Annotated in this window: 176 protein-coding genes, 1 tRNA gene and 2 pseudogenes (2 of these 179 only partly in view); 119 read left to right on the plus strand and 60 right to left on the minus strand. The window is 32.7% G+C overall.

Going from position 1 to position 230686, the window contains the following annotated elements; genetic code table 11:
- From Q4Q39_RS00190 to Q4Q39_RS00225, 8 genes are all read left to right on the plus strand, one after another.
- Nucleotides 1-349, plus strand: partial view of a hypothetical protein gene (locus Q4Q39_RS00190; protein WP_303280354.1) — the final stretch only. The gene continues 674 nt to the left of window position 1, outside the view; 349 of the gene's 1023 nt are visible here — the last part of the coding sequence; its start codon lies beyond the left edge, outside the window; the stop codon is at nucleotides 347-349.
- A gap of 59 nt (nucleotides 350-408) precedes the next feature.
- Nucleotides 409-1809 carry a TlpA family protein disulfide reductase gene (locus Q4Q39_RS00195; RefSeq protein WP_303280355.1) on the plus strand — a complete coding sequence of 467 codons (1401 nt, stop codon included), beginning with the start codon at nucleotides 409-411 and terminating at the stop codon, nucleotides 1807-1809.
- Nucleotides 1810-2383: 574 nt separating this feature from the next.
- Entirely contained in the window at nucleotides 2384-2938 is a 555-nt protein-coding gene (locus Q4Q39_RS00200; RefSeq protein WP_303280356.1) for an RNA polymerase sigma-70 factor, read from the plus strand.
- A gap of 145 nt (nucleotides 2939-3083) precedes the next feature.
- Nucleotides 3084-4244, plus strand: a complete 1161-nt coding sequence (locus Q4Q39_RS00205) for a FecR family protein (RefSeq protein ID WP_303280357.1) — start codon at nucleotides 3084-3086, stop codon at nucleotides 4242-4244.
- 109 nt (nucleotides 4245-4353) lie between these two features.
- On the plus strand, nucleotides 4354-7848 hold the full coding sequence (locus Q4Q39_RS00210; protein WP_303280358.1) for a SusC/RagA family TonB-linked outer membrane protein: 3495 nt from the start codon (nucleotides 4354-4356) through the stop codon (nucleotides 7846-7848).
- A 21-nt stretch (nucleotides 7849-7869) separates the two neighbouring features.
- The gene (locus Q4Q39_RS00215; protein ID WP_303280359.1) at nucleotides 7870-9378 is read left to right on the plus strand and encodes a RagB/SusD family nutrient uptake outer membrane protein; all 1509 of its coding nucleotides are present in this window, start codon (nucleotides 7870-7872) and stop codon (nucleotides 9376-9378) included.
- Between the two features lie 292 nt (nucleotides 9379-9670).
- Nucleotides 9671-10882 (plus strand): TlpA disulfide reductase family protein, encoded by a 1212-nt coding sequence (locus Q4Q39_RS00220; protein ID WP_303280360.1) that lies wholly within the window; start codon nucleotides 9671-9673, stop codon nucleotides 10880-10882.
- A 66-nt stretch (nucleotides 10883-10948) separates the two neighbouring features.
- Nucleotides 10949-12145 carry a hypothetical protein gene (locus Q4Q39_RS00225; RefSeq protein ID WP_303280361.1) on the plus strand — a complete coding sequence of 399 codons (1197 nt, stop codon included), beginning with the start codon at nucleotides 10949-10951 and terminating at the stop codon, nucleotides 12143-12145.
- Here the strand turns inward: Q4Q39_RS00225 and Q4Q39_RS00230 are convergent.
- A complete protein-coding gene (locus Q4Q39_RS00230) occupies nucleotides 12116-12682 on the minus strand; it encodes an RNA polymerase sigma factor (RefSeq protein WP_303280362.1) in 567 nt (188 codons plus the stop codon). The two genes, Q4Q39_RS00225 and Q4Q39_RS00230, sit on opposite strands and share 30 nt — an antisense overlap.
- Before the next feature lie 107 nt (nucleotides 12683-12789).
- Here Q4Q39_RS00230 and Q4Q39_RS00235 point away from each other — a divergent pair, with 107 nt between their 5' ends.
- The 28 genes from Q4Q39_RS00235 (at nucleotide 12790) to Q4Q39_RS00370 (ending at nucleotide 63774) form a co-directional block, all read left to right on the plus strand.
- Nucleotides 12790-13935: a FecR family protein gene (locus Q4Q39_RS00235; RefSeq protein ID WP_303280363.1), complete on the plus strand. Its 1146-nt coding sequence runs from the start codon at nucleotides 12790-12792 to the stop codon at nucleotides 13933-13935.
- Between the two features lie 101 nt (nucleotides 13936-14036).
- Nucleotides 14037-17735 carry a SusC/RagA family TonB-linked outer membrane protein gene (locus Q4Q39_RS00240; RefSeq protein WP_303280364.1) on the plus strand — a complete coding sequence of 1233 codons (3699 nt, stop codon included), beginning with the start codon at nucleotides 14037-14039 and terminating at the stop codon, nucleotides 17733-17735.
- An 11-nt stretch (nucleotides 17736-17746) separates the two neighbouring features.
- On the plus strand, nucleotides 17747-19288 hold the full coding sequence (locus tag Q4Q39_RS00245; RefSeq protein ID WP_303280365.1) for a RagB/SusD family nutrient uptake outer membrane protein: 1542 nt from the start codon (nucleotides 17747-17749) through the stop codon (nucleotides 19286-19288).
- A 117-nt stretch (nucleotides 19289-19405) separates the two neighbouring features.
- Nucleotides 19406-19615: a hypothetical protein gene (locus tag Q4Q39_RS00250; protein WP_303280366.1), complete on the plus strand. Its 210-nt coding sequence runs from the start codon at nucleotides 19406-19408 to the stop codon at nucleotides 19613-19615.
- Between the two features lie 360 nt (nucleotides 19616-19975).
- Entirely contained in the window at nucleotides 19976-21544 is a 1569-nt protein-coding gene (locus Q4Q39_RS00255; protein WP_303280367.1) for a hypothetical protein, read from the plus strand.
- Between the two features lie 7 nt (nucleotides 21545-21551).
- Nucleotides 21552-22073 (plus strand): protein-disulfide reductase DsbD domain-containing protein, encoded by a 522-nt coding sequence (locus Q4Q39_RS00260; RefSeq protein ID WP_303280368.1) that lies wholly within the window; start codon nucleotides 21552-21554, stop codon nucleotides 22071-22073.
- A gap of 65 nt (nucleotides 22074-22138) precedes the next feature.
- Nucleotides 22139-24952, plus strand: coding sequence for a M16 family metallopeptidase (locus Q4Q39_RS00265; protein ID WP_303280369.1), 2814 nt, complete (start codon nucleotides 22139-22141; stop codon nucleotides 24950-24952).
- 696 nt (nucleotides 24953-25648) lie between these two features.
- Nucleotides 25649-26173, plus strand: a complete 525-nt coding sequence (locus tag Q4Q39_RS00270; protein WP_303280370.1) for a sigma-70 family RNA polymerase sigma factor — start codon at nucleotides 25649-25651, stop codon at nucleotides 26171-26173.
- An 85-nt stretch (nucleotides 26174-26258) separates the two neighbouring features.
- A complete protein-coding gene (locus tag Q4Q39_RS00275) occupies nucleotides 26259-27425 on the plus strand; it encodes a FecR family protein (RefSeq protein ID WP_303280371.1) in 1167 nt (388 codons plus the stop codon).
- Nucleotides 27426-27526: 101 nt separating this feature from the next.
- Complete coding sequence (locus Q4Q39_RS00280) at nucleotides 27527-30895, plus strand: TonB-dependent receptor (protein ID WP_303280372.1); 3369 nt, start codon at nucleotides 27527-27529, stop codon at nucleotides 30893-30895.
- Between the two features lie 12 nt (nucleotides 30896-30907).
- A complete protein-coding gene (locus Q4Q39_RS00285) occupies nucleotides 30908-32455 on the plus strand; it encodes a RagB/SusD family nutrient uptake outer membrane protein (RefSeq protein WP_303280373.1) in 1548 nt (515 codons plus the stop codon).
- 326 nt (nucleotides 32456-32781) lie between these two features.
- The gene (locus Q4Q39_RS00290; protein ID WP_303280374.1) at nucleotides 32782-36126 is read left to right on the plus strand and encodes a DUF5107 domain-containing protein; all 3345 of its coding nucleotides are present in this window, start codon (nucleotides 32782-32784) and stop codon (nucleotides 36124-36126) included.
- A gap of 182 nt (nucleotides 36127-36308) precedes the next feature.
- Nucleotides 36309-37904, plus strand: coding sequence for a sulfatase family protein (locus Q4Q39_RS00295; RefSeq protein ID WP_303280375.1), 1596 nt, complete (start codon nucleotides 36309-36311; stop codon nucleotides 37902-37904).
- Between the two features lie 57 nt (nucleotides 37905-37961).
- Nucleotides 37962-40541 (plus strand): glycoside hydrolase family 2 protein, encoded by a 2580-nt coding sequence (locus Q4Q39_RS00300; protein ID WP_303280376.1) that lies wholly within the window; start codon nucleotides 37962-37964, stop codon nucleotides 40539-40541.
- Nucleotides 40542-40549: 8 nt separating this feature from the next.
- Nucleotides 40550-43255, plus strand: coding sequence for a glycoside hydrolase family 2 protein (locus Q4Q39_RS00305; RefSeq protein WP_303280377.1), 2706 nt, complete (start codon nucleotides 40550-40552; stop codon nucleotides 43253-43255).
- Between the two features lie 19 nt (nucleotides 43256-43274).
- Nucleotides 43275-44384: an alpha-amylase family protein gene (locus tag Q4Q39_RS00310; RefSeq protein WP_303280378.1), complete on the plus strand. Its 1110-nt coding sequence runs from the start codon at nucleotides 43275-43277 to the stop codon at nucleotides 44382-44384.
- 172 nt (nucleotides 44385-44556) lie between these two features.
- Nucleotides 44557-45660, plus strand: coding sequence for an alpha-amylase family protein (locus Q4Q39_RS00315; RefSeq protein WP_303280379.1), 1104 nt, complete (start codon nucleotides 44557-44559; stop codon nucleotides 45658-45660).
- Between the two features lie 16 nt (nucleotides 45661-45676).
- Nucleotides 45677-46954, plus strand: coding sequence for a glycoside hydrolase family 117 protein (locus Q4Q39_RS00320; protein ID WP_303280380.1), 1278 nt, complete (start codon nucleotides 45677-45679; stop codon nucleotides 46952-46954).
- A gap of 9 nt (nucleotides 46955-46963) precedes the next feature.
- Nucleotides 46964-48898, plus strand: a complete 1935-nt coding sequence (locus tag Q4Q39_RS00325; protein WP_303280381.1) for an FAD-dependent oxidoreductase — start codon at nucleotides 46964-46966, stop codon at nucleotides 48896-48898.
- Between the two features lie 85 nt (nucleotides 48899-48983).
- Nucleotides 48984-50540 (plus strand): sulfatase, encoded by a 1557-nt coding sequence (locus Q4Q39_RS00330; RefSeq protein WP_303280382.1) that lies wholly within the window; start codon nucleotides 48984-48986, stop codon nucleotides 50538-50540.
- Between the two features lie 27 nt (nucleotides 50541-50567).
- Nucleotides 50568-51797 (plus strand): glycoside hydrolase family 117 protein, encoded by a 1230-nt coding sequence (locus Q4Q39_RS00335; protein WP_303280383.1) that lies wholly within the window; start codon nucleotides 50568-50570, stop codon nucleotides 51795-51797.
- Nucleotides 51798-51841: 44 nt separating this feature from the next.
- Nucleotides 51842-53260 (plus strand): sulfatase, encoded by a 1419-nt coding sequence (locus Q4Q39_RS00340; RefSeq protein WP_303280384.1) that lies wholly within the window; start codon nucleotides 51842-51844, stop codon nucleotides 53258-53260.
- 5 nt (nucleotides 53261-53265) lie between these two features.
- Complete coding sequence (locus tag Q4Q39_RS00345) at nucleotides 53266-55755, plus strand: glycoside hydrolase family 2 TIM barrel-domain containing protein (RefSeq protein WP_303280385.1); 2490 nt, start codon at nucleotides 53266-53268, stop codon at nucleotides 55753-55755.
- Between the two features lie 3 nt (nucleotides 55756-55758).
- Entirely contained in the window at nucleotides 55759-57162 is a 1404-nt protein-coding gene (locus Q4Q39_RS00350) for an alpha-L-fucosidase (RefSeq protein WP_303280386.1), read from the plus strand.
- A 108-nt stretch (nucleotides 57163-57270) separates the two neighbouring features.
- Nucleotides 57271-58821, plus strand: coding sequence for a hypothetical protein (locus Q4Q39_RS00355; RefSeq protein WP_303280387.1), 1551 nt, complete (start codon nucleotides 57271-57273; stop codon nucleotides 58819-58821).
- A gap of 63 nt (nucleotides 58822-58884) precedes the next feature.
- Complete coding sequence (locus Q4Q39_RS00360; protein WP_303280388.1) at nucleotides 58885-60483, plus strand: T9SS type A sorting domain-containing protein; 1599 nt, start codon at nucleotides 58885-58887, stop codon at nucleotides 60481-60483.
- An 81-nt stretch (nucleotides 60484-60564) separates the two neighbouring features.
- Nucleotides 60565-61950 carry a sulfatase gene (locus Q4Q39_RS00365; protein WP_303280389.1) on the plus strand — a complete coding sequence of 462 codons (1386 nt, stop codon included), beginning with the start codon at nucleotides 60565-60567 and terminating at the stop codon, nucleotides 61948-61950.
- 15 nt (nucleotides 61951-61965) lie between these two features.
- Nucleotides 61966-63774 carry a right-handed parallel beta-helix repeat-containing protein gene (locus tag Q4Q39_RS00370; protein WP_303280390.1) on the plus strand — a complete coding sequence of 603 codons (1809 nt, stop codon included), beginning with the start codon at nucleotides 61966-61968 and terminating at the stop codon, nucleotides 63772-63774.
- 31 nt (nucleotides 63775-63805) lie between these two features.
- On the opposite strand, the gene Q4Q39_RS00375 is transcribed toward Q4Q39_RS00370, so the two are convergent.
- The gene (locus Q4Q39_RS00375; protein WP_303280391.1) at nucleotides 63806-64216 is read right to left on the minus strand and encodes a winged helix-turn-helix transcriptional regulator; all 411 of its coding nucleotides are present in this window, start codon (nucleotides 64214-64216) and stop codon (nucleotides 63806-63808) included.
- 119 nt (nucleotides 64217-64335) lie between these two features.
- On the opposite strand from Q4Q39_RS00375, the gene Q4Q39_RS00380 reads away from it, so the two are divergent.
- Nucleotides 64336-64890 (plus strand): nuclear transport factor 2 family protein, encoded by a 555-nt coding sequence (locus Q4Q39_RS00380; RefSeq protein WP_303280392.1) that lies wholly within the window; start codon nucleotides 64336-64338, stop codon nucleotides 64888-64890.
- A gap of 3 nt (nucleotides 64891-64893) precedes the next feature.
- Nucleotides 64894-65769 carry an NmrA family NAD(P)-binding protein gene (locus Q4Q39_RS00385; RefSeq protein WP_303280393.1) on the plus strand — a complete coding sequence of 292 codons (876 nt, stop codon included), beginning with the start codon at nucleotides 64894-64896 and terminating at the stop codon, nucleotides 65767-65769.
- 376 nt (nucleotides 65770-66145) lie between these two features.
- Here the strand turns inward: Q4Q39_RS00385 and Q4Q39_RS00390 are convergent, their stop codons facing one another.
- Complete coding sequence (locus Q4Q39_RS00390) at nucleotides 66146-66952, minus strand: hypothetical protein (protein WP_303280394.1); 807 nt, start codon at nucleotides 66950-66952, stop codon at nucleotides 66146-66148.
- 203 nt (nucleotides 66953-67155) lie between these two features.
- Between Q4Q39_RS00390 and Q4Q39_RS00395 the strand changes: the two genes are divergently transcribed.
- From Q4Q39_RS00395 to Q4Q39_RS00420, 6 genes are all read left to right on the plus strand, one after another.
- Nucleotides 67156-69843 (plus strand): hypothetical protein, encoded by a 2688-nt coding sequence (locus Q4Q39_RS00395; protein WP_303280395.1) that lies wholly within the window; start codon nucleotides 67156-67158, stop codon nucleotides 69841-69843.
- A gap of 15 nt (nucleotides 69844-69858) precedes the next feature.
- Nucleotides 69859-71292 (plus strand): arylsulfatase, encoded by a 1434-nt coding sequence (locus tag Q4Q39_RS00400; protein WP_303280396.1) that lies wholly within the window; start codon nucleotides 69859-69861, stop codon nucleotides 71290-71292.
- Between the two features lie 21 nt (nucleotides 71293-71313).
- Nucleotides 71314-72423 carry a TlpA family protein disulfide reductase gene (locus tag Q4Q39_RS00405; protein WP_303280397.1) on the plus strand — a complete coding sequence of 370 codons (1110 nt, stop codon included), beginning with the start codon at nucleotides 71314-71316 and terminating at the stop codon, nucleotides 72421-72423.
- A gap of 86 nt (nucleotides 72424-72509) precedes the next feature.
- On the plus strand, nucleotides 72510-74990 hold the full coding sequence (locus tag Q4Q39_RS00410) for a polysaccharide lyase family 8 super-sandwich domain-containing protein (protein ID WP_303280398.1): 2481 nt from the start codon (nucleotides 72510-72512) through the stop codon (nucleotides 74988-74990).
- A gap of 386 nt (nucleotides 74991-75376) precedes the next feature.
- Nucleotides 75377-76903 carry a sulfatase family protein gene (locus tag Q4Q39_RS00415; protein ID WP_303280399.1) on the plus strand — a complete coding sequence of 509 codons (1527 nt, stop codon included), beginning with the start codon at nucleotides 75377-75379 and terminating at the stop codon, nucleotides 76901-76903.
- Nucleotides 76904-76912: 9 nt separating this feature from the next.
- Nucleotides 76913-79267 (plus strand): glycoside hydrolase family 2 protein, encoded by a 2355-nt coding sequence (locus Q4Q39_RS00420; RefSeq protein ID WP_303280400.1) that lies wholly within the window; start codon nucleotides 76913-76915, stop codon nucleotides 79265-79267.
- Nucleotides 79268-79320: 53 nt separating this feature from the next.
- On the opposite strand, the gene Q4Q39_RS00425 is transcribed toward Q4Q39_RS00420, so the two are convergent.
- Nucleotides 79321-79455 carry a hypothetical protein gene (locus Q4Q39_RS00425; protein ID WP_303280401.1) on the minus strand — a complete coding sequence of 45 codons (135 nt, stop codon included), beginning with the start codon at nucleotides 79453-79455 and terminating at the stop codon, nucleotides 79321-79323.
- A 309-nt stretch (nucleotides 79456-79764) separates the two neighbouring features.
- On the opposite strand from Q4Q39_RS00425, the gene Q4Q39_RS00430 reads away from it, so the two are divergent.
- From Q4Q39_RS00430 to Q4Q39_RS00450, 5 genes are all read left to right on the plus strand, one after another.
- Entirely contained in the window at nucleotides 79765-81243 is a 1479-nt protein-coding gene (locus Q4Q39_RS00430) for a sulfatase family protein (protein ID WP_303280402.1), read from the plus strand.
- A gap of 31 nt (nucleotides 81244-81274) precedes the next feature.
- Nucleotides 81275-82828: a sialate O-acetylesterase gene (locus tag Q4Q39_RS00435; RefSeq protein WP_303280403.1), complete on the plus strand. Its 1554-nt coding sequence runs from the start codon at nucleotides 81275-81277 to the stop codon at nucleotides 82826-82828.
- 59 nt (nucleotides 82829-82887) lie between these two features.
- Nucleotides 82888-85107 carry a glycoside hydrolase family 2 protein gene (locus Q4Q39_RS00440; protein WP_303280404.1) on the plus strand — a complete coding sequence of 740 codons (2220 nt, stop codon included), beginning with the start codon at nucleotides 82888-82890 and terminating at the stop codon, nucleotides 85105-85107.
- A gap of 30 nt (nucleotides 85108-85137) precedes the next feature.
- Complete coding sequence (locus tag Q4Q39_RS00445) at nucleotides 85138-87933, plus strand: outer membrane protein assembly factor BamB family protein (protein ID WP_303280405.1); 2796 nt, start codon at nucleotides 85138-85140, stop codon at nucleotides 87931-87933.
- Between the two features lie 419 nt (nucleotides 87934-88352).
- Nucleotides 88353-92480, plus strand: a complete 4128-nt coding sequence (locus Q4Q39_RS00450) for a hybrid sensor histidine kinase/response regulator transcription factor (protein ID WP_303280406.1) — start codon at nucleotides 88353-88355, stop codon at nucleotides 92478-92480.
- A gap of 449 nt (nucleotides 92481-92929) precedes the next feature.
- Here Q4Q39_RS00450 and Q4Q39_RS00455 read toward each other — a convergent pair whose 3' ends face one another.
- The gene (locus tag Q4Q39_RS00455) at nucleotides 92930-93748 is read right to left on the minus strand and encodes an SMP-30/gluconolactonase/LRE family protein (RefSeq protein WP_303280407.1); all 819 of its coding nucleotides are present in this window, start codon (nucleotides 93746-93748) and stop codon (nucleotides 92930-92932) included.
- Between the two features lie 12 nt (nucleotides 93749-93760).
- The gene (locus tag Q4Q39_RS00460; protein WP_303280408.1) at nucleotides 93761-94507 is read right to left on the minus strand and encodes an SDR family NAD(P)-dependent oxidoreductase; all 747 of its coding nucleotides are present in this window, start codon (nucleotides 94505-94507) and stop codon (nucleotides 93761-93763) included.
- Nucleotides 94508-94865: 358 nt separating this feature from the next.
- Here Q4Q39_RS00460 and dgoD point away from each other — a divergent pair, with 358 nt between their 5' ends.
- Together dgoD and Q4Q39_RS00470 are read left to right on the plus strand one after the other, a co-directional pair.
- Entirely contained in the window at nucleotides 94866-96023 is a 1158-nt protein-coding gene (dgoD, locus tag Q4Q39_RS00465) for a galactonate dehydratase (protein ID WP_303280409.1), read from the plus strand.
- 39 nt (nucleotides 96024-96062) lie between these two features.
- Entirely contained in the window at nucleotides 96063-96809 is a 747-nt protein-coding gene (locus tag Q4Q39_RS00470) for an HpcH/HpaI aldolase family protein (protein WP_303280410.1), read from the plus strand.
- Between the two features lie 106 nt (nucleotides 96810-96915).
- Here the strand turns inward: Q4Q39_RS00470 and Q4Q39_RS20690 are convergent, their stop codons facing one another.
- Entirely contained in the window at nucleotides 96916-97062 is a 147-nt protein-coding gene (locus tag Q4Q39_RS20690; RefSeq protein WP_496559729.1) for a T9SS type A sorting domain-containing protein, read from the minus strand.
- A 372-nt stretch (nucleotides 97063-97434) separates the two neighbouring features.
- Between Q4Q39_RS20690 and Q4Q39_RS00475 the strand changes: the two genes are divergently transcribed.
- Together Q4Q39_RS00475 and fsa are read left to right on the plus strand one after the other, a co-directional pair.
- Complete coding sequence (locus tag Q4Q39_RS00475) at nucleotides 97435-99486, plus strand: transketolase family protein (RefSeq protein ID WP_303280411.1); 2052 nt, start codon at nucleotides 97435-97437, stop codon at nucleotides 99484-99486.
- Nucleotides 99487-99570: 84 nt separating this feature from the next.
- Nucleotides 99571-100224 (plus strand): fructose-6-phosphate aldolase, encoded by a 654-nt coding sequence (fsa, locus tag Q4Q39_RS00480; RefSeq protein ID WP_303280412.1) that lies wholly within the window; start codon nucleotides 99571-99573, stop codon nucleotides 100222-100224.
- A gap of 95 nt (nucleotides 100225-100319) precedes the next feature.
- On the opposite strand, the gene Q4Q39_RS00485 is transcribed toward fsa, so the two are convergent.
- Nucleotides 100320-100742 (minus strand): hypothetical protein, encoded by a 423-nt coding sequence (locus tag Q4Q39_RS00485; RefSeq protein WP_303280413.1) that lies wholly within the window; start codon nucleotides 100740-100742, stop codon nucleotides 100320-100322.
- 263 nt (nucleotides 100743-101005) lie between these two features.
- Here Q4Q39_RS00485 and Q4Q39_RS00490 point away from each other — a divergent pair, with 263 nt between their 5' ends.
- Entirely contained in the window at nucleotides 101006-103378 is a 2373-nt protein-coding gene (locus tag Q4Q39_RS00490; RefSeq protein ID WP_303280414.1) for a GAF domain-containing protein, read from the plus strand.
- On the opposite strand, the gene Q4Q39_RS00495 is transcribed toward Q4Q39_RS00490, so the two are convergent.
- Together Q4Q39_RS00495 and Q4Q39_RS00500 are read right to left on the minus strand one after the other, a co-directional pair.
- Nucleotides 103375-103938, minus strand: coding sequence for a pentapeptide repeat-containing protein (locus Q4Q39_RS00495; protein ID WP_303280415.1), 564 nt, complete (start codon nucleotides 103936-103938; stop codon nucleotides 103375-103377). The two genes, Q4Q39_RS00490 and Q4Q39_RS00495, sit on opposite strands and share 4 nt — an antisense overlap.
- Nucleotides 103939-103961: 23 nt before the next feature.
- Nucleotides 103962-105173: a Pycsar system effector family protein gene (locus Q4Q39_RS00500; protein ID WP_303280416.1), complete on the minus strand. Its 1212-nt coding sequence runs from the start codon at nucleotides 105171-105173 to the stop codon at nucleotides 103962-103964.
- A gap of 449 nt (nucleotides 105174-105622) precedes the next feature.
- On the opposite strand from Q4Q39_RS00500, the gene msrB reads away from it, so the two are divergent.
- The 7 genes from msrB to Q4Q39_RS00535 are packed head-to-tail and all read left to right on the plus strand — an operon-like array spanning nucleotide 105623 to nucleotide 112874.
- The gene (msrB, locus tag Q4Q39_RS00505; RefSeq protein ID WP_303280417.1) at nucleotides 105623-106084 is read left to right on the plus strand and encodes a peptide-methionine (R)-S-oxide reductase MsrB; all 462 of its coding nucleotides are present in this window, start codon (nucleotides 105623-105625) and stop codon (nucleotides 106082-106084) included.
- Nucleotides 106074-106613: a peptide-methionine (S)-S-oxide reductase MsrA gene (gene msrA / locus Q4Q39_RS00510; RefSeq protein WP_303280418.1), complete on the plus strand. Its 540-nt coding sequence runs from the start codon at nucleotides 106074-106076 to the stop codon at nucleotides 106611-106613. Before msrB ends, msrA begins: the two co-directional genes overlap by 11 nt.
- 25 nt (nucleotides 106614-106638) lie before the next feature.
- On the plus strand, nucleotides 106639-107130 hold the full coding sequence (locus Q4Q39_RS00515) for a peroxiredoxin family protein (RefSeq protein ID WP_303280419.1): 492 nt from the start codon (nucleotides 106639-106641) through the stop codon (nucleotides 107128-107130).
- Entirely contained in the window at nucleotides 107131-107382 is a 252-nt protein-coding gene (locus tag Q4Q39_RS00520) for a glutaredoxin family protein (RefSeq protein ID WP_303280420.1), read from the plus strand.
- A complete protein-coding gene (locus Q4Q39_RS00525; protein ID WP_303280421.1) occupies nucleotides 107375-107902 on the plus strand; it encodes a peptide-methionine (S)-S-oxide reductase in 528 nt (175 codons plus the stop codon). Before Q4Q39_RS00520 ends, Q4Q39_RS00525 begins: the two co-directional genes overlap by 8 nt.
- A 10-nt stretch (nucleotides 107903-107912) precedes the next feature.
- Nucleotides 107913-109136: a bifunctional alpha/beta hydrolase/OsmC family protein gene (locus tag Q4Q39_RS00530; protein WP_303280422.1), complete on the plus strand. Its 1224-nt coding sequence runs from the start codon at nucleotides 107913-107915 to the stop codon at nucleotides 109134-109136.
- A gap of 33 nt (nucleotides 109137-109169) precedes the next feature.
- Nucleotides 109170-112874 carry a metallophosphoesterase gene (locus tag Q4Q39_RS00535; protein WP_303280423.1) on the plus strand — a complete coding sequence of 1235 codons (3705 nt, stop codon included), beginning with the start codon at nucleotides 109170-109172 and terminating at the stop codon, nucleotides 112872-112874.
- 147 nt (nucleotides 112875-113021) lie between these two features.
- On the opposite strand, the gene Q4Q39_RS00540 is transcribed toward Q4Q39_RS00535, so the two are convergent.
- Complete coding sequence (locus tag Q4Q39_RS00540) at nucleotides 113022-113864, minus strand: hypothetical protein (RefSeq protein ID WP_303280424.1); 843 nt, start codon at nucleotides 113862-113864, stop codon at nucleotides 113022-113024.
- Between the two features lie 48 nt (nucleotides 113865-113912).
- Between Q4Q39_RS00540 and Q4Q39_RS00545 the strand changes: the two genes are divergently transcribed.
- The 3 genes from Q4Q39_RS00545 to Q4Q39_RS00555 all read left to right on the plus strand — a co-directional run bounded on the left by Q4Q39_RS00545 (nucleotide 113913) and on the right by Q4Q39_RS00555 (nucleotide 116558).
- On the plus strand, nucleotides 113913-115124 hold the full coding sequence (locus Q4Q39_RS00545; protein WP_303280425.1) for a BaiN/RdsA family NAD(P)/FAD-dependent oxidoreductase: 1212 nt from the start codon (nucleotides 113913-113915) through the stop codon (nucleotides 115122-115124).
- 386 nt (nucleotides 115125-115510) lie between these two features.
- Nucleotides 115511-115762: a hypothetical protein gene (locus Q4Q39_RS00550; protein WP_303280426.1), complete on the plus strand. Its 252-nt coding sequence runs from the start codon at nucleotides 115511-115513 to the stop codon at nucleotides 115760-115762.
- Between the two features lie 256 nt (nucleotides 115763-116018).
- Nucleotides 116019-116558, plus strand: coding sequence for a DUF1697 domain-containing protein (locus Q4Q39_RS00555; RefSeq protein ID WP_303280427.1), 540 nt, complete (start codon nucleotides 116019-116021; stop codon nucleotides 116556-116558).
- Here Q4Q39_RS00555 and Q4Q39_RS00560 read toward each other — a convergent pair.
- On the minus strand, nucleotides 116555-116926 hold the full coding sequence (locus tag Q4Q39_RS00560; RefSeq protein ID WP_303280428.1) for a hypothetical protein: 372 nt from the start codon (nucleotides 116924-116926) through the stop codon (nucleotides 116555-116557). The genes Q4Q39_RS00555 and Q4Q39_RS00560 overlap by 4 nt on opposite strands.
- Nucleotides 116927-117058: 132 nt before the next feature.
- Between Q4Q39_RS00560 and Q4Q39_RS00565 the strand changes: the two genes are divergently transcribed.
- The 8 genes from Q4Q39_RS00565 (at nucleotide 117059) to Q4Q39_RS00600 (ending at nucleotide 123902) form a co-directional block, all read left to right on the plus strand.
- On the plus strand, nucleotides 117059-118168 hold the full coding sequence (locus tag Q4Q39_RS00565; RefSeq protein ID WP_303280429.1) for a diphosphomevalonate decarboxylase: 1110 nt from the start codon (nucleotides 117059-117061) through the stop codon (nucleotides 118166-118168).
- Nucleotides 118169-118196: 28 nt separating this feature from the next.
- Nucleotides 118197-119126 (plus strand): mevalonate kinase family protein, encoded by a 930-nt coding sequence (locus Q4Q39_RS00570; RefSeq protein WP_303280430.1) that lies wholly within the window; start codon nucleotides 118197-118199, stop codon nucleotides 119124-119126.
- Nucleotides 119127-119178: 52 nt separating this feature from the next.
- A complete protein-coding gene (locus tag Q4Q39_RS00575) occupies nucleotides 119179-120081 on the plus strand; it encodes a geranylgeranylglycerol-phosphate geranylgeranyltransferase (protein ID WP_303280431.1) in 903 nt (300 codons plus the stop codon).
- Nucleotides 120081-121034, plus strand: coding sequence for a carbon-nitrogen hydrolase family protein (locus Q4Q39_RS00580; protein WP_303280432.1), 954 nt, complete (start codon nucleotides 120081-120083; stop codon nucleotides 121032-121034). Before Q4Q39_RS00575 ends, Q4Q39_RS00580 begins: the two co-directional genes overlap by 1 nt.
- 66 nt (nucleotides 121035-121100) lie before the next feature.
- Nucleotides 121101-121946, plus strand: coding sequence for a pseudouridine synthase (locus tag Q4Q39_RS00585; protein ID WP_303280433.1), 846 nt, complete (start codon nucleotides 121101-121103; stop codon nucleotides 121944-121946).
- A gap of 531 nt (nucleotides 121947-122477) precedes the next feature.
- A complete protein-coding gene (locus Q4Q39_RS00590) occupies nucleotides 122478-122849 on the plus strand; it encodes a hypothetical protein (protein WP_303280434.1) in 372 nt (123 codons plus the stop codon).
- 518 nt (nucleotides 122850-123367) lie between these two features.
- Entirely contained in the window at nucleotides 123368-123646 is a 279-nt protein-coding gene (locus Q4Q39_RS00595; RefSeq protein WP_303280435.1) for a hypothetical protein, read from the plus strand.
- Between the two features lie 25 nt (nucleotides 123647-123671).
- Nucleotides 123672-123902, plus strand: coding sequence for a hypothetical protein (locus Q4Q39_RS00600; protein ID WP_303280436.1), 231 nt, complete (start codon nucleotides 123672-123674; stop codon nucleotides 123900-123902).
- Here the strand turns inward: Q4Q39_RS00600 and Q4Q39_RS00605 are convergent.
- Entirely contained in the window at nucleotides 123875-125344 is a 1470-nt protein-coding gene (locus tag Q4Q39_RS00605) for an MptA/MptB family glycosyltransferase (RefSeq protein WP_303280437.1), read from the minus strand. The genes Q4Q39_RS00600 and Q4Q39_RS00605 overlap by 28 nt on opposite strands.
- Before the next feature lie 111 nt (nucleotides 125345-125455).
- Between Q4Q39_RS00605 and Q4Q39_RS00610 the strand changes: the two genes are divergently transcribed.
- Nucleotides 125456-126448, plus strand: a complete 993-nt coding sequence (locus Q4Q39_RS00610) for a hypothetical protein (RefSeq protein WP_303280438.1) — start codon at nucleotides 125456-125458, stop codon at nucleotides 126446-126448.
- A 277-nt stretch (nucleotides 126449-126725) separates the two neighbouring features.
- Here Q4Q39_RS00610 and Q4Q39_RS00615 read toward each other — a convergent pair whose 3' ends face one another.
- The 5 genes from Q4Q39_RS00615 to Q4Q39_RS00635 are packed head-to-tail and all read right to left on the minus strand — an operon-like array spanning nucleotide 126726 to nucleotide 132283.
- The gene (locus Q4Q39_RS00615; RefSeq protein ID WP_303280439.1) at nucleotides 126726-128216 is read right to left on the minus strand and encodes a cellulose synthase family protein; all 1491 of its coding nucleotides are present in this window, start codon (nucleotides 128214-128216) and stop codon (nucleotides 126726-126728) included.
- The gene (locus Q4Q39_RS00620) at nucleotides 128213-128905 is read right to left on the minus strand and encodes a glycosyltransferase family 2 protein (protein WP_303280440.1); all 693 of its coding nucleotides are present in this window, start codon (nucleotides 128903-128905) and stop codon (nucleotides 128213-128215) included. Before Q4Q39_RS00620 ends, Q4Q39_RS00615 begins: the two co-directional genes overlap by 4 nt.
- A complete protein-coding gene (locus Q4Q39_RS00625) occupies nucleotides 128902-129384 on the minus strand; it encodes a toxin-antitoxin system YwqK family antitoxin (RefSeq protein WP_303280441.1) in 483 nt (160 codons plus the stop codon). Before Q4Q39_RS00625 ends, Q4Q39_RS00620 begins: the two co-directional genes overlap by 4 nt.
- A gap of 1 nt (nucleotide 129385) precedes the next feature.
- The gene (locus Q4Q39_RS00630; protein WP_303280442.1) at nucleotides 129386-130975 is read right to left on the minus strand and encodes a 4Fe-4S binding protein; all 1590 of its coding nucleotides are present in this window, start codon (nucleotides 130973-130975) and stop codon (nucleotides 129386-129388) included.
- Nucleotides 130976-130984: 9 nt separating this feature from the next.
- Nucleotides 130985-132283, minus strand: coding sequence for an NAD(P)/FAD-dependent oxidoreductase (locus Q4Q39_RS00635; protein ID WP_303280443.1), 1299 nt, complete (start codon nucleotides 132281-132283; stop codon nucleotides 130985-130987).
- Nucleotides 132284-132572: 289 nt separating this feature from the next.
- Between Q4Q39_RS00635 and Q4Q39_RS00640 the strand changes: the two genes are divergently transcribed.
- The 6 genes from Q4Q39_RS00640 (at nucleotide 132573) to Q4Q39_RS00665 (ending at nucleotide 138716) form a co-directional block, all read left to right on the plus strand.
- Nucleotides 132573-133286: a DUF547 domain-containing protein gene (locus tag Q4Q39_RS00640; RefSeq protein WP_303280444.1), complete on the plus strand. Its 714-nt coding sequence runs from the start codon at nucleotides 132573-132575 to the stop codon at nucleotides 133284-133286.
- A gap of 30 nt (nucleotides 133287-133316) precedes the next feature.
- Nucleotides 133317-134219: a hypothetical protein gene (locus tag Q4Q39_RS00645; protein WP_303280445.1), complete on the plus strand. Its 903-nt coding sequence runs from the start codon at nucleotides 133317-133319 to the stop codon at nucleotides 134217-134219.
- 39 nt (nucleotides 134220-134258) lie between these two features.
- Nucleotides 134259-135263, plus strand: coding sequence for a glycoside hydrolase family 113 (locus tag Q4Q39_RS00650; protein ID WP_303280446.1), 1005 nt, complete (start codon nucleotides 134259-134261; stop codon nucleotides 135261-135263).
- Nucleotides 135260-135985: a hypothetical protein gene (locus Q4Q39_RS00655; protein ID WP_303280447.1), complete on the plus strand. Its 726-nt coding sequence runs from the start codon at nucleotides 135260-135262 to the stop codon at nucleotides 135983-135985. Before Q4Q39_RS00650 ends, Q4Q39_RS00655 begins: the two co-directional genes overlap by 4 nt.
- Nucleotides 135982-137253 carry a POTRA domain-containing protein gene (locus tag Q4Q39_RS00660; RefSeq protein ID WP_303280448.1) on the plus strand — a complete coding sequence of 424 codons (1272 nt, stop codon included), beginning with the start codon at nucleotides 135982-135984 and terminating at the stop codon, nucleotides 137251-137253. Before Q4Q39_RS00655 ends, Q4Q39_RS00660 begins: the two co-directional genes overlap by 4 nt.
- Nucleotides 137254-137459: 206 nt before the next feature.
- Entirely contained in the window at nucleotides 137460-138716 is a 1257-nt protein-coding gene (locus Q4Q39_RS00665; RefSeq protein WP_303280449.1) for a POTRA domain-containing protein, read from the plus strand.
- A 213-nt stretch (nucleotides 138717-138929) separates the two neighbouring features.
- Here the strand turns inward: Q4Q39_RS00665 and Q4Q39_RS00670 are convergent, their stop codons facing one another.
- Nucleotides 138930-142382 carry a pyruvate carboxylase gene (locus Q4Q39_RS00670; protein ID WP_303280450.1) on the minus strand — a complete coding sequence of 1151 codons (3453 nt, stop codon included), beginning with the start codon at nucleotides 142380-142382 and terminating at the stop codon, nucleotides 138930-138932.
- A 257-nt stretch (nucleotides 142383-142639) separates the two neighbouring features.
- Between Q4Q39_RS00670 and Q4Q39_RS00675 the strand changes: the two genes are divergently transcribed.
- Nucleotides 142640-143371, plus strand: a complete 732-nt coding sequence (locus Q4Q39_RS00675) for a metallophosphoesterase family protein (RefSeq protein WP_303280451.1) — start codon at nucleotides 142640-142642, stop codon at nucleotides 143369-143371.
- A 2-nt stretch (nucleotides 143372-143373) separates the two neighbouring features.
- Here Q4Q39_RS00675 and Q4Q39_RS00680 read toward each other — a convergent pair whose 3' ends face one another.
- The 11 genes and pseudogenes from Q4Q39_RS00680 to Q4Q39_RS00730 form a co-directional block, all read right to left on the minus strand.
- Nucleotides 143374-144069 carry a TIGR04283 family arsenosugar biosynthesis glycosyltransferase gene (locus tag Q4Q39_RS00680; protein ID WP_303280452.1) on the minus strand — a complete coding sequence of 232 codons (696 nt, stop codon included), beginning with the start codon at nucleotides 144067-144069 and terminating at the stop codon, nucleotides 143374-143376.
- Nucleotides 144062-144919, minus strand: a complete 858-nt coding sequence (locus tag Q4Q39_RS00685; protein ID WP_303280453.1) for a DUF547 domain-containing protein — start codon at nucleotides 144917-144919, stop codon at nucleotides 144062-144064. Before Q4Q39_RS00685 ends, Q4Q39_RS00680 begins: the two co-directional genes overlap by 8 nt.
- 741 nt (nucleotides 144920-145660) lie before the next feature.
- Complete coding sequence (gene arsM, locus Q4Q39_RS00690; protein WP_303280454.1) at nucleotides 145661-146632, minus strand: arsenosugar biosynthesis arsenite methyltransferase ArsM; 972 nt, start codon at nucleotides 146630-146632, stop codon at nucleotides 145661-145663.
- 2 nt (nucleotides 146633-146634) lie between these two features.
- Nucleotides 146635-147447, minus strand: a complete 813-nt coding sequence (locus tag Q4Q39_RS00695) for a purine-nucleoside phosphorylase (RefSeq protein ID WP_303280455.1) — start codon at nucleotides 147445-147447, stop codon at nucleotides 146635-146637.
- A 50-nt stretch (nucleotides 147448-147497) separates the two neighbouring features.
- Nucleotides 147498-148133 carry a TIGR04282 family arsenosugar biosynthesis glycosyltransferase gene (locus Q4Q39_RS00700; protein WP_303280456.1) on the minus strand — a complete coding sequence of 212 codons (636 nt, stop codon included), beginning with the start codon at nucleotides 148131-148133 and terminating at the stop codon, nucleotides 147498-147500.
- Nucleotides 148126-148620, minus strand: coding sequence for a rhodanese-like domain-containing protein (locus tag Q4Q39_RS00705; protein WP_303280457.1), 495 nt, complete (start codon nucleotides 148618-148620; stop codon nucleotides 148126-148128). Before Q4Q39_RS00705 ends, Q4Q39_RS00700 begins: the two co-directional genes overlap by 8 nt.
- A gap of 50 nt (nucleotides 148621-148670) precedes the next feature.
- Nucleotides 148671-148859, minus strand: a pseudogene (locus tag Q4Q39_RS00710) (metallophosphoesterase family protein); the annotation flags it as partial.
- Nucleotides 148850-149262: pseudogene (locus tag Q4Q39_RS00715) on the minus strand (TonB-dependent receptor plug domain-containing protein); the annotation flags it as partial. The pseudogenes Q4Q39_RS00710 and Q4Q39_RS00715, both read right to left, overlap by 10 nt.
- Complete coding sequence (arsS, locus tag Q4Q39_RS00720; RefSeq protein WP_303281295.1) at nucleotides 149262-150317, minus strand: arsenosugar biosynthesis radical SAM (seleno)protein ArsS; 1056 nt, start codon at nucleotides 150315-150317, stop codon at nucleotides 149262-149264. The gene arsS and the pseudogene Q4Q39_RS00715, both read right to left, overlap by 1 nt.
- Nucleotides 150318-150589: 272 nt before the next feature.
- A complete protein-coding gene (locus Q4Q39_RS00725; protein WP_303280458.1) occupies nucleotides 150590-150925 on the minus strand; it encodes an arsenosugar biosynthesis-associated peroxidase-like protein in 336 nt (111 codons plus the stop codon).
- 194 nt (nucleotides 150926-151119) lie between these two features.
- Nucleotides 151120-152262 carry an acyl-CoA dehydrogenase gene (locus Q4Q39_RS00730; RefSeq protein ID WP_303280459.1) on the minus strand — a complete coding sequence of 381 codons (1143 nt, stop codon included), beginning with the start codon at nucleotides 152260-152262 and terminating at the stop codon, nucleotides 151120-151122.
- Between the two features lie 94 nt (nucleotides 152263-152356).
- Here Q4Q39_RS00730 and Q4Q39_RS00735 point away from each other — a divergent pair, with 94 nt between their 5' ends.
- The 9 genes from Q4Q39_RS00735 to Q4Q39_RS00775 all read left to right on the plus strand — a co-directional run bounded on the left by Q4Q39_RS00735 (nucleotide 152357) and on the right by Q4Q39_RS00775 (nucleotide 160096).
- The gene (locus tag Q4Q39_RS00735) at nucleotides 152357-153424 is read left to right on the plus strand and encodes an anhydro-N-acetylmuramic acid kinase (protein ID WP_303280460.1); all 1068 of its coding nucleotides are present in this window, start codon (nucleotides 152357-152359) and stop codon (nucleotides 153422-153424) included.
- Between the two features lie 157 nt (nucleotides 153425-153581).
- On the plus strand, nucleotides 153582-154808 hold the full coding sequence (locus Q4Q39_RS00740) for a Glu/Leu/Phe/Val dehydrogenase dimerization domain-containing protein (RefSeq protein WP_303280461.1): 1227 nt from the start codon (nucleotides 153582-153584) through the stop codon (nucleotides 154806-154808).
- A 10-nt stretch (nucleotides 154809-154818) separates the two neighbouring features.
- The gene (gene nhaD / locus Q4Q39_RS00745) at nucleotides 154819-156210 is read left to right on the plus strand and encodes a sodium:proton antiporter NhaD (RefSeq protein WP_303280462.1); all 1392 of its coding nucleotides are present in this window, start codon (nucleotides 154819-154821) and stop codon (nucleotides 156208-156210) included.
- 160 nt (nucleotides 156211-156370) lie between these two features.
- Entirely contained in the window at nucleotides 156371-157072 is a 702-nt protein-coding gene (locus tag Q4Q39_RS00750; protein WP_303280463.1) for a MotA/TolQ/ExbB proton channel family protein, read from the plus strand.
- 1 nt (nucleotide 157073) lies between these two features.
- Entirely contained in the window at nucleotides 157074-157466 is a 393-nt protein-coding gene (locus tag Q4Q39_RS00755; RefSeq protein ID WP_303280464.1) for an ExbD/TolR family protein, read from the plus strand.
- A gap of 13 nt (nucleotides 157467-157479) precedes the next feature.
- Complete coding sequence (locus tag Q4Q39_RS00760) at nucleotides 157480-158337, plus strand: energy transducer TonB (protein ID WP_303280465.1); 858 nt, start codon at nucleotides 157480-157482, stop codon at nucleotides 158335-158337.
- A gap of 3 nt (nucleotides 158338-158340) precedes the next feature.
- Nucleotides 158341-159558 carry a bifunctional folylpolyglutamate synthase/dihydrofolate synthase gene (locus Q4Q39_RS00765; protein WP_303280466.1) on the plus strand — a complete coding sequence of 406 codons (1218 nt, stop codon included), beginning with the start codon at nucleotides 158341-158343 and terminating at the stop codon, nucleotides 159556-159558.
- A gap of 62 nt (nucleotides 159559-159620) precedes the next feature.
- Nucleotides 159621-159695: transfer RNA gene (locus Q4Q39_RS00770), tRNA-Val, on the plus strand.
- 179 nt (nucleotides 159696-159874) lie between these two features.
- Nucleotides 159875-160096 (plus strand): T9SS type A sorting domain-containing protein, encoded by a 222-nt coding sequence (locus Q4Q39_RS00775; protein WP_303281296.1) that lies wholly within the window; start codon nucleotides 159875-159877, stop codon nucleotides 160094-160096.
- Nucleotides 160097-160255: 159 nt separating this feature from the next.
- Here the strand turns inward: Q4Q39_RS00775 and Q4Q39_RS00780 are convergent, their stop codons facing one another.
- A complete protein-coding gene (locus Q4Q39_RS00780) occupies nucleotides 160256-160474 on the minus strand; it encodes a hypothetical protein (protein WP_303280467.1) in 219 nt (72 codons plus the stop codon).
- A gap of 114 nt (nucleotides 160475-160588) precedes the next feature.
- Nucleotides 160589-160870: a hypothetical protein gene (locus Q4Q39_RS00785; RefSeq protein WP_303280468.1), complete on the minus strand. Its 282-nt coding sequence runs from the start codon at nucleotides 160868-160870 to the stop codon at nucleotides 160589-160591.
- 111 nt (nucleotides 160871-160981) lie between these two features.
- Between Q4Q39_RS00785 and Q4Q39_RS00790 the strand changes: the two genes are divergently transcribed.
- Nucleotides 160982-161293, plus strand: coding sequence for a helix-turn-helix domain-containing protein (locus Q4Q39_RS00790; protein WP_303280469.1), 312 nt, complete (start codon nucleotides 160982-160984; stop codon nucleotides 161291-161293).
- Nucleotides 161294-161333: 40 nt separating this feature from the next.
- On the opposite strand, the gene Q4Q39_RS00795 is transcribed toward Q4Q39_RS00790, so the two are convergent.
- Both Q4Q39_RS00795 and gldJ read right to left on the minus strand, forming a co-directional pair.
- A complete protein-coding gene (locus tag Q4Q39_RS00795) occupies nucleotides 161334-162620 on the minus strand; it encodes a UDP-N-acetylmuramoyl-tripeptide--D-alanyl-D-alanine ligase (protein ID WP_303280470.1) in 1287 nt (428 codons plus the stop codon).
- 93 nt (nucleotides 162621-162713) lie between these two features.
- On the minus strand, nucleotides 162714-164408 hold the full coding sequence (gene gldJ, locus Q4Q39_RS00800) for a gliding motility lipoprotein GldJ (protein ID WP_303280471.1): 1695 nt from the start codon (nucleotides 164406-164408) through the stop codon (nucleotides 162714-162716).
- Nucleotides 164409-164673: 265 nt separating this feature from the next.
- On the opposite strand from gldJ, the gene porU reads away from it, so the two are divergent.
- From porU to Q4Q39_RS00855, 11 genes are all read left to right on the plus strand, one after another.
- Complete coding sequence (gene porU, locus Q4Q39_RS00805; protein ID WP_303280472.1) at nucleotides 164674-168564, plus strand: type IX secretion system sortase PorU; 3891 nt, start codon at nucleotides 164674-164676, stop codon at nucleotides 168562-168564.
- 86 nt (nucleotides 168565-168650) lie between these two features.
- The gene (porV, locus tag Q4Q39_RS00810) at nucleotides 168651-169859 is read left to right on the plus strand and encodes a type IX secretion system outer membrane channel protein PorV (RefSeq protein WP_303280473.1); all 1209 of its coding nucleotides are present in this window, start codon (nucleotides 168651-168653) and stop codon (nucleotides 169857-169859) included.
- Between the two features lie 83 nt (nucleotides 169860-169942).
- The gene (cdd, locus tag Q4Q39_RS00815) at nucleotides 169943-170425 is read left to right on the plus strand and encodes a cytidine deaminase (RefSeq protein ID WP_303280474.1); all 483 of its coding nucleotides are present in this window, start codon (nucleotides 169943-169945) and stop codon (nucleotides 170423-170425) included.
- A 208-nt stretch (nucleotides 170426-170633) separates the two neighbouring features.
- Nucleotides 170634-171632: a pyruvate dehydrogenase (acetyl-transferring) E1 component subunit alpha gene (gene pdhA / locus Q4Q39_RS00820; protein ID WP_303280475.1), complete on the plus strand. Its 999-nt coding sequence runs from the start codon at nucleotides 170634-170636 to the stop codon at nucleotides 171630-171632.
- Nucleotides 171633-171635: 3 nt separating this feature from the next.
- Nucleotides 171636-173255, plus strand: a complete 1620-nt coding sequence (locus tag Q4Q39_RS00825; protein ID WP_303280476.1) for a pyruvate dehydrogenase complex dihydrolipoamide acetyltransferase — start codon at nucleotides 171636-171638, stop codon at nucleotides 173253-173255.
- 95 nt (nucleotides 173256-173350) lie between these two features.
- Nucleotides 173351-174331, plus strand: coding sequence for a M28 family metallopeptidase (locus Q4Q39_RS00830; RefSeq protein WP_303280477.1), 981 nt, complete (start codon nucleotides 173351-173353; stop codon nucleotides 174329-174331).
- Nucleotides 174324-175007, plus strand: a complete 684-nt coding sequence (locus tag Q4Q39_RS00835) for an SDR family NAD(P)-dependent oxidoreductase (protein ID WP_303280478.1) — start codon at nucleotides 174324-174326, stop codon at nucleotides 175005-175007. The genes Q4Q39_RS00830 and Q4Q39_RS00835 overlap by 8 nt, the downstream gene beginning before the upstream one ends.
- Nucleotides 175008-175507: 500 nt before the next feature.
- Nucleotides 175508-178309, plus strand: coding sequence for a T9SS type B sorting domain-containing protein (locus tag Q4Q39_RS00840; RefSeq protein ID WP_303280479.1), 2802 nt, complete (start codon nucleotides 175508-175510; stop codon nucleotides 178307-178309).
- 14 nt (nucleotides 178310-178323) lie between these two features.
- Entirely contained in the window at nucleotides 178324-179235 is a 912-nt protein-coding gene (locus tag Q4Q39_RS00845) for a PorP/SprF family type IX secretion system membrane protein (RefSeq protein ID WP_303280480.1), read from the plus strand.
- 1 nt (nucleotide 179236) lies between these two features.
- On the plus strand, nucleotides 179237-181264 hold the full coding sequence (locus tag Q4Q39_RS00850; protein ID WP_303280481.1) for an OmpA family protein: 2028 nt from the start codon (nucleotides 179237-179239) through the stop codon (nucleotides 181262-181264).
- An 11-nt stretch (nucleotides 181265-181275) separates the two neighbouring features.
- Nucleotides 181276-181911 (plus strand): HAD family hydrolase, encoded by a 636-nt coding sequence (locus Q4Q39_RS00855; protein ID WP_303280482.1) that lies wholly within the window; start codon nucleotides 181276-181278, stop codon nucleotides 181909-181911.
- A gap of 29 nt (nucleotides 181912-181940) precedes the next feature.
- Here the strand turns inward: Q4Q39_RS00855 and Q4Q39_RS00860 are convergent, their stop codons facing one another.
- Both Q4Q39_RS00860 and Q4Q39_RS00865 read right to left on the minus strand, forming a co-directional pair.
- Nucleotides 181941-182495: a GNAT family N-acetyltransferase gene (locus Q4Q39_RS00860; RefSeq protein WP_303280483.1), complete on the minus strand. Its 555-nt coding sequence runs from the start codon at nucleotides 182493-182495 to the stop codon at nucleotides 181941-181943.
- A gap of 164 nt (nucleotides 182496-182659) precedes the next feature.
- Nucleotides 182660-183571, minus strand: a complete 912-nt coding sequence (locus Q4Q39_RS00865) for a DUF6268 family outer membrane beta-barrel protein (RefSeq protein WP_303280484.1) — start codon at nucleotides 183569-183571, stop codon at nucleotides 182660-182662.
- Nucleotides 183572-183921: 350 nt separating this feature from the next.
- Between Q4Q39_RS00865 and Q4Q39_RS00870 the strand changes: the two genes are divergently transcribed.
- The 5 genes from Q4Q39_RS00870 (at nucleotide 183922) to Q4Q39_RS00890 (ending at nucleotide 188516) form a co-directional block, all read left to right on the plus strand.
- Nucleotides 183922-184518, plus strand: coding sequence for a SprT-like domain-containing protein (locus tag Q4Q39_RS00870; RefSeq protein ID WP_303280485.1), 597 nt, complete (start codon nucleotides 183922-183924; stop codon nucleotides 184516-184518).
- A gap of 100 nt (nucleotides 184519-184618) precedes the next feature.
- Nucleotides 184619-185698, plus strand: coding sequence for a mannose-1-phosphate guanylyltransferase (locus tag Q4Q39_RS00875; protein ID WP_303280486.1), 1080 nt, complete (start codon nucleotides 184619-184621; stop codon nucleotides 185696-185698).
- Between the two features lie 9 nt (nucleotides 185699-185707).
- On the plus strand, nucleotides 185708-187180 hold the full coding sequence (locus tag Q4Q39_RS00880; protein ID WP_303280487.1) for a DUF389 domain-containing protein: 1473 nt from the start codon (nucleotides 185708-185710) through the stop codon (nucleotides 187178-187180).
- A 2-nt stretch (nucleotides 187181-187182) separates the two neighbouring features.
- Nucleotides 187183-187584 carry an RDD family protein gene (locus Q4Q39_RS00885; protein ID WP_303280488.1) on the plus strand — a complete coding sequence of 134 codons (402 nt, stop codon included), beginning with the start codon at nucleotides 187183-187185 and terminating at the stop codon, nucleotides 187582-187584.
- Nucleotides 187585-187622: 38 nt separating this feature from the next.
- Entirely contained in the window at nucleotides 187623-188516 is an 894-nt protein-coding gene (locus Q4Q39_RS00890; protein ID WP_303280489.1) for a YncE family protein, read from the plus strand.
- Nucleotides 188517-188787: 271 nt separating this feature from the next.
- Here the strand turns inward: Q4Q39_RS00890 and Q4Q39_RS00895 are convergent, their stop codons facing one another.
- Nucleotides 188788-189555: an ABC transporter ATP-binding protein gene (locus tag Q4Q39_RS00895; RefSeq protein ID WP_303280490.1), complete on the minus strand. Its 768-nt coding sequence runs from the start codon at nucleotides 189553-189555 to the stop codon at nucleotides 188788-188790.
- The gene (locus Q4Q39_RS00900; RefSeq protein WP_303280491.1) at nucleotides 189552-190292 is read right to left on the minus strand and encodes an MlaE family ABC transporter permease; all 741 of its coding nucleotides are present in this window, start codon (nucleotides 190290-190292) and stop codon (nucleotides 189552-189554) included. The genes Q4Q39_RS00895 and Q4Q39_RS00900 overlap by 4 nt, the downstream gene beginning before the upstream one ends.
- Nucleotides 190293-190401: 109 nt before the next feature.
- Here Q4Q39_RS00900 and pafA point away from each other — a divergent pair, with 109 nt between their 5' ends.
- A complete protein-coding gene (pafA, locus tag Q4Q39_RS00905) occupies nucleotides 190402-192066 on the plus strand; it encodes an alkaline phosphatase PafA (protein WP_303280492.1) in 1665 nt (554 codons plus the stop codon).
- A gap of 2 nt (nucleotides 192067-192068) precedes the next feature.
- Complete coding sequence (locus Q4Q39_RS00910; protein WP_303280493.1) at nucleotides 192069-192878, plus strand: DNA/RNA non-specific endonuclease; 810 nt, start codon at nucleotides 192069-192071, stop codon at nucleotides 192876-192878.
- 71 nt (nucleotides 192879-192949) lie between these two features.
- On the opposite strand, the gene Q4Q39_RS00915 is transcribed toward Q4Q39_RS00910, so the two are convergent.
- Nucleotides 192950-193798, minus strand: coding sequence for a glycosyltransferase family 2 protein (locus tag Q4Q39_RS00915; RefSeq protein WP_303280494.1), 849 nt, complete (start codon nucleotides 193796-193798; stop codon nucleotides 192950-192952).
- A gap of 47 nt (nucleotides 193799-193845) precedes the next feature.
- On the opposite strand from Q4Q39_RS00915, the gene Q4Q39_RS00920 reads away from it, so the two are divergent.
- Both Q4Q39_RS00920 and Q4Q39_RS00925 read left to right on the plus strand, forming a co-directional pair.
- Nucleotides 193846-194730, plus strand: coding sequence for a glycosyltransferase family 2 protein (locus tag Q4Q39_RS00920; protein ID WP_303280495.1), 885 nt, complete (start codon nucleotides 193846-193848; stop codon nucleotides 194728-194730).
- Nucleotides 194727-196190, plus strand: coding sequence for a lipopolysaccharide biosynthesis protein (locus Q4Q39_RS00925; RefSeq protein ID WP_303280496.1), 1464 nt, complete (start codon nucleotides 194727-194729; stop codon nucleotides 196188-196190). The genes Q4Q39_RS00920 and Q4Q39_RS00925 overlap by 4 nt, the downstream gene beginning before the upstream one ends.
- A gap of 8 nt (nucleotides 196191-196198) precedes the next feature.
- Here Q4Q39_RS00925 and Q4Q39_RS00930 read toward each other — a convergent pair whose 3' ends face one another.
- Together Q4Q39_RS00930 and gcvP are read right to left on the minus strand one after the other, a co-directional pair.
- Nucleotides 196199-197257 (minus strand): 3-oxoacyl-ACP synthase III family protein, encoded by a 1059-nt coding sequence (locus Q4Q39_RS00930; protein ID WP_303280497.1) that lies wholly within the window; start codon nucleotides 197255-197257, stop codon nucleotides 196199-196201.
- Nucleotides 197258-197370: 113 nt separating this feature from the next.
- On the minus strand, nucleotides 197371-200220 hold the full coding sequence (gcvP, locus tag Q4Q39_RS00935; protein ID WP_303280498.1) for an aminomethyl-transferring glycine dehydrogenase: 2850 nt from the start codon (nucleotides 200218-200220) through the stop codon (nucleotides 197371-197373).
- Nucleotides 200221-200341: 121 nt separating this feature from the next.
- Between gcvP and Q4Q39_RS00940 the strand changes: the two genes are divergently transcribed.
- A complete protein-coding gene (locus tag Q4Q39_RS00940) occupies nucleotides 200342-201175 on the plus strand; it encodes a UbiA prenyltransferase family protein (protein WP_303280499.1) in 834 nt (277 codons plus the stop codon).
- Here Q4Q39_RS00940 and Q4Q39_RS00945 read toward each other — a convergent pair.
- From Q4Q39_RS00945 to Q4Q39_RS00980, 7 genes are all read right to left on the minus strand, one after another.
- Nucleotides 201172-201432: a hypothetical protein gene (locus Q4Q39_RS00945; RefSeq protein WP_303280500.1), complete on the minus strand. Its 261-nt coding sequence runs from the start codon at nucleotides 201430-201432 to the stop codon at nucleotides 201172-201174. The two genes, Q4Q39_RS00940 and Q4Q39_RS00945, sit on opposite strands and share 4 nt — an antisense overlap.
- 2 nt (nucleotides 201433-201434) lie before the next feature.
- Complete coding sequence (locus Q4Q39_RS00950) at nucleotides 201435-201989, minus strand: sigma-70 family RNA polymerase sigma factor (protein ID WP_303280501.1); 555 nt, start codon at nucleotides 201987-201989, stop codon at nucleotides 201435-201437.
- 501 nt (nucleotides 201990-202490) lie between these two features.
- Complete coding sequence (locus tag Q4Q39_RS00960) at nucleotides 202491-203243, minus strand: class I SAM-dependent methyltransferase (protein WP_303280503.1); 753 nt, start codon at nucleotides 203241-203243, stop codon at nucleotides 202491-202493.
- Nucleotides 203234-203962 (minus strand): DUF2071 domain-containing protein, encoded by a 729-nt coding sequence (locus Q4Q39_RS00965; RefSeq protein WP_303280504.1) that lies wholly within the window; start codon nucleotides 203960-203962, stop codon nucleotides 203234-203236. The genes Q4Q39_RS00960 and Q4Q39_RS00965 overlap by 10 nt, the downstream gene beginning before the upstream one ends.
- A complete protein-coding gene (locus tag Q4Q39_RS00970) occupies nucleotides 203946-204350 on the minus strand; it encodes a DoxX-like family protein (protein ID WP_303280505.1) in 405 nt (134 codons plus the stop codon). Before Q4Q39_RS00970 ends, Q4Q39_RS00965 begins: the two co-directional genes overlap by 17 nt.
- A 51-nt stretch (nucleotides 204351-204401) precedes the next feature.
- On the minus strand, nucleotides 204402-204905 hold the full coding sequence (locus Q4Q39_RS00975; protein ID WP_303280506.1) for a GbsR/MarR family transcriptional regulator: 504 nt from the start codon (nucleotides 204903-204905) through the stop codon (nucleotides 204402-204404).
- Between the two features lie 344 nt (nucleotides 204906-205249).
- Nucleotides 205250-206245: a GlxA family transcriptional regulator gene (locus Q4Q39_RS00980; RefSeq protein WP_303280507.1), complete on the minus strand. Its 996-nt coding sequence runs from the start codon at nucleotides 206243-206245 to the stop codon at nucleotides 205250-205252.
- Between the two features lie 111 nt (nucleotides 206246-206356).
- Between Q4Q39_RS00980 and Q4Q39_RS00985 the strand changes: the two genes are divergently transcribed.
- From Q4Q39_RS00985 to Q4Q39_RS00995, 3 genes are read left to right on the plus strand one after another with little or no spacing between them, the layout of a single operon-like run.
- Nucleotides 206357-206701 carry a hypothetical protein gene (locus Q4Q39_RS00985; RefSeq protein WP_303280508.1) on the plus strand — a complete coding sequence of 115 codons (345 nt, stop codon included), beginning with the start codon at nucleotides 206357-206359 and terminating at the stop codon, nucleotides 206699-206701.
- Nucleotides 206698-207354 (plus strand): DUF2461 domain-containing protein, encoded by a 657-nt coding sequence (locus Q4Q39_RS00990; RefSeq protein ID WP_303280509.1) that lies wholly within the window; start codon nucleotides 206698-206700, stop codon nucleotides 207352-207354. The genes Q4Q39_RS00985 and Q4Q39_RS00990 overlap by 4 nt, the downstream gene beginning before the upstream one ends.
- Before the next feature lie 48 nt (nucleotides 207355-207402).
- Nucleotides 207403-207774, plus strand: a complete 372-nt coding sequence (locus tag Q4Q39_RS00995; RefSeq protein WP_367892707.1) for a SnoaL-like domain-containing protein — start codon at nucleotides 207403-207405, stop codon at nucleotides 207772-207774.
- A gap of 152 nt (nucleotides 207775-207926) precedes the next feature.
- On the opposite strand, the gene Q4Q39_RS01000 is transcribed toward Q4Q39_RS00995, so the two are convergent.
- The 3 genes from Q4Q39_RS01000 to Q4Q39_RS01010 form a co-directional block, all read right to left on the minus strand.
- Nucleotides 207927-209966 carry a M3 family metallopeptidase gene (locus Q4Q39_RS01000; RefSeq protein WP_303280511.1) on the minus strand — a complete coding sequence of 680 codons (2040 nt, stop codon included), beginning with the start codon at nucleotides 209964-209966 and terminating at the stop codon, nucleotides 207927-207929.
- Nucleotides 209967-210110: 144 nt separating this feature from the next.
- Entirely contained in the window at nucleotides 210111-210593 is a 483-nt protein-coding gene (gene purE / locus Q4Q39_RS01005) for a 5-(carboxyamino)imidazole ribonucleotide mutase (RefSeq protein ID WP_303280512.1), read from the minus strand.
- Nucleotides 210594-210687: 94 nt separating this feature from the next.
- Entirely contained in the window at nucleotides 210688-211842 is a 1155-nt protein-coding gene (locus tag Q4Q39_RS01010; protein ID WP_303280513.1) for a 5-(carboxyamino)imidazole ribonucleotide synthase, read from the minus strand.
- A 135-nt stretch (nucleotides 211843-211977) separates the two neighbouring features.
- On the opposite strand from Q4Q39_RS01010, the gene Q4Q39_RS01015 reads away from it, so the two are divergent.
- The 3 genes from Q4Q39_RS01015 (at nucleotide 211978) to Q4Q39_RS01025 (ending at nucleotide 214867) form a co-directional block, all read left to right on the plus strand.
- Entirely contained in the window at nucleotides 211978-213087 is a 1110-nt protein-coding gene (locus Q4Q39_RS01015; protein WP_303280514.1) for an adenylate kinase, read from the plus strand.
- 91 nt (nucleotides 213088-213178) lie between these two features.
- Nucleotides 213179-214177 carry a GTPase ObgE gene (gene obgE / locus Q4Q39_RS01020; RefSeq protein ID WP_303280515.1) on the plus strand — a complete coding sequence of 333 codons (999 nt, stop codon included), beginning with the start codon at nucleotides 213179-213181 and terminating at the stop codon, nucleotides 214175-214177.
- 168 nt (nucleotides 214178-214345) lie between these two features.
- Nucleotides 214346-214867, plus strand: a complete 522-nt coding sequence (locus tag Q4Q39_RS01025) for a DUF4136 domain-containing protein (protein ID WP_303280516.1) — start codon at nucleotides 214346-214348, stop codon at nucleotides 214865-214867.
- A gap of 2 nt (nucleotides 214868-214869) precedes the next feature.
- Here Q4Q39_RS01025 and Q4Q39_RS01030 read toward each other — a convergent pair whose 3' ends face one another.
- The 4 genes from Q4Q39_RS01030 to Q4Q39_RS01045 form a co-directional block, all read right to left on the minus strand.
- On the minus strand, nucleotides 214870-216300 hold the full coding sequence (locus tag Q4Q39_RS01030; RefSeq protein WP_303280517.1) for a M64 family metallopeptidase: 1431 nt from the start codon (nucleotides 216298-216300) through the stop codon (nucleotides 214870-214872).
- Nucleotides 216301-216303: 3 nt separating this feature from the next.
- Entirely contained in the window at nucleotides 216304-216810 is a 507-nt protein-coding gene (locus Q4Q39_RS01035; protein WP_303280518.1) for a hypothetical protein, read from the minus strand.
- A 77-nt stretch (nucleotides 216811-216887) separates the two neighbouring features.
- Nucleotides 216888-217259, minus strand: a complete 372-nt coding sequence (locus tag Q4Q39_RS01040) for a DoxX family membrane protein (RefSeq protein WP_303280519.1) — start codon at nucleotides 217257-217259, stop codon at nucleotides 216888-216890.
- Nucleotides 217260-217337: 78 nt separating this feature from the next.
- Nucleotides 217338-223466, minus strand: a complete 6129-nt coding sequence (locus Q4Q39_RS01045) for an alpha-2-macroglobulin family protein (RefSeq protein WP_303280520.1) — start codon at nucleotides 223464-223466, stop codon at nucleotides 217338-217340.
- Between the two features lie 177 nt (nucleotides 223467-223643).
- Between Q4Q39_RS01045 and Q4Q39_RS01050 the strand changes: the two genes are divergently transcribed.
- Nucleotides 223644-224561: a tetratricopeptide repeat protein gene (locus tag Q4Q39_RS01050; protein WP_303280521.1), complete on the plus strand. Its 918-nt coding sequence runs from the start codon at nucleotides 223644-223646 to the stop codon at nucleotides 224559-224561.
- Nucleotides 224562-224695: 134 nt separating this feature from the next.
- Nucleotides 224696-226057 carry a UDP-N-acetylmuramate--L-alanine ligase gene (locus tag Q4Q39_RS01055; RefSeq protein WP_303280522.1) on the plus strand — a complete coding sequence of 454 codons (1362 nt, stop codon included), beginning with the start codon at nucleotides 224696-224698 and terminating at the stop codon, nucleotides 226055-226057.
- Nucleotides 226058-226119: 62 nt separating this feature from the next.
- Here Q4Q39_RS01055 and Q4Q39_RS01060 read toward each other — a convergent pair whose 3' ends face one another.
- The 5 genes from Q4Q39_RS01060 to Q4Q39_RS01080 all read right to left on the minus strand — a co-directional run.
- A complete protein-coding gene (locus tag Q4Q39_RS01060) occupies nucleotides 226120-227331 on the minus strand; it encodes a hypothetical protein (protein WP_303280523.1) in 1212 nt (403 codons plus the stop codon).
- A 3-nt stretch (nucleotides 227332-227334) separates the two neighbouring features.
- The gene (locus Q4Q39_RS01065; RefSeq protein WP_303280524.1) at nucleotides 227335-228174 is read right to left on the minus strand and encodes a hypothetical protein; all 840 of its coding nucleotides are present in this window, start codon (nucleotides 228172-228174) and stop codon (nucleotides 227335-227337) included.
- A 330-nt stretch (nucleotides 228175-228504) separates the two neighbouring features.
- A complete protein-coding gene (locus Q4Q39_RS01070; protein WP_303280525.1) occupies nucleotides 228505-228924 on the minus strand; it encodes a hypothetical protein in 420 nt (139 codons plus the stop codon).
- A gap of 69 nt (nucleotides 228925-228993) precedes the next feature.
- Nucleotides 228994-230076: an N-acetylmuramoyl-L-alanine amidase family protein gene (locus Q4Q39_RS01075; RefSeq protein WP_303280526.1), complete on the minus strand. Its 1083-nt coding sequence runs from the start codon at nucleotides 230074-230076 to the stop codon at nucleotides 228994-228996.
- 80 nt (nucleotides 230077-230156) lie between these two features.
- On the minus strand, nucleotides 230157-230686 hold the 3' portion of the coding sequence (locus Q4Q39_RS01080) for an FMN-binding negative transcriptional regulator (RefSeq protein ID WP_303280527.1). It continues 88 nt past the right edge of the window; the window shows 530 of its 618 coding nt (coding positions 89-618); the start codon falls outside the window, past its right edge; it ends in the stop codon at nucleotides 230157-230159.

Genomic DNA, 230686 nt, shown 5'->3' on the forward strand with positions numbered 1-230686 from the left:
TGATTGTTCCAAATATAATGACTGGAAGTATGGTTTGAATGATGTTTACGAATATCAAAGAAATGTTGGTGTGGATTCTATGGTTAGCATGTATGCAAAACGAGATGTTTTATACCTATTGGGTGCTAAGGATAACGACCCAGGTTCTTCCTCTTTAGATAAATCCTGTGAGGCGATGCTACAGGGATCCAATAGATTAGAAAGAGGACTGGCTTACTATAACTATTTAAAAGTGTTTTATGGGGATTCTATTACAAAAACCCATAAGTTGGAAATAGTGCCTAATGCAGGTCACAGTAATTTTCAAATGTATTCATCAAAAATAGGTGTTAAGCATCTCTTTATGTAATTGGTAGTATAACAGCAATCATAAAATAATCATTTTAATAAATTTATAACCATAGAACAATGAACAAAATAATCACAGTACTTATTCTTAGTTGTGTTATATTATCTTGTAAGAATGACACAAAACGAACAATAGACTATGCAATACTTTCAGGGAACATAAGTAATGCTAAGTTAAAAGCGGATAAAAAACCTTACTTAAAAATTAGTTCTTTATCTGGGTTTTCAAAAAAAATAATAATTGCTGAAGACGGTACTTTTAATGACACATTGCATTTAGATGGTGGCATATATTACACAAGGTATGCTAGAACTAAATCTAAACTTTACATGACGCCCAATACTAAGATTAAACTAACTGCTGATAGTGAAAACTATTTGAATACACTGAATTATGAAGGAGATCATGCAGATATGAACAACTATTTAGTTGAAGTAGCACCTATATTTGAGGCGTATAAATATACCAATAAAGAGAAATATATTTTAGAACCAGATATATTTTTAAAGAAGTTAGATGAAGCTAAAAGCCATGCAGAATCAGTATTGGCTCAAGTGAAAAAAATTCCAGATAGCTTAAGGCAATTAGAAAAAAAAGATATTTACTATAATTACTTGGAGGTAAAAAGTAATTATTCTGATTTACATGCATATTACATAGACAGTTTAGATTATATAGCCCCCGAAGAATTCGAAATGGCTTATAATGAAGTTTCTTTTAATAGCCCTAAAGATTTCTTTTATTCTAAGATTTACAGGGAATTGGTTGAGCTTAAAATATCAAAAAAAGCTTACGATTTAAGAGATGAAACAGGATTAGATATTAAATTTGCTACTCTTAATGTAATAGCTTCAGAAATAGAAGATGAAACCATAAGAAACCTAATGCTTATAGAACAAGTAACCTCCAACTTATCAAGGGCTAATGATGAAGAGAAATATTACAATGAGTTTTTGAAATTTTCTACAAATGTTGAAGATAAAAAAACTATTGAGAAGCTTTACAAGAGTCTGTCTTATTTATTGCCAGGTAACTCTTCTCCAAAATTTAGTGCTTACGAGAATCATGCTGGAGGCACAAAATCATTAGACGATTTTAAGGGAAAGTATGTCTATATTGATGTTTGGGCTACGTGGTGTACACCTTGTATTAAAGAACTACCATATTTAAAAGAAGTAGAAAAGGATTATCACGATAGGAATATAGCGTTTGTAAGTATTTCGGTAGACCGAAAATCTGATTATGAAAAATGGAGAACCATGGTAACCGAAGAGAATTTTGGAGGTATACAATTGTTTGCAGACAATGGTTTTAAGTCTGATTTTATGAAGGACTACAAGATTAATTCCATTCCTAGGTTTATTTTGATAGACCCAGATGGAAATATTGTCAAAGCCAATGCGCCAAGACCGTCTGATAAAAAAAGGTTAACGAATCTATTAAGTGAATTAAACCTGTAGTGATTTCCATTTATTTTAAACTATAGTCTACAATAGATTGCCATAGCTTTGTCTTGGAGCATTTTGAGTATGTGTTCTGTTTGCAACTCTAAAATGCTAAAACTTACTATACTCCGTTTTTTTGGTAACTCGAGTTAGTTAATAGAAAACCCATAACAATTTAAATTATTAGAAAGTTATGGGTTTTGTCATGGGGTGAAAGGATTCGAAGCTCTGACCATTCCGATGAGAAATCGAGTTCAAAACCCGAAAATGAACAATCACACTCTAGACCAGAACGTATTTCGTCTTATGCAGTTTTAGGTACTTTAACATAGGAACTCAGGTTAATTTAACAAACTATAAGTGTCGTTTTTTTGATACTTTTTTTATGGAAAAAGAGTTGGCCACTTTGTGAAATAGCGTTTTTAAGATTGAAAAATTGTAGTATTTAAAATAGAAGTCACTCTATTTTTTTATATGTGAAATAATAAAAGCAATTTAATCTTTTACTTTTTTTACACGGTGAAATTGTTAATAATTTAATTATATTGTCAATTCATTTTACTTTAATATCCTTTCTCTCTCTCACTAGATGACCAATGCTGATAAAAAAATATTAAAACGTCTTAAAAAGGAAGATAAAAAAGCGCTCACAGAGCTTTACGACTCCTATTGGGAAATACTGTTCTTATCATCTTATAATATTTTAAAAGAAAGGGAAGTTTGCGAAGAAATTATTCAAGATGTTTTTATCGATCTATGGCACAACCGTGCTAAGCTTCAAATTAAAATTTCTTTAAAAGCGTATTTATATGCTTGTACGAGATACAAGGTTTTTGCTCAAATTAGAAAACAAAAAGCAATCAAGGTTGAGCTGTTTGACGATTTAAAAAAACGGTTTCAGTACACAAATCCTGAAACAAAAATGATGGATAAGGAATTAGTATATCAAATCGAAAAAACAATTAGCACATTACCAAAAAAATGTAGGATTGTTTACAAATTAAGCAGGAATAGGCAAATGTCCCATAAGGAAATAGCCGAAAAACTAAGTATTTCTACAAAAACGGTAGAAAACCACATTGGCAATGCCCTTAGAGTTTTGAAAAAGTCATTGGGCTATACATTCAGTATACTTTTTTTATAATTGTGGTTTTATTAAAACAATAACATTTCACTTAAAATCTTGCTTTTTTTCAACTAAAAAATATTTTTTTTAATTTTTTTTTAGGGGATACTCTTAAAATAGTACACTTAACATATATAGCTCCAATTATCTAAACTAAATATTGATGAAACAAAAAGAAATAAATAATAAGGATTTTCAGATATTAATTGAAAAGTATTTAGATGGAAAAATTGCTTTAGATGAAATAAAGCTACTCATTAATTATTATGAAAGTTTTCAAAAAAGCCATGAATGGGTTGAAGCTTTGGGGTCTAAAAATAAGATAAAACAAAGAGTATTGATAAACATCTTAGAAGCACTTCAAGAGGAAGATTCCAAAGTAGTTCCGTTGTACAAAACAATACTATTTAAATATGCAGTTGCATCGATAATTGTATTGCTTGTAGCTTTATCTTTTACATTCAATAGAAAAGATAGTTCTTTTACTAAAACACCAACTTTGGCAGCAGAGCAAAATAACATACAAGTTGGTACAAATAAAGCCGTTTTAACTTTAAATGACGGTAGTAATATTGCTTTAGAAAAAGGTCTAAACTTCACAAACAATAACAGTAGTAGTAATGGAGAATCTATTGTTTATAATGGTGTGAAAGAAGCAAAAATCGAAACAACTTACAACTACTTAACCGTTCCTAGAGGTGGTGAATATATGGTTAAACTATCAGATGGGACACAGGTATGGTTAAATTCCGAGTCCCGATTAAAATACCCTGTACATTTTATAAAGGGAGCTACCAGAAAAGTAGAATTATTATATGGTGAGGCCTATTTTAACGTATCTTCAAGTGAAAACCATAATGGCAGTTCATTTAAAGTGATCATGAACACTCAAGAAGTTGAGGTTTTAGGTACAGAGTTTAACATTAAGGCCTATAAAGATGAAAATTTGGTTGAAACAACTTTAATTGAAGGTAGTATTACTGTAGACAACCATAGTATGGTACAAAAACTTGAACCGAATTACCAAACTGTTTTAAATAAAACTAATAATACGTTAGTCGTATCTATAGCAGATGTAAATTTTGTAACATCGTGGAAAAGAGGGATGTTTAGTTTCAAAAAGAAGCCCCTTAAAGATATCATGAAGGTAATATCACGTTGGTACGATGTTGATATCGTTTTTCAGGACAAATCACTTGAAAATTTAGAGTTTAAAGGCGCTTTAAGCAAACATCAAAGCATAGAGGAAATATTAAATCAAATAAAACTAACCAAAAATATTAATGCCTATGATATAGAAAACAATACCATAATACTTAAATAACTAAGAAAAGGGAACAAAGCTTAGACCGTCCAAAGTATAAGGCTTAGTCCCCCTGTTTTTAAATTACTAATTAATCAAAATGTTTAACTAACTAATAACATGCAAATTTATGAAAATTAAACTAACCCGACTTCTATTCTCTCACGGAAAAGAGGTGTTAATTAACATTATGAGATCGTTTATATTCTTAATGTGCTTGAGTGCTTTTAGTATCACGCCCAACAATGTACTGTCGCAGGATGCTAAAATAAAAATTGATAAAAATAAAGAGCTAACTGTAGATGAAGTGTTTGACCTTATTATGAGCCAAACAGACTACACATTTATCTATCAAGTGGATATGTTTAAAGACTATCCAAAAGTAGATGTAAAAAAAGGCACCGTTAAAGCTAATAGATTATTAGAAAAAAGTCTTGCTAAAGGTCATTTTAATTTTAACATTTCTGCTAACAATACAATTACCATTCGTGAAAGTAAAAGTGTTCAAGAGCTAGAAGTTTCTGGCACAGTAACAGATATAAATGGAGTACCACTAGCGGGAATTACTGTTTATGTCTCTAGCAGAGAGCCAGCATCAGATAATATATCGAGTGATTTCATGATTAGGGGTACATCAACTGATTTTGATGGTACATTCACTTTAAAAGCCGAAGTAGGTTATTATTTAATTGCTTCAGGTTTAGGCTATGAATTTTATAAAACACAAATTACGGCAAATCAAACAGTTTACAGCATTTCCTTAAAAGAAAAAGCTAGTACCTTAGACGAAGTAGTGATTGTAGGTTATGGTTCTACACTTAGAAAAGACCTTACAGGAGCTGTTGCTTCAATTAAAAATGAAGAAATTTTAGAATACAAGTCTCAAACATTAGATGCTTCTTTAGCCGGAAAATTAACTGGTGTTCAGGTTTTTAGTACAGGTGCGCGTCCTGGTCAAGCAGGTGTTATTAATATTCGTGGCTTAAGTTCTATTCGTGGAGATAACCAACCATTATATGTTATAGATGGCGTACCTTTTACAGCAACACCAAGTCTTAATGGGGATGAAGCGAATACCCCTTTATTTTTAGGAGCTAATGTAGCGAGCCCTTTAGCAGGTATTAATCCAGATGTTATTGAAAGTATTAGTGTTTTAAAAGATGCTTCTTCAGCAGCTATTTACGGATCTCGTGCTGCTAATGGTGTTGTTATTATAACAACCAAAAGAGGGAAATACAATCAAAAACCACAATTTCAATATTCAAATAGTTTTTCTATTCAAAATCCTGTAAACACGTTCGACTATCTGAATGCTGCAGAATATAAAGCTTTTGTTTCAGAACAAGTTCCAAGATTAGCTGCTTTACCTTTTCCTACTCAGGAAGTATTAGCTTATGAGGCCGATCCAGATAACTTTTTCGGAAATGCTGATGAGGATTGGAATGATTTGGTTACAAATGATAATGCATTTTGGTCTCAACATAGTTTTACAGTAAGTGGTGGTTCAGAAAAGGTAAATTACTTTTTAAACGCAGGCATTCAAGGTCAGGAAGGTACGGTTATTAATAATAAGATTAATCGTTATAATTTAAGTGGTAATATTGACGCTCAAGTTAATGATAAGTTTAAAGTAGGTGGATCTTTTAATTATAACTATTTAGTAAATAAAATAAGTGGAATAGTAAGTATCGGTTCAAGTAGTGACCCTTCTGCAACTAAGTCTAGACCAGATTTTCCTGCTTTTAACGAAAATGGAGGTTTTGGAAGTGTTCCTTTTTTTACACCCGATGGTCCAGACTCTGTATTCAATGCTTTAGGCGATTTGGGGAGTTATAAAAGTAAGAATATTGCTAAGAATCTATTTGGAGCAGTTTATGCTGAATACCAAATTATAAAAAATCTAAAGTTTAAATCTCAAATTAGTATTGGTGTTAATGATGACGTAGGGACGGTATTTACGCCTTCATTTACAACTAGAATAATAAATAGCTCACTAGACGGTGCTACCTTAGTAAAGGGAAGTAATAGTGGCTGGAATTCAGCTTTCGAAAACACCTTAAACTATAATGGCACCATTAACAAAGACCATAAAATAAACGCCATAGCAGGACTTTCTTATAACCGAAATAGGTTTGATAGTGAAAGTATACAATTTAGACAGTTCCCTGATGACGAAATTCTTATAGGTTCTGGTGATGCTACTATAGCTGAGGATAATAGAAATGAAGCTTTTGAATCGGTATTAAACTCTGTTTTTGGTCGAGTAAAATATAATTATAAAGACAAATATCTTGTAACAGGTACCTTACGCTATGATACCTCTACAAAATTTGGACCAGAGAACCAAGCTGGTTATTTTCCTGCTATAGGATTAGCATGGAATATGCATAACGAAACATTTTTAGAAAACAATAGCGCTATAAACCAGTTAAAACTAAGAGCCAGTTTAGGGCGTACAGGTCAAGATAATGTAGGCGCCTTTGCTTTTACTTCAATATTTGGTTCAGGGAATTTTTACACAGGCTTAAATGGTACTGCTGTTACAGGTCTTGCAAATTCACTTTTAAAATGGGAAACTACAGATCAATTAGATTTAGGGGTTGAAGTAAGTTTGTTTAATAATAGACTTACTGCAGACGTAGGTTATTTTGAAAAGAATACCAATGATATTATTTTATTTCTAGATGTTGCCCCTCAAAATGGTAGCCCAAGAAATAATCAAAATATTGGAGAAGTGTCCAATAAAGGTTGGGAGATTTCAATTTCAGGGGATGTTGTGAGATCCAAAAATTTTACATGGAACTCAGCTTTTAATATAAGTTTTATTAAAAATAATATAGAAAAATTGAACAACGCTACGCTGAGTGTTACAGGTAATCTTTTAAATGTTCCTTTAAAAGAAGGTCAAGAACTAGGCTCTATAGTTGGTGGTATTGTAGTGGGCTTAGCAGAAACCCAGCAACAAATAGATGATCTAAATGCTGCTGCGCTTGCTGCTGGTGCTCCCACAGGTGTATATCACACCAATTTAACAGAACCTGGGGGGTACATATTAAAAGATACAGATGGAAACGGATACATAAATGACTTAGATCAGCAAAATGTACTTGGAACCTCCAATCCTGATTATTTTGGAGGTTGGACTAACCGTTTTACATATAAGAATTTTGATTTAAATATCAATTTTCAATTTGTAGAAGGTATTTCTAAAATTTTTAGGTTATATCAAACAGATGAGGTATTAATTACCGAAAATCAAGTTAAAAGTCATTTAAACGAGATATGGTCTCCAACAAACTTAGACGGCACACTACCACCTTTCGGTTCACGTAGTTACAACGATGGTAATACTAGTGCAAGTGTTTTTGATACCTCTTATATTAGGTTACGTTCAATATCTTTAGGGTATCAATTCCCTCAAAAAATATTAAAAACAATAGGCGTGTCTAATGCTAAATTAATGCTTAGCGGTAATAACTTATTTACGATTACTGACTATCCAGGCTTAGATCCAGAAGATGGCACTAATGACAGAAGAGGAAATGTATCAGATGTTATAAGAGATAATGGAAACAGCTATCCTTTAGCGAAAATCTTTACGATTGGACTTAACGTAACGTTTTAATTAAAAAATATCTAATAGATTATGAAACATATTAAAAACATATATATATTAACGCTTTGTATCACATTACTAAGCTTACAATCATGCGAACTGACTCCAGTAGTTGACGAGGTAGAACCATTGTTTCTTATAGATGCAGACGTTTCTGTAACAGATGAAAATTCAGCTAATAATGCTTTAATAGGGGTTTATAGTCAATACACGCAAAAAGGGCTTCATTTTCCTACTTTTTTTATAATGCCAGATATTTTAATTGGGTATTCTAACCTTGGATTCGCTACTGCTCGTAATCCTGAAGCGCAAGCATGGGCTACTAATAATCCTTTAGTTGCTAATGGTGATGTTATGAGGAATTCTTATGCTGAACTATATACGACTATAAATAGAGCAAATTGGGTCATCAATTTAACATCAAAACTTGATGCATCTGTTTTTAATAGGCCTGAAAGACAGGCTGAGATTATTGCAGAAGCTAAATTATTACGAGCAATCACTAATTTGTATCTATTGCGTACTTGGGGACAGTTTTATGATACAAACTCTGAATATGGTATTGTACTTCGTACAGATCCAGCTTTGAAGGCAGAAGTCTTTCCAAGAAATACGGTACAAGAAGTTTATGATTTAATATTAAGCGATATAGAAGATGGTATTGCGAATGCTCCAGATAATAGAGGCAAACAGTTTTTAAACAAAACATTTGCACAAGCTTTTAAAGCTAAAATATTATTATACATGGGTAATTATGCTGAAGCAGCGGCAGTTGCTAAGGACGTAATGGATAATGCTGGGGGTGATTTTGACTTACAACAAGCACCTTTTTCTGACCTCTTTTTTCCACATACCTCTCTTGAGTTATTTAATAAGTCTGAAATACTCTTTGCTATGGGAGGAAGTCTTGAACAAGGTCCTTCTAGTCTTGGATATGCTAGGTTTTATTATGGAATTGTCGCGTCAGTATCTCCAGCGTATACAAGTTTGGCCGGAACAGGAGCTCTAATGGTTAATGGGCAAAGTATTAATCATGATGGAGAGAGAATTTCTTCTACAGTAAGTCGTGGTAGGTTTGGAGCACTTGTAAGTTCTAAATACGGTGATTTTGATTTCAATCTTGAAATGCATTATATAATGCGTATGTCGGAATTGTATTTAATTTTTGCTGAAGCAAATGCAAGAGCTAACAATATGGTTACTACTGATGCGTTAAATGCATTAAATGCTGTTCGTTTAAGAGCTGATGCTACCACAACTGGAGGAGATGGCTTTGAAACCTACCCTGCCACTATTGGTTTAGATCAATTTTTAGAAGCAGTACGTATAGAAAAATTGATGGAACTCTATGTTGAAAATGGAGAAAATTGGTATGACGCTGTACGTTATGATTATGCAGATGGTTTTGGTGCAGGGTTTCAAGTATCTGATATAAAACCATCAGCAACTGATTCAGATAAATTTATTTTTCCAATTCCACAAGAAAATTTAGCATTAACGGGAGACATTGTTATTCAGAATCCTGGATATTCAAATTAATTTTAGAACTCTTAAAAAAACTCTATAAATAGTTATATATTTTTTATAGAGTTTTTTTTATATAATGATGCATCATTTTAAAAGTTAGGAGTAATTATTAAAAATTTAGACACTAAAATTACTAGTAGCATCGTGTATAGAAGAGAATCAACACCCCAATGCTTTTTACCCTTCGAGTGAAATAAACGAGAGTGGTGAGTAATTTGTATTTCGGATATCCTGGTAAAGAGTATAAAATATTAAGCACTTCAGATAATTTTGTAAACCAGATTAACATAAATAATTAACAAAAATGAATATTTCCGTATTTAGATTAAAAATTGTAGCAGTCCTATACATTATATCGAGTGTAGCATTAACTGGCTGTAAAAAAGAATTAAAACATGATGGTTATACCATTAATGGTAACGTTAAAGGACTGGACAACGGATGGGTAAAGTTAGTTGAAACCCAAGGAACAAGAACTTCACCTAAGACTCTGGATAGTACTGAAATTGTAAATGGCCATTTCGCATTTAAAGGAAAGGTGGAAGTTTCTGATATGGTAAACCTACAAATAAATAAAAAAAGCACAAGGTTCATGCTTGAAAATAGCAATATAACTATAGAAATAGACTGGTCTACTGTAAAACCAAATGATTGGGAATTTACCCCCGAAATTTCGGGTTCAAAAACTCATGACGAGTATTCAAAAATGCAAGAAAAAGCACAGACAGTTTTAAATGACCCTAAATATACAAAACTTGAATCCCTTCGAGATGCTTATGCTAAAGCCAAAAAAAGTAATGATTCAAAATTACTGGAAGAAGCGATGTCACTACAAAAAGAATTAGCTCCTTTATTTGAAGAACGTAATGCTAAATACGTTAAAGTTAAGCATGACTATGCAATAAGCAATCCAAATTCTCCTGTGGCTGTCCATGTATTAGGGTACCAGTACACCGAAGGAAGAATGAGTAAAGATGAACTCAAGACATTTTACAATTTATTTTCTGGTGATGCCAAAGAAACAGCATTTTACAAAGGACACATGACTAAAGTATACAAAGATATTTTTGAGAATTTGGGTGTGGGTAATAAAGCCCCGGATTTTACTTTAAATACTATTGATGGTAAACCATTGGCATTGGCTGACGTAAAAGCCAAATATCGTTTGATCGACTTTTGGGCAAGTTGGTGTGTACCTTGCAGAAAATCATTTCCGCACCTAAAAGAATTGAGAAAAAAATATGGCGCAGACAATTTTGAGATTGTTGGAGTAGGGACAGCCGATATTGAAGATAAATGGAAAAAAGCGATTGAAGAAGACAAAATACCATGGATTAAGTTGTTTGATGCATCACCTTCAAAAAAAGGAAGGGCACATTATGGTCCTGTGGCAAAAAACTATGGAGTCCCTTTTCTACCAACCACTTTTTTAGTAGATGAAAATCAAACTATTTTATTAAGAAACCCAACCAAGGAGGAATTGGATGCTAAACTAGTCGAACTTTTGGTTAAATAAATAAAAGAACATCTAAAATTATTGACTTTAAAATTTAAAGGATATGTATAAATTATCAAAACGATCATGCTGGTACTGGTTTTTGCAGTTTGTACTATTGGTAATGCACAAGCAGAGCGACAAGATATAAGTGTATTGTATGTTGGGTATAACCCAGAAAAACCAATACCTGAAAACTTAGAGTCTTCTCGGGTAACTGGAGGTATGGCTCCAGAGCGATTTAAAAAAGAATATGGTAGCAGGTGGTCAGCATTTAAAAACTTATTAGAAACCTATTTTATAAAAGTTACTGCGGTAGACCCTAGAGACTACAAAGAAGAAATGTCTGAACAACATGACGTAACTGTTTTTGATCAAGCCCCAAACCCAATTAAGGAACGTACCATCCATAATGACCCTGAAACTGGAAAATTTGTGAGTATGGAACCTGCTAAATATGTGAGTGACCATTTTAATAGTGCATCTATTTTTATTGGTCACACAGCATCCGTTATTGGATCTAGTTTAGGCTCTAAACTTGATTGGTACTGTTTGTGTTTGGACAGACATGTACATCATATTAAAACAGAACATGAAGTTTTTGGTGAGCCATTTAAAACGTCAATTACACTTAAAAGCCAACCTACTCCCAAAGAAGTATTAGAGTCTTACGATGGTAGTAATGCTTCTAAGAACATCTTAATGTGGGAAGTAGATAAAGAAGGATATATGGATGGAAACGGATTTAGGGTTGGTATGGTTGCCAGAGGCTGGAACTTTGAAGATTCACCAAATTCTGAAATTATTTCAGGAGGTGTTAGCTCTAAACAAAAAACGGCAGTTGCATTAGGGCAACATGGAAACTTCTTTTTATGGGGGTTTGCAGGATCTCCAGACTACATGACCGAAGAAGCAAAAATAATATTTGCCAATGCAATTGTATATAAAAACAAACATAAAAATGATAAAATAATAGTTAGAAAATACAATGAACGTATTGCCACCAAAGAGTATATCGATGAGATGTTATTTTATACAACCAAGCCCTCGTTTGATTCTTATGTGAAAATTATAAAAGGTTCTAATGAATCTTCTTTAAAGCAAAAAGAAAAATTTAAGAAGAAGAAAGAAGCAGGTGAAAAATTAAATAGAATAGAAGAAATGATACTTAATAGTAAGCCAAAAGCTATACCAGATAGAGAGGATTATATTAAAAAGTACATAGGTAGAAATTCTTGGTCATCAATCACAGGTTTAGACACGTTGGTTATTAGAAAATTTTAATTGAGTGACCTCTTTTCTTATGGTAATAAGAGCTTTTCGTATCTGGCTTTCTACAGTACGAACAGAAATACCTTTCATGTCAGCAATTTCCTTGTACTTATAACTATTAATTTTGTTAAGGATAAAAATTTCTTTACGTTTTTCGGGAAGTTTATTTATTATGTTTTCTAATAAAACGAAGTATTGTTCTTTTTTGTCCTCTTCAAAGCCTTCAAATTCTATAATAGCAGATAATTTTAAATCGTCCATTAATGTTTTTTGGCGCTTTTCTTTACGACATATATCCATATAACGATTAAAAGCAGACCTATACAAATAAGCAGATACGGACGATCTGATATGCATGTCTTCTCTTTTTTGCCATAAATACATTAACGTGTCTTGAACAACGTCTTCTGCTAGTGAAGCATTGTTAGAGAGAGAATAAACATATTTGCACAACTTGTCATAATTTGCTGAATAAATATGCTTAAACGTATTTTCGTCACCTTCTTTTAGTGTAGATATTATATTTTTTTCATTTTTAGACCCCCCCATAATGAGCGCTCAATTTAGAACTTCTAATTTTAAAAACAAACAAAAAATAAAAATTAGGTAAGGGTTTTTTAAAATTTTAACGCCTTAAATAAAAGATCTGTATAAAAATGAGTAGTAAAGACATATTATTCTTAATAGAAAAATACTTCAATGATGATATTTCAAAAGAAGAATCTAAAATCTTAGAATCTCTCCTTAAAGATGAAGAAAATGCACGAATCTTTAAGGATGTATTTCAAGAGTATCATATTCTTAAAAATAAAGATAAGCATTTTAAAGGGGAAGAATTTTTAGAAAAAATTATTACACCTAAAGCGCCTCCTTATAAAAAGGTATTTAGACTGTCAAACATATATAAATATGCAGCTATGATCGTTTTTATATTTGGTCTTAGTTTTGCTTTCTATAAACTTGCTCCAAACTTTAGAAGTACAGCTATAACACATGATATTATAGACGAAGACGTACAGATTAAATTTGAAGACGGCTCTAAGCAGATACTAGCTCTTAAAGGATTAGATAGCTTAAAAAATAAGGAGAATATAACATTAGGTTATCTTAAAAATGGTGAGTTAACATACAAGCGTTTAAAAACGGAAGTATTGGTATACAACACCATTAATGTACCTTATGGGAAACACTTTCAAATGACACTTTCAGATGGCACTATAGTATACTTAAATGCAGGTACGCGCTTAAGGTATCCTGTAAACTTTATAGAGGGGCTTAAAAGAGAAGTTTATTTAGAAGAAGGTGAAGCTTATTTTGATGTTACTAAAGATGAGAAACATCAATTCATAGTAAATACCAAGGCTATAGATGTTGCAGTTTATGGAACAAAGTTTAATGTCTCTGCATATCAAAACGATAAATTTATAGAAACTACTTTAGAAGAAGGTTCTGTAAAAGTATATGAAAAGGACAATATAAACAATGCTCTGCTATTAGTTCCTAATGAACAATCTATATGGAATAATAGCGCTCAAAATATGAGTAAAAAAGAAGTTTATAGCAATATATATTCAAGTTGGATAAAAGGTGAATTACAATTTGAAAATGTGCTATTTGAAGATATTACTAAAAGATTAGAACGCCACTTTAATGTGGCTATTCAAAATGACAATACAGATTTAAAAAAGGAATCTTTTACAGCAAGTTTTAAAGAAGAAACTTTAGAAGACATTATGTTGTATTTCAGTAAAAGTTATGGATTTAAGTTTAACACTAATAAAAAAAGAATAACTATAAGATAAAAAACGATATAAATAAAAAAGACCGAAAGATGGTGACACATCTTTCGGTTTAAGAAAGCGATTAACAACAATATTAACCACCAATTTTAAAGCACAAAAGTATGAAAAAATTACTGAACTATGCCTGTGGCATATCTTCTTTTCTATTAAAATCAAACAAGAAAATGGGATTAACATATGTCTTTTTGTTCGTAAGCTTACTACAAGTAAACGCAACACCAAACTCGCAACCCAAAATTAGTATAGATTTAGAGAATGTTACTATTAAAGAGGTATTTCTTCACATACAAAGTGTAAGTGATTACAAGTTTTTGTATAATACTAAACATTTAGATGTCAATAAAAAAACATCTATTAAGACTAGTAGAGAATCTATAGAAAAGATATTAAATATTTTATTTAAGGATGTCATAGATATTGATTATGAGATTATTAAAAACCAAGTCATTTTAAAAAAAAGAACATTAAAGGCTGCAAATTCTACTATAATAAGGCAAAGCATGCAGCAGAATGAAGTAACAGGGACTGTTTCCGATAAAAATGGGTTGCCTCTATCTGGATTAACAGTTTATGTATCAGATAGAGAACCTGCAAGTGGACAAATACAATCAGACTTTATTATCAGAGGAACTACTACTGATTTTGACGGTAAATTCACCTTAAAGGCTGTTACAGGATACTATCTGGTTGTGTCTGGATTGGGTTACAAAATGTCAATCCAACAGATTACTGCCGACACAACAGTTTATGATATTACACTTCAAGAACAAACAAATGAACTAAATGAAGTTGTAGTGGTATCATCAGGCTATAAAGAAATCTCAAAAGAACGTGTCACGGGAGCTTATGTTGGTATAAAGAAAAGTCAACTAGAAAAACCAGCATCCAGTATATCAGAGCGATTAGTAGGTGTGGTAGCTGGTCTTCAAAGCACAATAAACCCTGATGGTTCTATAGATTTTCAAGTTAGGGGTTTGTCTAGTCTTGGTGCTAATCAGAAACCACTTATTGTAGTAGACGGTTTCCCTATAGAAGGAGGTTTTAATCCATCAGATGAGGTATTAGGATCTGGTAACCCAAATATTATTGGTGGGTTTAACACCATCAACCCTAATGATGTTGAGAGCGTTACAGTGTTAAAAGATGCAGCAGCAACCTCGATTTGGGGTGCTCAGGCTGCAAATGGTGTTATTGTTATCACTACTAAAAAAGGAAAAAAAGGAAAAACTAGTGTTTCTGTGTCCTCATTTGTGAGAGCATCTAGCAAAATAGATTTAGATTATGCGCTTACTAGAGCTTCAAGCGCTGATGTTATTGCGTACGAACAACAGGCATTTGACACCGATTTTTTTGGTAGTGTTTTTGGTGGTCTACCAGGTATGAGCGCATCTGGGCGTGACTTAATCCCTCGCTCTCAAGCTATAGTAGCCATGAACGAAGCCCGATTAGGGAGAATAACCGATACTGAAAGAGATGTTACACTAGCAATGTTAGCAAATTTAGATAACTCACAACAAATAAAAGATTACCTTTTAGAGGCGCCTTTAACGACCCAGCATAATATTAGTATTTCTGGTGGTAATGACAGAATGACTAATAGCTTATCATTATTATATGAAGATAGAAATGGTTTTTACATAGGAGATGAAACCAAACGTTACTTAGTTAATTTTAACAATCGTACCAACCTATCTAAAAATCTTATTTTTGATTTTGGGGCTATGCTTCAACATAACGATATTGATACAGATTCTGGTGATATGTTAAATACCATACGCTCACTAGCACCTTGGGACATGTTGAAAAATACTGATGGCAGTCTAACTGACATGTCATACTTACAATACTATAGACCTAACCTAGACGTTTTTGTCCCATTTGAAAGCTTTCCATATTCAGATTGGTCATATAATCCAATTGCTGAAGTACAGGGTAGAAGTTTTAATACTAAAGAATTAAATGCACGTATCAATGCTGGTTTAACTCTAGATATTATTAAAGGGTTACAATTATCTTCAAGAATACAGTATGAGATTTATAACTCAAATGCAGAGAATTATTATAGTGATAAAACCTTTGAAGTACGTCGATTTATAAACGAAACGTCTGGTCCTGAGTGGAATTCTGGAGGCATTCCTACGCAACTGGTTCCTTCAGGAGGTATTTTAGAACAAGGTAAAAGCGAAATTAGAAGCTATAATTTTAGAAATCAGTTAAGCTTTAACCGTACCTTCGGCGAAAAGCATAATATATATTTTGTAGGAGGTACAGAGCTACGTAGCAGAGTGAGAACTACAACTGCTAACCCCCCAGCATTTGGTTATGACCCAGAAACTCTAGTAACCTCAGAGCTTCTAGGAAATATAAATACAGCTACATTGTGGGATTTTACCCCTGGTCGATTTGCTAATCTTTTATATAACTTTAGTTTAGCACCAGAACACCAATTTACTGAAAGCACAGATCGATTTTTCTCTTTATATGGTGATTTATCATATACGTTTAATGATAAATATACTATTAAAGGAAATTATAGAACAGACGCATCTAACACTATTGCACCAGACCCTAGTTTACGTTACAATCCATTTTGGTCTGTAGGTTTAGGGTGGAACATTGGTAAAGAAGACTTTATGGACAATATAGGCTGGTTAGATAAACTTTATATAAGATCTAATTACGGTATACAGGGTAATATCATACCTAGTGCATCATTTAGCCCACTTATAAATTTAGGGGGTTCATTAGATGATGTTACTAATCAACTCACAGCACAAATTGTTGATTTTGGTAATCCAGAACTTAGATGGGAAGAAACCAAAAGTTTTAACATTGCAACAGATTTCTCTATTCTGAGCGGAAAAATTAACGGTTCTATTGATTTCTATCGTAAAGAGGGTGTCGATTTACTTGTTGACCAAGGCATACCAACGGTATATGGTACCGGACAGCAATTATTGAACAATGGTAGAATGGTTAATAAAGGGATTGATATAAGCTTAGGAACTTATATTCCTATAAAAGGACAAGACATTGTATGGTCTGGTAATTTTACATTTAGCCATAATAAAAATGAAGTTACCCAATTTGTTAGAGGACCTTATCGTCCTTTCGAGTTATATTCTGGTCCAACAACCTCTTATAGAGAAGGTTTTGATGCCAATACACTTTGGGCTTACCAATATGCTGGATTATTTGATAATGGTAGTGGTAATATGGTGCCTTCTGTTTTTGGTGAAAATGGTTCTCAAGCACAGATAGGGACTTCTGTTCCTGGAGATGCGCGTAATTTTTTCACTAATCAAGGAACCACCAATGCACCAACGGTTATTGGTATTAGAAATGCATTTAAAATTTATGATTTTGACCTCTCTTTTATCATAACTGGTAAGTTCGGTCATGTTTTTAGAAGACAAGGATTTAATTACTATGCCTATACAGGTGGTGGGAATACCATTGTTAATGAAAAATATGGAGAAGTAGCTAATGGTGACCCCAATAGCATCATCCCAATTCCTGATGGACGAGAACAGAATTACTCATTCTATGGTACATTTCATCCTTATATGGATTACCTAACACAAGATGCTTCTCATATAAGAATACAAGAAGTTAACTTAACTTATTCATTACCAAAGAGAATTACCGATAAATTGGGTTTAAACGCCTTAAGCTTTTATACACAGGCTAACAATTTAGGCGTAATATTATTTAATGATTTTAATGAAGACCCAGAGTTTCCTAAAGGGACATTAAGACCACAAGCTACGTATACATTTGGAATGAATTTAAACTTTTAAATTAAAAAATTATGAAAAAAGCATATCAATATATACTGGTTATAACACTAGCCATTACATTCATGAGTTGTGATACTTTTTTAGAAGAGCCCCCTTCTAAATCTGCTGCTGTGGCTCCTAAAACTTTATCAGATTATGAAGCCTTGTTAAACAATTACCAAGATTACATTGATGAAACCCCATTACCATTGGTATACGGTACAGATGACTATGAGTTATCTACAACATTATTTGATGGTTTTTTTAGAGCCTATGGCTCACAAGAAACTACTTTTGGCACTTGGAATACGGAACTTGGAGCTTTTGAAAGAATCTTTGCTACAGGCTGGCCAGAAGAATGGCAAAAGGTATTTAATGCCAACCTTATATTAGACAATATTGGAGGTGTACCTGATGCCACAGATGAAGAAAAAGCTAACCTAATAGCAGAAGCTCACTTTATTCGAGCCTACAGTTATTTCGTTTTAGCAAATATATACTGCTTACCTTATACTGAAACCAATAAGGCGGAGTTAGGATTACCCATTAGAGTAAGCACAACCTTTAGTGAAAATTTAGAACGTGCTACACTAGAAGAGACCTATGCTTTAATTGAATCAGATTTGATGAATGCGTTTCAAATAACCCGTTCGTTTGGTCAAGAAAACGGTCTTAATTACTCATGGCGTGCTAGTACAGCTGCTGTAAATGGGTTTGCTGCACGTTTTTACTTAGCTTTAAATGATTATATCAAAGCACAGGAATATGCACAAGCTGCTCTTGATGAATACGATGTTTTAAGAAATTATAATACCGACATGCGTTTTTCAGATATTCCCGCATTCGCATTCATATTAAATCCTGGTCCCACTCAAATAGAAATATTTTATCCGTACACCCATGATCAGCGAGGCGATATAGTACAAGACAGGTTCGAGTTTGGGGAATCATATTACTTCAGGCAATTAAATAATCGTAAATGGAATACCTTTCCTTCTCAAGATTTATTAAGTCTTTATGACCAAACCAATGATCTTAGGTACAAATTTCATGTAGTTGAAGATTATTCTTATACAATTGGAGCATTTAGGCCACCTTTTAGTTATCCTGGATATATTTTCTTCCATAGAGGGCATATTCCAAATGGACCATCGGTTCCAGAAATGTTATTAATAAAAGCAGAGTGTCAAGCTAGGCAAGGTATGTGGGCAGAAGGTTTAGGCACAGTTAATATTCTAAGAGCTGCAAGAATGGACGTTTCTGCACCTGCAAGTGCCATTAATTTAAGTGCTGTTTCGCAAACTGAAGCAGTAACAAAAATATTGGAAGAACGCCGTAGAGAAATGCCTTTTGTACATAGATGGTACGATGTAAGGCGTTACAATAATAACAGCGACCCATCCGATGATGTTATTATGACAAGAACATTTTATCCCTTTACTGCAAATGCTATTTTAAGTGATCAAGCACCAGTAACTACAACTTTGGATAAAAACTCTAGGAAATTTGCATTTCCAATTCCTGATCAAGAAATAGTAATATCTAATGGTGCCTTAGAGCAAAATAAATACTAGCTAATTGGTAATGATATAAAGAAGGCTTATCAAATAGATAGGCCTTCTATTTCAAAAGAAAGCTCAAAATATATCTAAAAATAATCCGACATCGTTGCTGTATAGTATTTAAATGACATGTTGATACGCAAGCAAATAGATGAAAAAATCACAGGTTTTATGCTTGAAAATAGCAATATAGTTATAGAAGCAGACAGGTCTGCTGTAAAACCAAATGATTGGGAATTTGCCTCTAAAATTTCGGGTTCAAAAACACATGATGAGTATTCTAAAATGCAAAAAAAAAAGCAGAGGCAGTTTTTAATGACCCTGAATATGCAAAACTAGAATCCCTTAAAGATGCTTATGCTAAAGCAAAAAAAATAATGATTCAAAATTACTGGAAGAAGCGATGGCACTACAAAAGGAACTAGCACCTTTATTTGAAGAACATAGTGCTAAACACATTAAGATTAAGTATGACTATGCAATAAACAATCCAAATTCTTCTGTGACTGTTCATGGATTCAGGTATTTGATGTCAATGAGAACAGAAACTATGGTCTTGTAGCCAAAGCTTATGGTGTACCCCATTTGCCAACAATATTTTTGATTGATGAGGATCAAACCATTTTGTTGAGAAATGCTACAAAAGAGGAATTAGATGCCAAATTAATAGAACTATTTGAATATTAAATTAAGTAAAATATGAGAACACCTTTATCAACACTTTTTATAATAAGTATATTACTTATCTCTTTTTCGGTTTCTTCCCAAGAAAAATTAGATATAAGTGTACTGTATGTTGGGTATAGCCCAGAAAAACCAATGCCAGAAAATTTAGTAAGCTCTCGTGTGCCAGGTGGCATGTCTTTAGAGCGTTTTAAACAAGAGTATGGCACTAGAATGCCAGCCTTCAAAAACTTACTAGATACTTATTTTACCAAAGTAATTACAGTAGATGCCAGAGATTATAAAGAATCTATGTCGTCAGAATACGATGTTACTATTTTTGATCAAGCTCCTAAAGCAATTAAGGAACGTACCATCCATAATGATCCTGAAACTGGAGAATTTATGAGTATGGAACCCGCTAAATATGTAAGCGATGATTTTGATAGTGCCGCTATTTTTATTGGCCATACCTCATCTGTTATTGGTGCTAGTTTAGGTTCAAAATTAGACTGGTACTGTTTGTGTTTGGACAGACATGCACATCACATTAAAACAGAGCATGAAATTTTTGGTGGTCCATTTAAAACGTCTATTACACTAGAAAGTCAACCTACACCAGAAGGTGTTTTAAGATCTTATGATGGTAGTAATGTAGCTAAAGAGATTTTAATGTGGGGGGTAGATAAAGAAGGCTATATGGACAAGAAAGGTTTTAGGGTTGGTTTGGTTGCCAGAGGCTGGAACTTTGAAGATTCACCAAATTCTGAAATAATTTCAGGGGGGGTTAGCTCTAAACAAAAAACAGCCGTGGCTTTAGGACGCCATGGAAACTTCTTTTTGTGGGGTTTTGCAGGCGCACCAAATTACATGACCGAAGAAGCAAAAGTTGTATTTGCCAATACAGTTGTTTATATAAACAAGCATAAAGACAATAAATTAATCGTTAGAAAATACAATGAACGTATTGCTACCAAAGAATATATTGATGAAATGTTATTTTATACAACCAAACCCTCGTTTGATTCTTATGTGGAACTTATGAAAGGGATTAACGAATCCTCTTTAAAGCGAAAAGAAAAATTTAAGAAGAGGAAAGAAGCGGGTGAAAAATTAAGCCAAATGGAAGAAATGATACTTAATAGTAAACCACAGGTTATTCAAGACAGACAAGGTTATCTTAAAAATAATATTGGCAGAAACTCTTGGGCATCAATCACAGGTTTAGACACATTGATTATTAGAAAATACCTTAAAGAAAATAGAGATTATTTCTTTTCAGAACCGGCAGATTCCTATGATGTAAAAGTAGATGAAGACATTAAAAGTCTTGGTATTGCCAATACGGACATAAAAGTATTAGATAAAGCTATTAGCATGTTAGAAAACAATGAGGAAACTGAAAAGGCCTATAGAATTCTTTTAAGATATACCTTGGAAGATTTTAAAACAGCAAAACAATGGCGCGATTGGTTTAACCAGAACAAATACAATATGTTCTTTACTGAAATGGGCGGCTACGTATGGCTGATTTATGATGCTGATAAAAATCCAAAAATAAAACCTAGAAGTGAAGAAGATATTGCACAGTTAAAATTTAAATAGATTTTATATGAGATTCAATAGAAATATATGTTTGGTTCTACTAATAATTGTACAGTTCAGTTTTTCACAAACTGCTAAGGTACTACCAGATTTAAATAAAAAAGTGGAGACAGCTTCTTCAGAGCTCAGTACCTCCCCAACAAATCCTGTAAATCCAGTATCGATTAACGCTACGCTAGTTTGGTCTGATGATAAATCTCAATTAGCTATTATTCAAAAGGTTAACATAGCAGATGAATGGCATATTTATGCTTATGTTCCTGAAAATCAGCCTTATATTGCTTCAAAGCTGAAATTAAAACTCCCAGGTGGGATAAAAACTATTGGTGACTGGGAAACACCATATAGTGAACCTTATGGTGACGGTATCTATGTGTACCATGGTACGCTGGTTTTCGTGCAATATTGTTCCGTTGGGAATTACACAAAAGCCGCAGAGATTAGTTGTGGACTGTTTTACCAGACTTGTGATCGCTACAAATGTTTTCCTCCAAAAAATAAAACAAAAAAACTAAAACTAAATTTTTAACATATTATTAATAAGGGATAATCATTTTTTAGTACTCTATATAAGTATATAGTAATGCAATCAAAATGACAAGAAAACAATTATCAAGACTAAAACAATGTGCTTTATTAGTTTTCATACTGAACATTGTTAATTTTAGTAATGCTCAAATAACTCAAAAATTTTCAAAAGTAAAAGAGTTAGGAGGTATAGAGGAGTATTTATATACCCCCAATGGTATGAACATCTTGTTAGTTCAAGATAATTCTGCTCCTGTAGTGACCGTTCAAATTGTGTATCGTGTAGGCTCTAAACATGAAGTTACTGGTAATACAGGTTCTACCCATCTTTTGGAACATTTAATGTTTAAAGGCACGGAAAAATTCAATAAACGTAAAAGGACTTCAATTGATAGCAAACTAAATAGTATTGGAGCGCAAATGAATGCCACAACCTGGAATGACAGAACTAATTATTATGAAACCATTCCAAGCGATAAAATAGAAATAGCTTTAGAAATTGAAGCTGATAGAATGCGTAACTCTCTTCTTCTTAAAGAAGATAAGGACGCAGAAATGACTGTAGTTAGAAATGAATTTGAACGTGGTGAGAATAACCCGAATAGTTTATTAAGTAAAGAGATGTGGGCTACAGCATATATGGCACATCCATATCATCACTCCACAATAGGTTGGCGTTCTGATATTGAAAATATGCCTATTGAAGTATTGCGTAAATTTTACAATACATATTACTGGCCGGATAATGCTACGTTAACCATAATTGGTGATTTTCAAAAAGAATCTCTTTTCAAACTAATTGACAAGTATTTTGGTAAAATTACCAAGGCACCACATACTATGCCACAACCTTATACTACTGAACCTGAACAATTAGGGCCAAGAAGAATTGTTATTAAAAAAACAGGACAACAAGGTATCGTGTCTATTGGTTATAAAATACCAGGCAGAATGCATGAAGATTTACCCGCTCTTAAAGTTTTAAGTGAGATTATTGGTTCTGGAACTTCTTCAGTAATTAATAAAACATTTGTTGATACTGGATTAGCACTTTTTGGATATTCTAATTCTTCAAACTTTAAAGACGTTGGTATGTTTACTGTTGCCTTGGGTTTCGCTCCAGATAAAGATCACGATGCAATGAATACCCAACTTCTTGAGATGGTTGAAAAAGTTAAGCTTGAAGGTGTATCACAAAAAGATGTTAACCGTATTGTTGCAAAGCTTAATGCGCAAACAATTCTATCTAGAGATGGTTCTGGTAGTATAGCAGGTCAGTTAAATGAAGCAATTGCTGGGGGTGATTGGACAGATTATATTAATGGAAATGAAAGATTGAGTAAAGTAACTGCTGAAGATGTAAAGCGTGTAGCGAATTTATATTTGTTAGAAGACCAAAGTACAACTGGTTATTTTGTGCCAAAAATTCCTGGAGGAAATAATTCAGCACCACAAAAAGCGGCTAATTATATACATGAAAATAATAGTAAATATTTTTACAGAAACCCCGAGCATATAAATGAAGGTTCTCAGAAAGATTCTAGTATAATATCTCAAGAGCATTTTTCTGAAATTATTTCAGCTTATAAAACCATTGAAGTCTCTGCTAAAGGAGAAAAGTTTACTAGAGAAAATATTGCAGGAATAGATGTCATTACAGCTAAAACAGGAGCAAAAGATTTTTTAACGGTATCAGCAAGTTTTCCTATAGGGGATTATTTAAATACTAAAGGTAATGAAATGGTTCCTTCTTTAACGACTCAAATGTTAAGCAAAGGCACCACTATTAATGACAAGTTTCAATTTTCTCAAAAATTAGAAAAGTTAGGTGTTAGTTTATATGTTAGTGCAGGAACACACAAAGTGAGTATTGGTTTTAAGTGTTTGAAAAAAGACTTAAATACTGTAATTAGCTTGCTAGCTGAAGAATTACGTTATCCTTTATTTGATGAGAAAGAGTTTGAGTTACTAAAACAGCAAAACGAGGGCGGAATGAAACGAAGATTAACAGACCCTGGAACTCAAGGTCATACCGCTCTTTCACAAGCCATATACCCAAAAGGGCATCCAAATTATTCAACAGATATTCAAACATCAATTGATGATTTAAAGAAGGTAACATTAGATGAATTAAAAGTATTTCACAAAACCTATTTCGGAACAGGGGGCATGCATTTAGTTGCTGTTGGTGATGTTGATACCAAAGCGTTATATACAGCACTTAAAAGTGCTTTCAAAGGATGGGATGGAGGAGTAAACGCCAAAGCTAAATTTGAAAATCCAACTAAAGTAAATGCCTTGACCAAGGTAGTTACAATTCCTCAAAAACCAAGTGCAGAAATGTTTATAGGTCAGTATACGGGCATCCAGAGAATGGATGAAGATTATTTACCGTTCTATATGGGTACTAGTATTTTGGGTGGTGGCTTTTCAGGGAGGTTAATGCGAACTGTTAGAGATCATGATGGCTTAACTTATAGTATTGAAGCTAGCCATTCTGGACATACTTATGCAGGAGGATATTGGTCAGTTAACGCATCATTTAATCCTAATTTATTTCAAAAAGGTTTAGACGCCACAATGGTACAGATTAAAAAATGGGTAGATGGTGGTGTAACTGCTGAAGAATTAGCTGCTAAGAAAACAAACCTCACAGGAAATTTTAAAGTAGGACTTTCAACTACAAGTGGATTATCAGGAGCACTATTAAGTTTTGTTGAACGTGGCTTAGAGCCAAGTTATATTGATCAATATTCTAAGGATATCGAAGCTGTTACTTTAGAAGAAGTTAATAAAGCCATTAAAAAATATATTGATTTAGATAAATTAATTATTATAAAATCGGGGTCTCTAGATGAAAGTGGAACACCTTTAAATTAAAATTTCATACATCTTTTTTTATGCTTGTTCTTAGCATGGTTATTTGAGTTAGTCAGTCAATAAAGGATGTAGTAAAGGGCTATTCTAAGAAATAGCTCTTTTTTTTTAAAGAAATAATATGGGATGATGATTAAAAATCATTTCTAAATTATATTTAATCTGAGATCGATGTAAGCTTTACAATGTCGACGGAGCGAAGCATGAGCCCTTCGACTGCGCTACTAAACTTTCGAGACATCTCACCATGATGAGGTTCCCTGCCTGCCCAGCAGGCCAATATCATTAAGTTAAGGAAATTTGTTCCCTTTTTGTCACATTGAGTACTTCGACTATGCTCAGCATAAACTAAAGTCGAAATGCCAATAAAAACTAGAACTCCAATAGGTCTTCGACAAGCTATGCTTGCTACTTTCATAACAAAACATGTTTTGTTATTCAGTAATGCTCAGACTGACATCACAGCCTTAACTTAACGTATTCTAAGTTTAATCCAAATAATTAAGCGACAAATTTATTATTACTTATTTTTTGTATCAACTATTTTGTTTTGAATTACTTACATAGTAATATGATTATTATTGCTAATTACTACTAGATACGTCAAATTAATCCTGAAATACCTTGGTTTGTTAAGAATTACTTAAAATTGGTAATCTCATTTCTTCATTTAGTTACTATAATAATAATTATTTTTTGATGAACAACAACATTAATTCACGATCAGAGGAGTTATTTCGTAGGTATTATAGCGAATGGTGTTTACAGGCATACTGTTATCTTCAAAATACAGTAGAGGCCGAAGAAATAGTTCAGGATATATTTGTCCAACTACTAGTAACCCATAAAATAGATAAGATTACAAATCTTGAGGCATACATGTTCAAGGCAATTAAGAACAACAGTCTCAAATATTTAAATAGACAGGAAAAGTTTAGAGTTTTAAAGGATATTGATGCGGTTTCTATTAGATCCATTGAAGAAGAGTTGGTTTTTTTAGAGAAAAGAAAACAACTTCAGAAGATGTTAGAATTACTTCCTAATCAATGCAAAACTATATTTGAACTTTGTGTGATAGAAGAACAGAAATACCAGAATGTTTCCGAAATTATGGGAATTTCCATTAACACTATTAAATATCATATGAAGAATGCTTATAAGATTCTTCGACATCAAAAAGAAGTATTGCATGTGGCTTTTTTCATGATTTTTACTGCTATTTAAAAAAAAAAACAATTTTTTTAAATTTTTCACTACCCTTTTTTTTGTTTTCTGCTCTTTATATTATAGGCAATTTGTGTTTTGATATATGGAATTAGTAAAACTTATTACAAAAAAGCTTGACGGAACAATTTCTAAAAAAGAGGAAATTGCCCTAAACAATTGGTTAGAGCACTCGAAAAATAACCGAGCATTATTTTTTAAGATAAAAGATTTAAAAAACAAAGGAGTAAACATTTCTGAAATAGAAAACTTCAATCTAGAAACTGGTTGGAACGCCATACTTCAAAAATATGAAGCCAAGAAAAAGAAGGCCAATTCAAATTTCAAATTTAGGTCTGTTCATAAATATGCCGCTATATTTTTAGGTTTCTCATTAATAAGTTTTAGTGTTTACAATTATACATTTACTAATGAGACAACACTTTTAATACCTGATTCAAATGCCATCACTTTGAAACTGGATAGTGGAGAAGTAAAGGTTTTAAATACGAGCTCCAGTCATGATATTACAGATGCTAAAGGGAATGTTTTAGGTTCTAAAGAGGGAAATAAGCTAGACTACAAAGCTACTGCTAATACTGAAAAACTAGTATATAATACATTGTCAATACCTTATGGTAAGACATTTGAAATTACGTTGTCAGACGGCACAAAAGTGAATTTAAATGCAGGCTCTACAATAAAATATCCGATTAAATTCCTAAAAGGGAAAAAACGGAAAGTATTTTTAACAGGTGAGGCTTTTTTTGATGTTAGCGAAGATAAAGTACACCCTTTTATTGTAAAAACCACTAAAATGAATGTAACAGTATTAGGAACAGAATTTAATGTGTCTGCTTATCCTGAGGATAATATAATCAATACAGTGTTAGTTGAAGGCTCAGTAAGTCTTGGTAAATCAATCAAGGGTAATGCACAAAATAAAGAAATCATCAGATTAGAGCCTAATCAAAAAGCCAGTTGGAATAAAAAAAGTAACAAAGTAAAAGTCAGAACTGTTGATACAGATATCTATACGAGTTGGATTGGTGGAAGGTTAGTCATAAAAAATATGCCATTCAGAAATATTATAAAGAAGCTTGAACGAAAATATAATGTTACGATACAAAACAATTATAAGGAAATAGGAAACTATAAGTTCACAGCTTCATTTGATGTTGAGACAATAGAGAAAGTATTAAGCTCTTTTTCAGAAAACAAGGCGTTTAAATTCGAGAGAACTGATAATACCATAATAATCGATAAACTTTAAAAACAACGTGCCTATGACAAAAAACCGGAAAATGTTGGAGCATTTTCCGATTATAAACAAAATGATAAAAAATTAACCATTTTTAAAAACTAAACTAATATATGAAAAACATTATGAGAAGAAGGCATGCGTTGTCTTTTTCAATTAAATTCAATTTAGCTATGAAGCTAACTACCGTTCTTTTGTTTATTTCTGTGTTTTCAATAAATGCAAATACGCATTCACAGAATACGAAAATTACATGTAACTTAAAAAATGTTCGGATAACGGATGTTTTTGAGAAGATAGAAAAGGATACAGAGTATAAATTTCTATTTGATAATGATGAAGTTAATACAGCTAAAATTGTATCTCTAAAGGTTAAAAATAAACCTTTAAAAAAAGTACTTCAAGACTTGTTTTTAGGAACTGATATTTCTTTTAAGGTAAGAAATAAGCAGATTATTCTTTTAATAGACGAAAATAAGGCAGTTAGTGATTCAAACACTATCCCTAAAGAAACAAAAGAGGTTCAGCAAGTTGATATTAGAGGAATCATAAAAGATACCAAAGGGTTCCCCTTACCTGGTGCAAATGTTCTTGTAAAAGGAACATCCATAGGAACTGTTTCAAATTTTGATGGAGAGTATATACTCAAAAATGTTCCAGAAAATGCCACAACATTAGTATGTTCCTATTTAGGTTACAAGACTACAGAAGTAGCTATAAACGGGCGAACAGCAATAGATATTTCTTTGGAAGAAGATGCGGCAGCCCTAGATGAAGTCGTTGTAGTTGGTTATGGTACCCAGCGTAAATCAGATTTAACTGGTGCAGTAGCTAGTGTTAGTGCAGCTACGATAGCAGAACAACCTTCTTTAAGAATTGAAGAATCTTTACAAGGAAAAGTTGCAGGTGTACAAATTCAAAGAACAAGTGGTGCGCCAGATGGAACATTACGTGTAAGAATTAGAGGGACTAATTCTATTCAAGGTGACAATAGTCCTCTGTATGTTGTAGATGGATTTCTTGGAGCTGATATGTCATCAATAAATGTGAATGATATTCAATCCATAGAAGTGTTAAAAGATGCTTCAGCAACTGCTGTTTTTGGTGCAAGAGGTTCTAATGGGGTGATTTTAATAACCACAAAATCAGCAAAAGTTGGAAAAACATCGTGGGGGTTTAATTCAAAGTTAGGTTTCGATAGTCTCATTGAAGAAGTGGATAGAGCAACACCGTATCAATTTACTCAAATAGTAAATCTGAGTAATCCTAATTCTTATTCACAAGCTGAACAACAAGAATTTTTAGACGACCCTAGTAAAGGAACAGATTGGTTTGATGAAGTTTTTAGAACTGGGCTAAACAGGAACTACCAATTATTTGCCCAGGGAGGTAGCGAAAGAATGAAATTCTATGTCTCTGGTAGCTACGATGATATTGAGGCCATTGTAAAGAATGATGATTATAAGCGTTATGTACTTCGTGCAAACTTAAACTTTAATTTGGGAGATAAGAGTAAACTAACATTGAATACTAATGCTTCTAGAATTGATAGAAATCGATCTGGTGTTGGTATAAGAGATCCTTATTTTTATGCACCTGTTACTGAAATTCTTGACGAATTTGGAGAATATACAGATCCTTCAAGTTTTGGTAGCCCAACAACATTGCATCCAACATATTCTGTAAATGAAAGAAGGACTCTCACTAAGACAAATATTATATCAGCTCTTGCCAGATTAGATTTAGAGCCAATAAAAAATATAACATATAGTTTAACTGGGACAATACAAAATAGATCTATAAATAGATCTGGTTTTAATAGATACTTACCTGGAGAAGACCCATCATTGTCGACTGCTGAAGTTGGTAACAGAGAGGTTTTAAGTTGGCAGATTACAAATCAACTTAATTATAACAATACATTTGGGGATCATTCTATTACCCTTACAGGAGTTCAGGAAATGCAGAGTAGAGAAGAAACAGCCACTTTAGTTGAGTTTACAAATTTTACATCTATTAGTCAGGGATTTAACAATTTAGGTGCCGCCAATAGCTCCATAGCGTCGTCTAATCCACTAGATAACGAAGCAAGAACTATCGTTTCTTTTGTAGGTAGATTAAATTATAGTTTTAAAGATAAATATTTGTTAACAACAGCTTTTAGAGCAGATGCTTCTTCTGTTTTCGGTGTTAATAATAAATGGGCATATTTCCCGTCTATGGCTCTTGCTTGGAAGGTTTCTAATGAAGGTTTTTTATCAGATTCTGAAACTATTGATGCATTGAAATTGCGAGTAAGTTATGGTCAGGTAGGCTCTCAGGCAATTGCACCTTATAATTCTTTTGGAGCTTTAAAAATACCAGATATTGGTACACCTATTAACAACGGAACTATTGGAGGGGCTATTGGATTGGATACTCCAGGGAATCCAGATTTAAAATGGGAAACTACGTCTCAATTCGATTTTGGTTTCGATTTAGAAATGTTTCAAAGACGATTAACTGTTGGAGCCGATATTTATTACAAGAAAACAACAGATTTGTTATATAGCAGAGCATTGCCTTTCTATTTAGGAACTCCTAGTGGGCTTCAGCTTCAAAACGTTGGGTCTATGGAAAACAAAGGGCTTGAACTACTAGTAAGTGGAGATGTTGTTAGAAACGATAATTTTAGGTTTAATGTGGCTGCAAACTTATCTATAAACCGTAATAAATTCTTAGGAATTGATGGCATTGATTCTGATATCCCTGTTCTTTCAGAACAATATCAAAGTAATAGTTTTGCTGGTATAGTACCGTTTGTACTTATCAAAGGGCAACCGCTTGGTACAATACAAGGTTTAATTTATGAAGGGCCTTACAGAACTGAAGATGCTGCTTTAGCTGCACAACATGGTTATGATTTAGGGGCGCCAAGATTTAGAGATATTAGTGGCCCTGATGGTGTGCCAGATGGACTAATTACAACTGATGATGTAACAGTTATTGGTAACGGGCAACCAGATTATACTCTGGGAATTAATATGAATATGGATTATAAAAACTTTGATTTGACTTTATTTGTTCAGAGCGTACAGGGTAATGATATTTTAAATATTGATAGATATCAACAGACAAGAGTGTTTACTAACCCTGAACTGTTAACTGCTTGGAGTCCTACTAACGAATCGTCTAACCACTGGACGTATGCTAGTAGTTCGTTTTCTAATCCAGGAAATACGCAATACATTGAAGATGGTAGTTTTGTTAGATTGAAGAATGTAACTTTGGGGTATACATTGCCAAAAGATTTTACTGAAAAAATGGGTATTGAGAGCTTACGTTTTTATTTTAATGCTCAAAATGTTATTACAATTACAGATTATTCTGGATGGGATCCCGAAGCGACTTCTACAGAAAATAGAGATCAATCACAAGGTGTGAATTTAGGAGCTTACCCTAATCCGAAATCCTTTAGTTTAGGGTTGAATTTAAAAATTTAAAACTGCAAGAAAATGAAAAAATACATGAAAATATTTGCTGTCATTGTATTTATGACAAGCTTTTTTGGTTGTGATTCTTTTTTAGAAGAAGACCCAAAAGTATTATTAACCCCTGAAAATTTTTATAAAACTATAGGAGATTTAAAAGCGGCTGTTAACTCAATTAATGCTCAAATGTTTGATGGAGCTATTGGAGGTAGAGATGGTCAAAATCGTCTAAGTGTACCTGGGGCAGCTAGATCATATCAGATGCATATAGGAGCAGATGATTTAACAACAAAAAACAATGGTACTAAAACACAATGGGTTCCTATAGACCAATTTAACCCTACGTCTGTTACTATTTTTATTGAACGTGCAGGATGGAAAATACCGTATGACGTTATCTATCAATGTAATAATATCATAGAAAGAAAAGATGATATAGAAGGAAATGAAGACGAAATAGACCAATACGTTGCCTTAGCTTACTTTTGGAGAGGATGGGCTTATTTTCATGCTACCCGTTTTTATGGTGATATTCCTATCATTATCAATTCGGATATTAACTTGAGTGCTGATATTGCAAGATCTCCCGTAATTGATGTTTACCAACAAATAGAAAGTGACTTATTAGAAGCGCTAAAATATTTACCAGATTCATGGCAAACCGAAACGGCATATCCTGATGCTTATGCTTTGAAAACATTACTTGCCGATTTTTATATCACGTGGGCAGGTTGGCCTATTAAAGACACTTCTAAATACGTAACAGCTGCTAGTTATGCGGAAGATGTTATGCTAAATTCAGGAGCTGCTTTACTTCCTGATTTTGCGGATTTATGGCGATACGATGTTATGGGGACTTATGATGACCATCAAGAAACCATTTTTGATATTGTATTTTTAACTAGGGAACAAATAGGAAGTAATGACAGAGCGCGAGCTATTGGACGCCAATTTATACCACCAGAAGAGCGTAATGGTTTCTCAGATTTCTTTTGTGAGGTAGGGTTTTTTAATAGATTTCCAGAAGGTTATAGGAAAGATGTCACATTTAAAACAGAGCACAATGGAGTTCCTTGGCAAGATTTTGTCGAAGCACATCCTTACTATAAGAAGTTTAGAGGCTCTTATGATTATTTAAACTCTAGAAATGCGCAAAGTGGAGCAAACTTCATGGTTTACAGATATGCGGATGTTTTATTGCTTTATGCTGAAGCAAAAGCCATGTCTTCCGGTCCTGATGCATCGGCTTACGAAGCAATTAATAAAGTGAGACGTAGAGCTAATAATCTTCCTGTGGATACACCAGATATTTCTGTGGATTTAACAACTGGTCTTAGTCAAATTGATTTTAGAGATGCAGTGATTGATGAGCGTGCTTGGGAGTTTGCAGGAGAGCAAAGACGTTGGTATGATTTAGTAAGAACGGAAAAAGTTGCAGAGTCAGTAAGCGGAAAAGATCCTAGTGATGTACAGCCTGCTTCTGTTGCACCACTTTTGGATACGTATTTGTTTCCTATACCGTTTTCAGATATTCAGCAAAATCCAAATATTCAGCAAAACACGGGATATTAGTGTATTTATATAACAATATTACGGGCTGATTTTTTGAGTTAGTTTATTATGCACGGGAAGCTCTGGTTTTCCGTGCATTTTTAAATAGGCTTCTCTTTTAGACAATCTCATTATTGGTTGATATATGTTAAATAACACCTTTTAAGTTGTTAAATAAGTATTCTAAATGTATTATCAGTTTCAATAATTTTTAAAATTATAAATCACTTATAAGTTTTTTCAAACCTAGTACAGTTCAATGGCTTTAAAGAGTGTTTATGCTCTTTTAGATTACATATTGCTTATCAAGGGGTGTTCCGATTAAATAAAGCTCAATTAAAAATATCATGAAATCAAATAAAATTATTTTAGTAGTCATTATCTTAACATGGGCTAGTAATATATATGCCCAAAGAACAGTTCAAGTAAAGGTATTCAAAGAAAATATTCCCACGTATGATATGGGGCCTGATGATACGAATGCTCATCTTAAGGATTTTAAAATAGAGGGGCTTTTCTATTTTAGAGATAAAAGATCTACCTATCCTTACTCTTTTCAAAATGATTACAAGCCAACAAAGCAGAATGTAGAATATGAAATTGTTCGTTTAGAGAATGATTACATTTATGTAGATATCATCCCTCAATTGCGCGGAAGAATACAAGGTGCTGTAGATAAACGCAACGGTTGGGATTTTTTATACTATAACCATGTTATAAAACCAGCTGAAATAGCGGTACGTTCGGCTTGGTTATCAGGAGGTTTGGAATACAACCACCCTGGAGGTCATGGATATACCCAAATGAATAAAATCACTTATGATATCAAAGATAACACCGATGGTAGCAAAACAGTTGTTATTGCTGAGACAGAACCTGTAAGAATGATGAAATGGGAGTACGAAATTATATTACGTCCTGATGCTTTATTTGTTGAGACAAAAGGACGCTTTATAAGTACGGTGCCTTATACAGTGCCTTTTGTGTCTTCTAATAATGCAGCGATGCATGCTACCGAGGAGATGGAATTAATATTTCCCCAAGAAGCCTATGCGACGGGGCATGGCATTTCAAATTTAAGGAAATGGTCTGAGTACTCGGATGATGGTACAGATTGGAATTGGGTAAAGAACATAAAGCATTCTTTGTCTGCTTTTGCAGATGGAACAGGTTTGAGCATGGATTATTGGGGGGTGTATTCGCATGAAAAGGATATAGACGCAGGTTCTGTAGTGGTAGCAGACCACCGTGTGGCGCCTGGAAAAAAATACTTTACTTGGGGGAAATCTGAAAGCGGTAGGCAGTGGGATACGTTTTTAAGTGATAATGATGGTGGTTATGTAGAATTGCAACACCAAGCTTTTAACGAAAGAATGAATCATGGATATGCTGTATTGGAGCCTTTTGAAGTTAAAGAGTTTTCCATTTTTTGGTATCCTATAAAAAACACGCCTGGTTTTACCAAAGCAACCAAGGAAATAGCAGTTAACTTTAAAAAAGAAGGCAATTCAAATTATAGATTAGATTTACTTCCAACACTTAATTTACCAGGTTCAGTAGTTAGTATTTTAAAGAATGGCGAAAAAGTTGAAGAACTCAAATATGATTTTAAGGTAGGCGAAGTTTATAAAAATAAACTAAAGTTAACGGCAACAGATGCAGACACTCTTGAAATCAAGATTATTGACAATAAAAAGAAGCCATTTTTTGAGTACAAAAATAAAATACATTCTGAAAAACCTGTCCATAATAGCATTCCCGAAGTTAGTAATAAGAAGTTAACCATAGATCAACTTTACACTAAGGCGATTTCTAATTATTTTGATGCTTATGGTGTTGATGCAGATATGTGTATTAATGAAATTTTATCAAGAGATCCAAATGAATCACGAGCCCTTAGATTAAAAGGCACGATACAAGTAAAAAGAGGCGATTTTGAAAAAGCAACAAAAACGCTTGAAAGATCATTTGTGAATGGACACTTTTATGGTCGATCTAGAGCAGATTTTCTCAACGGATATGCATATTTACAGCTGGGAAATTATGATAAGGCACATCAGTATTTAACCAAATCTTCTCGATATCGCGAAGAAATGGACAATTCATTGTATTATCTGGCGCAACTAGAAGTATTAAAAGGAAATTATCATGAAGCATTCCGCAGGTTACAGGAAGTTCCACTGTCTTATTTAACGCATCCAGATATCTACAACCTTTCAACGTATGTTTGCAGAAAATTGGGTATGGTTGAAAAGGCAGGCGAATACCTTGCAGAATCCTTTGAGAGAGATCCTCTTAATTTTGTGGGTTATATAGAAAAAATGGCACTTTATGGTGAAAAAGTAAAGGGTGTTGAAAAGGTAAATTCGTTATTTGATAGAAAGGACAAACTTTTTCTAGGGTCACAAAATTATATTGATACAGCTATATTTTATATGAGTTTAAATGATTATGATACAGCTTTAAAAGTTTTGAAAATTGCCGAGGATAATTATGCTGAAAATGAATCAACATATCCTATGGTCAATTATTATTTAGGGTATTGCTTAACAAAAAAAGGAAGTAAAAAAGAGGGGTTAAAATATTACGAAAAGGCATCAGCCACTAATTCAGATTATGTGTTTCCGTATCGTGTTGAATCTATAAAAGTACTGCAAAATGTTCTGAAAAATACACCTGAAGATAGTGTCGCTTCAATGTATTTAGGAGATTTAATGTATCATTTGAGAAGGCATAAAGAGGCGATTGCGCTATGGGAAAAAGCGAATAAACTTAACCCGAACAATTTTAGGGTGAGCCGTAACCTGGCCATTGGTAGGCACGTAGCAAAAAACGATGATTTAGAAACCACCATTGCCCTGATGGAAGCATCATTTGCCAATAACAATAAGAACCTGCGCACGTTTGGCGAACTAGAGTTTTTGTATATAAAAAGTGGAGACAATAAAAAGCTAGAGCAACATTATGACAATAATTTAGATTTGCTATACCGCAAAGGAACATCTTCATTAAATGCGGCTGATTTTTACACAAAAATGGGGCGTTATAAAGATGCTCAAAATGTACTAAAGCAAACCTATTTTAGCGCTGTAGAAAGAAATTTAGGCGTCCCATACCGACATGTACGCTATACGGAAGCAATTATCGGCGAAGGACAAAATTTACTTAAAGCGGGAAAATATAAGGATGCTATTGAAGCGTTTAAACGCGCATATTTATATCCAAAATATCTAAATGAAGCTAAGGTAAATCATCCTGTTACCACGCGTACAGATTATTTTCTTGGTCTAGCATATAAGAAGGACAATCAATCTGCAAAAGCGAAGTCATATTTTAAGAAAGCTATAAATCAAGACATAAACCCAAATAGTATAGCTACTGTTTTTAAAGCCAAATCTTTAAAAGAATTAGGGCAAGTAAAAAAGGGAGACAAATTGATTTTAGATCTAATTTCAGTTTTACAAAATAGAATAGATGCTAAAGCTAAAAATGAAATCATGGGTCAAGAAAGACCAGAAGAAAATGTAAGTGGTGTTGATGAATATGTTTTATCATTATGTTATGCGTATTTGGATAAAAATGATAAAGCTAAAACATATATGAAATCAGCTAAAGACAAAAATTACAATGTGGTATATAATACTATGTTGACGGGGTCACATATAAGAGCAAAAAAGTATAGTCTCGAATAACGTGAGGTTTTGTTGGTAATTAATTAAGGGTGGCTAAATATTTTTTAGCCACCCTTAATTAATTACCCCAAAGCACCTATTTTATACTTCTGAATACGCCACATTAGTAATAATATCATTACTTTGAGTTTATGTTCTATTCTATGCGAAAGTTCTATAAATAATACAAATTTGATTGAAATATGAAATTTCTAAAATTAACGATCCTAATAGTTTTAATAAGCTGTGGTAAATCCGGTTCAAAATCAACAAATGAAAAAAAAGTAGTCCAAAAACCAAACATTCTTTGGATTACCATAGAGGATTGGGGAGCCGATTTGTCTTGTTATGGAACCAAAGGTATAAGTACACCTAATATAGATAAGCTAGCAGCAGAAGGGGTTCGTTTCGAGAATGCGTTTACCACATCTCCTGTCTGTTCTACATCTCGTTCTGCGATGATGACGGGATTTTATCAAAATTATATCAACGCCAATCAACATCGTTTAACACCAGATCTTAAGCAACCATTGCCTCATGGTGTAAAGCCAATTCCTCATATTTTTAGAGAAGCAGGATATTATACCGCTTTAATGAGCTGGAAAACAGATTGTAATTTTGTGCCATTTAAAAAGGAGGAGTTGTTTGAAGGAAGCGATTGGAGGGATCGAAAAGAAGGACAGCCTTTTTTTACCAGAATTACTTATGGAGGTACGCACCGTTCTTGGAATCGTGATTCTCTAAGACCTATTGATATTAAAGATGTAGAAATTCCACCATATTATGCTAATACTGATTTTGTAAGGAGAGATTGGGCTAATGGTTTAGAAGCAATGCAACTGGTAGATAGTCAAGTAGGAGAACTTTTAAAACGTTTAGAAGATGATGGTTTGGCTGATAATACTATTGTTGTTTTTATTTCAGATCATGGACGTTGTCATATTAGAGGGAAACAGTTTTTATATGATGGAGGTATAAAAATTCCAATGATTGTACGTTGGCCAGGACAAATAAAACCAGGTACTGTAAATGATGATATGGTGATGAGTATTGATATCTGTAAAACCATTTTAGATGCTGCAGATATAAAACCTGAAGTAGCCTTGCACGGTCAAAACCTTTTTGGAAAAGAAGTACAAAACAGAAAATATGTGTTTGCTGCCAGAGACAAAATGGACAATACGCATGATGCGATGAGAGCAATCCGTTCTAAAAAGTATAAGTTGATTCAAAACTTAATGCCTGAGCGTGCTTATTTGCAGTACAATGAATACAAGGAAGGTGCTTATCCAGTTTTAGCGGAGATGAACATTTTGCATATGGAAGGAAAATTAACACCTGAGCAAAGTCACTTTTTTGCAGCTACAAAACCTGATGTAGAATTGTTTGATTTAGAAAAAGATCCATTTGAAGTACATAATGTTGCGAATGATCCTGCGTATGTTGAAGTAAAAGAGGAGTTGTTGAGTGAATTAGAAAACTGGAAGAAAAATGTTATCAAAGATCAAGGGGTAAGTGATGAATTTAGAGCAGAAGGTATTTTTCCTGATAAGTACCCAACAAAAACAGTAGATAAGTGGGCATATAAAAACAGTGAGAAATACAATTTTAAGAAAACAGGTTGGCCAGCTTGGTACCCAACACGTACATTAAGTGAATGGAAAAAAGCAAAAGCAATATGGGAGCCTTATGTGTTTAGAGCATCAGATTTAGGAACTGAAGCAAAAGAAGTAAGACCTAATGTAAATACAAAGCCTCAAAGAAAGAGAAAAATCAAAAAAGTAAAATACGCACATTAAAATAAATACTTTCATTGATTTTCAAGATCATGATCGAGTTAACAAGTATTCATTCAGATGAAAATAAAACTAGTATCCCTATTCTATTTATTTGTGTTTTCAGTACTGTTTGCACAAGAGAAAAAGGTGCTGCCCGAATTCTCTAAAGCAGGTTTTTGGGAAGTAGAAAATGCAGGAAGAAAAACGTACAACTTTAATCTTGGGTGGAGGTTTATCAAATCAGACGTTAAAGAAGCACATCAAAAAGACTTTGACGATTCAAAATGGAAAGTGATCAACTGTCCACATGGTTTGGAGTATATTACAAGTGAATCTACAGGAGGTAATAATTACCAAGGTGTTGCGTGGTATCGCAAGCATTTTAAAATTGATGAAAAAACAAGTCAAAAACGTTTAAAGCTTCACTTTGAAGCGATCATGGGGAAAAGCAAAATTTGGCTAAACGGACATTTAATAGGGGAACATTTTGGAGGTTACTTACCTGTTGTGGTCGATTTAGATCAATACTTAAATAAAAACGGAGACAATGTTATAGCTGTTTGGGCAGACAATAGCGATGATGCCACATATCCGCCAGGGAAACCGCAAAAAGGGTTGGATATGACTTATTTTGGAGGAATTTACAGAGATGTTTGGTTGGTTGCTACCAACAAAATATATGTAACCAATCCAATGGAGGTTGATAAAGTTGCTGGAGGAGGGATTTTTACAAGTATTGAATCTTTGTCTGATAAGGAAGTCGTTGTTAATGTAAAGGTTGATATTCAGAATGATGATATTAAAACTAAAAAATTAAAGGCAACTATTTTACTTAAAAACCCTAATGGGAAAGTGGTCGTTTCGTCTGATCAAAAGCTGTCCATTAAAAAAGCCAAAGCTTTACAAATTCATGAGTCTTTAGTAGTTGATAAACCAAGTTTATGGTCACCGTGGTCCCCAAAATTATATAAATTAGAAGTGTTGCTTTCTGATGATTCAGGCAATAATATTGATGGAGTAGCCACGAGAATAGGTTTAAGAAAAATAGAGTTTAAAGGTAATGATGGTTTGTATTTAAATAATGAGCCTTACCCAGGTAAATTAATGGGAGCCAATAGGCATCAAGACCATGCTTATGTGGGCTATGCGATCCCTAATAACGGACAATATAGAGATGCTAAAATATTGAAAGATGCGTCCTGCGATATTGTAAGGGCAGCACATTACCCAGCAGACCCTGCTTTTATGGATGCTTGTGATGCTTTGGGTATGTTTTTTATTGTAGCGACTCCAGGTTGGCAATTTTGGAATAATGACAATCCTATTTTTGGAGAACGTGTTTTTCAAGATATCAGAAACATGGTACGAAGAGATCGAAATCACGCATCTGTTATTCTTTGGGAACCTGTTTTAAACGAAACATTTAACCCTGATGATTTTACAAGAAAGACACATCACATTGTCCATGAGGAATATCCTTATCAAGGGGCTTATACTGTTTCTGATTATGGGGTAGGAGGACATGAAGTTTTTGATGTCGTATATGCACATCCAAACAATCCACAATTAGCAAACGAAACAAGGTCTATATTCACCCGTGAGTTTGGTTCTATAGGAAATGCAGATACACCTAATAGAATACACAGAGATTGGGGAGAAAAAGCACAATTATATCAAGCCAATCAATATGCAAAATCGGATATAGGAATCCCATCTTGGGATATGATTTGCAACACACCTAAACAACATGTTGGAGGTGCTATTTGGCACTCTTTTGATCATTATGCAGGAAAACATGCTAGACCTTTTTATGGCGGTTTTGTAGATGCATTTCGTCAATCAAAATACGCTTATCACATGTTGGCAAGTCAAAGAGATGTTTCAGAGGAGAACAAACCTATGGTTTACATAGCACATGAAATGGCTGCTTTTTCAGATAAAGATGTTCATATATATACCAATTGTGATGAAGTTCGATTAACGGTAGATGAGGGATTAGAAATTTATCAGAAACAAGCAAGTCGTAAATATAAATATAGAAAACAACTACTGAGGAAATGGGCAGAAAGAGAAAACCCACCTCGTGAATATGAAGTCAAAAGAGAATCTTATTTATCACATCCAATAGTGGTCTTTAAAGATGTTTTTACCTACAGAGGAAACAAGAATTACATCAAGACTATTACAGGTAAAGGAACAAAAGCGTCTTTTCTTGTTGAAGGTTTGATAGATGGTAAAGTAGTCGCTAGTGCATACAAAACACCTGCGAATAACGGGTACAAATTAGAGTTGAGGTTAAAAGACAGAAATAAAACGTTAACGGCTAATGGTTCTGATTTTGTATTAGTAGAAGCTCATGTATTAGATAAAAACGGAAATACGGTGCGTTATAATGAAGATACCATTCAATTTGAAGTAACTGGAGAAGGAGCTATTATTGGAGATGCGTCTATAGTAGCAAACCCTAGAAGAATGGAATGGGGAACTGCACCTTTATTGGTAAGGGCGACTACTAAGGCAGGGAAAATAAAAATAAAAGCAAGTTTGTTAGATCCTGGAATCAATACCATAAAAGCAGGAGAATTAGAAATTGAAAGTACGCCTTCTGGGGATGTATTTGTTCAAAATGAAATAGGAATTGAACCTACAAAGCAATAAAAGATAAGATGAAGAATACATCATTAAGATTTATAATATTAGTATCGTTTTTAACTTCTTTGAATCTTGTAGCACAAGAAAAAAAGATACTCCCTGAATTTTCCAAAGCAGGTTTTTGGGAAGTAGAAAATGCAGGAAGAAAAACTTATAATTTTAATGTTGGTTGGAGGTTTAAAAAGGCTGATATCAAAGGTGCTCATGAAAAGAATTTTGATGATGCTAAGTGGACTATTGTAAATACACCACACGGATTAGAATATAACGCTAGTGAAGCCAGCGGAAGTGTCAACTATCAAGGGCCAGCATGGTATAGAAAACATTTTACCGTAAATGAAAATTTGAAAGGTAAGCTCCTAAAGATTCATTTCGAATCGGTGATGGGAAAATCTAAAATTTGGTTGAATGGTCATCAAATTGGAGAGCATTATGGCGGATATTTACCTTTTGTAGTAACCCTTAATAAATATCTTGTAGAAGGAGATAATGTCTTGGCTGTTTGGGCAGACAATAGTGACGATAAGACTTATCCTCCTGGAAAAGAACAAACCAGATTGGATTTCGCCTATTTTGGCGGTATTTACAGAGATGTGTGGTTGGTAGCGACCAATCAGGTATACATTACCAATCCTAATGAGGTTAATAAAGTAGCAGGTGGTGGTGTTTTTACACATGTTGATGAAGTTTCGCCTGAAAAAGCAACGCTATCAGTAAAAGTAGATATACAAAACGACTCAGAAACAACAGCAAAGCTTAAGGCGATTTTTAACATAGTAAATCCCGAAGGCGTATCCGTAGCCAAATCAGAACAAAACGTTACCGTTAAAAAGGGAAAGTCTTCCATTGTAAAAAACATATTTACAATTGAAAACCCATCTTTATGGACGCCTTGGTCTCCTGATTTATATAAGGTAGGAGTACTACTTGTCAATACATCAAATCAAAACATAGATGGCGTTGCTATTAAAACAGGTTTACGTAAAATAGAGTTTAAAGGAGCAGAAGGGTTTTTCTTAAACAATAAACCATACCCAGGAAAATTAATAGGAGCCAATAGACATCAAGATCACGGATATGTGGGGAATGCGATTCCTAACAGCGGGCAGTGGAGAGATGCAGCTTTGCTAAAAAATGCTGGTTTTGATGTGATTAGAGCGGCTCATTATCCTGCCGATCCTGCTTTTATGGACGCTTGTGATGCTTTAGGGTTGTTTTATATTGAAGCGACACCCGGATGGCATTTCTTTGATGGGAAAAGTGAAGTATTTGTAAATAGAGTATATAGTGATGTACGAAATATGGTAAGACGTATTCGTAATTATGCATCAGTAATTATGTGGGAACCTGTTTTAAACGAAACCAATTATTCTGCTGAGTTTGCAAAAAGTACGCATGATTTAGTCCATGAAGAATATCCGTATCAGGGAGCGTTTACGGTTTGTGATAATAGGGGAGCAGGACATGAATATTATGATGTGGTGTATGGGCAAGATTACAATGCCGATTTTAATAAAGATAAAAGATGTTATTTCACTAGAGAATTCGGTGACAATGTAGATGATTTTAATGCGCAAAATTCGCCTAGTAGGGTTTTTAGAGGTTGGGGAGAAACACCACAATTGGTTCAGGCCAAAACCTATGCCGATGGAGATTTTGATAAATACACGACTTTAGAAACGATGTATAACATGCCACCTCAATTTTTAGGAGGTGCTTTATGGTGTGGTTTTGATCATCAGAGAGGGTATAATCCAGATCCTTTTTATGGAGGTGTTGCCGATGTTTTTAGACAAACAAAATACTCATACCATATGTTTGCAAGTCAAAAGGATATTTCAGAAACAAATAAACCAATAATTTTTATTGCCAATGAAATGACGCCATTCTCTGGATCGGATGTAACCGTTTTTACCAATTGTGAAGAAGTAAGACTTACGGTTTATGATGGGCAAAAAATAATACAAAAAATGGCAAATGTTCCTAAATATGTAAGGGTTTTAACGCCACATGGACAGCCTAATCGTAGAGAAAAAGTAGGCACAAAAGCCATTCCTCATCCTTATGTTACTTTTAAAGATGTATTTAGTTTTAGAGAATTAAAAAGTATGCATCGTGGTGGTAAAAAATATGAAGCTACTATTGTAGCAGAAGGGATTGTTGACGGAAAAGTAGTAACAAGTTTTAAACGTGTTTCGGGAAAACACCCTACTAAAATTAAATTGTCTATAGAAAACAGAAAAACACCACTTGTGGCAGATGGCTCTGACTTTATGGTAGTCACCGCTTCTATGGTTGATGAAAAAGGAAACATAAAGCGTTTGAATGAAAGTATGATACAATTTGAAATAAGTGGAGAAGCTGCTATTATTGGCGATGCACAGATTCAAGCCAATCCAAAGCGATTGAGTTGGGGAACCGCTCCAGTACTCATTCGTTCTACTGTAAACGCAGGTAAAATAAAAGTAAAAGCGTCTCTTTTACATGAAGGTGTAAACACAGCACTTTCAGGAGAGTTAGTTTTTGAAAGTGTGCCTTCTAAAGATAAATTGATATATTCAGAAATTGGTGTAGAAGCAAATACAAATGCTAATGCTTCTATTGAAGAAACTTCAGAAGAAAAATTAAAGAAAAAAGTGATGGAACTTGAAAAAAAAATCATTGAATTGAAGTTAAAAGAGGAAGAAAAAAATCAATTGGAGTTTGATGAGAATAGATAGTACAATCAATATAAATATTATGAGTAGTATTAAATATGTAGCAGGATTATTAAGCATTCTTCTTCTTCTTTTTTCTTGTCATCAAAAAGAAGAACCTATAAGAGCTTTTTCTTTAGATGTAAACTGGAAAATTAAATCAGATAAAAAACAAGGTGATAATAACTTTGCACCTCTAGGCGCTTGGGGAGATTTAGATGCTCAGGAACACGTATCTTGGTGTAAAGATTTAGGCGTTAATGTAATTCAGTCTTTTGCAGTTTCATGCAACGGATATGCATGGTATAAAGGAGGTAAAACAGTACCAGAGCAACCAGGGTTAAAAACTGATTTTTTAACGGATTTGGTGAAGTTAGGCCGCAAAGAAAATATGAAAATATTCGGGTATTTTTGTATTGGTTCTAATACCAAATGGGGCTTAGACCATCCAGAATTAAGTTATGAAACACCATCTAAAGCTCATATTCCCTTAACCAAAGCATATAACGATTATTTAAGTGCATCTATCAAAGAAGCATTGACTATTACCGATATGGACGGCTTTATGGTAGATTGGTTATGGAACCCAAAAAGAGGGCCTGTAAGATGGCTACCATGTGAACAAGAAATGTTTTTGGAATTGATGGGAGAACCATTCCCAGGGAGAGGAAATATATCTAAGGCAATAGAATTAGAATTCAGAAGAAAAGCCATTTCTAGATGTTGGAAAACCATACACGATACTGCAAAATCTGTAAAACCAGAATGTATTATCTGGCTGTCTTGTTCAGATTTAAAGCATCCAGATATTGTAAACTCTGATGTGTTTAAGCAAGTAGATTGGTTGCAAAATGAGGCTGGAGACAAAGAATCTATTGATTATGTGAAAACACAGATAGGAGATCATACTAGGTTAATAACAACTTTTAGTGCTAATTTTTTCAAAAGAAATAATTTGAAAGCAGAAGACGTAGCAGCGTATGCATTAAAGGAAAATATTGGTTTGTTTACTTATGTAACACCTAAAGCCTATGATTTTGCATTTCCGCCAGTAAAAGATTATTTATCTAAACCACTAGATTCATTTGAAGATATAGATGAAAGAAATATAGCTTTTTTAGCCAGGTTATTTAATAACATGGACACAAAGTAATGTTCTTTGTAGATGATTTGAGTTTAAAAAACATCAGAAGAAAAATTAAAGAAAAAAGTGATAGAACTTGAAAAAAAATCATTGAATTGAAGTTAAAAAAGGAAGAAAAAAGTCAATTAGAATTTGATGTAAACAGATAATGAAATCAATATAAATGGTAAAAGTAAATGTTATGAGTAGTATTAAATACGTATTAGGATTATTAAGCATTCTTCTTCTTTCTTGTCATCAAAAAGAAGAACCTATAAGAGCTTTTTGTTTAGATGTAAACTGGAAAATTAAATCAGATAAAAAACAAGGTGATAATAACTTTGCACCTCTGGGCGCTTGGGGAGATTTAGATGCTCAGGAACACGTATCTTGGTGTAAAGATTTAGGCGTTAATGTAATTCAGTCTTTTGCAGTTTCAAGCAACGGATATGCATGGTATAAAGGAGGTAAAACAGTACCAGAGCAACCAGGATTAAAAACTGATTTTTTAACAGATTTGGTGAAGTTAGGTCGCAAAGAAAATATGAAAGTATTTGGATATTTTTGTATTGGTTCTAATACCAAATGGGGCTTAGACCATCCGGAATTAAGTTATGAAACACCATCTAAAGCTCATATTCCCTTGACCAAAGCATATAATGATTATTTAAGTGCATCTATCAAAGAAGCATTGACCATTACCGATATGGACGGCTTTATGGTAGATTGGTTGTGGAACCCAAAAGGAGGGTCTGTAAGATGGCTACCATGTGAACAAGAAATGTTTTTGGAATTGATGGGAGAACCATTCCCAGGGAGAGAAAATATATCTAAGGCAACAGAATTAGAATTTAGAAGAAAAGCCATTTCTAGATGTTGGAAAACCATACACGATACTGCAAAATCTGTAAAACCAGAATGTATTATCTGGCTGTCTTGTTCAGATTTAAAGCACCCAGATATTGTAAACTCTGATGTGTTTAAACAAGTAGATTGGTTGCAAAATGAGGCTGGAGACAAAGAATCTATTGATTATGTGAAAACACAGATAGGAGATCATACTAGGTTAATAACAACCTTTAGTGCTAATTTTTTCAAAAGAAATAATTTGAAAGCAGAAGACGTAGCAGCGTATGCATTAAAGGAAAATATCGGTTTGTATACCTATGTAACACCTAAAGCCTATGATTTTGCATTTCCGCCAGTAAAAGATTATTTATCTAAACCACTAGATACATTTGAAGATATAGATGAAAGAAATATAGCTTTTTTAGCCAGGTTATTTAATAACATGGACACAAAGTAATCTAAAAAAGAACAAAATGAAATTAATTGAGAAGATGAGTCGAGTGTTGTCCATTGTAGTCATTGCTCTCTTGGTATCTTGTACCCAAACTCAAAAAAAACAAGATCAAAGCACAAAAGGCTTCCCTCAATTTTTACCGGAGGACAAACCTGATATGCCGTTGAGTAAAGCTGTCGCTAGAAATTTTGATACTTATGATACCCCTCATTTAGAGGATAATGAGCTGTATACACAATTTAAGTACACCGAAATTAAAGGTTTAGATTACAATAATTTTGATGGAACCATTACACGTAGAGATCCTTCAAAAGTGATAAAACGCAATGGGAAATATTATGTTTGGTACACCAAAAGGCATACATCTGTGCCTGTTTTAGGAGTTAAGAAAGCAAACGATACCATTGCTGCTCGAGATTGGGATTTGGCAGAAATATGGTATGCCACTTCTACCGATGGATTTAATTGGAAAGAAGAAGGTGTAGCGGTTGCTAGACCTGCTAAACCAAATCCAGGTTGGCGCTCTGTAACCACTACTGATATTTTAGAATGGAAAGGAAAGTATTATTTATATTATCAAGCTTTTCAAATAGATCCAGCTGCTAGGGGAGATGATTGTCCTGTAGCGGTGTCTTATGCTGATTCGCCTGATGGTCCTTGGACACCAACACATAAAATTGTAATCCCAAATGGAACAAAAGATGAATGGGATGGTTTCTCCATTCACGATCCTTATCCGTTGGTTTATAAAGGCAAAATTTATTTGTATTACAAATCTGATTTTGATACCAAAGCCCGTAGAGTACGTATGCAAGGTTTAGCTATTGCAGATAACCCTTTAGGGCCGTTTAAAAAACACCCTTTAAACCCTGTGTTGAATTCAGGGCACGAAACAACAATGTTTCCTTTTAAAGATGGGATTGCAGCTTTGGTTACCAGAAATGGAAATGAACATTTTACCATTCAATATGCACCAGATGGGGTGAATTTTGAAGTAAAATCTATTGTAGAGATGATGCCATATGCACCATCGCCATATATTCCAAACACTTTTGCAGATGATGGTAACGGAAGAGGAATTACATGGGGAATCTGTCACAATATAAAAGCAGCAGCTGGAAAGGGAAGGTGTTCTATATTGATGCGTTTTGATTGCGATTTGAGTTTAGACGTAAATGATCCTGAGTTTAAAAAACATGAGGTCATTCATAAACCTGATTTTTATTATAGATATGGCTTAAGTAAGGTGCAACGTGAGCGTATAGAAAAAGAAACATCCACAGATATCAATCAATAATTAGTACTTATGAAAAGGAGATCATTTTTTAAAAAAGGTGTACAAGGTGCAGTAGCAGCATCTATTATTCCCTTATCTGGCTGTTCATCAAATACATCAGGTAACCAAAAGAAGGAAGGTAACCCGGAACAATGGCAAGATTTAGGAAGTGGAAAAAAAGGGAATCCCAATAGAGATAAAGAATTACATGTAGATGTATTAATTGCTGGAGGAGGAGTAGCAGGTTGTTGTGCTGCGGTATCTGCTGCACGAAATGGCGCTAAAACTATTTTAGTACAAGACAGACCAGTACTTGGTGGTAATGGGTCAAGTGAAATTAGGGTGCATCTTAATGGTGTAACCCATCTTAAAAATGGAAAAGCAGAAAGGGAGACAGGTGTTGTTGAAGAAATACTCTTGGAAAACCGTTTTCAAAACCCGCAACAATCATGGCATGTTTGGGATCATGTGATATATGATTATGTAGCTTCGACCCCAAACTTAAAAGTAATGTTGAATACCCAAGCATTACAAGCTAATATGAAAGGCGGAAAGATTGAGTCTGTAGATTGTCTTCAATACAACACAGAAACCACTTTTAAAATTTATGCTCAGCAATTTATAGATTGTTCAGGTGATGGTTTAATGGCAGCTACTGCAGGAGCTTTATATAGAACGGGACGAGAAGGAAAAGCAGAATTTAATGAAAAATACGCGCCAGATGAGCCAGATGGATGGCAAATGGGGTCTACAATTATGTTTAGTACAAAGGATATGGGTAAACCAATGCCTTTTGAACCGCCACATTATGCCATACCGTTTGATGCTGAAAAAGCAGCTGAAAATGATAGAAAAATTAAGCAATTTACACAAGGTTATTGGTGGATTGAGGTAGGAAGCGAAAATGATATTATTGCTGAAGCTGATGAAATAAGGCAACGGCTTATGGGGCATCTTTACGGAATCTGGGATTATATCAAAAATTCAGGAAAGCACCCAGAGTCAGAAAATTTTGCCTTAGATTGGGTCGCATCAATTCCTGGTCGAAGAGAGTCCAGAAGGTTTATGGGAGATCATATTCTTATTGAAGGTGATTTATTAAGTTACAGACATTTTGAAGATGCCGTAGGTTATGGTGGATGGTCCTTAGATGAGCATAACCCTGGAGGAATTGAAAATTTATCAGACCCACCAAGTTTCTTTCATGAAAAATTCACCAAAGTTTACGAAATTCCATTTGGTAGTTTGTATTCAGTAAATATTCCAAATTTATTATTTGCTGGGAGAAATATCAGCGTAAGTCATATAGCACTATCATCTACTCGATTACAAGGAACTTGTGCAACTATGGGACAAGCTGTGGGAACTGCGGCGGCAATTTGTATTAAAAAAGAAATTTCACCAAGAGAATTGAGACAGAATCACATAAATGAGCTACAGGAACAGTTACTAAGAGATGATGCCTATATTCCAAATAGACCTGCAAAAGACTCAAACGATTTAGCAAAAAAAGCATCTATGATATTTGCAAGCTCTACAAGTTCGGGAGATGCTAAATTATTAACTAATGGCTATTCTAGAGATGTTCAAGAAAGAGATGAAATTAATCATTGGCAATCTGTTTCACTTCCTGCAGATGTAATTTTAGAATGGGAAGCGCCTCAAAATATATCTAAAATTGAAATTAAGTGTGATACAAATACACTTAAAAATATTATGATGAGGCATACACCGGGCAAGAAAGAAAAGTTTATTGAAACGGTACCACCAGAATTGACCAAATCTTTATATGTAGAAGCAAGAGTAAACGGAGCGTGGGTTAAAGTAGGGGAAGTAATAAAAAATAGGCGCCGATTAATAAAATTTAGTTTTGATTCGGTAAGAGCAACTGCTGTAAAAGTGGTGTTAACTGAAACTTATGGAGTTGAAGTAGGAAGGTTGTACGAAGTGAGGTGTTACGCATAAGTTTTAGGTGAGGCTTAACTACAGCAAAACGTGAATATATAAAAATAAAGAAATTTTAAAAGACATTAAAGAATAATAAATAAAGATGAAATTAATTGGAAAGGTAAGTCGAGTAATGTTCATTATAGCTTGTGCTATTTTGGTTAGTTGTAATTCAAATAAGGGAATTAGCAATAAAAAGGAAGTCGCTAAGGAAACTAAAGACAACAAACAAAAACCGAATGTATTGTTAATTGCCGTTGATGATGTCAATGATTGGATTGGTGCTTTAGGAGGGCATCCACAGGCTATAACACCTAATCTAGATAAGTTTTGTGACAATGCCATGGTGTTTAAAAATGCGGTGTGTGCAGCACCTATATGTGGCCCTTCACGATCGGCTATTTTATCAGGTTATATGCCTAATAGAACAGGTGTTTATGGGAATGCTACTAACATGATTTATTCTGAAATTGTAAAAAAGAATGCAACATTGCCAGAATATTTTTCTAAACATGGATATCACAGTTTATCAAACGGTAAAATATTTCATAAGCACGGTGCAGAATTCGGAACAGATTTTGGGCATTGGGCTTTTGATGAGCATGCTAGAGCAAGAAGGTATACTGATAATAGTGTAAATAGAAATCTTTCCACAGGTTCAGGAATCATAAAAGGGGTTCGAAAACCAGAATACAAAGGGAAAAGCAAATTAAGATGGGGACCAACCAATTGTGGTTTTGAGGAAATGGTAGATTATAAAGTAGCCAAATGGGGAGAGCAAAAGTTAGCAGAAGATCGTGATAAACCATTCTTTATGGCTTTAGGGTTAATTAAACCACACTTGTCTTGGTATGTGCCTCAAGAGTTTTTTGATATGTACGGTTTGGATACTTTAAAAACACCCATTGTGAATATGGATGATTTAAAAGATATCAAAAAACCAAATGGTAAATTAGTGTTTGAGCCGACTCCAGAATATGAATGGGTAACTAAACATGGTTTAGAAAAAGAAGCAACACAAGCCTATTTGGCTAATATCACATTTGCAGATGCTTGTTTGGGGATTATTTTTGATGGACTTGAAAAAAGTGGTAAAGCAGATAATACCATCGTCGTTATTTTTGGAGATCATGGATATCATTTAGGAGAAAAACAACGCTACTTAAAAAATACGCTTTGGAGCGAAGCAACCAAAACACCTTTTATTGTAAAAATGCCAGGTATGAAAGGACAATTATACAGTGATAGAACAGTTGGGTTGATAGATATTTTTCCAACATTAGTAGACCTTTGTGGACTTCCTAAAAAAGAATTAGATGGAACATCAATGGCTGCAGTATTAAAAGATCCAAACGCCAAATGGGATAGACCAGGAATTACCGTTTCTACAGGTGGTACTTCTGTAATGGGAGAAAAATGGCATTATATAAGTAACCTATCAGGAGCAGAGGAATTATACGATTTAGAAAACGACCCAATGGAATGGAACAATTTAATTGGAGAAGCAAAGTATAAAGATATTGTAAATGATATGAAAAAATGGGTGCCAACCGAACGTGTAAAGGCGGAACGTATCCATTTTAAAAAGCAAAAAAACTATGTAGATGCAGATGCTGATCCTACGATTAAAAAGATGAGGGTTTTAAGTGAATTGAACTAAATATTTTAAAGCGTTAAAGTAATAAAGATGGAAAAAATTAGGCATTTATTCATAGTAGTGATTATGATGGTTTTTTATGGAAATATTACAGCACAAGAGAAAGGTAAAACCGAAGTGTTTCCATTTTATCCACCGAAAGAAAAGCCTGACTACAAGCTTAGCAAGGCATTGGAAAGGTATTATGATGACTACAAAGGGGAACGTGCTGAAACCAACGAGCTTTTTTCGCAGTTTAGATATACCGAATTAAAAGGTTTTGACTATAACGGATATGATGGTACTAGAAACAGACGTGATCCATCAAAAGTAATTTTAGCGAACAATAAGTATTACGTTTGGTATACTCATAATCATACACCAAATAAGCCAACAAATGGAGTACCGAATTCTGATATTTGGTATGCAACTTCTAAAGACGGTTTTACTTGGGAAGAACAAGGACCGGCAATTAGTCGTCCAGAAAAACCTAATAAGGGTTGGGATGCAGTATTGACACCCGATATTTTGGTTTGGAAAGGCAAATATTATTTATACTATCAGGCGTTTGGTGATGAAAACGGGAAAAACAGACAAAATCCTGTAATCGTATCTTATGCAGACTCACCTGATGGACCATGGACAGCTTATGATAAAGTGGTGATTCCAAAAGGTAAGGAAGGAGAGTGGGACAAGAGATGTATTCATGACCCTCATCCTTTTGTTTACAAGGGGAAAATATATTTGTATTACAAATCAGATTTAGCGGGGTCAAGCCACAAAGATCTTATAAGAATGCACGGAGTGGCTACTGCAGAAGATCCTCTAGGACCTTTCGAAAAGCACCCTCTGAATCCTATTATGAATTCAGGACATGAAACAACCCTATTTCCTTTTAAAGATGGGATGGCTGCTTTTGTGATAAAAGATGGGAATGAAAGATCTACGATTCAGTATGCTAAAGATGGTGTCAACTTCGAAGTCAAGGCAACAGCAAAATATATGCCTTTAGCTGGAGGACCTTTTGTACCAGATGCATTTACGAATACTGATTATGGTCGTGGAATTACATGGGGTATCTCTTTTGCAGAACCTGGAGAAGGAAAAAAAGGAAATATATTACTTCGCTTTGATTGTGATTTAAGTTTAGATGTTCATGATGAAGCAATGAAAAAAAGACCACCTTTATTGGATGCCGATTTTCTTATCAAATTGAAACTGGACGAAGAGCAAAGAGTTAGAATAACAAAGGAGAACCAAAAGTATATCAAATCAGAATAATAGAAAAGATGCCCGAAGGGGCTAAAAAATAATTTTTTAGAAAGATGAAAAAAATACTCATAGTAATTACTGCTTTATATTTTGGGCAGATAGCGATTGCACAGGAAAAAAAAGCCGAAAAGCCTAATATTGTTTTGTTTTTTGTGGATGATTTGGGATGGAATAATTTAGGATACAGAAATCCGGAAATATTTAAAACACCTAATATTGATCAATTGGCTAAAGAATCTGTCGATTTTCCGCAAGCTTATGTCGTGAGCCCGAGTTGTAGTCCATCTCGTGCTATGCTAGTTACCGGGAAACATGCTGCTCGTATCAATATGGTTCGTCATATATCTGATATTGATGGGAAAGCTGTTGAAATGATTATGAATGAAAAAGGGGAGCCAGAACATCATATTTGGAAAGCAGACCCTGCTCAAGAACCAAGTAAAAACTGGTTGGATTTAGAACATGTTACGTATGCTGAAGCTCTAAAAAAACAAGGATATTATAATTTATTTGCTGGTAAATGGCATTTAGGGTCTAAAGAATACCACCCAATTCACCAAGGATTTGATAGACAAATTGGAACGACTGATCACGGACATCCATCTAGTTATTATCCAGATTTTTTTGATGATGAACCTGTTTTTGAAGATGCCGCAGAAAAAGATGAATATTTAACGGATAGATTGACCAACGAAGTGGTAGGTTTTATTGAAGATTATAAACAAGAAAAGCCTTTTATGCTTTCTATGTGGTACTATAATGTGCATAGTCCAAATATTGGAAGAAAAGATTTGATTCCTAATTTTGAAAATAACCCTGGTCTAAAAGGAAAAGTACAAAGAAAAGGACAGGATCTTTTGGTAGAATATGCGGCTCAAGTTATGGCTGTGGATGAATCGGTAGGAAAGATAAGAGCAGCTTTAAAGGAAAAAGGAATTGATAAGAATACCGTAATTATTTTTACATCAGACCAAGGAAGTTTATTTGAATGGGAGCCATACAGAGGTGCTAAAAAAACATTTACTTTAGGAGAAGGGGGCTGTAGAGTGCCGTTCATCATCAACTGGCCAGGAGTAACCAAATCGGGTTCTATCAATAGAAATGTAGTGAAAACCACCGATGTTTTTCCAACTTTGGTAGAAATTGCAGGAGGAAATCCTGAAGATTATAAAGACTTAGATGGGGTTTCGCTAGTAAGTACAATAAAAAAGAATAAAAAAATAAAAAGAGACGATCCTTTTGTTGGATATAGGTCATACAAAGATTTGTATGCTTCAGTACGTGAAGGAGAATGGAAATTATTAGGTTATAGAAGTGGTAAAGTAGAATTATATAATGTAGAAAAAGATAGGGTAGAAGCAAATGATGTAGCAGAGAAAAACCCTAGAAAAGTCAAAAAATTATTAAAGAAATTAAAAAAATGGGAAGTGGATATGGGTGTAGAACAGTATTCAGGTTTCAATAAAAAGTAGTGATCATGAAAATGTTAAAGTATATCCTATTTCAAGTTTTATTCTTGACCAATTTAGCCTTATTCGCACAAGGGGTTACTCAAGCACGTAATGAGCAAAATTTCAATAAAGATTGGCTTTTTTCCTTGGGAGACAATCCCCAATACAGAGAAGTTAAGTTTGAAGATGAGGGTTGGCGCAAACTGAATGTACCACACGATTGGAGTATTGAAGGAGAGTATCAACCTGATGCCTACAAAGGATTTAGAACAGGTTTTTTTCCTGAAGGAATAGGATGGTATCGCAAACATTTTAAGGTAGATAAAAACAAAACGAACAAGCAGTTTGTCATTCAGTTTGATGGCGTTTACATGAATTCAGAAGTTTGGGTAAATGGTCGTTATTGTGGTCGTAGACCTTATGGATATGCAACTTTTCAGTATGACATAACAGCTCATTTAAAGTTTGGCGAAGAGAATATCATTGCGGTAAGAGTCGACAATTCTGTTCCAGCGGGTTCTCGTTGGTATGCAGGATCTGGAATCTACAGAAACGTACATTTAATAGAGACCAATTTTGTGCATTTTAGAGAAATGGATGGTATTTATATTACAACACCTGTTGCAGAAAAAGATAAGGCAACGGTTAAAGCGGAATATATCATATCGTCAAGTTTTTTTAACGACGAAGAGATTAAACTATTCAAAAAGAATAAATGGAATCGTCAAGAAGATAGATGGGAAAATTCACCAAGAGCACATAACTGTATCATCCGTTCTATTATTTATGATGCGAAAGGGAAAGAAGTGGCTAGGGATGAAAAAGAAGCAGAAATTTTTAACTACGACAAAGCATTTAAAATATCGCAAGATATAGAAGTGAAAAATCCCAAAAGATGGTCAGATACGCAACCATATTTATACACTGTTAAAAGTGAAATTGAATGGAATGGGACTATCGTAGACGATCAAATCACCACAATTGGTATCCGTAAGTTAGAGTTCAATTTAGAAAAAGGGTTTTTGGTAAATGGAGAAAGAAAGTTGTTAAAAGGTGTTTGTTTACATCATGACGGTGGCGCTGTAGGAGTAGCTGTTCCTGAAAAAACACAATACTATCGTTTAAAAAAGTTAAAAAAAACAGGTTGTAATGCGGTAAGAACTGCTCACAATCCGTTTGCTCCTGAATTTTACCGAATATGTGATGAATTGGGGATTTATGTAATGAATGAAATTTTAGATGAATGGACGAGTGCTTGGGGCTATAATTTTACAGATTACAATACTTCAAAGGCAGGAAATGCTTTTGCGCATCATTTTAATCAATGGTATGAAACAGAAATGAAATCTACCATTTACAGAGATAGAAATCATCCATCTGTGGTAATGTGGAGTGTAGGGAATGAATTGCCTGAATTGAGATCAGAACCTATCAAAGCAAAAGAAATAGCAAACAAACTAATAGCGATAGCTCATAAAGAAGATGCAACAAGGCCTGTAACTTTTGGAAATAATGGGCCACATGCAGGCTTTGAAACCGATGTGGACATTTTAGGGCTAAATTACGTGATGGAAAATTATGATCATGCTGTAAGAGGCTCAAATATTTATGAAGCAGATCATAAAAAGTATCCTAATAAATTAATAGTGGGTACAGAAACGTCTAGAAATGAAATAGACTATTATTTAGCTTACAGAGATAACCCTTATGTGATTGGCCAATTTATATGGACAGGGATTCAATATTTTGGAGAGGTAAAAGCTAAAAAAGCTGGACTACGAGGTTGGGTGGCTTCTTTATTAGATATGAGCTTGAATTTATTACCATCAGGAGCCTTGTATTCTTCCGCTTGGAATGATAATCCTACAGTGCATATCACCACCTCCGAAACATCACCTGATGCTGATCAGCGATACGAGATTATTCCTATTACAGGAGAAAGAGTATACCAAAATACAAGAGATAAGTTTCACTGGAACTGGGAAAAATCGGGTGAGAAATATGTAACCGTTTACAGTAACTGTGAAGAGATAGAATTGAAACTAAACGGTAAATCTTTAGGTCGTAAAAAAACAGATTTTACGAAATATGCTACGCAATGGGTTTTGGATTACCAAGAAGGAGCGTTAGAAGCCATTGGTTATAACAAAGGTAAAAAAGTAAGTAGCAACAAGTTGGTAACTGCTAAAGAGCCTGCAAAAATTAAAGCGAAACCTTATTATAAAGGCTTAAAGGCGGATGGTGTAGATGTTAATATTATAGAAGTATCTATCACAGATGAAAAAGGGAATTTAGTACCAACAGCTACTAACGATATCAAGGTAGAAGTTTCTGGAGGTGCCAAATTATTGGTCATTGATACTGGGAATTTATACTACAAAGGGAACTTTAAAACAGATCATAGAAATGCTGCGAATGGTTATATAACCGTAACGGTACAATCTAATGGTAAAGAGGAACCTGTAAAAATTAAGTTCACGTCTGAAGGATTAGAAACTGAAGAAATAAAATTATAACTAATGAAATATTTTTATAACAGAATACTATTAATAAGTATATCAATCATTTTGTTTTCTTGCGGAGAGAAAAAAGACAAGCCTGTTGAGGTGGAAAAAGTAACCTCTAAAGAACAAGCGGTTTTAGATTTTATCAATCAAAAATTTGGAATGTTTATTCATTTTAACATGAGTACATTTCAAGAAGAAGCCACTGGAGGTTGGGCAACGCCTAATGTAGATCCTAAAATATTTGCCCCAACAAATGTAGATTGTAACCAATGGGCAAAAGCAGCGAAATCTGCTAAAATGAATTATGCTGTTTTTACAACAAAACATCACGATGGTTTTTGTTTATGGGACTCTAAGGTTACCGATTATGACATTGCGAATAGTACTTACCAAGGAGGAGATATTGTAAAAAAATATGCAGATGCCTTTAGAAAGGAAGGGATTAAAGTAGGTTTGTACTTTTCTGTTTGGGATAGAACACACGAAATAGAGCATGATAAGATCACCGAAGAAAAAATACAGTTTACCAAAGATCAATTAACAGAATTATTGACCAACTATGGTAAAGTAGAATGTATTGTGATTGATGGTTGGGGGTCTAAATGGGGTAAAGGTCCAGACTTTGAGGATATTCCTTATGCTACTTTAGCAGATCATATCCATTCTATTCAGCCGAACTGTTTGGTCATCAATCATAGTTGTCGTACAGATTTAGATGTTACCCAAGTGGTACATTACGAAGCTACACATGGTCAGCATTGTCCTTATGATAATACAATTCCATCTCAACAAGGACCAACGATTCAGCCTAAATGGTTTTGGGAGAAGGGGAACGAAAATGGACCTTTAAAATCGGTTAAAGACATTAAAGAAGAATTGAATTTTGCGAATGCACATTATTCAAATTACTTGTTAAATGCTGCACCTAACGCTATAGGTTTGATGGATGATAATGTAGTTGAGCGTTTGAAAGAAGTAGGAGCGTCTATCACATTATCTGCACCATTGGCAGCATTGCCAGAATTAAAACCAGTTCATCAAGGTGTTACTGTTAGAGCATCAAGTTATAGCAATGATAATTACAAACCAGAGAATGTTATTGATTGTGATTTGTTTACAAGATGGCAATATACAGATGAAGATCAAGAACGCTGGGTGGAGTTAGATTTTGGAGAGCCAAAGGTATTTAACAGAGTGATTTGTGGTGCTTATAGAGGAGGTATTGAAGCTTTTAAAGTAGAGGCTTTAGTTGATGGTCAATGGAAGTTATTAACCACTGGAACCAGTTTGAGGAATAATTTCAACAGGAGTTTTGATGAGGTAAATGCACAAAAATATAGATTGGTTATTACAGAAGGGCATAAGTTCAAAAAGAGCAATCCTATGTTGGCAGAATTTACTTTGGTTAAATACTAAACCATGTAAAAAACATATGCCAATTTGGCAAGTAACTCATCTTCTGAGGTTCTCTACTAGAGATAAAGGAGTGAAATTAAAATTATAAACTGTAAAATCATCTATCTAATGCAAATATTAAAACCCAATTCCTTTCTGTTTTTTATAATCATAATATGCTCAACAACTATTGTAAAATCACAAACGAATCTTGTCGATTATTATACCAACGTAATTTCTGAAACTAAAAAAAACACGGTTAAACTTAATAACCGTCTGTCGAATAGTACAGATATGACTGCCGATTTACAAAAACTAATAGATGAAGTTTCTAAATATCAAAAAGGAGATAAAAAAGGAGGAACCATTCTTATTAAAAAAAAGAAAAAAGGAGCATCTATTTACAGGCTTAGAAATATCCAGTTAAAATCAAATGTACGGTTAAAAATAGATAAAGAAGTCATCATAAAACCATTCAACCCTAGCAAACCAGGTTACTGTGTACTGAAAGTTGGAGAAAGTATTAAAGGAATTGAAAATGTAGAAATTGTATGTGCCGATAAAAATAAAAAATTCACCATTGACATTAGTGAAACCAGAGGAAACAGAGAACCTGGTTCATACAACGTAAGAGCTGTTGGTGTTGTATGTGTTGATAATTTTCTGATTTCAGATTTTCACATCATAGACAATCAATCTAAAATATCTGCTATTTTATTCAACGGTTATTTTACTGATAAAAACACGAAGCTTCACGGAATTCCTAAAAACGGAATTTTACAAAACGTGAGTTCTGAAAACATGCACAGAGGATACTCTCTATGTCAAGTACAAATGGTAAAAAACGTTTTATTCCGAAATATGCACGCTAAAGATGCCCCTGCGGCATTAAACTTTGAATCTGGTGCGGGTATTGCCAATATTCCAACCTATGAACAAACAGAGCTAGGGATTGTTGACGATATTAGAGTGGAAAACATCAGCTGTACCAATTGTGTAAGAGTGGTTGGTTTTAGTCCTCACGTTAGAATTAATGGTAGTGTTTATGTAGATGGCGTTACAGCTAACCAATGTATGACAGCTGTTGAAGTATCACCTGGTTTTATTGATGCAGCGGTATCTTCAAAAATTAAAAACATCCAAGCAAAACCTACAGCAAATGACCCAAAAGCTTTTAAAAGAGGTTCTTATAAAAATATTGTGGTAAGAAATGTAGTATTCAATTATAAAAAATTCACATTATACCCAGAGGCAGTTGCCAGAAGAACAGTAGCTCCTGTTAGTTTAGAAACAGTTGAAAGAGCTGATGCGCATTTAACATACGATGAATTGATGGCTAAATACGCCAAAGAAGGAGAAGAACTTTACAACAAAGAGTACAGCAGAATTACAGCTATTCCTGTTGATCAAAGAAGCGAAAAAGACAAAAAAATCTTAGAAGTACTTTCTCTTGATGATTTACAAACCACAGGTCACTACACTATTGATGTAAGTGAAGATGATGTAACGATTAATAATATTGACCAATTGAGGATTGATCAAGGAGGAACAGAAAATAGTAAGGTTAGAAAAATTGTTTATGAAGATGAACCTTCTGTTTGTGAAGATATTAGAGAAGGTTTTGTGATGGTACACAGAAAAGGAAAAAGATTTCAAGCTGGAAATAAGAAAAAACATTAAGGCGTTGCTTTTATCAATCTTTAATTAAGCATAGAATAACAAAAAAATAAAATTAATGATTTTATGAAGAAAGCTATACTATCAACAATTATGATGATAATTACTACTATTTGCCAAGGGCAATTAACACCAAATTTTGATGGTGTTGTTGGTACTTATCAGAGAACTTTAGTGGGCACAGGTTTTAATGATGAAACATCAAACTTACAAGTATTGGTAGATGATGTCTCGTCTCAACCTAACGGAGGCACGATAATTATTTCTGGTGAAATGACATTAAGTAGAGTGCTTATGAAATCTAATGTGCATATTGATATTTCTAAAGGAACAGTTCTTAAAGGAGCTATAAGTCCAATGTTTGATATCGCTAGGAGATCTCAAACAGAAATAGAAAATATTAAGATTTTTTGCAGTAACTGTGACCGAACAAAACCTAATGATGATATTACAGAAAAATATGTTATTGATATATCACATCTCAATTCCAATGATAGGTATAGGGCTTTTCAGTTAGGGAATGTTTTTAACTTTTGGATTTCAGATTATTATGTACAAGATAATAAGTCGATATGGTCATCAATGTCATTAAACCCAATAATTAATACAATTAGTACAAACGGAGAAACGCATCAAGGATTATGGGATTATGATGTTATAGCCTCTCCTACTAAAGGAGATGTTCGTTACGCGCATGGAGAAACATTTCATACAGGTTATGGTTTAATTCAGGTGCAATGTGCAAAGAATGTAAATTTTGAGCAGCTATCTGGAGTTGGAGGCGTTACCTTACGATTAGAGTCTGGAGCTTCTATACAATACGTTGGTACAGAAAATGAGCGAGAACATGGTGTGGTGAAAGGTATAAAAGCGTATGATTTATTTTTAGAAAATGGCTTTACATGTGTTTCAATGTCACCACATGGAAGAATTAATGAAGATGTGTATTTAGATAATATTAGATCTAAATCATCTGTATATACTGTTGATTTTTCGGCAGGCTTTTTTGATAGGGAATTGCGAGTGTTAGACACAGATCCAACTATTGTGGATCCCGTAAAATTTAAAAAAGGAAGATTTATAGGACCAATAATAATCAAAGCGATACACGGTGAATTTGGTACAAGTGCCGTAGGAAGAAAAGTAGAATACGATTATATTGAAAAAGCATTTAGAGATGCAAACCCTTGGACAAGTTTGCCAATGGAAACATCTAACACCAGAATTATAGCCTCGGCTCCTCCTTTGGGATATCATTCTATTCCATTTGAAGGTGCTACACCAAATATTGTTGAGGGCGAATATACCGCTACAATTGATGGCTCAATTACGAGTACAGGATTTCCAAGCTGTATCACTTCATTTTACAATAATATCACTTACGAGGATGACAGAAACAATGTTGATTGTAGCGCTTTGGGAATTAGCGATTTTAAAAAAGGAGATGTACAGTTTTTTCCAAATCCAGTAATAGATATTTTAACAATTAATCATCCAATTTCTAGTAGTATAACAATATATGATAGTATAGGAAAATTGATTTTTAAAAAAATAGCACCTGAAGCAACGTCTCTTATAGATGTTACTAATTATAATACGGGTTTGTATTATTTTAAGGTCACATCTATTTATGGAACAAAAGCGGAACGTATCATAATTAAATAAATATCCAAAGTGACTTTTCATAATATAAGAACAGTAGTATTGGTCTTTTTTTTATTAGCAATATTAAATTGTAAAAGTAATGTGCTAAAAACAGAAAAAAAACCAAACGTACTTTTTATTGCAATTGATGATTTAAATGCTTGTTTGGATGGAATGAATGGCGAAATACAGGTTGCTACACCTAACATCAATCAATTAGCAAGCAAAGGCATGTTATTTACAAATGCACATTGTGCTGCACCAGCTTGTAACCCGTCTCGGGTAAGTGTAATGACAGGTTTGGCACCAGCCACTACAGGCGTATATGTAAATACTCAAGATTGGAGAGAAAATACCTTTCTTAAGAATAAAACAACGCTGCCTCAACATTTTAAGAATAATGGCTATGCAACTTTTGGAGGTGGAAAGTTGTACCATGCTGCTTCTTTAACAAAAAAGGGGTACTCAGGTTATATAGATGCTAAGCCTTGGGACGCTTATTTTCCATCTAAAACAAGGCAAATGCCAAATGAAATAGCGCCAGAAACTATTCCTGTTAATGGAAATAAAGCATTTTATCATGGGTATTTCGATTGGGCAGCTTTAAATATAGAACCGCATGAAATGGCAGACGCCAAAGTAGTATCTTGGGCAGAAGGAATATTATCTCAATCTCACGATAAACCTTTGTTTTTAGCAGTAGGTATATACAGACCTCATATTCCTTGGTGGACGCCCAAAGCGTATTTTGACAAATATCCTATTGATGAAATTGAATTACCTGAAGTGCAAGAAAACGATTTGGATGATGTTCCTGAAGCAGGTAAAAACATGGCGAAACGTAATTGGCATAAATGGATAAAAGATCAAGGTAAATGGAAACAAGCTGTTCAAGCCTATAAAGCTTCTGTTAGTTTTACAGACGATATGGTAGGGCGCCTTTTAAAAGCTCTTGAAACAGGACCAATGAAAGATAATACCATTGTTGTTTTATGGTCTGATCATGGATACCATTTAGGGCAAAAAGAGCATTGGGAAAAGTTTGCATTATGGGAACAAACCACCAGAGTGCCTTTAATTTTGGCAGCTCCAGGTAAAACTTCTGAAGGAAAAAGTAGTTCGCAACCTGTAAGTTTACTGGATTTGTATCCTACTTTAAATGAGTTGTGCGGTATTCCTGTTAAAGAAAAGTTAGATGGAGAAAGCTTAGTGCCTTTATTGGAAACCCCTGATTTAAAAACAGGAAGAGCGGTCATATCCACTCAAAAATTTAATAATCATGCTGTACGATCAGAAAAGTGGAGATACATTAGATATAGTGATGGTTCGGAAGAATTATACAACCAAGAAAAGGATCCTAAGAATTTTGAAAACTTAATTGGTAAGCAGGGGTATAGCAAAGTTATTGAAGACTTATCAATTTGGTTGCCTAAAACAAATGCAGAAAAGAATCCGTTGAAAGTTCACAAGAAAAGTAAACAGAAATAACAAGATAAATATATCATGAATAAATTTTTAAAACTAATACTACTATCAATTGCCTTTTTGCAACTTACCCATGCGCAAACTGTTGTTAATGTAGTAGATTGGGGAATTCTACCTGGGAAAGATGCCACATTAGAATTAAATGAGTTGATCGCTTCTTTAAAAGGACAAGAAAACGTCATCGTTAACTTTCCTAAAGGAACGTATCAGTTTTATCCCGAAAATGCTTTTGAACAATACAGGGCTGTTACTAATCATGACAATAGTTTAAAAAGGATGGCGTTTCCAATGTTTGGCTTAAACGGTGTTACTATAGAAGGAAATGATTCTGAATTTATTTTTCATGGTAGACTGTGTCCGTTTATTGTTGAAGGAGGTCAGAACATCACTTTAAAAAACTTTTCAATCAATTGGGAAATTCCTTTTCAAGCAGAACTTAAAGTAATAGAAACCAATAAGGCTGAAAATTCTTTTACAGCAAAAGTAACGACCAATCACAAGTATAAAGTTAAAGGAGAGAAAATTTACTTTCAACATTATAATTGGGAAGATCCTATCGGTCAAAACACGCCTTTTGATCCTGAAACAAAATCGCCTATTTGGGATTCTAGACCTTACAGTTTCAACATCAGCAAAGCAATAGCTACTGATGTAGGGAATGGGCAAATAAAATTTAAGAATGCCATGAAGAAGTTGCCACCTGTTGGGACTGTTGTGGTAAATCATGGCCCACAGGGAACTAATAGATTGGTACAAGCGATTCATTTATCAAATACAAAAGATACATATATAGAAAATGTGACCATTTACGCTGCGGGTGGAATGGGCTTGATTGCAGAGCGCTGTGAGAATATTCATTTAAATGCTTATAAAATCACTTCTAGTGAAGGTCGTATGTCAGCCACAAGAGCAGATGCCACCCATTTTTTAGGGTGTAAAGGTTTGATAAAGTTAGAGAATTGTTTGTTGGAGCATATGTTGGATGATGGTATTAATGTTCATGGAGCTTATGTGAAAGTCGCTGAATATTTAGGTGATAATCAGTTTTTATGCGAAATCAGTCATTGGCAACAATGGGGGTTGATATTTGCTGAACCAGGAGATGAGGTCACATTGATTTCAAGAGAAACCGTATTGCCTATATTGAAAACAAGCGTTAAAGAGATAAAGATTTTAAACGAACAAAAGTTTTTATTAACGGTTAACGAAGTGCCCGAATATATGCCAAAAGGATTGTTGTCATTTGAAAATATCACTTGGAATCCAGACTTGGAAATGAAGAACAATATTATTAGAGAAAATAGGGCAAGATCGGTATTAGTGACTACAAAAGGTAAAGTAACTATTGAAAATAACTATTTCTCGTCACAGATGCACGGCATTTTAATAGAAGGTGATAATAACAAATGGTACGAATCGGGTGGAGTGACAGATATCACCATAAAAAATAATGTATTCGAAAATATAGGTTATGGAGATGATACCAGATATCCTTTATATATCTCACCATTATTAAGACCAGAACAAAGGTTAGGAGAAGATAAATACCATTACAATATCAATTTCATTAACAATAAAATCAAAAGTTTCAACGGGCATTTGGTCTATGCAAAATCAGTAAAAGGATTGGTGTTAAAAGGAAATGAAATCATACTTGATGATACATATCCAACTGGAGCACAAAAAACACCGCTTGTATTTGATTATTGTGAAAATGTATCTCTGGAGAAAAATAAATTCTCAGGTTTTAGTTGGCCTATTACTATAGAAAAGGTGGACAGTGATACGAACTTTAAGTTAAAAAAGAACGAAGGGGTTTCTAGATAACGTGGGTTGGTTTGGTATTTATTCAAAGTCGCTATAACTTATTTTTTCCTTTGGTTTTTTTGTAAATGGTTCGAAGTCTATCCTCCCAATCCACTGACCAATTGTAAAAACTTGACAAAGGCTCAACAAGGCTCTTTCCAAATTCTGTTAACGTATATTCTACGCGAGGTGGTACCTCAGGATATACTTTTCGTGAAATCATTCCATATTTCAATAGTGTCTTTAATGTCTGCGATAGCATTTTAGGAGAAATACCGATAACCTGTTTTTGTAAATCGCTATTTCGTTTTGTGCCTTGCATTAGAGTAGTCAAGATTAACAGAGTCCATTTATCGGCTATCAAAGCAAAGGATACCTGTATAATACAGTTCTCATCAAAAACGGTTCTAGAGTTCAAAGATTCTAAGTATGAAATTTTTTTTATTTTTTTTTCGACTTCCATTACTATTGTTTATTTATTTACTACCTAAAAGTAAGTTATGCACTATTCAGTGCCCTCTTGCGTGATACAAGTATACTACATAAATTTGTAAAATAATTAGAAATTTAAAAAAGAATAAGATGAAAACAAAAACATTCAACCCAATATTAGCAATTTTAATTGCTGTATTTCTGACAAATATGTATTGGGTTCAAGCCCAAAAAAAGCAAACCAAAACAAATGGTGAAGCAATTTCAATACATGAAAAAGAACAAGAAAAAATAGTTCAGGATTTATTGGAAGCCTTCAATTTAGGTGCCGAAAATGTACTCGAGCTTTTTGATGAAGAAGCCATTATTGAATATCCATATGCCTATTCATTGGGTACACCTTCTTCTTTGAATAAAACACAATATGCCAATTATTTAAAAGGTGCTCTTGCGAACATGCCCGATATAACATTCTCACAAGTAAAAAGTTATACAACAGAAAACCATATCGTATGGGCAGAATTTCATGGAGAGGTGATTATTCCATCAACAAATAAACTATACCAACAAGACTATGTGGCTAGATTTACGCTTAAAAATGGAAAGATTATACACTATAAAGAATATTGGAATCCGATGGCAGTATCGGCTATGGGAGACCATAAAGAGGTAAATGAAATGTTTAACGATAAATCAAAACAATAAATTATGAAAATAGTAATCGGGGCTGCAGCAGGCAATGTAGGCAGCCGTATCGCAAAAAAAGTAGCAGCAGCAAATCATTCAGCTATATTATTAGGAAACAAGTTACTTTCTTTAGAAAACTTAAACATTCCAAATTCATCTTCATACGAAGTAGATATGAGTAACGTAGAACAAGTCGTCACATATACAAAAGGAGCAGATGCACTTTTCTGGCTTGTGCCACCGGCACTTGGAGTATCAAGCCTAAAAGAATGGTATGATGATATTATCGCTGCAGGAGTAGCTGCTATTAAGGAGAATAAAATTCCTCGTGTGGTGGTCATTTCTTCCCTAGGTGCAGGAGCTTCCGAAAACCTAGGCACGGTAACTTATGTTGGGAACATGGAGAAAGCATTTAAAAAGGTAGCTCCAAATGTGGTTTTCTTAAGACCTGGATATTTTATGGAAAACTTCTTATTACAAAAGGGTGACATCCTTAAAAATGGATACTTTTCATTTCCATATGACCAAAATCATGACATTCCTTTTATAAGCGCAGACGATATCGGTGATGTGGCAGCGGAATATCTTATGGATGCACATTGGGCAGGACAATGGACCAGAAACATTATGGGACCTCGCAATATTACGCCTCAGGAAGCCGCTGATATTTTTTCAGAAGAGTTACAAAAGGAGATTACATATAAACAAGTGAGTTATGATGATATAAAAAATCAATTTGCTCAGTTTGGTGCTAACGATACTGTTCAAAATGAATTGGTAGATCTATATAAAGCTTTGGGTGACCCTAATGGTGCTTATGCAACACCTAGAACAATAGAAGCGAATACACCTACAACCCTTGAACAAATAATCCGAAATAAGTTTATTTCAGCTTAATATTGATAGATAAATTTTATTTAACTAATAAAAAGCATTAAAAAAATGAACACAAGTAAAATAGCATTAGTAACGGGAGGACAAATGATTTAAAATAACTAGCTACAACAAGGTCTATAAGCAATAGCGGTTCGGGTGCAAACTCGAACCGCTATTGTATTTAATAAGTATATTGTTATCTGAAAAACAAGTACATTTTAACCCGCTACAGCTCTTATACAAAACGTTATATTTATAATTTCGTCATTCCTTGCTGTTCCACTGAGTTTAATCGAAGTGTGACCAGGAATCGCAGCATAAAACTTACAGAGTAATTTGGGAACAGAGATGAAATTCAGTATTTCGACTCAGCTCAATGACCTTATCAGGGTGAAATCTATTTTTTTCCTAGACTGGCCAATTTGGTTTTTTGCTTTTTGCTAAGCAAGTTCATCGCATTGTTTTTGTATTCTACACGTAAATCATCTGTTTTTTTAATACCGTCTATTTGAAGTTGGCTAAATTCACCAGCTTTGTTATAAGCATTAAATAGCGTTTCTCCTTTTAGTTTTTTCATTCTGTAATATGCACGAGCAATATCTTTTCTGTACATGATTTCAGCATCTATTTCGAAATTTTTTCTAGTATCTCTAATGTCTCTAGCCAGTTGAACGCTTAAGGCATCTATTTTAGACCATTGTCCATCACTTAAATTCAAAGGTTGCAGTTTTCTTTTGAAATAAACACACATGAGTAGGTTTGCTGTTCTAACACGAGAGTTATAATACGTTCCTTGCTTTATTTCATAATCAATCAAGTCATCAATTAATAGACCCATAGCCAGAAGTTCTAGGGTATCTCCGTTTTCTAGATCGACCTTCCTAGGGCTGCTGTTTCTTAAATCAAAAAGTGTAATAGTACCATCACTAGCAACCAGCATTTTCCAATCCTTAGTTTGAACAGTAACAGGACCATCATTTTTAGAGTATTTTATTGTGGGTTGAATAGCAAAAAAATCTTTTCTAAAAGTGTATAATTTCCATTCGTCGTTAGTAAGTAGTTGTTCTACCTTATCTATGTTTGCTTGGTTTTTTACTACTCTGACACTAAAAGTATGATTTACCGTTGCGCTTTTTACATCTTGTGCTTGCAAGTTAGTGGTTATGAGAACGCTCAATACTAAAAAATTAATGACTCTATACATGTCTATCTTGTTTTTCACAATATTAGAAAAAATAGCTCAGCTTAATGGCGTTGGTTAGTTCAGAGTATCAGATTTTTACGTTTAAGTAACCTGTATTTATCTAGAAAGACAACTTTATAATATTCTATTGCTAATTTTAATTCTTGACTAATAAAACTCGAGAAATACCACCTTAATGGGTTAAGGTAATAACTAAGACAACTATGAGTAGACACTTAAAAGTAGATTTAAGTTCAATGACAAAACAGATTTTAATCTTTTTATTTTTTGCAAATTTTGCATTTGCGCAAAATTTTTCCACAGGCGGCGGCGCCATAAAAAATGGCGTTTCAGGTAGCATAAACGGAGATAGCGTAATCTTTGTTTCTGAGCTTGAGGGCACAACATCTGCACATACTACAGAAGGTACATTGTTATGGCGAAACGAAACCGATTCGCCAGCAGTTATGTTTGAAATTGAAGCATCTGATATTAACAATGACGGTAATGATGATTTAATAGCTGCTAGTGGTAATGGTAATATATATTGTTGGGACAGTAGTGGAAAACTGTTGTGGAAATTTACGCCCGATCATAAGGTTCGTTTCTCAGAAGTAGCAGTTATTAATCAAAACGGGAAAGTTCAAATTTTTGCAGGAGGTAATGATTATAAATTATACGAACTGGATGCAAATGGGCAGTTGGTTTCTGAGACTAAAATTAAAGGGGTCGTTAGAAAAATAGAAGCAGGAAACTTTATAGAACCTGATAAACAATGTTTGTTTTTAATGACTTACAATCATGACAAATTCAGATGGCAATTCTTTGGGTTTATAGACCCCATTTCTAAAGAGATCATTAAATCTTTACCTTACAGAGATGCAACCAAATATGGTTTGAAAGCATACTCAAAAATAATGATAACCGATTTTGTAGTTTCTGATATCAACAAAGATAAAAAAGATGATATTCTAATTTTTGGCGATATTAATTGGAAGAGTTCTTTTTTAGCAGTTGATGGCGATTTTAGACTATTGGCAAAATATAACGCCACAGGTAAGGATACACAGCGTTATGCGCATACTAAAGGTGTAAGCTTATTACCTTATAAAGATGAGATTGTTTTTAGAATGGGTAGTGTCATGTACGTGTGCGATTTAAAAGGTAATTTAATAAGTAAAACGGGAAAAAAATATAAAAATGCAACGTATAGTGATTTAGTTTTTGACGCACAAAACAAGAAACTTTTTGCTGTAGGAGAATTAGGTGCAGGAAACAGTATATATGGGTTTGATTTAGAAAATAAAAACTGGTTAGATACTAAACACCAATATCTTGGTCTATATAGTAAGGTAAAAGAAAATATCAACGATTTATATAAAGATGCTTTAAATTTCAAGGCGCCATCATACCAAAAGAAGGCTAGTAAACCTTGGATGATGATTTCTAAAACTAAGTTGCCAAAAGAAGTTAAAAAACTAGATTTTAACGAGGTATTATTTATTCAAAATAGTGGCGCTTGGTCCGAAAATACGAGTAGAGCAGATTTAGTAGAAAAATTAGGGGAGAATGCGCTAAAGAAAGATCGCAGAAAAAAATATGATCTTTCAAGAGAAGATATTATTGAGAAAGCAAAGCAAAAAGAAGAAGCAAATGAACCTTTTGTTATTTGGGCTGGTCACGGTAACGACCCTTTTTATACAAGAATAGAAACTTTAGAAAAGATTCTTGAAGCTGCTCCCAACACTTGTTACGGCTTTATTTATGCTGAAATGGATAATGTAGAAGACCCAAGAGTCCTCCATTTTGTTAGAGAATATGTACCTCGATTAGCAAAAGCAATTCGGAAAAATAACAAAGCCAAACTTTATTTTAGATATAAAAATATGTTTTGGGCTATGACTTCTCATCTACCATTGTGGAAAGAGTTATTTTTCTCTGGAAAGTATAATGATATATTGGTGCCAGCATCAGAAGATACCAGTTCTAGAAGTCAAGAAATTAATTTAGTAGGTAGAGTAGGGATGCTATCAGCTGGATATATCGATGATTATTCAATGCGTTTAATAGATGACAACCCAACAAGTTGGAGACCTTTATCTCCTGGTGGGCAACGCACCGTGTCTCCATATTTAAGACAAGGTGTGATGATGGCAGCTCATGGTTGTAGAATAGGCATCAATTTTAATGAATTGTTTCTAGAAAAACCAGGGATGAATGTATTATATGCACTTATGAAATCTGGAGTACTTCCGTTAGTGGAAAAAGAGGATATTCTTAATATCGGCTCATGGCATTTAATAGATGAAGTAGATGAACATTTAGTTGAATCTATTGATTCACACCACAATCTATTACAATATAAGGATGATGATGATAATGCGGTTTTATCTGTAGCTCAAATGCATTGGTCAGGTACTAGCCTTCCAGAACATGATTTTTCTAAAATAGTACTTGGTACAGATTATAGATGGAATAATTACTTGCCAGAACTGCCTTATGGTATGGTTCCTATAGTACCATCAGAACATAAATCAAAATTAGAAGCTAACAATACACCCTTTATTTTAAGTACTGGTAAGGTGGGGATTGTTGGAGGTGAAAAAACACAAGCTAAAGAGTTTGGAGGTGAAATTCTTTCGAAAGTAAAAGAAGGTGCAGAAAAATTACCTGTTTTGGTTGAAGGTTGCGCATGGGGAGCCGTAAAACTAGATGAAAACCATACTAGAATAATTTTGATGGATCAAGGGTATTTGACGCCTGAAGAAAGGGAAGCGACAATAATTTTTCAAAATAGAAAACCGAAATATGCCAAAGATATTTTAAAAGATAAAAAGTTGAAAATAAAAAGAAGTACTATAAAAGTTACGGTTCCTGCTGGATCGATGCGTTTTATAGATGTTGAATACTAAACCGAGTTTACTAAATTGAGTATAGCCGTTAAATATATCATTTATTTAAATTTTGCTGTTTGTTTTTTGTGCCTTACATCATGTAAAAAACAAGAGAAAACGCATAATGAATCTATAACAAAATCTAGAGAAACATTAAATAAGCCTAATATAGTTTTTCTATTAGCTGATGATATGGGCTATGGTGAATTGGGAGCTTACGGGCAGGATGTTATAAAAACGCCTTTTTTAGATGAGTTAATATCAAAAGGTATGAAATTTACCGATTTCTATGCAGGAACATCGGTCTGCTCACCATCAAGAGCCGTATTAATGACAGGTTTACATACTGGACATTTGAGTATTCGTGGTAATAAAGGGCGCATTAATGGTAAGTGGGATAGAGTGCCGTTAAAAAAATCAGAAGCTACAATTGGTGAAGTATTGCAGCAAGCAGGTTACCAAACGGCTATGATTGGCAAGTGGCATTTAGGTGTTCCAGAAGATGTGTCTACCTGGGCAAAAGGTAGAGGTTTCGATTATGCTGTACAGGAACAATGGGGAAGGTCTGCAAAAGGTAATATGATTGATGAGCGCGTGCATTGGGTAAATAATACAGAAGATTCAATTTTTTATAATTATAATAATTACAAATGCTTAGATGAATTCAGAACCAATTTCGCATTAAATTATTTAGATGAAAAAGAAAACGACAAACCTTTCTTCTTGTATATGTCTTACAGGATTCCGCATGCTCATGAGTTCTTTTTAAGTAAAACAGATTTGTATGCCGATAAAATTGAAGAATGGCCTGAAATAGAGCGCCGTCATGCAGCGAGAATTACAATGTTAGATACCCAAATTAAACGATTGTTTGACAAGTTAGAAGCAACAGGTGAGTTAGAAAATACATTGATTATATTTTCTAGTGATAATGGTCCAAATAACGAGAATCATCACAGTTATAAGTTTTTTAATAGCTCAGGCGATTTAAAAGGACATAAGCGTGATGTTTATGAAGGTGGGGTTCGAGTACCTATGTTTGCTTACTGGAAAGACAAAATTAAAGCAGGTACAGTAAGTAATCACCCAAGTACATTTTATGATATGATGCCAACTTTGGCAGAAGTTGCAGGAGCCAAAGTACCTGAAAACATCGATGGGATTTCAATTTTACCAGAACTATTAGGTAAACCACAGACAAAGCATGAGTTTTTGTATTGGGAAATTCAAGAAGGACCATCCGTAAAAGGCTTCCGTCAGGCAACACGTATCGATAACTGGAAAGCGGTGCGATATGGAGATAATTATCATACCGAACTATATGATTTGTCAAAAGACATTAATGAAGAAAATGATGTATCTAAACAACATCCCGAAATTGTAAAGCATGCCAACGATATTTTAAAAAGAGAAAGTGTAAAGAGCATGAATTATCCATTTTCTGGAGGGGTATTCAGTAACTTATAAGATTTTATTACAACTATATATATGAAACAAATAGTATTTAAAATTCTGTTTATTGGACTTTTTTGCTCAACAATTCATGCCCAATGGAAAACCGATAAAGCCAATAATATTGTTAACGATGTTATCATTACTTATGATGTAGAATATCATAATGAGTTAACTGATAAACAGAAAAACTCCATATACTTTAAAAGAGAGATTGTGGTGATTTTCAATAAAAATAAGATGATTGAAAAAAGCTTTTCGAATAGAAATGATATCCAATTGTTTAATTTTAACGATTATGACAAAGAGCTTACGTACTCTTGTTTGGCCAATAAAAAAGCGAAGAATGCTGTAATACGTGGTTTTAAAGAACCAACCAGAGATGTTACAATTCAGAATGATGAGACCAAAACGTTTTTAGGGATGCCGTGTCAAGTTTATACTGTAAATATAAAAGGAAATACTGAAGAGATATTAACCACAGATAAGTTTGGATTAAGATATGTAAAGCAATTTAAAGCAAACGGTTTCTTATTAAAATACACTACAAAAGATAAACGTTTTGGGACATATACAGTTACTGCAAAAAATATCTTATACAAGAAGTTACCTGAAACTACATATAGTTTGGCGGGTTTTTCTGTTAGAACACCAGAAGAGCATAAAACGTATGTTTCTGGTGTTAAAGAGAGATATGATAAAATCAAAGAAAAGAATGTAGAATTGGTTGGACAAAATGCCCCAAACTTTTCTTTTAAAAGTTTACAGGGGAAACGTTTTAAGAGCAAGGAAATTTTGGGAAACAAGGTTGTTGTTTTAAACTTTTGGTTTACTACTTGTGCTCCTTGCAAAAAGGAAATCCCGCAATTAAATGAGCTAAAAGAAAAATTTAAAGATGAGGATGTGGAATTTATAGCTGTTGCTTTGGATTTAGAATATAAGTTGAGTAAATTTTTAAGGAATACCCCTTTTAAATACGATATTGTTGAGGATGGTAGATGGATAGCAAGTAAATTTGATATAAAGTCATATCCAACAAATATCATCATTGATAAAAATGGAGTATATAGATTTGTAAAGTCTGGATACAAACCTGATATTACAGAGGCTATGTCTTATAAAATAGAACAATTTTTAAAAGAATAGATAGATATGGATAATCTATGATAATGATATAAAACATATAGAAAATGTGGAAAACTAAATATCTCTAACAATAAAATAAGACAGAAATGAAAAAAATTACGCAACAACTAATTCTACTTTTAGTAAGTTTTACAGGAATGTCCCAAACAAACATCCAAGATTATGATCTTATTAGAGATAATTTGGTAAATGAATATAATCGTTCTATACCAGAAGATGCGGTTATACAAGATTATATAGATACCCAATTGATGACTCACCCCACTGACTCTGAAATGATTGGCAGTTGGTCAGATATTGTTTACAATGTTGATGTTCAGACCACGAAATGGACATCTCGTGAACATCTTTTTCGTTTAAAAATATTATCCAGAGCATATTCTGATGCTAACAATATACTATGGTATCAAAATACTGATGTTCTAAATGCTGTATATTTAGGGGTTGACCATTGGGTTCTAAAAGATTATCAAACTAGTAACTTTCCAGGAAAAACGATTTATGCGCAACAAGATCTTATTACTACATTTCTTAACATAGAAAAAGTAGAACCTGTTCTAGATAAATATAATTATCATGAAACCACTACTGGTGGAGTGTCTAAAAACCCTGCTCTTAAAGCTATTATGGACAGGGCACCAAAACCAAATAAATATAAAAATAGTAACTCAGCATGGAGAAACGAAACACAAGTTTTAATTGCCATGTTTACAGATGATGAAGCCTTATTAATCAATCAAATAAATCAAATTTATCAGCAATACACGCAACCTTCAGGGGAAGAGGGTATCCAACCAGATGGAAGCTTCCATTTTCATGGAAATCAGTTTAATCCTGATGGTTCCACAAGAACGGATGGCACGGGTACATACATAGTGCAGTTTGGTAACTATGGTACGAGTTACATTGATAATTTAGACTGGCTAGAAATAGCAGCAGGAACACCTTATAAGTTTGATGTACAAGCTAATGCAAATACGTTTGAGTTTATACGAAATTATTTTGTAGATGGTATAAGTTGGACTTACTGGGATGATGAAATGGACTACAATCTTATGCCAAGAACCAATGACTACAACCAAACGTTTGACAGAGCCAATAAAGGACTTCGCGGTAAGGAAATCATGATTAAAGCTGACCCTAGTTTTGCAAGTGAATATGAAAAAATATTGACTTGGCCTAATCAATTGACCGGGTTTAAATCATTTTGGAAATCAGATCTGGCTATTGCCAGAACAGCAAACTGGTATGCTTCTGTAAGAATGAATTCAACCAGAGTGCTAAGGGGAGAAAGCATTAATGGCGAAAATCAACGCGGACTGCACCAGTCGGATGGCGTACTGATGTTTCAACAATCAGGAAAAGAATATGAAAATATAGGTGCTTTGTGGAACTGGAAAATGCTACCAGGGGTAACTTGTGATCAAGGTATTAATAATTTAATCCATGGTCATTATAACAGGGTTGAAGCTTTAGGAGAAACCACGTATGCTGGAAGTATTGGTACGGTAAACTCTCGAGGTATGGCTTCTATGATCAATAAAAGAGTAAATTTATATGCCAAGAAATCTTGGTTTTTTGATGAAGATGTTATCGTTTGTTTAGGTAGCGGTATAGATGGTACTGGTACAACTATTATCGAAACGATTAATAATGACGGAAATACTATCACTTCAGAGTTTACTGGTACAGCAGATGATGTCTTTACAACTATACAACAATCATTTAATATTGGTGATGCCAAAGATAAAAACAATACGGTTTTACCTGCTGGAGAAACGGCAATGTCTGCCAATGACTGGGTGTATCATGACAATGCTGTGTACCAATCTACAACACCATTTAAAGTAGATGTTAGCTTTAGGCAAGACAATTGGAGTAAATTAGAGGCAGTTAAGGACCAAGAAGACGAGGGGACTATTTTTAGTACTTGGATAGATCATGGGCAATCACCAGCCAATGAGTCTTATGCTTATTTTATTTATCCACAGGCAGATGGTACCAATATACCAGATAGAATAAGTAAGAGACCAACTATTCTAGTAAATACTGAAAGTGTACATGCCATTGAAATAGATGATAGATTATACGCCTCATTTTATGAGGCTGGGTCTGTAATTGCGTCTAATGGGGTTGTAATTCAGGTAGATGTACCGTGTTTATTAGCAATAGATGGAGATAAAATATTTGTTGCAGACCCTAATCATGATAAAAGTTCAGTTTTAGTTAAAGTAGACGCTACAGATTATAACATAACCTTTCCTACTGGTGATAACCAAGGAAGACAAGAAATAGTTACAGCAGCTTCTTCTGTTCTTAGTTTAAATAAAGCAGGAGAGATTGATAAATCTCTGTATCTATATCCTAATCCAGCTAAAGATACCTTATTCATATCAGGAGCAACAGAAGGCGCTATAGCGAGAATATTTGATGTTTCTGGTAGAGAGACTAGCACGCAAAAAGTAATAAGCGGTAAAGTTAATACTGCTAATTTGGTGTCAGGTCTTTATTTTATACTATTGGAAAACAATGGATTAGAGCAAACCTTGAAGTTTGTTAAGGAATAAATTTATAACTGATTTTTTATGGTTTAGATTAGAAAAAATTATTTAAAGAAGTTTATCTTTTTCTTATAAAATAAATGTTTCAATATAAAAACTCAAGCCTCTATTAGGGATTTTGAGTTTTTATAAAATGAATTCTGGTTTTCTTTACTTATGATACTATGATTTCAGAAGCTTGCAACTATGCTTTTTTATTAGATTTCGAGGAAGCAATAAAAAAAATCTTAAAATAATAATGTTTTATAGTCATCTAACTAATGGGTTTTAGTGTTTTTTGCACCAATTTTACGTTTAAGTACTGCCTTTTTATTTAGAGAGACAATCTGGTGTGTTTCTATGAGTATTTTAGACTAATTCAATCATAATATTATAGATCTTAATTCGAAAAAATGAAATTTACTAATACATTCATCATATCTCTAGTCTTAATGTCTACATCATGTAAGACTAATGAAAATTCCGAACCCAAAACAAAAGCATCTACAGTACAACCAAATATTATTTGGTTAATGGCTGAAGATATGAGTACAGATTTAGAATGTTATGGTATGCCAAATGTAAAGACCCCAAACCTAAACAAAATGGCAAATGCGGGTATTCGTTTTGATAATGCCTTTGTTACCAATTCTATATGTTCACCTAGTCGTTCTGCGATGATGATTGGTACACATCAGGTAAAAACAAACACACACCACCATAGAAGTAACAGGGATGTTGTCTTGGATCCACAATTTAAACCCTTTACGGCTAAATTGAGAGAGGTAGGTTACACATGTGTTTTAGGTCATGAACAGGTATTTGATAAGGGACGAAAAATAGATGTGAACTTTAAGCACGACCCTATTGGGCCTTGGGACGGCATAACGCAATTTGGACTTTTTGATAAATACGATTCGTTTACAAAAGCAGATGAACCGTTTTTTGCACAAATTCAACTTAAGGTGACCCATAGAGGTGAATGGTGGAGTGATATTCGTAAACAATCAAAACATCCTGTAGATACAAAAACATTAGAAATGCCACCTTATATGGCAGATCACCCAGCAATAAGATTGGATTGGGCAAAATATTTGGATCAAATTGAATATATGGATGCCGAGGTTGGTATGCTTTTTAAAGAATTGGAAGATAAAGGGTTGGCAGATAATACAGTTGTAATATTTATAGGCGATAATGGCCGTTGTAACATTCGTGGTAAGGGCTATTTGCAAGATCCTGGTTTAAGAATACCTCTCATTGTCTATTATCCAAAAGAATTTCAAGGAGGACAGGTAAGAAAAGACGTTGTTAGTGCTACTGATATAACGGCGTCTATTCTTGACTTTGCAGGGGTTAAAGTACCAGATTATATGACGGGACAACCTATATTTTCTAAAGAATTTAATAGACAATATGTTTATGGAGCCAGAGATTTATGGGATGAGATAGAGGAACAATCCAGAGCTGTAGTTTCAGAAGATTGGTCGTATATAAGAAACGATAAACCCGAATTGCCTTATGATGCCCATCAGGCTTACTTAGAATTTTATAGACCAGCGGTTCATGTTATGAGAACGCTTTATAAGGCGGGTAAATTAAACGACAATCAAAAGCCATTTTTCGAGCCTTCCAAACCAAAGGAAGAGTTGTACAATCTAAAGGAAGACCCCCATCAACTAAATAATTTAGCACAAAACCCAGATTATGAACCTGTATTACAAAAGCTACGCCAAAAAGTAAAAGCTTATGATGAAGAATTAAAACCTGTGAGTGATGTATATCATCCTGTGATTACCAAAGGACCAGAAATAATGAAATGGTTAAAAAAAGAAATGCCTGGAGATTATGCCAAAATGCAATCCGGTGAAGAAATAGGATATAAGCGTTTTACCAATTTGTACAAAAAGGCTAAGACTAAAGCAAAAGCTAAAAACTAACAAAGAGTTATGAAGTTTAGAGTGTTAAAATATTTGAAATTTTATGGCCTTATTTTACTGTTGGGCATCATTTTTCAATCTTGTGAAGAGGTCAAAGATTCAACAATAAAAATCAATTCTAATTGGAAATTCAAGAGATTAGAAACATCTAATCTTTCAGAAAAAGGCTATGAAGATACCGACTTTGATGATTCTGATTGGGAGCTAGTACATTTACCTCATACAGCACACATAGAACCTCTGGTGGTTAATAATCAATGGCAAGGTGTGTGTTGGTATCGTAAGTCTATCGATATTCCAAATTTTACGGAAGATAAAAAAGTATTTATTGAGTTTGAAGCAGCTATGAACCATTCCATCGTTTGGATTAATGGTGAGGAAGTATCCATGCACCAAGGAGGTTATCTGCCAGTGGTTATGGATGCTACAAAATATCTAAAACGTCATGCTAAAAATACCATAGCGGTACGTTTAAATAATACCGATAACCCTATAACAGGTCCCAAACCCTTAAAACGATTGGATTTTAACATGTATGGTGGTTTGTATCGGAATGCATGGTTAAGCGTCAAAGACAAAGTGTATATATCGCACCCTGTTTTAGCAGATAAAGTTGCTGGAGGAGGTATTTTTGTTAGCACACCTAAAGTTTCGAAAGAAACCTCTACAGTTAGCGTAAAAACCCATATAGTGAATGATACCAAAGTCCCAAAATCAGTAGAGTTGGTACAATCTATATATTACGATGAACAGTTGGTTGAAGAAAATCGGTCTGCAAGAATTGATATTGAAGCTGAAAGCGACATGGATATTAGCGAGCAGTTTTCATTACAAAATGCCAATTTATGGTCTCCAAAGCATCCGCATCTATATCACTTAAAAACCAAAGTACTTTTAAAAGGAAAAGTTATTGATGAAGAAACTACGCGCTTTGGTATTCGTGAGTTTAAGTTCAAGAATAACCAACTGTACATCAACGGTGAAAAAACGTTTTTAAGAGGTGTTAATCGGCATCAAGAGTATCCGTTTGTAGGATATGCTTTGTCAGATAACGCCCAATATCGTGATGCTAAAAAAATAAAAGACGCAGGTTTTGATTACATACGCTTGTCTCACTATCCACAATCGCCTGCATTTATGGATGCTTGCGACGAATTAGGTTTGGTGGTGATAGATGCTATCTTAGGGTGGCAATTTTATAACGATACAGATGCGTTTAGAGATTATTGTTATAAATCTGCAACAAATTTGATACGTCGAGATAGAAACCATCCTTGTGTAATGGCTTGGGAAGTTTCACTTAACGAAACCAAAATGCCCATTCCTTTTATGGAGAAACTTGATAAAATTGTACATTCTGAATATCCTGGAGAACAGGTGTATTCCTGTGGATGGATGGACGAAGTATACGATATTTATTTACAAGCACGCCAACACCGTATTTTACATCCACATGAATTAAAAGACAAACCACTTTCCGTTTCAGAGTATGGCGATTGGGAATATTTTTCTAAAAATGCAGGACTCAATCAAGATAAACTGCCTAACGAATTACGAAATGAATTAAGCAGTCGTCAGACTAGAGCTTATGGAGAGGCACGTATGTTACGTCAAGCTAAAAATGTGCAGGAGGCCCATAACGATAACATAGCGAACACAATAGCTTATTCTGACAGTTATTGGGTGATGTACGATTATAACCGTGGGTATCATGATGATATTGAACATTCTGGTTTAATGGATATCTTTAGGTTGCCAAAGTTTGCCTATTATTTTTATCAAAGTCAGAAAGATAGAGACCAAGGTCATATACTTAAAATAGCCAGTTATTGGAACGATACATCCTCATTGAATGTTAAGGTATACAGCAATGCTGAAGAAGTGAAGCTATATTTGAATGATAATTTGGTGAGTATACAAAAACCTGACAATGATGAAATTTCCAAAGGGTTGAACCACCCACCATTTACCTTTAAATTACCAACATTTATAAAAGGTAGTTTAAAAGCTGAAAGCTATGTAGACGGAAAAAAAGTTGCAGAAGATGTCGTAAAAACGCCTCAGGCCGTTACTAAACTTAAGATGTGGTTGGATAAAAGCGGAAAAGCACCCCAATCTGGAGTAAATGATGTTTTGTTCTTGTATATCGCTGGTGTGGATGAAAATGGTACCATAAACCCAGACTTTTTCGAAGATATTAATGTCTCAATTAACGGTGATGTTAAAACTCTGAATGTTGAAAAAGTGAAAGCGGAAGCAGGTATAGCAACAGCGTTAATAAGAATTGGTAATACAAAAGGTAAGATTACGATAAGCGCAAATGCAGTAGATTTAACGGGAAGTTATACTATTTCTGTTAAATAAGTTGTAATAGTTAAAGATTTGATCTTAAGTTAAAGTATAATGTTGTAAAATGACTAGTGTTTTTTCTTCTTTTTACCTTTTTTTTCATCCCAGTTTTCTTTTAACTCGGCTAGTATAAGGGCTCCATCTCCATCTAATTTATCCGCAGATATTTCATTTTTTCTTTTTGCGGATTTAAATTCTTCCAAAGAAATGGAACCATTACTGTCAGTATCAAAATTTTCTCAAATTTAGGTTTATTCTTTTCTTGCGTTTATGATGACAAGGTAAAGCTAAATATCATTAACATTAATAGTCCTAATTTTGTAATTTCAGTTTTCATTACTATTTATTTTAGATAGTGTTCTATAATGGGGTTTTATCCAACTCTTTTACTAAGTTAATCAATGCAACAGATAATTGAAACCACTTGAACTTATGTGTACCATATATTTATTTTAAGATACATGATTTTATTGATAAAAAAGATATTTTTATATTTTCTAAACTACTTCTTCATGAAAAATAAATTTTGTTATCTGTTAGAGAGATTTTGTGTCTCGATACTATTTATAATAATTACGTCTTGTTTTCAAGACAAAAGTGACAAACATAAAACTGTTAATAATACTACTCCTAATATCATCTTGTTTGTTGCGGACGATCATGGGACTGATGCCTTAGGGAGCTATGGCAATCCCGTTATAAAAACACCAAACCTGGATAAGTTGGCAGCTGAAGGTGTTAGGTTTACCAATGCCTATTGTACAAGTGCCAGTTGTGCGGCCAGTAGATCTGTGATACTTTCTGGTAAATTTGGACATGCTACAGGATCATATGGACATGTGCATGACTATCACCATTTTAGTACGTTTGATGGGATTAAATCACTCTCAAATAGATTGTCTGATGTGGGGTATTTAACAGCAAGAATTGGTAAATACCATGTAGCTCCAGAAAGTGTGTATTTGTTTGATGAGGTTTTAAATGCCGATCCAAGGAATACAGTTGAAATGGCCGATGCTTCAAAAGGTGTATTAAATTCTGAAAAACCTTTCTTCTTATATTTCTGTACAGATGACCCTCACAGAGGACACCCTTTTAAACCAGAAAAATGGGATATCCCAAATTCATTTGGTAATAAACCCGAAGGATATAAAGATGTAGAGCAAATTGTATATGATCCAAAAGATGTTTTGGTTCCCGATTTTTTACCCGATACAAAACAGTCAAGGGAGGAAATTGCGCAATACTATCAAAGTATCTCAAGAATAGACCAAGGTTTTGGGAGATTAATGCAACATTTAGAACAAGCTGGTAAACTTGATAATACAATTGTGTTTTACATTTCAGATAACGGTATGGCATTTCCAGGTGCTAAAACCACTGTTTACGAACCGGGAATTAAGCTACCGTGTATTATAAAAGACCCAACAAAAGGCAAAAAGGGTATTGTTAACAATGCCAGAATTTCTTGGGTAGATTTAACACCAACCATATTGGATATGGCAGATGTGTCTTATCAAGAAAATGAGTTTCATGGAAAATCATTTAATGCTATTATTGATCAGGAAAAGCCAAACGGATGGGATAAAATCTATGCATCTCATACATTTCATGAAATTACAATGTACTACCCCATGCGCGTAGTTATAGATGGGGATTACAAACTTATATGGAATGTAGCTTATCAATTAGATTACCCTTTTGCATCAGATTTATGGGCGGCTTCCACATGGCAAGGTATTTACAGAAACAATAAAGAGTATTTTGGAAAGCGTACAGTTAAGGACTACATGTATCGACCAGAATTTGAACTCTTTAATTTATCAAAAGATCCAGGAGAGAGCGATAATTTAGCAAAGCAAGAGGATTATCAAGAGATTTTAGAGTCCATGAAACTAAAAATGAAAGATTTTCAGTTAAATACAAAAGATCCTTGGTTAATTATGTGGGATCATGATAATTCCTTACAAGGGACAGGGGTGAATTTATAGTTACAGTAATTATTATTAGAAAAGATGAAGTATGAAGTATTGGTGTATTCAATTTTTAACTATTATTTTTTTTGCAACTGTTTTTAATTACACATTTGCACAAAAACAGGTTAAAAAATATGATGTACATGTTGTGTTGCTAGCAGGACAATCTAACATGGTAGGAGCAGGAAACTATTATGAATTAGATCCTGAAACAAAACAGCGTATAGTTAAAGCATCAAAAAAAGTGTCTCTGAGCTATAATGGTAAAACAGCACAACCATTATCTTATTACAACAATACGTCTGGTAAGCAATACAATTTTTCAAAACGATTTGGTTTAGAACTTATGTTGGGGGCTACACTTTCTGAAGCCTATCCTCATCAAGAGTTTTTGTTTATAAAAAGGGCACATGGAGGCACATCCTTATATGGTGCATGGAATCCAAAATGGGATAAAAGCAAAGTACTACTTACTGAAAAAACCGAGTATAAACAACAACTAAAACTATACGATTTACATATTTCAGATATTAATCAAAACTTAGAGTATCTAAAAAAGCAGAGCAAATCTTATAAAATAATTGGATTGGGTTGGATGCAAGGAGAAAGTGATACAAATAACGCTATTGCTGCAAAAAAATATAAAAACGGACTAAAAGAGCTTGTAAATGCTTATCGAACCGATTTGAATGTACCACAAATGCCTTTTGTTCTGGGACAAATTAATGCTTTAAATCGTAAAGTAGAGAACGGAGTTGATGTGGTTAGAACTGGAATGAAAAAATTTGTGGAACAGGATTATTTCTCTGAGTTGGTAGAAACATCAACAGATACTTTATGGAATGATTACCCAAAGCATAAAGATAATTTGCATTATAATACTGAAGGCTTAAAGCGTTTGGGTATTGCATTTGCAAATGGTTTTTTTGATATTCAAAAGCGATTAAATGTAGATGAATTTGAAAGTATTGAACAATTAAAGCCTGGTGAAACAATTAAGTTTAAGGCAGAAGGTGATACCAATATGATGTACCATGTTTATACACCATCAAATTTTGAGACTTCAAAAAAACGCCCTTTAATAATAGCTTTTAGCCCAGGAGGGAATGGTTTGGGCATTTTGAATAAGATGAAGGCTAGTGTAGAAAAAATGGGATGGATTTTGGTGGGATGCGATATGCTTAAAAATGGTATGAAAAATCACAGTTTAGAGCAAAAAATGGAAGACGAGCTGCTAAATGCCATATTTAAAAATATACCTCATAATACTTCTAGGGTTTATTTGTCTGGTTTTTCAGGTGGCGCAATGCGATCATACCAGTTAACTACACGAAGGAATGAAAAATTCGCAGGGATTTTAGCTTATGGTGGCTGGTTAGGTGGAGATACATATCAAGATAAACCTTATCAAAAAGGGATGCGGATTGCACAAGTTAATGGCATTAAAGATATGGGTGCTAATAAGTGGAAAGATATAGATGCCAAAACGCTTAAAAAGCATCAATGTACAGTTAAGCATTTTTCTCATGAAGGCGGGCATCAAGTAGCCCCAGAATCAGTTTCCACAATGGCAATGGAGTGGTTGGCTTCTAAAAAATAGGATGGATACTTTTAAAGATCAATGCAAATAAACATTTGTAATTTAGATAACATATTTATATGATTTTAAAGAAAAAAAACGGTAATTGGTTTGTGTTACGAGTCATACTGATTGGTATAACCTTAAACTTTTTTTCACTAGTTTTTGGTCAAAATAGCAATAGAAAATCATTACCAAGAACAGTTTTTAATATAAATTCTGATTGGCATTTTATAAAAAATGAAATAAAATCATTAGACAAGATTAATCTAAATAGTAATGATTGGCAACCTATTAAACTACCTCATAATTGGGGGTTTCAAGAAGCGCAAAAAGGAAATAAAGAGTATTACAAAGGGGTTGGATGGTATAAAAAGCTTCTAGATATTAATTTCAAAAAGAATAAACGTTATTTTTTACGTTTTGGAGCGGCAAGCAAAGTAGCAAACGTATATATTAATAACAAGCATGTTGGAGCTCACAGAGGTTCGTTTGGTGCGTTTGGTTTTGAGATCACAAAATACCTTTCAGATACAGAACCTAATATAGTAGTGGTTTCGGTTGATAATTCTAAGTTTACGGATATTGCTCCGTTGGGAGGTGATTTTAACGTTTACGGAGGATTGTATAGATCAGTTTTTTTAATAGAAACAGCTAAAGTTAGTTTTGCGTTAACAGATCATGTCTCAAAAGGAGTAACATGGTTACAATCTGAGGTGTCTGATGAAAAAGCATTACTAGAAGTTATAGGTTGGATTTCTAACGGTACATCTAACGGGTTACCTTTTACACACTTTCCAAAGGAAATAGGTGAAACCATTCAAGAAGGACGTTATTTATATCGGGTTAAGCTGTTAGACCATCAAGATAAAGAAGTAGCTGCTAAAGAAATATACATAAACATTTCTCCAAATTTAACAGCACCGTACACATTAACATTAGAGTTACAGAATCCGCATCTATGGCATGGTACAAAAGACCCCTATCTGTATAAAGCTGTAGCAGAAGTAAGAGAACCCAACGGTGAATTGGTAGATAGAGTTACTCAAAATATTGGTTTACGAAGCTTTTATATTGATGCCGAGAAAGGCTTCTTTCTTAATGATAAGCCCTATCGCTTACGAGGCGTATCAAAACATCAAGATAGAAAAGATATTGGTTGGGCAGTTTCAAAAGAACATTTAGAAGAAGATATTGATTTAATTAAAGAAATGGGGGCAAATGCATTGCGTTGCGCTCATTATCAGCATTCAGATGATCTCGTGGACTTGTGTGATAAAGCGGGGATTTTGGTTTGGTCAGAGATTCCACTTGTAGGATCAATGAATGAAGATAAAGCATTTGCTGAAACTACTAAAAACCAACTTAAAGATATGATTCGTCAACAAATCAATCACCCATCTGTTTTTGCTTGGGGATTGTTTAATGAAATTCATGTCAAGAAAAATGATCCACATAGAATGCTAATGGATTTAAAATTGTTAGCAAATGCTGAAGATAAAACGCGTCCAACTATAGCAGCAACAAGCCACATGGCTGCTCCAGAAATAAATAAAATTCCAAATATTTTGGGTTGGAATCGTTATCCAGGTTGGTACGACCCTTTTGAGCATTTAAAAAATGCTAAACAATGGAACAAGTACAAAAACACCAGTAAAGATGGAGGGTTTTGTTTTAGCGAGCATGGTGCTGGTGCTAATATTAAACATCATGAGCAAAATCCAGAGCAACCGGTTCCTAAAAGTTTTTGGCATCCTGAGGAATGGCAAGCTAAAGTGCATGAAGCTGCTTGGGAAAGTTACAGTAGCACGCCTTATATCTGGGGTTCTTTTGTTTGGAATATGTTTGATTTTGCATCCGTAAAGCGAGAAGAAGGAGGGGTTATCGCTTTAAACGATAAAGGCCTAGTCACTTTCAATAGAAAAACTAAAAAAGATGCGTTTTATTTTTATAAAGCAAATTGGTCTAATACACCAATGGTTCATATTACAAGTAAGCGTCATGACATTAGAAATGAAGTAGAAACACCAATTAAAATCTATACAAATCTTTCTAAAGTAACATGTTATGTGAATGATTCATTAATTGGAGAAATAGAACCTAATGCTTACCATATTGCGATTTTTAAAGATGTTGAGTTAGTAAAAGGTGAAAACAAAATTATTGCCATAGCAAGCGGTGAAAACCAGGAGTTAAAAGATGAAGTTATTTGGGTTTATGACCCAAATCATAATTCAATTAAACCAAAAGAAGATAAACAAGTCAAACGTATTCATGGTGACGGTGGTTTTGGTCAGTAAATAGTCTATTCATAATTCAAAAAAATCGAAATGATAAAACAAAAGCAGATTTGTACATTAATATTAGTTTGTGCAGCTCAACTTAGTATGCTTTTTGCCCAAAGTTCTAAAGGAGTAACAAGTATAGAAACAGGGTATACTATCAGTTTGGTAAGAACAGCTAAAGCTAATGGAAATACGGTTTTGGTGGCGAGTAGTTATGAAGGTACAGTTCTGGCTTACTCATATTCAGGTGCGCTATTATGGAAAAATGAACTTTCAGGTTTTATGAATCATGATGTTTGGTGTGAAGATATCAATGGAGATAAAAAAGACGAAATACTGGTGGCTAATGCAGATGGAACACTTTACTGTTTAGACAATAAAGGACAATTAATGTGGCAATTTTCAAAAAATGAAGCGCCATTTAAATCGGTTGCAGTTACTTATAAAGAGAATAAAGCCTTTGTTGTTGTAGGAAGTTATGATACACATATTTATTATTTGGATGCCAATGGGAAACAGGTTTTAGATATTGATACAAGTATATTTTCACTAGATAAGGCAAGACATAAAAACTCTAAAGAAACAGTTAAGGCTTTTGTAACGAATTATATAAGACCGGCTAAGTATAAAGATGGGTCAGATATTTTGGTGGTACATGGTATTGCTGCAACAAATTCAAATGGCAGTTTCTATTACTTTAAACCTTTAGAAAGTAAACCATTTAAGAAAGAAATAAATAAAACGGGGCGTTTAGGCGAGGTAAGAATTGTAGACACCAATAGGGACGGTATTAGTGAAGTTCTAATAGGTAAAACGGGAGAAGCAAATAAGGGTAGTGGCTTTTATAAAATGGATTTTGGTATAGAAAGTCCAAAGGAGTTTAGCATTACAAAATTATACAATAAGTTAGATACTTTCGGGTATCGTGTTACTCAGCCAGAATGGGTAAAAGATGGCGGGCAAGAAAAGTTCTTAGTCATGTTTGGTTCACGTATTTTACTGGTAGATGCTGATATGAATGTCGATAAAACAGAGATTTTAGCATGTAAGTATGCATTTAACGATATGTGGAACGATAAAAAAACAAATAAAATTATTTTGGCTAGTGCTCAAAGTGGCGGAAGTTCTATTCACATTATCAATCTTAATATAAAAAGTTGGAAAAATGAATTTATAAATTTGAATCCTCCAGGGAAAATCCAAACTATTTTAGATAATACAGCTCGCATAAAAGAAAGTTTAAAAAAATATGTAAGACCATCCAGCGAAAATAAATCGCAACCTGTATATTTTATGTCTGAAAGCCGCAATAATGAAGCAGCTAAAACAGCCATAGAACGTATTGAAAGTAAGTATGACAATCCTACGTTTTTAATCAAACCAAGAACTAGAGCTAAAGAAAACTGGGATAGGTCTTCTATTTTAAATGAAAAATACAGAAATAGGCGTGATAGACGCATGAAATATACAGCATCTCAAAAAGAATTGGTAGAAAGTATTGCTTCTAATTATGAGTTTGGAAAAGGTATTTCGTATTGGGCAGGTCATGGTAACGATCCATATATGTACCAACTTTCAACTACAAAGAAAATTTTAGATAAAGCCAATGGTAAAAAAACAGTTTTAGTTTACCCTGAATTGGAAGATCATACTAAAGATTTTGAGTATGTTATGGAAGGTTTAATATATCCTTTAGCAAAGTATTCTAGAGAAAAAAATGCCAAAATATTTATTAGAACTAAGCATTTATTCTGGCAATCCAGCATTTATTTAGATAATTGGAAACGATTGATTTCTGGAGAATTTTCAGATGTGTTTATCCCTGCCATGGAGGAAACCACAGATAAGTCTATGGAACTTAGCTTAGCATCGAGGTTAGGGATTTGGTCTAGTGGTGCAACCGATAGTTGGGGAGCACGTTGCGCCAGAGATAATGCAAGTTTTGATAGGAGTAGGCAACACGCTCATCAAATGCTTCCCAACCATTTTTTGAGGACTATGGTATACAGTATAGCAAGTGGAGCGCAGTATTTAGATAATTTTGCGGTAGACCAAGCGTATATGAGCCTATTGTGGGATTTAATAGCTGAAGGTGCTTTGTATGTGCCAAAACGTTCAGAGATTTTAAGTTTTTCGCCTGTGTATTTAAGTATGGCACATCCAGATGAACGATATATTGAATATGGTAATGATGTAAAACCAGTTGTTTTTTATAACAAACAAGAAGAGGCAGACAATCCTTTGGTATTTAGTCGCTTAAATGGTACATGGCCTGGAGCTCCTAATACAGAGTGGGATTTTTCTAGATATGCTGCAGGAGCAAAAGAAAGACGATTAAATTTTATACCAACCTATAATAACGGCATGGTATTAATAACGCCTCCTCAAAATGGTGTATTTCTTAATGCAGAAGATAAACGAAAGCAATTAGATGAAAACCTACACCACATTTATAAAGGTAAACTGAAAGAATATATAACCGATGGACGTCAATATCTATCAAAAGATGGTAAAGAGGTATATTCAGCCGATACTTTTTATAGGGTAATTAAAGAAGATATTGAAAAATCTAAAAAGCTATTGCCAATAACTGTTAGTGGAAGTGTTGGATGGGTCGTAGCAGAAATAGCTCCAAAGAAGTTGCGATTGACTCTTGTAGATTCGGGTTATATTAATCCTAAAGAACGAGAAGTTAAGGTGACTTTTAATAAAATTCATCCAATTAAAGTCGTTGATATTTTAACGAATGAGTCTTTCAAAGTTCAAAAAAATATAAGCATTGATATTCCTTTGGGAGGCTTTAGATTCATAGATATTGTTCTCTCGGATTCTTTATATTGATACTGAGCTCATTTAGTTTTACAATTTTTTATTGAAAACAAGTTGCTGCCGAATAAGGCTTATTTACTGCCTAATTCTGTATCTGATTTGTTCACGGGTATTTATGTTGTGAAATTAGAGTCAAAAGGTAAAGTGTTTAATTAAAAAAATAGCTCTTAACTAGAGAAAAGTAATCTAGACCGCAAAGAGTATTATATCCTAAAAATGTCTTTTTGAAGATTAAAGTAAAAAAGAGACATATTAATATTTTTGATATAAAATCTTTTTTTTAAAGAGATGCCACATTAATTTGTAGTTTAGTCAATTATTAATTAGTTTTCAACTAATTAAAATATATAGTTGCTTTTTTTAAGCGATATTATATTATGAACACCTTTAGATTTCTGACCTAAATAATTTAATAATACTAATTTGTCAAAATGAAAAAAGTTATTATCCTAATAACTATATGTCTTTTTTCTAAGCTTTATGGGCAGAATGCTTTAGAATACGCTCAAAAATTCACAATCTCTGAGGGGCTAGCGCATAATGGGGTTACTTGTATGCTCGAAGATTCAAGAGGGTTTTTATGGTTTGGTTCCTATGATGGTTTAAATAAATATGATGGCTATAAATTCACAACTTATAAAAATACTGTCAATAGTAATATCATTTCTTCAAATCGCGTAAGGGCGTTAAATGAAGATCACAATGGTAATATATGGATTGGAACAGAAAAAGGACTTACTCTATATGACGCTAAAAGTGAATCATTTAGGCAAATTAAAAACATTAATCAAGACAGGTTTTTAGTTCAAAACGCAATTATACGGCATATATTAATAAATCAAGCCCAAGATATAGTGTTAGTCTCTACTGAAGCTAATGGTATTTTAGTTTTCAACAATGATTATAAATTTTTAGGGAAATATTATCCAGGTCAAGTTTCAAATAAGCAAAATATAGTTTTTTTTAAAGGTATTCCTTTAGACAACACAAAATATTTATTCAGTACTTCCTCTGGTGTCTTTCAGTTTAATTTTGAAGACAAAAGTTTTGTACAAGTTTTGGAAGATCAAATTGGCTATAGCGAGAGTATAGAGGCAATAGGTGAAAGTAAATTCATTGTTGCAAAACAACATGGTGCTGTAATTATAAACTATAGAGGTAATAATAATGGCTCTTTTACTATTGAAAACGAGTTTTTACAAAATTATAATATTAAAGCCTTGTTATTTGATGTTACAAAAAATTTGTGGGTTGGAGCAATAAAGAAGGGGGTTTTGAAAATCACTAATATAGATGATTTCATAAACAAAAAACCAAACTCAATTCAGCAATTTGACGATGGTTTAGGTTTATTGCGCACTAGTGCTCTTATGGAGACTTCAAGAGGAAATTGTTGGGTGGCCACTTTTAATGAAGGTGTTTACAGATTTAATGTCGTTATTCCTCCGTTTAAGAGTTGTAATGTAAAAATGAATTACCCCTATGGGTTAGAGTCTAATAGTGTAAGACACATAGCTGCTATTGACGATGATAGGGTTTATTTAACGTCAACCGATGGGGATTTAGTTCTCTTTAATACCAAAAAAGAGGTTTTTGAGCCAATAGGCTTAAAAAAGCAATATGCAATAAAGAAAAAAATAAGTACTATATATCTGGACTCTAAAAAAAATATATGGCTAAAATTTGAAGGAGGAATAAACTTATTTAGAATAAAGCAAGGAAGCACATATTTAGAGGAAATTAGATTTGAATCAGCTCAAGATAAGGAGGATTTTGCTACAGCATTTCGTTCATTTACAGAAGACAAGTACGGTCATCTTTGGATAGGTACCAATAGCGACGTTTACAGAATTAGGATTAATGAGTTAAATGAAGTCACTAAGGTTGAAAATTTAAATGATAACCCATATTTTTCCAGAAAAACCTTAACAAGAGCTAGAGTTGTGTATGCTGATCCAGTTTATGATTTTGTATGGGTTGGTGCGGATTCTGATGGGCTCTTTAGAGTTGAAAATAAAATAGAGACTATTGATAAACTTGGTATTACCCAGTATAAAGCTAATACAGTAGATGAGTATTCTATATCAAGTGATTTTGTGTCGTCCATAATTAGATTGCCTAACGAAGAATTTTGGATAGGAACAGAAGGCGGAGGAGTCTGTAAAGTGTTAAATAGTGAAAGCAGCCCACAATTTATATCATACTCAGAGGAGAATGGCTTGTCTAATAATGCTGTTAAGAGTATTTTATATGATGATAATAACAACTTATGGATAACAACTAATATTGGTCTCAATAAACTTGATACCAAAGATTTTAGAATAAGAAAATTTAAAAAATCAGATGGATTACCATTTGAAGACTTTTTCTATGCATCCCAGAAACTTCCCAATGGTACAATCTTATTATCAGGTTTTGATGGTTTTTGCTATTTTAAACCTAACGATGTTACTGAAAAAGAACCTTTGCCAAAACTTCAATTTGATAACCTAAGAATACTTAATACTGCTATTTTGCCCGGTGATACAATTGATGATAGGGTGTTACTTAGTAAGAGTTTAAATGAATTAGATGAAATTGTTTTAAAACATAATGAGAATGTTTTTTCTTTAGAAGTTCTAAGTCTTCATTTTTTGAATTCTCAAAACCATAATTTAAAGTATAGGCTATTGCCATTAAGAGAAGAATGGGTTCAAGTACCATCAAGCCAAAATACCATTCAATATAACGATTTACAGCATGGGGAGTATGAATTACATGTAATGGCATCCAATGCATTAAATCAATGGACACCTCCAAAAGTATTAAAGATTATTGTGAAACCTTCTATTTGGAATACAAATATGGCGTACACGATGTATGTACTATTATCTTTGTTGTTAATCTTTATTGTAATAAGGGGTATATTAAAAATACAGGCATTAAATCATAAAGTAGAGATAGAGCAACTTACCATAAGCAGTGTTAAGAAACTTAATGAGGCCAAATTACGCTTTTTTTCAAATATCTCCCATGAAATAAAGACGCCTTTGACGCTTATCTCAAGTCCTATTGAAACCTTGTTGAAAAGCTCTGGCAAAAATGCTACATTAAATGATAGGTTGAATTTAATGAAAAGGCAGGTTAGAAAAATAGAGCAACTTATAAATCAAGTTCACGATTTTCAGAGAGCTGATGCTAACCATCTAAAACTAAATTATTCTAGATTTAGATTTGACATGTTTATTGAAGAATTGGTTAAAGATTTTGGTTATTTGGCTAGAAAAGATGAAAAAGAATTACAGATAGAAAGAAAAAAATCAAAAATTATTGTTGCAGCAGATAAGGCAAAGCTTGAAAAGATATTTAACAATTTGTTTAGTAATGCCTTGAAATATACAAAGCAAAAAGATACTATTACTGTTGATTATTCAGTAGAAGATAAAGATTTAATTGTTGTAATAGAGGATACTGGACAAGGAATTGATGAGGTAGATTTACCGCATGTTTTTGAGCGTTTTTATCAATCGCATCACATCAAGGATATGCATAACAGCGGGTCGGGGATTGGATTGTCATTTTCAAAGCGTTTGGTAGAAATGCATTATGGTTACATTACAGTAGAGAGTAATTTTGGAGAAGGAACAAAATTCACGGTTCGCCTTCCAATCGTTAAAGAGCATACAGAGTCTGAAGACATTATAGAAGATATTAATTTACCAGATGAAAAAGAAATTAATTTGGATGCCTCTTTAATTCAAGAATATAATCCATTAGATATAAAAATTTCTGGCGATTTCGCTGAATCATTGATATTTTATGTTGAGGATAATACTGAAATGCGCAACTATGTTGCTGAAGTATTGTCCAAATACTTCGATATAAAAACATTTAGTAATGGTCAAGAATGTTTAGATGCAATGGAAGATAGATGGCCTGATATTGTTATTAGTGATATACAAATGCCTATACTTGATGGATTAAGTTTATGTATTAAAATAAAGTCAGATTTAAAAACAAGCCATATTCCAGTAATACTATTAACGGCTCTTACTAATATAAAAGACCAAGTACAAGGTATAAGGGATGGTGCCGATGCTTATATAACAAAACCGTTTAATGTACAACATTTAGTTACAAACACAGAAGCCCTATTGACGAATAGAAAAAAACTTAGGGAACGTTTTCATGTAGGTATTCCCTTAACAAGAGATAATAATATAAACGATAGAAATGACAATGCTTTTCTAGATAAATTATACAGTATTATTGAAGAAAATTTAGGGAATCATGAATTCAATCTTAATGATTTAGCTAGGGAAATGTATTTAAACCGTACGCATTTTTTTCAAAAAGTTAAAGCGCTAACAAATCAAACGCCTTTTGAATTGTTAAAAATGTATAGGTTAAAACGATCTACTGACTTTTTATTACAGGAAAATATGTCTGTTAAAGAAGTAGCTTTGGTTTCAGGATTTAAAAGTAGAACAAATTTTTCTAAGGTTTTTAAAGACACCTATAATACTTCTCCTAGTATATATGCTGAAGAAATGAAAAAAAAGCGAAAAACAGAATACTAGAATCTAGCTTTTTAGCAAATCCTTAAACTTAAATCTCTAGAAATAAGTTATATTATATGGGCTGATAGGTTTTTAAATCTTAATTAGCCTCCTTTTCATTGTTAAATTGTATTTCATTTTCGTTTAGATATGTTAGTCACATATCAGGTATTCTTGGATGCCTAAAATAATTTAATAGCTTTATTCAAAAAAGTTAAAAATTATTAAAAGAAGTGATTTAAACTTTTTGTGTTTAAGCGAAAATTAGTCATTTTTTGAATCATTTGAAGGCTTTTTTAAGTTGCATAGCAGAGCTACGGAAGGCAAAAAAGACAAAAATGAACTAAAAAGGGCAATTTTTTAGTAAATGGAAAAAGTTTAAATGACTTCAAAGAGAGAAACATGAATTTGTTATAAATTATGGTTTGTCATTTAGTTGAAAAGAAGATGGGGTTTTACTAGATGCCTATTTATAATTCATTTGATTTAACATAAAACAACCCGCCTCCATAGACTTCGTGTTTAGAATCATTTTTAGCGGTTGTTATGTATAGGTTAGCATCATTATCAAAACAACATGAGGTAATATTAGAACATGGCAATTTTATATCATTTATTTTTTCCCCGTTTAAAGGATTCCACTTAGATACACAACCGCCTCCCCATTCGGCAATCCATAGCATGCCATCTTTATCAATGCACATGCCATCAGGACTACTTGATCCCGTAAATTCTATTACATAGGCGATAAACTCTATGTCTCCAGTTTCTAAGTCATAAGCATATTTTGCTACTTTTTTTGTTGGAGTATCAATAAAGTAAAGAAATTTGTTGTCATGAGAAAACGCTAAACCATTAGAAATAGTTGTGTTCTTGATGATTGTTTTAAACTGACCTTCGTGGTAAGAATAAACATTGCCCACATTTTCTATAACTTCAGGGTATCCCATTGTTCCTATAATAATTCTTCCTATAGGGTCTTGAATTCCATCATTATACCTAACATTATCATTGATATCAATTTGAAAAGCAAATTTTTTCTGAAGTGAATTAAAATCAATTTCGAAAAACCCATCCTTAGATGAAACCAAAACCACTTTATGTTTTTTGAAATAAATACAGCTTACAGGAGAATCAAGCTTCATGCTCAGAATCTCTTTGTTTACTGGGTTATAACAATACACCAAACAATCTAAAATGGATACAAAATAAAGGAGGTTGTTTTCTGAATTAAAAACAGGACCTTCTAAAAGTTCTGAATCAGAATGAAAAATTAATGATGGAATCATAAGATAAAAATGTTATATATATTCGCCTCCAGTTATTCTTATTTTTGAGCCTGTTGTCATAGCAGAATCATCAGAAATTAAATACATTACTGCGGGTACAGGGTCAGAAGGCGTTAACATACGACCCATAGGAAGTTCTTCTCCTGCTTTACGTTTTAATTCTTCTACACTAACGCCTTCTTCTTCTCTTAACTTTAATTCTCCCTCTGTACTTGTCCAACCCATTACTACATAATTTGATCGAACGCCATATTGAGAATAGTGATGCGCCAAGTGTCTTGATAGTGTATAAAGTGTGCCTTTAGTAAGTGCATAAGCTGTTCTATCTTTTTGGCCATAATCCATATGAGCAGATCCAAAGAATATTATTGAACCTGATCTGGCAGCCTTCATATATTTTAACACATGTTTGATTAAAAAATAAGGGCCTTTAAGATTCACATTAAAAACGCTGTCGTAAACATCTTCTTCCGTTTCTAATATCGAAGCTACAGGAGTTATTCCTGCATATAAAACTAAGGCGTCTATACTTCCAAATTTTTCTATAGTTTGGGTAACAAAGCTTTCTAAGTCATTAGTAGTATTTAAGTCAACTGTATGAAAATAGAGCTTGTCTTCTGCATTCAAGGTACGGATAAGTTCATCACCTTCTTCTTTTTTTCTGCTACAAAAAGACACATTGTAACCTTTTTTTAAACAGGATTTAAGTATCTCTTTTCCAACTCCTTTGGTACCTCCCAATATCATTACTGTTTTCATAGGTATTTTTAATAAATTTAATTTTAACTAATTTTGGCCAAAAGTCTGAATGTTTTATTTAGTTAAGGTGTTTTAGAGTCAATAATGCGTTTTCCTCCGTAAAAATATTTGTGAATGTTTTAGAAACAGAAGTTTAAGTCGAGCTCTATAAATATAGAGTTTTGAAAAGCCATAATGTTAATACATACTCATTTACTTATAACTACCAAAAAATAACTCTAAGAAACCTATCTTAGCTTTTAATACTCGATTTTTGACCCCTTGTAAAAAGACATGTTAGAATCAATTAAAAAATGGATACTCCATGTTGAAATCGTTAAACACGTTTTATAAATAAATAAAGTAAAAGTCAAATTAAATGAACGATTTAAAAATTGTAAAGATTGAATTATTCAAAGTTCCACCCCGTTGGTTATTTCTTAAAATAACCACTCAATCAGGTATTGTAGGTTGGGGAGAACCTGTTGTAGAAGGTAAAGCAGATTCTGTAGCTGCTTGTGTGAAGGAATTAGAAAAATTTGTAATTGGTCGTAATGCAAATGAAATAGAAGATATATGGCAAGTTTTATATCGTGGCGGATTTTACAGAGGGGGTGCTATTTTAATGAGTGCCATTTCAGGAATTGATCAAGCTTTATGGGATATAAAAGGAAAATATTTAAATGTTCCTGTTTATGAGCTTTTAGGAGGAGCTGTTCGTGATAGAATGAAAATGTATTGTTGGATTGGAGGAGACAACCCAGATGTGGTTTTAGAACAGGCACATGAAAAGGTGAAAGCTGGTTTTAAAGCTGTAAAAATGAATTGTACAGGAGCTATGGATTGGGTAGCTTCTATGAAAGATGTTAAAACTGTAGCGAACAACATTAAACTGTTAAGAGAAGAGTTTGGATACGATTTAGATATAGGTTTAGACTTTCATGGTAGGATTCACAAGCCCATGGTGAAACGTTTAATAGACGAGTTAGAACCCTATGAGCCCATGTTTATTGAAGAGCCTGTTTTAACAGAAAATAATGATGCCTTGAAGCACATATATGGGTACACTAGTATACCTGTTGCAACTGGAGAGCGTATGTTTTCAAGATGGGATTTCAAAGAAATTTTACATCAAGGTGTGGTGGATATTATTCAACCCGATTTAAGTCATGCAGGTGGTATTTCCGAAGTAAGACGTATTGCTGCAATGGCAGAAGCTTATGATATTACTTTAGCACCTCATTGTCCTCTTGGGCCAGTAGCGTTGGCATCTTGTTTACATGTGGATTTTGTGTCTGCAAATGCAATTATTCAAGAAAGTAGTATTGGTATCCATTACAACCAAGGATATGATATTTTAGATTATATGAATAACCCAGAATTATTTGATATAAAAGATGGATATATAGAATTGTTTAAAAAGCCAGGTTTAGGAGTAGATATAAATGAAGATAAGTTAAGGGAAGCTCAAAAAGTTGGACACGATTGGTCTAATCCTATTTGGAGGCGAGAAGATGGTAGTTTTGCCGAATGGTAATTTATTTAATTAACTAGCAAAATAAAGCAAAAAAATAAAATGAATTTATTCGAAAATAAAAAATTTGTAGTAGGCCCTTTCATGAAGGTTAGTGATCCTGCTTTAGTTGAGGTTGCAGCATTTGCAGGTTTCGATTTTGTAATTATAGATTTGGAACACGGACCTAATACAATTGAAACGGTTCAAAATCATGTTCGAGCAGCCCAAGCCAAAGGTATTACTCCTGTGATCCGCGTACCGGAAATCAATGAAAATATGATTTCCAAAGCATTGGATATTGGTGCAGACTATGTACAAGTGCCACAAATAGAAACAGCTGCTGATGCAGAACGTGTTGTAAAAGCTGCAAAATTTTTCCCAGAAGGCTCACGTGGTGTTTGTAGATATGTAAGGGCGGCAGATTATGCTTCCATGCCAAAAGAAAATTACTTTGGGAATGCAAATAAAACTACAGGAACTATTATACATATTGAAGGAAATATTGCCTTTAATAATATTGATGAAATTTTAGCTGTGGACGGTATTGATGTTATTTTTATTGGCCCTTATGATATGTCTCAATCATGTGGCGTACCTGGTCAGGTAAATCATCCAAAAGTGATTTCTCAAATGAAGGAAATTGTTGAAAAAGCGGCTCCGCTAGGAAAAGTTGTAGGAACATTTGTTGAGAGCCCTGAGTCTGCAAAACAATGGATAGATTTAGGCGTTAAGTATATTTCCTATGCCGTAGATGTTGGTATTTATTTTGATGCTTGTAAAAACATTGTTGATAAGGTAAAAGAGTAGTTTGTTAAAAATTAATCTATTCGACTTAAAAAAAACGAGAATAAACTTATTCTCGTTTTTTTGTTTATATCCTCTGGAAATTATTTTCATTAGTTTTTTATGTTTCTTACTTTACTATAATTTGATGTGCTTTGTTAATTTCTCCCCTAGTTGTCTTCAAAATATAAATTCCCTTTTTTAAAGTAGAAACCTCCATTTTAAGTTTGAATGTTACCTGTTCGAATTTATGTTGCTTAATTTTATGATAAATCATATTAAATTATTCAACTTATAGTAGTATATATCTTTCGATATCTAATTTTTAAAGTTTGTAAGCGTAAACAGAATGAGGTTTATAAAAAAGGAAATAAGTGAGAGTTTCTAAAGAAATAAAGCCATTTTTTATTACTTACTATATGTTAGTTTATAATTATTGCTTAAGAGAAAGTATCCGTTTAACAAATATGTTAGTAGTTGTTATTAAATAATTCAATTTTAATAAGACCTAACAGGTTAAAGATTATATATTTGCAAAATATATTTTTCTACTGTATTAAAAAGGAATTTTTAGATGTAAAATCTATATGTTTTCTCAATTAATTCGGGAGATTTACTAAATAGAATTAAACATAAATCATAATTTAAAATGAACAAAAAAGTTGATCAGCAGGCGGCAGATAATATAAGAGCATTAGCTGTAGCTATGGTAGAAAAAGCGAATTCAGGACATCCGGGAGGACCTATGGGAGGTGCAGATTTTATGCATATTTTATATTCTGAGTTCTTCAATTACGACCCATCGGATATGACGTGGCCGTTTAGAGATCGATTTTTTATGGATGCTGGGCATTTATCTACGTTAATGTATGCGCAGTATTATCTTTTAGGGAATTATGAGAAAAAAGATATAGAAAACTTCAGACAATGGAAATCAATAACACCTGGTCATCCAGAGGTTGATGTAGCCAGAGGTATAGAAAACACTTCTGGACCCTTAGGTCAAGGACACACCATGGGTGTGGGAGCAGCTATTGCTACGAAGTTTTTAGAAGCCCGTTTTGGAGATTGGATGAATCATAAAATATATGGTTTTATTTCAGATGGAGGTATTCAAGAAGAGATTTCTCAAGGTGCAGGTAGAATAGCAGGTCACTTAGGGTTGAGCAACTTTATTATGTTTTTCGATTCTAACGATATTCAGTTATCAACATCAACTGATGAAGTAACGACAGAAGACACCGCCATGAAGTATGAAGCATGGGGTTGGAACGTTGTGACTATCGATGGACATAATCATGATGAAATCAGAAAAGCATTAACAGATGCCAATAACGAAACTGAAAGACCCACTTTAATAATAGGTAAAACTATTATGGGTAAAGGTTGTGTAGCCGCAGACGGTAGTATGTTTGAAGGATACTGTGAATTACACGGACAACCTATCGGTCATACAGGAGCAGATTACACAAAAACCTTAGTGAATTTAGGAGCAAATCCTGAAAGTCCTTTTGATAAGTATGACGATGTAAGTACGTTCTACGAAACATTATTAAAAGAGAAAACAGCCAAAGCAGCAGAAAAAAAAGCTGTTATTGAAGCTTGGAGACAAGACAATAAAGCACTTTCAGATAAATTAGATCACTTTTTATCAGGAGAGCTTCCAGATTTAGATTTTGAATCTATAGAACATAAAGCTGGATTAGCTACAAGAGTAGCATCTTCGAATGTACTTGCGTATTTAGCAGAGCATGTAGAGAACATGATTGTATCTTCAGCAGATTTATCAAATAGTGATAAAACAGATGGTTTCTTAAAGAAAACCCAGGCCTTACAAAAAGGAGATTTTAGTGGTTCATTTTTACAAGCAGGAGTTGCAGAGTTAACCATGGCATGTATAGCAAACGGTATTGCACTTCATGGAGGTATTATTCCAGTAGTAGCAACCTTCTTTGTCTTTTCAGATTATATGAAACCAGCGATTCGTTTAAGTGGTATCCAAGAATTGGGCGTGAAATACGTTTGGACACATGATGCGTTTAGAGTAGGAGAAGATGGACCAACACACCAACCAATAGAGCAAGAAGCACAAATACGGCTCTTAGAAAAACTTAAAAACCATAGTGGCAAAAACTGTTTCATGGCATTGCGTCCAGCCGATTCGGCAGAAACAGCAGTAGCATGGAAAATGGCCTTAGAAAACAATAATACACCATCAGGTTTAATATTATCTAGACAAGGGATTAAAGATATTCCAGCTCATGGATCATCCAGATATCAAGAAGCATTAGCTGCAGAAAAAGGAGGGTATTTAGTAAAAGAAGTAGAAAACCCAGATGTTGTTTTAATTGCAAACGGATCAGAAGTGTCAACGTTAATTGAGGCTGCAAAATTACTTGAGGAAAGAGAAAATATTAAAGTGAATATTGCTTCAATAATTTCAGAAGGCGTATTTAGACTTCAATCTAAATCGTACCAAGAAAGCGTTATCCCTAAGAACAAACCATTATATGGTTTAACAGCAGGTTTGCCGGTAAATTTAGAAGGACTTGTAGGCGAAAACGGTAAAGTGTTCGGAGTGGATCATTTTGGCTATTCGGCACCAGCAGGTGTTCTAGACGATAAATTTGGTTTTACAGGAGAAAAAGTATGCCAAAATGTAATCGAATATTTAAATGAAACATCTATGGCTAAAATTTAATCATTTGTGATGATTAAATAGGTCGCAAAACTCAACCTTTGCACCAAAATAGATAAAAACAGATAAAATAATAAATACAAGCATATGAAATTTTTTATAGATACAGCTAATCTTGGTGATATTGCAGAAGCTCAAGCTTTAGGAGTTTTAGATGGTGTTACAACAAACCCATCATTAATGGCAAAAGAAGGTATTACAGGTGCTGAAAATATTTTAGCACACTACCAGAAAATTTGTGATTTAGTTGATGGTGATGTAAGTGCAGAAGTGATTTCTACGGACTTTGAAGGGATGGTAGAAGAAGGAGAAAAATTGGCAGCTTTACACCCACAAATAGTTGTGAAATTACCATTAATAGCAGATGGTATTAAAGCCTGTAAATACTTTTCAGATAAAGGAATAAGAACAAATGTAACTTTGGTTTTTTCTGCAGGACAAGCATTATTAGCAGCAAAAGCAGGAGCTACTTATGTGTCTCCATTTATTGGTAGATTAGATGATATTTCTACAGATGGCTTGAATTTAATAGCTGAGATCAGACAAATTTATGATAACTATGCTTTCGATACTCAAATCTTAGCAGCGTCAGTACGTCATACCATGCACGTAATAGATTGTGCTAAACTAGGATCTGATGTTATGACTGGGCCATTATCATCAATTAAAGGATTGCTTAAACATCCATTAACTGATAGTGGTTTAGCTAAATTTTTAGAAGACTATAAAAAAGGGAATTAATAATTTTCTTTTAAATCCAAAAAGTCTAAATGAGTTCAATTAAAAAAGCGTCTCAAAAATTGAGACGCTTTTTGCTTGAATTAATGTATATACTCTTATCCTTCTATAGTAGCTTTGTTATAAGATGTGCTAGCCAGAATGCCCATTATTGCAAAGTGTACAATATAAATAATGGCGTTTATAATAGTTCCGCTTAAATCCAAAAGGTTTGATGTTGAGTGATCAATCAATCCACTACCAAGACCTATTAAAATACCAACCCATATACCAAATTGAACACCTTGAGAAATTCCATGTGAACCTCTAGCCCATTTCGAATACATAGTTGAAAAAGCAAAACCAACAATTAGACAACCAATAGCCAGTAAAGCCATATCTGGTGCTTCTTTCATAAGATCGCCATTAATAGTATGATCTTTTAGCATAGGGTCGCCTATAATTCCCCAAAGTAACCATCCCCCAAGAAATCCCCAAATGGTGGTAATAATTGTCGAAATTAAATTTGTTTTTGAAAACATAATATTAGTTTTAATTGGTTAATATTCAGGTAAATATATGTAAAAAATAGCATAAAAAATAAAATAGAAATCCTAATGAAGTTAGTAAAGTAAAACGATATTATATGTTATATCCGATTTATTGATAGGTAAAAGATTTTTAAATAGATAAAATCAATAATAAATTTAACATTTTAATTTGTAACATTTTTAATGTTATCAAGTCTATTTTATATCGACTAAACCAATAATTTGTAACTTTGTATTCTAATAGATCTAATATTATGGATATTAACGATAACATCGAATCACCTTTAAATTTAAAGGTGAGTTTTAATGTCATGCTTAAACACTATGAAGCTTTGGCTAAAAGTGATGATGAATTTGTTGCGGCCAGAGCGAAGCGTATTATAGATATGGCCTGCGCTTATCCAGAGTTAGAAAAAGGTTTTAGTGATGTTTCAATATTAAAAAAAAGAGAGAAGGAAATAGCAATTATTCTTAAAGATTCATTTAGTCCCGTTTTAACTAAAAATGAAATAAAAACAGCATCAGTTCCTTTTCATAATTTAATATTTAATTCATCAGAGCGGTTTAAAAGTATCATTAAAACGGCGGGTGATAATTTTGAGCTTCAAATAAAAAATATGCCAGAAGATGATAGATATATCATAGCATGTACTATCATTTTAAATTTTTGTTACGGCTACAATTTAAATTTTAAGAGACCATTTTATTACGAAATCCCCGATGCTAATGGGATACTTCGTTATTACAAAATACTATATAATGCAGATTTTTGTGAAATCGTTCGAACAGAAGCTGCAAAAAAAATCACTCAGGAAGACTATGATGAATTACTCGATAATTTTGAAAACATAGATCTTTGGAAAGAAAAGTTTCCTCCTAATAGTTATATATTTAAGGGATTCGTTATATCAAATATTTTTGATGTTACAGATGATCAATCCATATCCAATATTAAGTCTAATCTTATTGGTGAAGACAAGCGAAAAGATGAAGGTTTCATTGAGGAGTTTCATGAAGTTTTCAGATCTCTTTTAGGAATAAATGATATAAAAGTTGGGTTTACAATCTATAATGAAGAAGAAGAAACATTTGAGCGTGTTTATGGTGTTGGGATGAATAGTTTTTTGCTGAACAAATCTGAAAGTACTTGTTGTAGAGGTGCTTTATGTAGTTGGTCTTATGATAGGTTGTTAAATGAAAATAAATTCTTTTCTGTATCGGACGTCGATAAAATGTTCAAATTATCTAAAGGCAAAGTACCACATATTACAGCCTTATATGAGCAAGGGATAAAAAGTGCCATTTTTGCACCTATAGCTAATGATAAAGGCTTAATGGGAATATTAGAAATAGTGTCTAGTACACCGCAAGTACTTAACAGTATAAATGCTAACAAATTAATAGATGTCATGCCGTTTATCATATCGGCGGTTGAGCGATCAAAAAGTGATGAAGAGAATTTAATAGAAGCGATTATACAAAAAGAATGCACCTCAATACACCCAAGTGTACACTGGCGATTTGAAAGAGAAGCAAGGAATTTTATAAAGTCTGAAATGAGCGGAGAACAAGCTGTTTTTAAAAAGATAGCTTTTGAGAATATTTATCCACTTTACGGACAAATTGATATTAAAGGATCATCTGAAGCACGAAATAAAGCAACGCAACAAGATTTAACACTTCAATTATCGTCCGTAAAAAGAATATTTAAAAGTGCTTCAGAAATAGAAAGCTTACCAATTTATGAGCAATTAATATATCAAACAGATAATTACCTTAAAGGTTTGAGTGTTCATTTTCAGGTGGATAGTGAGCAACAGATCTCTGAGTTTTTTAAACAGGATATAGAGCCTGTTCTTAAACATTTATATACAATAGATGAATTAAAAGAACAAATTAATGCCTATTTTGATAGTATTGATGATAAAGTAAATATGCTTTATAGACATAGAAAAGACTATGATGATACCATTGCATTGATTAATAAAAAAATGGCGTCCCTTTTAGATATAAAACAAGTGGAGGCACAACTAATGTACCCACATTATTTTGAGCGTTTTAAAACAGATGGGGTAGAGCATAACATGTACATTGGAGAGTCCATTACCAGAGAAGATAGCTTTAATCTTATCTATTTGTATAATTTACGTTTGTGGCAATTACAGGTGATGTGTGAAATGGAAAATTCATATTACCAAATGCGATCAGATTTTCCAGTATCGTTAGATGTTGCATCTATGATATTGGTATTTAATCAACCGTTATCTATAAGTTTCAGAATGGATGAAAAACAATTCGATGTGGATGGGACATATAATGCCCGTTACGAAATTGTAAAAAAACGAGTAGATAAAGCATATATAAAAGGCACTACAGAACGGGTTACTCAAAAAGGGAAGATTAGTATTGTATACTCTCAAAAGCAAGATGAAAAAGAGTATTTAAGATATATTAAATTTTTACAGTCCAGACACTATTTAGATACAGATGTTGAAATAGTTGAGCTTCAGGATTTACAAGCTGTTACAGGTCTTAAAGCGATTCGAGTAAGTGTACTATATCATAAAGATGAAAATGATAAGGCATTCTATACTTATGATGACTTAATGAAAGAGATTAGGGCTTAATTTTCAATTTTAATTTGATACTTACCAAGTAACCCTGCTACATTCTCTTTTGAGAACTTAGCATACTTTATTTTATTATTTTCAGGATCTAAAGACAGATTATATGCTGTTTTAAAGTTAACACGTTCTAACATCGTGTTTTGAAAAAGAGCATGTTTTAAATTGCAGTTTTGAAAAGTGCTGCCAGATAAATTAGTTTCAGTAAAATCCACGCTGGTTAAATTACAGTCTTTAAAAAGCATTTTTTTTAAAGTTAAATTGTAAAATACAGAAAGTTCTAGGTTACAGTTATCAAAAGAAACAGATAAGAATAAATCATCACAGTTATTAAAATGAATGCCTAACAATTTACAATTAGAAAAATGGATATTGTTAAGTACAGTATGACTTATATTGGTTAAACTAAAATGGCAATCGGTAAACTGGCAGTCTGTAAAAGACATGTTTGATAAATCAGCATTCACAAAATCACATTTTGTAAACCGACAATCTTCATATTCTTCCTTATTTAAAGGTTTGTCAGAATAATTTAGATTCTCAAAATCTTTATTCTCAATCAATTCAATCTATTTTAAAATTTTTATTACATAACTGTAGTAGCACCAGAATAAAACTGAAATGCAATAGCAAAAGAAAGAACACTCACTATAATGCCTAGCATAAATACACTATAAGTTAAACGAAGTATTTTATATTTTTTGTCTAAAACCAATCCAAGAAAATACAAATCTTTTTTCATGGAAGAATAAAGATAATCTCTATCCTGCATCATTTCTCCCATAGCCCATTCAAAGTCTTTAAGACTCATTTTATGAAAGTTACCAAAAAATAATAAATTAACCTTTTTATTAGCGACGTCCTCTTTAGTAAACTTGCCACTTGTAACATTTGGACGCGTAGCTAAAATGGATAACACTATAGATATAACTGTAAATAATACAAAAATAATTGTTGGAACAATTAAATACTGGTTTGAAGCATTATCTAATTTTGAAACTAAATTAGAAAGGACTAAGGATACAATTATAGCATTAACCGACAATAAAATATTAGCCTTCGTATCTGCAATATTACTTAAAGTGATGTGGTTTTTAAGAGTGACCCTAAACATGGTCTCAATACCACGCTCTGGTAGTGCAACTTTATTTTTTTTAAAACTTAGCTCCTCCTTTTTATGCTTTAGTTTGGTAGCTTCTTGTTTTAATTTATTCTGAGCTTTCAATAATTGAGCAAGGTTTTTACTTTTTGTTTTATCCCAATTAGCTGAAGCTACATCGGTGTAGAACCGATGCTCATTAGATAAAAAATCAATATTCATGTTCAACCATTCTTCTTCACTCAGAATCTTATTGTATGCAATCTCCCATTCTTTTCTAAGTAACTCTGTAATATCACTAAATCTTTTGCTTCCTATATGAGCAGAATCAGCATCCCTGATTGTTTTTTCTAACTCATCTTTTGGCTCATAATTCATTTTAGTAGCTAAAATTAAATCAGAGATACGCTTTATGTCATTTTCAGATATATTATGCTCTTTTAAAAAAGGTTTAGCAATTTTTACGCTTTCATCTTCATGATTATCAATACTTTTTGTGTAGCCAGTATCATGAAACCAAGCACTTAAGAGTAAAAGGAATTTATCGGTTTCTTTTAAATTCGAAAGCTCAGCGAGTTCATTGGTTTTTTTTACAACACTTTGGGTATGCGATAAATTATGATAAACAAATTTGTTATCAAGATTATCGTTTAAATATTGAATGACATATTTTTCTGCTTCAGCAATAAGATTGTCCATAGAAAAGAAATGATTTTCAGTAAAAATACTAAACTTTAATTAAAAAAACTCCTCCGAGATTCTGCTCGGGGCTTCCGTTTAAATTGTCATTCCCGTGAAATCGTAAGATTCATGAATTTATTATTATAAAACTATTAAGTAATGAATAAAACGGGCATCTAAATGACGGAATTTCGATTTTTTATTTCTTTGTCAAAATAAAACCAGCGAAATACTTCTATGGCTCTACCTTTGAGATGATTTGGTTCCAAGAAATTCTTTATTTAATGCAAATTAAACACTATATTTTGTCGTATATTTCAATGGTACTTTACATGGATATTTATATACGAGAACTCAATGTTAGTTTAATAGCATTGTACGAGAAACTGTAAGGAATTAAACTTAGACTAGACTAGTATTAAAGTAAAAGCATATTAATACTAATTAAAAAAGAAAGGAACATTATTATGCTAACTTGGAAAGATGTAATCAATTTTTCTGTAAAAGGAAATCCAACTCCAGACAGGCGCGTTGAAAAAACAGACGCAGAATGGCGTACTCAATTAACCCCAGAGCAATTTAGAATTACCAGACAAAAAGGAACCGAACATCCACATAGTGGTGCGCTTTGTAGTGCGCATGATGCAGGTAAGTACAACTGTGTCTGTTGTGATACACCTTTGTTTGATTCTACTATTAAATTTAGCTCAGGAACGGGTTGGCCCAGTTTTACACAGCCTATTAAAGAAAATGCTATTAAATATGAAAGAGATACAGCATTTGGTATGGTACGCGTAGAAGTGATGTGTAATACTTGTGATGCGCATTTAGGACATGTGTTCCCAGATGGACCAGAACCTAGCGGTTTACGTTATTGTATAAATTCTGAATCTATGCAATTGGAAAAGGAGACAATCAATGACAAATAAAAATTTAGAGCTAGCCACATTTGGTGGCGGTTGTTTTTGGTGTACAGAAGCCGTATTCTTAGAAGTTAAAGGTATTGAAGAAGTAGTATCTGGATATTCAGGAGGTCATGTCCCTGGGCATCCGACCTATCGTGAAATTTGTTCAGGTTTAACAGGACATGCCGAAGTGATTCAGGTAACATTTGATACTAATGTGATTTCTTATGAAGATATATTAGTTATTTTCATGACAACTCACGACCCAACAACCTTGAATCGACAGGGAGCAGATAAAGGCACACAATACCGATCGGTTATTTATTATCATGATGAGAAGCAAAAAGACATTGCTGAGATTGTTTTAAAGCAAGTAGCTCCTTATTATGAGAATTCTATTGTTACAGAAATTAGCCCTTTAGATGTGTTTTATAAAGCAGAAGATGATCATCAAAACTACTATAGAAATAATCAGGAACAAGGCTATTGTAGCTTTGTAATTACGCCTAAATTGGCAAAACTGCGTAAACTTCACGCAGACAAATTGAAATAATTAAAAAAAGAAAGGACTCATTATAATGTCAAATCATTCAGGGCAAAAACAAGTGTTTAATGCTCCAGAATTTCATGTCAATGATTGGATTGACGCTCATGGAAATAAAACGGAAGCCATAAAACTTTCAGATTTAAAAAGTAAATTTAAAATAGTATACTGTTTTCAAAGCTGGTGTCCAGGCTGCCATAGTAAAGGACTACCAGATCTTAAAAAAATGGTAGATGCTTTAAAAGAACATTCGGACATCACCTTTTTGGCCATACAGACAGTTTTTGAAGGGCATGAGGCTAATACGTACCAAAAGATGGTGGAAACACAAAAAAAGTATGACTTAAACATACCGTTTGGGCATGATGCTGGAGATGATGGTAAATCGCGATCAAATATGATGACTAATTATCAAACGGGAGGAACCCCTTGGTTTATTTTTATTGATACACACGATAAAGTTGTATTCTCAGATTTTCATTTAAACCCAGATGCAGCAATCCATTTTTTAAAAACGATTGGTTAAATGAAAAAAGCCATTAAGCTTTATGGTGCAGATAGATGTCACAAAACACAATACTATAAGACATTTTTTGAAACACGTCATTTAGATTACGTGTTTCTTGATGTCGAAAAGAATGATGCTTTTGCTGATGAACTAAGACGTTTATATGAAAACAGAAAACTCAATTTTCCAACAATAACAGTTGGAGATAAAAAATTAAGAAATCCGTCTGATAAAGAGTTGAACAAACGTATTGCAAATTTAGATGAATAGTAAACTAGATAAAATAGCTCTAGGAGGTGGTTGTCATTGGTGTACAGAAGCTGTATTTCAATCGTTAAAAGGTGTCGTGAAAGTTGAGCAAGGTTATGTGGCTTCAGTAGAAGAAAACAGTAACTTTTCAGAAGCTATCATTGTACATTTCAATAGGGATGAGATTTCATTAAAAACACTTATTGAAATTCATTTGCACACACATAAAAGTACAAGTAATCATTCCATGCGAAGTAAATATAGGTCTGCTGTCTATACATTTTTAGAAGAACAAAGAAGAGCGTCGAAATGTATCATTGAAGATTTTCAGAAAGACTTTGATCATGCATTAATTACTAAAGTACATCCTTTTCAATCCTTTAAAGCTTCAAGAGAAGCCATTCAAAATTATTATCAAAAAAATCCAAATAAGCCTTTTTGTAAAACATTTATTGATCCTAAATTAAAATACTTGCTACAAAAGTTTTCTCATCAAATTAACCAAAGTAAAGTAGCACATCTAGCTACGACTATAGTATAAAATTTTAAAAATGAAAAGCTCAAAACTAAATATTCAAAATAACAAAGGCATAAAACTTCAGGCATATTTAGAGTTGCCGGCAAATCAAAAACCAAACTACTTTGCCATTTTTGCACATTGTTTTACATGTACAAGTTCATTAAGTGCCGTAAAAAATATTAGTCGCGCCTTAACGAACCATGGTTTTGGAGTGGTAAGATTCGATTTTACAGGTTTAGGTAGAAGTGAAGGAGAATTTGCTGAGAGTCATTTTTCTGGCAATGTTGATGATTTAATTGCTGTAAGTAATTATATGAATTCTAATTACGAAGCACCATCTCTATTGGTTGGTCATTCGTTAGGAGGTGCAGCAGTGCTTTCTGCAGCTTCTCAATTAGAGAATATTAAAGCTGTAGCAACCATTGGAGCACCCGCAACAGTAAGTCATGTAACGCATTTGTTCTCTCATGGTATTGCAGAGGTTAAAGAAAAGGGGGAAGTAGAAGTTAATATTGGAGGGCGCCCTTTTAAAATTAATAAGGATTTTGTTGAAGATTTTGATAAAACCGACTTGCCTTCTATTGTAAAGACATTACGAAAGCCATTATTAATTTTACACGCACCCACAGACACTGTTGTAGGTATTAAAAATGCAGAACATCTATACCATTATGCGCATCACCCAAAAAGTTTTGTAACACTTGATGATGCCGATCATTTACTATCAAATCCAAACGATAGTAAATATGCAGGAAATATAATTGGTACTTGGGTTCAACGCTATTTTGAGCCTAAAGAAAATAAAATGTTGGAAATTAAAGGCGAGCAATTAGTAGGGCATTTAAATTTAGTTGAAGACAACTTTACAACTTCCATTCAAACCAAAAATCATACGATGATTGCAGATGAACCAGCCTCTATTGGAGGTGATGATTTTGGGCCTTCGCCTTACGAATATCTTAACGCTGGTCTGGTTGCTTGCACAGCTATGACTTTGAAAATGTATGCACAACGTAAGCAATGGGATTTACAAGAGGTGTTTGTATATGTCACACATTCCAGAAAACATAGTGACGATTTGGGCTTGGAAATAGAAATGCCAACTTACTTGGATCATATTAGTAAAAAGCTGAAATTTGTTGGTAATTTGGATGAAAAACAAAAAGAACGCTTAAAAGAAATTGCATCAAAATGTCCAGTACACAAAACCATTGCAAGTGAAGTCGTTTTTGATACAACCATTATAAAAGATTAAATTATTACCTTTAATCGTTCATAAAACCCTCATATGAATACAAAATATAGAATCTTTCTAAGTTTAATTATACTATTTATATTCAGCGCTTGTGCTACATATAAACCACAATATAAAAACTCAGAAACAACTAATTCTTTCCCAAATAAAGAGATCAAACACTCTTTTTATTTAATTGGAGATGCTGGTAATTCTCCTTTAGGAATGTCTTCTAAAGGATTACAATCATTTAAAAAAGAATTAAGCAAAGCTTCAAAAAATAGTACAGCACTTTTTTTAGGAGACAACATCTATCCAAAAGGCTTACCGAAAAAAGAAGATGAAGGCAGAGCCTTTGCAGAACATCAGTTAAATATTCAAACAGAAGCGGTCAAAGATTTTAAAGGGCAAACGGTTTTTATTCCGGGAAATCACGATTGGTATAACAATGGACTTAAAGGGCTTAAGAGGCAAGAAAAATACATTGAAAAAATATTAGGTAAAAATACATTTCTACCAGAAAATGGTTGTCCGATTGAAAGGATAAATATATCAGATGATATCGTTATGATTGTGGTCGATTCGGAATGGTATTTAACCGATTGGAACAAACATCCGACAATAAATGACGATTGCGAGATAAAAACCAAAACTAAGTTTTTTGATGAGTTTGAAAGTGAAATAAAGAAAGCAAGAGGGAAAACAACCATTGTAGCTTTGCATCATCCCATGTTTACTAATGGTGCCCATGGTGGACAGTATTCTATGAAAGATCATATGAAGCCTATCCCAGTTTTAGGAACGCTTAAAAATTTAATCCGTAAAACTGGAGGTGTAACGATTGTAGATGTTCAGAATAAGATGTATAATGAATTTAGAAAACGCATTATTACATTATCTCAGGAAAACGATAAAGTTGTTTTTGTATCTGGACACGATCATAATTTGCAATACACTGTTCAAGATAATTTACCTCAAATAGTAAGCGGTTCTGGCTCTAAAGAAAAGGCTGCTCGTAATGTTGGGAACGGACAATTTTCTTATGCGGCTCAGGGCTATGCAAGATTAGATGTGTTTAAAGATGGATCATCGCATGTTCGTTTTTATTCGGCAGAAGATGATACCGTTGTGTTTCAAACAGAGGTTTTAGAAGCAGAAGAAATAAAAACGATTAAAACTTACAAGGATAATACTGAAAAAGAAGTTGTAGCTTCTATTTACTCTGAAGAAGAAACGACCAAAGGAGGCACTTATAAAATGCTTTGGGGTAAACGCTATCGTGATGAATTTAGTACGAAGGTTAAAGCACCTACAGTAAGACTCGATACACTTTTTGGTGGATTAACCCCAGTTAGAAAAGGAGGAGGCCATCAATCAAAATCTTTGCGATTAAAAGATAGTGAAGGTAGAGAATATGTTATGAGAGCACTTCGTAAAAATGCGATTCAGTATATACAAGCAGTGGGGTTTAAAGACCAATATATAGAAGGCCAATTTGAAGATTCTTATACAGAAGGCATTCTACTAGATGTTTTTACAGGGTCACATCCTTACGCACCTTTTACAATAGGAACACTCTCTGATGCTGTTGGTATTTATCATACCAATCCAGTGCTTTATTATGTGCCAAAGCAATCAACCTTAGGTCAATTTAATAGCGAGTTTGGAAACGAACTTTATATGATTGAAGAACGTGCAAGCTCTGGTCATGGCGATAAAGCTAGTTTTGGTTTTTCTGATGAACTTGTAAGTACAGACGATTTATTAAAGGAATTAAAAGAAGATGAAGATCATGTTGTAGATGAAGAAGCGTATATAAGGGCACGTTTATTTGATATGCTGATTGGTGATTGGGATAGACATGAAGACCAGTGGCGTTGGGCAGAATTTAAAGAAAAAGGTAAAAAAATATATCGTCCGGTTCCAAGAGACCGTGACCAGGCGTTTTCTATTATGGCAGATGGTACTTTACTTGGTTTAGCAACGACCATCGTGCCTTCATTACGTTTATTACAGAGTTACGAAGAAGAATTAAAAACACCAAAATGGTTTAATTTAGAGCCTTATCCTTTAGATATGACTTTAATTAACCAATCTGATAAAAGTGTTTGGGATGCTCAGGTAAAACATATTGTAGAAAATTTAACAAATGCCATAATTGAAGAAGCATTTTTAAACTTCCCACCTGAAGTCAGTGATGAAAGTATAAAAGATATTAAACGTAAACTTAAAGGAAGACGCTCTAATTTACAAGCCATTTCTGATACATATTACGACCATATAAGTAAGTTCGCAGTTGTTAAAGGAACCGATAAAGACGATTGGTTTCAAATAGAGCGCCTGCCTCAAGGGGATACTAAAGTAACAGCTTATAGAATTAAAAATGGAAAAAAAGCAGATGTGTTTCATCAAAGAACTTATAGCTGTATAAATACTAAAGAAATATGGATTTATGGTTTAGATGATGATGATGTGTTTGAAGTTTCAGGAGAAGGTGATAAGCTTATAAAAATACGATTAATAGGAGGACAGAATAATGATACTTATAATATCAAAAATGGTAAGCGTGTAAATATTTATGATTATAAATCCAAAGAAAATACATTCGCTACAAATAAAGGGCGAAAACAACTTACAGATGATTACGAAACGAATGTTTACGACTATAAAAAACTAAAAAACAGTAGTAATCAATTAATGCCAACTATAGGTTCTAATCCAGATGATGGACTTAAAATAGGGTTTTCTAACACCCTAACTAATTACGGTTTTATGCGGAATCCTTTTACATCTAAGCATATAGTTTCCGGAGCTTATTATTTTGCAACACAGGGGTTTGATTTTGGTTATAACGGGGAGTTTGCAAAAGTTGTTGGGAATATGAATTTAAGCTTACAGGCACAATTTACAAGCCCTAATTATGCTATTAATTTCTTCGGATTTGGTAATAACACACCAAATCCAGAAGCGGATGATAATGATGGTTTAGATGTGTCCTTAGATTATAATCGTGTCAAATTACAAACACTGAAATTTTCGCCATCATTAATTTGGCGAGGTCGTTTGGGCGCTAGTTTTAAAATAGGATTATTATACGAGTCTTACGAAGTAGAAGAAACGGAAGGACGATTTATTAACGATCAGTTTATTGGAAATAATACAGAGGTTGAGAATGACTATTATGGTATTGATGCAAAATATCATTATGAGAATTATGATAATAAAGCATTTCCAACATTAGGAATGATGATAGCACTACAAACAGGATATAAAAACAACTTGGACGAATCAAAAGGTTTTGCATATCTAATTCCAGAAATAGCCTTCGATTATAAATTAGTGCCTAGTGGGCAATTAGTATTAGCAACAAAGCTGAAAGGCCATGTGAATTTTGGAGACGGGTTTGAGTTTTATCAAGGAGCAAACATAGGTGCTAATAATGGTTTAAGAGGTTATAGAAACGAACGATTTACAGGTGAAAGTTCATTTGTTCAAAGTACCGACATACGATTAAATTTACGCAAAGTAAAAACAGGATTATTACCTTTAAATATTGGGTTTTATGGAGGTGTAGATTATGGGCGTGTTTGGGTTGATAATGACTTATTATTAAATCCAAATGATCATTCAGATAATTGGAATACGTCTATTGGTGGTGGTATTTTTGCGAATGCTGCAAATATGATTACTTTAAACCTATCTGTGTTTAATAGTGATGACGGTTTGCGTTTAGCTTTTAGAATGGGATTTGGGTTTTAACGTCATCCTGAACTTTTGTATAGAACTTATTCAAGGTTTACCAAAGTTTAATACGCTAATCGAAAGTTGTGTCCGGTCGAGCGCAGTCGAGACCTATTTATTTAAGTTATTTAAAATTAACAACCTCTCGAGGAGACAGATAAAAGTTTACTCCAACTTAAACTCGTACAAATTCCCGCCACCTCCATGGGCTTTTTCATCAGTAATATAAACCGTGTTTCTATCTTTAAAACAAATACTTTCTTTTTGTGATTCATTTTTAAAATCATACTGTTTAAAAGTACCATTGAAGAAATCGTCTGAAGTAAAATCGGTAAAAACCAAAAATGATTTCTGGGTTAATAAAACCATTTGTTTTCCATCATCGCTTATATCAGCAGAAGTTATCCAACAATGTAAATCGTCGCAAAAGCTAAACGTACTAATGAGTTCAGCTATATGATTGCCTTTTTTAGCAGGAATTTTATATAAGTGTGTTTTACCAAAATCGTTTTTCACACGACTTTTAGTAAACAAATACAAACTATCATTGTAATGGAAGAATGCTTCACAATCAAAATATAATTTTTTCTTTTTTGGAGGAAACTTTTTCTGGTTTGAATATGTAAAAGAGATACGTTCAATATCAATTTTTTTCGAACTTTTTAAATCGGTTGCATTTACCTTTAAAACACATAGGTTTTTACGTTCGTTAACATTATTTCCAAAATCACCTATATAAAGATTTCCAGCCTTATCTGCTGTTAAATCTTCCCAATCATGGTTTTTTGCGTCAATTTTTAATTCTTTTTTTATCTTACCTTTTCTATTTAATCCATAAATTTTAGATGCGTTTCCACTGTCATTTAGCATCCAGATTACATCCGAATTTGATACTATTTCTGTTCCAGAAACTTCGTGTAACGTTTTAGGTAAATCAGCAATCACGTTTTGACTTTCTGGATTACATGAAACTGTTAAGAGTATTACTAATAAAAGAAATTTATTCATTTAGGCAGTCATCATTTATAATGCTAAATTTACGCAGTAATTTTTAATATGAAAACATACGACGTTATTATTGTTGGAGGAGGAGCAGCAGGTTTTTTTGCAGCTATTAATATTGCAGAGCAAAATCCGAGTTTAAAAGTAGCCATTTTAGAACGCGGAAAAGATGGACTTCAAAAAGTTAAAATATCTGGAGGAGGGCGCTGTAATGTGACGCATGCAGAATTTATACCTTCAGAATTAGTGCAAAATTATCCGAGAGGTGAAAAAGAATTATTAGGACCTTTTCATCGGTTTATGACGGGAGATACTATGGAGTGGTTTGAAAAGCGTGGGGTTCCATTAAAAATTGAAGACGATGGTCGCATGTTTCCTGAATCAAACTCATCTCAAACCATTATTGATTGTTTTTTAAAAGAGGCACAAAAGAATGGCGTAGAAGTTTTATACAATCATTCGGTAAAGTCTATTAAAAAGAAACAAGACTTATGGGAGTTAGAAACAATAGAAGGAGGATTTGCTTCAAAAAAAGTATTGATAGCAACTGGTAGCAACCCGAAGATTTGGAGCTTATTAGAAAACTTAGGACATTCTATTTCACAACCCGTTCCTTCTCTTTTTACTTTCGATATTAGAGATCCTCGAATTAAAGATATTCCTGGAGTTGTAGCTCAGAATGTAACTGTCAAAGTTATTGATAGTCATTTAGAGTCTGAAGGTCCATTACTCATTACGCATGTCGGTATGAGTGCTCCTGCAATTTTAAAACTTTCAGCATTTGGTGCCTTGGAATTAGCAAAACGTGATTATAAGTTTCAAATTAAAATCAATTTTATAAAACAAGACTTTAAAGACTGTTTGGTTGATTTAAAGGAATTAAAACAAGAGTTGGCAAAAAAAACGGTAATTAAATTTACGCAATACGAATTACCAAAAAGACTATGGCAACAATTAGTATTAGCATCCGATATTTCCATGACTACAACATGGGCAGATATAAACAAGCAGCAATTAGAAGCTTTAGCACTACAATTAACAGAAGCGATGTTTAAAGTGACTGGTAAAAGCACCTTTAAAGAAGAATTTGTTACAGCAGGAGGCATCAATTTAAAAGAGGTTAACTTTAAAACCTTTGAAAGCAAACTTTGTGAAGACTTATATTTTGCTGGTGAAATTTTAAATATAGATGCTATTACAGGAGGGTTTAATTTTCAGAATGCCTGGACAGGTGCTTATATTGCAGCTAAATCGATTGTTAGTTAGTTATTATTTTGAGTTTCGAGTCATTTCGACGATAGGAGAAATCACATAATCAGAATAACATAAAAGCTATTAGAGTGTAATATTTCAATTGTTCCTCATTCAACATGATATCGGTTTATTGAAGTGATTTAAACTTTTTGTGTTTAAGCGAAAATTAGTCATTTTTTGAATCATTTGAAGGCTTTTTTAAGTTGCATAGCAGAGCTACGGAAGGCAAAAAAGACAAAAATGAACTAAAAAGGGCAATTTTTTAGTAAATGAAAAAAGTTTAAATGACTTCATTGTAAAAAATGATTTGTATGGCTTTCTAAAAACTAAAAGATTAGTCAAAATAAATATCTGTTCAATATTTATTTTATATATTAGATATATATAATGTATATATCATGGGAAAAACAAAAAAGTTAATAGAGTTAGATGATAAAGCTATCGAGATTCTTGAAAAGCAGGCGAAACTCCAAAAGCGTTCACTTAAAAATTATATTGAATATACGTTAGAAGATACAGCAGCTCGCTTTGCTGAGCCTTCGGAAGCTTATAAAGCTATGATGGACGATATGATAAAAAGAGATAAAGAAGGAAATTTGAAAACAACATCTGTTGCTGAGGTTTTAGCGAGTTATGGAAGAAAATTATAGAGTTTCGTCAGAAGCTAAGCTAGAACTTCACAGAGCGTTATACTATTTCAAGTTGATGAATAAAGATGGTATGTTTATGGATGATTTAATTAGTCAATTGAGACTCATTTCTTCTATGCCTACCGCATTTCAAATTAAGTATAAAAATATTAGGGTTCTTGGATTTAATAAATTTAACTACTCAATTCATTATATGATTAAGGCGGGTGACAATATTATAATTTATCATATACTCAATCAAAAACAAGATTTTTAAATGCAAACATACATAGCACTTTTAAGAGGTATTAATGTTAGCGGGCAAAAAAAGATCCCAATGGCAGAGTTACGGGAGTTACTAACTAACTCTGGATTAAAAAATGTACAGACTTATATCCAAAGTGGGAATGTGATTTTCAAATCATCAGAACAAGATATTCAAAAGTTGGAATTAAGGATACACGAGGCTATCAAAGCATATTTTGGTTTTGAAGTGCCAATTCTTATAAAAACACCAAAGAGTTTACAAAAGGTCTTTGATGACTGTCCATTTTCTGAAGAAAAGAAAACAAATAGCTATTTTACACTATTATATACTATTCCAGATAAAGATTTAGTAAACGAAGCTGCAAAATTATCATACCCAAATGAAGAATTCGTTATAACGAAAGATTGTATTTACTTTTATTGTTCTACGGGTTATGGAAAGGCTAAGTACAGTAATAATTTTTTTGAACGTAAGCTAAAAACAACATCAACAGCTAGAAATTATAAAACGATGGTAAAGCTTTTAGAGTTATCCTCAAATGTATCTTAATTCCTTGTGAATTCTATTAAAGGACCATCTACTTCTGGATGGTCAGATAAAAACAGATTACCATCTTTAAAATAATAATCATATTCAACCGATAGAATCGTTATCTTCCCTTCTTTTAATGAAAAAAGGTAACTTCCAGTATCTAGTATTTGTAGGTTCTCGTCAGGATTGTTAACAACAGTTATTTTATTGTTTGATAGATTGAAATTCCAAACATGTTCTCCTTTTTGAAAATCAACAGGGGAGCATTCGCAAGTGACGTCTATTAAATGCCAGGTACCATTTAAGGTGTTTTTGTTTGGTTCATCATCATTCGAACAAGATGACATGAATCCAATTAAAGCAAAAATTAGTATTATTTTTTTCATAGTGCCTTTCTTGGTTTATAAGTAGATACAAAAGTGTTTATTTGGTTGCGTCAAATTATAATTACATATAGGTGACCAATTTGATATTTCCTATTTTTGCCAAATATTAATTATCGGTAGATTTAAAAAAGAATGCAAGAAATACGATTCATTCCTAAAGCTTATACAAGTTCTGTTGAAGATGGAAGTTTTACATGGACATCACCAAGCAATATCGCTTTAGTTAAATATTGGGGTAAAAAAGAACACCAGATTCCAGAGAATCCATCCGTTAGCTTTACGCTAGATAATTGTAAAACAACAACAATATTAAGTTTTTCTAAAAAAGAAAAACAGGATAATTTCTCGTTCGACGTTTTTTTAGATGGCGATAAAAAAGATGATTTTAAACCAAAAATAGAAACCTTTTTCAAACGAATTGAAGTTTATCTACCGTTTTTAAAAAACTATCATTTTAAGATTGAAACCTCTAATACATTTCCACATAGTTCTGGTATAGCTTCTTCTGCAAGTGGTATGAGTGCTTTGGCCATGTGTTTAATGAGTCTAGAAAAATTGCTGATTGAATCTGATGTAGCCATGAGTACAGACGAAAACACTATTAATGATGGTTTTTTCATTCAAAAAGCATCTTTTTTAGCACGTTTAGGTTCTGGAAGTGCTTGTAGAAGTTTAGAAGGCGATTTAGTAGTTTGGGGAAAACATCACGAAATTGAAGGTAGTTCAGATTTATTTGGTGTTAAGTATCCGTTTGAAGTACATGAAAACTTTAAAAATTACCGAGACACTATTTTGTTGGTTGATAAAGGTGAAAAACAAGTAAGTAGCTCGGTTGGTCATAATTTAATGTATGGTCACCCGTTTGCACAAGAACGCTTTAAACAAGCTCATAAGAATTTATCAAGTTTAATAAATGTATTTAAAGAAGGCGATTTGGATACATTTATAGAAATTGTTGAAAGTGAGGCGTTAACGCTTCATGCAATGATGATGACCAGTATGCCTTATTTTATTTTAATGAAACCAAATACCTTAGAAATTATAAATAAAATTTGGTCATTTAGACAAACTACAAACTCGAAAGTTTGTTTTACCCTAGATGCAGGTGCCAATGTACATGTATTGTACCCTGAAAGTGAATCTGAGCAAGTTTGTGAATTCATTAAGAATGAATTAGTTGCATTTTGTCAAAAAGGTCAGTATATTAACGATAAAATTGGATTTGGAGCAAAACAATTGTAATTTTGACAAGCCAAATCAAAAGTAATTTATGAAAGGACCTTTATTTTACTCAAAAATACTACTCTTCGGAGAGTATGGAATCATTAAAGATTCTAAAGGGTTATCAATACCTTATAATTTTTACAATGGAGCTTTAAAGACGGACGAAAATCCTTCAGATATAGCTATTGAGTCAAACGAAAGTTTAAAACGTTTTGTTGACTATTTAGAAGGTATTGATTCTAAATTAGTAACATTTGATATAGCATTACTAAAACAGCATGTTAATGCTGGTATGTATTTTGATTCTTCTATCCCACAAGGATATGGAGTTGGAAGTAGTGGCGCATTAGTTGCTGCTATTTACGATAAATATGCTCAGGATAAAATTACGGTTTTAGAGAATTTAACTCGTGAAAAATTGTTAAGATTAAAAGCCATTTTTTCGGCAATGGAGTCTTTTTTCCATGGTAAATCTTCTGGCTTAGATCCATTGAACAGTTATTTAAGTATTCCGATTCTTATCAATTCTAAAGATAATATTGAAGCAACGGGCATACCTTCTCAAAAAAATGAGGGTAAAAATGCAGTGTTTCTACTAGATAGTGGTATTATTGGAGAAACAGCACCTATGGTGAGTATTTTTATGGAAAATATGAAGCAAGAAGGGTTCCGTAGTATGCTTAAAGATCAATTTATAAAACATACCGATGCATGTATCGACGATTTTTTAAATGGAAATATAAAGTCGTTGTTTAAAAATACAAAGAGCTTATCGAAAGTAGTTTTAAATCACTTTAAACCTATGATTCCACAGCAATTTCATGAACTTTGGAAGAAAGGTATTGAAACAAACGAATATTATCTAAAACTTTGTGGTTCTGGTGGCGGAGGCTATATCCTTGGATTTACAGAAAATATCGATAGAGCAAAACAAGCACTTAGTGACTATAAATTAGAAGTCGTTTATAACTTCTAAACTTCACGTTTATCGTTCTGAATGTATTTCAGAATTTCTATAATAAGTTTTTATGTTAAACAGAAAGCAAAAACATATCCTACTTAAGTTTTTTAGCTTGTTTTCTGTTGTTAGAGGCTATAATATTTTAATTATTGTTATTGCTCAATATTTAACCTCTATCTATATTTTAGCGCATAATAAACCGTTAAAACAGGTCGTTTTTGATCTTAATTTATTTATGATTGTTTTAGCTTCTGCGGTTACCATTGCAGGAGGTTATATTATAAATAATTTTTATGACTCTGAGAAAGATTTAATAAACAGACCTATTAAATCGAGATTAGATAGATTAGTAAGTCAAAATACAAAACTCTCTTTTTATTTTGTTTTAAATTTTTTAGCAGTCATTATGGCAAGTTATGTTTCTTTTAAAGCAGTTATATTCTTTTCTATATACATTTTTGGTATTTGGTTTTATTCCCATAAGCTAAAAAAACAACCGTTTATTGGAAATCTAACATCAGCTATTTTAACAATAACACCATTTTTCGCCATTTTTATGTACTATAAAAATTTCGAAGCCGTCATTTTTGTACATGCCATGTTTTTGTTTCTAATTATTTCTATGCGAGAACTCACTAAAGATTTGGAAAACATAAAAGGCGATTTGGTTCAGGATTACAAAACGATTCCAATTATATATGGAGAAAAAGCGTCAAAGTTGATGTTGACTATATTATCGGCTTTAACCCTGATTCCAACATATTTGTTACTATTTAAGTATGAAGTAGGGCATATGTATTTATATTTTTATTTAAGCACATTATTATTACTTGGGTTTTTAATATCAATATGGAGGTCAAAAACAAAGACACACTATCTTATTCTGCACAATACGCTAAAGTTTATTATTGTATTAGGTGTTTTTAGTATTTTGTTGATTGATATTACAATCGTTTTACATAGAATTTAATGGAAGAAAACATACTTAAAGTAGCACTTGCTCAGATTTCACCAGTTTGGCTGAACAAAATGGAGACCTTAAAAAAAGTAGAAAAATCTATTATAGATGCCTCCAAAGAAGGCGTGGAATTAATTGTTTTTGGAGAAGGCTTGGTGCCAGGCTATCCTTTTTGGTTAGCACTAACAGGAGGTGCTGAATGGGATAAAACCGTAAATAAAGAATTGCATGCACATTACGTATCTAATGCTATTTGTATAGAAAAAGGGGATTTAGAATCTATTTGCGAGTTGTCTAAAAAGCATAAAATTGCTATTTATTTAGGGATTATAGAGCGTCCGTTAGATAGAGGAGGGCACAGTGTATATGCTTCTTTAGTTTATATTAACCGAGAAGGGAATATTCAATCGGTTCATAGAAAATTACAACCAACTTATGATGAACGTTTAACATGGTCTCCAGGAGATGGGAATGGATTACAAGTACACTCTTTAAAACAGTTTACGGTTGGTGGATTAAATTGTTGGGAAAATTGGATGCCACTACCAAGAGCTGCCTTATATGGTTTAGGCGAAGATTTACATATTGCTGTATGGCCAGGAGGAGACCATAATACGAAGGATATTACACGATTTATAGCTCGAGAATCGCGTTCGTTTGTAATATCTGTATCTAGTTTAATGACTAAAGAGGACTTTCCAAAAGACACCCCACATTTAGAAGAGATATTAGATAAAGCTCCGGGTATTTTAGCAAATGGAGGTAGTTGTATCGCAGGACCAGATGGTGAATGGATTGTTGAACCAGTTTTACATGAAGAAGGTTTAATTGTAAAAACAATCGATTTTAATCGTGTGTTGGAAGAACGTCAAAATTTTGACCCTGTTGGGCATTATTCAAGACCAGATGTTACTAAGCTAAGTGTTAATAGAACACGTCAATCTACAGTTGAATTTAAGGATTAAAACAAATTGGCATTCTTAAATCGTCAATCATAAATTTAACTATATCTTTGCAAAAAAATTAGGGTGATGAGTAAACAACAAGGCGGACAAAGAAAAGGAAAGACTTCAAATAGAGATTCTAAAAAAGATTTTAAAAAAAGTTTTGCGAAGGGAAATGCGTCTTTTAAAAAGAATGACGGACAACAAAATAAAAAACCATCTAATCCAGACGAGATTAGATTAAATAAATATGTTGCTAATTCTGGAATATGTTCTCGTAGAGAGGCCGATGTTCATATTGCTACTGGTTTAGTTTCTGTAAACGGAAAAGTTGTTACAGAAATGGGGTATAAAGTTAAGATTGGGGATGAGGTTCGTTATGATGGAGCCCGTATTAATCCAGAAAAGAAAGCTTATGTGTTGCTAAATAAACCAAAAGGGTTTGCAACTACAACTAGCGAAGGTAAAGGGAGAACTGTTATGGACTTAGTTGCTAATGCAACAACTTCCAGAATAAAACCTATAGGGCGTTTAGGTAGAAATTCTAAAGGCTTATTACTATTTACCAATGATGATATTATTGTAGACAAGTTTACAAACTCTAAAAACGGTGTGCCTCGTTTATTTCATATAGAACTAACTAAAAACTTAAAGCTAGAAGATTTAAAAAAAATCCAGACAGGTTTTAAAGTGGAAGGAAGATTAATATCAGTTGAAGAGATTAGTTATATTGATGGTGCTTCAAAAAAAGAAATAGGCCTTAAAATTAAAAACACAGGAAACACTATTATTCGTACCATATTCGATTATTTAAAGTATGAAATTGAAAGCTTGGATTGTGTTGCCATTGGTCACCTTACTAAAAAGGACATTCCTCGTGGTTCATGGAAGCATCTTACTGAGCAGGAATTGAATACTTTGAGGATGCTGTAGTCATTTTATTCTAGAATAATTTTCTGTTGAATTAGTTTGTGGGTTATCTTAATACATACTGAACTCATTTAGACTTTTTAGAGTTGCATAGCAGAGTTACGGAAGGAAAAAAAGACAAAAACAGAGCTGAAAACAGCCATTTTTTTGCAAATTGAAAAAGTCTAAATGAGTTCACTATAATAACAACTAGTTTGCTTTCCTAAGCTAGAAAACATATAATCATTTACTTCACCATTATCTTTTTATTAGTTGTTTTTCTAATTGTTTTAAATGACAAACAGAAGCATAATACAAGCTTATCTTGATGGTTAAAACACTAATAAAGAAGCGTTTTGAAAAACATTTTGAACAGTCTTTTGTTAATCTTTAGTTAAAAACCATTTTTTGAAATCTAAAAAAAATGTTGCTGCGTAATTTATAATATAATAACGGTCAATAGTTTTAGACGTAAAGCTATTAATGTGTTATGAACTTAACCGAACAGGTTAATTCCTGTAAATTGTTTTATTTTAATTTTTAAATTTTATCAAAATGAGAACAAAGTTTTTATTTATGTTATGTAGTTTTATTATGCTGTTTTTTACATTATCAAGTTTTAAAACAGAAGCGCCTTTAAATGAAGTACAATTCATTATTCAAGATTCTAAGGAAGTAGATGCCGTTTATGGTGGTTATGACGGTAATGCATATAGTTTTACAGCTCAAAGTAATGGTGAAACGTATAAGTTATTATTTCAGAGTGTTGAAGATGCTGTTTTAAGTGATTTCGATTTGAGTTCTGATGCTTTAGTTGGTGTGGTTTTTAAGGTGACTTATACTACTGAAATTGCAGTCACTAAAGATGCAGAGGGTAATGACGTAGAAACAGAAGTTAATACGATTACCAAATTGGAAAAGCTGTAAACAGCAACAATAAGTATATACTTTTGGCTACCTTTTGGGTAGCCTTTTTTATTGGTCTAAAATGCAGTTAGAACTTGATGTTTTTTAGCCCTTTTTGCTTTCAGTTTCTAAGAACTTTTGGTACGAATTCAAACTAATCACAAAAAGAAACGAATAGTTCAATCCAAAGAATAACTTTCAAAATGGATTCAATTTTTATGCAAAAAATAATTTTAAAAAAACATTAAACTAAATTTTTTATATTTCATTTGTATAAGCACTTAGTTGAGCATTATGAAATATGTTTATGTATTCGGGTTTTTGAAGATTGGCAAGTCAAACTTAAAAGCAGCTTATAAAAAAGGTAACCGAACTTTAAAATTGACTTCCTTTATTTCAAAATATCTATCTCATATAGATACAGATTTGCATCACCTTAAAGTGCGTTTATTTAGAATTTGTATTGATTAAATTTAGAAATTAATTTGTATATTAACATAACCAAAAAAGTGTATTAAAACTTAACCGATTATAAAAAAATGAAACGAATTATTGTAGATTATCAGAAACTTAATAAGGATATTTTAAATCTTTTAGTTGAGAAATTTCCTGATGGATATGATGATGACCACATCATTTCATTTAGAAATGCTCATAACGATCTCATTGAAGCAGTTGAGGTGAAAACAGAGGATACCATTTACCTAGTAAAAGTTGGGACATATTTAGCGAAAGCTATGGCCGATTTTGGAGATGAAGAAGATACTCCTACGGCAAATCCACCAGTACCAGATGCAAATTTTGAAGAAGAAAAATAAAAGGTATCTAGTAAATTATTTGTAAATGGAAACAGCAATTTTTCAGCAATACGAAGACGGTTATTATACGTTTTTGTTTGACGATGGAGTACAATTAGATTTTGAGGAAATTCATCCTAAAGCACTTTATCACTACGATTTAAAAAAAGACAATTCCTATATCGGAAAATCTTTTAAATTGAAGTTTATTGAAGATTTTGATGATACAGATCAAGCTATATATAGAATTCAGCGTTTAGAACTAATTAGCGAATGATTCTTTTTTGTAAGGATTTCCCAAATAAAGACGCCGTAAACGATCACATATTCCAAAGCAATAACCCATAGGTTTTCAGATTTATCTGCTTTATTAAGGTTTATATAAGCCAAGTAACTTAGTATGATAACAAAACTCCAAACCAAAGGGAATTTGTATTTGGTAAATACAGATAGTATTAAAAGTGTTGCTACGTACCAAGGGTGTAGAGTCGTCGTGGTAAAGTAATAAAAAGATAATGCCAATAACATAGCAGTAATAAGTTCAATGAATGTTTTATTTTTTCTAAAAAAGGTTAGAATTAAAACAAACAGTACTACAATAATGGGTGTTACCTTACCAATAATAGCAATTTCATTATAGCCTCTAAATAAGTATCCAATTTCTCTGGCTATGTAATAAATACTAGCATTAAACTCAAAGTTTTGGAACCACAAGCCAACAGTTTGAGCATAGTTATTTATGAATTTTGATGAATAAAAAGGGGCAAATAGCAATATGGTAGTTATTAAAACTATGGTGTAAAATCCAATTAATCTTGTTATTCCTGCGAAGTCAGGAATCCATCTTAATAGATTGTCGCGTTGCTTACTCCCTGCTATGACATCTTGTTTGCGTTCATCGCTGTGCTTTGTCGAAATGACATGGCGTTTCGTAAACCACTGCAAAAACAAAGGCAAAAATATTAATGGAATTAATTTAACGGAAATTGATAGTGCTAAAACAACCGCGGCCCATTGCCATTTGCCAGAATATAATAAATAGAAACTCCAAATGAGGAAAAATATCATAACTCCTTCAAAGTGTAAGTTTCCTGTTAGTTCGATAATAATAAATGGATTTAAAATATACCAAAAGATAGTATAAACTGGTATCTGTAGTTTTTTAAGTAGTTTTTTTCCAAAATAAAGTGTACCAAAATCGGCAGCAATAATTAGTAAACGCATCACGATAGCAGAACCTAAAATACTTTTTCCTGCAAATAAACCGGCAATCACGAAACAAAGTTGATTGATTGGAGGATAATTAGTAAAATGGCTTGCATTTAACTGTCCCATACCAGTATATAATTCCTGAGCTTGTGCTACTGGGGATTCTCCTTTATTCATAAATGATTCAACAGTGTATAAATAAGGATTAATGCCTTCTAAAATAATACGGCCATCCCATATAAAGCGATAAAAATCTTGTGATAAATTAGGTATGGCTAATATAAAAATGGCTCGAAATGCAAAAGAAATCCATGCTAAAGCCGATATATTGTGTTTTAGAATTAGTATCAGTTTATAAAATAAAAACAACAAAGCGATATAAAGTGTTATAAGCTTAGTGTAATCTGTTCTAGTTAAATTATATGCAAAGGATAGGTAAAACAATAAACACGCCACTACAAGTAGCAATGGTGTTCTGTTTAGTTTAAAAAAAGCGGAGCTAAAAAGCATGTTCAAATATAGTATTATTTGTTGGTCGGCATTGAGATAGATTTGCTTACTTTAGATATAATAAAATATTTGAAATGATAAAACGTTAACAAATAAAATAGTAACCTACTTATGAAAACTTCAATTTTTAATTTGGTCGTGTTCGGTCTTGCTATAAATTTTATAACCGCATGTTCATCTGATGATTCTGATAATGGAAATGACAACCCTAATCCAACAGGAGAAATTGATAATGTTGAAAATATTCAGATTTTTCCAGCGACCCATCCTTTAAACATGGATATATCAAATAGCCCTGTTGATGCAAATTCAGATTTAATAATCAATAATATTGGTGCTAGTAAAGGGCTTTTTCCAGATTTTGGTAGTGGTGAGTGGGAAGGTTCTCCTATTGGAATTCCTTATGTTAGTGTGGATGGAAGTCAATTAAAAGTACCTATAACATTTAGAGCTAATAACTATGATGGGGATTATGGAGGTGAGAGTGACCAAGGACCATTCCCTATACCTTTAAATGCACCTATAGAAGGTAATGGAGCAGGAGATAGCCATGTGATTTCTATTGATGTAGAAAATAGCATGCTGTACGAATTGTATAATGCTTCTCAGGTAGGTGATGGATTTGAGGCCTCTTCAGCAGCGGTATTTAATTTAAACAAAATTGAATTTAGACCAGATGGTTGGACTTCGGCTGATGCGGCTGGCTTGCCTATATTTCCATTATTAGTAAGATACCCAGAGATAGAAAAAGGTATTATAGATCATCCTATTCGCTTCACGATAGTAAGAAATAAGATACACGAAGGTTATGTACATCCTGCAAGGCACTTGGTTTCTGGAAATACAAGTGATGAATTATTGCCTTTTGGTGGTAGGCTACGATTAAAGGAGGATTATGATATTAGTGGTTTTTCCGAAACAAATCAAATCATTCTTACGGCTATGAAAACATACGGATTGATGCTTGCCGATGTAGGATCGGATATGTTTATAACCGGAGCACCTCATGAGAAATGGGATAATGATGACCTTAAAAAGTTGAAGGAAGTATCCTTAGATAATTTTGAGGTTATTGAATTGGGTGATATTACTTTAAAAAAATAATTATAGTTTATTAAAACATGTAATGTGTTGTTTTTTCAAGTGCCTTGGTCTTAAAATTGTTAAGTGTAATTATAAAATGCAATTAAAACGAAAACAGAACAAACATTCAAAAATCATTTAGCTTATCTTGAGCAGGGTGAAATTAGTGAATGCTTAAATTTATTCACAAAAAATGGCGTTCTTGAAATTCCATATGTGAATAGATTCTTCACTCCGTTCTGAATGACAAAATATATTATTTTAGACTTTTAGTTACAATAATTAGAGAAAAGTCTTTTTAAACCTTAGAAGTTAAAGACTTAATAAATACATAGCCAAAGCCTAGAAACAACATAAGGTGAAAAGGAAAGAGTCCAAAATCGCCACCTTGATCACCTACAACAAAGGCACTATACATCCCAAAACCAAAATAAGCCATTAGTAGACCTTCAAAAATAACGTGTACAGATACTGTCTTTTTAATGTATTTGTTATTTTTCCAGCTATCTTTTAATGTATTGATGTTGAATTTTGGTGTTCGTACAAATTCACTCTTTTTGCCTAAATGACCTTCTAACACAGCAATAGAGTTGTGTAATGAAAAGCCCATAGCTATTGAGAAAAACACAAAGAACATGCCTATATACCCTATAAAGTTTTTTATACCGCCACCATAAATGTTTTTATACATAATCCAGTAACAAACAAAAAATATAACAGTACTCATTACAAAGAAACTCATCACATAAAAATAAGGCTTTAAATGAGCATATTCGTTTTTTATGTATAGCATAGGAATACTTAATACGGCTACTATTAAGATGTTTAAAAACATAGTGCTATTAAGTAAGTGCAATAAGCCATGCACTTTAGTTTTAGCCGATATGTTTTGGTTTTTTAAAACCTTCCACATCATTTTTCTAAAGTTTTCTGCGCCACCTTTATTCCATCTAAATTGTTGCGAGCGTGCTGCACTTATTACGACAGGAAGTTCGGCAGGTGTTTCTACATCTTCAAGATATTTGAATTTCCAGTTTTTTAATTGCGCACGATAGCTTAAATCTAGATCCTCGGTGAGGGTATCTCCTTCCCAGTTACCGGCATCTATAATACACTCTTTACGCCAGACACCAGCAGTCCCATTAAAATTAATGAAATGTCCTTTACTGTTTCTGCCAACTTGTTCTAATGTAAAATGAGCATCTAAAGCAAAGGCTTGAATTTTTGTTAGAATGGAATAGTTACGGTTAATATGCCCCCAACGTGTTTGCACGACTCCAATATTTTCATCTTTAAAATATAGAATGGTACGTTTTAACCAATCTTTTTTAGGAAGAAAATCAGAATCAAAAATGGCAATAAACTCACCTTTGGCAACTACTAAACCTTCTTTAAGGGCTCCCGCTTTAAAACCACTACGATCCGTTCTGGTGATGTGTCTAATATCTAATCCAGTTGCTTTTAATTTATCTATTTGCTGACGTGTAGTATTGATAGTTTCATCGGTAGAATCATCTAAAACCTGTATCTCTAACTTATTTTTAGGATAATCCATTTTTGCAATGTTATCCAATAAGCGTTCCATAACATACATTTCATTATAAACAGGTAGTTGTATGGTTACATAAGGAATTTCATCCGGGTTTGTAAGATCAAATTTTGAGCAGTCATCACACTTTTTTTGAGCGCTTATGTAATTAAAAAGCAAATTCAATTGCGCTAATGCATATAAGAATATAAGCAAAAGTGCCATGGTATATATTATAATGATAATAGTATGAGAAGTCATTTTTTAATACTGTATTTAAAAATCCAACCTAAAATTTTTATGCCTGCAAATATAGCACCTTTTACCGTACCAGAAACTTTTGAAACACCTATTCTATTTCTATAATTAACAGGTATTTCTGTATATGTAAATTTTTGTTTTAAGACTTTTAATTGCATTTCTACCGTCCAACCATAGGTTTTGTCTTCCATGTTAAGCGCTAATAGTTTCTCATACTTTATGGCTCTAAAAGGACCTAAATCTGTGAATTTTGCACGAAAAAATAACGTCATTAAATTAGTTGCTAGCCAATTACCGAAAATTTGAGGGGACGTCATAGAACCCTGTTCTCTAAGTCGCTTTACACGAGCACCTATTACAAAATCTATATCGTCATTTATAATAGGATCGATAATTTTGGTTAACTCCTCAGGGTAATCGCTATAATCACCATCTAAAAACACAATAATATCTGGGTTTTTTTCTTGATTTGCGATATAATCCATCCCCTTTAAACAAGCATATCCGTAACCTTTATTAGGTTCTTTTAAAACTGTTGCGCCTGCTTTTTTTGCATTAACTTCGGTGTCATCAGTAGAGTTGTTACTCACTACGATAACTTCATCAACAGCAGTTGGAATATCATTAATTACATTGGCAATTGATTCTGCTTCGTTATAAGCAGGTATGATAACTTTTATATGATTCATTGAAGATCAGATAGATTGTTTTCTTTTCTGAAAGACTTGTAATCCGTCCATTCATTAATTTTTTTACCAGCTTTATATTTTCTTGCAGAAACCAATTTTTCGTTTTTATACATCAAACAATAACCGTTTTTTTGATTATCTTTTAATTGGCATTTATGATTGATTTTTTCCATATCATCATAAAACAGCCACCAATTATTTTTTTTACCATTAATGTAATGGCCCTCCATTTTTTTATTACCATTAACGGTGTAAAAGTACCAATATTTTATAGGTTTATCCTGTTGAAAATGACCTTCTTTTTCAATATGGCCGTTTGCATGATAAAACGTCCAATATTTAATTTTCTTATTATTTTGTATCCACCCTTCAGATTTTAAATTACCGTTGTCGTAATATGTTTTCTTATACGACTTTTGAGCATTAATATTTATACTAATGAATAAAACTAAACTGAATACTACTACCGAATACTTCAAACTATTTCTTATTAACTAAGTCCATTAAATCAACATCGTTTCCTAGTAATATTTCCGTTGGGTTGATACGCCCTTCCATAGTATCGTTTTCTAGCTTTAAAACACCTCTTGGACATACTGCGCTACAAATACCGCAACCAACGCAGCTTGAACGTACTATGTTTTCTCCCTTTTGAGCATAAGCACGAACATCGATTCCCATTTCACAACTGTTAGAGCAGTTACCACAAGAAATACATTGTCCGCCGTTGGTTGTAATTCTAAATTTAGAGAATAAGCGTTGTTGAAATCCTAAAATAGCAGCCATTGGGCATCCAAAACGACACCAGGATCTATTTCCTAAAATAGGATAAAACCCCGTGCCAATAACACCAGAGAAAATTGACCCTATGTAAACGCCATAAGCAGAACGTAAGGCACTTCCTTTTATAAAGAAGACGTTGTCTGTGGTGCCAGTAAAGTGCATAATTACCAATAATGCAATAACTACAAAGTAACCGATAGCTCCATATTTAGCATCTCTACCAAACTCTTTACGTTTAAAATACATAACGCCAGCGAAAACTAAAGTTAAAAATCCAATAACTAAACCTATAAATAGGCCTTTAGTCAGCCAAAAAGCATTATGATCATAACCTAAATAAGTATATACCATGGCAACCGTCATGACTACAGAAAAGACAAGAACTGTATGAATTAACCAACGCTCTAATTTCCAGGCGGACATTTTTTTAGAAGATAATTGCCTAAAAGAATCACCAGCAGTTTCGGCTAATCCACCACAACCACAAACCCAAGAACAATACCAGCGTTTTCCATATTTATAAGTTAAAATAGGCGTGATAACAAAAATAGAAATGATACCAAATAATATGAGCCCTAAACCAATATTTCCATTAGACAGAAATCCTTTAACGGACCATTCATCAAAAATATAATAATTAAGAGGCCATACACTTTTTAGATCATAATAAGGTAGGTCAGAATTCATAACATACATAAATTCTGGAATCAGAAAAGCAAAACCTAATTGAAAAAACATAACAGATACTGTTCGTAATTGTTCATATCTGTTGTGTCTGTATTTAAGCATGAATTTATATCCAAAAGCCAAAATAGCGATTGTGTATAGTGTACCATAAACAAACCACTGACTGGCGTTTCTTCCACTTAATAAATTACTTAAAGGATCAAAAAGTGAAATGAGACCAGTATTAGAAGCACCATCTTTACCCAATCCTAAATACTGCGGGTAAAAATATAATACAATGTAAAATGCTGTTAAAATAACGCCAAGAATCCAACCCCAAACACCTCGGGAGGATATCGATTTAAACCAAATACCGTCATTTTTAATACCTTCTAATTTCGTTAAATAGGCATCTCTTGAATATATTAAGATACCTACAGATATGAAGCCTAATGATAAGGTTAAGAATAATCCCTTGTTGGGAAAGTTGGTATTAAATAAAGCGAGTACTAATATAAATAACCCTAAAATACCAATCGCTAAAGCTACTTTTTGTTTGTTTGAAATGTCTACAGCATCTGGTTTCGCTAAAGACATACTATGATTTATTTTATTGCTCATGATATATTTTTATACAGTTTGTAATTCGTTTTTAAATGCAGAATGAATATCAACTTCATAAGTTTTGTAAAACTCTGGGTCGAAATTAGCTTCTGCTAAATGTGCTATAACATAATCAACATCTCTTTTTTCTGTAAGCCATGTATCAAATATGCCGTGTCTCATTCTAATGCCAAAGGTATTTATACCTAAAAATTCATTAGTATTTTTATTATAGCATACCGTAATGCATTTGGTGTCGTCTGCATGTTTCCAGTGAAAATGTGCTTCGTTTTCTCTAGGTTTCGCAAATACCCATCCGTAAGTTTGATATTCGATATCTAAAAATTTGGCCGAGTTAAACCAATGTCCAGGATTGTATTGAATGCGATTGCCACAAATGGTTTGCGCCACTGTTTCACCCATCATACGACCTGTGTACCACACAGCTTCAATGGGGCGACGACCATTAATACCTTCATGCTGTTCGGCACAATCACCAATAGCATATACATCTTGAATGCTGGTTTCTAGAAAACGATTGACTTTAACACCGCGACCAATTTCGATGTCCGAATCTTTTATAAAATCAATATTAGGAGACACCCCGGCAGTAAGACCAACAACATCACAAGTAATTTCTTCACCAGTTTCTTGTATGATGATGGATTTTACTTTGCCATTTTCATCAGAAATGATCTCCTTTAAATTATTACCTAATCTTAAATCTATATGATGGTTCTTTATATGTCTATTAATCATGGTTGATTCCCCTTCAGGTAAAACACCATTCCAGAAACTGTTTTCTCTAACTAAAAAGGTAACAGGAATATTACGACTGTTTAACATCTCGGCAAGCTCGATACCTATTAAACCGCCTCCAACAATAACAGCTCGTTTGCATACTTTATTATTGGGTGCATAACGCTCTAAGTTATCTAAATCCTGTTTATGATACATTCCCATAACACCATCTAAATCTTGACCAGGCCACCCAAATTTATTAGGTTTACTTCCTGTGGCAATAATAAGTTTGTCATATTGTAAAGAACCTCCATCAGCAAATTGTAATGTTTTGCTCTTCGTTTCTATATTTTTAACATATCCTTTTTTAAGATGAATTCTATTCTTTTCCCAGAACCAATCTTCGTAAGGTTGTGTGTGTTCAAATTTCATATGCCCCATATATACATACATAAGAGCAGTACGTGAAAAGAAATAATCTGTTTCTGCAGATACAATGGTAATTTGTTTGTCTGATAATTTACGAATATGTCTAGCAGCAGTGACGCCCGAAATTCCGTTTCCTATAATAACAATGTGTTCCATCTGTTAGTCGTTATTTGTTATGTATTGTAAAATGCAATTCTCCAAAAACACATTGGGTTGTATGTGTTGATTTGGTAAGAGCATTTTATAAAATCTAAATGTGCTTGGGTTTATGTCGAAACTAAAGATAAGAACTTAATGTGAGTGAGTATATTTAGAATTAGTATAAATTACTTTTGGTTGTAAGTTTTGAAATGAAATTTAGACGTGAAAAATTTTATGTTTTTTTTGAAAGTTTGTTAAAATCATTCAGACTGAAGCAACGTTGAAAATTAATAAACATATAAAAATGAAGAATATAAGTATCATAGTATTAATGTTTTTTGGAAGCCTGTCGCTTTCGGCACAAGGTTTAAATGTCTTCTTTGAAAAAGCAGATAGCTTCTTTAAAGCTAACGTAGCAAATGGCAAAGTAGCTTATTCAAAAATTAACGCTAATAAAGAAGCTCTTAACGAAGTTTTAAAATTAGCAGAAACAGTTTCAGTATCAAAAAGCGATGCTGAAAATTACCAGGCATTTTGGATTAATGCTTATAATTTATCAGTGATAAAAGGTATTATAAACAATTATCCAACAAAATCACCTTTAGACCATGCTGGTTTTTTTGATAAAACAACTTACAGTTTAGGAGGTAAGAAAATCACTTTAAATGATATTGAACATAAGCTATTAAGAGCACAATTTAATGATGCCCGTTTCCATTTTGTATTAGTATGTGGTGCTTTAGGATGTCCTCCTCTAATTAACAAAGCATACTTGCCAAGTACATTAAATGCACAGATGGATGTACAAACTAAAAAAGCATTGAATGGTAGTTTTTTAAAGGTAAATACTAAGAAAAAACGAGTTCAAGCATCACAAATAATGGAGTGGTATAAAAAAGATTTTACTATGAATGGTAAAACGGAAATAGACTTTATTAATACCTACAGAACAGAAAAAATACCCAATAACTTTAAATTAAGTTACTTTCCATACAATTGGACTGTAAATAAACAATAAAATCAAATATCAAACAAAAAATAGAATAAGATGAAAAGAATCATATTAACATTGCTAGTAATAACAGCCATATCATTTTCTGGTATTTCACAGGAAGATCAAGAAAGCCAAGGAAGTGTTATTCAAACATATACACCATCAAAACTTTTAAAGAAAGGACAATGGGATATCAAGTGGTTTAATAATTTATATACAGAAACTAAAAGTAAATTTAATGGTGTGAAAAGTGATAAAGCGCGAGAAACATATTTTACATCAACAGTAGACATTTTTACAGGAGTTTCAAGTAAAAATAACTTTAATGTAGGGGTGTTACTTGAGTTTCGTTCTAATGCTGTAGCAGGGAGAGATGCTTTGGATGTCTTTTCTTTTGATGGAGAACGAGGTACGGCACGTTCAGGATTTACATCTATCGCTCCAGCGATAAAATTTAACCCTATTAAAAGTGTATCAAACTTTACGATTCAAACGGCCTTTCATATTCCTTTAGTTGATAATGAATCTGAAGATTTTTTACCAGTAAATAATGGTAACGGCGTATTTTTAGATCAAAATGGATTTATATTTCAAAACAGATTTTTCTACGATTATAGTTTTGCAGGAGGCGATTGGCAATTATTTTCTGAGTTGAATACGGAGTATAATTTTGGAAAGAAAGAAGATAGTTTTGCAAATGATAGTTTTCGTTTAACTCCAGGTGTGTTTTTAAGCTATTTTCCAAGTTCTAAATTTACCATTTTAGCTTTAGTACAACATTCCCAATTGATTGATGCAGGTAATGATTTTGAACAAGATTTTACTGCTTTAGGAGGTGGTGTAAAGTACCAGTTAACAGATGTTTTAAATATTGAAACACTATATACGAACTTTGTTCGCGGGAATGATACAGGATTAGGTCAAACATTTAACATAGGCCTGAGAGCATTGTTTTAATGATTATAGTAATTTAGGAGTTTATAAAATGTATGCTAAATGAAAATTAATAAACTCCTATTTGCATTTTCGGTTTTACTTCTCCAGTCTTGTACTTCTCAAACTAAAAAAATTAACGGTGTTAGCTTTGTCGCTTCCAGAGAGGTAATTGATCAGAGTCATATTAAACCTGTGGTTAATGTAAATGCTAATTATGCTGCGGTGATGCCCTTTGGGTTTATTAAGAATTTAAACCACTCAGAAATAATATTTAATACAAATAAACAGTGGTTTGGAGAAACCAAAAAAGGAGCAAAACAGTATATCGAAGCACTTTATAAGTCGAATATAAAAGTGATGCTAAAGCCTCAGATTTGGGTGTGGCAGGGTGAGTTTACTGGGTTTATAGAAATGAAAAATGAGACAGATTGGGGCGTATTGGAAAGATCATATTCAAAGTTTATTCTAGAATATGCTCAATTAGCTCAAGATATGAAAGTTGATATATTTTGTATTGGAACCGAACTTGAAAAATTTATTGATAATAGACCCAGATATTGGAAAAGCTTAATAGTTGAAGTAAAGAAATTATATAAGGGCAAACTAACATATGCAGCTAATTGGGATGAATTTAAACGGACACCTTTTTGGAACGATTTAGATTATATAGGAGTTGATGCTTATTTTCCAGTGAGCTCTAGCAAAACACCAACACTTAACGAGTGTTTAGAAGGATGGAAAAAGCATACACAAACGATATCGGAAATTTCTAGTAAGAATAATAAACCAATTTTATTTACTGAATTTGGTTATAGAAGTGTAGATTATTCAGGAAAAGAACCTTGGAAAAGTGACAGAAGTATGAATCAAGTGAATCTTGAAGCGCAAATAAATACAACGCAAGCACTTTTTGAAACATTTTGGAAAGAAGATTGGTTTTCTGGAGGGTTTGTTTGGAAGTGGTTTCATAATCATAGTAAATCTGGAGGAGAAAATAATTCACAATTTACACCTCAAAATAAACCTGTTGAAGATTTAATAAGAAGACAGTATCACTTAAAATGAAAAATATAAAACACATCATTATATGTTTTTTGGTTTCAGTTTCTTGCTCAAATGATGATGAGGTAATTTTAACTTTATCAGAATATATACAAGGAAGGACAACTGAAATGGGAGCTGTTATAGCTTGCGCTGCCAGTGATGAAGCTAATGGTGATGTTTTAACCTTTTATTATCCAGAATCTGGCGCAACCGATATCAGATTTTACCAAACGGATGATGCCAATGTTGATAACAGTAATTTTTCAAATTATTTCAGAGTATTATTAAATAATGATCCTTTTTTTAATGGGTATTTAGGTAAGTTTACACAAGCTGCTATTACCGAAAAATGGATTGTTATTACGTTTGAATTGGACGGAGAAATTAAAATGTCTAACCCTATTAGAACTAAGCAAATTTCAAAGCCAACTGTTTGGAGTAACGATGTAGATATTAATCAAGATGTGTCAGGGATGCCTAGCTTTACTTGGGTTGATAACCCTGTTGGAGATAATACTATTTATTTTCAAGTAATTTCTGATGATCAAAATAACCTGCTATCAGGCACTTATACTTATCAAAACTATTTTCAATATTACGATACTAGCAATGTCGTTTTAAACATTACTACAGAAACACCCCAGTCTTTAGTCTTAAATAATACTTATAACTTCACCTTAATGGATGTAAGTGAAGACAATTGGGTGAATTTTGTTATTAATAAAACTTTTACCTCCCAGTGAAAAGAATTATAACTATTATTTTACTGTTGCTTTTTGCATTTTCTTATGCACAAGAACAAAGTATTTATAAAATTGATATAGAAGGGAATAAAAGAACCAGAACAGCATTCTTAAAAAGGTTAGCTTTTGTAAAAGAAGGTAGTATTTTAGATTCTACTAAAATAACTTCAGATATAAGACGCTTAAAGTTACTGCCTTCGGTAGCAAACGCAGAATATAAATTAGAGTCTATAGGCAATGGAAAACAGCATTTAACTTATATTATAGAAGAGAATTTTGCCATTATTCCTGGGCTAAATATAGCTACAGATAATAACGGAGAATTTGCTTATAGAGTCTCGCTATTTGATTTTAATTTTTTAGGTAGAAATCAGATAATAGGCGGTTTTTACAGCAGAGATGTATTTAATTCTTATGGGGCTTTTTGGGAAGCACCAAACCTATTTACCCGTAAATTAGGAATAGGAATAAATTACCAAAACTTGGTGTCTCAAGAGCCTGTTTTTTTTAATAATGGTAGTGATGTAAATTATAAATTTGATTATAAAGCATTTGAAATTAAACTTCAGTATGAACCAAATTTTCATAACCGGTTAGAGTTCGGTTTAAATATTGATTCAGAAGACTATAGTTTTTTAGAAGGTAATTTGCCTATTGGCACCCCTTCACAATTAAATGCTAACAAAATATCTGTCATTGGTGAATATGAATACAATAATATCAATATATTCTATCAGTATCAAGATGGTTTTAGAAGTATTCTAACATATAGGTTTGTTACTGGTAACAAAGGAGAAAATGATCTTTTAAGAAATTTCTTTATAGGTAGAAATGATTTTGAATATTTTAAAAGAATAGGAGACAGAGGTCATTGGGCGAATAGGTTGCGGTTGGCTTACGCATCTAATGATGATACCCCTTTTGCACCTTTTGCTGTAGATAATCAGTTAAATATTAGAGGCGCAGGTAACACTATTGATAGAGGGACCGCAGCCATAGTTCTCAATACTGAATATAGACAGACCTTATATGAGAAAGGCTGGTTTGTATTACAAGGTAATGCCTTTGTTGATGCAGGGTCTTGGAGAACTCCAGGAGGTGATTTAGGAGAGTTGTTTGATGGTAGTACGATTAAATTTTATCCAGGTCTAGGAATTAGGTTTATACATAAAAGGATTTTTAATGCTGTTTTTAGGTTGGACTATGGCTATGGAATAGGTGATGACGCCACCAATGGTATTGTTTTTGGAATTGGACAATACTTTTAATCGAAAAGAACGTTTCTTGACTTTTCTTTGAAGAAAAAGTGATGCATTTCGTTTCTAAATGAAGTCTTTTTAAGGATGATACATCCTACTATATAATAAAAAGACCAAATATGGGGGACAAATGATGATTTTGTAGTAAATCATTAAAAGTCTAAAAGAGTTCGTTTTAAAAGTTTTATTTTTAATGCATGATTTTGCCCTTTTATATGTTTAAAAGAACCATTATATTTTTATTGTTTATTTCAGGTTTGTATTCTTATGGACAAGAAAAAATAGTACATGACCTTAAAATTCAGGGTAATAAAAAAATAAAAACCTCATTTATAAAAGGCATATCTACTATCAAATCAGGTAGTCCATTAGATTCTTTAACTATAGAACAAGACATTTTACGTTTAAAACGATTGCCTTCAGTTTCGCATGCTTATTATCAGGTATTTCTTTCAGAAGACAATCAATACAATGTATTTTATAATATTGAAGAAAATTTTACACTCATACCGTCTTTAAATATTTACACGACTAATGATGATGAGTTTGCATATCGAGCAGGACTTTATGAGTTTAATACATTAGGCAGAAATATAACTGTTGGAGGTTTCTACCAAAAAGATATTTATAGTTCTTACGCTGTAAATTTCAGAGCACCTTATTTGTTTTCTAATAAGCTTGGATTAGCAATAAATCATCAAAATTTAACAACTCAAGAACCTGTTTTTTTTGATGAAGGAACGGCAGATTATAAATATAATAATAAATCGTTTGAAATTTTAGGCTTGTATGAAATCAACTTTAAAAACAGATTTGAACTCGGTCTAAATTATTTTACAGAGGACTATAAGTTTAAAGGAGAAAATATTAATAACAGACCAGAATTAAATGTACATAAATGGCTAGTAAAAGGCATTTATGAGTATAACAACTTGGATTATTATTACCAATATATATCAGGATTTAGAAGTCAGTTTAACTTTCAGTATGTGACATCTACTAATAATATGTTGCCAGATTTTTTTATTGGTTGGAATGATTTCTTTTATTTTAAGCGTGTTGGAAAACGAGGGAATTGGGCTAACAGACTAAGGATGGGGTTATCAACTAACGATAATACACCATTTGCTCCTTTTTCAGTAGATAATAATTTAAATGTTAGAGGTGTTGGTAATACTATAGATAGGGGGACAGGTGTTATTGTGCTTAATACAGAATACCGTCATACTCTATATGAAAAGGACTGGTTTGTTTTGCAAGGAAACGCTTTTGTAGATAGCGGTACATGGCGAAACCCTGGAGGTGATTTTGGAGATTTTAGCAAAGAGGATAACGTTAAAGTATATCCAGGTTTAGGACTCCGTTTTATTCATAAAAAAATATATAATGCTATTTTTAGAATTGATTATGGATACGGTGTTACCAAAAACTCGACCAAAGGTTTTGTATTTGGTATAGGACAATATTTTTAATTGTTATTCCTGCGAAGGTAGGAATCCACTAGTTTATAATTATTTTGATAGATAAATGCTCTGCCAAGGAACCTTTAATCAATAAACCTGTAAATTTTCTGTTTTGTTGTATAAAACAAATTTGGGTGACATCTGTTTTTATAAAAACAAAGTAGCAATATTAATATTTCTAATATCAAAGTGGTTCCCTGCCTTCGCAGGGACGACAAAACATTATTCTAATAGCAATACCAAGTCATCAGAATTTACCATAGTACCCTTCTTTAAAGCAATTTGTTTTACGGTTGCATTTTCAACGGCAGTAATAGTCGTTTCCATTTTCATAGCTTCTATAATAAATAATGGTTGGTTTTTTGCAACCTGTTCTCCTTTTTTCACCAAAACGGTAGATAACATACCTTGTAAAGGGGCGCCTATTTGTTTTTCATTAGTTTTATCTACCTTAACATGTTCAACCTTATCTACTTTTATAGATGTGTTTTTAATTTCAACACTACGTCCTTGACCATTTACCCTAAAATAGACTGTAACTATACCATCTATATTTGGTTCTCCTACAGATTCCAGAGTGATAAGTACCGATTTCCCTTTGTCTAGTGTTACTATAATGTCTTCCCCTATATCCATACCATAAAAGAAGTTTTTAGTGGGTAAATGCATAAGATTGCCGTATTTCAAATGTTTGTTGTAGGCATCAGTAAATACTTTTGGATAAAGGCTGTAAGATAAAAAATCAGTAATGTCTATGGGCCTGCCTAAACCTTTTTCAAATGTTTTTTTGAAGGATTTGTAATCTTCCTCAAGGTCTATAGGGGGTATATGAGCGTTAGGTCTGTCTGAGTATGGTTTTTGGTCTTTTAAAATTAATTTTTGAAGCTTTTTAGGAAAGCCCCCAACGGGTTGTCCTAAATCCCCTTTAAAGAAACTTACCACAGATTGTGGAAACGAAATAGTATCTCCACGTTCTAGCACATCATTAATGGTTAAATTGTTGCTCACTAAATATTGTGCCATATCACCAACAACTTTCGAGCTTGGAGTTACCTTGACAATATCACCGAAAAGCTGATTTACCTCGCCGTACATTTTTGTTATTTCATGAAAACGATCCTCTAAACCTAAAGCCTGTGCTTGTGGTTTAAGATTAGAATATTGTCCTCCGGGAATTTCGTGTTTAAAGACTTCTCCAGACCCAGCTTTTAAACCAGATTCAAATGGATAATAATACTCTCTCACAGATCCCCAATAATTTGAATAGTCATTTAAAGAATCTATATTTATAGAAGGTTCTCTGTCGTGATACTTTAACATCTCAACAATGGAATTGAAGTTTGGTTGTGATGTTAATCCAGATAAACCACCTAAAGCAACATCAACTACATCTACACCAGCTTCAATAGCTTTTAAATAGGTTGCAGATTGAACAGATGAAGTGTCGTGAGTATGTAAATGGATAGGAATATTTATGGCTTGTTTTAATGCTGAAATAAGTTCGAAGGCGGCATATGGTTTTAATAAGCCGGCCATATCTTTAATAGCTAAAATATGAGCACCAGCATTTTCAATATCCTTAGCTAGGTTGGTATAGTATTTTAGATTGTATTTTGTGTTTTCGGGATTTAATATGTCTCCAGTGTAACAGATAGAACCTTCTGCTAATCCTTTTGTTTTATTTCGTACATGCTCTATACATGGAGCAATAGATTTCATCCAATTAAGAGAATCAAAAATTCTAAAAATATCAACACCATGTTCCCAAGATTGCTCTACAAATTTTTCTATTAAATTATCTGAATAAGCTTTATAACCAACACCATTAGAACCTCTAATTAGCATTTGTAATAAAACATTTGGCATGGCTTTACGAAGCATTTGAAGGCGTTCCCATGGGTTTTCTTGTAAAAATCGCATACAAACATCAAAAGTAGCACCACCCCAAACTTCCATACTAAATATTTCTGGATGATTTTTTGCATAACCTTCTGCAACTTTCATCATATCAAAAGTACGCATACGAGTCGCTAATAAACTTTGATGTGCATCGCGCATCGTGGTATCTGTAAAATGAATTTTCTTTTCATTTTTTAACCATTTAGAAAACTTTTCAGGACCTAATTTTGTTAATAGATCTTTAGTGCCTTCGGTGTGATTGGCAGTGAGATCAAATTTTGGAATTTTTGGTTTTACAAAGGTTTTAGATGGATCTAATTTTTTTACATCTTCATTTCCATTAATAATAGTGTCTCCCAGATAAGTGATAATTTTTGTAGCTCTGTTTCTAGATTCTTTAAAATTGAATAAATCAGGATTCGACTTAATAAAGTTTACCGTTATTTTTCCTTTTTTAAAAGTATCGTGTTTTAGAATATTAATTAAAAAAGGAATGTTGGTTTTTACCCCTCGAATTCTAAATTCAGCTAAAGCACGTCTTACCTTTCTACTGGCACCATCTAAAGTTCTACTATTAGCAGTAACTTTGACTAACATAGAATCGAAAAAAGGAGAAATCGTAACACCTTGATAAATACTACCAGCATCTAAGCGAATACCAAATCCAGAAGCACTTCTATATGCCGAAATAGTTCCGTAATCTGGTTTGAAATCATTTTGCGGATCTTCAGTAGTTATTCTACATTGTAATGCATACCCCGTTATTTTTATGGTTTCCTGATTTGTTATTTTTATTTGTTGATCTGATAATTTATAACCTCCAGCAACAAATAGTTGAGTTTTAACTAAATCTATATTTGTAACAACCTCAGTAACAGTGTGTTCTACTTGAATTCTTGGATTGACTTCAATAAAATAAATCGAATCATCTTCATCTACCAAAAACTCTACGGTACCAATATTATTATAATTTACAGCTTTACAAATTTTTATAGCATAATCATATAAGGCTGTTTTTGTTTCTTCTTTTAAACCATAAGAAGGCGCGAATTCTATAACCTTTTGATAGCGACGTTGTACAGAACAATCTCTTTCATATAGGTGTACCGTGTTACCATAATTATCTGCAACAATTTGAATTTCTATATGTTTTGGATTTTCGACAAATTTTTCTAAAAATACGGTATCGTCTCCAAAAGCATTTAGGGCTTCACGCTTACTTTCATTAAAAGCACCCTTTAATTCGCCTTCTTTTCTTATAACCCGCATACCTCTTCCCCCGCCTCCAGAAGCTGCTTTTAGCATTACAGGATAGCCAATTTTTTCAGCTTCACTTAACGCTGTTTTTATATTATTTAAAGGTTTTGCATTGCTTTTTATAATAGGAATATCATTATCTATTGCGACTCTTTTAGCTGTAATTTTATCGCCTAACGCTTTTAAAACACTAATCTTGGGTCCGATGAAAATAATATTATTATCCTCGCATGCTTTTGCGAAAGCTGCATTTTCTGAAAGAAAACCATAACCAGGATGTATAGCATCGGCACCGCTTTCTAATGCAATTTTTATAATAATATTTATATTTAAGTACGGTTTTAAAGGTTCATTGTCTTCACCTATTTGATAGGCTTCATCAGATTTGTGCCTGTGAAGAGAATACCTGTCTTCATAAGTATAAATACCAACAGTTTTTACACTAATTTCAGCACATGCTCTAAAAATTCTTATAGCAATTTCACCGCGATTGGCAACCAGTACTTTTTTAATTTTCATTTGTATAAATAATTACAGTTACAATAGGTTATAAACTTAATGAATTATTGTGAGTGGTTTGAGTAATTTTTAAGTAATTGTTAATTAAAACATATTTTTATTATTAAATGTGTAATTTTTTATTTGTTCTAAGTTTTGAAATTAGAAATTCTAAATTATTAAAGGCTTAATCAGATGTAAAATTATAGGCAAGAATTTTTCGATCATATATTTTATAAACCTTTAAAAAAAATTACTTTTACCAAAAAAAATAGCTAATGAGAACATTTGCAGTCGGAGACATTCATGGAGGTTTAAAAGCTTTAACTCAAGTATTGAATAAAATTGAAGTTAAAGAAGAAGATACACTTATTTTTATGGGCGATTATGTAGACGGATGGAGTGAGTCAGCTCAGGTAATTGAGTTTTTAATAGAACTATCTCAAAAGATACATTGTGTTTTTATAAAAGGTAACCATGATGTTTGGTGTGAAAACTGGTTGAGTTCTGAGGATGTAAACCCCATTTGGTATATACATGGAGGAAAGGAAACCATTGAAAGTTATGCCCATTTTTCTAAGGATGAAAAGAAGCAGCATTTAGAGTTTTTTGAAAACATGCCTTTGTACCATATTGATAATGAAAATCGTTTATTTGTTCATGCAGGTTTTACTTCGATGCATGGTGTGGAAAAAGAGGTGTTTAAAGAAACACTTTATTTTGATAGAACCCTTTGGGAAATGGTTTTGAATAAGGACAGTAATATAGGAGAAGATTCTATTTTATACCCTAATCGTTTAAAACATTATAAAGAAATTTATATAGGTCACACACCTACGACTAACTTTAATTCAGATATTCCAATGCATGCTGCTAATGTATGGAATGTCGATACAGGTGCAGCATTTAAAGGGAAGTTGTCTATAATGGATTTAAATTCAAAAGAAGTTTTTCAAAGCGATAATTTACCAGCTTTATACCCTGATGAGAAAGGGAGAAATAAAGATTGATTTTATTTAAAAACATACTTTCTATAATAACGGTTTAGCTCATCTGCATCTGCGCCCATCCATTTTTTTAGATGAATTCTTAAAAAATGATACTGTAATCTCCATACACCATTAGTACAATAACATCTTGCTGAAGTTGTTAACCATTTTTGGATAACAACAAATTGTTTGCGATCATATAATTTAGCAATAAAATCGTTGTCTTCGTATATCGTGAAGTCTTCATTAAAACCTTCAATATCATTAAAAAGTGAAACTGTTACGAATTGACTTTGATCACCGCCTCGACAAATTTTCCAAGGTAAACGTGTTAGCTGACCAGCAAGTATAAGCCATAAATGATTGCTGTTAAATTTCATTCTAAAACAACCTGCTTTATTCCCATTTTTGATTTCGTTTATAATTAAGGTATCGAAATCTTTTGGCGGAAATGAATCGGCATGTAAAAAGTAAAGAATACTTCCTGTAGCACGTTTGGCTCCTAGATTCATTTGTTTGGCACGTCCTTTTGATGAATTGAAGAGTTTTACGGATTTAAATTTTGAAATAATGTTAAGAGATCCGTCAGTACTTCCGCCATCCACAATAATTATTTCAGCTATGTTTTCTTTCGATGAATTTTCTAAAAGATGAGTAAGCAAATTATCAATATGATCTGCTTCGTTTAACATGGGGATAATTATTGATATTTTACTCATTTAAATTCCAATTATAGTCTATAAAATTCTTTTTCGCTTTGTCAGAAATTGTGATATCTGAGTATTGATTAAGAAAATCAATTAATGTACCGGTTTGTTTAAAATCTTTGGCAAACCACTGAAATATTTTTGAGAGGCCAAGACTGTTTTTAGAAATGGTATTTCTTTCAGGGTCATTTAAGAATTCTTTAGTTGCGTTGGTTAATTGTTCATCTATGCCTAATTCCGTATAAGCTTCGTTTTGTAATTTAGGACAAGAGAACGAAGCGCAAACTATAGCAAAATGAATACGAGGCTCATCCATTTTACGTAAAATTTGATGTTCAATTTCATTTAGATTATACCATTTTTCACCAAGTTTCCAAAAGCGTTGTTCCCAAGGTTTTTTAATGTCTTTAATACTTTTAATGGGGTAATATCGCAAAATTAAATCGATGGTCATAGCATTATAAGCATTGATCCAATAGGCAAGTTTAGCTTCCTTTGTCGTGGAGTCTTGTGGTATATGGTTGCCTAGATAAGTAATGTAATTTACTAATTCATTTCGATTCGTTTTAAAAGCTTTGTAGTCAACATGACCTTTATTTGAGACATGTTTTTGAAGTAAAGTATCCCAAGACGAATGATCAAAATTTTTCGTTGATTTTATTTTTTCTGGTACTTTTTTTATTTCTGGGTCAATATTATTCTTCTCCAAAATAACATTGTTTTTTTCTTTATTAACAACAACAGTGTCAACCTTTATTGGTTTAATTTGTTTGATGTTTTTTGAAGTGTTTTCTGTGATGTTTTTTGTACTGGAGCAGGATAATAAAGCAATTATTATGAACAAAACTGTAATGTACTTCATATAAAGCATTTTTTATTATAATGCTTTTGACGATATAAAACGAAAGTTCTTACTACAAATTATAAATTTAAATGATAAAGAAGCGATTGCGCATATTTTTGGAGTACTTTTTAAGCTATTCCAACTTGGAAAGAAAAAGCCAAAACTCACTTTTTTTAAATTCTTAGAATTTTAAAAGATATCACTCTGGCTTTTTTGGGGCTATTTATAGCAAATCCATAACGCCACTACTCACTACTTTATTATTATAAGGTAAAAAGGGTAGTGTCTAACTCGCGCTAGTGGTTACTATATTTATCTGCTTAATAAGAAGGTTTGTTCTATTTTTTTGAACAAATACTATAAGGGATTTGTTGGTTTTACTATGTAAAAGTAGGGTTTTTACCATTATTTTAATTCAGATTAAGGGCTGTTATGAGTCGACAAATTTCGATAAAAAAACTTATCTCTAAAGGATGAAAAATTACCTGAAAAGGATCGTTGATTGAAGAGATTCGGATTAAAAAAACGATAATACGAATTTATAATTGTGTTCTAAGTAGATATGAAGTATGTTAAAGAAAATTGTTATAAAAAAATTAAAAACCTTCGTTTTAAAGAGTATTGTAAAAAAAGGAGCCTGATCTAAAAAAGTAAATAGAATTGAATGTCCGATTGAACGCAGCCGAAACCTTCATGTTTAATAAGGTATTTTAGTTCTCGATTGCGCTCGAACGGACAAAATTAGATTTTCAAACAGTCTTAACAGCACCCTCCACCATCATAATGGTATGTAGATTCTGAAAAATAAATATCATCTCTATTCAATGCCTTTAACATTCCTGCTGTTTTATCACAAATGGCTAATGGCTGATTTTTTAGTAAAACATGTCCAGCTTTATCATCAAAATAATCTTCATCTCCATAATAAATAGCTGCTTTACCTGTAAATATACAAGGGCCATCTGCAGGCATAGGGTCTTTTATAGCAGCAACTTCAATAGATTCTATATAAATTAACTCATCTGTTGGGTAATTTTTAGGATCTAATATTCTATAAGGCTTTCTCGCTCTAATTTCAATAGTGCCGAAACCAGCGTCCGTTAATGCTTTTACATAGTCTGCAATAGGTAAACTACCGCTTAAACATAAAGCACGTAATCTTTCATCATTACGTAACGTATCATTCATAGGTTGTTCGCATGTTGGATCACTCATTACTAATCTACCATGAGGTTTTAAAACGCGATACATTTCTGCAATAGCTTTTTTAAGATCGTCTGCTTTAAAAATATTGAATAAGCAGTTCTGAGCTGCCACATCAATACTATTATCTTCTACTGGAAGATTCATGGCATCTCCTTTTTTAAGATCAACAAATTCACTTTTAAACCATTCGTTTTGAGCTTCAGCTTCAATAAAATTTTTACGAGAGGCTTCTAACATTTCATCTACAACATCTACGCCTACAACACCTCCTTTTTGGCGATTAAAATAAGCGAACTGTAACAATTCCATACCACCACCAACACCAACATAAAGCATTTTTGGATTGTTGGTTAAATCGCGAGCATGAACTGTGCTTCCACAACCATAGTTCATTTCTTGCATGATTTTTGGTATTTTTAAACCAGGTAATTCCCAAATTGGGTTTGTGGTGCAACATAACCCAACATCGGGTGTTAAAGCTGCTTCTTTATAAACATCGTGAGTTGTTTCTAAATAATTATTCATAATTATAAGGTCTTAATAAGTTCTTTAAATAAGGTTATCATATCGGGTTCTGCTTTTGCGGCATTTTCAATAATCTCCGAAATGTTAACGGGTGCTAAGTTGTTTGGGTCGCATTCATCTGTTAAAACTGACACAGCTGCTGCTTTTAATTTTAAATGATTTGCCACAATAATTTCAGGTACTGTGCTCATACCTACAGCGTCCGACCCAATAATTTTTAGCATACGATACTCTGCTTTTGTTTCTAATTGTGGGCCGACAACACTTGCATAAACACCTTTGTGCAATTTGATAGTGTTCGCTTTGGCTATGCTTTCAAATTTTGAATTAATTTCAGCATTGTAAGGAGCACTCATATCTGTAAAGCGTTCTCCTAATTCACTAACACCCTTGAATGCTAAAGGAGAGCTGCCTTGTAAATTAATGTGATCTTCAATAAGCATTAGTTCCCCTTTTTTAAAGTCTAAATTAATGGCGCCAGCTGCATTAGAAACCAATAATGTCTTGATACCTAACTTTTCCATAATACGAACAGGGTAGGTGACATCTTGTAATGTGTAGCCTTCATATAAGTGAAAACGCCCTTGCATGACTATAATTTTTTTACCAGCAAGTTCTCCATAAATTAGTTTTCCTTTATGAAATTCAACCGTTGCTGTTGGAAAGTTAGGAATATGATTATAGCTCACTTCTTTTATGATGTCTATTTCGGTGATGAGTTGGCCTAATCCTGTACCGAGTATGATACCAATTTCAGGAGATTCAAAACCTTTGTCTTGTAGATATTTAGTGGTTTCGTTTATGTATTTAATCATCTTATTTTTTTTGAAATTAATTTTAAAAAATGCTATGTAATGTAATGAATTTATACGTCTTCAATTAAAGATTTAATCTTTAATTGAAGGGATTCATTATATTGATAAAATGCTGAGTTTTCTAAGTCTTCGAACGTGTCAATATCATTTAAAGCTTCTAATAAAGTATAAGATATATTTTCTTGACTTAAGTCTTTGAGCGTTACTTCAAGTAAGTGAGATTCACTCCAAGGTTTATTATTGAATATAGAATGATACATTTTTGTCATTCCTACTAAGTAGTAACCACCGTCAATAGCAGGCCCAAAAACAACCTCATTGCTATTTAAACTTTTTAATCCACCTTCAATATGTTCTAAGCTAATATCAGGTAAATCTGAACCTATAAGTACAATGCGTTCGTAGCCATCTTCAAACCCTTTTGTAAAAGCATTTTTCATACGTTCGCCTAAGTTTTTACCTTCTTGAATCGTTTTATAATCGTTTTTCCATTTGGTATTTATTACAGCATCAGAAAAATAGATTCGTTTATCTGCTTGAAGATTTTGAGTAGCCTCTTCGGTTACTTTAACTAATTCACTATAAACATCAAAAGCGCCTTGATTACCAATCGTTTTGGCGAGTCTTGTTTTTACTTTTCCTAGCTTTATGTTTTTTACAAAAACAATAACGAGTTCTTTATTCATATACTTTTATACCTTTTTTTAACCATTTACTCCATTCTTTCGAAAAGGTGTGAATGCTATCTGTTTCTTTTTCTGCGGAATTATAAACAGGAAAATTATTGCTTTTCCATTCAAAAATACCACCATATAAATTTTCTACATATCTATATCCTGCTTTTTTAAGACTGTCTGCTATAGATTCTGAACGAATTCCAAGCGAGCAATACACAACTATTTTAGCGTCTTTATTTGGAACCTTTTTTTGTACACTATCTATTTTAAAATGGTTGTAACCCACATGAATGGCGTTTTTTAAATGGCTTGTTTTGTATTCTTTTAACTCTCTGGAATCTAATATGATAACATCTGTTTTTGGCATTGCCAATTCCTGAACCGTTATATAAGGCACACTATTGTCGTTATATTGTTTCAATAACTTGTCAATAGATTTTTGTGCAAACAAAGAAAAGCTTTGAAGAAATAATAAAAAGAGGAAGGTGTTTTTCATAACGATTTAGTCTCTCAAATTTAATAAAATTACAACTGAATACCGAATCCTTATACCTTACTTTCTATGTCAGGTAGAATTTCTGTATTATCGCAAATTCCAGTAATAATTGTTCTGGCATATTCTTTAGGAAGTAATCCGTTTTGCATTAATTTGTTAGTTAGTTTATAATTGTAATTTAGTGTACGATGCTCATAGTTTAAAATACCATTGTCATCACCTAAAATAGTTGACCATATTCGTTTTGAAATTCTGGTAATTTAAAAAGCAGAATCTATAGAAACGGATGAATTTAAACTAACCTGAAATCCTTTTTTACTATTGTCATTTTTGGTTTTAATAACAATAACACCGTTTGATGCTCTGGTTCCGTAAAGTGCATCAGCATTAAATGATTACCGATTCAATATCGTCTGGATTGACTTCCATTACGTCGTTTCCAAAATCTATTTCTTGAAATCTGGCAGTGGCTTAATTGGTGATGAGATTAAAAACTGTTTCGTTATTTATAGGAATGTCATCTACGACAAATAGCGGATTGTTATTTAAAAACGATGCTTCGCCACGAATTGTGGTTTTAGAAGACGAACCAACGCCTCTAGTGCTTTGCGTAACTGTTGTTCCCACCTTTGCAGGGATATTTATGCAACAACACCTTGGCAACTACTTCCTGCACCTGCCGTACAACCATAGCAATGTTGTGAAATGACAATATTTCGCTCTTCTAATAATTCTTCATTAAATTCTGAAATATGCTTTGATTTACTATTAACTGGTAATTCTAACATTTGATTAAAATCGCAATCAAATAAAAACCCATTCCAACTTATGGACAATGTATTTGTACACATAACATTTGCTACAGCAGCAGGATTATAGGCTTCAACAAGTTGATACATGTAATCTTCGTAATTTTCTGAAGCAATTAAATAATCAAGAAAACGTGCAATGGGCAAGTTGGTGATAGCAAAAAGATTATGAAATTGAATGCTAAAATCTTCCATTAAAGCCTTTTTAAAATCTTTTTCCATAGCCCTTTGATCGCCTGGCAAAAATGCTCCAGATGGATTATAAACTAAGTCTAGTCTCAAATTACTATTAGGCATACCGTAGCCTACAGCATTAAGTTCTTGTAATGCTTTTATGGATTTGTCGAAAACACCATCTCCCCTTTGTTTATCTGTTTTTCCACGTGTCCAATGTGGCATAGAACTTACAACGTGAACATTATGCTTTTTGAAGAATTCAGGTAAGTCGTAATATTTTTTATTGGAGCGAATAATCGTCAGGTTTGAACGTACAATAAAGTCTTTAATACCCACTTTAGCAGCTTCTTCAACAAACCATCTGAAATCAGGATTCATTTCAGGGGCACCACCTGTTAAATCAAGTGTATGTGCACCAGAATTTTTAATAACTTCCAAACATTGTTGCATGGTTTCACGAGTCATGATTTCCTTTCGGTCTGGACCTGCATCTACATGACAGTGCTCACAAACCTGATTGCACATATATCCCACGTTTATTTGTAAAATCTCTAGTTTTTTGGCTTTTAAAGGAAACTGGCTTGTTTCAGATATTTTATCCTTAAAAGTAGGTAATTCACCATTTTTAAAAATTCCGTTAGATAAAATTTCTAATTGCCGGTTGCTTTGAGCTAAATCACTTTCGCGTTTTTGTAATGATTGTGTTTTTATTTTTGTCATGTCTACATTATCTGAGATCATAATTTTTTTTCATTGTTCATTTTGTCTTGATACAAAATGAACCAAAAAATCAAATCAATCTGAGGAAATTCCTGCGAATCATTCACTTCCGGAATTACGTGCTTAAAACTATGTTTAGCACCTCCATTCCTTCGTTCATTATTTCTACAGATTGATGGTTCCGACAAAGTCGGAAATTGGGGCTTGACTTTCTAATGAGTTATTTTTTATTTCAAATTATTTCTTCAACTTTCTAAACTCTATTACCCGTCTAATTTATTTACTTTATTCATCATTTGAACACCATGCACTAATGTTGCCCCACTTTTTATAGCAGCACCTACATGTATGGCTTCCATCATTTCGTCTTTTGTAACACCGCGTTGTAGACCATCTTTAGTATAAGCATCAATACAGTACGGGCATTGTTCTGTATGTGCCACGGCTAATGCTATTAAAGATTTTTCGCGAGCAGTGAGCGCGCCTTCTTCAAAAACTTTGCCGTAGTACTCAAAGAATTTATTTCCTAATTCTTCGCTCCATTCGGTAATTTTTCCAAATTTTCTTAGGTCAGCAGGGTCGTAATATGTTTTTTGCATAAAATATAATTTTTACTAAAGATAAAAATCTATTGAAGTTTTGTCGAAAAATTAAAAAATACTTAACAAAAAAGTTCAACTATTATTTTCGGCAAAAAATTAATAGTTGAACTTTATGTTTTTTATTTTATTGTAAGCTGCGAAAAGCAAATTAAAACCTGTTGATAAGCAGTGTTTTAAGATAATAGAGTGTTTTATTCTCTTATAAGACTTCTGGAAATTACAATTTTCTGGATTTCTGAAGTCCCTTCGTAAATCTGTGTAATTTTTGCATCACGCATAAGGCGTTCAACATGATATTCTTTTACAAAGCCATTTCCTCCATGTATCTGTACGGCTTCCACAGTGTGTTCCATGGCAACTTTAGAAGCATAAAGTTTCGCCATGGCACTCGATTTGTCATAATTATTGCCTTGATCTTTATCCCAGGCAGCTTTCATAACTAAGTGACGTGCAGCTTCAATTTCGGTATACATATCAGCTAATTTAAAAGCGATGGCTTGATGATTGCAAATTTCTGTGCCAAAAGCTTTGCGTTCTTTAGAGTATTTTAAAGCTAACTCATAAGCTCCAGATGCAATGCCTAATGCTTGTGAAGCAATACCAATACGCCCTCCTGATAAGGTTTTCATAGCAAATCTAAATCCAGAGCCATTAGCGCCTATCCTATTTTCTTTAGGAACTTTTACATCATTAAATTGTAGTGTATGTGTGTCACTTCCACGAATACCTAATTTGTCTTCTTTTGGTCCAATATGAAAGCCTTCCATGCCTTTTTCAAGAATGAAGGCATTAATACCATGAGACCCCTTATCTCTATCGGTTTGTGCTATTACTAAATATACATCGGCAGATCCACCATTAGTAATCCAGTTTTTTGTACCATTAATAATGTAGTGGTCCCCTTTTTTTATGGCAGTAGTTCTTTGTGAAGTAGCATCGCTGCCCGCCTCTGGTTCGCTTAGGCAAAAAGCACCAAGAAACTCACCAGTTGCTAATTTTGTTAAATATTTTTGTTTTTGTTCTTCAGAGCCATAAGTTTCTAAACCATAACAAACCAACGAATTATTTACAGAGACCATCACAGAAGCAGACGCATCTATCTTTGATAACTCCTCCATAATAAGAACATACGAGATGGCGTCCATACCGCTACCTCCATATTTTGGATCTACCATAATGCCCATAAAACCTAATGCTCCCATTTTTTTTACTAGTTCCTTTGGGAATTTTTGTTTATTATCGCGTTCAATAACGCCAGGGAGTAATTCGGTTTGTGCAAAATCGCGAGCAGCATCGCGTATCATAATATGTTCTTCTGAAAGATTAAAGTTCATAATTTTTCGATTTATTATTGATTTGATAAAAAATATGTACAAATATAGCTTTTTGGTGTCATATTTTCAATAAGTATCGTTATTTTTACGTAATATGATAAAAAATAAGTACAGTGTTATTGGCGTTATGTCAGGAACGTCATTAGATGGAGTAGATGTTATTTATTCGCAGTTTGAAATAGATAATAATGTATGGCGTTTTAAAATTATACATTCTAAAACGATTTGTTACAATTCAAATTGGGAAAAGATACTCCGTAATTTAGTTTCATATAACGATACTAAACTACAACAAATAGATGACGATTATACAAACTACCTTGCGGGTATAATTAAGGACTTTATCAATGTAAATAATATAAAAGACATCGATGTTATTTGCTCACATGGGCATACTGCTTTACATCAGCCAGATAGCGGAATTACATATCAAATAGGAAATAAACCTACGATGGCTGCGCTGTTGAATAAAACGGTGGTTTGCGATTTTAGAGTTCAAGATGTTGAACTTGGAGGCCAAGGAGCACCTTTAGTTCCCATAGGGGATAAATTATTATTTTCTGAATATGATTTTTGTTTGAACTTGGGTGGGTTTGCAAATATTTCGACTGAGTTAAATGATAAAAGAATTGCTTACGATGTTTGTCCTGTGAACATTGTTTTAAACCATTATACTAAATTAATTGGGATTGATTATGACGATGGAGGTAAAATAGCGGAAACAGGAACTGTGACTAATGAGCTGTTAAACAAATTAAATAACATCGCTTTTTATAAAAAAGACTATCCTAAATCTTTAGGATTAGAATGGGTCAATAAAAATATTTTCCCCTTAATTGATACTTTTCAATTAGAGACAAAAGACATTCTAAAAACGTTTGTAGAGCACATTTCCATTCAAATAGCTAAAGAAATAAATAAAAAGAAAGAAGGTTCTGTGCTTATTACTGGTGGAGGTGTTTATAATAATTACTTAATAGAAAGGCTAAAACAGTATTCGCAGCATAACATTATAATACCTTCAAGTACAGTTGTGGAATTTAAAGAAGCGCTGATTTTCGGGCTTTTAGGTGTGCTCAAGTTAAGAGATGAAGTTAATTGCTTACAAAGTGTTACCGGGTCTTCAAAAAATCATAGTTCGGGCAAAATATATCTACCTTAAAAATAATGAAAAATTAATCCTAAAGGATTTTTGTTTTTTATATTTGTTACAATAATAATTTAAATCATTTTTATCATGAATCAGCTTTAGCTACACTTAATAAAACCCTCCGGAAAAATTAGATGTAAGCTATATATGAATCAACTTAAAAATAGAAATGAAAGAATTATTAAAAAAGTACGAAAATAAAGAACCAGAAATTGTTTTTAATTGGAAAGATCCAGAAACATACGCCGAAGGCTGGACTGTAATAAATTCATTACGTGGAGGAGCCGCTGGCGGTGGAACGCGTATGCGAAATGGTTTAGATATGAATGAAGTTTTATCTTTAGCCAAAACCATGGAGATTAAATTTACAGTTTCTGGCCCTGCCATTGGAGGTGCGAAATCAGGAATAAATTTCGATCCTAAAGATCCTCGAAAAAAAGGAGTGCTGGAACGTTGGTATGCTGCTGTATCCCCTTTATTAAAGAGTTATTATGGTACTGGAGGTGATTTAAATGTAGATGAAATACATGAAGTTATTCCAATTACAGAAGAGAGCGGTGTCTGGCACCCTCAAGAAGGTGTTTTTAATGGACATTTTAAACCAACCGAAGCCGATAAGATAAATAGAATAGGACAGTTGAGGCATGGTGTTATTAAAGTTATAGAAAGTTCTAATTATTCTCCCGATGTTTTAAGAAAGTACACAGTAGCTGATATGATTACTGGCTTTGGCGTTGCCGAAGCTGTTAAACAATATTATAATATCTATGGTGGCTCTGTTAAAGGAAAAAAAGCCGTGGTTCAGGGCTTTGGAAATGTAGGAGCAGCGGCAGCTTTTTACTTATCGCAAATGGGTGCTAAAATTGTTGGTATTATTGATATTTCAGGTGGTTTAATTAATGAAGAAGGATTTACTTTTGAAGAAATCACCAATCTATTTCTTGCAAAAAATGGTAATACATTAGTTAGTGATGATTTAATTTCTTTTGATGAAGCTAATGATAAGATTTGGTCTATAAAAACAGAGATTTTTGCACCTTGTGCGGCATCTCGTTTAATTACGCTTAATCAGATAGATCAAATGATTGATAGTGGCTTAGAGGTTATTTCCTGTGGAGCCAATGTCCCTTTTGCAGATAAGGAAATTTTCTTCGGAACTATTATGGAACATACCGATTACAGAGTAAGTTTAATCCCAGATTTTATTTCTAATTGTGGAATGGCTCGTGTCTTTGCCTATTTTATGGAACGTAAAGTAGAGATGACAGATGAGGCTATATTTAATGATACGTCAAATATAATAAGAGATGCACTACAGAAAGTGTATAATAAAAACAAACTAAAAACAGAGATCAGTGCAACAGCATTTGAAATTGCACTCAATCAATTAATATAATATTTTATTTATGGAAGCAGCAATTATTCTAGTATTTGTAATGGGTTATTTAGCTATTACTTTAGAACACAGTATTAAAATTGACAAACTTATACCGGCATTGGTCATGATGGCTATTTGTTGGGCATTAATTGCATTAGGTTTGGAAAGCTTCCCAGAATGGTTTGATTCCTCAAAACATGCTTTATTAGAAAGTTTTGGAACATTGACCTCAGATGAGAAGACACATCTTATGGAAGAGACATTACTACATCATTTAGGTAAGACCTCAGAAATATTAGTGTTTCTTTTAGGGGCGATGACCATTGTTGAAATTATTGATTATTTCGATGGTTTTTCTACAATAAAAGATTTTATAAAGACTAAAAAGAAAACTAAGATTTTATGGATTTTCTCTATTCTAGCATTTATTCTTTCAGCTATAATTGATAATCTTACAGCTACGATTGTACTTATTTCAATACTTCAAAAAATTGTAAAAGACAGAAGTGTTCGTATTTGGTTTGCAGGTTTAATCATTATTGCGGCCAATGCGGGTGGTGCCTGGTCTCCTATTGGAGATGTAACCACTACGATGTTATGGATTGGTAAAAAAGTAACAACAGGTCATTTAATTGGGTATTTATTTATACCGTCACTTTTATGTATGGCAGTACCATCATTTATAGCATCGTTTTTGCCGGCATTTAAAGGTGATTTGGAAATCGAAGAAGTGGAGGAAAAAAAGAAATCAAGGTTTAGTAGTACCATGCTTTATCTTGGTTTAGGAGCTATAGTATTTGTACCAATATTTAAGATGGTAACTCACTTACCTCCATATGTTGGTATGATGTTATCGCTAGGTGTGGTTGCTATTTTTGCTGAAATATATAGTAGCTCTAAATTTAGCATGACAGAGTTTGACTCTGAAGAAAGTGATGCACATGCACATCATAGTCCAGTACATTATTCATTATCAAAAATAGAACTACCAAGCATTTTATTTTTTCTAGGGATATTAATGGCTGTTGCAGCTTTAGAATCTTTAGGGATTTTGTTTGGATTTGCATCATCGTTACAAGAATCCATGCCTCAGTTAGGAACAGAATTACATTCTGGTGGGGTATCAGATTTAGTGGTGTTATTATTAGGTGTAGGATCTGCAGTTATAGATAATGTACCATTAGTGGCTGCCAGTTTAGGTATGTTCTCAGAACCAATAGATCATGAGTTATGGCATTTTATTGCTTTTTCTGCAGGAACAGGGGGAAGTATGTTAATTATAGGATCTGCTGCGGGTGTTGTGGCCATGGGAATGGAAAAAATAGATTTCTTCTGGTACATAAAAAAGATTTCCTGGTTAGCTTTAATCGGGTTTCTTGTAGGGTCTGCAGCTTTTATGGTAACGAGAACATTGTTTTAAAATAAAAGATGTTTTTTCAAATTATCATTTTTGTAACATCGAAAACTCACTAACACTCGTAAATAAAAGGAATAAGTAAAGCTGGAATGCTGATGAAAAGTATTTTTGTATACTTTAGTAAAAAAAGAAACGTTATACATTTGCAATAAATTTAAATTATATGCTTAGCACATTATTACAAACCACACAAGAGGGAGCGGAAGTACTTACCGATGAAGAATCAGTTGAAAAAACGCTCTCAATTATTGAATTAATAAGTAGCGGAGGAACCGCAGGGCAATTTATAATAGGGGTGCTTTTTATATTGCTTGTTGGAGCCATTTATATTTATTTTGAACGCATTTTTGCTATTAAAGCAGCGTCACAGGTAGATTCAAATTTTATGAATCAAATTAAAGACCATGTTAGTAATGGGAAAATTGATTCGGCTCAAATGTTATGTGCTCAGGTTAATTCTCCAGTCTCAAGATTAATAGGTAAAGGAATTTCAAGAATAGGAAAACCACTTGCCGATATTAATACAGCTATTGAAAATGCTGGACGTTTAGAGATTTATGGTTTAGAAAAGAACGTGAGTATTTTGGCTACGATCTCTGGAGCTGGTCCTATGATTGGGTTTCTTGGAACTGTTATTGGTATGATATTAGCGATATTTGAACTTGCTAATGCAGGAGGGACTATACAAATGGACGTTTTAGCAAGTGGGTTGTATACAGCCATGACAACTACTGTGGCAGGATTAATTGTGGGTATTGTAGCCTATATTGCGTATAATCATTTGGTAGTAAAAACAGATAAAGTAGTGTATCAAATGGAAGCTAATTCTTTAGAATTCTTAGATCACTTAAACGAACCTACATAGTATGAATTTTAGAGGGAGAAATAAAGTAACGCCAGAATTCAATATGTCTTCAATGACAGATATTGTATTCTTGCTTCTCATATTTTTTATGATAGCTTCCACGTTAGTAACAACTAATGCTATTGATATTGTGTTGCCAAAAGCAAGTGGGAAGACCGAGAATAAGAAATCTGTAGCAGTAAGTATAAAAAAGGATTTAACTTATTATATAGACCAGAAGCGAGTTGGAGAAAGTGTTTTAGAAAATGAATTACTAGCAGCATTATCTTCAAAAGACAAGCCAACGATTGTTTTAAGAGCTGAGAAATCGGTTCCTGTAGAAAATGTAGTTAAGGTTATGGATATAGCCAATAGAAATAAGTTTAAAGTTATATTAGCAGTTAAGCCTAAATAAATACGTTTATTTAATGAAGACATACTTCAAAACCAAACATGAAAAAAATTCAGCAAAATTAACAACGTTAATTGCTGTTATTTTGCTGTTATTATTGTTTGTGGTAGGAACACCTTATATGGATCCACCAGAGGAGTATGGCGTTGCTGTAAATTTTGGAAATACAAATTTTGGCAAAGGGAAAGTGCAGCCCTTAAAGCCTGTTAAATCGGAACCTCGAAAAATAGAACAACCACATCAACCGGATGTTTCTAAAGCGGAACCTACAAAAGCAAAAGCTTCTGAAACAAAAGAAGAAGTATTGACACAAGATAATGATGAATCTATAGCTATTAAAAAACAAAAAGAAGCGGAGGCAAAAACGAAAGCCATTGCAGATGCCAAAGCGAAAGCTGAAGCAGAGAGGATAGCAAAAGCAAAGCGGGAACAAGAAGAGAAAAAAAGAAAGTTAGATGCTTTAATAGGAGGCGTAAGTAAATCTGAAGGGAGTGAGACTGGCAGTGAAGGCAACGATAACAGAGCAGGGGATAAAGGCCAGTTAGATGGTAACCCTTATGCGCCAAGTTATTTTGGAGGACGAGGAACCGGAAGTGGGGGCGTTGGTTATGGATTAAATGGACGAGGTACGGCATCATATAAAAAACTTAAACAAGACTGTAATGAATCTGGGCTTGTTATAGTTAAGATTATTGTTAATCAAAGTGGAAATGTTATTCAAGCAGTTCCAGGGGTTAAAGGTACTACTAACACAGCACCATGTTTATTAGAACCTGCAAAAAAAATAGCACTATCCCATAAATGGCGGTCAGATTCTAAGGCACCAGCAAAACAGATCGGTTTTGTGAAAGTAAATTTCAAACTAGGTCAGTAGCAAATGACGTATCAAGATACACTCGATTGGATGTTTTCTCAATTACCAATGTATCAACGACAAGGTAAAGCCGCATTCAAAGAAGATTTATCGAATACTTTAATATTAGCAGATTATCTAAATAATCCAGAGCGGCGTTTTAAATCTATTCATGTAGCGGGAACCAATGGAAAAGGTTCTACAAGTCATATGCTAGCATCTGTTTTACAGGAAGCAGGATATAAAGTTGGCTTGTATACATCGCCACATTTAAAAGACTTTCGAGAGCGTATTAGAGTTAATGGTAACGTTGTAAGTAAACAATTTGTAACAGGCTTTATAAAGCGAAATAAAGTATTTTTTGAGGTGAATTCTTTATCGTTTTTTGAAATGACTGTAGGCATGGCTTTTGAATACTTTTCAAGAGAAAAAGTTGATATTGCCGTTATAGAAGTCGGTTTGGGTGGTCGCTTAGATTCCACAAATATTATAATTCCGGAAGTTTCGGTAATAACTAATATAGGGCTAGATCATACACAGTTTTTAGGAAATACGCTCGAAGCTATTGCATTTGAAAAAGGAGGTATAATAAAACGAAATATACCAGTGGTAATTGGAGAAACTCAAGAGGAAACGGCTTCTGTTTTTAAAAACTTGGCATGCAAAAACAATTCTAAAATAGTATTTGCAGATCAAGAGATTATTAAAGTCTATGAGACTGATTTATTAGGGAACTATCAGTCTAAAAATGTTAAAACGGTTATTCAGGCTATTAAAGAGTTAAATATTAAAGGATTTAAAGTTACTGAAGAACATTTAAAAGAAGGATTACTAAAAACAGTTAATAATACAGGGTTATTAGGTAGATGGCAAGTCATAAACGAAACTCCTAAGGTCGTTTGCGATACAGGACATAATAGAGAAGGCTTGAGTTATGTTATGAATCAAATACATAATGAGAATTATAAGACTCTACATATCATTATAGGAGTTGTTAATGATAAAGATTTAAGTACTATTATGGACTTATTTCCTAAAAAAGCTATTTATTATTTTTGTAAACCTAATATTCCACGAGGTTTAAAAGCAAATGTGTTACAACGTCTTTTTTCTAAGTATAGATTGATAGGAAAAGTTTACAGTTCTGTTAATGAGGCATATAAAAGTGCTCTTAAAAACTCTAATAAAGATGATTTTGTGTTTATTGGAGGTAGCACGTTTGTTGTAGCAGAAATAATTTAAATTTTTATTGAAAAAATTTTTGCAGTTTTAAAAACTCCTTTATATTTGCAGTCCAATTACGAGGGCGCGTAGCTCAGTTGGTTCAGAGCACTTGGTTTACACCCAAGGGGTCAGGGGTTCGAATCCCTTCGCGCCCACAAAATCCTAAAGCATTTGCTTTAGGATTTTTTTGTTTTAAGAAGAAAACAAAACGAAATTAATTGTATAGTTTCTTTTTATTATGAAAATAAAAAATACAACATTATATTATAGTTCTTTATTATATTAAGTAGACGACATCTAATAAAAGGAGACTAATAAGGTTTTTATTTCTCCAATTCCTAATAAAGGATCATTTACTGTCCATTTTAACGAACAAGAAGTGTCAAGTTTAGTCATTTACAATGTTGCTGGTCAAAAAGTATATAAAGAAACCTTTGAAAATAAAAGATCAAATAAATCATTATCAGTAAGTCAAAACTTTGCACCAGGAATATATTTATTACTTACAACAGATATAAAAGGTAATACAACAAGTACCAAGTTCTTGGTTAACTAATTTAGAGTAATAGTGATGTTCTTTATCCTTTTTAAAGTGTATATGTTAATCTAAAAGAAAGAGGCTGTCCTTCAAGACGGCCTCATTTTGACTATTCTTCCCTCGATAATAATAGTCTATTTTGATTGCTCACAATCAAATGATAAGTTGTATGGATATTTACCAAAATTCAATAAATACACCATTGGATGTGTTTTTAAGTGTTACACTGACTGGTATTTCTTCACAAAGTTTAGCTAATTGAATAATTTGATGTCTAACCATGGGTTCTTCAACAATTGTTATTAAACCATCAAAGTTTCCCTTTTGAGTTTCGGTTTTAAAGATATCTTTAAAGCCTTCTTCGATTCTTTTGTGGTATTTTTTGTTTATAGCCATTTGTAGATAAGGTTTTGAGTTTTTAATTATGGTACTAGTGATTTGCGTATTTATAAGTATGATAAGACCATGGTTAATTGGCAACACATCTGGAGTAATTGATATTATCTTTTTTTATTTATCATTTTTTAGATTTTTTTTTAAGCGATTAGCCATTATTTTGTATTCTTTGGCCACTTCTATAATGGCATTAAAGACTAAAATATTTTTTGAAATTCCAGCTTTTGTATTTCTAACCATTTGAGAGTCAACTATGATTTCATTCGTTTTTAATTTTTGAATAACCTTACTAGTATATTCTTTAGGAAGATGATTTTCTAATAGATCTTTGAGAGTTTCTTGGTCTTTATGCATCTCTATATTATATAATGCATATAATTTGTTTAAATTTGTCATAGCTTGTGTATATTTGTAATGTGTTGAGTGAATTTACATACAAAAATATACAAATAATTAAATAATAACAAAATATTTTACTCATTAGTATAATTTATAATTATTCTAAATATGGTATTTGAAGAAAAACTGAAGCAATTAATAAAGAGTAAGTATGGCAAATTAAGTGATTTAGCCGATAAATTTAACATGAATTATTCTCAGCTATCTCAATATGTTAATGGAAAGAAAGTATCAATGGATTTCTTAAATAAAATAATTAAAGAATTTCCTGAAGCAGATCTTAATTGGTTATTAAGAAATGATGATATTTTAAATGAAAGTGATACGCCATATAAAGCACCATTAACTAACAATCAAATTATAGATAAAATAGAGGTACTGTTGTCAGACTTGAAAGATCAAATGGAAGACGAAAAGTGATATGCTTCTTTGTGTATGTTTTCTAATGTAATATTCTGTATTAAATAAATTCCAAAACCCTTTCTAAAGCCATCCCTCTTGAGCCTTTTATAAGCATTGAAATATTTTCCAATTTTAAATCATTAAGCCAGCCGTCTTTAAAGTCTTCAAAATATTTAAATTGTTTGGCTTTGTTTGATTTTATTTTTGTCTTGAAAAAGTTTTCACCAATAAGAATCACTTGGTCTACATTTAAAGAAATTGCTAAATCAGCGATGTCTTGATGTTCTTTTTTTGCTTCTTCCCCAAGCTCGAACATATCTCCAATAAGCACTATTTTTTTTGTACTTGCTTGTTTTTCAAAATTTGATAAAGCAGCTCGCATACTTGTTGGATTAGCATTATAAGCATCTAGAATAATAGTATTGGTGCCTTTTTGTATAATTTGTGAACGATTATTATTTGGGGTATAGCGTTCTATAGCAGTTTTAATATCGTTGTCTTCAACTTTAAAATAGTTACCAATAGCAATAGCAGCTGCAATATTGTTAAAATTATAATCGCCAATAAGCTGGCTTTTTATTTCTAATGTTTTGTACCTGGATTTTACAAATGGAAGTGCTTCAATAAAATCAATATTGGTGTCAAAGTCATGAGATTTTTCACCAAATATGAATCTATTAGCATGTTTTGTTTTTTCAACTTGTATGGTATCATTACCATTTACAAAAATCGTTTTATTGTTAGCGATTAAGAAATCATACATTTCACTTTTTCCTTTAATAACACCTTCAATACCTCCAAATCCTTCCAAATGAGCTTTTCCAAAGTTTGTAATATAACCATAGTCAGGTTTTGCAATATGACATAAAAATTGAATTTCCTTTTGGTGATTAGCACCCATTTCTACTATCCCGATTTCTGTACTTTTAGTCATAGAAAGTAAAGTTAAAGGCACTCCAATGTGGTTGTTTAAATTACCTATAGTAGCTGTGGTTTTGTGTTTTTGGGATAATGTAGCATTAATTAATTCTTTAGTCGTCGTTTTACCATTGCTACCTGTAAGTGCTATTATGGGAATGTTTAAATAATTTCTATGATAAGAGGCTAATTTTTGTAATGTTTCAAGAGCATTTTTAACTAAAATGGTCTTAGAAGACGTATGGAATGGTTCTTCATCTACAACAGCATATTTAGCGCCATGTTTTAAAGCTTGTTCGGCATAGGTGTTCCCATTAAAGTTTTCACCTTTAAGAGCGAAGAATAAATCGTTTTTTTTAATTTTTCTTGTGTCGGTACATACCGAATCACATTGCAAAAAAAGCTCGTGTAATTGTTCTATTTTCAACAGGTAAAATTCTTTAAAGTTTGCAAAATTAAATGTATAAAAAAAGTCCTAACATTTGCTAGGACTTTTTAATAATATTATTAATTATCGAAATTAATTTTTCGTTTTGTTTCTAGATTTAGATTTTGAACCTACACGAGACATTGCACATCTAAACCCGATGTAATCTGTTGCCATATCTTGTGGGAAGTAACGTCTTTGAGCTGGATCTAACCAATACTCTCTATCTTTCCAAGATCCACCTTTGTAAACTCTAACTTCATCGTTAATTAAAGATGTTCTGTTACTACCTTTGTCATATTCTCTTATAATGTTTCCTAAAGAATCTCTAGTAATACGATGTTTTGGAGAATTATACATTTTTCTAGTATCGGTATCTTTCTTTTCGCCATCTTCACCTTCATCATCATTAAAGCTTTCATAATAACGAGAAGAACGTTTGTCTCCATCTCTAAAGTTTCTCGAATCACTCTTATCAAAGTTGGTACGTAAATACGTTTCGTTTTCATCGATAGGAATTTGTGCAATTTCACCAGGTAAATTTCTAGCAATTACTTTTCCGTTTGGTAAAGTATCATATACGATATCGTCAGGAGTGACTACTTTTACGGTACCATCATCGTTTAAAGCATTTTTAGTATAAACATTACCACGGTAATAGTTGAAGTCATTAAACTCCCCATCTATAATAGGTCTGTAAACGTCTGCAACCCATTCGGCAACATTACCAGCCATATCATATAATCCAAAATCATTAGGATCGTAAGATTTAACAGCATTTGTAATATCAGCTCCATCATCAGACCAACCTGCGATTCCACCGTAGTCACCTTTACCTTGCTTAAAATTAGCTAATTGATCACCACGAATTTTACGTTTGTCTGAACGTGTATATTGTCCATCCCATGGGTATTTTTTACGACCACGGTATAAGTTATAATCTCTAATTTCACTTAACCCTAAAGCAGCATATTCCCACTCAGTTTCTGTTGGTAGTCTATACTTTGGTGAAATTATTCCAGTTTCACGAGTCGCATAAATATTAGATTCATTACCATCAGCATCTGTTCTAACATTTCTTCTATTGCCCTCTCCATTAATAACTTCTTCGTTTCCTCCGTAAGTTAAAGTTGGAGCGTTAATATAAGTATCAGTACTAAATGTTGATTCTGCGTTAACATCTAAAATTTTTGCATCACGTTTTAAATAACCAGCTCTTTCTAAGTTATATTCATTAACACGATCTGATCTCCAGTTTGCAAACTCAACTGCTTGAATCCAGCTTACACCAACAACAGGGTATTCTCCATAACCTGGGTGACGTAAATAATTTTCTGTCATTACTTCGTTAAAACCTAATCGATTTCTCCAAACTAATGTATCAGGTAGAGCGCCATTATAAATGGCTCTAAAATTTTCTTCAGATGGAGGATAAACTCTTTTAATCCAGTCTAAATACTCCATATACATGGCATTAGTTACCTCTGTTTCATCCATGTAAAAGGATTGTACATGTTGCTGTGTTGGACTATTATTCCAATCATGCATCACATCATCTTGAACACGTCCTTTAGTAAAAGTACCCCCTTCAATAAATACGAGTCCAGGTGATGTTTCCTGTTCTCTAAAATCTGTATTGTACTGAAAACCACCTTCTCTGGAGTTAATTTGCCATCCTGTAGCTCTTGAACTATTTTTTGAACTCGAAGATTTTTTACACCCAGTTGAAGCTATAGTTAGTGCTAAAACTAATAAAACCTTGAATGCTACTACTTTTTTCATATCCATACTTTTTAAGTAAGCTAATAATATTTTTGGTGCTGCAATATAAGAATTAAACCTAATAACACAAGCCCTTTTTTACATTTTAGCCAAAAAAACATGTATTTCACCCTATTTTTTTGACATTACAACGATGTTTTTATTGTTTTTTGTTGTTGTTTTGTGTTGTATTAACGCATGTTTTACTAATTTATTATTGTATTTTTGATGCAGTTTTTTAAATTATTAACTTTTTTAATAATAACACGTCTTTAACTGCGTTGTTTTAACGATGAAAGAGAAAATTTTAATTTTATTGTTTATTTCTTGCTCAATAACTTTATTCGCGCAACAAAAAAAATACACAATAACTTGGGGAGCATCTAAAGTGATTTCTGGAGGTAGTTATACAATAGAAGTCCCTTCTTTTAATAATGAAAATTTTATTTATGGTTTTGAAGAAGGTCTAGAATTTGTAGACCAGTGGAAAACAAGTCAATTAATAAACGAATCTTCTGTAGTCATCAATAATGTTGTTTATGCTTCCATTTCTAAATCCAATTTAAAAGACTTAGATATAGATAAGATTCCAAATAAATTAGAATTTAGCTTAAAAAATTCTAAAGCAAGAGAAAAACAATATGCGGTTTTTAAACTCTCTCCAATTATAAAAGACTCAAGAGGTGGCTATAAAAAGGTTGTTTCGTTTCAGCTAAGCTATAAAAATGGAGCCATATCTAATAGAGCATTTACATTTAGTAAAGGGATTAAGACATCTAAGGTGATAAGTAATTCGGTATTAAGTTCGGGAGAATGGTATCGTTTTTATGTTGATGAAACGGGTGTTTATAGATTGTCAAAAAGTTTTTTACAACGCTTAGGAGTCGATGTAAACAATGTAGATCCAAGAAATATAAAGTTATTTGGACATGGAGGGCAGATGATACCTTATTCCAATGCTGTAGCTTACCCTTTTGATATTCCTGAGAACGCTATCAAGTTTGTTGGAGAAGAAGATGGTGTTTTTAATGATGAAGATTATATTTTATTTTATGCCCAAGGACCAAAAGAATATAATGCTGAAAGTAATACTAATATTAATTGTTATACAGATAAAACATATTACTATATAAATGTTGGTTCTGGTTCAGGTAAACGTATTCAACAGTTTATACAGCCAACAGGGGCTGTTGATTTGGTTATTGATACGTTTGAAGATTATAAGTTTCATGAAATTGATGAGTATAATATTGCTTTTTTAGGAAGACGTTGGTTTGGAGATAAATTTGATTTAGATAATAATAAAACTTTTGAATTTGATTTTCCTGATTTAGTGACATCAGAACCCATAAATTTAAGAGTTTATGCTGCTACTGCTTCTACGACATCGAGTACAATAGATGTCACCGTGAATGGAACTGCTGTTTCAACATTAAATATATCAGGTGTATCAAAATTTCTTTTAGCAAGAGAAGATTCGTTTAATGGTAATGTTAATGTAAATAGTTCCAAAATAGAAGTAGGGCTTAATTTTGATAATCAAGGAAATCCGAGTGCTCAGGCTTATTTGGATTATATATCAATAGAAGCCACGCGTTTACTAAATTTTTCAGATAAACAATTTCAATTTAAAAATAGTGAGGTAGCCTTAGTATCAGGAGTGGGGCAATACAATATGACGAATGCATCGCAAGTTGCTGAAATTTGGGATGTAACAGATATATATAATATTTCTAACTATATAAATACAGACCAAGCTTCAAATCTCAGCTTCACATCTACATTAGGGAGCTTAAAAACTTATGTAGCTGTTACATCATTAGATTATTTTCAGCCACAAATAGATTCAAGAACTACTATTAATAACCAAGATATAAAGGGGACCATTTTTCAAAATAATCAAGGTGCATTTCAAGATGTAGACTATATTATTGTAACCCCAAATAACATGCTTGGAGAGGCAGAGCGTTTAGCACAAATAAATAGAACTCAATATAATTTGAATGTTAAGGTATTGGGGCTAGATGAAATTTATAACGAATTTAGTTCAGGTAATCAAGATATTGGAGCTATTAGAAACCTAGTTAAATATGTGTACGATAATGCAAGTACACCAGAGAACAGAATAAAGTACTTGTGTTTATTTGGTGATGGTTCTTTTGATTATAAAGATAGAATTCCAAACAATACCAATATAGTGCCGTCTTGGCACTCGTATGGTAGTTTTAATGTTACCAGTTCTTATGTATCGGATGATTTTTATGGAATGATGGATGATAATGAGGGCACTATGTCTGTAAGTGATAGGTTGGATATTGCTGTAGGTAGGGTTTTGGTAGAGACGCCGCAACGTGCAAAGGAAATGGTTGATAAAATAGAATCATATTACATAAAAGAAGCTCTTGGTAGTTGGCGTAATAGTTTTGTAGTTATATCTGATGATCCTGACAGTGATATCCCAATAGGACTACAGGAAACTACAGATGAAATTGGGAATAGGGTAGCACAAGAAAAGCCATTCATAAATGTTACAAAAATACATTCCGATGCATTTCAACAAGAAACATCAGCAGGAGGAGATAGGTATCCGGACGTAACTTCAGAGATAGCGAATGCTGTTGATAATGGCGCTTTGGTCGTGAACTATTTTGGACATGGAGGTGAAGATGGCTTGGCTGCAGAACGTATTCTATTAAAGCCAGACATTAATGGTTTTCGTAATGTTTGCAAGCTTAATTGTTTTGTAACTGTAACTTGTGAGTTTACTAAATTTGATAACCCATTAAGAGAAACAGCTGGTGAATTTACTTTTTGGAATAAACAAGCAGGAACAATTGGTTTAATTACAACCACTAGACAGGTGTTTGTGAATTTTGGAATTAATTTTAATAAGGAGTTTGGTCAATATTTGTTCTCGTATAGTGATACTGATACTTATGAAGATTACGAATACCCATCTATGGCCGAAGCTTTACGACTAACAAAAAATGATCCTTCAATAACTAATGATTCTCAAAAACGTTTAGTGTTCTTTATCGGTGACCCTGCTATGAAATTAGCATTTCCGGAGCCGAATATTCGATTAACAGAAATTAATGATGTTCCAATTACTCAAGCTACGGATACGTTAAAAGCACTAAGTTATGTGAAATTAGCAGGAGAAGTAGTTGACGTTTCTGGGAATCTAATCTCTAATTATAATGGAACGTTATCAACTACTATTTATGATAAAACAATAAGTAGGCAAACACTTGCTAATGATGGTGTTCAAAGCGGTGGACAAACAGTAAGGTTGAATTTTGAAACACTAGGAGAAATTATATTTAGAGGTCAAGCATCTGTTAAAGATGGTCAGTTTGAATTTGATTTTGTAGTGCCAAAAGATATTGGCGTTCCAGTAGGCTTTGGGAAAGTAAGTTTTTATTCAAAAAACGAAACTTTATCTCAAGACCAAGCTGGGGCAAGTGTAAATACAGTTAGGATTGGAGGCGTTAATGAAAATGCAGCAGAAGATAATATAGGTCCAGTTATTACACTTTATATGAATGACGAGAACTTTGTGTCGGGAGGTATAACAAATGAATCACCTACGTTATTGGCTAAAATGGAGGACACCAACGGAATAAATACAGCAAGTGGTATAGGTCATGACATTGTTGCTATAATAGATGGAGACGAAACCAACCCAATAGTCCTTAATGATTATTACCAAACTGAAGTCGACGATTACCAAAAAGGTGTTGTGAGTTTTCCATTTAGAGATTTAGAGTCTGGACTCCATACTTTAACATTAAAAGCCTGGGATGTTTATAATAACTCCTCAACTTCTGAAATTCAATTTGTTGTATTTGATGAAAATCAAGAATTAGTTATAAATAATGTTCTTAATTACCCAAATCCGTTTGTAAATTATACAGAATTTTGGTTTAACCACAATAGTTCTGAACCTTTAGACGTTTCTATACAAATATTCACTGTCTCAGGGAAATTGGTAAGAACTATAAATGGACAAACAACAGGAGGTATTAAAACAACAAGTTCGTTATCCAGAGACATTGTATGGGATGGAAGAGATGATTTTGGGGATAAAATAGGAAAAGGGGTTTATATTTATAAGCTTACGGTTCACTCAAATCTGTTAAATAAAAAGGTAGAGAAAATAGAAAAACTCGTTATATTGTAATATCACATCCCAAAAATCAAATAAGTTGAAGGGAAAGACATACGGGTTTTAAAATAAAATTTATATTTACAAACTAAACTAGATACATGAAGAATAAAATATTAATAGTTTTAACCTTTGTTTTCGTGTTAAAACTAACAGCTCAGGAAACAATTATTTTTCCAAATCAGGATAGAAGGGTTATAACTACTGGAGTGCCATTTTTGTTAATTGCACCAGACGCTAGAGCTGCCGCTATGGGAGATATGGGGGTTGCTACTTCTGTTGATGCATTTTCACAACAATGGAATTCGTCTAAATATGTGTTTTCGGAAACGAAACAAGGAATAGGTGCGAGTTATACGCCTTATTTAAGTAAATTGGTGAACGATATTTTTTTAGGAAACGTTACTTATTTTAATCGTTTAGATGAGCGTAGTGCATTTGCGGCGAGTTTAAGGTATTTCTCTTTAGGAGATATTGAATTTATTAATAATGAATTTGAAGAACCTAGAATACAAAGACCAAATGAACTTTCTATTGATGCATCTTATGCATTAAGATTAACAGATCAATTTGGAATGTCTGTAGCTATGCGTTATTTAAGATCGGATTTACGAATACAAGGTATTGATGGCGATGCGTCAGCGGCTAATACGTTTGGTGTGGACATTTCTGGTTACTATCAAAGCGAAGAGGAAGCGTATGCCGATTTTAATGGACGTTGGAGAATGGGATTTGCTATTCAAAATATAGGTCCAAAGTTCAAATATGATGACGCTGGTCTTGATAATTTTCAGCCTACAACCTTACGTTTAGGAGGTGGATTTGATTTTATATTCGATGATTATAATAAAGTAGCAGTAACAGCTGAGGTGACAAAACTTTTAGTACCAACACCACCTGTATATGGTTTTGTTGATTTAGATGGAGATGGAAATCAAGCTACAGATGGTAGTGAACCAAGAATTATTGTCGAAGGTAAAGATCCAGATGTTAGCTTTTTATCAGGAATGTTTCAGTCGTTTGGAGATGCGCCAGATGGGTTTAGTGAAGAGTTAAAAGAGTTTACATGGTCTCTAGGTGCAGAATATACATATCAAGATTCTTTTGCTTTTAGAGCAGGATATTTTAATGAAAGTGAAGATAAAGGAGCTAGAAAGTTCTTGGCATTAGGAGCAGGGTTTAAAGCGAATGTTGTGAATATTGACTTATCGTACTTATTTTCAGCATCTAAAGTACAAAGTCCTTTAGAGAATACATTGCGTTTTTCATTAACCTTTAATATTGGAGCAGGAACGTATAACGAGTATTAATAGTACAAATACAATAATATATTAAAAACTATTGTTCAATGAACAATAGTTTTTTTGTTTATAATATTTCGTAAATTTAAAATATGAAGGAAATAAAAATAGAAACTACATTATATATATATCAAGACCTAGATGAGCTTCCAAAGAATGTGACCTTACTTATGCAAAAAGCTTTTGAGGCTCGTAGAAATGCTTATGCACCGTATTCAAATTTTAATGTAGGAGCTGCTTTATTATTAGATAATGGTGAGATAATTACAGGAAATAATCAAGAAAATGCGTCATATCCATCAGGACTATGTGCAGAACGTACAGCAATTTATTATGCAGGTTCTCAATACCCAAGGGCAAAAATAATCCAGATGGCTATATCTGCAGGGTCTAAAAATAACCTAACAACTAAACCTATTCCACCTTGTGGAGCTTGTAGACAAGCTATCGCTGAATATGAAATAAAACAAGACACTCCTATAGAGATTTATTTTATGGGAGAAACAGGAAAAGTAGCTAAATCTAATTCTCTTGCAAATTTGTTGCCTCTAGTTTTTGATAAATCAGTGCTTTGAACAGCTTTAACAATCATAATAAAGGTATTTTTTAATTGTAATTTTTTTTAATACTATAAGATTCAACATAAAAAATTATTAAAAAAGCAATCTTGCCTATAAAGCGCTTTTTTTTTGACATTTTTTTGACTTTAATGAATTTACGTTTTCGCAATAACTGGCAAAGTATTACTTTTGTATTTGCTTAATTAAAACCTAATATTAGTCGATGCAAAAAATCACTAAAGAGATATACCTGAAATGGTATGAGGATATGCTGTTTTGGAGAAAGTTTGAGGATAAACTCGCAGCTGTATATATACAACAAAAAGTAAGAGGGTTTCTTCATTTGTATAATGGTCAAGAAGCTGTTTTAGCAGGCGCTTTACACGCTATGGATTTGACTAAAGATAAAATGATTACAGCTTATAGAAATCATGTTCAGCCAATAGGAATGGGAGTTGATCCTAGACGTGTTATGGCTGAGTTATTTGGTAAAGCTACGGGAACTTCACAAGGACTAGGTGGTTCTATGCACATATTTTCTAAAGAACATCGTTTTTACGGAGGGCATGGTATTGTAGGAGGTCAAATTCCTTTAGGAGCTGGTATTGCTTTTGGTGATAAGTACCATGATAGTGATGCTGTAACCTTATGCTGTTTTGGTGATGGTGCTGCTAGACAAGGATCACTTCACGAAACTTTTAATTTAGCTATGCTATGGAATCTTCCAGTCGTATTTGTTTGTGAAAACAACGGTTATGCGATGGGAACATCTGTAGAGCGTACAGCAAATCATACTGAAGTTTGGAAGCTAGGAAAAGGTTATGAAATGCCTTGTGGGCCAGTTGATGGTATGAACCCTGTAAAAGTAGCTGAAGCTTTTGATGAAGCTATACAACGTGCACGTAAAGGTGGAGGGCCAACATTTTTAGAATTAAAAACATATCGTTACAGAGGACACTCTATGAGTGATGCTCAACATTATAGAACTAAGGCTGAGGTCGAAGAATACAAGAAAATAGATCCTATTACTCAAGTAAAAGATATCATTCTTGAAAAGAAATACGCTACGGAAGACGATATTAAAGAGATAGATAAGCGTGTTAAAAGTTTGGTTTCTGAATGTGAGAAATTTGCTGAAGAATCACCATTCCCAGATAAAAATGTGATGTACGATGTCGTATACGAACAAGAAGATTATCCATTTATACAACATAAATTATAAGCTATGGCTATAGTAATTAATATGCCGCGTTTAAGCGACACCATGGAAGAAGGAACAGTTGCGGCTTGGTTGAAGAAAGTTGGCGATAAAATAGAAGAAGGTGATATTCTTGCTGAAATAGAAACAGATAAGGCGACTATGGAGTTTGAGTCTTTTAACGAAGGGACTTTACTTCATATAGGCGTTCAAGAAGGAGAAACTACTAAAGTAGATGCGTTATTGGCAATTATAGGAGACGAAGGAGAAGATATAGCAAGTTTACTAAGTGGAGATAGTACTTCTGCAGAAGTGAAAGAAGAGGCAGAAGTAGCCCCAGTTGATACTCCTGTTCAAACTGAAGCATCTACAGATACCGTATTACCAGAAGGTGTAATAGTTGTAACGATGCCACGTTTAAGTGATACCATGGAAGAAGGAACAGTGGCAACATGGCTTAAAAAAGTAGGAGATACCGTTGAAGAAGGTGACATTTTAGCCGAAATTGAAACAGACAAAGCGACTATGGAGTTTGAATCGTTTCAAGCAGGAACATTGCTTCATATAGGATTACAAGAAGGAGAATCTGCAAAAGTAGATGCTTTATTAGCTATTATTGGTCCTGCGGGAACTAATGTTGCAGATGTAGCAAGTAATTTCAAAGTTTCAGGTGGTTCAGAAAAAACTGAAGAAGCTCCTAAAAAAGAGGCTCCAAAAGTTGAAGCCCCTAAAACAGAAGTTAAAAAGGAGGTAGCAAAACCAAATAAAGCAGTTGCAGTAACGTCAACAAATGGTGGGCGACTATTTGCATCTCCATTAGCTAAAAAGATCGCAGAAGAAAAAGGTATTAATTTATCACAAGTTCAAGGTTCTGGGGAAAACGGACGTATTATTAAACAAGATGTTGAGAATTTTGTTCCAGCATCTTCAGGTGCTTCCGTTGGTAAATTCGTTCCTACTGGACAAGAAGATTTTGATGAGGTTGCTAATTCGCAAATGCGCAAAGCGATTGCTAAAGCATTAACAAATTCGAAGTTCACTGCACCACATTATTATTTAAATGTAGAGTTTGATATGGAAAATGCTATTGCTTTCCGTAAGCAATTTAACTCTGTTCCTGATACAAAAATATCGTACAACGATATGGTTGTTAAAGCTTGTGCTTTAGCATTAAAACAACACCCACAAGTAAATTCGCAGTGGTTTGCAGATAAGATGCGTTTAAATAACCATGTGCATGTTGGTGTAGCGGTAGCAGTGCCTGATGGATTAGTGGTTCCTGTAGTTAAATTTGCGAACGAGCAATCGTTACCACAAATTGGAGCTGAAGTAAAAGAACTTGCTGGAAAAGCTAGAAACAAAAAATTAACACCTGCCGAAATGGAGGGGAGTACGTTTACTGTTTCAAATTTAGGTATGTTTGGTATAGAAAGCTTTACGTCTATTATTAACCAACCAAATTCAGCCATTCTTTCCGTAGGAAATATTGTTGAAAAACCTGTGGTTAAAGAAGGTAAGATCGTAGTTGGAAATACTATGAAACTATCTTTGGCATGTGATCATAGAACAGTAGATGGAGCTACTGGAGCGCAATTCCTCCAAACGTTAAAAGGATATATTGAAAATCCGGTAACAATGTTAGTGTAATAAATTCCTGAGAAGGAATCTTTTATAAAACAAAAAACCTGTTTCATTTAATTGAAACAGGTTTTTTTTATCTTTAAACTCTAATAAAACTTGAAATGAAGATATTATTAAGTATGGCATTAGCTATAACTCTTTTTAACTGTGGTTCGCAAAAGGACACTTCAGAAACAAACAATGCGAGTGAGATAAGCAGTAGTGTAGTGACGTTAGCTTTAAAAGAAAACGTTAAGTCAAGTTTAGAGTATTTAGCTTCAGATGAATTAGAAGGGCGACATACAGGAAGCAAGGGGATCGAAAAAGCAGCCGTTTTTATTGAAGATTTTTTCAAAGAAAATAATATTAAGCCTTATTTTGAAACATATAGGGATAGTTTTAATTTAAACAGTATTGTTGGTTATAACGTCGTGGGATATATTGAAGGGCATGACCCAGAATTGAAAAATGAGTTTGTGATACTAGGAGCTCACTACGATCATATAGGAACAGCAGAACCTGTAAATGGAGATAGCATAGCCAATGGCGCAAATGATGATGCCTCTGGTACTGTAGCAGTTTTAGAATGGGCAAAGTATTTTTCTAAATCAAAAAGCAATAAACGAAGCCTTTTATTTACACTATATGCGGCCGAGGAAATGGGGTTAAAAGGTTCTGGCCATTTAGCAAAACGACTGAAAGGTGAAGCGCTTAACTTGTATACCATGATTAACTTTGAAATGATAGGAGTGCCCAGAGCAGAAAATGAAACCATAGCTTACCTAACGGGTTATAAAAAATCTAATATGGCTGAAAAACTAAATAGCTATGTAAAAGAAGACATTGTTGGGTTTTTACCTCAAGCTAAAGAATATAACTTGTTTAAACGTTCAGATAATTACCCTTTTTTCAATGCGTTTCAGATCCCAGCACAAGCAATTTCTACATTCGATTTTACAAACTTTGATTACTATCACCATGTAGATGATGAAGCCGATAAAATGGATTTTGAACACATGACATCTTTTATCAATAAAATGATACCGGCCTTAGAAGGTATGACAAATGCTAGCACAAAAGAAATAAAAATGAACAATGAGTAAAAACATAATTATTACAGGAACAAGCAGAGGTATCGGTTTCGAGTTGGTTCAATTATTTGCTAATGCTGGTCACAATGTTTTAGCACTATCTAGAAATAGTCAGCCAATAGATGATCTACAATTAAAAAATGTTGAATCATTGTCATTTGATTTAAGTAAAAATGATGATTACAAGAAGTTAGAAGCCTTTATAAACTCTAATTGGAGTCAAGTAGATGTTTTAGTTAATAACGCAGGAACTTTACTTAATAAACCTTTCTCAGAAACATCGATGCAAGATTTTGAACGGGTGTATAAAACCAATGTTTTTGGAGTCTCAGAAATGACCAGAATAGTACAACCTTTTATGAAACGGAATGGTCATGTCGTAACCATTAGTTCTATGGGAGGTGTGCAAGGGAGTATGAAATTTGCAGGATTAAGTGCTTACAGTTCCAGTAAAGCAGCGGTTATTACCTTAACAGAGTTGCTAGCGGAAGAATATAAAGAAACTGGCCCCAGTTTTAATGTGTTGGCCTTGGGAGCTGTGCAAACCGAAATGTTAGAAGAAGCTTTTCCTGGATATCAAGCACCTACTACAGCACTGGAAATGGCACAGTATATTTTTGATTTTTCACTTAACGGGCATAAATATTATAACGGTAAATTATTACAAGTTTCTAATTCTACACCTTAAACTAATTTTATTCTATTTATTTAATAGAAATGATAAGCACAGCCAAACTTGTTTATAGAAGATAGTTTGAACACTATTAATACGGTCTAAAGTGAGTTTAATAGTAAAAAGGATTTGAATTAATAATTTACTTTTTTGGAAATAGAACCTCTATAGGAATAAAAAATATACTAATAATTATAAAAATTAAAATACATATCTGTGATTTTTTATAAAAACCCATTTATTAAATCTACTATAATATGTTTAGATATTTAAGTAGTATAGATGATATTTCCGCATCTCTTTTTCTTATAAATTAATATACTTTAATTAAGTATAAACGATTTTATTTAGTCCTGTTTGCATTCTGTATAACCATTTTTTGGAACTTTTTGATAGCTGTGTTTTTTCATCCTTAAGAAGAATGTTAAATATTTATTTACACGCCTAATTTTAATTACTTATCTGCCTATTAGTTCTTTAGAATATTTATCTTGCAGTAAATTTTTACCTGCAGAATGTTTAAAAAAATACTATGTTTCGTTGTAATAATTTCTTCCATAACGAAAATTCAAGCCCAGTGTACTCCAGATGAAAAAACGATTACCATTTGTGATATGACCATTATAGATGGAGATGCTAATGGAGATGCAGATGGTATTATTAATCTATTTACTAGATATAATGCCCTTCCAGGTGTTACTCCTGTAGACGCTTCAATGGGAACTTGGTTTGATCCAAATTTTAATTTTGCCTTAGATGGATCAGGTGACTTACATTTATGGGATTTAGATCAATCTTCAGAAGCAGAAACAGACCATCAATTTCACTTTTTAAGTGCTGCGTCTGGATGTCCTGATAATATTCTTATAAGATTTAATGTGATTGTAGGACCCTTTTCTGGTAATGCTTTTCCACCTAATGCTAATAATGTCAATATACAGATTTGTGATTCAGGATCTACTCCAAGAGATAGATGTGATTCTACTGTAGATATAGATCTTTTTCAAGCTTTAGACCCGATTCCAAGCCCGCATCTTAATGGTACTTGGGTTTATAATGGTGGAGGTTCTGGGTTTATTAGATTAGAGGGATCTAATTTAACAGTTACGATACCGTATACACCAGGGCCTCCTAGGGTTGATGAACAAGTTTTTCGATTCACTTATATAGTTCCCGGTATAGCCCCATGTAGTACAGAAGCAAGAACAAATGTTAACGTTTCTGTTGTAAGAAAAGTTTTTTCAGGGTATTCAAAAAATCAACGTATTTGTGAAGATGTTATTAAAAGTGGTAGATATGATGTAGATATAGATTTAAGGAATGATGAATTTTTGGCGCTTGAAGATATAGATGGTACTTGGAGAGGAAGTGGTTTTGGTCAAGTAACAAACCCAGTAGACTCAAGAATAAATATTAAAGATATTTATGATCAAATAATAGCTAGAGATGGTGTTAAGTTTGGATGTGCCCAAGTTAATTATGAATATTCAGTAGAACAACGTTCAGGAGTTTGTGCAGATACAACGTCTGTAGTTAGTTTTAAAATTTATGAAGACTTAAGACCGTTTAGTCAAAGTGGGACTTTACCATCATATTGTGTAGATGACCCTAATCAATCGCCTACAATAAATTTATATAATGAACTGGAGTTTACAACCGAGAATGCTATTCTATTTGATTATAATAGAGATGCATGGACTAATTGGAGGCATGTTTCTGGACCTTCAGATTTGGGTCTTATATCTAATGGAAATCTTCCATCTCCGCAAGCAGGATATTCTTCATCAGGAACGGTTAGCTTGTTAAACGCACCACCAGGAGATTATGTCTTTGAATATGTTGTTTATCCCGAGTATAATTGTTGGCCAGATAACTTTCAAGTGCTTGATTATTCTTCTGGTTATTGTAATACAACACCTAATACGACACTTCCTTGTCGCGAGGAACGCGCACGGGTAAGGTTTACAATTCATCCTAAACACTATGCGGGAGAAGATACGGAAGGGTTATTGTTTTGCGAAATAGATCCGACTATAGCAGCACCTTTAGATTTATTTACTTTGTTGACTACGAATGGTGTTGAAGATATTTATCAAGGACCAGAAGGTAGATGGGTAGATTTAAATACAGGAAACCTCATAACAAATCCATTCACTGTACCCCAAATTAACAATCAACAAACGTTTAATTTTGAATATATAACAAGAACTGTTAATAATTGTGAAGATAGAGCAAGATTGTCTTTTACTGTCTTCGAAGAATACCAATCGGGAGTAGGGTTGCCTATAAGGGATGTATGTGACAATAATGTGCCATTTGATTTATTTGACGATTTAATGGGGAATCCTAATACTAATGGAACCTGGACAGGGCCTAATGGGTATACATCTGCATCTCATAATGCCACATTTACACCAGGAGTTTCAGATGAAGGAGACTATATTTACACCGTTCCTGATAATATTGATGTGTCTTCAGGAACGATCATGTGCTCAGGAAATTCAGCAACTATTACGGTTGTAAATCATCAAAGCCCAAGTGCAGGAACAGGAGGAGATTATTTTGTATGTCGTTCAGATTTACAAATAGATTTGGTAGATTATTTGGGTGCTTCGGCGAATTCAGGAGGCGTTTTTAGAAATTTAGATACGACCGATTTATTAACCGGCAGCTTGTTAGACGTATCACAATTAGCTGCAGGAACACATAATTTTCAATATGAAATTCAAGGTCATGTTTCATGTAATTTATCTACATCACTAATTTCAATAACCATAGTAGAAGTTCTTAGTCCAAATGCAACAGATCAGATATTTTGTGCTAGTGTTGGAGCAACAGTTTTAGATCTTGTAGCCGCAAATGGAACGAGCTTTAATTGGTATGATACTATTGATGATACAACGCCTTTATCAATAGGAACTGTTTTAATTCATGGGGAAGACTATTTTGTTGCAGCTGTCGATTCAGAAGGGTGTGAGTCTCCCAGAATAGGGATAACAGTCGAACTTTTACCTCTTAATCATAAAGATTGTGTTAGCTGTTTTAAAGATGGTATTTCTGTTAATGGAGATGATGAAAACGATGAGTTTGATTTATGTGGCTTACCAAATGTATTTCCAAACTTCGAATTAAACATTTACAATAGGTTTGGTTCCATTGTTTATAAAGGAAATAGAAACACACCACTTTTTGAGGGAAAATCTAATGTGTCTTTAACGATCGGAGACGAATTACCATCTGGAGTTTATTTTTATGTATTCGATCCAAAAGATGGAGTAACAGACCCTATTCAAGGAAACTTTTATTTAAGTAGATAATGAGTCATTTTATAATGAAGATTAAAATAGTAATAGTATTCATAATATGTGGTTTATCTGCATACGCGCAACAAGAACCTCAGTATACGCAGTATATGTATAACATGGGTTTGGTAAATCCGGGTTATATGATAAATGAACCTAGTATCATACAAGTTGGAAGTTTGTATCGTACGCAATGGGTTGGTATAGATGGGGCTCCGAAAACTGCCAATTTGTTTGCAAATATTCCTTTAAGCGAAAAGATTGAGTTAGGTGTAAACTATTTAAATGATAATATTGGAGGCAATATAAACCTTAGTGAAAATGTATTTAATATAAATACAGCATATAAAATTAATATTAAGAAAGATTTGAACTTGTCCTTTGGAATAAAAATGGGGTTCGATCACATAAATTTTAGTAGTTTAGGTAGTAATGTTAGTGGAGATCCTTTGTTTGAAAACACCAATAAAACGGTCATCAATGTTGGTGCGGGTGTCTTTTTATTTAACGATAATTATTATGTTGGATTGTCATCACCAAATCTTATTCCAAGCGATTTAAATGTGAATAGTGGCGTATTATACAAAGATAAGCCACATGCGTTTTTAATTGGAGGCTATGTATTTGATATTAACAGTGCACTTAAATTAAAACCATCTACAGTTGTTAAATATGTTACGGGAGCACCTTTGTCATTTGATGTATCCGCAAATGCTCTTTATCTTAATGCCTTTGAGTTGGGCATATCGTACCGATATCAAGATGCTATTTCTGGATTGGCGGGTGTTAATATTACACCAAATTTAAGAGTTGGATATGCATACGATTTTAATACTAGCGAATTAAATAATTATAATAATGGAAGTCATGAATTTATACTACTCTATAAGTTTGATGTGTTAGGTTTAAATAAAAAATATTCATCCCCAAGATTTTATTAACATGATTAAGAAAATTACTTTCATTATAATAAGTCTATTCTTTATACAAGTATCATTTGGGCAAAAGAAAACAAGAGCTGATCGTTTTTTTGAAAAAGGAGATTATATTAATGCTGCCAAATATTATGAAGAAGAAATAAAAAAAGAACGTCATAAAAAAGCTATAGAAAATATAGCTGTTTGCTATTACAGTATATTCGAATACCGTCTCGCATCAAGATATTTAAAGCAATTAGTAAACGGGAAATACGGTGAGAAAGATAAAACATACGACAACCAATATAACTTCAAGTTGTATCAGGTACTATCAGCTTTAGGAGACTATGAAACAGGATTATATTATTTTAAACGTTATAAAGAAAATATGTCAACTTCTTTAGACACGTCAGAATCTATTGAAATTATAGAAACATTTAAATTAAAAACCCCAGATTATAAGATTAAAAAGAGTCCATTTAATTCTGATGCATCCGATTTTGGAGCTATAAAATTTAATGATACGGTTTACTTTACTTCCGATAGGGATAATAAAAAACTCTTAAGAAAGAAATACAAATGGACACATCAATCTTTTCTCGATATTTATGCCGTAAAAGTGGATGAAAATAATGATACCATAGGAGCTATTAAATCACTTCCAAAAACCATAAACTCTAAATTGCATGAAGGTAATTTCTGTCTTACAAGTGATGGAAATACGCTTTATATTTCAAGAAGTAATTATACAGACGGAAAGAAAGAGTTTAACGAACAGTCTAACAATAACATTCATTTATATAAAACGACTCGAACTCATGGTAAATGGGGCAAATTAGAAAAATTGCCATTCAATAAAAACGGATTTTCTTATCAACACCCTGCTTTGAGCCCAGATGAAAAGAAACTCTATTTTTCATCAGATATGGAAGGTGGCTATGGTAGTTTTGATTTGTATTATGTAAGTATTGAAGTTGATGGAACGTTTGATGAACCAGTTAATTTAGGAGCAACTATTAATACCGAAAACAGAGAACATTTTCCATTCATATCACAAGAAGGTAATCTGTTTTTCGCATCTAATGGTCATTTGGGACTAGGGATGTTAGATAACTTTGTTTCAGAACGTATTAATGGTACGTTTACTAAGCCTATTAATTTAGGAGCACCGATCAATTCAAGATACGACGATTTCAGTCTAAACTATCACAATACCAAAGAAGGATTCTTTTCTACAAATAGAAATAAGAAGAATGATGAGATTTTTAAATTTAAACAAACAGGAGAAATTTTTATAAGAGAATATATTAATAGGTTTGAGGTAAGAGATATTGAAACGAAAGAATATATTCCAAATACAGCAGTTGTCTTAAAAGATAAAAAGGGTGTTGAGAAATATGTAAATACCTTAGATTCTTTAGCGTTTTTCAATATTAATTTATTGGCGAATAGTTATGAGTTTTCGGCTAATAATGAAGCCTATACTCCTAACAAATTAAACATAACGGTTGTTGAAAAACAAGATCAACTGCATGTGCTGTATTTAAAGAAAATCCCGCCACCGCCACCATTAGATCCTGTTGAAGTATTAATTGTAGAAAAGAAAATTGATAAAAAATTAAAAGAAGAAGATCCTAAACGATTTGAATTGTTAACCGACGTTGAAGGACCTCCAGTTATTGAGAAAGATGGCAAATTATTTTTCCAATTAGAACCCATTTATTTTAATTTTGACATGTGGAATATCAGAGCAGATTCTAAAAAAATATTGGATGAATTGGCCGCTAAATTAGAACGCTACCCAAATATTTATTTAAAGATAAGTTCGCATACAGATAGTAGGGGAACCGTACGCTACAATCAGATTTTATCGGAAAGACGAGCAGAATCGACAAGAAATTATCTGGCATTAGAAGGATTTATTAATGCACGTCGAATGAAATTTCAAGGTTTTGGGGAATTAGAACCCATAGTTCCATGTCCTATGTTAGAATGTACTGAAGAAGAGCATCAGTTAAACAGACGTAGCGAATTTGAGATCGTTAAGTATTAGAAAGTTTATTTATGAGTAAATATAAATGTGTTATTTTCGATTGTGATGGTGTCCTAATCGATAGCGAGGCTATTGCTGTTGGTACTATGGTTGATATGGCAAATGATTTAGGAGCAAACATCAAAAAAGAAGGAGCCGTTGCTCAATTTAAAGGAAAATCGTTTAGCCTCTGTATGGATACTATTTCAAACCGAATAGGGAGGGCGTTACCAGAAACCTTTGAAGAAGATTATAGAGTAAAAAGTTTTGAAGCTTTTAAAAGAGATATAAAACCCATTGAAGGTATTAAAAAGGTGTTGGAAAACTTAGAATTACCTTTTTGTACAGCATCAAGTGGTCCAGAAAATAAAATCCGACTTAATTTAGGACTCACAGGTTTATTACCATTTTTTGAAGACAATATTTTTAGTTGTTATACCATCAAAAAATGGAAACCAGATCCAGATGTATTTTTATGGGCAGCAGAAACGATGGGGTTTAAACCAAGCGAATGTGTGGTTATTGAAGATAGCTTGTCTGGAGTTCAAGCAGCCAAAAATGGAGGTTTTGATGTGTTTGGATTTACGGCACACGATTATAATAATGAGTTAGAAAGTGAAGCTACTAATGTGTTTGGTAGTATGCATGAGCTTTTGAAGATGTTGTGATGTTTTTAGCGTTCGTTTAGCAATTAATTTTATACAGCGTACATTGGTTTTATTTTATTCCACTCAGTTTTTTCAATTCTGTAAATATTTACTTTATTCTCGTTATATTCAGTCATTTTACTGACTTTCATTCCATTTTTAATAGCGACCCTTTCAGATGGTTTGTTTGAAAGACTTATGATTGATATTATTGAATTAGATAAGTTGTTTTCAAAAGCATAGTCTCTACACTTTTTTGCTGATTCGGTCGCAAAACCTTTATTCCAAAATTCAGGCAAGAGTGAATATGCTATTTCTAGCTCAGATATTTTGTCAACGCTTTGAATTAAAAGCCCACAATGTCCAATTAATTTTCCCGATTCTTTTTCAATTAAAGCATTCATGCCACCTAAATTGTTTTCGTAACGAAAAAATTGTTTTTTATACCATTTTTCACATTCAATTTCAGGGCTTTCTAATTCTGAAATCCAATGAAGAGAAGTCTTAGGGCTTTTATGAAATTTCAACCAATCATTAAAATCAGATGCTCTTATCTTTCTGAATAAGATTCGTTCAGTTTCTTGATTTTTAAGCAGGTATTTCATTCGTTCTTCAACTTGTGTAAAAATATTTTACATTGAATGTTAAACGAAGTTATTCAATTTTTCTAATAAAATCAATGGTTGCATAAAGCTCGAGTAACAAAAAAAGTAGAGATGTGTTTGTGCTTTTGTTTATAGCCCATGATTAAGAGTAAAGAATGTTTTTTTTATTTTAATATTCTTAAACCAACATTAAAAAAGAATGTATCGTCAACATTTAAATCGAGCTCTGTATTTAATTGATCATCTTGAATTTTTATAATATTTCTTACAGTAAATCCAGTACTAGTATTTAAATAAAGGTCTCCGAAGAGTTTAAATTGAAATTCAGGACCAATAGTTATTCTTGAGTAAGAGATTCTGTTTAAATCAATTGTAGAAGGCATGTTATCAAAGTCAACATTATACAAGTTACCATAAATTGCTGCTTTTATCCCTATTCTAGACTTTTCATTGATATTATAAAATTGTGAAACATAAGAAGGAATTACGGCCAAGGTCAACCATTTATTTTTTTTGTAGGTCAAATTTATTAAAGGGAATAATGTAAAATTGCCAAATCGGTTAGTATAGGTAAATCCAAATCCGTACTGAAAGTTTTCGTTTGCTCGTTTCAAGGCTAATGCAGAAAGTTGTAATATAAAATCGTCAGTACTCAAAGATTCATTAAAGTCACCAGAGATTGTAGGGGCAAGATTAAAAATCAGTTTCCACTTTTTAGATAAGATATTTATTAAACCTACAGAGTATCCTATAGAATGATAAGTCTCTTGAATATTCAAATTTGAAGATTCTATTGTAGTATGGTAATTAAACAATGAATAATTTATTCCATTTAATAGATAGGTTTTACGCTCTTTTAGTGGAATAACTACTTGAAAAGACGTTTTCCATTCATTAATTTCAACTTCTCCTTTTCCAGTTTCTGTATTAAAATTTGATTTTGGATAATGAAAATAATCGCTTGTAAATAATGGGAATTTTACTAATCTTTTTTGAAGTGTGGTATCTATAGAGGTTTCTTGAGTGTGAGCGATATAATTAAATAAAGTAAAAATTATCAATATTTTAATTCTCATTGATTTTCTAATTTAAGTTGGCTAAAAATTTTGTTGTGAGGGAATTAAAGATTCACGAACGGCAGATTTTCAGAAGGAAAATAAGAAGTTAGCAAACAAGGGATAACCCTTTATTTAAAAGGTAAAAGTAGTATTTTTTATCCATTTTGGATACCCTTACTTTATTTCCTAAAGGTTTTTATTACAAATTATTTTGAGCGTTTAAAACTGGTCAAACATTGATTTATTACTGAAAGCGTTATGATTCGTCTTATTTATCTTTTGCTAATAGCCGTTTCGGGTGTTTTAATTTTCTTTTTTTGACAGAAAACGTTTGATAAAGAAAGTATAAAACCGTTATTTTTGTTTTAATGCAAAATATGCTTAAAAATTATATTCCGGAAATAGCATTGTCTCAAGTTTTAAAACTTTTAGAGGATGATAACTTAGTAGTAAAAATTAAAAACGAACGTAAAACACGTCATGGCGATTATAAGCGATTACCACATGGGAAGCACCAAATAACTATTAATTCCAATTTGAATATGTATCGGTTTTTAATTACACTAATACATGAGATTGCTCATTTTGAAGCATACAAAGCTTATGGGAAGTTTATAAAACCACATGGCATAGAATGGAAACGTACATTTCAGCACTTAATGTTACCATTTTTAAATCCAGAGATTTTTCCAAATCATTTACTGCCATTACTGGCAAATCATTTTAGAAATCCAAAGGCGAGTAGCGATACCGATGTTAATTTAGCGTTAGCATTGAAACAGTTTGATGAGCCTAACGATAAAACTTATATTTTTGAAGTACCTACAGGCAGTACTTTTGAGTTGTATAATGGTAAAGTATTTAAAATGGGACGAAAACGTGTAAAACGTTTTGAATGTGTGGAGGTAAACACAGGCAGAGTTTATTTGTTTAATCCTAATGCAGAGGTTAGCTTAATAGATTAAGTTAATGTAAGCTTGCTTACTGATAGTAGTTAAGGTAAGTGCAAGAAAAATTGTATCTTTTTCGAACCTAATTAAAAATTTAATTATTAGATAAAAATAAATGAATAAAAATTATTACGCCATTTTGATGGCAGGTGGTGTTGGTTCTAGGTTTTGGCCAGTAAGTACGCAAGATTTCCCTAAACAATTTCACGATATGTTAGGTAGTGGAGATACGTTAATTCAGAAAACGTTCCATCGATTGGCAAAATTAATACCTGAGGAAAATATTTTTATTTTAACGAACGAACGTTATAATGATCTCGTATTCGAACAATTACCAAGTGTTACAAAACGCCAAGTCGTTTTAGAACCTGCCATGAGAAATACAGCACCTTGTATTTTGTATGCATCATTAAAAATCCAAAAAGAAAACCCGAATGCTGTTATGATTGTGGCGCCCAGTGATCATTGGATTGAGGATGAAAATGCTTTTACTAATAATGTGAAACAAGCGTTCTATTTTTGCTCTGAAAATAATGCGCTAATGACTTTGGGTATTCAACCTACATTTCCTAACACAGGATATGGGTATATTGAATATGATAAGACTTCTACAGAAGAAATAAAACCAGTTAACCAGTTTAAAGAAAAACCTGTTTACGAAATAGCAAAGCAGTATATTGAACAAGGTAATTTTTTATGGAACGCAGGAATTTTTATGTGGAGTGTACAAAGTGTTATTGAAGCTTTTAAAAGTAATCAACCAGAACTATTTACACTATTCGAAAATGGTAAGGATGCTTATAATACAGATCTTGAAGAAGATTTCATTCGAAATAATTATGGCAAAGCAGAAAATATCTCGGTTGACTATGCTATTATGGAAAAATCTAGCAATGTTTATGTAATCGCTGCAGAATTTGATTGGAATGATCTAGGTACATGGGGAAGTTTATATGATAAGTTGGATAAGGATACTAGCAAAAATGCGGTAGTCAATGCCAGAACATTATCAGAGGACGCTTCAGGAAATATGATTCGTACTAAAAGTAATAAAATTGTAGTTGTTGATGGCTTGAAAGACTACATTATTGTAGATAAAGATGAGGTTTTGCTTATCTTTCCTAAGACAAAAGAGCAAGATATTAAAAAAGTACTCCAAAAAGTGAAGGATAAGTTTGGAGAACATTATGGGTAAAATATAATTATGAGTGAAGAAAGTAAATTCAATTTTTCTGATGAGGAGACGAATCAGGATAAAGCGGTTGAACAATCAAAAGAAGCCGTAAAAAAAGATGCTAAAGGGTTATTTCAAAGTATAAAAACGTTCTTTAGTGAACTACTTGACTTTAGAGATGATACCGATAGGGATGCGACTATTGAGGCTATAAAAAAAGATATCCCATTTAAGGGAGCTACGGCATGGATTTTAATTTGCTCAATCTTTGTGGCTTCTGTTGGCTTAAATGCAAATTCTACTGCTGTCGTTATCGGTGCGATGTTAATTTCTCCATTAATGGGGCCTATCCTTGGAGTAGGACTTTCTATTGCCATTAACGATATTGACACCCTAAGAAAATCCTTAGTAAACTTAGCAACGATGATTGTTTTAAGTTTATTAACGGCGTATTTGTTTTTTAAGTTTTTTCCAACAGCAGATTTAGTTACAAATGAGCTTTTTGGTCGTACAAAACCAGATGTTAGAGATGTTCTTATAGCCTTTTTTGGAGGTTTGGCATTAATTATTGCCCGTACCAAAAAAGGAACTATTGCTTCAGTTATTTTTGGGGTTGCAATTGCTACGGCTTTAATGCCTCCTTTATGTACAGCAGGTTATGGATTAGCTCACAATTGGGATTATTTTGTAGGAGCCATGTATTTGTTTACTATCAATACCATTTTTATAGCACTGGCTACATTTATAGTGTTGAAAGTGCTGCGTTTTCCAATGCTGAAATATGCTAACTCTAAAAAGAGAAAGCGTATAGCACAACTTGCATCCATATTAGCAATATTAGTTATGGCACCTGCTATATGGACGTTTGTTGATTTTATAAAATTAAGTGGTTTTGAAAATGATTATAATAATTTTGTTAAGGACGAGATTACATCTAATCCAGAGTTATGGTTTCAAAATGGGACATTAAATACTGATGATAAAAAAATAACGCTTTATTTCAATGGGGAAATATTGGATGCAACTGAAGCGGATTTAAGAAATGAATTAAAACGTTATGAAAAGATTAAAGAATTTGATCTTGAAATAAATGGAAATAAAAACAGAAGTTTTGATAAAATATCTGATGCTTATGATAGGGCTATTAAAGAATTAGACAGTAAGGATAATGTTATTTCTGGGTTGCAAAAACAAATTGCAGGTTTGCAAGTTGAAATTACAGAATTAAATAAACAAATAGAAAGTAATACGTCCCAAAAGAATTCAGTATCATTTACTAATTTATCACGAGATGCAAAAGTAAGGTTTAGCGATTTACAATATTTTAGTTATGCGAAAATGCTTGAATCTAAAGATTTTATTAAGATTGATACCATAGCTGTGGCCCATATAAAATGGAGAAAATCTTTAAAAGACAGTTCCCTTTTAATAAAGGAAAGAGAACTTAGTAAATGGATGAAACAAAAACTGAAATTAGATACTTTGGTACTTAAAAGAAATTAATTATGGAAGATAAGTATGCAAAGATTTTTTCAAGAGTTAAAGCAGCAACTATTGATGGGATTGTAATTATTGTTTTAATGTATTCGGTTACCGAAGTTTTAAATTTATTTGATGAGGTTCCTAATTATATTAGAATTTCCGTTTTTGCATGTCTCTTCTTAATTTACGAACCAATCCTTATTTCTTTTTATGGAGCAACAGTCGGTCACTTTTTTAGTGATATTATGGTTAAAAGAGAAGGTAACGAGCAAAGAAATGTGCACTTTTCAAAAGCAATAATTCGATTTATTTGTAAGTTTTTATTGGGATGGATTTCACTTCTTACTGTTAGCGGAAATGAAAAAGGAAAGGCGATTCATGATCATGTAAGTGGCTCTGTAGTTTTGAAGTATAAGGCGATTTAAAGCGGTGATTAGTTTTTAAATTTTAAATATAAAGTATAATGAAAAAGCAAGTTTTAGGAATCTTTTTAGTGATTCTATTATTAGGAGTTTCATGTAAACAAAAAAAAGAAACGCTACCAAATAAGGCTGTCAAAGAAAATTTAAAAAAAACACCAACTTTGAGTTTAGTCTGGGAAACAGATACACTTCTAACGACTAGTGAATCTACCTTATATAGTAAAGCATTAAAGACCATTTTTGTTGCAAATGTTAATCAATCTCCGTGGGAAAAAGATAATAATGGCTTTATATCGACTATAGATACAAAAGGAAATATCATAGAATTAAAATGGATAGAAGGGTTAAGTGGTCCTAAAGGTATGGGAATTTTTGAAGACAAATTATACGTAAATGACATCGATAGAATTGTAGAAATAGATATCAAAGAACAAAAAATAATTAACACTTATACTGTCGAAGGAGAGCCGCAATTAAATGATATTACAGTAAGCACAGAAGGAGTTGTATATGCATCAGGATCAAATACCAATTCGATTTATGTTTTAAAGCGTGGAGAAATTAGTATTCTTAATATGGGTAAAGAAGGGAGATTAAATGGCTTACTAGATCAAAAAGAAGATATATTCTTTGCAGATTCCGGAAGACAATGTTTTGGAGTTTATAATCTTAATTCAAATACGTCTAAAGTGCTTACCGAAGGTATTGGTCATGGAGATGGTATTGTAAGATTAAAGAATGGTGATTTTATTGTATCCGATTGGAAAGGACAAGTTTTTTATATTGATTCAAATAATTGGCAAAAAACATTGTTGCTCGATACACGAGAGGATAATATTTACGCGGCTGATATCGATTATATTCCAGAAACACAAATGTTACTTGTTCCAACATTTTTTCATAACAATGTTATGAGTTACAAGCTCAATTTGTGATTTTTAATAGAAAATAATAAGTATGATGAAGAAAAGTGGAAAATAAATTCTTCCCGCTTTTCCTTTCATCACTTAAGCTAATTTAGCGTGAATCTTGCTTAAGAAGTTCAGGATGTCACTTCGTGAAATTCTGGAAGAGTTTTGTATCGAGAAGCATTTTTATTGGAAATTTATATGTTTTCGATACAATTTTTTTCATAATACTATAGTTTAAAGTGAGCAATATTTAGTGCATTGCTATTTAATCTATATTATGAAAATCCAATTTTAATTACTGCTTCTCCTCTATATACATTTGACGAACTTTTTTCATAAGCTCAGAAGAATATACAAAGTCAGTAACTACTTCATTATCTGTTTTGAAAATGGTTTTATTAGAACCTTCCCAGGCTTTTAATCCATCTTTTAAGAACACGATTTTTTCACCAATTTCCATCACAGAATTCATATCGTGTGAATTAATTACAGTTGTAATTTGGTATTCATCTGTAATCTCTTGGATAAGGTTATCTATAACGATAGCCGTTTTAGGATCTAATCCAGAATTTGGCTCATCACAAAACAAATATTTAGGATTGTTTACTATAGCTCTGGCAATAGCAACTCTTTTTTGCATACCTCCAGAGGCTTCACTAGGCATCTTATTATGAGCGTTGTCTAGATTAACGCGCTTTAAAACAAAGTCTACACGGTCTTCCATTTCGCTTTTACTTTGATCCGCAAACATTTGTAGTGGAAACATAACATTCTCTGCTATTGTCATTGAATCAAATAAAGCACTTCCTTGAAATACCATGCCAATTTCGGCACGTAGATTTCGTTTTTCATCTTCGGTTAATTGCGAGAATATTTTTCCATCATAAGCAATAGAGCCTTCTTCATAATTAAACAAACCAAGTAAACATTTAAGGAAAACGGTTTTTCCAGAACCACTCTGACCAATTATAAGGTTTGTTTTTCCTTTTTCAAAGTTTGTGCTAATGCCTTTTAAAACTTCAACACCACTAAATGATTTATGTAAATTTTTCACTTCTATCATGAGCCTAACATCATATCAGTTAATATATAATTTATGAGTATTATTACAACCGATGTCCAAACAAAAGACGTTGTACTTGCTTTACCTACTTCAAGTGCACCACCTTTCATATAATAACCATGAAAAGAGGGAATTGTAGCAAGAAGAAATGCAAATACAAACGTTTTTATAAAAGAATAGATTATATGAAAAGCTTCAAAATCAGTTTGGATTCCTAAAACATAGTCTTCTAATGATGTGTAACCTCCAAATACACAGGCTGCCATACCTCCAAGAATGCCTAAGAACATGCCTATTGCAATAGCAAAAGGGTAAAGAAATAGTGCGATTGTTTTTGGTAAAACCAGATAATTTAAAGAGTTTATACCCATAACTTCTAAAGCATCTATTTGCTCAGTAACGCGCATGGTACCTATACTGGATGTTATAAAAGAACCAACTTTTCCAGCCATTATTATGGACGTGAAAGTTGGGGCAAATTCTAGTATAATAGATTGTTTGGTAGCAAATCCGACCAAATATTTAGGAATAAGAGGATTGTTTATGTTTAGAGCGGTTTGAATTGTTATAACACCGCCAACAAAGAATGATATAAATGCTATAATACCAAGCGAACCTATGATTAAGTCATCAATATCTTTAAATATCAACTTTTTCATCACAGACCATTTAGTTGGCTTGCGAAACATCTCAACAATCATTAAAAAATATGCACCAATATTATGAAGGTATGTCATATGAAAATTTGTTAATGCTAAAGTAAAAAAAAGTTAATGGTATTTAACCTTAATTTTAAATTTTGATGTTTTAAAAACTGTATTTTTGAATTGTAAAAACAAAATCATTATGTTAAAAAATATATTTTCGCTTGTTTTCGTTTTCTTTTTTTGCATGTCCAGTAAGGCGCAAAGTGTTTCAAATGACAACTTAGTAGTTAAAGATGTAATAAAAACTAATCCAAAATTAGTTGTAGGCATTGTAGTAGACCAAATGCGATATGATTATCTAACACGCTTTTATAATAAATTTGGTCAAGGCGGTTTTAAACGTATGATAAATGAAGGTTTTAATTGTAAAAACAATCATTTTAATTATATCCCAACTTATACAGGGCCAGGGCATACATCGGTTTATACTGGTACAACACCAAAATATCATGGCATTATTGGTAATAATTGGTACGATAAAGAAATTAAAGAAATGGTGTATTGCGCTGGAGATCGTTCTGTTCAATCCGTTGGAACCAAAAGTACAGCAGGCAAGATGTCTCCTCACAGGATGAAAACATCAACATTTACCGATGAGAATAGATTGTTTACTCAAATGAGAGGTAAGACCATTGGTATTTCTATTAAAGACAGAGGTGCTATTTTACCGGCAGGTCATACGGCGAATGCAGCTTATTGGTTTCATGGGAAGGATAAAGGTCATTGGATATCCAGTTCGTTTTATATGAACGATTTACCAAAATGGGTAAAAGATTTTAATAGATCTGATGCAGCTGAATCTTATTTTAAAGTTTGGAATACTTTATATGATATCGATTCGTACGTAGAGAGTGGAAGTGATTTAAATTCATTTGAAGGTGGGTTTAAAGGAAAAGAAACAGCAACATTTCCTTATGACTTAAAGGCGTTAAAAAAAGAAAATGGAGGCTTTGATATTTTAAAGTCTACTGCTTATGGAAATAGTTTAACTACAGATTTCGCTTTAGCAGCATTAGATGGAGAACAATTAGGAGAAGATGCCATCACGGATGTTTTAACAGTTAGTTATTCTAGTACAGATTATATAGGGCATAATTTTGGAGTAAACTCAAAAGAAATTGAAGATACTTATCTGCGTTTAGATAAAGATTTAGAAAGACTATTTACTATTCTTGATACCAAAGTAGGGAAAGGAATGTATACTGTGTTTTTAACTGCAGATCATGGTGCAGTAGATGTACCTTCATATTTACAATCTGTTAAAATTCCTGCTGGGTATTTAAAGAACTCCGAACGCAAAGAAAAATTCCAAAAATTCCTAAAAGATACCTATGGAACAACAGATATTCTGGAAAACATTAGTAATAATCAGATTTTCTTAAATAGGGAGAAAATTAAAGCGTTAGGATTAAATTTAAGTGATGTTCAAGAAGCGATTGTGAATGAACAAATAACATATAAAAATATTTCAAAGGGCTATACAGCAACAACGATGAGTTCTACTGATTTTACTACCGGAATAGAAGAACTATTACAAAATGGATTTAATCAAAAAAGATCAGGAGATATATTATTAGTAAATGATCCAGCCTATATTTCCTATGGAAAAACGGGATCTACGCATGGTAGTGGTTTGAATTATGATACTCATGTACCGCTTTTGTTTTTTGGTAAAGGGATAAAGAAAGGTCAGACTTTTCAAAAAACAGTAATAACAGATATTGCACCCACGATGTCTGCACTTTTAAGTATTAGTTTTCCAAACGGAGCAACTGGCCAACCATTAGAGTTTGTTTTAGATTAGTTATGAATAAAAAGACTATTTATTCGCTAATAGCAATTCTTATTGTTTTTGGAATATACGGCTATGAGCATTTTTTAGAGGAAGAAGAAACGGTCGAAATTGTTGAAACTGGTAAAGAAGCTAAAGATAATACGAATGAATATTTCTTGCCAACTACTACAACAGGTCAAATAATTCATCATGAAGGATATTCATTGTCTTATAGTGAACCACACGAACAAGCAGAATGGGTTGCTTATGAATTAAAAAAAGCCCATTTATCAAACAGCAATTTTAAACGCCCTTATTTTGAAATTGATAAAGCAGTAAAAACGGGTGCAGCACATTGGAGAAGCTACAAGAACTCTGGATACGATCGTGGACATCTATGTCCGGCTGGAGATAGGCGATATAGCAAAATGGCTCATGATGAAACATTTTTAACAAGTAATATTAGTCCACAAGAGCATGAGTTTAATTCTGGTATTTGGAATAAACTGGAACAGAAAGTGCGCTATTGGGCCAATAAATACGATGGAGTTTTTGTAGTTACAGGGGGTGTTTTAAAAGGGCAGATGAATACTATAGGTGATGACGAAGTATCAGTTCCAAATCAGTTTTATAAAGTGTTAATCGACAATAATTTTGGTAAAACAAAAATGATAGCATTTTTAATGCCTCATAAAGAATCGAAAGCACCATTATACGAATTTGTTGTTTCTGTAGATACTATTGAAACTTTAACAGGTATAGATTTCTTTCCCCAATTAGATGATACTTTAGAAACTCAACTTGAATCTTCGAGTAGTTATAAAGGTTGGAGCTTTAATTGAAACAAACGTTTATTCAGAATGAAGTGAATAATCTTTTTGCAATGAGATGCTTCGATTATAGTTATGACATTTTATTTAAACTTACTTAGAATCCCTTTCCAACGTAAATTACGAATAAATATACCTTCTTGTTCTGATACCAAATATGAAACTTTACTTTTTTTAGCTTTTAAATAGCCGGATATGTAATTTCTAAATAAAGTAAAACTCCCTTTTTTATAGGCTAGTTTTATAGCTGAAATTAGAGTAATTGTAAACCCATAACGCATTTTGTACATGGCTTCTCCTTGTAAATATTTTGAAGCTTTATTATAACTGACACCAGTTGGTTTTAGGTGTTTTACTTTTAAAGAGTCATCAGTTAAAATATCCCAATTATAAAATTTGGCCAGTAACTCATCTACAGTATCCCAGCCCATGGAAGGTTTCAGCTTGCCTATTTGAAGAAAACATGCTTTTCTATAGGCTTTTAATGCACCACGAATATGATCTTTTCGTGTTAAGTTTTCTAAAATCCAATTATTATTCTTTTCTATATAGCAGAAGCCCGAAACCATACCTAGTTTTTCATTTTTATTGTAATGATTAGATAATTGTTCTAAATAATTATTTGGAAAAATGAGATCAGCATCAAACTTGCAAATCACATCGTAGTTATCATCTAAGATCTCATAACCTTTATAAAAGGCATTAATAATCTTAGAGCCTGGTAAATGCTTATCAGATGATTTAGAATTTATTAAATGAATCCAATCGTGTTTTTTTGCATACCCTTCAACAATATTCTGGGTCTTGTCTGTAGAATTATCATTTACTACCACGAGACGTTTTGGTTTTAAAGATTGCTTAACCAAAGAGTCTAAAGTAGCCCCAATAGAGCTTTGCTCGTTATGGGCAGGAATGATTATGTAAAAATTCATAGATCTAGCTAATTAACTTACAAATATCTTTATTTTTGTTTTGTAATATGGGTATTTTTGAAAAAAACATTTTTGTTGTCATTGTTTCCTATAACGGAGAAAAGTGGCTTGTTAAAAATTTAGAAAGTTTAAAACAATCGCTATTTCCTATTAAAACGATTGTAATTGACAATAGTTCTTCAGATAATACGGTTGAGATCGTAAAATCATTTTCCGATGTACAATTAATTTTAAGTGAAAAGAACCTCGGGTTTGGAAAAGCTAATAATTTAGGAATTAAAGAGGCATTAGAACAAGGTGCCGATTATGTCTTTCTTCTAAATCAAGATACGTGGGTGTATCCAGAAACTATCGGAAATTTAATTAGAGTTGCTGAGCTTGATGAAAATTATGGGATTTTAAGTCCACTTCATTTTTCAAGAGATGAAAATGTATTAGATGAAAATTTTGAAACTTATTGGAACAGAAAGACTAATGCTATTTCAGAAAACGTAGATGAAGTCCCTTTTGTAAATGCAGCAGCATGGTTAATTTCTAAGCAAGTCATTGAAAAAGTGGGATACTTTGAACCTATGTTTAACCACTATGGTGAAGATCGAAATTATGTAGATAGAGTACAATATCATCGTTATAAAACTGTCATTGTAAAAGATGCAAAAATTTGTCATGACAGGGATATTATAAGAAACTTTAACAAAGACAGTATTCAATCTAAATATAAGATACTAGGAGACGTCTTAAATGTTAATTATTCCTTGTTCGTAGCCTATTTAAAGGGTTTTCGGTCGGTTTTTGGCTTGCCAAAATATTTTTATAAATATTATACGTTGCCTCAAGTAATACAATTATTTTTTAAATTAAGTACCTATTATTTAGTATTGAAGGTGAAGGCCTTTAGTATTATAAAAAAACGAGGAGGATATAAAACATGAAAAATACGAGTGAACAAAAGCAAGTATTTTGGTTTACAATAATTAATTATTTGGGTATAGCCATTGGTGTTATTTCCACGGTTTTTATATACCCCAAAGACAAGGAGTTTCTAGGGATTTTCGGTTACATTTATGCCATTGCAGGATTATTATTTCCAGTAATGATATTTGGTGCAGGTCAAGCATTAATTAATTTTTACCCAACAGTTAGTAACACTAATCAAAGACAGTTATTCAAATATGGTATAGCCACAATATTTGTGATAAGTAGTGTTCTTTTTTTTGGGGTGCTAATAGTAGGCACTTTTTTTACGATAGAAAATTATAAATATGTGTTTTATGCTTTTCCTATAGGAATATCATTAGCATTTATCGAGTTATTTAAACGTCAAGCAACCAATCTTAATAAACTATCCATACCTACCTTATTTGAAAAGATCATACCCAAAATAGCATTGCCAACAGTCTTTATTTTACTACTGTCAGGTTTCTTTGAAGTTGAAGAAGCCTTAGTTGCTCTTATTATTTCTTATTTTATCCTTTTAGGCTGTTTATCTATATATGTTTTTAAACATTATAAAATTAGTTTAGACTTTCGTTTTAAATCACTTTTTTCACAAATACCTAAGAAGGAATATTATAGATATAGTTTTTTTGCTTTTTTAGGGAGTTTTGGATCTTTTTTAGCGTTTCGTCTAGATGCGCTAATGATTCCCGAATTTCTTTCTTTTGAAGCCAATGGAACATATCGTATTGGCGTTACTTTAGCTTCAGTAATAGCCATTCCGGCAACAGGAGTATTTTCAATTTATGCACCATTAGTTTCTAAATATATAAAGAATCAAGATATTGATATGCTAGGCACAAAGTATGTTGAAAACGCTAAACTCCTATTTTTTGTTGGTGCCATTTTATATGGAGCCATTGTTTTAGGTATAGACTCGTTTTTTGAATTATTACCAACGTATGATAAGTTAGTTGATACGATACCTATTATCTTTATACTGGGAGCTAATGTTTTATTTAATATGTCTACAGGTTTTAGTTCTGAAATTATTTCATATTCTAAGTACTATAGGACTAATATTATTTTAATTTTAATTTTAGTTGTTTTAAATATTGGATTGAATTTATACGTCTTAATCCTAACAGATTATGGAATAATAGGCGTGGCTTGGGCTTCATTTATTGCGATGGCAGTTTTTAACCTATTCAAGATATTTTATATTTATAAGAAATTTAAAATATTACCTTTTGATAAAGCGTACTTTAATTTATTTTTAATAACTCTTTTTGTAGGTATGGTTTTTTATTGGATACCAGAAATGCAGAATAATATTGTTAGCATATTAGTAAAGTCATGCGCATTTATTTTGGCAATGGTTTACATTGTTTTTAAACTTAAGTTAATCTATTCGTTGAATTATTGGATAGATAAAATTTTTAGAACTATAAGGTAGGGCAATTATTAATGCTTATAAACAATGGCATTTATGTTCATGCCTGCTCCAACACTTGCAAAAATAATGACATCACCTTTGCTTATCGTTTGGTTTGCTATATCACCTTTTAGTATCATATCATATAAAGTAGGAACAGTTGCAACACTTGAATTGCCTAGTTTGCCAATGGTCATAGGCATAATACTTTCTGGCATCTCTAAGTTGTGTAATTTATAGAAACGTTTTACTATAGCTTCATCCATTTTTTCATTAGCTTGATGGATGAGTATTTTTTTTACGTCTTTAATATCAACACCGCTTTTTTCAAGGCATGACTTCATGGCTAAAGGCACATTATTTAATGCAAACTCATAAATCTTTCTGCCATACATTTTTATGTATCGACGCTTTTCATCTATTTCATGGTTATTGGTTTCACCAAAATAAATAAAATGAGATTCATTTAAGGTAAAAGTTGCTGTCTCATGAGCAATAATACCGCCTGTCTCGTTTGTGTTTTCAATAACTACAGCCCCAGCACCATCACTATAAATCATGGAATCTCTATCATGTTTATCTATTATACGAGATAGGGTTTCTGCTCCAATAACCAGACACTTTTTAGCAATGCCAGATTTTATAAAAGCATTTGCTTGAATAACACCTTCTATCCATCCTGGACAACCAAATAAAAGATCATACCCAACACATTTTGAATTTTCAATTTTTAAAAGATGTTTTACTCTGGAAGCTATACTTGGCACCGTGTCACTTTGCTCAGTGTTGTATTTAACATCACCATAATTATGAGCAACAATAATATAATCTAAATCCTCTTTGTTGATTTTTGCATTTTCAATAGATTTTTCGGCAGCAAAGAAGGCAATATCAGATGTGTTTAGGTCAGGTTTAGCATAACGCCTTTCGTTGATACCAGTTATAGCTTTAAACTTTTCAACAATAACTTCATTTGGAGAATTGATTATTGAACCATCACTATTTAAAAATTCATGTTCATAGAAATCCTCATTCTTTTCAATAGTTTCCGGAATATAACTTCCTGTTCCCGTAATCTTAATATTCATGAGAGAAAAATTTGCCCTTAATTGTTTCTTGGTATTAGTAATCGATACAAGTTACTTGTTTTAAATTAAAGGCAAATTTTGTTTTATTTTAATTTACGATGTTCAAGGAGCCTTTATGCTTCTGCATAAGCTTCAATAGGTATGCATGAGCATATTAAATTTCTATCTCCATAAGCATCATCTACACGCCTAACACTAGGCCAAAATTTGTTATCTCTAACATACTCAAGGGGGAAGGCTGCGGTTTCACGAGAGTAAGGAAAATACCATTCATCAGATGTTATCATATCTAATGTATGAGGTGCATTCTTTAAAACATTATTGTCATCATCTTTAGTAGCATTATCAATTTCCTTTTTAATAGAAATCATAGCGTCACAAAACCTATCGATTTCTGCTTTACTTTCACTTTCTGTGGGTTCAATCATTAAAGTGCCAGCTACAGGAAAAGAGACAGTTGGTGCATGAAAGCCATAATCCATTAAACGTTTAGCGATATCTGTTACTTCGATACCATGAGCTTTAAATGGTCGACAATCTACAATCATTTCATGTGCAGCACGACCTCGTTCACCAGAATATAGCGTATCAAAACTACCTTCTAAGCGATGTTTAATATAGTTAGCATTTAAAATGGCAATTTTAGTAGACGCTGTTAGACCTTCTGCTCCTAACATTTTAATATAACCGTACGATATTAAGCATGCTAAAGCAGATCCAAAAGGCGCTGCTGAGATAGCTGTGATCGCATCTTTACCACCAGTTTTAATAATAGGATTACCAGGTAAAAATGGTACAAGTTGTTTTGCAACACAAATAGGACCAACTCCTGGGCCTCCGCCACCGTGAGGAATCGCAAATGTTTTATGTAAATTTAAATGACAGACATCGGCTCCAATGTTACCAGGGTTTGTCAATCCTACCTGAGCATTCATGTTTGCGCCGTCCATATAAACTTGCCCACCGTTATCATGAATAATTTGAGTAATCTCTTTAATAGCAGATTCGTAAACACCATGTGTAGATGGATATGTTACCATTAAGGCAGATAAATTATCTTTATGTAATTCTGCCTTTTCACGTAAATCGTCTACATCAATATTTCCTTCTACAGTCGATTTTGTAACAATGACTTTCATCCCGGCCATAACAGCACTTGCAGGGTTTGTACCATGTGCAGATGATGGAATTAAGCAGATATTTCTATGATGATCACCACGAGATTCATGATATGCTTTAATAACCATAAGTCCTGCAAATTCACCTTGTGCTCCAGAATTTGGTTGCAATGAGGTGGCAGCAAAACCTGTTATTTCTGTTAATTGATCTTCTAGTTCTTTTAGAACTGTTAAATAGCCTTTAGCTTGTTTTAAAGGGGTAAACGGATGAATGTTTCCCCACTTAAACCAACTTAATGGCAGCATTTCTGAGGCTGCATTTAATTTCATGGTACAAGACCCTAAAGAAATCATAGAATGATTTAATGCTAAATCTTTACGTTCAAGAAATTTGATGTAACGCATTAATTCGGTTTCAGAATGATATGTATTAAAAACATCTGTTGATAAGAAATCAGATGTTCTTTGCATAGAGTCTGAAATATTATTAGCGTCGTTAATGGCAGAAATAGTAATTCTTTCTTTTTCGGTAGCTTCTGCAAAAACAGAGATTAAGTAATTAATATCTCTAATAGAAGTCGTTTCATTAATTGCTATAATAACAGTTTCTTTATCTGGATAATGTAAATTTACTTTTTTCTCTTTGGCAATTGCTTTTATTTTTTTAGCCTTTGTTTTTATTTGAAGCGTATCAAAGTATGATGTGTTAATTTGATTATAACCTAATTTGTTTAAAGCATTAGCCAGTTCAGAAGCTTTGTTGTGAACTTTGTTAGCTATAAACTGCAAACCTTTAGGCCCATGATATACAGCATACATACTCGCCATAACAGCCAATAAAACTTGAGCCGTACAGATATTAGAAGTTGCTTTATCTCTTTTTATATGTTGTTCACGTGTTTGTAAAGCCATACGCAAAGCTCTATTACCATTTTTATCTTTGGTTACTCCAATAATTCTACCTGGTAAATCACGTTTGTAAGCGTCTTTAGTAGCAAAGAATGCTGCATGTGGCCCTCCATACCCCATAGGAATACCAAAACGTTGTGTGGTACCAACAACAACATCTGCTCCAAATTTCCCAGGAGCTTCTAGTTTGACTAAACTAAGTATATCGGCAGCGACTGCAACTTTAATTTGAGCATCATTTGCCTTCGTTATAAAAGTTTTAATATCGGTTACTTGGCCATCTTTCCCTGGATATTGTAATATGGCTCCGAAAAATTCTGATGAAAAATCGAACGAGTCTTCATTACCAATAACTAATTCAATACCTATTGGAGTCGCTCTTGTTTGTAATAGTGATAAAGTTTGAGGCAATATATTTTCAGAAACAAAAAACTTATTGATGCCTGCTTTTTTCTGTTGACGTTCACGCACAGCAAATAGCAAACTCATTGCCTCAGCAGCAGCCGTACTCTCATCTAGAAGTGATGCATTTGCAATTTCCATACCTGTTAAGTCTATAACCATGGTTTGAAAATTTAAAAGTGCTTCTAGTCTTCCTTGGGCAATTTCTGCTTGATATGGTGTGTAAGCTGTATACCAACCTGGATTTTCAAGAATATTTCTTTGAATTACGGCTGGTAAAATAGTTGGGTGATACCCCAGACCTATATATGTTTTGTAGGCTTTATTTTTTTTAGATAGTTCATGAATATGAAGTAAATATTCATGCTCAGTCATAGGGGCTTCTAAATTCAACCCATTTTTTAAGCGAATATCATCTGGAATTGTCTCATAAATCAATTGATCTAAAGAATCAACACCAAGAGTTTTTAACATAAGGTTTTGGTCGCTTTCTCTAGGACCAATATGACGCAATGCAAAAGCGTTTGTATTCATTAAAAGTGAAATTAATTATATAATTCGCAAAAATACATAATATTTAATGTGTTTTATTGCATAAAATGGAAAGTTTTTAACCGTTTGAAGGCGTTATCAACACTTTAACTATTTTTACATTATGAAATTTATAAAACAACTTTTTAATTTCTACTTAAACAGCAGTATCCATGTGGCATTATCTGTATTTTCGTTAACCTGGATTACGCTTATAGAGTTTGACATTAAATATGATGAAAACATCCTCTACTTTGTGTTTTATGCTTCTATAACTGGGTATAACTTTGTGAAGTACTTTGGAATAGCAAAGTTTCATCATAGAAGTTTGGCAAGCTGGCTAAAATTGATCCAGATATTTTCCTTTTTTAGTTTTCTTTTAATGTGCTATTACGCTCTAAAATTAAGTTCTGTAACTTTAATTTGTGTCGGTGGTTTTGCTGTTATCACATTTTTATATGCAATTCCTTTTTTACCAAAACGTTTTTTTTTGGATAAGCAACATAACTTAAGAAGTATAGGTGGGTTAAAAATTTATTTAATAGCCTTGATTTGGGCTGGTGTTACTGTGTTACTTCCTTTAATAAATAACTATTATTATATAGACACCGATGTTATATTAACAACCATTCAAAGGTATCTGTTTATAATCGTTTTAATGTTGCCTTTTGAAATTAGAGATTTAAGATACGATAGTTTAAAATTATCAACGATTCCTCAGAAAATTGGAATAAAACTGACAAAAATAATTGGAAGTATACTACTGCTCTTATTTTTCTTTTTAGATTTATTTAAAAGTGAAATAAATGATATACAAATAATTATCCTAATAGTAATAACACTTGTTACACTAGTATTACTAGTATTTTCTAAAATGAAACAAGGAAAAAACTATAGTGCGTTCTGGGTAGAAGGTGTGCCAATTATATGGCTAATACTATTACTTTTATTCTATTAATTAGAATGTTCTTTTAAAACCTTTTCAAAATCTAGTTTCATAGATAGTTTGCTCTTTTTATCTAAACATTCTACGTCAGATTTTTTTATAGCTTTAGTAAGTTTCGTATTATTTTTTGTATATTTTCTACAGGCTCTACAATATATTAAATGTATATTAAGTTTTATCATTTCCCATAAAGAAGCCTCTTTATATTGTGTTTTATCGCATACATGATTTGCATCATCACATGGAATAAAAATCTTACTCTTACTCATAATCAAAACCAATTTTCTTTTAAGCAATCTGCCATGGCTGTACGAGCTCTGTGAATGATTACCCAAAGGTTAGACGCAGTAATATTTAATTCATTACAAATTACTTCGGTTTCAAAACCTTGAATAGTTTTCATTTTAAAAACATCAGCTTGTTTTTCTGGTAATTTCCCCAAGCAGTTATGTATAGCATCGCCTAGTTCGCTATTTTGCATCGTGTCTTCTGCAGTTTTATCAAACGGATCTGCAACACGTTCTTCCAACCAATCACCTTCTGTTTCAGAGTCGTCATTATAACTAATGCGAACCTCTGCCTTTCCTTTATTAGAATTTATTTTACGGTAATGATCTATGATTTTACGCTTTAAAATAGATATTAACCAAGTACGTTCACTGGCTTCACCTTTAAAGTTCTTCATTGATTTTAAACCAGCAAAAAAAGTGTCTTGTACCAAATCCTGTGCAATTTCTCTATCACTAACACGTGTAATAGTGTAGTTGTATAGGTAATCGGAATATAAATCGATCCATTGGTTCGGATTAATTTGATGATTGGGCATTGTCTAAGCAATTATTTTGAGTTTCAAAAATAAGATAAAAAAATGACTTTTTTAGTGGTTTAATCAATCGTTTAAATTGATGATGTTATTTGAAATATATAAATAGAAATATCGTACTAATGTATGTCCATAATATTAAAAAAATAATATGAACTATTGTTTCAAATGTTTTGCCTTTCCAAAGCTTAGATGAGTACACAAAAAGCTGCATAAATAATCTGATAACCCAGAATATACCTAGACCTAGAGATAACTTTTTACCAAGATTAGTTTCAATTATCTCTATTGGAGATGTTAAGCACAATAACCCCATAAGTAAGACGGTTAAGGCGATGAAGAATGTGTGAACCATCATCATTTGTCTATTCATTAAACTTAGCGATTTAAGCTCTGTTCTCCAGTTAAAATATTTAGGAAATATGCTATGGACTAAGGCCAGTATAATTAAAAGGCTGCCAATTATATTTAAATGAATATCCATTTTGTGAAAAAATTAAAGGTTTATAAGTAACAGTTGAATACGGACATGAATGAGGTGAATTTAGTTTCTTCAACTGATGAGAAACCAGCTTTATCAAATACTCTTTTCCATGTTTTTCTTGAGAAAAAATGAGTGTATCCTACTGAAAAAGCTAAAAAATTTGGTAAGTCTCGTAAATGTTCAACCATAATGACTCTTCCATCAGGTTTGCATATTCTACGACATTCTTTTAGAAAATCAACTTTTTCTCCATTTGATCTTATTTCGTGAACCGCAGACAAAAGAAAAATAACATCAGCAGATTGGTTTTCTAAAGGAATCATATTTGATTTTATTCCTTCGGTATTTGGATAAACTAAACTGACCTTTCTTGCTCTTATTATTGCTGCTTCTGTATGTTTTTTTGAATTATAAAAATCAAATACTTTTAAATCTGATTGTGGAAGCTTACTCTTAATTATGAAGCTTGTTTCATCAAAACCTGCATTAATGTTAACTATTAAATTTTTTCTAGAATCTGAAAGTGTGTATTTTTCTAGCCAATTAAAGTTGTAATACCCAGAATAGTCATATATATAAGCCGATACTATAAGTGGCATTATAAGCCCATATAAAAATGCTATTATAATAATCCAAAATAAAATATTATACCATTCGATTATTATTTTGCTTCCTATAACTAAGCTCAATATGCCTAGACCTATAATGTAGAAATGTCTATTAAAGCTTAGAATATTTAAAACCCCTTGAAATTTTCTTCTTTTTATTTCCATAAGTCTATTTTTCCTTTTTTCCAGTAATATGGAATGTTTTCAATTATAAATGCATTTGCTAAAACGTAATTTTTAATTTTTAAAGATTCTAAGAAACCTACGTGGTAATCACTTACTTTAATAGGTTTTGGTTTCCAGTTTTGTCTTACACCTTCAATTATAAGTACTTCCTTAGTTGTTTTATTATAGGTAAAAGTAAAAGGTAGGGGACCAGCAAACCGTCTTGCTTCTTTCCAATTCGAAAATGGAGATTGTACAGGAAGGTTAATAGTATTTTCTGATGTATTTATTCTAATTTTAAGTTTCGATTTAATAGAAGTTATCTCATTCTTTTCTGATTTATTAATGTCTGTTGTAGTGTAATTATAATGAGTAAAAATATTACCCATAAGAGCCATTTTCTTTTTATCAGTTTCAGACTTTAAAATATATAAACCTCTTAAACGTTTTCCTTTATTGGTTGTGTAGCGTACAAAAATGCGATAACCAATTAAGAAGAAATCATTGCCTATAAACTTTGGGAAACCTTTTGGTCTCAAGTTTTTAGTTTGAACCATGGCAACAGCAATAAATGCCCACTTGTCTTGAAATATATCTAGTTCTAAACACTCAGGGATAAGAGACGCTAATTCTTCTTTCGGAACAGCAAATGTCAAAACAAGAGAACTCTCAAAAAATGATTCTACAGAGAATGGATGGTTTTTAAGAAATGATAGCATAAGGTTTTTTTTGAATTTTCGTATTCATATAAAAATTATTGAAATACACTATTAAGATGAAAATAAGCGCAAAGACTGCGTTGAACTTTCCCCAAAGCAGTAAATCTGGAACAAGTGTGAATTCAAGTGTATTCATAACAGCTACAATTATTATTTGTAATACGGTATTTAGCTTTGATTTTATACTGCTTAATATCCAAATGGCCATTAAAATTTCTAAGACACCAATTAAAATTGTTAATTTTTGTGAGTGGTCTCTATCTATAATTTTTGAAACAATTTGTTCATGTCTAGGTATAAGATTTAGAACTTTACAAAACAAGCCATTTATAATCCATATGGCTGCAATGAAATAGGTAATCGTTTTATGAGTTTTTTGTAGTATCATTTTGTTATTATTAAACTTTCAGAAAATATTGAAAATATATTTTAAATTTTTTTATTTAATAAGTTTAAGCAAAGATTTAGTAATCCAGTTTTGTTCTTGATTCACAATTTTATTCATCATGGCATCAGCTGTTTCTGCTAAATCATGCAATGCTTTGGTTTGTTTAATGAGTTCTTTTGTTTTTTCTGTGCCATCATCTTTAATAGAACTAACATCTTTCAATATTTTTATTACAGGTTTAATTTCTCTTCTACTTCTTTCCTTAGCGATATGTCTTGCTAATTCTTGTACATCTTTTTCTGTTGTGAAAAACTCTTTACGTTCTCCTGGAATAAGTTCTTTTGTAACAATTCCCCAATCCATAAGCTGACGTAAATTCATACTAGTATTTCCACGAGATATTTTCAACTCTTCCATAATTTCTTCCATAGATAATGGTTTTGTAGAAATAAAAAGAAGTGATTGTATTTGAGCCATCGCTTTATTTATACCCCACAATGTCCCTAAACTTCCCCAAGTACTAATAAATTTATCTTTTGCTTCTTGGTATTCCATAGCACAAAGATATAAAATATTTTTAAACTTTCAATAATTATTGAAAGTTTATTTTAACAACGAAATACATCAACTTATTTTTTATTCTATCGAATTACTGTGAGTTCGATATAATTTTGATTTATAAATTGCTTGAATTGACATTTGAGCTTGTATGTCATCCCAAACATTATCGAAAACAAAATATATTTTGTTTGAAGATATGAAGCGAAGCTTATGAGGAGGGATCTCATAATTATAAGATTTCTCGTCGCTCATTCTTCACTCTGTCGAAATGACAACTATTTAACATTTAGCTTTTAAATGCGAAATCAAATATTTTTTTATACCGAACTCACATAAAACTAAAAACTAACCAATTCCCGGTTATATTTATTTTTATATGCTATTGGTGTTAAACCTGTAAATCTTTTAAACAAACCTCTAAATGCTTTGGTATCTGAGTAACCCACAGAAAACATCACCTCGTTTATTGTGTTTTGTGTAGATTCTAAAGCGTTTTTAGCAGCTTCAACCTTAACACGTTGAATATATTCTAAAGGGGTATTAGCCGTTGCTTTTTTAAACCGTCTTATGAAGTTGCGCTGGCTCACGGCTAACATGCCCGATAATTGTTCTACAGAAACCTTTTCGGTAACATTATTCTCTATAAATAATTGTGCTTTTTGTATTAGGGTGTCGGTATGGTCTTTTTGACCTCTAAAAATGGCAAACTGATTTTGATTATCCCTGCTAATATCAATTTCGAAAAGTTTGGATACATAAACAGCAACCTCCTGTCCACAATATTTGTGAACCAAATGTATGATGAGGTTTAAAAATGAGTAAGCACCACCACTGGAATAAATACCTTCCTGGTCTGTAACTATTTTTTCTGGTAGTACATCAATTTTTGGATACATCTGTCGGAACAGTTCAATCCCTGCCCAATGTGTTGTACATTGCTTGTGGTCTAACAACCCAGTTTCAGCTAATAGAAAAGCACCAAGGCATAAGCTTGCCACTTCTGCATGATGTTTATTGCGTTGCTTTTTAATCCAGGGAATAAACTCATAATTAGTTTTAATGCCATCAGTAATCCATTCTGGTCTAACAGCAGAAATTATGATAAGATCTGTTTTAACAATATCATGTATAGTAGCATCACAGTGTACCGAAAATGCACCATCATATAGTACCGTGTTTTTGTCGAGGCCAACAAGGTTAATATCAAAGAAAGGTTGTTCACTTTTTCCAGATTGTAGAATGAAGTCATTCACACTTTTAAAAATTTTATAAGGCCCGACAACACTACTTAGAATGGTGTTGGATTTTGGAACCAATATGCTTACATGTTTCATTGGTTAATGTCTTAATGGTTATGATTTTAAAAGTAATATTAAATTTTGTCATAATCAACACCTTAAAGTGTCGTATTTGACCTCTGAAAAAAATGTATTCATTTTATAATTTTGAAAACACCTATAAACATTCCAATGGAACCTAAACACTATTTTGAAGCTATAAGAGTTCGATTTTGTTCTAACCACGAAAATATAACCGTAGGTAAAATGATGCGTTCAGAAGCGATGCATTATAAAGGGAAGGTATTTGCATTTTTTTCTACTAAACAGAACATGGTGTTTAAACTAGGAAAGGGTTTTAATGTTGAAGCCATTGATGTTCCATTAGAAGTCTTTAGTCCTTTTAAAAATAAAAAACCTATGTCCGGTTGGTACCAATTGGGAGTTGAATATAAAGATTCCTGGGAGTTTTTAACAAATTTAGCGTTAGATATAATACATCAAGATACATGATAACAAAAGCGTATACCGAATTTTTTAAAGAGTTGAACAAGAATAATAATAAAGAATGGTTTCATGCCAATAAGAAACGTTATGAAAATGATGTTAAGGAGCCTTTTTTAGAGTTGCTTTCAGAATTACTTCCTATGCTCCATCAATGGGATAATCGAATTCTAACTGATGAAAAGAAAGCTTTGTTTAGGATAAATAGAGATGTGCGATTTTCAAAAGATAAAACACCTTATCATACAATCTTTAAAGCTGGGTTTTCTCCTAATGGTAAAAAGTCTATGTTACCAGGATACTATTTAGGCATTAGTGCAGATTCAGTTCATGTTGGAGGTGGGCTTTTTAATGTTAAACCACCGGAATTAAAAGCAGTAAGAAATCATATTGCTAATCATATTGATGATTTTTTGGCTATAACAACGGCAAAAGAATTTAGTGACTGTCTGGGAGCTTTAAAAGGAGACGTTTCTAAACGTATTGATAAAGCTCATGAAGCTGTAGTAAATAAAACATCATTGATATACAATAAACAGTTTTATGCGATGTCTGATCTTTCTTTGAAAAACTATTATAATTCTCCTAATCTAAAAGATGCCATTGCAAAGCATTTTAAAGCTATTAGGCCTTTGAATGAATTTTTAAATGCCGCATTTTAAAACAGTATTATACAAATTAAATTATTAACTATAAATTCAATCAAAATTATAACAACACAAGAAGTTGCAGGACAGTTAGTGAATTATTGCAGACAAGGACAGTTTGCTGAAGCTATTCAAAATTTATACGGACAAAACATTGTTAGTGCAGAACCAGATGGAGCACCAGTTAAAGAAACTAAAGGATTAGATGCAGTTATAGCCAAAGGCCAACAATTTAATGATATGGTAGAGGAAATTCATGGTATGGAAATTTCTGATCCTATTGTAGCAGATAAATTCTTTTCATGTACTATGAAAATGGATGTAACGTTTAAAGGAGCGCCTCGAACCAATATGCATGAGGTTTGCGTTTATAAAGTAGAAGATGGTAAAATAGTAAGAGAAGAGTTCTTTTTTACACCTATGCAACATGGGTAGAAATCTAGAGGTTCTAGAAAGTTAATTGTCATTGCGAGACTTTGCAAAAGGCGTGGCAATCTGTTTAATTTTAGATTCGATTCAAAAGATTACCACGTCGATTCTCTCCTCGTAATGACAGTTCTCTTTAACTTTCTAGACCTTTAATAGTACTATTTCAATAACCCAGCACGCTTTAATAGGGCTTCAGGCTTAGGTTCTTGCCCTCTAAAACGTTTGTAAAGTGTCATAGGATTTTCTGTACCTCCTTGAGACAATACATGTTTTTTAAATTTATCAGCAATTTCTTTGTTAAAAATACCAGATTCTTTAAAATATTCGAATGCATCAGCATCTAAAACTTCTGCCCATTTATAGCTGTAATATCCAGATGAATAGCCTCCTTGAAAGATATGAGAAAAAGCCGTACTCATACAATTTTCTGAAACTTCCGGATAAAGCGTTGTATGCTTAAAAGCTTCATTTTCATGAGTTTTAACAGATTTTATAGCTTCTGGCGATTCATTAGCATGCCAACTCATGTCTAACAATCCAAAACTTATTTGTCTTAGTGTTTGCATACCTTCGTGAAACGTAGCAGATTCCTTTATTTTTTCAACCAAATCCATTGGAATGACTTCCCCGGTTTCATAATGCGTGGCAAACAATTCTAAAGCTTCTTTTTCGTAGCACCAATTTTCTATAACCTGACTCGGTAATTCAACAAAGTCCCAAAATACGCTGGTTCCAGATAGACTAGGGTAGGTTGTGTTTGCTAGTATACCATGCAATGCATGACCGAATTCATGAAATAATGTTGTAACCTCATTAAAAGTTAAAAGAGACGGCTTGCTCTTTGTTGGCTTGGTAAAGTTGCAAACAATAGATATATGTGGTCTATCATTAACACCATTCTTTATAGACTGTGGTTTATATGAAGTCATCCAAGCCCCATTTCGTTTTCCTGCTCTTGGAAAAAAATCGGCATAAAAAATAGAAATTAAATCACCATCATTATTAGTGACTTTATAAGTTAAAACATCTTCGTGATATTTATCTATGGTATCTATTTCCTCAAAGTTTAAATCGAATAATTTATTGGCTACAGTAAAGGCGCCATCAATCACATTTTCTAACTTGAAGTATGGTTTTAATTTCTCATCATCAAGACTAAACAGCTTTTGTTTCAATTTTTCAGAATAATAAGATGCATCCCATTTTTCAAGTCGATCAATGCCATCTAAATCTTTAGCAAAACTTTCTAGGTTTTTGAATTCCCGTTCGGCAGCTGGTTTTGCTTTTTCAAGTAATTCGTTTAAAAAGCTTTCAACAGTTTCGGGCGTTTTTGCCATGCGTTCTTCTAAAACAAAATGCGCATGTGTTTTGTAACCTAAAAGATTGGCCCGTTGAAACCTTAATTTAACTATTTGTAATATATTATCTTGATTGTCAAAAGCATCACCTTTAAACGCTTTTGCCCCAGCGGTAAGTGCTAGTTTTTTTCTCAGCTCACGATTATCGGCATAGGTCATAAAAGGAATATAACTAGGATAGTCTAACGTGAACAACCAACCTTCTTTTTCTTTAGATTCTGCTAATTGTTTAGCGGCTTCTTTAGCACCTTCAGGTAAACCAGATAAATCATCTTCATTAGTTATAAGCATTTCAAAAGCATTGGTTTCTGCCAATACATTTTCTCCAAATTTAAGAGTTAGTTGGCTCAATTGCTTATCAATATCCCGAAGTTCCTGTTTTTTGTCTTCGGGTAAATTAGCACCGTTTCTCGAAAAGCTTTTATACTTTTTATCAAGTAATGTTTGTTGCTCTATGGTTAGATCTAATGAGTTTTTACTATCATAAACAGCTTTTACACGTTTAAATAAGTCCTCATTTAGGGTGATATCATTACTGAATTCTGATAGTAAAGGCGATACTTCTTGTGCTATCTTTTGAATCGTATCATTTGTCTCGGCAGAATTCAAGTTAAAAAATATACTAGAAATTCTACCCAATTGTTCTCCTGAAAAATCTAAAGCCTCAATGGTATTTTTAAAAGTTGGAAGCTCATTATTTTTGGCGATAGCATCAATTTCAGATTTAGCGTTGGTAATAGCCTGTTTAATGGCTGGCAAGAAATCTTCATTGGCGATTTTTGAAAATGGAGCTGAATTATATGTAGTTTCAAAAGGTTTTGTTAATATGTTTTTTGTCATTCTCAATAAATGTGTTAAAATGTGAACTTATTATGTATGCATAATAAGTTTTTTTGTATTTTTGTAGTTCGTATACGGAGTGACTAACTCATTATAATTATACACTAATAGCAAAAAAAGCCTCAAAATATTTTGAGGCCTTTTTTATTTTAAGTCTTTAGCCGATTCGTTTACTTTTAGTTTTAAACCTTCTTTATAAGCTAATATTTTATCTAAAACGCAAGTGTCTCCAGAGCCAATAATTTGAGCAGCCAGTATGCCTGCATTTTTTGCACCATTAAGAGCAACAGTAGCAACAGGAACACCTCCTGGCATTTGTAAAATAGATAAGATAGAATCCCAGCCATCAATAGAGTTACTGCTTTTAACAGGAACACCTATAACTGGAAGTGGTGATAATGAAGCAATCATTCCTGGTAAATGTGCTGCACCACCGGCACCTGCAACAATAACGGCAAACCCTCTTGTATGTGCATGTTTTCCGTAATCAAATAATTTTTCTGGGGTTCTGTGAGCCGAAACAATATCTACTTCAACTTCAATATCAAAACCTTTTAAAATATCAATAGCATCTTGCATTACAGGAAGATCACTTTTACTTCCCATGATTACTCCTACTTTTTTCATAAATTTTTATTTTATGTCAGGTCGAGCGCAGTCGAGACCTTAATACCAAAACTAAAAAATATTTAAAAGACCCCTCGACTGCACTCGGGAGTCTTTACTCACTTATTACTTTAATTGATTTTTTAACATCTTCGGCTATCTTTCGCGCCTCGTTTAAATCTTCATTTACAATGGTAACATGTCCCATCTTTCTAAACGGGCGTGTTTGTTTTTTACCATAAATATGGGGCGTTACACCGTCCATTTTCATAATGTTTTCAATATTTTTATAAACCACATTGCCCGTATAGCCTTCAGCTCCAACTAAGTTAACCATAACACCACCAACTTTATTGTCTGTTCTTCCCAATGGTAAATCTAAAATGGCTCTTAAGTGTTGCTCAAATTGAGAGGTATAACTAGCTTCAATAGTTTGATGCCCAGAATTATGCGGTCTTGGTGCAACTTCATTTATTAAAATATCGTCGTTTTGTGTCTGAAACATTTCTACAGCTAACAATCCAACATGGTTAAAAGCTTTAGATGTTTTTAAAGCGGCCTCTGTTGCTTTTTTTGCAACTTCTTTAGAAATCCTAGCAGGACAAATAACATATTCTACTTGATTAGCCTCTGGGTGAAATTCCATTTCAACAACTGGAAATGTTTTAATGTCTCCTGAAGCATTTCTAATCACAATAACAGCTAATTCATTTTTAAAAGGTACTAAGGTTTCAGCAATACATTCTACATTTGGTAAGTCTTCTAAATCTTGAAGCGTTTTTACAATTTTTACGCCTGTACCATCATATCCAAATTGAGCGCATTTCCAAACAAAAGGCATTGTTAAACTGCCATTATTTATAGCTTCGTTAATTTCTGAAGTATAAGAAAAACGAGAAAAAGGAGCTGTTGGTAAATGATTGTCAACATAAAACAATTTCTGAGTTGCTTTGTTTTGAATTGTGCGTAATGTTTTGGATGCAGGATATACTTTTATACCCTCTTTTTCAAGAGCTTCCAAAGCATCGACATTTACATTTTCAATTTCAATGGTTAGTACATCTACTTGTTTTCCGAAATTGTAAACAGCGTCATAATCCATTAAATCACCCAAATGAAATTCATTACTCGCTATTTTACAAGGAGCTTCATTGCTGGAATCTAAAACGCAAGTATAGATATCAAATTTTCTAGTATCGTTAAGTAGCATTTTACCTAATTGACCACCACCAAGAATGCCAAGTTTGAAATTTGAAGAAAAGTAGTTCATTGATTTCTTTTTAACTGAAATTGAATAAGGATACGCAAAAATACACTTAAATATTAATTAGCAGCTAAATCGTAAATCAAAAAATCATTATTTGTTAACGAATGATTATCTTTGCTGCTTCAAAAAATGATAACCGTGATAAAGCTACACGACAAATATTTTAAACCATTTATTTCAGCCAAAGAGATTGATGATGTTTTACAGCGTTTAGCAATAGAAATTGCTGAAGATGTGGGAGATGAAATTCCTGTGTTTGTTGGGATTTTAAATGGCTCGTTTATGGTAGTGAGTGATTTTGTAAAAAAGTATCCAAAACCATGCGAAGTCACGTTTATAAAATTAGCATCTTACGAAGGTGTTAAATCAACCGAAGATATTCAAAGACTTATAGGTTTAACCCAAGATTTAACAGGACGTACTGTTGTTATTTTGGAAGATATTATCGATACAGGAAACACCTTAGCTGAAGTCCATAGGATTTTTAAAAATGAAAAGGTGAAATCGTTAAAAATAGCAACGCTATTTTACAAGCCTGAAGCCTATAAAAAAGATTTCAAATTACATTACGTTGGTATTGAGATTCCTAATAAATTTATAGTTGGTTACGGCTTAGATTATGATGGATTAGGAAGAAATTTACCAGAAATATATCAAATAAAAGAGACACAACACATGACAAACTTAGTGCTATTTGGCCCTCCAGGTGCTGGAAAAGGAACACAAGCAGATTTTTTAAAAGAAAAGTATAATTTAGTACATATATCTACAGGCGATGTTTTTAGATATAATATTAAAAACGAAACGGCTTTAGGCATGTTAGCTAAGTCTTATATGGATAAAGGAGAATTAGTTCCAGATCAAGTAACTATTGACATGTTAAATGCTGAAGTTGAGAAAAATGCCGGTGCTAATGGCTTTATTTTTGATGGATTTCCACGTACTAATGCGCAGGCAGATGCTTTAGATAAGTTATTGGATAGTAAAGATTCTCAAATAAATGCGATGATTGCTTTAGAAGTTGAAGATGAAGTTTTAGTTGAGCGTTTATTATCTCGTGGTAAAACTAGTGGAAGAGCAGATGATGCTGATGAGTCTATTATTAGAAATAGAATCGCTGAATATTACAATAAAACGGCTATTTTAAAAGAATTCTATTCAGCACAAAATAAATATTTTGGTGTTAACGGTATTGGTAGTATCGAAGATATTACAGTGCGTTTAAGTACTGTTATTGATACACTATAAACGTTCTGCGAGAGCAGGAATTCGTATTTCTAGGTTTTAGTTCAATTAAATAGATTCCCGCTTTCGCGGGAATGACAAACAAAGGCATTTCATGACTGAAGGGAATTTTGTTGATTATGTAAAAATGTATGTCGCTTCTGGTAACGGAGGTAAAGGTTCTGTACATCTACATCGGGAGAAATACATTACCAAAGGCGGCCCTGATGGTGGTGATGGAGGTCGTGGAGGTCATATTATTCTTCGAGGAAATTCTAATCTATGGACGCTTCTTCATTTAAAATTTAAAAAACATATTCGTGCCGGTCATGGTGGAAACGGAAGTAAAAGCAGGAGTTCTGGAGCAGATGGAGAAGATGTGTTTTTAGAAGTGCCTTTAGGGACTGTTGTTCGAGATACTGAAACAGATGAAATCCTTTTAGAAATTACTGAAGATGGTGAAGAAAGAATTATTGTAGAAGGTGGAAAAGGTGGATTAGGAAACTGGCATTTCAAGTCGTCGACCAATCAAACACCAAGATATGCACAACCAGGACTTCCATTAGAAGAGAAGTATGTTACGTTAGAACTAAAAATTCTTGCAGATGTTGGTTTAGTTGGATTCCCAAATGCAGGGAAATCTACGTTATTATCAGTCGTTACATCGGCCAAGCCAAAAATTGCTGATTATGAATTCACAACACTTAAACCCAATTTAGGAATCGTAGAGTATCGCGATTTTCAAACCTTTGTTATGGCAGATATTCCTGGAATAATAGAAGGTGCTGCCGAAGGAAAAGGGTTGGGGCATTACTTTTTACGTCATATCGAGCGTAACTCTATTCTATTGTTTTTAATTCCTGCAGACGCCGATGATATTAGAAAACAATATGATGTCTTGTTAGATGAACTTCGTCGTTACAACCCTGAAATGCTTGATAAAGAACGTATCATAGCAATATCTAAATGTGATATGCTGGATGATGAATTGAAAGCAGAACTTAAAAAAGAGTTGGATAACGAGCTTCCTATTCCATATTTATTTATTTCATCTGTGGCACAACAAGGGATTACTGAGTTAAAAGATGTTTTGTGGAAAATGTTGAATGATTAAGATTATTTAAATCGTTCTAAAATCCAATCTTTTATAATTTGTAAAGCTATAGGTGAGAAGGTTTCCTCAATTTGAGCATATTCTTGCATGCTTCCTGTTTCGGTAGTTTGAAACAGATACTTTATCCATGGAATAATTTTTGATTAACTTTAATAAAAAATTATGATTATGAAAACTTTGAAAATTGTGTTACTTGTTTTATTGTTTGTAGGGTGTGCACCTATTCGTGTTAATTATGATTATGATAAAGCGACTCAGTTTAATAACTATAAAACCTATAATTATTATAGTGATATGAATACTGGTTTAAGTGAATTAGATACAAAACGTTTATTAAATACTATAGATGCAAAAATGACTGCAAAAGGATTTAGTTTATCGGATACTCCAGATTTTTTTATTGATATAAAAAGTAGCGAATACCTTGAAGCAAAACGTAACACCGTTGGTGTTGGTTTAGGTGGCGGTGGTGGTAATGTTGGTGGCGGTCTGTCGATAGGTATCCCTGTAGGACAGTCTAAAATTAATCGTCAAATAACCATCGATTTTGTAGATGAAAACAAAAAACAATTATTTTGGCAAGCAGTAAGTGAATCAAACTACAATCCTAATGCCATTCCAGGAGAACGTGAAAAACGTTTAAATGCTATTGTTGAAAAGATATTATTGGAATATCCTCCTAAACAATAAGTTTATTGTTTTACAAGCTTTTTACTTGTAACTAACGTATTATTAGCATAGAAATTAGCCACATAAATTCCCTCGCTAAGGTTGCTAATATCAACTTGTCGCGTTGTATAGTTAGATAAGGATACTGTTTTTACTTTTTTACCATCTAAACTCGTAATGTCAACTTTTAATTTAGCATCTTTCTCACTTTCAATTTTAAAATTTGCAATGGTATTAGCTGGGTTTGGAAACATAACAATACTTAAACTATTAATGTCACTTTCAATATCATTAACTCCTAGTGAAGAATTATCAATAGTCCAAGTCACAGTATACACATGAATGGTTTCATGATTGGTAACCTTTATTAGTTGTGTGTTATCGGTAATTATAGCTGTTAAAGTATTTATGCCTGCATTTAAATCGGTTTCTAAAACACTTACATCATCGACATTTGAAGCAATGTTAGAAGTATTTAATGACCATGAACTTTCAAGTGTGTTAGGAATGGGTTTAATTAGGTTTAAGTGAAAATCGATAGGAAAACTAGAGTTTGAAACCGTATTTGAAACGGGTGTATATGAATCTATAGGAGACACCAAACTATGTATTTTTTCTATGATACCTTCTTTGCAAACAGAACAAAAGGGTCTATCAATAAATTCCATGATACAATTTTGATGTGGTTTATACCAGTCAGAACAATTACCAGTAGCGCAAGTATATTGATATATTCCAATATCATTAATGTTTAGCCAATTTTTCCATCTAACCAAGTTTTGATCAGTTTCTTGAGTCATATTGATAGCTTCTGCTGCAAGATCATCTCCTGGATAATATTCATCTTTTAAATTAAATAATGAATGCCCCAATTCGTGGACGGCTACATTTGCACCCCAAAAACCTGAATAAGTCATAGGAAATTTTCCACCACTACCACCAAATTCTGAAGAATTAACTATAATTAAAGCTTGATCGTAAGTTGGGAAATTGTTAGCTAAAACGGTACTAATTATGGCTTCTGTATTGTTTGCGCTGTTTCCATCTATTTCATAATAAAGCAATCTATGTTTACCAAAAGCATCGTAAGTTGCATTAAAATAAGTGTCTACTGTTTTTATTGGGACAATAGGACTAATGGGGGTTTCTAATGGTTCTATGCTTGTTCCTGGGTGATCCGCACCACTTTCAGCGGAAGGAACTTTTATAGCATAGACATTAAAATAATTGGCATATTCTTTAAGTGGAGATTGGTTAAACATGCTGTTTGTAAAGTTTTCAGCATCTGTGATGAATTGTGATAATTCACTATCTTGGTAACCTTCACTTAAAATAACTAATGTAATTCTTTTACTATCATCACCAGAAAGCTTAATGTTTTCTACATCAAAAATTTGTGCAGACATTAAATCAACATTGATAAGTAATAGAATATATAGTAAACGTAGTACCATTAACTAGTTGATTTTTGTTTTAATTAGAGGGAGTACTTCCTTTTTATCTTGAGTGATTTCATTAATAGAGACATACTTTGCATATGGTTCTAATTTCAATCTGAGGGAAAAAGAAGTACTATTTAGATCTATGCTGTTTGTTTGAAAACTTTTAGAGTCATTAAGAGATTCAACTGTTTTTTTTAATGGATTTTTTATAATAATACTTTGCAAGATATTAGACTTTTTATCAAGCTGATAGCACATTAAATCTCCAGAGACCGGCTCTTTTTTAGAATTTTTATTATGGTCTTTTAGTTTCCCTTCTGTTATTATTTTATTTATAAAATGGACAGTTCGACTATCGTTCGAAGTTTTTTTAATAGTATAGTTTAGAAAAATAATCTTAGGCGTTTTTTCAATATTGTTCGTGTTTGTAGATAGGCTTTTTTTAGAAGCACATCCTAATAGCATTGTAAAAAAGAAAAATGCTAGTATCGTTTTGGGGATATTTAATTTTTGCTTTTCCAAAGGTTCAAACAAATAACAAAATTTCGGTAAAGTTAAGAAAATAAAAAAAGAGGCCTAAGCCTCTTGTATTATTAGTATTAACTTAGTAAGTCTTTATACTTGTCTTTATAGCCATACAGGACAATAATATTTAAAATTAGTAAAATTAAAGCGCCTGCAATGCTTTCTGGTGCTAACATGGCATGAAACAATGCCGCGTTTACAGAAATACTCATTAAAATTAATGCCAGCAATGCTCCAAACTTGTTAAAGATTAATGCCAACCCTGCAACAATTTCCACAATGGCCACTAGTGTTATTAATTTAACAGAAACTAATGCGCCGAAATAAGCTCCAGCCTCTGCAGACATTTCCCCATGACCTATAAAATGAAAGAACTTATTAAGTCCAAAAAACAAAACAAAAAGTCCGAGAAGTAATCTCACGACCATAAAAACTTTTGAATTCATAATAATGTATTTATTAGTTATTAAGCTGAAAGATAACAAATTAAAAATAAATCTGCTATCGATTTCGTCGAGGCAGTTTTACTTAACTAACAAACGGGTACCTTCGCTATGGCTGCTAAATTCTGGTGCATACATACTCTGTATAGTTGTTATTCCATTGCTCATATCACCTGCATTATTCACTCTTAAATCATATTCAAAAACATAAACGCCTTTTGGTAAATAATCGAAAAAGAAATTAGTAGAGGCATCTTTTGTACTTTGGTAGTAGCCTAAGCCATCTTGCCATTTGTATTGTGATAATACATTTAAGGGCTCTAATCCAGACGCTCTCATATCTTTCATATGTACAAACTCCATGTTTCGATCACTTCGTAATTCTATACGTACTCTTACTAGGTCACCAACTTTTAAATTGGTGTCATTTGTAATTTTAGAAATAGTTTCACCTGTATCTGTATTCTGTTTTAAGAATAACTTTTTCTTTAATTTTAGAGGTGTTTCTGCCGATGTGATCTTATCTAAATCTTCAAAGTACTGCCAGTATAAACTTCCCCAAGCAATTCCGTTTCCTTTTTTAGTAAGTTTTACCTCTGCCATTTCTGGTTTAATTTCAGAAGTATTCCAAGATGTTTTATAATAACCTGTTCCAGCTTCTACCTTGACATTTTCTAATTTTGAAGGTGCTATTTTTTGTCCGCCTAAAACAACATCAACCATGTCGGTTACAGATAACCAGTCACTTCCTTGAAGTAGCAAAGCGTATACGGCATCGGTAGTAGCTTTGGTGGTTTTCCATCGATTCGTTTGTTTGTTTTTAAGTAACCAGATTTTTAAGTTATCTATGGTCTCAAGATTTTTTGTATTACTCTGAATGCTGTGGCCAGCCTCAGAAAACGTTTCAATTAAAAGAGCTTGTGTTTCAATTGGTGCTTGATACCAGAACCAAGAATTTGTATTTGCTTTCCAATATATGCCTAATTCTTCTGAAGTAATACTTGTTTCTTTTAAGGATTTTAAAATCTTATTAGTCGTTTTAGAATCATTAATTCTGTGAGACACTAAAGCCATAAGGCCTTTAGCATACAATGGTCTGCTTAGCCAGTATTTTTGAATTTGCGTTTGGTAGTATTGTATGATTTTATCAACTTCTTTCGACTTTTTAATGTTCGGGAAGAAGCTGCGCATGTATAAATAATGGAGTTGAGTATAACTTAAATGATCTTTGTTTAAATCTACTTTAACATTATATTTTCTGATGTCTTTGTATTCTTTTATGAATTGTGCATCAAGGTATCTGATTGCTTTTGAGATGATTTGGTGATTAGACTCTTCGACTGCGCTCAGAGTGACACCTAACTTGTTTAAGTGACCAAAACCAGTGATGATATGTTGTGTAATATATCGGTTCGCTCGTCCACCATTAAACCAAGCCCATGCGCCAGAATCCATTTGATTATTTTCTAATTTTCTGATAGCAGATTGCAATTCATTGTTCATTTTGTTCAGATCAAAAAGGAGCGCAATGCGTTTTTTTTGTTCTGTTTCACTTTGCGCATCTCTTAACCATGGGGTTTCTTGGATAAGAATAGACTTTAATTCTTCATTTTTTTCTAAGTTAGAAATAAGGACATCTTGAGATTTCCATTGATTAAAAACCTCTTGAATTCTTGGATTAGAATTTGCAATATGGCTAGCCAAAGCATTCGCATAATAGCGACTAAAGGTTTGTTCGTTACACTCATAAGGATATTCCATTAAGTAGGGAAGTGCTTGTACTGCATACCATGCCGGATTGGAAGTCATTTCCAAGGTCAGCTTATGGTTTTTAAGTGTTGTAGATGTATTATTCTTTAATTTATCTAATGTAAATGTTTTTGTTTGATTACTACGAATCCACATAGGAAGTGTTTCGGTAACTAACATTCTATTCGATAGAACCGGTAAGGCGTTTTGCTCACCATCACTAAAGGTTTCCGATTTAGCAATCACTTTGTATTGAACCGCTTGAATATCATCTGGAATAGATACATTCCATGATACTTGTGTATTGCCTTTGGCATCAACAGTAAAGCCCCTTTCTGGCTTCGCCATCTCTCCCTGAGGGAGAGAATTATTAGAACTTGTTATAAGTTTTTGAGAGATATCCTTTCCAGAAATGGCATCCGTTAATAATAAAACGGCTTGCCCAGATAATTGTTTTTCGGTAAGGTTTGCAATTTTAGAGCTAATTGTAATTTGATCTCCTTCACGTAAAAAACGAGGTGCATTTGGTGTTACCATTAATTCTTTTTGAGTTACTGTAGTTAACGTTCTAGTAGCACTCTCTAAGTTTTTTGTATGGGCTAATAGTTGCAAGTTCCATTGCGTTAATGCTTCTGGAGTCGTGAAACTGAAACTAATATTGCCTTCTGAATCTGTTTTTAGCTGTGGAAAGAAAAATGCTGTTTCTTGAAGGTTTTTGCGAATTTTGACGTTATTGAAGTTTGGCTTTTCTGATTTTTTTTCAAGAGATTTCTCATCTGATTCAAAATCTTCACCAGAATTCATTTTATCTTTACCATCATCCATGACTACGACTTCATCTAAATTATCATTTAAGCTAGATATAGATTCTGCTATTTCCATTTCTTCTGAGAAAACAGGAGCACTTGCCACACGACTACTAAGTGCTTTTTTACTTATATAATTTCTTGGATTGTAATTTATAAAGTGATACCCAAACCAATTTAGTTGATCGTAGTATTGAGATGAATAATTTATGCGGGCAAAATTATTATAAACTTTAAAATAACGTGTGCCAAAACTTTTACCAGCATTGGTTGACATACGCGAATAATAAGAAGGTCTATTAATGGGATTGAAAGACCATGCATGTGGTTTAAATTGGTCTAATGAGGCATCATACATGCTTGCTAATAATTCGGCACTAACTTTATCGCCTTTAGGCCCTTTTATTTTAAAACTCCAGGTCTCTTCGGTTCCTGGTTGTAGCTTATCTCTAAAAGTTGTTGTTTCAATGTCTAGATCAGTTTTAGGGTAAGGAACGAATATATTCAAATTACCCGATTGAAAACTATTGAAAGCAGCAAAGCTATATTTAACTATAAAACCGCCAAGATCTTCACTATTTATAGGAACGGAAATTGTTTTTTTGTTCTTATTTAATTGAACGATATGTGTTTTTACAATCTTGCTATTTTTTTCAATTTGCACCGTAACATTTAAATTACTTGCAGCTGAGCCTAGCGTGATTAGCGCTTTCTCACCTGACTTGTAGGCTGATTTATTTGTTGTAATATGAAATAATTGTTTGTCTGCTATGGTTTTATCGGAATTGCTGTATAACGTTGTTTTAATTTCATCCTTAACCAATTGTCCAAACTTGTCTTTACTTTCTAAAATAATAATATACTTCCCGGATTTCCACTTTTTAATTTTTCCCAGATTAAGCTTTGTCGTGTTTTCTGTGTTAAATGATGAAATAAATACGAGTTCCCCTTTTTCCCAATTGCTAATTTCATGCTCGTTATTATAGGGATCGTATGGAAACAATTTATTAAAAACGTCTTCTGAAAATTCCTGATAATCTGGAGCTGACCAAGGTCTTGGTCTTAAAATTTTATTAGGTGCCTTTAACTTATACATTTTAATTGTTCCCTTTGCGGGTACAAATTCACCATTCAGGTTTCTGGTATCTATGTCTATTGCATTATTTTTTTTAGTTTTATCTATAAGATTAGCAATAGACATATTTGCAGTTAATGCGTGGTATCCAACATTAACTATGGTGGTAGCGCTTCTGGTTTCACCATTTAAGTCGATAACATCTGCGGTGACTTCATATCTAAAAGTAGGAAGATTTGTTTTGTCGACACTTTGATCTGGAATGGCTTTAAAAGTAATTTCAAATTCTCCTTTATTATTTGTCATACTTTCACCATGTGTGATTTCTTGAGGTTCGCTATTAATCCAAGGGTGATAAAAATAACACCATCGTGGATATTCTACTTTTCTATGTACTCGATATACTACTTTGGCATCGGTAATATTGCTTCCTGCATACGCTAAGGCATGTCCTTTTACAGTTACAGAATCGTTAACTTTATAGGTTTCGGTTATGGGGTTAAATGTTGTTTCGAACTTTGGTCGTTTATAGTCTTCAACCGAGAAGTAGGCTGAGTTATCAATTTCATACCCAGACTCTGCTTCAAATTCTATACGATATTCTCCATTTAAACCATTATTAGGTAATATGAATTCACCAGTAACAGAACCAAATTCATTCGTTGTAAACTTTAATGATTTTAGGTCTTCACCATTCGTATTATATAAAATCGCGTAAACTTTTTCGTTTGCTAAAATTTCAGATTTTCCTTTTTCTGTTTTAATTGCAATGGCTTTAAAATAAACAGTTTGTCCTGGTCTATAAATACTCCTGTCTGTAAATATAAAAGAGTTGTATCTAATATTTTCTTGCCACTCGTCATAATATCTATAAATGTAATAGTCACCAAAATAGGCCACATCATTATCATGTTTAACCTTAACTTTTATGTATTCATTACGTTCTTTGTTTTTTTCAATTTTTACTTCCCCATAGATGTTGGTAGTAAAGCTTTCTGTTTGATAGCTTTTGTTATTATTTTTACTGTAGCTTATTTCAATTTTAGCATTGCTAATTGGTTTTCCATTATTTCTGTCAATAATTTGAAACGTTTTGTGCTTCTTGCTCTCTGTTTCAATCAAGGCTATATTTGTAACTTGTATGGTGTTAAAAGCAATGGTTTTATTGTTGTTTTTAGATGAAGCAAAAATTAAGTAAGCACCATTATTTAATCCAGGAACTAAAATTTCGGTCGTATGCATTTGATAATCGCCCTCATTGTGTAAGGTGTTATCCCAATTTTTATAAACATGTAACTTTTTAATAAAAGCCAATTGCTCTTCCTCTCTATATATTTGATTGAATTTTTCAAGCTGGTTTCTATTAAGTTTGTATATTTTAAACTGAAGATGATTCAGGTTTTTATAGCTTAATAGCAAACGTGCATTTTGTTGTATAGGAAGAAAGTTTTCTGTAGTAATTTGTAGCGAATGTTGTTCTATTAGTTGTTTTAAAACAGTACAGCTTTTTGCACCATCACTTTCTGGGAATTTTAAAATAGCATTATTGCAGATAGCAAGAGCATCTTTAATTTTCCAGCGATTATCTTTGTTTGTTTTCGGTTGATAACTTGCTCCTTGTTGGTTGTAAATATTGGCAATTTCATAGTCATATAAAGTAGAGATCTCATGAGTTTCGAAGTGGTCTTTTTCCTTTTTTAAAGCATTTAATAGAATGGATTCTTTATCGTTAAAGGTAGCATGCTGATTCACAAATTTTAAACGATTAATATTTACGTCTGCTAAAGCAAATGGTTTTTCGTCTTTTAAATGAAAGCTAATTAAATTTTGATAAATCTTTAAAGCGTTTAGTTGTAAGGATGTTGTGTCTTTTGAATTTATTTTTAATTTCGAAAACGTTTTGGTATCTCCTAAAAAATCAGGATTATCGATCTCAAATTTGTAGGCGGGTTTGGTAATATGAGTTTCATTGGTTTTATAAAATTTTAGCGCATTGTGACTTAAAAAATCAAATAAGGTAGGTCTGTAAATTTTAGATCCTTCTTGTAGATTTAAAATGTCATCATAATTACTTAAAGACTCCAATTGTAGCATCAATCCATTTTGCAATGAATTTTGATAATGTGTATGAATCTCGTTGAATATAGTTTGCAAATCCCAGGTTCTAAAATCTACAGCATCTACTTTTTCTGAAGTCTTTGTTCTATTATAAAATCGCCATCTATTTTGATTAAAGTATTGCCAATACATGTTTGCAAGGATACTTTCTAAAATGTTTTTTGTTGGAAACTCACTTTTTTCAATGGTGTTTTTAAAACTTTTAATGATACTTAATTGTGCATCTTCTTCTAAAACCAAAACAAATTTGCTTTTAAAAAGCATGCTTTTTATTAGTTGAGGAGCACTGTTATCTGTTTTAGCCAGTTTAGCAATATCTTCAACTATTTTTAAAGCGGATTTAGGTAAGCCGTCTTCTTCAAATTGCTCAACTTTAGTCCACAAATCTTCATATCTATTATTTTGTGCATTAGAAAATGTAGCGAACAGTATAATCATTAATAAGGATAAAGTGTTTTTCATTTTTTTAAGTTTGTATCTAAAATACTTTCAAAAGCTATACCAAAAAATAGGAAATGAGTGAACATATTGTTTGGTTGAGTGAAATTAGTTTTTTATGGGTGAACTAGAAAGTTTATTTTTACATTATCGACTATATACATCATGAGAAAATTTTTGCTCCTTTTTCTACTACCTACAATGACTTTTAGTCAATCTAACCTTGACGGTATAGAAGCTCTTTTTCAAAAAAAACAATTTGGGAAAGCGGAACAAAAGGCTCGCGATTATTTAAAAACACATCCAAATAACTTGCAGGGCATTGAGTTATTGGGAGATGCTTATGGGCATCAAAAAAAATGGGATGCTGCTATTTTACAATATGAAAAGTTAGTAAAAAATAAAGAGAACCATGCCAATTACCATTATAAATATGGTGGTGCATTGGGTATGAAAGCCTTGTCTATTAGTAAAATAAAAGCCTTAGGGATTATAGGTGATGTAAAAGAAGCGTTTATGAAGGCTGCTGAGTTGGATAAAAAGCATATTCCTGCACGTTGGGCTTTAGTGGAACTATATATGCAATTGCCAGGTCTTATTGGTGGTAGTAAAAGTAAATCGTTGCTATATGCTGAAGAGTTAGAAACCCTTTCGAAAGTAGATGGTTATTTAGCAAAGGGGTATGTTTATGAGTATGATGATGAACCAGAATTAGCTGAAAAATTTTATAAAATGGCAATAAAAGAAGGGGGGTCTGTAACTTGTTATAATAAATTAACCACTTTGTACGAAAACGAAAAAGAGCCGAAAAAAGCCATTGAAACTATTGAAGCAGCTCATAAAAAACACCAACGAAATGCGATGCACTATCAAATTGGAAAAGTTGCCGCAGAATACAATGTTGAGTTGCAAAAAGGGGAGCGCTGTTTAAAGACGTATTTGGATAATTATTCAGCCGAAGATGGGGTTCCTAAAGCTTGGGCGAATTATCGTTTGGCGCAAATATACTTGCATAAAAAAAATAAACAAGAGGCATTGCGGTATATTGATTTGGCTATTGCTGAACTTCCTAAGGTTAAATTGTTTAAAAAGCATAAGGAGAAGATTTTTGATTTGTAGATTGGTGTACTAAGTACAATGTAGAGACTACTTAGTATTGTTTTTCAAATTTTAGTTTTACCAATAACCAAACAGCCATTAACTTTTATTGAGTTTAATTTGGAATTTGAAATCTGGAGGTTGATATTTGTTGTATGAACGTACATTTTATAGCTATAGGTGGTGCTGCTATGCACAATTTAGCCTTGGCATTACATAATAAGGGATATCAGGTAACAGGGAGTGACGATACTATTTTCGAGCCTTCAAAATCAAGATTAGATGCTAAAGGACTATTGCCTGAAACCTTTGGATGGTATCCAGAAAAAATTACTACAGATTTAGATGCTATTGTTTTGGGGATGCATGCGAAAGCGGATAATCCAGAATTGTTACAAGCTCAGGAATTGGGTTTGAAAATTTATAGCTATCCAGAGTTTTTGTACGAACAATCTAAACACAAAACCCGTGTTGTTATAGGCGGAAGTCATGGTAAAACAACCATAACGTCTATGATTTTGCATGTGATGCATTATCACGATAGAGATGTTGATTATATGGTAGGCGCCCAGTTAGAAGGTTTTGACGTGATGGTAAAACTTACCGAAGAAAATGATTTTATCGTGTTAGAAGGGGATGAGTATCTGAGTTCTCCTATTGACAGACGTCCTAAATTTCATTTATATAAACCTAATATAGCCTTATTAAGTGGTATTGCTTGGGATCATATTAATGTGTTTCCAACCTATGATAATTATGTAGAACAGTTTAACATTTTTGTTGATTCTATTGTTAGTGGTGGTAACATTAGCTACAATGAAGAGGATCCCGAAGTAAAACGTGTTGTTGAAGCTTCGAATAATACCATTCGCAAATTAGCATACCAAACGCCTGTATATACTGTAGAAAACGGACAAACCTTATTAGAAACTCCTGAAGGTGACTTGCCAATAGAAGTGTTTGGAAAGCATAATTTAAATAATCTTGCTGGTGCGAAATGGATTTGTCAGCATATGGGTATTGACGAAGATGATTTTTATGAAGCTATTTCCACTTTTAAAGGAGCTAGTAAACGTTTAGAAAAAATAGCTGAAAGTAAAACCAGTGTCGCCTATAAAGATTTTGCACATTCGCCTAGTAAAGTAGAAGCAACTACCAATGCGGTTAAAGAGCAATATGAAACTAGAACCTTAGTGGCTTGTTTAGAATTGCATACCTATAGTAGTTTAAATGCTGAGTTTTTAAAGGAATATAAGGGAGCATTAAATGCTGCCGATATTGCGGTGGTGTTTTATTCCCCACATGCGGTTGAAATTAAAAAACTTGAAGAGGTAACACATGAACAAATAGCTAATGCTTTTCAACGTGATGATCTTATTATTTATACCAATCCAGAAGATTTTAAGGACTTTTTATTTTCGCAGAACTTTGATAATAAAGCCTTGTTACTTATGAGTTCTGGGAATTATGGTGGATTGGATTTTGATACTGTTAGAGGAGTTATTGGGGAATTTTAGCTTATTATTCTCTATTTTTATAGGGTCTTCAGATTGTCGGGAATAAATTTATTAGTGTATAATTAGAAAGATTCTATATATATAAAATTTGTCAATCTAATATAATCCAAAATTATTTCATCTTCCTTTATTTTAGTGAGTACCCCATTGACATCAATGTATTTTAACTCCAAATTGAGAGATTCAAGTACGGGATATTTTCTCCTAATTAATTGTATAACTTCAATAAAAGTAGTATGCTTTTTAATCTGTAGATCACTTGAAGGAATTGCCAACTTAAAACTAGGTGAGTCACAAATGAGTGTTAGTTTTCTATTGATTATCATTCCTTGGTTATAATTATTAAATATTTCACCAATATTCTGTAAAAAAATACTACTCTCATTTCCTAATGGAGCTAATCTCGCTGCTGGGGTAGCAGTATCTTTATTCATTGCATTAATTCTCTCCGGCTGAAAAATTCCAAAAAACTCAAGTAGTTTATCGATAGGAGAAGATAAAAGCAAAATTAATATTTCCAATGCGTAGAATATTGCGGAGAGAATCATTTGCAAAGCATTAATGATCACAACCAAACCTTTAGCAATGATTGCTAAAAATATGTCAATTGATATCAATGCAATAGCTGCAATTATTGGAGTCATAAATCCAAGCGCAAAATAAAACCCTTTTATATAACCGTCATATTTTACAAGAGCATCACTTACATTTTCTTCAGCTAGTTCTTCATACCTAAAAAGTGCTAATTCTCCTTGTAAATAGGCTAACCCAATTAGAGCGAGGAAACAAAACGATATAAAGATTATTTTAAGCTTTAAGCTTATTGTACCTTTTGAAACGTTCTCTGGATCGTTAAATAGTATCCCTTGCAACAATCTTCGAAAATTAATTAGTTCGAGTCCTATAAACCCCAAAAAAGTGGAAATCGTTATATATGAAATAGCAGAAAATAAACTCCATGAAACACTGACAAAACCTAAGTTAACACCTTTTGTACCCTCAAAGGAAGTAGCGCCTATCACCTCATTTAATGTACTAAACTCTGACAAAACTAATACAACTGCAATAAGTACTATTATAAAATGTAAAACCTGTTGTCTGTAGTTTAGTCTAATTATTGAAGTGAATGCTCCAGTTAAAAAATTCGCAATAAAATCAAGAGGTCGATTAAGGTTCTGAATAAACCTAGAAATAAGGTCTAACAACTTATTTCGGAAAAAGTATAATCCAATAATGTTGCTTAGGATAAATCCAATTTCTTTTAAGTAATCCATAAATTAGTATTTTATGCATTGGTCAGGTGTTAAAAATTCTAAACTATTACATTTCAGTACATTCTTCCAGTCCTCTATATTGCTTTTATATTCATCTAAAGAAGTAAAATTATTTTTCGAAACATACCTGCCTACTATATTTATTCCCCCTAAATCAATTTCGATGTTTTTCAATCCATCTTTTTTTGTTGTCTCTTGAAAATCACTATATATACAGATATAAAAATCATGTCTCTGATATTGAACATCACTTAAATCAAATTTTATACTATTTAAAGCATTTATTATATCAGTTTCTCCTGAAGAATTATTTTTATAGTGTTCTTTAAAAGCCTCAATTCTCTTAATGGTTTCTAATTTCTCTACAGTTGCTTCTTTAAAAGCCTTTTCATTAAATATTCTTCTCCTTTTTTCATATCCCTTCATTTTCATGTCATGTTCAGGTTTTTTTTCTGAAAAGGAATATTTATCCGATGACAAATCAATTTTTAAAAACTGAGCATCATCTAAGAAGCTATTAGATTGTATCTTTTTTATAATTATACATTCTTTTCCAATAACCATTCGGTTTTCTATATGGTCAATAATTTCATCGCAAGCTAACTCAAAATAATTGACTGTTTCAGTTACTTCAGATAAGTTTTCTTGAATTTTATTAAATGATCCACTAATATCTAGAAAATAAACGGTTAGTTTTTTATTTGTTTTTTTATCTGAAGTGATAGACTCAGTTAGTTTATTTTCTTTGATGTTGTCAAAATCTATCTTTTCATTTGACTGATTCCCTGAACCACATCCAGTTGCAACAAAAAAAACAAGTATAATTACAAAAAAACGTTTCATATTCATTTTTATCTGGTTATTTTTGTTGGTTAAACGGAAGTAATATTCCTTATAATTTCAAACGCTTTATATTAATACAACAAAAATAAAAATTGGGTGGTATGATGTATGAAGTTATTTTTCTTAAAAACTTCAATATTGTTTTAATATTTTTCTATCAATGTATAATGTTCCAAAAGGAAAAACAAGCAACCAGAAACTTTTTAGGTTGTTTCTTAGAAACACCATTTTTTGCTTAACACTAACACGAAGTGTATTGAAAGTAAAAAATAGAAACAATGTTCTGTGAGCAGGATCATTATTTTTACCAAATCTGGATTGTGAATAAAACTACCTCCTCAAAAACTGCATGGCTCCAGTATTTAATTGAAAGTCTAAATCTGAAACAAAATAATCAATCTCATTATCTGGGAAACTGAGATTAATGTTACTGATAACATTGCAAATACCTTTATAATAATCTAAAAGTTTATAGTTGTCTGGATTCAAGTCTTCTTGCCTACACCAATCTAAAAAATCCGAAGATTCATTAATGGCTACGATGGCTCTAAAAACAATGATAAAATTTAATATAGGGTTGTAATAATCTAGATCATCATACTCATCCGAAACATGAATATTATATGTACTATTATCTATTTTTAAAACTATTGGAATTAATTTTTTGTCAATAGAAAGCCCTTTGCCCAACCAAATTGTGATCCCTCTGGTAGCAATAAAGTTTTGAATATCTGTGATCTCAGGGTACATTAATACTGAAATGTATAAATTAAAACCCTTTATTCAAAATTGCTTAAACACTTTCTTAATTAAATTTAATCAATATAGCCTTTTGCTTTCATTAAAGTCGACTAAGAGTCCGTTAAAGATCCATTTTGCTAACGCTTTTCTATTTTGATAATTGAGAATTCGCTTCTGATCTTTTTTGTTTTTTATATTGCCTAGCTCAATATATACCATAGCAGGCAAGGTTTTTTTTACTAAGTATAAGCCTCTAGATTTTACAGAGCCCGAATAGATCCTATTAGGTTGGTATTTAGCATATTTTTCTTTGAACGACTTATGAATATTTTTAGCTAATCGTTTTCCACTTTTACTGTTATAGTGATGATAGAAAAATACGTCTATGTTTTTACCTTTACTTCTACTGTCAATATGCGTTACAATAAGTCTTTGGTAAGCCCCTTTATGTTTTACATATAAATTATTTACAGTTCTTGTACGTTGCCTTAATCGTAATTTTTGACTTTTTGAAATGGGTTCATTTGGAAAGTTAACTTCATCGTAATCTACCTCAAGTATTTTTTCATCTCTAATACCATCATTTTTATCCTTAATAATGATATAGACCTTAGCGCCATTAGAAATGAGCTTTCTTGCCAACCGTAACGTAACATCATAGGCATATTCATCTTCAGAAATTAGTTTACCATTGTATGTTTCAATAGCTCCAGGATCTGGACCACCATGACCAGAAATTAAATAATAAACAGTACCATTTAGTGTGTCACTTTCTAAAGGAATATTTTCATAATCTTTACCAAAAATCGGATTATTAATTTCTTTTACTAAAGGCTTATTGTTGTTAGGTTTAGCATGAGCTTCAGGTGTCTTTTTATCTACTATAGGTGGTATTTCAACACGAACAATAGTATCTTTTTCTATACTTGGAAGTATATACGTTTTTCCCTTTATTAAAGTGAGGTTTTCTGTTAAGCTATCCTTATTTAGTTTAATAAAAGCTTTGTAGTGTTTTGTTGGTTCAAGACCATTATTACGAAGTATAGAATAAATGCCATCACCAGCATTAGCTGTTACTTTTTTTTGAGATGTTTGAGCAATAACGATACTAGATATAGCCAAATAAAAAAAGAGAAAAAACAGTTTTTTTAATATTTTCAATACTAATTAATTTTGAATCAAGACCTCAATGGTATAAAAATAACCACATCATTCTAATAAACAACGCTATATCTCTATTTTTATTTATTTAAATCGTCTTGATTTAAAAATACTTTATTTAAAAATTGTTCAATACTTTTTTGATTCGCTCGGATTAGTTCAGCTCTGGCGCTTTCCATATCACGAGGTTTTTTATCTTGTGAAAGTTTAAATTTACCTTCCCAATCAGTAATAGTGATTTCAAACATTTTGATATAATCTAAGTAACCTTCCATACTACGATTATCAGGTTCTAAAACGAATTTATGTTCTGGAGCTTCCAAAAAAGAAGTCATATCGATTAATGATTCTTTTAAAGACTCTTTACTTTCAATAGCTGTAACAGTAGCTTTTAAATGAACGATAATGTAATTCCAAGTTGGTAATTGTTTTGTTGCGTAAATACTAGGCGAGATATAACATTGCGGACCAGAAAATATAATAGTAACATCGTTATCATCTTTTAATAATTCAGCTTGGGGATTAAATTTATCTATGTGCCCAATAAGTTTCCCTTCATTATTATAAATTAAAGGTAAGTGGGTAATTAATGGTTGATTATCTTTTACTG

The sequence above is a fragment of the Flavivirga amylovorans genome (genome assembly GCF_030540875.1).
Taxonomy (GTDB): domain Bacteria; phylum Bacteroidota; class Bacteroidia; order Flavobacteriales; family Flavobacteriaceae; genus Flavivirga; species Flavivirga amylovorans.

Coding starts and splice junctions, on each gene's coding strand:
- Q4Q39_RS00195 (WP_303280355.1), top strand. CDS start 409: ATGAACAAAATAATCACAGTACTTATTCTTAGTTGTGTTATATTATCT.
- Q4Q39_RS00200 (WP_303280356.1), top strand. CDS start 2,384: ATGACCAATGCTGATAAAAAAATATTAAAACGTCTTAAAAAGGAAGAT.
- Q4Q39_RS00205 (WP_303280357.1), top strand. CDS start 3,084: ATGAAACAAAAAGAAATAAATAATAAGGATTTTCAGATATTAATTGAA.
- Q4Q39_RS00210 (WP_303280358.1), top strand. CDS start 4,354: ATGAAAATTAAACTAACCCGACTTCTATTCTCTCACGGAAAAGAGGTG.
- Q4Q39_RS00215 (WP_303280359.1), top strand. CDS start 7,870: ATGAAACATATTAAAAACATATATATATTAACGCTTTGTATCACATTA.
- Q4Q39_RS00220 (WP_303280360.1), top strand. CDS start 9,671: ATGAATATTTCCGTATTTAGATTAAAAATTGTAGCAGTCCTATACATT.
- Q4Q39_RS00225 (WP_303280361.1), top strand. CDS start 10,949: ATGCTGGTACTGGTTTTTGCAGTTTGTACTATTGGTAATGCACAAGCA.
- Q4Q39_RS00230 (WP_303280362.1), bottom strand. CDS start 12,682: ATGGGGGGGTCTAAAAATGAAAAAAATATAATATCTACACTAAAAGAA.
- Q4Q39_RS00235 (WP_303280363.1), top strand. CDS start 12,790: ATGAGTAGTAAAGACATATTATTCTTAATAGAAAAATACTTCAATGAT.
- Q4Q39_RS00240 (WP_303280364.1), top strand. CDS start 14,037: ATGAAAAAATTACTGAACTATGCCTGTGGCATATCTTCTTTTCTATTA.
- Q4Q39_RS00245 (WP_303280365.1), top strand. CDS start 17,747: ATGAAAAAAGCATATCAATATATACTGGTTATAACACTAGCCATTACA.
- Q4Q39_RS00250 (WP_303280366.1), top strand. CDS start 19,406: ATGTTGATACGCAAGCAAATAGATGAAAAAATCACAGGTTTTATGCTT.
- Q4Q39_RS00255 (WP_303280367.1), top strand. CDS start 19,976: ATGAGAACACCTTTATCAACACTTTTTATAATAAGTATATTACTTATC.
- Q4Q39_RS00260 (WP_303280368.1), top strand. CDS start 21,552: ATGAGATTCAATAGAAATATATGTTTGGTTCTACTAATAATTGTACAG.
- Q4Q39_RS00265 (WP_303280369.1), top strand. CDS start 22,139: ATGACAAGAAAACAATTATCAAGACTAAAACAATGTGCTTTATTAGTT.
- Q4Q39_RS00270 (WP_303280370.1), top strand. CDS start 25,649: ATGAACAACAACATTAATTCACGATCAGAGGAGTTATTTCGTAGGTAT.
- Q4Q39_RS00275 (WP_303280371.1), top strand. CDS start 26,259: ATGGAATTAGTAAAACTTATTACAAAAAAGCTTGACGGAACAATTTCT.
- Q4Q39_RS00280 (WP_303280372.1), top strand. CDS start 27,527: ATGAAAAACATTATGAGAAGAAGGCATGCGTTGTCTTTTTCAATTAAA.
- Q4Q39_RS00285 (WP_303280373.1), top strand. CDS start 30,908: ATGAAAAAATACATGAAAATATTTGCTGTCATTGTATTTATGACAAGC.
- Q4Q39_RS00290 (WP_303280374.1), top strand. CDS start 32,782: ATGAAATCAAATAAAATTATTTTAGTAGTCATTATCTTAACATGGGCT.
- Q4Q39_RS00295 (WP_303280375.1), top strand. CDS start 36,309: ATGAAATTTCTAAAATTAACGATCCTAATAGTTTTAATAAGCTGTGGT.
- Q4Q39_RS00300 (WP_303280376.1), top strand. CDS start 37,962: ATGAAAATAAAACTAGTATCCCTATTCTATTTATTTGTGTTTTCAGTA.
- Q4Q39_RS00305 (WP_303280377.1), top strand. CDS start 40,550: ATGAAGAATACATCATTAAGATTTATAATATTAGTATCGTTTTTAACT.
- Q4Q39_RS00310 (WP_303280378.1), top strand. CDS start 43,275: ATGAGTAGTATTAAATATGTAGCAGGATTATTAAGCATTCTTCTTCTT.
- Q4Q39_RS00315 (WP_303280379.1), top strand. CDS start 44,557: ATGAGTAGTATTAAATACGTATTAGGATTATTAAGCATTCTTCTTCTT.
- Q4Q39_RS00320 (WP_303280380.1), top strand. CDS start 45,677: ATGAAATTAATTGAGAAGATGAGTCGAGTGTTGTCCATTGTAGTCATT.
- Q4Q39_RS00325 (WP_303280381.1), top strand. CDS start 46,964: ATGAAAAGGAGATCATTTTTTAAAAAAGGTGTACAAGGTGCAGTAGCA.
- Q4Q39_RS00330 (WP_303280382.1), top strand. CDS start 48,984: ATGAAATTAATTGGAAAGGTAAGTCGAGTAATGTTCATTATAGCTTGT.
- Q4Q39_RS00335 (WP_303280383.1), top strand. CDS start 50,568: ATGGAAAAAATTAGGCATTTATTCATAGTAGTGATTATGATGGTTTTT.
- Q4Q39_RS00340 (WP_303280384.1), top strand. CDS start 51,842: ATGAAAAAAATACTCATAGTAATTACTGCTTTATATTTTGGGCAGATA.
- Q4Q39_RS00345 (WP_303280385.1), top strand. CDS start 53,266: ATGAAAATGTTAAAGTATATCCTATTTCAAGTTTTATTCTTGACCAAT.
- Q4Q39_RS00350 (WP_303280386.1), top strand. CDS start 55,759: ATGAAATATTTTTATAACAGAATACTATTAATAAGTATATCAATCATT.
- Q4Q39_RS00355 (WP_303280387.1), top strand. CDS start 57,271: ATGCAAATATTAAAACCCAATTCCTTTCTGTTTTTTATAATCATAATA.
- Q4Q39_RS00360 (WP_303280388.1), top strand. CDS start 58,885: ATGAAGAAAGCTATACTATCAACAATTATGATGATAATTACTACTATT.
- Q4Q39_RS00370 (WP_303280390.1), top strand. CDS start 61,966: ATGAATAAATTTTTAAAACTAATACTACTATCAATTGCCTTTTTGCAA.
- Q4Q39_RS00375 (WP_303280391.1), bottom strand. CDS start 64,216: ATGGAAGTCGAAAAAAAAATAAAAAAAATTTCATACTTAGAATCTTTG.
- Q4Q39_RS00380 (WP_303280392.1), top strand. CDS start 64,336: ATGAAAACAAAAACATTCAACCCAATATTAGCAATTTTAATTGCTGTA.
- Q4Q39_RS00385 (WP_303280393.1), top strand. CDS start 64,894: ATGAAAATAGTAATCGGGGCTGCAGCAGGCAATGTAGGCAGCCGTATC.
- Q4Q39_RS00390 (WP_303280394.1), bottom strand. CDS start 66,952: ATGTATAGAGTCATTAATTTTTTAGTATTGAGCGTTCTCATAACCACT.
- Q4Q39_RS00395 (WP_303280395.1), top strand. CDS start 67,156: ATGAGTAGACACTTAAAAGTAGATTTAAGTTCAATGACAAAACAGATT.
- Q4Q39_RS00405 (WP_303280397.1), top strand. CDS start 71,314: ATGAAACAAATAGTATTTAAAATTCTGTTTATTGGACTTTTTTGCTCA.
- Q4Q39_RS00410 (WP_303280398.1), top strand. CDS start 72,510: ATGAAAAAAATTACGCAACAACTAATTCTACTTTTAGTAAGTTTTACA.
- Q4Q39_RS00415 (WP_303280399.1), top strand. CDS start 75,377: ATGAAATTTACTAATACATTCATCATATCTCTAGTCTTAATGTCTACA.
- Q4Q39_RS00420 (WP_303280400.1), top strand. CDS start 76,913: ATGAAGTTTAGAGTGTTAAAATATTTGAAATTTTATGGCCTTATTTTA.
- Q4Q39_RS00430 (WP_303280402.1), top strand. CDS start 79,765: ATGAAAAATAAATTTTGTTATCTGTTAGAGAGATTTTGTGTCTCGATA.
- Q4Q39_RS00435 (WP_303280403.1), top strand. CDS start 81,275: ATGAAGTATTGGTGTATTCAATTTTTAACTATTATTTTTTTTGCAACT.
- Q4Q39_RS00440 (WP_303280404.1), top strand. CDS start 82,888: ATGATTTTAAAGAAAAAAAACGGTAATTGGTTTGTGTTACGAGTCATA.
- Q4Q39_RS00445 (WP_303280405.1), top strand. CDS start 85,138: ATGATAAAACAAAAGCAGATTTGTACATTAATATTAGTTTGTGCAGCT.
- Q4Q39_RS00450 (WP_303280406.1), top strand. CDS start 88,353: ATGAAAAAAGTTATTATCCTAATAACTATATGTCTTTTTTCTAAGCTT.
- Q4Q39_RS00455 (WP_303280407.1), bottom strand. CDS start 93,748: ATGATTCCATCATTAATTTTTCATTCTGATTCAGAACTTTTAGAAGGT.
- Q4Q39_RS00460 (WP_303280408.1), bottom strand. CDS start 94,507: ATGAAAACAGTAATGATATTGGGAGGTACCAAAGGAGTTGGAAAAGAG.
- dgoD (WP_303280409.1), top strand. CDS start 94,866: ATGAACGATTTAAAAATTGTAAAGATTGAATTATTCAAAGTTCCACCC.
- Q4Q39_RS00470 (WP_303280410.1), top strand. CDS start 96,063: ATGAATTTATTCGAAAATAAAAAATTTGTAGTAGGCCCTTTCATGAAG.
- Q4Q39_RS20690 (WP_496559729.1), bottom strand. CDS start 97,062: ATGATTTATCATAAAATTAAGCAACATAAATTCGAACAGGTAACATTC.
- Q4Q39_RS00475 (WP_303280411.1), top strand. CDS start 97,435: ATGAACAAAAAAGTTGATCAGCAGGCGGCAGATAATATAAGAGCATTA.
- fsa (WP_303280412.1), top strand. CDS start 99,571: ATGAAATTTTTTATAGATACAGCTAATCTTGGTGATATTGCAGAAGCT.
- Q4Q39_RS00485 (WP_303280413.1), bottom strand. CDS start 100,742: ATGTTTTCAAAAACAAATTTAATTTCGACAATTATTACCACCATTTGG.
- Q4Q39_RS00490 (WP_303280414.1), top strand. CDS start 101,006: ATGGATATTAACGATAACATCGAATCACCTTTAAATTTAAAGGTGAGT.
- Q4Q39_RS00500 (WP_303280416.1), bottom strand. CDS start 105,173: ATGGACAATCTTATTGCTGAAGCAGAAAAATATGTCATTCAATATTTA.
- msrB (WP_303280417.1), top strand. CDS start 105,623: ATGCTAACTTGGAAAGATGTAATCAATTTTTCTGTAAAAGGAAATCCA.
- msrA (WP_303280418.1), top strand. CDS start 106,074: ATGACAAATAAAAATTTAGAGCTAGCCACATTTGGTGGCGGTTGTTTT.
- Q4Q39_RS00515 (WP_303280419.1), top strand. CDS start 106,639: ATGTCAAATCATTCAGGGCAAAAACAAGTGTTTAATGCTCCAGAATTT.
- Q4Q39_RS00520 (WP_303280420.1), top strand. CDS start 107,131: ATGAAAAAAGCCATTAAGCTTTATGGTGCAGATAGATGTCACAAAACA.
- Q4Q39_RS00525 (WP_303280421.1), top strand. CDS start 107,375: ATGAATAGTAAACTAGATAAAATAGCTCTAGGAGGTGGTTGTCATTGG.
- Q4Q39_RS00530 (WP_303280422.1), top strand. CDS start 107,913: ATGAAAAGCTCAAAACTAAATATTCAAAATAACAAAGGCATAAAACTT.
- Q4Q39_RS00535 (WP_303280423.1), top strand. CDS start 109,170: ATGAATACAAAATATAGAATCTTTCTAAGTTTAATTATACTATTTATA.
- Q4Q39_RS00540 (WP_303280424.1), bottom strand. CDS start 113,864: ATGAATAAATTTCTTTTATTAGTAATACTCTTAACAGTTTCATGTAAT.
- Q4Q39_RS00545 (WP_303280425.1), top strand. CDS start 113,913: ATGAAAACATACGACGTTATTATTGTTGGAGGAGGAGCAGCAGGTTTT.
- Q4Q39_RS00550 (WP_303280426.1), top strand. CDS start 115,511: ATGGGAAAAACAAAAAAGTTAATAGAGTTAGATGATAAAGCTATCGAG.
- Q4Q39_RS00555 (WP_303280427.1), top strand. CDS start 116,019: ATGCAAACATACATAGCACTTTTAAGAGGTATTAATGTTAGCGGGCAA.
- Q4Q39_RS00560 (WP_303280428.1), bottom strand. CDS start 116,926: ATGAAAAAAATAATACTAATTTTTGCTTTAATTGGATTCATGTCATCT.
- Q4Q39_RS00565 (WP_303280429.1), top strand. CDS start 117,059: ATGCAAGAAATACGATTCATTCCTAAAGCTTATACAAGTTCTGTTGAA.
- Q4Q39_RS00570 (WP_303280430.1), top strand. CDS start 118,197: ATGAAAGGACCTTTATTTTACTCAAAAATACTACTCTTCGGAGAGTAT.
- Q4Q39_RS00575 (WP_303280431.1), top strand. CDS start 119,179: ATGTTAAACAGAAAGCAAAAACATATCCTACTTAAGTTTTTTAGCTTG.
- Q4Q39_RS00580 (WP_303280432.1), top strand. CDS start 120,081: ATGGAAGAAAACATACTTAAAGTAGCACTTGCTCAGATTTCACCAGTT.
- Q4Q39_RS00585 (WP_303280433.1), top strand. CDS start 121,101: ATGAGTAAACAACAAGGCGGACAAAGAAAAGGAAAGACTTCAAATAGA.
- Q4Q39_RS00590 (WP_303280434.1), top strand. CDS start 122,478: ATGAGAACAAAGTTTTTATTTATGTTATGTAGTTTTATTATGCTGTTT.
- Q4Q39_RS00595 (WP_303280435.1), top strand. CDS start 123,368: ATGAAACGAATTATTGTAGATTATCAGAAACTTAATAAGGATATTTTA.
- Q4Q39_RS00600 (WP_303280436.1), top strand. CDS start 123,672: ATGGAAACAGCAATTTTTCAGCAATACGAAGACGGTTATTATACGTTT.
- Q4Q39_RS00605 (WP_303280437.1), bottom strand. CDS start 125,344: ATGCTTTTTAGCTCCGCTTTTTTTAAACTAAACAGAACACCATTGCTA.
- Q4Q39_RS00610 (WP_303280438.1), top strand. CDS start 125,456: ATGAAAACTTCAATTTTTAATTTGGTCGTGTTCGGTCTTGCTATAAAT.
- Q4Q39_RS00615 (WP_303280439.1), bottom strand. CDS start 128,216: ATGACTTCTCATACTATTATCATTATAATATATACCATGGCACTTTTG.
- Q4Q39_RS00620 (WP_303280440.1), bottom strand. CDS start 128,905: ATGAATCATATAAAAGTTATCATACCTGCTTATAACGAAGCAGAATCA.
- Q4Q39_RS00630 (WP_303280442.1), bottom strand. CDS start 130,975: ATGAGCAATAAAATAAATCATAGTATGTCTTTAGCGAAACCAGATGCT.
- Q4Q39_RS00635 (WP_303280443.1), bottom strand. CDS start 132,283: ATGGAACACATTGTTATTATAGGAAACGGAATTTCGGGCGTCACTGCT.
- Q4Q39_RS00640 (WP_303280444.1), top strand. CDS start 132,573: ATGAAGAATATAAGTATCATAGTATTAATGTTTTTTGGAAGCCTGTCG.
- Q4Q39_RS00645 (WP_303280445.1), top strand. CDS start 133,317: ATGAAAAGAATCATATTAACATTGCTAGTAATAACAGCCATATCATTT.
- Q4Q39_RS00650 (WP_303280446.1), top strand. CDS start 134,259: ATGAAAATTAATAAACTCCTATTTGCATTTTCGGTTTTACTTCTCCAG.
- Q4Q39_RS00655 (WP_303280447.1), top strand. CDS start 135,260: ATGAAAAATATAAAACACATCATTATATGTTTTTTGGTTTCAGTTTCT.
- Q4Q39_RS00665 (WP_303280449.1), top strand. CDS start 137,460: ATGTTTAAAAGAACCATTATATTTTTATTGTTTATTTCAGGTTTGTAT.
- Q4Q39_RS00670 (WP_303280450.1), bottom strand. CDS start 142,382: ATGAAAATTAAAAAAGTACTGGTTGCCAATCGCGGTGAAATTGCTATA.
- Q4Q39_RS00675 (WP_303280451.1), top strand. CDS start 142,640: ATGAGAACATTTGCAGTCGGAGACATTCATGGAGGTTTAAAAGCTTTA.
- Q4Q39_RS00680 (WP_303280452.1), bottom strand. CDS start 144,069: ATGAGTAAAATATCAATAATTATCCCCATGTTAAACGAAGCAGATCAT.
- Q4Q39_RS00685 (WP_303280453.1), bottom strand. CDS start 144,919: ATGAAGTACATTACAGTTTTGTTCATAATAATTGCTTTATTATCCTGC.
- arsM (WP_303280454.1), bottom strand. CDS start 146,632: ATGAATAATTATTTAGAAACAACTCACGATGTTTATAAAGAAGCAGCT.
- Q4Q39_RS00695 (WP_303280455.1), bottom strand. CDS start 147,447: ATGATTAAATACATAAACGAAACCACTAAATATCTACAAGACAAAGGT.
- Q4Q39_RS00700 (WP_303280456.1), bottom strand. CDS start 148,133: ATGAATAAAGAACTCGTTATTGTTTTTGTAAAAAACATAAAGCTAGGA.
- Q4Q39_RS00705 (WP_303280457.1), bottom strand. CDS start 148,620: ATGAAAAACACCTTCCTCTTTTTATTATTTCTTCAAAGCTTTTCTTTG.
- Q4Q39_RS00725 (WP_303280458.1), bottom strand. CDS start 150,925: ATGCAAAAAACATATTACGACCCTGCTGACCTAAGAAAATTTGGAAAA.
- Q4Q39_RS00730 (WP_303280459.1), bottom strand. CDS start 152,262: ATGAACTTTAATCTTTCAGAAGAACATATTATGATACGCGATGCTGCT.
- Q4Q39_RS00735 (WP_303280460.1), top strand. CDS start 152,357: ATGATAAAAAATAAGTACAGTGTTATTGGCGTTATGTCAGGAACGTCA.
- Q4Q39_RS00740 (WP_303280461.1), top strand. CDS start 153,582: ATGAAAGAATTATTAAAAAAGTACGAAAATAAAGAACCAGAAATTGTT.
- nhaD (WP_303280462.1), top strand. CDS start 154,819: ATGGAAGCAGCAATTATTCTAGTATTTGTAATGGGTTATTTAGCTATT.
- Q4Q39_RS00750 (WP_303280463.1), top strand. CDS start 156,371: ATGCTTAGCACATTATTACAAACCACACAAGAGGGAGCGGAAGTACTT.
- Q4Q39_RS00755 (WP_303280464.1), top strand. CDS start 157,074: ATGAATTTTAGAGGGAGAAATAAAGTAACGCCAGAATTCAATATGTCT.
- Q4Q39_RS00760 (WP_303280465.1), top strand. CDS start 157,480: ATGAAGACATACTTCAAAACCAAACATGAAAAAAATTCAGCAAAATTA.
- Q4Q39_RS00765 (WP_303280466.1), top strand. CDS start 158,341: ATGACGTATCAAGATACACTCGATTGGATGTTTTCTCAATTACCAATG.
- Q4Q39_RS00780 (WP_303280467.1), bottom strand. CDS start 160,474: ATGGCTATAAACAAAAAATACCACAAAAGAATCGAAGAAGGCTTTAAA.
- Q4Q39_RS00785 (WP_303280468.1), bottom strand. CDS start 160,870: ATGACAAATTTAAACAAATTATATGCATTATATAATATAGAGATGCAT.
- Q4Q39_RS00790 (WP_303280469.1), top strand. CDS start 160,982: ATGGTATTTGAAGAAAAACTGAAGCAATTAATAAAGAGTAAGTATGGC.
- gldJ (WP_303280471.1), bottom strand. CDS start 164,408: ATGGATATGAAAAAAGTAGTAGCATTCAAGGTTTTATTAGTTTTAGCA.
- porU (WP_303280472.1), top strand. CDS start 164,674: ATGAAAGAGAAAATTTTAATTTTATTGTTTATTTCTTGCTCAATAACT.
- porV (WP_303280473.1), top strand. CDS start 168,651: ATGAAGAATAAAATATTAATAGTTTTAACCTTTGTTTTCGTGTTAAAA.
- cdd (WP_303280474.1), top strand. CDS start 169,943: ATGAAGGAAATAAAAATAGAAACTACATTATATATATATCAAGACCTA.
- pdhA (WP_303280475.1), top strand. CDS start 170,634: ATGCAAAAAATCACTAAAGAGATATACCTGAAATGGTATGAGGATATG.
- Q4Q39_RS00825 (WP_303280476.1), top strand. CDS start 171,636: ATGGCTATAGTAATTAATATGCCGCGTTTAAGCGACACCATGGAAGAA.
- Q4Q39_RS00830 (WP_303280477.1), top strand. CDS start 173,351: ATGAAGATATTATTAAGTATGGCATTAGCTATAACTCTTTTTAACTGT.
- Q4Q39_RS00835 (WP_303280478.1), top strand. CDS start 174,324: ATGAGTAAAAACATAATTATTACAGGAACAAGCAGAGGTATCGGTTTC.
- Q4Q39_RS00840 (WP_303280479.1), top strand. CDS start 175,508: ATGTTTAAAAAAATACTATGTTTCGTTGTAATAATTTCTTCCATAACG.
- Q4Q39_RS00845 (WP_303280480.1), top strand. CDS start 178,324: ATGAAGATTAAAATAGTAATAGTATTCATAATATGTGGTTTATCTGCA.
- Q4Q39_RS00850 (WP_303280481.1), top strand. CDS start 179,237: ATGATTAAGAAAATTACTTTCATTATAATAAGTCTATTCTTTATACAA.
- Q4Q39_RS00855 (WP_303280482.1), top strand. CDS start 181,276: ATGAGTAAATATAAATGTGTTATTTTCGATTGTGATGGTGTCCTAATC.
- Q4Q39_RS00860 (WP_303280483.1), bottom strand. CDS start 182,495: ATGAAATACCTGCTTAAAAATCAAGAAACTGAACGAATCTTATTCAGA.
- Q4Q39_RS00865 (WP_303280484.1), bottom strand. CDS start 183,571: ATGAGAATTAAAATATTGATAATTTTTACTTTATTTAATTATATCGCT.
- Q4Q39_RS00870 (WP_303280485.1), top strand. CDS start 183,922: ATGCAAAATATGCTTAAAAATTATATTCCGGAAATAGCATTGTCTCAA.
- Q4Q39_RS00875 (WP_303280486.1), top strand. CDS start 184,619: ATGAATAAAAATTATTACGCCATTTTGATGGCAGGTGGTGTTGGTTCT.
- Q4Q39_RS00880 (WP_303280487.1), top strand. CDS start 185,708: ATGAGTGAAGAAAGTAAATTCAATTTTTCTGATGAGGAGACGAATCAG.
- Q4Q39_RS00885 (WP_303280488.1), top strand. CDS start 187,183: ATGGAAGATAAGTATGCAAAGATTTTTTCAAGAGTTAAAGCAGCAACT.
- Q4Q39_RS00890 (WP_303280489.1), top strand. CDS start 187,623: ATGAAAAAGCAAGTTTTAGGAATCTTTTTAGTGATTCTATTATTAGGA.
- Q4Q39_RS00895 (WP_303280490.1), bottom strand. CDS start 189,555: ATGATAGAAGTGAAAAATTTACATAAATCATTTAGTGGTGTTGAAGTT.
- Q4Q39_RS00900 (WP_303280491.1), bottom strand. CDS start 190,292: ATGACATACCTTCATAATATTGGTGCATATTTTTTAATGATTGTTGAG.
- pafA (WP_303280492.1), top strand. CDS start 190,402: ATGTTAAAAAATATATTTTCGCTTGTTTTCGTTTTCTTTTTTTGCATG.
- Q4Q39_RS00910 (WP_303280493.1), top strand. CDS start 192,069: ATGAATAAAAAGACTATTTATTCGCTAATAGCAATTCTTATTGTTTTT.
- Q4Q39_RS00915 (WP_303280494.1), bottom strand. CDS start 193,798: ATGAATTTTTACATAATCATTCCTGCCCATAACGAGCAAAGCTCTATT.
- Q4Q39_RS00920 (WP_303280495.1), top strand. CDS start 193,846: ATGGGTATTTTTGAAAAAAACATTTTTGTTGTCATTGTTTCCTATAAC.
- Q4Q39_RS00925 (WP_303280496.1), top strand. CDS start 194,727: ATGAAAAATACGAGTGAACAAAAGCAAGTATTTTGGTTTACAATAATT.
- Q4Q39_RS00930 (WP_303280497.1), bottom strand. CDS start 197,257: ATGAATATTAAGATTACGGGAACAGGAAGTTATATTCCGGAAACTATT.
- gcvP (WP_303280498.1), bottom strand. CDS start 200,220: ATGAATACAAACGCTTTTGCATTGCGTCATATTGGTCCTAGAGAAAGC.
- Q4Q39_RS00940 (WP_303280499.1), top strand. CDS start 200,342: ATGAAATTTATAAAACAACTTTTTAATTTCTACTTAAACAGCAGTATC.
- Q4Q39_RS00945 (WP_303280500.1), bottom strand. CDS start 201,432: ATGAGTAAGAGTAAGATTTTTATTCCATGTGATGATGCAAATCATGTA.
- Q4Q39_RS00950 (WP_303280501.1), bottom strand. CDS start 201,989: ATGCCCAATCATCAAATTAATCCGAACCAATGGATCGATTTATATTCC.
- Q4Q39_RS00960 (WP_303280503.1), bottom strand. CDS start 203,243: ATGGAAATAAAAAGAAGAAAATTTCAAGGGGTTTTAAATATTCTAAGC.
- Q4Q39_RS00965 (WP_303280504.1), bottom strand. CDS start 203,962: ATGCTATCATTTCTTAAAAACCATCCATTCTCTGTAGAATCATTTTTT.
- Q4Q39_RS00970 (WP_303280505.1), bottom strand. CDS start 204,350: ATGATACTACAAAAAACTCATAAAACGATTACCTATTTCATTGCAGCC.
- Q4Q39_RS00975 (WP_303280506.1), bottom strand. CDS start 204,905: ATGGAATACCAAGAAGCAAAAGATAAATTTATTAGTACTTGGGGAAGT.
- Q4Q39_RS00980 (WP_303280507.1), bottom strand. CDS start 206,245: ATGAAACATGTAAGCATATTGGTTCCAAAATCCAACACCATTCTAAGT.
- Q4Q39_RS00990 (WP_303280509.1), top strand. CDS start 206,698: ATGATAACAAAAGCGTATACCGAATTTTTTAAAGAGTTGAACAAGAAT.
- Q4Q39_RS01000 (WP_303280511.1), bottom strand. CDS start 209,966: ATGACAAAAAACATATTAACAAAACCTTTTGAAACTACATATAATTCA.
- purE (WP_303280512.1), bottom strand. CDS start 210,593: ATGAAAAAAGTAGGAGTAATCATGGGAAGTAAAAGTGATCTTCCTGTA.
- Q4Q39_RS01010 (WP_303280513.1), bottom strand. CDS start 211,842: ATGAACTACTTTTCTTCAAATTTCAAACTTGGCATTCTTGGTGGTGGT.
- obgE (WP_303280515.1), top strand. CDS start 213,179: ATGACTGAAGGGAATTTTGTTGATTATGTAAAAATGTATGTCGCTTCT.
- Q4Q39_RS01025 (WP_303280516.1), top strand. CDS start 214,346: ATGAAAACTTTGAAAATTGTGTTACTTGTTTTATTGTTTGTAGGGTGT.
- Q4Q39_RS01030 (WP_303280517.1), bottom strand. CDS start 216,300: ATGGTACTACGTTTACTATATATTCTATTACTTATCAATGTTGATTTA.
- Q4Q39_RS01040 (WP_303280519.1), bottom strand. CDS start 217,259: ATGAATTCAAAAGTTTTTATGGTCGTGAGATTACTTCTCGGACTTTTT.
- Q4Q39_RS01045 (WP_303280520.1), bottom strand. CDS start 223,466: ATGAAAAACACTTTATCCTTATTAATGATTATACTGTTCGCTACATTT.
- Q4Q39_RS01050 (WP_303280521.1), top strand. CDS start 223,644: ATGACTTTTAGTCAATCTAACCTTGACGGTATAGAAGCTCTTTTTCAA.
- Q4Q39_RS01055 (WP_303280522.1), top strand. CDS start 224,696: ATGAACGTACATTTTATAGCTATAGGTGGTGCTGCTATGCACAATTTA.
- Q4Q39_RS01060 (WP_303280523.1), bottom strand. CDS start 227,331: ATGGATTACTTAAAAGAAATTGGATTTATCCTAAGCAACATTATTGGA.
- Q4Q39_RS01065 (WP_303280524.1), bottom strand. CDS start 228,174: ATGAAACGTTTTTTTGTAATTATACTTGTTTTTTTTGTTGCAACTGGA.
- Q4Q39_RS01070 (WP_303280525.1), bottom strand. CDS start 228,924: ATGTACCCTGAGATCACAGATATTCAAAACTTTATTGCTACCAGAGGG.